The sequence below is a fragment of the Agrobacterium pusense genome (assembly GCF_013285525.1).
Lineage (GTDB): Bacteria > Pseudomonadota > Alphaproteobacteria > Rhizobiales > Rhizobiaceae > Agrobacterium > Agrobacterium pusense.
In genome coordinates, this window is sequence record NZ_CP053856.1 from 1,417,385 (window position 1) to 1,639,468 (window position 222,084).

Consider the following 222,084-nt stretch of genomic DNA (forward strand, 5'->3'; position numbering starts at 1 on the left):
TCCCATGCATCGTCCGGGTCGGCCATGAACAAGATGGGCAGATATGACGGATTAAATTTCTCGCCTGTCGCGATCTTACAGGCGTTTACATACTCATCATAAAGCAGGTTTTCGTTTCCAGCGCCTGCCGTGCTGGCGATGATCGTCAACGGGCGTTTCTTCACGCGGGAGCTTTTAAGCGCTTCGTGCAATTCCCGATTTTTCCAAACATGAAGCTCGTCGCAAAGAATGAACGTGGGCGAGAGACCGTGGGCTTTGCCGCCATCCGATGACAGAACCTCAAGGCTGGATTTCTTCACGTCGCAATTGATCAGACGCTTGCCGGTTTTGCTGCCGTAAATCTTCGTGGCACGAACCAGCCGCTTATCCTCCCGGATGATGCCAGCAGCCTCTTCGAAGGCGATCTTGGCTTGATCGCTGTCTTTGGCCGCGAAGATCGCCTGTCCACCGGGAACGGCTTCCGGGCCGATGGTGTGAAGCAACGCCAGTGCTGCGGCCAGTGTGGTTTTGCGTTGGCCTCTCGGCATCAAAAGCAAAACCGATTTCACGATCATCTGACCGTCTGGCGTGCGTGGGCCATAGATGCGCCGGACGATTCGCTCTTGCCAGCGGGTGAGCGTGAAGGCTCGTTTGGGCGCGCTGCTGGATGGATGGCGAAGCATGCGAAGGAAGCGCACGGCGCGCTCCCCGTAACCGAACGGGTCTTCAATAGGACTGTTATCGAAAACCCAATCCGGGTAGGTGCCTGCCATTACACCACCGCCAACGGGTTATCGTCGTCATCGTCGGAGCCGAGTCGCATAATCGTTGCGCGTGATCGTGCGGCGGGCGTCAGGCCAAGTTCCGAAGCTGCGCGAAGTGAAAGCATTTGGCTGTCTTTAAGGATCGTAGAGACAGGGTTCCGTTTGCCGTTGATCATCAGGCCAGAGGTCTGCAATTCACGGTGTGCCTCCCGCATAGTGGCGACAGCGATCACATAATTTTCCAGCGCTGCAAGATCGGCTTCGGTTAGGACTTTGCGCTCGTGAGTGAGGATATGCGCAACGCGCTTCCATTCAGCCTTAGCGTCACGAGAAAGATAGGCCGGAGGCTTCGGGACCGTAAGCACAGTAGAAGAACCGGGAATGATCACGGATGGTTTGAGGCCACGCATTATAAAGCCTCGGGAAGTTGGTGCGCCATGCAGGACTTGAACCTGCAAGAGTTTCCCCACGGTATTCCTAAACACACCGCTGGAGTGTTTAGGCAATACCGCGTGTCTACCATTTCCACCAATGGCGCACTATGAAAACCATACTTATTTCTTGTCTTGATTGCAATAGTCAAAGTAGAACCTCCCCGCGCAACTCAAGGGCTTCGTATCTGCCAAGTTCTTTGATTTCCTTCAGTCCGTATCCACTACCGTTATATGTGACGCGATCTGCCGTGGTGATGCCGGGTAGGTATCGGATGCGGAAAATCACGCTGCCGGTTTCAGCTTCGCCGTAGCCGGTGAAGAATTCCGTGGCAGACTGCTGGATGATTTCGGCCCAAACAACGGCGATCGTCGTCCATGTTTTCACCACGTCGCCAGAGGGTTTCACAATTTCGGTTTGTCGCTCGATGGCGACACGTCGATCCATACGGCCAATATTGATCATGCCAGCCACCGGATAAGCGCTTCCACGCTCACGATTGAATGACCATAGGCCGGGTCAGGGTCGCGGACATGCCTAATATCCGTCACCTTGAAATGATCGCAGTAAGCGCCAGCGCTCTGCATCTCATTGGAAAGATTGTATTTGGACAGGGCGGCGTTAACTGTTGCTGCGATTTCTTTCGCTGCATCCTGTCCGGCATTCAACGTCCAGATATGCAGGTCCAGAAAGACCCATGCTGCGCTTTGAGCGCGATAGTCATTGCCATGCAATGCGGTGTTGCCGTCTGCAATCACGATGCAGGGCGTCTTGTCGGGCCGTGTGCTGCCTGCCCGAATATGGCTGGCATCCACAAGGTCGGTGACTTCCGGCTTGTTGATAAGGCGGGTTCGGATCGCTTTTTGAAGCATCAGAACAGGTTCGATACTCATTAGCTAGTCTTTCCATTCCATGCGTCCCGGATCGCCTTGCGGCCTGCCCGGTCGATACGTTGCTGTGCGCGTTTGCGCTGAAGCCGGAATGCCGGCCAGAAGAAGGGTTGTGCATCGGCTTTGCTGGTGCCGTATTCGACCAGATGCGGATAGCGCGTGTCGGTGTCGCCTCCCGTGATGATGACTTGGTTGTCACCGGCCACACGGTTGCCACCGAGCTGGCTATAGGGCGGGGTGGACTGGCCGGGCAGCGTGACGGCAATGGAGTCTTTCAGCGCGCCTGTATCTTCCGGCGCAAGGGCGCGCTGGGTGGATGCAATCGACTCTGCGGAGGTCGTCAGGGCTTTAAGCACGGCATCACGCGGAGCTTTTTTCACCCGGTCAAATGCTTTCATGAGATCGTCCAGCCCGTCATTCGCCATCGTGGAACCAACTTTCCCGGTAGTTATCGAGCGTCTGGGTGATGGTCTGGGGTGCGATCTGGCTGGAAATCCCGAATGTCGCGACGTTACGGACTTCATAATAAAAGGCCACGAGCCGGAGGATCGCGACTTTCAGATCAGACGGAAACGGGTCGAAATCATCAAGCGACCTGCCGATATAATTCGCGACATACTGCTCTGCTGCCTCAATGTAGAGCATGATCAGCGCGTCTTCCTCATGGTGATCGATGCGCATGTGCTGCTTTGCGAGATCGTGGGTGATGCCCGTCATTCCGCTGCTTCCTTGTGAAAGATTATTTCGGGATTTTCTTGAACAAACCTCCCCGCGCCGGTCCCTAAACCAGCATCCAAATCGCCAGACACCCCCCGAGGGGTATTGATGGGCTTGCGTGCGATGAGGGCTTCTTCGAGTGTGAGGCCACGGCGCTTCATGAGATTGGCAACGGTGGATTTGACCTTGCCGTGAACAGCACACCATTGCGCAAAGGTCTTGCTCTCACCATTGATGGTATGAAGCTTGGCGACGCGGCCCTTCACAGGTGGCATTGCGAGTGCTTCGGCAAGCGTCATAGTCCTAAGGCGACCGTAGAGTGTGCCGATTTCGACACCTATATAAGCGGCCCACTCCGTAAGTGTCTTGCTCTGGCCTTCATATGTATGGAGGGCATTGGGCCGCGTAGTTTTGGTCTTCTCGCCGTGTGCGATAGCTTGCTCGATGGTGAGGTTGCTGAGCCATTTGTCGAGTGTCGGTTTTGACACGCCGATATAAGCGGCCCATTCGGCTGTCGTTTTGGTTTCACCATTGGCAGTGTGCTTTTCCACCACGGCCTCAGGTTTGGCGTTGACCTGTGTATTACTGAAGATCGGCAAGCGCTGGTGTTGATGGCCGATCTTCATAGGGATGGTGATTGCGTCTGCGATGGACAGGCCACGCTCAAGGCGTCCGATGATGATGGCCGGGGTGATGCCGTAGTCGAGCGCCCATTCAATAATGGGTTGCTGGATGCGGTCATGTTCAAGGATGGTTTCGGGCGTCATTGCAGGCCGCGCTCCTGCCGCTGTTTGGTTGAGCTATGGCAAGGCGTGCAAAGGGATTGCCAGTTTCCGCGAAACCAGAACAGGCGCTTATCGCCGCGATGGGGAATGACGTGATCGACAACGGTGGCGAGGTTCCCGCACATCCGGCAAGAGGGGTGTGCACGCAGATATTCACCACGGGCTTTACGCCACTCATGGTTATAACCGCGAAGGGCTGCTGAAGGGCGGCGGGCATCATGGCGGGCATTTCGTTCGCGCTTGGCCTTCTCCTGGCACTGGCAAAGCTGGCCGTGGGGAAAAACGGTGCCACATGCGCAAATCCGTGGGGGCTTGCTCATTTGCGCCTCCCGGAAGATTTGAGTGCCTGAAGCCCGCCACGGTCAAATTCAGGATCAAGGCCAGCGGCAATGTTGCGCTCTGCCTGTTCGGGGTCTGGTTCTTTCTCGTCGGAACCGCCGCCGTGAATGGCTTTCAGCTTCTCAAGATGTGCTCTGTAGGCCCGGTCGATTTCGGTAGGTGTGGCGTTCCATGCCTGCTCTGGTGTCCAGCCAAGCCAGCCGGTCGCACGGTCATAGAGGGCAGCAAATACTTCGGCCCATGTCACCTGCTTGCCGGTCGCGTGCGACCGTTGCACATGTTTTTCCGGTGCTGGCGTCAGCATGGACACAAGTTCGAACAACGGCGCACGAACAGCGAGAAAGAAAGGGAAAAGCGGCCTTCGCTGCACGGCAGTCAGGAAGGCCGCTGCATTCTGGTTGCCGCTGCTATCGGATACCAGAATGATCTCGGAGATAACTGTGTAGTTCAGGTCTTCCAAGGCAGCATGAAGCGCCGGAAGGCCGAAACGCTCTTCAAGGATGGTGGCAGCGCGCAACGAAGGGCGAAGGGTCACGGCGATACCGCCATGACTGATTTCCACCTGTTCGAACGATGCGCGCTGCTTTCTCATGGCTTAGGCCGTGATCTTGAGCTTGGCGAGGGCTTCACCCATGATCACGCGGCCACCGACACGGCGGCGGGCGTGCAGCTTGACCACGCCGTTACCAGCGCCGGTGATGTCGTCGCGGATGATGTCGAAGCCGACACGATCAGCGATGGCGTAACCGCTGGCGAAATCGCCAAAGATGATCGGGGTTTTACCGGCTGCGATGTCCGGCGCGTCCACGGCTTCGTAAACCGGACGGCCCAGAAGCAACGAAGGCTGGCCTGCGGTGATACCGGGCTGCCAGATATAGGTTCCGTCGCTATCCTTGAGCTTGCGAACAACGCTCATGGTCTTGCGGTTCATCAGCCACGAACCGTTCACGGAATAGCTCGTCTTGATGAAATAATAGAGATCGATCAGGGCTTCCGCGTTGAAGCCAGCGGCAGTGGCAACGGCGACCTCTTCCACGTCAGTAGACTTCAGGACGCCTTCTGCCTGCGTCGTGCCATTGCCGTTGACGAACCACGATGCTTCGATCTGGCCGAAACGGCGGGCGATGTGATTGGAAAGGAAAGCGGCAAGGTCGATCTGGGCGTCTTCCAGCAGGATGCGTGTCACCGGAACCGTGACGGCCATTTCGAACGGCTTGAGGTCGATCTGTTCGAACGAAGGCTCATCTTCGGCAGCGGTGGCGGTTTCGGCGCGAGGTGCCGGGGTGACTTCATCGACAAGGCGCGGAAGCTGAAGCAACGGGCCGGACATGGCGATGGTCTGGGCAAGGCCGCGAACCGGAGAGTATTCGGCCACCTTTTCGAGAATGGTCGTGGCAACGGCTTCCGGTGCGAGAATGCCACCTGTGGAGGAACCGCCATAAGCGAGTGCCTTCACTTCGGAAGCATCGCCCGTGCGAACGAAATCCGAGAAGGATTTGACTTCGTTGCCGTTGTCATTCGAAGCCTTGGGGTGATTGTTGTTGTCGGCGGCAGGGCGGCGGTTAAGCTTGGCCTGCATCGTTGCGATATCGTCCTTGAGCGCCTTGATTTCTTCGGCGCTCACAACCGGGTCGGCATTCGCCACCGGCTTGTTCTGCTCTGCATTTTCCATTTTGGGGTTTTCCTGTTCAACGTTGAGGGGGTGAGACTTTGTCTCGGTAATGCGAGCGTCCGGGTGGACCGGGCGTTTGCAAAGGGAGATTTCATTGATTGTGAGAGCCGTCAGAACGCGGCCACCTGCCGGACGTGCCTTTGCTTCATGAAGGCGATATCCGATGGACAGGCCGGACATGGTGCCACGCTGAAGGGCAAGCCGGGCCTGCCGGGCAGGTTCGATGCCTTCAACGAACAGACGGCCTTTGACCTCAAGTCCTTTGCCGGTGACAGAATAGGATTCCCAGACGCCGACGACGCTTTTCTGCTCATGCTCCACGATCATCGGGACACGCGGGGCGAAGCTGAAGGCGGATGGCTCAATAAGATCGCCGTAGCTGTCAGGCTGGCCGAACGGCCAAGCGATTCCGGTCACGGTGCCGGTGTCGTCAATCGACACTTCAGCCTTGATTTCGAGGTTGCCTGTTTCGATGGTGCTGGCGGCGGCTGTCATTCTGCCACCTGCGAGATTGCGTCATTCACGGCTTCAACGCCGAAGAACAGGCTGGTGATAACGCCGTCTGCAACGGCAAAAACTTCGGCCAGCGGCCTGCCGATGACATAGACAGACACGAGCCGGTGGGCTTCTTCGGGGGCAGTGCCGCCGCCGATCAAGCCAAGCCGGATGATCTCGGAAACGTCTGTGAAGCTGTAACTGGTATCGCGGAAACGGCGGAAAAGCGCACCGACACCATGGCCGGTTTTCGTTTCAAGCTCGATGATCAGGTCTCGGGTCGGGAAGGCAAAGGCTTTTTCGCCGTCGCCAAAGAAGGCGCGGTGTTCCGTCATTTGGCGGGTTCCTTTTCGGGGGCCGCAACAGGCGTTGCGCCAGAGGTGGTATGGGGATTGATCAACTCGTCGCCACCGGGAAGCGGCGGCATATTGAGGATGGCGCGGGCTTCGTTGGGCGACATGACGCGATTGGTGACGAGCGCCGTAATGTTGGCCGTGCGCGATGCCATGTCGGCGCGCATCAGGTCGTCGACAACAAATTCGAACCAATGGTCGTTCTGTTCGATCTCGGTCAGAAGAACGGTCGCAAGGGCTTCCTGCCACTTGTCGAGCCATGGCCGGAGGCAAAGCTGAAGGAAGCTTGCGCCCATCTGTTCGGCGTTGCTCCACGTCGCACGCTCAAGCTGGAAAAGCAGGTGCGGTGGCACGCCGAAGATACGGGCAACTTCGTTGATCTGTTCGAGGCGGTTTTCGACATACTGGCTATCTGTCGAAGTGAGCGCCGGAGCTTCATACTTCCAGCCGCCGTCAAGAATTAAAGGGTCGGCTGAACCGCCGCGCATCCATTCCCGGACGCTCTTGCGCATGTTGGAAATGATAGTTGCGCCAGCTTCCCCGCCCTGCGCCTTCTCATTGGAAATGATAGCGTTTGGACGTGCGCCGGAGGTGAAAAACGTTGCACCATGCTTTTCCAGAACGGATGCAAGGCCGATAGCTTCACGGCCAAACGAGATCGGGGAGCGATTGAGGAAAGAAGGAATATGGAGGATTTCGGTGTGCGAGTATTCGCGGGAGCCACCATTCTCGGAAACGCGATAGAACGGCGGGGCAGCGCCAAGGGCGTCGTCCATGACTGACACAGTGCCGGGCAAAAGCCGAATAAGCTCAAACGGGCGTCCATCGGGATATCGCACGACACGGGCGAAACCGTTGCCGTAAATCAGGGCGTCGGAAGTAAGCTGCGTGCGAATTGCGCCTGCGCCCGTCCATTCGTTCGCCCGCTTATGGACGATCTTATGAGCAGTGTGCTTGGTCGCGATTTCCTTGGCTTCAGCCTGTTCCCGGTAGAGCTTCACCGGCAGCGAACCAATTGTTTCCGAGATCAGGCGCACGGCTTGAAGAACAGCCGGAGTGTTGAGGGCAGCTAAGCCGCCGACACTTACGCCGCTTGCAGTAGAGCGAACGCCGAAGATTTCTGAAACAGCAGGATCGGACAGGAGATAAGCTTTACGCTCCCCTATTCCAATCTTGTTTTTGACTTCGCTCCAAAAACCCATCTGGATAACATTCCTATTAAATTTAGGAATATTATCTCACGGCAGGATTCGAATGTGAATCCCTACTAGTTAGGAAACTTCAGAAAAACTGATATATTATCGATTTTAAATCAGAAAAACTGATATTTTGTGCTAGGTGATGATATCGCGCACGGTTTTCATCTGTTTCGCGATCTCGACAAGTTTCACGTCGCTGCCGCCATAGTCGTCAGCGGATGACCCTGAAGACCTACCCATGATGTAAAGTGCAGCCCGTTCCGACACTCCACCGCTCAGCGCGTCTTCAAAAAGATGGCGGAAACCGTGGTTTGGTGGCGGCAAATCCGTGCGCTTCGGAAAGACCTTTTCATGTATCCACTCGCGCAAGCGCTGGTCTTCATTCTTGCCGCCGGGAAAGAGCTTGCCGTCTGGTTGTGCTTTCACCCATTCGATGAAGCCTTCCTTGATCAATCCGGGATGCACCGGCACCTTTCGCGCCCTATGCGTCTTTGTCTTTCGCCCGTCGCCAACACGGATATGAATGAACCAGAAGCCTTCGACTTCGAAGATATCGCGTTTTTCCAGCACTGTAATTTCATTCACCCGTGCGCCGGTATGGGCGATGATCCACGGTATCCAGCGAAAGCTTGCTCGTGTTGCACTCCGGGCAAATTCGAGGAAATGGCGGGCATCTTTGAGTGAATAGGTCCGTTCAGCACTGTCGCCCTTTTGGACAACCGGAAGCTCCAAAGCCGCCCAAGGCTCCCCTTGTGGAAACATCTGGTTTTCGGCCTGCTTGTTTGCCTCACCCATCAGGGTTCGGATGATGGTGATTTTGTCGTGCACGGTCTTCCGGGACAGCTTGCCATCGACAAGCATGTGATCACGCCACGCCCTGCCCTCTGCGAGTGTTACCGTCGCAACGGCCTTATCTTTTCGGAAAGTCTCAAAATCATCTTTCGCGTTCCGATACTTCTCTAAGGTCGCTTCCGACTTCGGACGGCTGAGACCGATGGACGCTAGTCGCTCCTGCTCCTTGATAACGTCCTCAAACGTTATGCCTGCAAAAGGCGAGGCTAAAGGCTGGCTTTCCTCCTGTCTCATGGCTTCGACAAGCATGGGGTGAGAGGGTTCGCCGTTGAAATCGCCATCATTGCGTTCGTAGCGCCGTGCAACAGCCTCGTAGGATGCGATACATAAAGCCTGCGCCAATGCGCGCCACTCCGGCGTTCCCTTCACGGCGTCGGTGTTTCCTGCAAGGCGCGTGCGCTCGATACGCGAACCGACGAGTTCTTCTAGTTCGTCGTCTGACAGTTTACCCGCGAAGCCGTCGCGGAACGGATGAGCGTCATATGCCGGATCGGGGTCAATCTGCGCATAGCGAGGGTCATGCTCTCGTATCTCAGCATCGAAGCTGATTTGGCTATGGTAGTCGCGTAGGGCGATTTGTTGGGCGGTGAGTGGATAGGCCGCTGGCTTCGGCTGCTGGCCGGTCGCGGCTTCATGCTTCAGTCGGGCAATGCCAATCTGCCTCTGCATCGAAGCAACGGCGGCGGCATGGTTGCGAAGGGCCGTGCGCCGGTCGCCACCTAGCTGAATTTCGAGTTCTGCCCGATTATCGAGATATGGCCGGAGTGGTGACGGTATAACGATCCTTGCGGAATACCGCCCGTTTCGCTCTTTCCAATGTTGAGGCTTGCCCGCCATTCGGACCCCATTTTGTGACGTGATTTGTGACGTCAATATGGGGGAAAAGCCTTGCTATGCAAGGGGTTCTAATCATTTCAAATAGATGAAATGGTCGGAGTGGAGAGATTCGAACTCCCGACCCTCTGGTCCCAAACCAGATGCGCTACCAGACTGCGCTACACTCCGCCGAGGCGATGGCTGGGGAATACACGGTTCATACGCAGTCCGCAACAGGGAAATTCATCTTTGTTCAGCCGCGACACCGTTGAGCAAAACCTAAGGTCGAACGGGCAGCGCATGAACCGACAGCAAGGGGATAATCGTCTTGACTCTCACTTGAACTCGGTCCATTTCAAATTCAACGTTCCTGACACGATTTGGTTATTCTATTCAGGTACGTGATGAATAATCCGGGGTTTCACCCCGCTGTCCAACCGGAGCAGTTTCGACATGTCTGCGAAGATTTACCGCCCTGCAAAAACCGCCATGCAATCCGGCAAGGCGAAGACCAATGTCTGGGTTCTGGAATTCGACGCCGAGGTTCCGCGCAAGATCGATCCGATCATGGGCTACACCTCCAGTTCCGACATGAAACAGCAGGTCAAGCTGACATTCGAGACACAGGAACAGGCCGAAGCCTATGCCCAGCGCAAGGGCATCGAATATCGCGTGATCCAGCCGAAAGAGGCGACTCGCAAGGTGGTTTCCTACACCGACAATTTCCGTTTCAACCGCACCCAGCCCTGGACGCACTGAAACACGACGACCAAAGTTTTTGCCGGAGCATCGATTGCCCGGCATGACGGCCCCTTAGCTCAACTGGATAGAGCAACTGCCTTCTAAGCAGTAGGTCGCAGGTTCGAGTCCTGCAGGGGTCGCCACCGCTTTCTTGAATTCCCCACAAATGACTGGTTTGGGTTCGATCGCAGATACGGTTTCAGTCCTTATTTGCGCTCCGGCGATCCTTCGCTCTTGTCCATTTTATGAGATAACCGAAACCCGGTCCGATCAGCGCGCCGCCGATAACCCATTCCACCAAAGTCAGAGGTCGCTCGTCCGGATCGTGGCCAGTCAGGTAAAGAAAGAGAAAAAACGCGATAACGCCGCCGATCAAGAGGGTGATCGGAAACAACACACTGTCGCGAAAGCCTTTCATGCGATCCACTCCCTCGGCCGTGTTGATAGGTATTGGATATGATGCCGTTGGCAAACGCCTTTTGCAGCCGCCACGGCAAGTTATCGATCGGGCGGGATTGCGCAGGGGTCGTACCATTGTAAGCGACGGAAGACGACCTACCTAGAGGCCGAGTGTAACGAGGCCGCCCCGGAGTTCCCGGAGGGGCAAAAATCAGTCAGGTACTTGATGCAACTTCAAAAATTAGGTGCACCGCTTTCGACGGACCGCCTTGTCCTGCGCGAATTCACAAGAGGCGATTTCCCCGGCTATTCAGCCTACCATTCTCTGCAGGAGGTTTATCGGTATCTTTACGCTGCACCTCCAACTGGAGATGCTTTGCAAGAGCAGTTCTCGGCGATTTTGGCGGCACCATTTGAGAAGGATGGCGACACCTATCGACTGGCCGTCGAGCGAAAGGCTGACAACGCACTGGTCGGTGAAGTCCTGTTGAAGCTGGCAAGTGTTGATGCACTGCAGGGAGAGGTTGGATATATTTTCAATCCAGAATTCGCGGGGAACGGGTATGCAACGGAGGCTGTTGGCGCGATGGTCAGCATAGGCTTCTCGTCAATCGGATTTCATCGAATCTTCGCGCGGCTGGACGCTGCGAATGAGGGTTCGGTCGGCGTTGTTGAACGCCTTGGACTGCGTCGAGAAGCGCATTTGATCCAGAACGACCGCTTCCGAGACGTCTGGGGAGACGAGTATATTTACGCGGTTCTTGCTTCGGAATGGAAATCGCGCGCCGGCGTAATTTTGCCGTCCGCTTAGGGCCGACGGCCATAATCGCGCAGAAGCGCCAATTGCGGTCATTGATCAATTGTTTGCTGTCCCCTAAAAGCCGCCCAATAGCAGAGGAGATTTATGCGCAGAGGCTTGTGATTTCGACCGTAATTTGCGGCTTCACCTGGCACCAGTATCGGTAGCCGGACCTTTTTGCATATCTTTTCTGCGGAGTTCTCATGAAATTCGAGGACGTTATCATCCGGCCTTTCGAGGCCTCGGACACAGTAAAACTTTCCAACATCTGGCTCGAAGCCTCGTTGCTTGCTCATCCGTTTATCGGCGAGCGTCGTTTGATGGAGCAAAAGGCACTTATTGAGGAACAATATTTGCCTGGCGCCCAAACGTGGGTCGCAACATTAAACGGCCAAGCTGCGGGCTTTATCAGCCTGCTCGACACTTTCATCGGCGGCTTATTTGTTTCCCCGTGCCATCAAGGCCTCGGTATCGGGCGTAAACTGGTTTCGCACGCGCTGAATTTGAAGGGCGAGCTTTCGCTTGAAGCCTATACTGAAAACGTGCAGGCGATGGGCTTCTATAGATCGCTCGGCTTTCAGGAGCTTTCCCGTCGCGCGATTGATGATGAAGGTTATCCGTTCGAAAATGCCCGTTTGCGGCTAGTCGGCTAAAGACAACTTGTCGGGCGACACGGTAGTCGCCCGACAACCGCTTTGGCCAATCCCCGTGATCAGAATGAGCGGCGGAGGCCCACCGCTTTAGCCGATTTGCATACTTCCATCCTGCTCCCAAGCAGAACGCCTATGCCAGCACTTTGCTCTACCCCTGCCCCATCAGCGTGAAATAGCCCCATGCGGCCGCGAAAAACAATATGACAGCCGCAATTGTTAATGCCCTCTTCGCTTTTGGCCCGAGCGGTTCGCGCGGCTTCTTCGGCGGCACCGGTTTGCGGAACTTCACCACATTGTCGTTCATTTCATCATCGTCCTGAATGTCGCTGCTGAAACCTCTGCCGCATCTGTGGCATCGGCTTTTCGAATACCTATCTCTAGCAGACCAGAACTATCATAAATATTACCAAGTTTTCACTTCACCCTTGGGGCAAGCTATGTCACTTCCCACAATCAGAGGAATATAACGGCGACAGACGGACGAACAAACCGGAGAGCGGCGGCAACTCTCTGTAGTATTTTGAACTTTGCGGGTGACGAGAATGAATGACGCCAATACCAGTGGCAGCGATACCAAAAACAGCCAGCCCGATCTGCGCGAGATTTTGGGGACGACCAGAAACGGCCGCAAGAAAAAGTCGCGTCGGTTCCTCTATGTGGCAGCAGCCATTGTGCTGATTGGCGGCGGTCTTGGTTATTATTACCAGTCACGCGCAGGCGGTGTGGCTTATAGCTACACCACGGAAGCAGCACGTCAGGGCGATCTCTCGGTCATCGTCACCTCCACCGGCTCGGTTCAGCCGACGGATCAGGTTGATATATCGAGCGAACTGTCCGGCACGGTACGCAAGGTCAACGTCACCTACAACACCCCGGTCAAGGCCGGAGACGTTCTGGCGGAGCTGGATACCAACAAGCTGGAAGCCGACGTGCAGAGCGCCCGCGCCAAGCTCGCTTCCGCCAAGGCCAATGTGCTGAAGGCCCGCGCCGACCTTGGCTCGGCAAAGACATCCATGGAGCGCCTGCGATCTCTGGTGCAGAACCGCGTCTCCAGCCAGCAGGATCTGGACGCCGCGCAGTTCACCCATGATGCGGCGGCCGCAACGCTTGAGGTCAATGAGGCGACCGTGCTGTCGGCGGAAGCGGATCTGCGACTCGCCGAGGTCAATCTGGGCAAGGCCAAGATCGTTTCGCCCATCGATGGCGTTATCCTCACCCGCAGCGTCGATCCCGGCGCCACGGTCGCCTCCTCGCTCAATGCCCCTGTTCTCTTCACCATCGCCGGCGATCTGCGCCACATGGAGCTGCAGGTCTCGGTGGATGAGGCCGATGTCGGCAAGGTGGAAACCGGGCAGAAGGCCACATTCAACGTCGATGCCTATCCCGACCGCAGCTTCCCGGCCGAGATCGAGACCGTGCGCTTCGCCTCGGAAACCGTATCCAACGTGGTGACCTACAAGGGCATATTGACGGTCGACAATGCAGAACTGCTGCTTCGCCCCGGCATGACGGCAACGGCCAATATCATCGTTGAAGAGATCAAGGACGCCCTGCTGGTACCCAATTCCGCGCTTCGTTATACACCGCCGCGCGAATCCGCTTCGCGTGGGGGCGGGTTGATGAGCCTGTTCCGACCGCCCCGCATGGGCCGCTCGCAAAACCGCGATGCCGGCCAGGCCGCCCAGGGTAAAAGGACGGTCTGGGTGCTGCGCAACAACAATCCGGTTTCCGTCGCAATCGAAACTGGCTCCACCGACGGCCAGCATACCGTGGTGAAATCTGGCGAACTGAAAGCCGATGACCAGGTAATTACCGACGCAACGGCCCGTAACGCCGGCTGACGGAGGACAAGCGCATGCAACAGCCGCCGCTCATCGAGTTCCGTGATGTCGTGAAGCAATATGGTCGCGGCGAAGCGACGATCCGCGCGCTCGACGGCGTCAGCCTGTCGATCCGCGAGAAGGAATTCGTCGCCATCATGGGACCGTCGGGATCGGGCAAATCCACCTCGATGAACATCATCGGCTGTCTGGACGTCCCATCGGCTGGCGAATATCTCTTCCAGGGCGTGCCGACCAGCGGCTTCGATAACGAACATCTGACGCTCTTGCGCCGGCACATGCTCGGTTTCGTGTTTCAGGGCTTCAACCTTCTCTCCCGCACCTCTGCGGTGGAAAATGTCGAACTACCGCTTATCTATCGGGGCATGAAAGCTTCAGAGCGTCGGGAGCGCGCCATGGAGGCGCTGGCACAGGTGGGACTGAAAGGTCGCGAAGATCACACGACGCAGGAGCTTTCCGGCGGCCAGCAGCAGCGTGTGGCCATTGCCCGCGCCATCGTCACCCGCCCCGCGCTGCTTCTGGCCGACGAGCCGACCGGCAATCTCGATACGAAGACCAGCGTCGAAATCATGGAACTGATAACCTCGCTCAATCGCGACAAGGGCATCACCGTCGTCATGGTAACCCATGAGGAGGACATCGCCGCTTATGCCGGGCGCCTGCTGCGTTTTGTCGACGGCCACCTCGCCTCCGACAGCGCCGCGGATCATAAGGAGACATTGGATGTTCTTTGAAACATCGCGTCTTGCCCTGCGCGCCATCAGCCGCAACCTGTTGCGCTCCTTTCTCACGGTGCTCGGCGTCGTCATTGGTGTGGCCGCCGTCATTGCCATGGTCACCATCGGCAACGGTACGACCGAGCAGGTAAAATCGGAACTGTCACGGCTCGGCACCAACATGCTGTTCGTGCGCCCCGGCCAGTTCGGCCCCGGCCGCGCCAGCACCGAGGCCAAGCGCTTCGATGACCGCGATGTCGAGGCGATACGCAACCAGATATCGGGCATCCGCGCCGTCGCACCGCAGAACCGCAGTTCCGCCGCAACCGTCATTTTCGGCGGCAAGAACCACCAGACAAGCGTCATCGGCACCACCAATGATTACCTGATCGCCCAGGACTGGACGATCGCGCTGGGTCGTGACTTCCAGCCCGCCGAAGATCGCGGCGGTCAGATCGGCTGCATCATCGGCGAAACCGTGCGTCAGGAACTGTTCGGTGCGGAAAACCCTGTGGGACAGACGATCCGCGTCAGCAACATCTCCTGCCCCGTCATTGGCGTTCTCGCCCGCAAAGGCCAGTCCGGCCTCGGCGACGATCAGGACGACACGATCATCATGCCGCTCAAAATCCACCAGCGGCGCATTGGCGGCACCACCACCATTTCCTCGATCATGGTTTCGGCGCAGGATGGCGTTTCCACCGCCAAGGTGCAGAGCGACCTGCAAAACCTGCTGCGCGAGCGCCGCCGCATCAACATCGGCCGCGAGGATGATTTTACTGTCAACGACATGACGCAGATCGCTTCCGCCATGACCGGCACGACGACGCTTCTCACCGGGCTTCTCGGCGCGGTCGCCGCCGTCAGCCTTCTCGTGGGCGGCATCGGCATCATGAACATCATGCTGGTCTCGGTCACGGAGCGCACGCGTGAGATCGGCATTCGGCTTGCCATCGGCGCATTGGAAAAACAGGTGCTGACACAGTTTCTGGTGGAAGCGGTGATGCTCTCGGCCTTCGGCGGCATCGTCGGCATCCTCACCGGCCTCGGCCTCGCCTACGCAGTCGTCAGCTTCCTCAACGTGCCTTTCGTCACCAGCCCATCGATCATCTTCCTCGCCTTCGCCTTTTCAGCCGCCATCGGCGTGATTTTCGGCTATTTTCCCGCGCGGCGGGCGGCGAGTCTCAGCCCGATCGAAGCCCTGAGACACGAGTGATCAATCCGGCCTAACGATCTGCGGCTTGCCGCCATTCCTCAAGCGCCTGTTCTACATCGGTCTGGTAAGACGGCGGGTAGTTTCGCTGCAGGAGGGCGTGCAAATATAATTCAACGGCCCGCCTTTGAGCGTCGTTCAACAGCGCAAATTTCTCCGGGCGGCCGCGCAGATGGGGCACGAACTCGTGCCGGTAACAACCGTCGAGATCGGCGATCATGTAGGCGGGTAGATGAAACCGCATTGCTTCGGCATCAAAAAACGCAGGACTGGCGGAGTGGAGGTCCACGTCCTCCACCGTGATCGCAGACCAATCGTCCTTTTCATCCTCGGCGCGGCGGGCGGCAAGCACATCATGGCTCGCGTAATCATCAATCGCGGCGGCCTCACGAAGACCCACACCGCCGCCTAGGGTGACGTGCGCGAAAGCAGCATTTACCGCCGCCCTTGCCGTGGCCGTGATCTCCCCTGCCGGTCTCAACACGTGAACCGCCCGTTCAATGATGGCCCCCTCCGCCCCCGTCTCCACGCACCGTTGGCCACTCGCCGCCTTCAGTTCGTTCGAACTGAACGCCTTCCGTGGTGGCTGATGACACGCGCCTGCGTGCTTTAGCCTCCCAAGAAAAGGAGAGGAAAAGAATACCGACAACCAACGTCAGGCCGACCAGAATGCCGGCAGCAACGAGGCCAAGTGTCCAAACATCAATCGAGCTGCTGCTATTCCCCACGCCGGCTACCCCCTCACTGAAACCATCCGCATTCAATCTTGCTTCATGACGTCAATCGGATAGGCTCTCCGGAAATCTACCGCATGGAGTCTCGATGTTCAAATCCGTATCCGATAGCGCTGCGGCTGCAGACGGCGGATCGCTTGCCCTTTTTGTGGAGCGACAGGACGGGCAGACGGAAGTGTTTGTGATCCATCGCTCGCTCGCATCGCGCGGGACGCCTCACTATAACAGGATCACGTCAAGCCTCCGGCCACTCTCTGCAGAAGATTGTCGGGAGATCGCCGCGGCTCTCGAACCGCTATTGATGACCACGCCATCAATCCATCCGCTGGCCGATTTCATCGAAGCCTTCAAACAGCAGTCATGATCCTTGGAAAGCTGATTTTGCGTGAGACGCAGTCTGCGGAAAAAACCTGAAACTTGTCATCCGTTACCCTCGGGCTTGACCCGAGGATCTACAAACGTCTCAAGCGATTTGACGGGGATGGAACCCTCGGGTCAAGCCCGAGGATGACGTCGCGTTTGTGGGAGCGCTGTGTGCATAAGAATGTCTACCTCTCCATCGCAGAGATAGCGTAACCAATCAAACGCTGGCTTCTGCCTCACGCTGCTTTGCAAGCGCGGCGAGATCCGCAGGCTTCAGCTCAACCGATTCACCGCAGCCGCAGGCAGAGGTCTGGTTCGGATTGTTGAAGGTGAAACCGGAGCGCATCTTGGTCACTTCGAAATCCATCTGCGTGCCGAGCAGATAAAGCACGGCGGAAGGCTGAACCCAGACTTTCGCGCCTTCGAATTCAACCAGATCGTCCTTCGCATCCGGCTCGGTCACGAGGTCGATGGTATATTCCATGCCCGCGCAACCGCCCTTCTTGATGCCGACGCGCACGCCCTTGGCGTCCGGTCCGGAATTTTCGACGATCGCTTTAACGCGCGAGGCAGCAGCCCCGGTCATGGTCATGATTGCAAAGCCCATGGGCCAATTCTCCTTCGACAATCGAGTTCAAGGCTCGATGCTTATGGAATTCAATTTAAGTGCGCCTGACGATGTCATCAAGGGATGACACCCGTCAAAATCAAATCAGTACCAACCGACGGCAACCTGCGCTTCTTCCGACATGCGGTCCGGCGTCCACGGCGGATCGAAGGTCATTTCGACGGTGACACCGGAAACACCTTCGACGGCGCCAACGGCGTTCTCCACCCAGCCCGGCATTTCGCCAGCGACGGGGCAACCGGGTGCCGTCAGCGTCATGACGATCTTGACCATCCGGTCATCTTCGATATCGATCTTGTAGACCAGCCCGAGTTCGAAGATGTCGGCCGGAATTTCCGGGTCATAAACGGTCTTCAGCGCCGCGATCACATCGTCGCTGAGGCGTGCAAGCTCATCCGGCGGAATGGTGGATACCTTTTCCTGAGCTTCGGTCGCATCCTGGGTCTTTGCAGTGGCATCGGCAGTCATCGTCTTAAACCTCAATCCTGATTTCAAGCTGCGATATCAGGCGAAAAATTTGCGCGCATATTCCAGCGCCTCGACAAGAGAGTCTACTTCGGCGCGGGTATTGTAAAGGCCGAACGATGCCCGGCATGTGGAGGTGACGCCGAAGCGTTTCAAGAGCGGCATGGCGCAATGGGTGCCGGCCCGCACGGCAACGCCGCGCCGGTCGATCACCATCGAGACATCATGGGCGTGAATACCCTCAAGCTCGAAGGAGAAAATGCCGCCCTTGTCAGGCGCGTTGCCGATGATGCGCAGCGAATTGATCTCGCGCAGCCGCTCGGCGGCATAAGCGGCAAGATCGGCCTCGTGTGCTGCAATCGCGGCACGGCCGAGATTGTCCATGTAATCGAGCGCGTAACCGAGGCCGATCGCCTGCACGATGGGCGGCGTACCCGCTTCGAAACGATGCGGCGGCTCGTTATAGGTGACATTGTCTTCGGAGACGTCGAGGATCATCTCGCCGCCGCCCTGGAACGGCCGCATCTCGCGCAGCCGGTCGGCCTTGCCATAGAGCACGCCGATGCCGGAGGGACCATAAAGCTTGTGGCCCGTCATCACATACCAGTCGCAATCGATATCCCGCACATCCACAGGCATATGAACAGCGCCCTGTGATCCATCGATCAGCACCGGAATGCCACGCTCATGCGCGATACGGCAGATTTCCTTGACCGGCACGATGGTGCCGAGCGCATTCGACATATGGGTGATGGCAACGAGCTTGGTGCGCTCCGTCAGGCTCTTTTCGAAAGCCTCGATATGAAATGCGCCGTCATCATCAACCGGCACCCAGACGAGCTTGGCGCCCTGCCGCTCGCGGATGAAATGCCACGGCACGATATTGGAGTGGTGCTCCATGATCGAGATGACGATCTCGTCGCCCTCGCCGATCTTGGGCATGCCATAACCGTAAGCGACCGTATTGATCGCCTCGGTGGAGGATTTGGTAAAGACGATCTCGTCCACCGAACCGGCATTGAGGAACCGGCGCACTTTTTCGCGCGCCGCTTCATAGGCATCGGTTGCGGCATTGGAGAGGAAATGCAGGCCGCGATGCACGTTTGCGTACTCATTTGCATAAGCATGCGAAACGGCGTCGATCACCACCTGCGGCTTTTGAGCGGACGCGCCGTTGTCGAGATAGACCAGCGGCTTGCCATAGACTTCGCGCGACAGGATCGGGAAATCCTTGCGCACGGCTTCGATGTCATAAGGGGCCGCCATTGCGGTCTGGTCCATTTCTCGGGCCCTTTCATGGTGCTCTTCTGGAGAGCTCCGGGGTTTGCACAGCGTTACCGCTGCTTCACCTCATCCTCGGAACAAGCCCGAGGATGACGACGGAGAGGTTGCTAAGCGTGATGCTCCAGCCAGCCGGAAATGATCGTCTCCAGCGCCTCTACCAGATTTTCCTCTTCCAGTTCCTCGACGATCTCGGCGACGAAGGCGTTGACGAGCATCGCCCGTGCCTTTGCCCGCGGGACGCCGCGCGCCATCAGGTAATAGAGATGGTTGTCGCTGATATCGGCAACCGTCGCGCCATGGCCGCACTGAACGTCATCGGCGAAGATTTCCAGTTCCGGCTTTGCCGAGAACTCGCCATCGTCAGACATCAGCAGCGTGTTGCACGCCATCTTCGCGTCGGTCTTCTGGGCATCCGGTGCGACCCGGATCATGCCCTGGAAAATGCCCTTTGCACGGTCGAACACCACGTTGCGGAAAACTTCCGTCGAGGTCGTGTTCGGCACGTTGTGGCCAAGAACCATCGTCACGTCCGTATGGGTTTCGCCACCCAGAAGGTTGACGCCGCGAACGATGAGATCAGTGCCCTCACCTTCCACATCGATGCGCAGTTCCTGACGCACCAGCTTGCCGCCGGCATTGATCACGAAGAGACGCAGCTTGGCTTCCGCGCCGAGCTTGATGCGCAGCTGACCAAGGTGAATATCGGCAGCACCCTGCTGTTGCAAAAGGATCCAGGTTGCTTCCGCGCCATCCTCAACGACGATATCGCTGACCGAGGAGACAAGCGCCGCATCGGGCGTCACCGAAAGGTGACGCTCAATGACGGTCGCTTTCGAACCCTTGCCGAAGCGCACCGGGAAGCGGCTGTGAACCTGGCCTGCGCCATGGATCGCCTGCAGTTCGATCGGCTTGTCGAACTCAGCATCGGCAGGAATTTCGACCACAAGTCCGTCACGCACGAAGCTGCCATTGATGCGGCCAATCGTGTCATCCTTGCTGGCTTCCGCCAGACCTGCGGCGGCGGAACCGTCAAGAAGGCTGTCGGCAAAGCGCGATACGCTGACGCCATCGACCTTGCCGATATCGGCCGTACCGTGCAGCACATAAGCGACGGACGAACCGGCGACGACGGATGTCGCCTTCTCGATCACAGGCGCGGGGCGGTCTTCCGGAACCGTGCGCAGCAGGCTCTTCAGATCGGTATAGTGCCAGGCCTCGATGCGGCGGGTCGGAAGACCACCGGTCTTGAGATCATCGAACAGCACGTCACGGGCGGCAACCACGGCGCCATCGCCGGGCAGTTCGCTAAACTTGGCGGTGTAGGCATCGACCAGCGCGGTTTCCGCTGGCGTCAGCCGGTTGGTAGCTTGAATGTTCATGGACATCACCTCCTGGCCTTCGATCAGGCCGCTTCACCGATGATGTCGGCGTAACCGTTGTTTTCCAGTTCCAGCGCGAGAGCCTTGTCACCCGAGCGGATGATCTTGCCCTTGTAGAGAACGTGAACGCTGTCAGGCACGATGTAGTCGAGCAGGCGCTGATAGTGGGTGATGACAACGGTGGCGCGATCCGGCGACTTCAGCGCGTTGACGCCGTCAGCCACGATCTTCAGCGCGTCGATGTCGAGACCGCTATCGGTTTCGTCGAGAACGCAGAGTTTCGGCTCCAGAAGCGCCATCTGCAGGATTTCGGCACGCTTCTTCTCACCGCCGGAGAAACCGACGTTGAGCGGACGCTTCAGCATCTCCATGTCGATCTTCAGATCGCCGGCTGCTTCCTTGACGCGGCGGATGAAATCAGGCGTCGTCAGCTCGGACTCGCCGCGCGCCTTGCGCTGCTCGTTCATCGCAACCTTCAGGAACTGCATGGTGGCGACGCCCGGAATTTCGACCGGATACTGGAAGGCAAGGAAAATGCCCTTGGCCGCACGCTCGGCAGCGTCCAGCTCCAGAATGCTTTCGCCGTTATAGAGAATGTCACCGGAGGTGACTTCATAGTCCTCACGGCCCGACAGGATGTAGGACAGCGTCGACTTGCCGGAACCGTTCGGCCCCATGATGGCAGCAACCTCGCCGGCGGCAACCTTCAGGTTGAGACCCTTGATGATCTCGGTTTCGGTATCGGCGATCTTTGCGTGCAGGTCGATGATTTCAAGCATGGTATTGTTCCTGTTCATGGTGCGGTTTCAAGGACCGCCTCGTGCGCCCCATCAGGGCTTGTCTCAAATCTCTCATCCGTCATCCTCAGGCTTGTCCCGAGGATCCGGGAAGTGGGTTGTCTCTGCTCAGGCCATTTGCCGTAGATCCTCGGGACAAGCCCGAGGATGTCGAGCAAGAGTTAACCGACAGACCCTTCCAGCGAAATGCCGATCAGCTTCTGCGCTTCCACGGCAAATTCCATCGGCAGTTCCTGAATGACTTCCTTCACGAAGCCATTGACGATCAGCGCGATCGCCGCTTCCTCGGGAATGCCGCGCTGCAGGCAATAGAACAGCTGGTCTTCGGAAATCTTCGACGTCGTCGCCTCGTGCTCGAAGTGAGCGGACGAGTTCTTCGCCTCGATGTAAGGCACGGTATGAGCGCCGCACTTGTCGCCGATCAGCAGCGAGTCGCACTGCGTGAAGTTACGCGTGTTCGTCGCCTTGCGGTGGGCCGAGACCTGGCCGCGATAGACGTTTTCTGAGAAACCGGCGGCGATACCCTTGGCGATGATGCGGCTCGACGTGTTCTTGCCGAGATGGATCATCTTGGTGCCGCTGTCGATCTGCTGGTGACCATTGGAGACCGCGATCGAATAGAACTCGCCACGGCTGTCATCGCCGCGCAGGATGCAGGACGGGTATTTCCAGGTGATGGCCGAACCGGTCTCCACCTGCGTCCACGAGATCTTCGAGCGGTTGCCACGGCAATCGCCGCGCTTGGTCACGAAGTTGTAGATGCCGCCCTTGCCTTCCTTGTCGCCCGGATACCAGTTCTGGACGGTGGAATATTTGATTTCGGCATCATCGAGCGCCACGAGTTCAACAACGGCGGCGTGAAGCTGGTTCTCGTCGCGCTGGGGAGCGGTGCAGCCTTCCAGATAGGAGACGTAGGCACCCTCTTCGGCGATGATCAGCGTGCGCTCGAACTGGCCGGTGTTCTTCTCGTTGATGCGGAAATAGGTGGAAAGCTCCATCGGGCAACGAACGCCCTTCGGCACGAACACGAAGGAACCGTCGGTGAAGACGGCCGAGTTCAGCGTCGCATAAAAATTGTCCGTCGTCGGAACGACCGAGCCGAGATATTTCTTCACCAGCTCCGGATGCTCGCGCACGGCTTCCGAGATCGACATGAAGATCACGCCGGCCTTAGCCAGTTCCGCCTTGAAGGTGGTGACGACGGAGACGCTGTCGAACACGGCATCAACAGCGACCTGACGCTTTTCGACGCCGGCGAGGATTTCCTGTTCTTTCAGCGGAATGCCGAGCTTTTCATAGACCTTCAGCAGCTCCGGGTCGACTTCATCGAGCGACTTCGGGCCGGGGGTGCTTTTCGGCGCGGCATAATAATAGAGATCGTTGAAGTCGATCTTGGGGTAGCTGACGCGCGCCCAGGTCGGCTCTTCCATCGTCAGCCAGCGCTTGTAAGCCTCAAGACGCCATTCCAGCATCCATTCCGGCTCCTGCTTCTTGGCCGAGATGAAACGGATCACCTCTTCCGAAAGACCCTTCGGGGCCTTGTCGACTTCGATATTGGTTTCGAAGCCGTATTTATACTGGTCCACATCGATCTGGCGGACCTGATCGATCGTTTCCTGAACCGCTGCCATGTCGTTCTCCAATCTCGCCGGAGCCAAGGTCCGGTGGCTTGTCAACGTATCAAGGCGGAAAGCCGCCTTATTCATCTTCGGGCAAATCGCTCCGAGCCGTCGGCCGGGGCAGAGCTTATACCCATGTAGGTGCGGGATGGCGCTTTTCACACATCCCGGCAAGCGGAAAATTGCTAATCCGCAATTCTTTGCCGCATTTTACGCGGCCTGACCGGAAAGCTTGCGCCGTCCCGCAATTTTCGCAAACGCCGCGAGCGTCCGTTCAATGTCCGCCTCGTCAGTCGCGTGGCCAATCGAAATCCGGAGCGCGCCGAGCTTGGGATCGCGCCCCATCGCGGTCAAGACATGGCTTTCGCCCACCTTGCCCGATGAGCAGGCCGACCCTGCCGACAGTGCGATACCTTCTATATCGAAGGCGATCTGCCCGGTCTCGGCCTTCAGGCCCGGAAGCGTGAAAAACGTTGTGTTGGCGACGCGCATGCCATCCTCACCGTGGATGATCACATCAGGCGCGTTCACGCGCATACCGTTTTCCAGCCGCGCCCGCAGCGCGGAAAGACGCGCCGCCTCAGCCTCGACATTCCGGGAGGCAAAAGCCGCAGCGGCACCGAAACCGATAACGGACAGGGTATTTTCCGTACCCGAACGATGGCCCTTTTCCTGGCCGCCACCATGGATCAGCGGCTTCGGCATCATCACCTCGCCGCGCGAGACAAGTGCGCCGGCACCCTTCGGGCCACCGAGCTTGTGAGACGAAATCACAAGGAAATCCGCATCGAGCGCGTTGATATCGAGCGGAATGCGGCCAGCAGCCTGAACAGCGTCGACAACCATCAGGCCGCCCGCCGCATGAACCAGCCGCGCCGCTTCCGCCACAGGCTGAAGGATGCCGGTTTCGTTATTAACCAGCATGCAGGCGACCAGCGGCAGCCCGGACGACCTGTCATGCGAAGACAGCAACGCTTCAAGCGCGGCAAGATCAAGGACACCCGCTGACGTAACGGGAACTTCCGTTACGTCACTCTTTTCGAAACGGCCACCTTCGCGGAATGCCGGATGCTCGATGGCGGAAACATAGAGCCGGCTTACCCGAACCGGGCTGCGTCCCATCCTGAATTCCGGCGCAAGCACCAGATTGGCCGCTTCCGTTGCACCGCTGGTGAAAGTCACATGCGCCGGCTCAGCGCCGCCAAGCGCCGCAACCTCACGGCGAGCCGTCTCGACGGCGGCGCGGGCGGCACGCCCTTCGCGGTGGACGGAAGACGGATTGCCGGCAAGATCAAGCGCAGACACAAGCACCTCCCGCACGGCCGGCAGAAGCGGCGCCGTGGCGTTCCAGTCCATATATGTGCGCGTCAAAACCGTCATCGCCGAAAGGCTTCATCCAATCTTCAATGCGTGAAAACGCATTTTTCTTGAAATTACAGTTGCGCTTGCCTTATGACACCACCCGAGTGCTTTAGCACACGCAAAGTTTCGAATTATTCTAAACTGCGTTCTAGAAAAGATGACAGAGTTCGTCAAGTCTTCTCATCGGAAGAATGCGGTTGGAGAATGAAAAAACACGACCGGAGTACCAATGCCCGAAGTCATCTTTAACGGCCCTGCGGGTCGCCTCGAAGGCCGTTATCAACCCTCCAAGGAAAAGAGCGCGCCGATCGCGATCATCCTTCATCCGCACCCGCAGTTTGGCGGCACGATGAACAACCAGATCGTCTATCAGCTCTTCTATCTTTTCCAGAAGCGCGGCTTCACGACGCTCCGGTTCAACTTCCGCTCCATCGGCCGCAGCCAGGGCGAGTTCGATCACGGTGCGGGCGAGCTCTCCGATGCCGCCTCGGCGCTCGACTGGGTGCAGAGCCTGCATCCGGATTCCAAGAGCTGTTGGGTGGCGGGTTACTCCTTCGGCGCCTGGATCGGCATGCAGCTTCTGATGCGCCGCCCGGAAATCGAAGGTTTCATGTCGATTGCCCCGCAGCCGAACACCTACGACTTCTCCTTCCTTGCGCCCTGCCCGTCTTCTGGCCTCATCATCAATGGCGATTCCGACAAGGTCGCGCCCGAAAAGGATGTCAACGGCCTGGTCGAAAAGCTGAAGACGCAGAAGGGCATCCTCATCACCCACCGCACCGTCCCCGGCGCCAACCACTTCTTCAACGGCAAGGTGGATGAGCTGATGGGCGAGTGCGAGGACTATCTCGACCGTCGCCTGAACGGCGAGCTTGTGCCGGAACCGGCTGCCAAGCGTATTCGGTGATTTGGGGCGTTTAATTACGCGTCATATCGTTATAGACGGCGGAGGGGGGGGTAAGCCCCACCCGCCAACGTCATCAGCATCGCACCAAAACCCCACCCGTCACCGGCTCCTTCACCCCCGTCGTACCGGGATAGGTCAGCGGCAGCCCCTTCAGCGAGCGCACGGCCAGGTAGGCCCAGGCCTCCGCCTCCATCGCCCCACCATCGAACCCCGCCTTTTCAGCCGCAATCACCCGCGCACCGACCTTGGCGGCAAGGTCTGCAAACTCCGCCATGATCACCGGATTGAGCCGCCCGCCACCACAGACCACATAGGTCTTCGCCGCCTCCGGCAGATAGCTTGCCGACTTCAGAATGGCGGCCCCCGTTAGATGCGCCAAAGTCCGTGCACCATCGGCCAGCGAGACCTCACCCTTTTCCGGGGGCGCAAAATCGCTGCGATCCAGCGAACGGCGAATATTTCCGGAAAAGAACGGGCTTTCCATATAGCGCGCCACCAGCGACGCGACGACGCTGCCGCCCGCCGCCGTCCTGCCGCCTTTGTCGAAGGCCTTGCCCGTATGGGCCTCGATCCACTGGTCGATCAGCATATTGCCGGGGCCGCTATCGAAAGCGGCAAGTTGGCCAGATTCACCGATGAAGGTGAGGTTGGAGATACCGCCGATATTGACGAAGACCGCAGGCGTCTCAAACCCATCAGGTAGGTTGGCAGACAGTGCCATGTGGTAGGCGGGAATGAGCGGCGCGCCCTGCCCGCCATGCACCATGTCATTGGCGCGCATATCGTAGACCACGTCGATACCGGTTTCTTCAGCCAGCAAAGGTCCGTCGCCGATCTGCACCGTCAGCGCCTCATCCGGCCGGTGCAGCACCGTCTGGCCATGAAAACCGATGACATCGATTTCACCGGGCAGAAGCCGGTGACGATGGAGAAAGGATTTCACCGCCGCCGCATGGGCAAGCGTCAGCTTGCGCTCTGCCTCATCAAGATCTCCGGGGCGTTCGCGCCGTTCACGGATGGATTTGGCCGTGACCAGCGCCTTCTGCCAGATGGCCCGCAGGCCGGGATCATAGGGAAAATAGCCGCTTGGCCCATGCCGCACCACGCTCTCGCCATCGGTACGCAGAAGCGCGATATCGATGCCGTCCATCGACGTGCCGCTCATCAGTCCGATTGCCGTTTTCACCTCGCCCACCTGCCGCTCTCCCGCAATCTCGAATCATGCTGACCTTGAATCCCGACATTCATGGCCGAAACGGGTGCACATTTCAAAAAACAATGATAAAGCCGCGACGGTCACCGGTTTTCGATGGCCGTAAAGATCAAACCAGAAAGTAAAAGGTTATGTCCAGGTTCAAGTCCGATTTCCTCCGCACGCTCGATGAGCGCGGCTTCATTCACCAGATCTCCGACGAGGCAGGTCTCGACGAATTGTTCGCCAAGGAAACCGTGACCGCCTATATCGGCTATGACCCGACGGCCTCGAGTTTGCATGTCGGCCACCTCACCCAGATCATGATGCTGCACTGGCTGCAGCAGACCGGCCACCAGCCGATCTCGCTGATGGGTGGCGGCACCGGCATGGTAGGCGACCCCTCCTTCAAGGAAGAGGCCCGCAAGCTGATGACGATCGACATGATCGAGGACAACATCACCTCGCTCAAGCACGTCTTCGCCAACTACCTCGATTACGACCGTCCCGGCAACCCGGCGCTGATGATCAACAATGCCGACTGGCTGCGCGGATTGAACTATCTCGAATTCCTGCGTGACGTCGGCCGCCACTTCTCGGTCAACCGCATGCTGTCCTTCGACAGCGTGAAGACACGCCTCGACCGCGAGCAGTCGCTGTCCTTCCTCGAATTCAACTACATGATCCTGCAGGCCTACGATTTCGTGGAACTGAACCAGCGCACGGGCTGCCGCCTGCAGATGGGCGGCTCTGACCAGTGGGGCAACATCATCAACGGCATCGACCTCGGTCACCGCATGGGGACACCGCAGCTTTACGCGCTGACCTCGCCGCTTCTGACCACCTCCTCGGGTGCGAAGATGGGCAAGTCGGCCTCGGGCGCCGTGTGGCTGAACAAGGACCTGCTGCCGGTCTATGATTTCTGGCAATACTGGCGCAACACCGAAGATGCCGACGTCGTTCGCTTCGCCAAGCTCTTCACGACCCTGCCGATTGAAGAGATCGCGCGTCTGGCTACGCTCGGTGGATCGGAAATCAACGAGGCCAAGAAAATCCTGGCGACCGAGGTAACCGCGATCCTGCACGGCCGTGCCGCTGCTGAAGAAGCCGCGGAAACGGCGCGCAAGACCTTCGAAGAGGGCGCGCTGGCCGAAAACCTGCCTTCCATCGAGGTTCCGGCCTCCGAACTTGAAGCTGGCGTCGGCGTCCTCTCGCTCATCGTCCGTGCAGGTCTCGCCGGTTCGAATGGCGAGGCCCGCCGCCATGTTCAGGGCGGTGCGGTGAAGATCAATGATCAGGGCGTTTCCGACGAGCGCCAGATGATCGGCACCGGCGAAGTGACCGGCGATGGCGTCATCAAGCTGTCGGTAGGCAAGAAGAAGCACGTGCTGGTTCGCCCGGCCTGACGCCCGCACCGAACCTGTCATTGAGGGCCGCGAAAGCGGCCCTTTTTACTGGAACTCGAAAATCTGCCGGAAGACACCGGGCGCAATCAGCGACAGCGGGTTGATCGTCAGCTTCGGCTGGTCCGTCTGGCCGGAAAGCTTGAAGGTAATGCCGAGCAGGCCGCGGTCGCGGCCGTTGCCGAGGAAGATGCCGATAAAGGGCAACTCGCCGAACAGCCGGTTCAGCCCGTAGGCGGGCATGAAGGTGCCGGTCATGTCCATGCGGCCATTCTGATCCTTCAGCAGCCCCTGAAACGTTGCGCCGATCTGTTCACCGCGCACAACCCCGTTTTCCACCGCGATCGAACCGTTGACATACACAACCCGAGCAAAGCCGCGCTGGAACTTCTCCGAACTGACATCGATGTTGCGGCGGACCGCATTGTTGAGGCTCCTGCCATCCTCGCCCGTCGGCGTTGCGACGATGTCCTGCAACTTGGCCTCGTTGACCACCGAGAAATTGCGCAGATCCAGCGAGCCGCTCCAGTCGCTGCCATTGGCGGTCGTCAGTGCGAGGTTGAGAAGGCCGCCACGAATGCGGCTGTAGATATTGGCAAACCGCGCGAGCGAACCCGCATCGCTGCTGGTCAATGTCACAGTCCCCGTCGCGCCGCGATTGGTGGTCTGCGCGACCACCGCCTGTCCGTTGCCGGTCACGCCGCGAAAATCGATCGAGCGCACCTTGCCGTCACGCACGCTGACATCGGAATTGACATTGGCAAGGATCTCATCGTTGAACCCGTAGACCTTGTCGAACTGCGCCTTGATGGAAAGAGATGGCTGCGAACGAGACGTACCATCGCCACCGCCAGCGGGACTGCGCAGCTTCGACAGGAAAGGCCTTAGATCCGCGGATTTTCCGGAAGCATTGATAATATAGCCGTTTTTCGAAGCAGCTAACGAAACGGCATAATTATCGGAGGGCGAAAGCTGCACGCGGCTGAGATCGGCCGAGATCAGACCGCTCTTGTTGAAGGCAATGTCGCCGGCGGCGCCAAAACCATCACCATCGAGGGAAAAATCCGTGATTGCGGTGCGACCGTCCGCCACTTCCATGGTAAAGGCGGCTTTTGCCGGAATGCCGATGCCCTTGCTCCAGCCAAGCCCCGGAAGAATGATCGACGCCTTGGTCAGATCGAGCCGTACGTCCTGGCGTTTGGCATCGGCACCGTCGATCTCCAAAACGGTTGTGCCGCCGAGAACCGAGGACAGCTCCGGCGCGAGTTTGGCGACCTGTGTTTCGGTCAACATGGCCTTCAGGGACAGGGTGGGAGCCACACCGCTGTTCTTGCGCACGGGCTCCGTCATCTCGATATCCATCGGCACGTCATCGACGCGGCCTTTGCCCTGAAGCAGGAGCTGACGGTCGTTCAACGTCATGAAGCCGTCCAGCGCCGTGACCTTGTGGCCGGCGAAGGGTTTCGTCAGCGACAGGTTTTTCAGATCGAGATCGGCCGTCCACACCGGCGGAGGCGGGTTCTGGCTGGAAAGCAGGCCGATGGTCAGTTTCGCATTGGCTTGCACATCGCCGGCGAAATCCTCCGGCTTGAACTGCGTGTCCTTGAGCGCGTTGATCGGCTTCAGTGTCGCAAGCTCCGCTACGGCGTCTGCGGAGCCCGATACGCTGAGTTCAAGATTTCCAAGCAGAGGCTTGTCATAAACCGAGGAAATCACGAACCGGCTGTTCTCAAGCGCCAGCGAACGGTTGGACGGGAAATAGGACGTCGCCCGCTTGATTTCGACGGCCATCTTCCCGCCTACGAGATCGAAATGCGCATCGACATCACGCAGGGGCGGAATGTCGCCGGTGGTGTTGAGGCGCGTATCGTCAATGTCGAAACGAATCTGCATTTCGCTCTCGCCGAGCACCAGCGGGCAACCGGGACCGCACATCCGGCCCTGCGGGATGAAGATTGCGATGGAGCCATTGGTGACCGTACCGCCATAAAGATTGGAAACCACCCAGTCGCGCGGCCTGTGCGCCATCCAGAAAGGCCAGAGCTGCTTGACCGCCGTGGCCTCCATCTTCGGTATCTGTCCGCCGAAGCTGATTTCGGGCGACCCTTCGCCGAACCGCATTTTCAGCGATCCCGCCATGTCTCCGAGTGGGCTTGTGACATAAAGCGATGAAACGTCGAGTTGCTTCGTCGCAGCCGTGAAGTGACCGTCCGCCTTCAGGCTGAAAGGAACCGGGGCCTCGCCCGAGGCTTCGGACGAAGCAACCGCATCGTCGATGCGGAGGGACAGACCAAAACCCTCCTCCGTATCGCTGATTACGCCGGCGACCGGAATGATCGTACGTCCAAGTTCCACCCGCGAGTTGTCGATGACAAGCGTGCTTTTTACGAAATCGTAGCGCGCGTTCACAGTGCCGGCCGTGAAGGGCTGGGCCTCGCCGCCGATCCGAAGCGTGCCGTTACCGAGGCCGAGCGAGATGTCGAGACGCGGCTCCTGCCCCTCCTTGGCCCGGCGGGCAACGATGTTGATGCCCGTCTTGACATTCAGCCCCTCATGGAGGTTTCCGTCCGGATCGTATTTTTCCAGAAACGGGCCAATGTCGAAGCCATCGATACGGGCCTGGAAACCGTCGATCACGCCGCCCGCACCTGAGGTCTTGAGTGACACGCTGGCGATTTCGCCGTTGAACAGCGTTTCCCCGTCAAGCGAATAGCCGCCCTGCTGGTCTGGCGTCAGCGACAGTTCCCGCACCTCGATGGTGCGCGGCTTGCCCAGTTCGCCCGGCGGCAGATGAACGGAGACGCTGGAAATATCGATTTCCTCGGTTCCGCTGCTCAGGAAGGCCTGTGCCAGCTTGTCGAGCTGCCCGAAGGCTTCCTGCAATTGCAGCGGCACGGCGTCGAGCTTGACGCTGGCAAGATCGAACCCGTTGCCCTTGGGCAAAAGCGCCGTATCCAGCTCCATCCCGTCGGCTTCTAGGCTCTCCACCGACACGCGACCCGCCAGAAGCGCGAGGGGATCGAGCGCCATGCCGATCGCCCGCGCCCTGCTCAGATGCTGGCCGGATTCCTTCTCGACGATATCCACATCCTCCGCCACCAGCGCAAGGCGCAGTCCGGTGGAGAACCTGATCGCCGATGATCCGATTCGCGCGCTGTAATGCGGTCCGAGCGCCCGTTCCAGCGCCTGCTGCGCCTGGCTGGACAGCGCATTGTCAACCGAACCGGTCTCGACGGAAAGAATGATGCCGCCGATGGAGAGGAAGGCGAGCACGAAAAGAGCCGCGAAAACCTTGAGGAAAGCACGCGCCATGGAACGCGGCGGCGGGCAATGCACGATGATGGGATCCTCGGCCTGAGCCGAAGGCAGATCGTGCAGCGCAACGATATCGCGCCTGCCGAACTTGACCTTTTCACCCCTGACTTCAGCCATACGCCCGCATTTGCCCCTGAATAGCTCTTGTTTCGCCGCAACACCGGAGCGGGATGGCGAAAAGTGTAAGCGGTCCTCGTCTGGAATCCCGCTCAAATTCCTTAGCCCGGATCACGATTGGGATTTGAGGTCGAAACGATCTGAAATCCCAATCGTGATCTGGACGACGCGCGGTTTCGCTATATATCGAATGTGGCAACTTTCACTCAACATCCCGGCGAAAGAAAGGTAGATTATGACAGACTTGACGATTGGCGGCTCGGCTCCCGATTTCACTTTGCCCCGCAACGGTGAAGGGACGGTGACATTGTCCAAACTCCAAGGCAAGGCCGTCGTTCTTTATTTCTACCCCAAGGACGACACGTCCGGCTGCACCGCCGAAGCGATCGATTTCAGCGCGCTGGGCGGCGAATTCGAAGCGGCCAACACGGTTGTCATCGGCATCTCGCCCGACAGCGTCAAAAGCCACGACAAGTTTGCGGCAAAACATTCGCTTTCCGTCATGCTCGCGTCTGACGAAGAGAGGAAGGTTCTGGAAGCCTATGGCGTCTGGAAGGAAAAAAGCATGTATGGGAAAAAATACATGGGTGTCGAACGCACCACATTCCTCGTTGGACCGGACGGCAAGATCGCGGAGATCTGGAACAAGGTGAAGGTCGCCGGCCATGCCCAGGCCGTTCTCGACGCAGCGAAGAAACTCTGAGGGACCAACCCGTTGTGATGCCCCCGTTCAAAATCATGTCGCTGCGCGGTGGTGCGACGGATGCTATCGCAAGCGCCGATCTCGACAGGAAGACCGCGCTCGCACAGGAGACGGCGACACGGTGGTTCGAGCGCCGCCTGTCGCTGCGCTCTCCGCTGGACCCACCCCTGCCAGAGCGCCCGGGCAGGCCGGAAAAGCCGGAACTCGTTCCGCCGACCGCAGTGGAACGCCGCTCGCTTCACAGCGTCAAGGGCCGTATCGCGCTGCTGCACGCCATTGCCCATATCGAACTCAACGCCGTCGATCTCGCGCTCGACATTGTCGCCCGTTATGCCAGCGAGCCGGTGCCGCATTCCTTTTTCGATGGCTGGATGCAGGTCGCCTTCGAAGAGGCAAAACATTTCCGGCTGGTGCGCGACCGGCTGAGAAGCCTCGGTGCAGACTATGGCGATCTGCCCGCCCATGACGGGCTGTGGCAGGCGGCGCATTCCACCCGCAACGATCTCACCGCACGGCTTGCCGTCGTGCCGCTCATCCTCGAAGCGCGCGGACTGGACGTCACCCCTTCCCTGCAGGCGAAGATGCGCGAAACCGGCGATCTCGAAAGCGCCGCCGTTCTGGACGTCATCTATAATGACGAAAAGGGCCACGTCGCCATCGGTGCAAAATGGTTCCGGTTCCTCTGTGCCCGTGAGAAGAAGGATCCGGCCGCAACCTTCAGGCAACTGGTGCGCGCCAATTTCCGCGGCCCTTTGAAACCGCCCTTTAATGACCTTGCCCGCGCCGAGGCCGGCCTGACGCCATCCTTTTACCGCTCGCTCACATCCGTCAGCCAGTAGCCGACGCTGCCGAAACTCTACTCCGGCAAAACTTCGTTAACCTTAACGAATTATGATTTCCTTCAAGAAATCGGCCAGTCCGGAGAGAGATTGTGACTGATACGGCGGAAAACCGGGTATTTGGCAAAAAGCGTGAGCCGCACGTGCTCATTCTCGCGCGCGGCGACAAGGTGCGGCACATGACCATCCGGCCGTGGATGGCGGCGCTTGCCGGCTGCACGATCGGCCTTTTTTCGCTCGGTTATCTCGGCGCCACCGGCTACCTTATCCTGCGGGACGACCTGATCGGCGCGACAATGGCGCGCCAGACCCGCATTCAGAACGATTACGAAGACCGCATCGCAGCCCTGAGAGCCCAGGTGGACCGCGTCACCTCCAGGCAGTTGCTGGATCAGCAGGTCGTTGAAAAGAAAGTGGAAAAGCTTCTGCAACAGCAGGCGGCGCTGACCTCGCGGCACGGCCGCATGAGCGAACTGCTGGAACGCGCGGAAAACTCCGGCGTCGCGACGTCGCCGACAGCACCCTCGTCCCTTTCAAACGCCATGGCGCCGGAAAAACGCGCCGATCTGTCGGGCGGTCTCTCGGCGATCGAAAAGCTGATGACACCGCGCCCACCACAGCCGGAACAACCCACCGCGAACGACAGACGGGCTGCTTACCAGCCGGAAGGCGGCGAGACGCCCTCGGACCGCGCCGATCGCGTATTTTCAAAGGTAACTCTGTCGCTGAAGGACATCGAGCGCCAGCAGATATCGCGGATAGCGCAACTGACGAGCGACGCCGAAGACAAGGCGAGTGCGATGCAGGACATTATCCGCCAGGCCGGGCTCAAGATCGATGAGAGCGGCACCGCCGACATGGGCGGACCCTATGCGGAGCCAGAGCGCGGCGAAACCGATCCCTTCAGCCTGTCGCTGACCAATCTCGACACCGCTCTCAACCGGCTGGACGTCGTCAGGGAAACGGCGACGACCCTGCCCTTCGGCAACCCGGCACCCGGCAGGGCTATCACCAGTCGATTCGGAAATCGGATGGATCCGTTTCTCGGCCGCCCGGCGCTACATACCGGCATCGATTTTCGTGCCGAGACCGGCGCAGACGTCAAATCCACCGGCGCTGGAAAGGTGACGGTGGCGGAAAATTCCGGCGGTTACGGCAATATGGTCGAGATCGATCACGGCCAGGGCGTGTCCACCCGATTCGGCCATCTCTCCGCCATTCTGGTCAAGGCCGGCGACCGGGTCGAAGCCGGCGACGTAATCGGCCGCGCCGGCAGCACCGGCCGTTCCACCGGTCCGCACGTGCATTATGAAGTGCGCCGCAACGATACGCCCGTGGATCCGATGCGGTTTCTGATCGCCGGGGCAGAGCTTAAAACCTATTTGAAATAGCGTCCCGGTTTTAACGCTTTTTTTGCTCTTTTAACGATAAATGCCGAAAAACCGCGCCTGAGGCTTAAAAGCCCAGCCGCGAGCGGCACGTTTAACGCGCTTTTCCCGTTGTTTCCTTGACTTTCCGGCAATTTGGGCATATCCCCGCGCCAAGTCTTTGCAAGTGCCGTCGCGGCACGCAGGTGTTCTTACCGAACCAGAACGGAAAAAGTTCTTCCTTTGACAACATTCTCTGATCTTGGCCTGAGCCAAAAAGTTCTTTCCGCTATTGCAGATGCCGGCTACACGACGCCGACACCCATTCAGGCTGGCGCCATTCCGCCGGCGCTGGAAAAGCGTGATATCTGCGGTATCGCACAGACCGGCACGGGCAAAACCGCGTCATTCGTTCTGCCGATGCTGACCCTGCTTGAGAAGGGCCGCGCACGCGCCAGAATGCCGCGCACGCTGATCCTCGAGCCGACGCGCGAGCTTGCGGCACAGGTGGCGGAGAACTTCGAGAAATACGGCAAGAATCACAAGCTGAACGTCGCCCTCCTGATCGGCGGTGTTTCCTTCGAAGACCAGGACCGCAAGCTGGAACGTGGCGCCGATGTGCTGATCTGCACCCCTGGCCGCCTTCTTGACCATTGCGAACGCGGCAAGCTGCTGATGACCGGCGTGGAAATCCTTGTCATCGACGAAGCCGACCGCATGCTCGACATGGGCTTCATTCCCGACATCGAGCGCATCGCCAAGATGATCCCCTTCACCCGCCAGACGCTGTTCTTCTCGGCCACCATGCCGCCGGAAATACAGAAGCTGGCTGATCGCTTCCTGCAGAACCCCGTCCGTGTCGAGGTCGCCAAGCCCTCCTCTACTGCAAAGACCGTTGCCCAGCGCATCGTCGCCGCCCATAACAAGGACTACGAAAAGCGCGCCGTCCTGCGCGATCTCGTCCGCGCCGAAGAGGCTGAACTCAAGAACGCCATCATCTTCTGCAACCGCAAGAAGGATGTGGCCGATCTTTTCCGTTCGCTCGACCGCCACGGCTTTTCCGTCGGCGCGCTGCATGGCGACATGGACCAGCGTTCGCGCACGACGATGCTGCAGAACTTCAAGGACGGCAATCTGAAGCTGCTCGTCGCCTCGGACGTCGCCGCACGCGGGCTTGATATCCCCGATGTCAGCCACGTCTTCAACTTCGATATTCCCATTCATTCGGAAGACTATGTTCACCGCATCGGCCGCACCGGCCGTGCCGGCCGCTCGGGCAAGGCTTTCACCATCGTCACCAGAAGCGACACCAAATATCTCGACGCCATCGAAAAGCTGATCGGCGAAAAGATAGAGTGGCTGAACGGTGATCTCTCCACCCTCCCCGCGCCGATGGAAAGCTTTGAAAGCAATTCCGGCCGTCGGGGCAAGGAACGGGGCGGCAGAGGCCGCGACCGTAACCGCCGGGACGCCGCACCGGTCGAAAACATCAATCAGGGCGCACAATCCGCTGCGGACGCAGATATCGCGGCTCATGGAGACGACAAGGTGAAAGCAGAACGCAAGCAGGAAAAGGCCCCGCGCAATTCCGACCGCAACAGTCGCAATCCGCTGCACGCCAATGACGACAACCGCGACCGTCGCCGCCACTATCGCGACCATGACGATGGCCCGACACCGGTTGGCTTCGGCGATGACATTCCCGCCTTCATGCTGATCGTGGCCAACGCCAAGGCCTGACCACAGCAATGGACACGATGACGTCGACCATCAAGCCGGGCCTCGATTTTCCGGGCGTCGGCGTGGGCCTTGTCATATTGCGTGAAGGCCGCCTCCTTTTATGCCGGCGCATGAAAGCGCCGGAAGCCGGGTATTGGAGCATCCCTGGCGGCAAAGTCGATCATCTCGAAACGTCGCTAGCCGCGGCGCGGCGCGAAGCCGAGGAAGAGACCGGGCTGACGATCGGCCACGTCGAATTTCTCTGCCATAGCGAATTTATCGACGCAGTAGACCGCCATCACTGGGTCTCCCTGATCTTCGTCACCCGCGACACAACGGGTCAACCTTCGCTTACGGAGCCGGATAAGCTCTCCGCCATTGACTGGTTCGATCTCGACAAACTTCCTCAGCCGATCTCCGCCTTTGCAAAGGACGCTCTGGCCGCTCTGAAATAATGCTGGGGCAGCCCCGGGCGTCGAATAATGACGTCGGATGCGGAATTTTCACAATCGAAAACGGCGGATCAGATTGGGTCGAAGCCAGAATTTCGGACAACGGCACACTTAATCCACGCCATTTCTTTCCTGGAACGCTTATCGCGAGAGAATGGCTTTGCGTAAAGTTCTCCGAATTCAATTTTAAATTGCTTAAATTAGAGCTATGTAAAAAACCGCCCCAGTTTCCTGAAGCGGTTTATACGTAATAAAAAAAATAGAATATAGAAGCGAATATAGTCTGGCAGTGCTTATAATCGGAACACTTTCCGAGGCTTTTTACAGCCAATTTCAGTCGTCCCCTGAAACAATTCCATCTAAGCTAATCATTTACTTTCCGTCAAGCAAATCTTCTCGCAAATGCGAAAAAAACATGGCGAAAAAGAGGTGGGGAATTAGAAGGTTTCTATATTAAACTTAGATATCAATAAATTACAGATATGAAAATAAAATGTGCAGATTTATAACGTGCACTGCAAAAGGCATAATCAGCAACAAGGCCTTCGCTGGAGTGTGCTTATACGCGCCACTTGTAATAGTTTTATGAAGTAAAACGGCACGTGGCGGATTTATGAAATACTTCTTCAGTAAAGCGGTACAGAAAGAAGATAGCGGGGCGAAAAAGAGCAGCGCTGCGGTATGGCCGCGAGGCACCATTATCGGCCGACGGCAACAACCATAAGATGCCGCGTCCATCTCGGCATTCGGATCGCCCGACATCGAAGCCAAGCTGCCGCAGTCCAGGCGCCAGCGTGCGATTATGATGGACGACCGGCGATTTTTCCTTTGGAAAACCGATTGGTGCCGATAAACATCAGATCGGGACAACAGGATTTCGATCACGTCATGCTTTCACTTCGCCTGCTAACGATCATCGCCGGTTTTGCCTTTGCGGGTTCAGCAAGCGCGGCATCGATCGGGATCGTTGCCCCGCAGAGCGGCCCCTACGAGCTTCTCGGGCAACAGGTCCGGCAGGGCGCCAAGGCGGCAGCCGCAAAACTCGGCCTGGATGTCGTGGAGATTCACGAGAGCTGCGAAGACGGCAGTGGCGGCGCGATTGCCGATGGCCTCGTGGCGGCGAAAGTCAGCGCCGCGATCGGCTTCCTGTGCACGGAAACGCTTCAGGACGTTCTGCCGCCGCTCAAGGCCGCGGCCATTCCGGCCATCACGCTTTCCAGCCGCGCACCCATCCTGATGGAGGACGCGCTGAAATATGGCTGGCCGCTTTTTCGCCTCGCCCCATCGGATCGGGCCGAATCGGCAAGGGCTGCGGAAGTCATTCTTCGCGACTGGAAAGGCCACCCGATCGGGCTCGTGGATGACGGCACGATCTACAGCCGCGAATTGGTCGACCGTATCCGCTCTACGCTGGAGGAAAACGGGCTGAAGCCCACCTTTGCCGATACGATGCGACCCAATCAGGAACAGCAGGTGGCGCTTGTGCGCCGGCTGGCGCGCACCGGCATTACCCATGTCTTCATCGGCGCGGAACGAAACGATATCGCCGTCGTGGCACGGGACGCCGCTTCAGAGAATTTTCCGCTCACCATTCTGGGCGGCGATACGCTGAACGCCGCCAACACCCCCCTCGCACTGGCTGCGAACGTGATGGCCATCACGCGCCCGGCCTATGACACACTGCCTTCGGCGCAGGGGGCTGCCGGCGAACTGCGCGCCGCAGGCATCGAACCCGAAGGTTACGTCCTTCCAGCCTATGCCGCCACCGAACTGACGGCGGCGCTGGCGGAAGCGGCCCAGGCGCAGTCGAAACCGGCGCCGGAGATACTGGCGTCCGGCACGGCCTTCAAAACCGTGATTGGCGATCTCGCATTCAACCCGTCGCATGAGCTTTCGGACAATCCCTACCGCCTGCAGCGCTGGAACGGCCAGCGCTTCGAACCGGCGGACAAAGCCGAAAGGCAGTAGCTGCAGCCAGCACCGGGACAAATTCGCGGAGCGGCAGCGGAAAACCATCAGCAACCTCACCGCTGACCGTTTCAAACCCCGATGCATGATGTTAAAGGCAAACTTACGCAACGCGTCGAGAGGAGTTTGCCCATGTCCCTGCCCATCCGGATAGCACCGTCGATCCTGGCTTCCAATTTCGCCAAGCTCGGACAGGAAGTCGCCGATGTCACCGAGGCCGGCGCGGACTGGATTCATCTCGATGTCATGGACGGGCATTTCGTGCCGAACATTTCCTTCGGGCCTGATGTCATCAAGGCGCTTCGGCCGCACAGCAATGCCTTCTTCGATTGCCATTTGATGATCGCCCCCGTCGATCCCTATCTCGAAGCCTTTGCCAAGGCCGGCTGTGACAGCATCACGGTGCATGCGGAGGCCGGCCCCCACCTGCACCGCTCTCTCCAGACCATTCGCGGACTGGGCCTGAAGGCTGGCGTCACGCTCAACCCGGCAACGCCGCTTTCCGTTATCGAAAACGTGCTCGATGATGTCGACCTCGTGCTGATCATGAGCGTCAATCCCGGCTTCGGCGGCCAGAAATTCATTCCCGCCATGCTCGACAAGATCCGCGCAGCCAAGGCGATGATCGGTCAGCGGCCGATCGAACTGGAAGTGGATGGCGGCGTAACGGCGCAGACCGCAGGCGATATCATCGCCGCCGGCGCCAATGCACTGGTAGCGGGCTCCGCAGTCTTCAAAGGCGATGGCGTGGAGGATTATCGCAAGACGATCGCCCTCCTGCGCACGGCCGCGGAAGCCGGACGGGTGTAATCCGTCACCGCCGAATGCGGAAAGCCGGATGCGGCACAACGAGGCGTCGGGGGGAATGTCATGGAAAGCGGCAGGCGGAATTTCCGCGACAGGGCTCTTCCAGCATTGTTCATTCTGCTTGGCGCGCTTGGCTGGAGCGTTTGTTCAGCGGCGTCAGCCGCCATCGGCCTCTATGCCCGTAACAGGCTGGAAACCGATCACGTCGCCGATATCATCACGCTTTTCTTCACGGGCGGATTTTTCGGCTGGCTGCTGGCGCTGGCAGCATTGCGCGTTCTCCCTGCCTTAAAATCCCAACAATTGCGTCTTGCGACAGCATGTCTCGCAATCGCTTTCTTCACGCTCGCCGTGGCGGCAGCATTGTTCGCGTTCGAGTACCGCATCTTTTATGCGCAATGGCATGCGCCAACCTTTTCCCGCATCTGGTTTTTTCAGCAGCTTTTCACGTCGCTCGGTGCAATCTACCAGTTCGTCGTTCTGGGGCTTGGTCTTTATTTTCCCTTCGCCGCACTTCCGCTCGTGCCCGCAGGGGCAATGCTCTGCCGGCGTGCACCGCAAGCGGCGTAGGCATGCAGCTTGATAGATTGAGATTAGCGGAACACTTTGCTAAACGGGCAGCAAATTTCCTCTACTAAGAAAGTCATTGCCATGATCCCTCGTTACTCCCGGCCGGAAATGGTCGCCATCTGGTCGCCGGAAACAAAATTCCGCATCTGGTTCGAGATCGAGGCGCATGCCTGTGACGCGCTGGCCGAGCTCGGCGTCATCCCGAAGTCAGCAGCCCAGACCATCTGGGAAAAGGGCGGCAGCGCCACCTTCGACGTCGCCCGCATTGATGAGATCGAGGCCGTCACCAAGCATGATGTCATCGCCTTCCTCACCCATCTCGCAGAATTCGTCGGTCCCGACAGCCGCTTCGTGCATCAGGGCATGACCTCGTCGGACGTGCTCGATACCACGCTCAACATCCAGCTCGTGCGCGCCGCCGATCTGCTGCTCGCCGACATGGACCGGGTGCTCGCGGCTCTCAAGACCCGGGCCTTCGAACACAAGAACACGGTGCGCATCGGCCGTAGCCACGGCATCCATGCCGAACCGACGACGATGGGCCTCACCTTCGCCCGCTTCTACGCCGAGATGCACCGCAACCGTGAGCGCCTTGTGAATGCCCGTGCGGAAATCGCCACCGGCGCAATCTCCGGCGCTGTCGGCACCTTCGCCAATATCGACCCCCGCGTCGAGGAACATGTCTGCGAAAAGCTCGGACTCATCCCCGAGCCGGTTTCCACGCAGGTCATCCCGCGTGACCGTCACGCCATGTTCTTCGCCACCCTTGGCGTCATCGCCTCGTCGATTGAAAACGTCGCCATCGAAATCCGCCACATGCAGCGCACCGAAGTTCTGGAAGCGGAAGAGTTCTTCTCTCCCGGCCAGAAGGGCTCGTCGGCCATGCCGCACAAGCGTAACCCGGTTCTCACTGAAAACCTCACCGGCCTCGCCCGTCTGGTGCGCATGTCGGTCGTCCCGGCCATGGAAAACGTTGCCCTCTGGCACGAGCGCGACATCAGCCACTCCTCCGTGGAGCGCGCCATCGGCCCCGACACGACAGTCACTCTGGACTTCGCATTGAACCGTCTGGCAGGCGTCATCGAAAAGCTGGTGATCTACCCGGACAACATGCTGAAGAACATGAACAAGTTCCGTGGTCTCGTGCATTCGCAGCGCGTTCTCCTGGCGCTGACGCAGGCTGGCGTATCGCGCGAAGACGCCTATCGTCTGGTCCAGCGCAATGCCATGAAGGTCTGGGAACAGGGTGCGGACTTCCTTGAGGAACTGCTGGGCGACGAGGAAGTGCGCGCTGCGCTCCCCGAAGAGGTCATCCGCGAAAAATTCGACCTCGGTTACCACACCAAGCATGTCGATACGATCTTCGCCCGCGTCTTCGGCAACGCCTGAGACTTGAGCTGAACCCGAGAGCTTGACGTTAATGCCGCCGCGACCTTGATCGCGGCGGCATCACAACACAGATATGGCGCATGAAAGTTTCAGAAGCAGATATCCTGATCGTCCCCGGTTATACCAGTTCCGGCCCGGACCACTGGCAGAGCCGCTGGGAGCGCAAGCTCTCCACCGCCCGCCGTGTCGAGCAGGCGGAATGGTCGAAACCGGTGAAGGAAGATTGGGTCGCCAGGCTGGTAGAGGAGGTCAACGCCTCCACCAGGCCCGTCGTCCTCGTTGCCCATTCGCTTGGCGTTCCAACGGTGATCCACGCATTGCCTGAAATCGGCAAGAAGGTATCCGGCGCGCTTCTCGTTGCGCCGCCTGATGTCGCCAATCCCGAAATCAGGCCGAAGCATCTCATGACCTTCGGGCCTTACCCGCGCGATCCGCTGCCCTTTCCGGCGATCACCATCGCCAGCCGCAACGATCCCTTCGGCTCCTATGAACACGCCGACGACATCGCTGCTGCCTGGGGTTCGCTTTTGATCGATGCCGGCATGTCCGGCCACATCAATGCCGAGTCCGGGCACGGCCCGTGGCCGGAGGGCGGCATGGTCTTCGCGCAATTCCTGAGCCGCCTCAAAGGCGTCGAGCCATGACGAGAGCCGCCAACTGAAATCCGCATCGCCCCCGCCCCTGCCGCGGCCCGGTTTTGCGGATGAAACAGTTCGGCGGCCCTGTCACAAGAATTGAAGGGAAATATGCCAGCCGCATTGTAGAATGCACTCTTTTCCTTTATGGGACCGCTTCAAAGACCAAACGCAACGCCACCAGAATCGGCGTCAACCAAGAGACCTGCAATTATGAACCGTCGCCGCCGTATTTACGAAGGCAAGGCCAAGATCCTTTACGAGGGTCCGGAGCCAGGCACGCTTATCCAGTTCTTCAAGGACGATGCGACCGCCTTCAACAAGAAGAAGCATGAAGTCATCGACGGCAAGGGCGTGCTGAACAACCGTATCTGCGAATACGTCTTCACGCATCTGAACAAGATCGGCATTCCCACCCACTTCATCCGCCGCCTCAACATGCGCGAGCAGCTGATCAAGGAAGTGGAGATGATCCCGCTCGAGGTCGTCGTGCGCAATGTCGCCGCCGGCTCGCTTTCCAAGCGCCTCGGTATCGAGGAAGGCGTGGTGCTGCCACGCTCGATCATCGAGTTTTATTACAAGTCGGATGAGCTCGAAGACCCGATGGTCTCCGAAGAGCACATCACGGCTTTCGGCTGGGCCAACCCCGCCGAGCTTGACGACATCATGGCGCTCGCCATCCGCGTCAACGACTTCCTCTCCGGCCTGTTCCTCGGCGTCGGCATTCAGCTCGTCGATTTCAAGATCGAATGTGGCCGCCTCTTCGAAGGCGATATGATGCGCATCATCCTCGCCGACGAGATCTCGCCCGATAGCTGCCGTCTCTGGGACATCGAGACCCAGAAGAAGATGGACAAGGACCTCTTCCGACGCGATCTGGGCGGTCTTCTGGAAGCTTATTCCGAAGTGGCGCGCCGTCTCGGCATCATCAATGAAAACGAACCGATCCGCGGCACCGGTCCTGTTCTGGTAAAGTAATATCGGCTCGTGAAATAATATTGGCCTCGTAGGGTAAAATCAGGAGAAGATCAGGTGATCAAGGCACGGGTGACTGTTACGCTGAAGAACGGCGTTCTCGATCCGCAGGGCAAGGCAATCGAAGGCGCGCTTGGCAGCCTCGGTTTTGGTGGCGTCGGCCATGTCCGTCAGGGCAAGGTTTTCGATCTGGAACTGGAAGGCGCCGACAAGGCGAAGGCCGAAACCGATCTGAAGGCAATGTGCGAAAAGCTCTTGGCCAACACGGTCATCGAAAACTACGCCATCGCCATTCTCTAAGCTCCAGGAGCCGCCGTCCATGAAATCCGCTGTCGTCCAACTTCCCGGCCTCAACCGCGACCGCGACATGATCGCGGCTCTGACGAAAATTTCCGGTCAGGCGCCTGTCACCATCTGGCAGACGGAGACGGATATTCCCGATGTCGATCTGATCGTCATTCCCGGCGGCTTCTCTTATGGCGACTATCTGCGCTGCGGCGCGATTGCCGCCCGCATGCCTGTCATGCAGGCCATCCGCGAGAAGGCGGAAAAGGGCGTGAAGGTTCTCGGCGTCTGCAACGGCTTCCAGATTCTGGTCGAAGCCGGCATGCTGCCGGGCGCCCTGATGCGCAACGCCTCGCTGAAATTCGTCTGCCGCGAAGTGAAGCTCGAAGTCGCCAATAACGACACCGATTTCACCCGTGCTTACGACAAGGGCCAGATCCTGCGTTGCCCCGTCGCCCATCACGATGGCAACTACTTCCTCGATGCGGATGAGTTGAAATCGGTCGAGGGCAACGGCCAGGTCGTGTTCCGTTATGCCGAAGGCACCAACCCGAACGGCTCGCTGAACGACATTGCCGGCGTCATCAATGCCAAGGGCAACGTTCTCGGCATGATGCCGCATCCGGAAAACCTGATCGAAGCCGCCCATGGCGGCAATGACGGCCGCGGCCTCTTCGCTTCGGCGCTTGGCGTCATCGCAGCCTGACAGACGGGCGGGCTTTGAGCCCGCCTTTTTTGATGCCGGCTGACGGCGTCGTTTTGGCCCTCTCTTCTGGATGACCTGATGTCTTTTGCCCGTCGATCGAATACCCTCAAGGCGACCGGATTGTTTCTAGCTGCGGCGACCCTCGCTGCTTGTCAGCCGAAACCACAGCCGACAGCCTCGGTCTCCCGCGCCGCTCTCCCCACAATGGAACGGATAGCGCTCGGCGCGAATGCCTGCTGGTTCAAATCGGGGGATGCGGCTTTCAAGGCCTATCGTCTGGCTCCTGAACTCAATTCCTTCTCAGGCCGTCCGCGCATCCTGCTCGTGCCGCGCAACAGTCCGGAATCGCGGCCCATGCTGGTCGTTCAGGCTGAAGGCAACCCGGCAAAGCTCGACGCTTTTGGCCCGGTGATGAACGAGGCCATTTCCAGCCGCATCGCAACCGACGTCAAGCGCTGGGCGAATGGCGGCAACGGCTGCTGATCTCATCGTAGTATTCTAGCCCTGCATATCGGGCGAGACGTATCCGCGTTCCTCATTCCTGTGCTTGTCACAGGAATGAGAAGGGGAACGCTCGGCAAAAGGCAGACGCCGGCACAAGAAGCTCTTGCCACGTACCGTTTATCAATTTGCCGAAGCTGCTCTAAGGGACGTAAATAAAAAAACCCGCCAACGCCGGTTGGGAATGGCGTGGCGGGCTGCCGCACGGCTTGATGGCGCCGGGGAAAGAAGGCGCCGCTCTCCGGCAAAAAATTAAAGCGGCCGTGTTGGCCATGAAAAAAGCTGGGATTTCGCCGCTTCCTTCAGGGCTTCATCGCGCGTTACGCCGATATCTTCCAGAAGATCATCAGACAGTTCCCGCAAAGCGAGCCGTCCCTGCCGCTTCCGGTGCCAGTTGAACATGCCCGCAATCAGGCGACCAATTGGCGTGCTGGCGATCTTGGCCGGAAAAGGCGCCGGTGCGACCATGTCGCCGGCATCGCGGAACACGCGTTCCCGTTCGTAACCATCAGGATAGAGCGTATCCGCTGTCGAAAGGTATTGATCCATCTTGCGCATATTGCACCTATTGTCTCCGTGCGTTTGTCTTCATTGAATGCAGACAATAAATACAATTGACTTGCGAAGAGATACAATGCATAAATTGTCACCATGACAAATTGGCTTCCTGATCTCGCTGTGGGCGATGGCCCGATATATCTGCGCCTCGCCGACAGTATCGAGGGTGCAATTTCCGATGGCACCCTGCAGGCGGGCTCGAAATTGCCGCCGCAGCGCAACCTCGCTTATGACCTCGGCGTGACAATAGGTACAATCAGCCGGGCCTACGCGCTTATCCACGAGCGCGGCCTGGTCAGCGGCGAGGTCGGCCGCGGCACCTATGTCAATGAGCGCAAGACCCCGGCCCCCTCAGCGCCCATGGAGACGGTGGCGGCAGCCTTCGGCAGCACACGCCACGCTGTCGATAGCAGCGCCGAATTCCGGCTCAACACCACGGCGGCACCCGATGTCGGCCAGAGTGTGCTGATCGCCAGACATATCGAGGCTGTCGCCCGCGAACATGCTTACGACGTCACCAATTACGCCCGTTCCTTTCCTGACAACTGGTGCATGGCGGGCGCTCGCTGGCTTTCCCAGAACGGCTGGTCGCCAAAACCGGAAAACATCGTCTCGACGCTTGGCGCCCATGCGGCGGTGATGAGTGTGGTGACGGCCATGACCGCCCCGGGAGACCGTATCGTCTTCGAACCCGTGACCTATTCCCATATCAGCCGCAGCGCCACACTTGCCGGACGGCGGGTGACGCTGGTTGAAGCGGATGACAAGGGCATTGTCCCTGACGATTTCGAGCGCGTCTGCGCCCAGCAGCATCCCAAGATGATCTTCCTGATGTCCGCCGGCCAGAACCCGACCTGCGCCACGCTGCCAGAAGAGCGTCGCCGTGCGATAGCCGATATTGCCCGCCGGTATGGTGTCTGGGTGGTAGAGGACAATCTTTATGGCGCGATGACGCGTGAGGCGATCCCGCTGATTGCTGAATTTGCGCCCGACATTACCTTCGTCGTCGGCGGCCTGTCTAAATCCGTTGCCGCTGGCGTTCGTGGCGGCTGGGTCGCCTGCCCGGCGCAATATTCGTCGCGCATCCGCATTTCCCACTCGATGCTGACAGGCGGTCTGCCCTTCATGCTGGCCGAAGTGAATGCCCGCCTCGTCAACAGCGGTGACGCCGACGACATTCGCAAGGACTGTATAGCCGAGATCAACCAGCGGGAAGCGATTGCCCGGCGGGCCTTCGCCGGACTGGATTTCAATTCGCTGCCCGACATCGCCTTCCTGTGGCTGAGACTGCCCGAACCCTGGCTTTCCGGCACGTTCCGAAACGCGGCGATGAAAGAAGGCGTGCTGATAGATGACGAGGATGAGTTCAAGGCCGGCCGCACCGACAAGGTTTTCCATCGGGTGCGTGTCAGCCTTTCTGGTCCATCGAACCAGCAAGAGTTGACCCATGCCCTCGGCATCCTGCGCCACCTGCTCGACAACGGCTCGGCCGGTTACGAAAGCGTTGCCTAGAGGGCGGAGAGTCTTTCCTGCAACACCCGGCCTAATTCAGTAACTTATCATTTACCAAACCGACAAACCTGCCATCCTTTCCGCAATTCGAGGTGGGGAATGATTCGATGGCAGCATTCGGTTCCGCAGGTGTGAGGGCGTGTTTCGCGCTGGCGATCCTTCTTGCGGCATGTGTCTTGATCGGCACCATGCCCGCCACGGCTGCGGAAGGCACCGTCTTCGACGAATTGCGCTTCGGCGCAACCACCTCAATCTCCAATCACGACAATGGCGGTGAGGATGGCGTCTTCCCGGCCTTCACCGCCTATTTTGATCCCTTCGCCAGTGCATCTGCGGTAACGCTCGGCCAAAAACTCTCCCGCCCACGGCTGCATATCGGTGGCGAGATCGGCACTGAGGGCTCGGCGAATACCATTTACGGCGGCGTCAACTGGACCTTCGATCTCAACCCGAAGATCTTTCTCGATTTCGGTTTTGGCGGCCTCTGGCACGATGGCAAGCTGAGAAACAGTGCCGGCGAAACCGGTGCGGAATTCGGCTGCCGGGTGCTTTTCCACGAATATGCGGCGATCGGCTATCGTTTCGATAATAACTGGAATATTTCCACCCAGATCGAGCATGCATCACATGCCAATCTGTGCGATGGACCCAATGACGGACTGACCCGCGTCGGCCTCATGGTCGGCTACAGGTTCTGAAGAAGCCAAGAAAGCAGCGTTTTGCGGGTAAAACCGCGCATTTTCCTGTCGCACCTTTGAGCCTCTTGCGCTAAAGAACCGGAAACTTCCCTCGGCTCGAACCGCGTGAGACCTATGTCGATTCCAAACTCCATCAAGATCACCCCGGAACTCGTTGCATCCCACGGGCTGAAGCCCGACGAATACCAGCGTATCCTCGACCTGATCGGACGGGAGCCCAGCTTTACCGAGCTCGGCATCTTCTCGGCCATGTGGAACGAGCACTGCTCCTACAAGTCGTCCAAGAAGTGGCTGAAGACCCTGCCCACCAAGGGACCACGCGTCATCCAGGGCCCCGGTGAAAATGCCGGCGTTGTGGATATCGACGATGGCGATTGCGTCGTCTTCAAGATGGAGAGCCATAACCACCCCTCCTATATCGAGCCCTATCAGGGTGCGGCGACCGGCGTCGGCGGTATCCTGCGTGACGTCTTCACCATGGGCGCGCGCCCGATTGCCGCCATGAACGCCCTGCGTTTCGGCGCGCCCGACCACCCGAAGACCCGCCATCTCGTGGCCGGTGTCGTTGCCGGTGTTGGCGGCTACGGCAACTCCTTCGGCGTGCCAACGGTTGGCGGCGAAGTGGAATTCGATCCGCGTTATAACGGCAACATCCTCGTTAACGCCTTTGCCGCCGGTCTTGCCAAGTCCGACGCGATCTTCCTTTCGGAAGCCAAGGGCGTCGGACTCCCAGTGGTTTATCTCGGCGCAAAGACCGGCCGCGATGGCGTTGGCGGCGCGACCATGGCCTCTGCCGAATTCGATGAATCCATCGAAGAAAAGCGCCCCACCGTTCAGGTCGGCGACCCCTTCACCGAAAAGTGCCTGCTGGAAGCCTGCCTTGAGCTGATGAAGACCGGCGCGGTCATCGCCATTCAGGACATGGGTGCCGCCGGCCTCACCTGCTCGGCCGTCGAAATGGGCGCCAAGGGCGACCTCGGCATCGAGCTTGACCTCAACGCCGTGCCGGTGCGTGAAGAGCGCATGACGGCCTATGAAATGATGCTGTCCGAAAGCCAGGAGCGCATGCTCATGGTTCTCGAGCCCTCCAAGGAAGAAGTCGCCAAGGCGATCTTCGTGAAGTGGGGCTTGGACTTCGCCATCGTCGGCAAGACCACCGACGACCTGCGCTTCCGCGTCATTCACAACGGCGAGGAAGTTGCCAACCTGCCGATCAAGGAACTGGGCGATCAGGCTCCCGAATATGACCGCCCGTGGACACCCGCGAAGGTGCCCACCCCGCTTGCGGAAAACGACGTTCCCGCTGCCGATATCGCCGACGCGCTGGTATCGCTCGTCGGTTCGGCCAACAATTCCTCGCGCCGCTGGGTCTACGAGCAGTATGACACGCTGATCCAGGGCAATTCCCTGCAGCTGCCGGGCGGCGACGCCGGTGTGGTTCGCGTCGAAGGCCATGACAAGAAGGCGCTAGCCTTCTCCTCCGACGTCACCCCGCGTTACGTCGAGGCCGACCCCTTCGAAGGCGGCAAGCAGGCCGTGGCCGAATGCTGGCGCAACATTACCGCAACCGGCGCCCTGCCGCTCGCGGCCACCGACAACCTGAATTTCGGCAACCCGGAAAAGCCTGAAATCATGAGCCAGCTGGTTCATGCCATCAAGGGCATCGGCGAAGCCTGCCGCGTGCTGGAATTCCCGATCGTTTCCGGCAACGTCTCGCTCTACAACGAGACCAACGGTCAGGCGATCCTGCCCACCCCCACCATTGGCGGCGTCGGCTTGCTGAAGGATTGGGGCCGCATGGCGCGCATTCGCTTCGCCGCCGCTGACGAAGCGGTGCTGCTTGTCGGCGCTCCTGCCGGCCTCGGCACCCACATCGCGCAGTCGGTGTACATGCGTGATATCCATGGCCGTATCGACGGCCCTGCCCCGCATGTCGATCTAGCCGCCGAAAAGAAGAACGGCGATTTCGTGCGTGGCATCATCACGGATGGCCTCGCCACCGCCGTTCACGATTGCTCCTCGGGAGGTCTGGCGCTCGCGGTTGCCGAAATGGCGATTTCCTCCGGAATCGGCGCAACGATCGACGCTGTCGAAGGCCACAACCCGGTCCTCACCTTCTATGGCGAAGATCAGGGTCGTTACGTGCTCACCGTGAAGAAAACCGATCTCGACAAGGTACTGGGTGCTGCCAAGGCAGCCGGCGTTTCCTGCGCCAACATCGGCGTCACCGGTGGTTCCACCGTAAAGCTGGGCACGGCGCGCGCCGTCGAGATTAAAGAATTGCACTCGGCCTATGAATCGTGGTTCCCTCAGTTCATGGATGGCGAAACTCTAGTCGCCGCAGAATGAATTAAGGAGAAACACCATGCCCATGAAACCCGGCGACATTGAAGACATGATTAAGGCGGGAATTCCCGGGGCAAAGGTCACGATCCGCGATCTGGCCGGTGATGGCGATCATTACGCGGCGGAAGTCGTGGCAGATGCATTCAAGGGCAAGACCCGCGTGCAGCAGCACCAGATGGTCTATGACGCGCTGAAGGGCAATATGGGCGGCGTCCTGCATGCCCTTGCTCTGCAGACCTCGGCGCCCGAATGATGACTGAGATCACCGGTCTCTGTCCCATCAGCTGAAAGACCTGACGGCTGCAGAATAAAGAAAGGCCCGCGTGATAGTCCCACGCGGGCCTTTTCATATTCGACGTTATCGAAACCTCTAAAGAGCAGGCGGCGTTTGTGACTCGAGATCGGCAAATGAGGCAGCTGGTAGAGGCCCGGCCGTCAGCAGGGTAAAGTCGTAACCGGACCTGCGATCAGGCCCGAGAACATATTGCCGGTGCATTCTGAGGAAATTCCGCTTGTTCTTCTTGTAACGCTCCGGTGAAAGCGAATGCTTGAAGCGGATCGACACGATTTTCGGTTGCGGCGCATCGCCATGACCGGTCAGCGCCACCGTGTTGCAACGATATAGATGGATCGGATCTGTGAGACACTGGACATCGAACCATGTCACCTCAGGGTGACGTGCGATGACACCAATGCTCTGACGAAGCCGCACGGCGCTCGACAGAAACGCGCATTGCAGGGCCGCCCCACCCAGCGTTGCGAAAGACAACTTCCGTCCATCCAGTGCCTCCGGCTTCAGCTCCAGCACGCGGCCGATGACCGCGAGGGCCAAGCTGGCGCCCATGCTGTGCGAGACCACCAGAACCTCATCCGAAGACTGCTCCAGCGCCGTCAGAACAAGCGCTGCCTTCTCTTCGATCCAGCCTCGGGCAATCGGCTCGTCGCGGCCGACTGCGAGTGCGAACCGCCAGTCCGCATAAAGATGCAGGGTGTGAAAGCGCTCGGCAAACGGCAGGAAAGCCTTGGTGAAAAACAGGGCCGCAGCCGGAAGGCTGGCCACCAGCAGCCACAGCGGTAAGGCGAAAAGCCAAGGCGACAGGCCAATCACCGCCGCAAGCACGCCACCGGCAAGCATCAGCAGGAACGGAAAAATAAAGAACAGCCCAAAACGCCATGCATGGCGGAAGTAGCGCGCCGCGCCCCCCTCACCGATAATGCCCGCTCCCGCCTTGAAGCCCTGCCAGATCTGCCGCCAGACCGGCGCATTCCGCAATTGTGAGATGACGGCATTATGATCATAGACGATGATGTCCGAACGCGTCCGCCAATCGCCTGACGAGGATTCCACGGTAAATGTTTCGCCGCCCGGCCTGTTCTCCAGCGGCCCCACTGCATAATCGACGGCCCATGTTTTTCCTGCCAGCGCGGCGGCACGCTGATAACGCAGACGATGGGCAACGGCATCAAGCGGATCGAAACCCGGGAAATAAAGGACAAGTCGTGACGTGACGGTCGGCATGCATAAACCTTCGGGCTGGAGGCACCCGAAAGGATCGCTTGATACAGTGGGCGATGCACGTATAGTAAAAATCGCGACGGAAATATGATTTATTTAAAGGCGGAGAAAATTTGTCTGGCATCGTCGATCAACTGATAAACGGCGTCGTCAAGGGCGCTTTGTCGGAAGTCCTCACCAAGACCGGCATCCGCAAGACGCGCCGCGCACGCCGAACGAAAAGCACCGGTTCTCTCGCCGGCGGTATTGTCGGCTCCGTTCTGGAAGCCGCAATCAAGGCCGCAGTCAAACCGAAGCCGGCCAAAAAACAGGTCAGCAAAAGACGCACCGCCGCCGCGCGCAGCCGGCAGAGATATCGCTAGGCGTCGGAAGACCGTTTTTTGGCGCGTTATGCGTTGCAGGAGGCACGCATTTTTTCCTTCCGACGGGTGGAAATCGCGCCACGACATGTTATTTAGAGGCTAACAGAAAGCAGCGGCCTTGAACCGCATGTGAAAGGAATAGGCCTATGAGCGGCATTCACGACATGATCGACAGCGAAGTGAAGAGCAACGACATCGTTCTTTTCATGAAGGGCACCCCGCAATTCCCGCAATGCGGTTTTTCCGGCCAGGTGGTACAGATCCTCGATTATCTCGGCGTCGACTATAAGGGCATCAATGTGCTTGCCGATGCCGACATCCGTCAGGGCATCAAGGACTATTCCAACTGGCCGACGATCCCGCAGCTCTACGTCAAGGGTGAGTTCGTTGGCGGCTGTGACATCGTGAGAGAGATGTTCCAGTCCGGCGAATTGCAGAGCCACTTCCAAGAACAGGGTATCAGCGTCCGCGGCGCGGCCTGATTTCGGCCGGTTCATCCGGCCCACCCTGATTGTCAGAAATTTATGCCAGGCGTTGCTTCATGCAACGCCTTTGCCGTTCTTTTTGGGGCAATCCTGTGACAAATCTTTCACAATCCACCGCTTCGCGCGCAGGCTCGATGGGGCGTACGGAATTCATTGCGCTGGCCGCAATGCTGATGGCGTTGAACGCGCTCGCCATCGATATCATGCTGCCCGGGCTTCAGGAAATCGGCGCCTCGCTGGGCGTCGAGAATGAAAACCATCGCCAATATGTCATTTCGGCCTACCTTCTCGGTTTCGGTGTCGCCCAGCTTCTCTATGGGCCGATCTCGGACCGTTTCGGTCGCCGCAAGCCGATGCTCTTTGGTCTTGCGATCTACATCGTTTCAGCGCTTGCGGTTGTTTTTGTGCCGTCCTTCTCCGGCCTGCTGCTCCTGCGTTTCATTCAGGGCATCGGTTCTGCGGCAACACGCGTCATCACCATCTCGATCGTCCGCGACATCTATGGCGGCCGCCAGATGGCTGAAGTCATGTCGCTGATCATGATGGTTTTCATGGTCGTTCCGGTCATCGCGCCCGGCACCGGTCAGATCGTTCTCTTCTTCGGAAACTGGCACCTTATCTTTGCCTTCATGGCCGGCATCGCTGCCGTGGTAACGGCCTGGATGTATTTCCGCCTGCCTGAGACCCTGCATCCGGACGACGTCCGCCCTTTCACCGCCCGTTCGGTGCTCGGCGGTTTCAAGATCGTGCTCACCAACCGCATTGCGCTTTGCTACACGCTCTCCAGCACCTTCATCTTCGGTGCGCTGTTCGGCTTTATCAATTCCGCTGAACAGGTCTACAAGGGCATTTACGGCCTTGGTCCATGGTTCGCGGCGGCATTTGCCGGCGTCGCCCTGTTCATGGCCTTTTCGTCCTTCATCAATGCGAGGCTTGTCGGAAGGTTCGGCATGCGCAAGCTGTCGCACGGGTCGCTGCTCGGCTTCATCGCCATCACCTTCGTCTGGCTTGTGGTGCAGGTGCTGGGACCGGATCCGATGCCTTTCGCCATCTTCATCGTGTTCTTCGCACTTGCCATGTTCCAGTTCGGCTGGATCGGATCGAACTTCAACTCGCTGGCGATGGAACCGCTTGGCCATGTCGCCGGCACGGCCTCCTCGGTGATCGGCTTCATGGGAACCATTGGCGGTTCGCTGATCGGCGCCGCCATCGGCCAGGCTTTCGATGGTACCGCACTGCCAATGGTGGCAGGTTTCTTCGTCGTCTCCATCATCGGCCTGATCTTTGTACTGATCGGCGAAAAGGGTGTGTTATTTCATGCCCACAACAAGCCGATCCGCTAAGGGACGTGGAAAAATAAAAGGGCGCGGAATTCTGTTCCGCGCCCTTTTTTGTTTGCTGGTGGGTCTCGCCGACGGCCGTTACCCCGGAGCTGATCCGGGGTTCAGCCAGCCCAAGTCCTTGGGCTGAAAAAGGTCCTTCCGCCGCGCAGGCGCGCCGCAGCTGGATGCCGGATCAAGTCCGGCATGACGGTGAAGGTTGTGCACCCCACAAATCCGGAGCCTCAGACCGTGAAAATCTTCTCGCGCAGCAATTCCCACGTCTCCTGATTAGGCGCCAGCAGCAGCCCGCCATCCACATGGCGTGGCAGATAAGGCGAGCCATCAAGGCGGGCGGCATAGGCGCCCGATTCCTGCGAGATCAATGTGCCGGCCAGGTGGTCCCAGGGCATCAGCTTGTTGTACATCAGGAAATGCATGTGACCGCCGCAGAACAGGCGGTATTCATGTGCGGCGCAGCGATAGCTGGTGAAGAGCCGCACATCGGCCAGGTTCACCAGAATCTTGCGGCGCGTCTCCACGTCGAAATAACCGGTATTGGCGATACCCACCATCTGCGACAGTTCCGGCGCCGGCACGACCGACATCTGCGTCTGCGCGCCATCGGCGCTGCACAGCCATGCGCCGGAGCCCTTTTCGGCAATGGCCCAGTCATTGCCCATGGGATCGAAGATCAGGCCGGCGACAGTCTCGCCCTTGGAGATGACGCTCATCATCACGCCGAAAAGCGGCAGGCCGGACGCAAAATTATAGGTACCATCGATCGGATCGACCACGACAGCCAGATCGGCATCGGCAAGCTTGCCAAGCAGCGAAGCGTCGGCCGCCACCGCCTCCTCGCCGATGAACAGAGCATCCGGCATGATCTCCTGCACGCGGGCGCGGATCAACCGCTCTGCGGCCTCGTCAGCCTCGGTAACCAGGTCGATCGCTTCGGTCTTGATCCTGACGTCGCCATCGCCCAGATTGCGGAACCTCGGCAGGATTTCAACCGCAGCAGCCTCCTGAAGCGCATTGGCAAGAGAGGCGATGTCGAGTTCGAGAGCCATGGGCGAGATCCTTCCATTTGAGCATAAATCTTATAAGGCGACGATTTCCCGCCGCAGCATCTTCCAGCTTTCCTTGTCGGGAGCAGAAAGTATGCCCCCGGTCGTCTGGCCGGGCCGATAGGGCGTGTTGTCGAAACGCGCCGTGTAGCCACCCGCTTCCTGATGGATGAGCACGCCTGCAAGGTGATCCCATGGCATCAGCTTTTCATGGCCGATGAAATGAAGATTGCCGGCGGAAGCGAGCCAATATTCATGTGCGGAGCAGTTAAGCGACAATGCCATCTTTATCTTCGCCATATTGGCGGCGATCACCGGCCGGCGATCCGGATGGCTGTGGCCCCACGAAAAGAGGCCGACCATGTCGGACAGTGGCGCGGGATCGGCAACCTTCAGCTTTGCCTGCGATCCGTTCTTGCGGTGGAGATAGGCGCCCTCGCCTTTCAGACCAATGATGGTGTCTCCCATGACGGGATCGTGGATAAGTCCAGCCACGGTCTCACCCTTGACGGTGACCGCGAGCAGCGTACCGAAGGCGGGAAAGCCGGAAGCGTAATTGAAGGTGCCGTCGATGGGATCGATCACGAAGGCAAGCGGCGCGTCGGCAAGGGCGGGAATGACGGAATGATCCGCGTCATAGGCCTCTTCGCCAACAATATGCGCCTTTGGAAACCGCTCGAGCAGCGCTGCGGTTATCAGCTTTTCGGCCAGAACATCCGCCTCGGTGACGAGATCGACGGCGGATGTCTTTTCGGAGATGGCGCCAGCGCTCAGGTTCCTGAAGCGGGGCATGATTTCATCCGTACCGGCTGCGGCAACGGTGGCAACGAGGAAATCGATATCTTTATCGGAAAGGGTCATCGCGCGGGGCACTTCTTCATAAGGGAGGGTGGGCCTCCCTAGGCTCTTCAGATGACGCCCCCGTGACAGAAAGCGCCGAAAAATCAAAAAGTCTAGGGTCGAGGAGATGGGAAGGGTTCACATGTGCCAGCGCCCGCAGCATCACATCCTTCCGACCGGGCATACGCCGCTCGATATCCGCCAGCATTTCCTTCATGGCGTTGCGCTGAAGCCCGTCCTGCGAGCCGCAAAGGTCGCAGGGAATGATCGGAAATTCCATCGCCGCCGCAAATTTCGCCATGTCTTCTTCGGCGCAATAGGCAAGCGGGCGCATGACCATCAGGTCACCCTCGTCATTCAAAAGCTTTGCCGGCATGCCGGCCAGACGTCCGCCATGGAAGAAGTTCATGAAGAAGGTCTCGAGAATATCCTCGCGGTGATGGCCGAGCAGCAGCGCGTCGCAGCCCTCCTCCCGCGCGATGCGGTAAAGATTGCCGCGCCTGAGCCGCGAACAGAGCGAACAGTAAGTGCCGCCGGCGGGCACCTTCTCCTTCACCACCGAATAGGTGTCGCGATATTCGATGCGATGGGCAACGCCGATCTTCGCCAGATACTCCGGTAAGACATGCTTGGGGAAATTAGGCTGGCCCTGATCCAGATTGCAGGCGATCAGTTCAACGGGCAGCAGGCCGCGCCATTTGAGATCGAGCAGCAGCGCCAAAAGCCCGTAGCTGTCCTTGCCACCGGAAAGGCCGACTAGCCAGCGCTTCTGGCCTTTCAGCATGTCGAAATCTTCAAAGGCCTGACGCACATTGCGCAGCAGCCGCTTGCGCAGCTTGTTGAAGGAGACGGAACGCGGTGCATTGTCAAATAGCGGATGCGAACTGCCAGCTTCTTCCGGCGATTCCTGATCTGCCACGATCTTTTCCGCGATGTCATCGACCCTGGTGAGAATATTCATCATCCGCTCGCTCCGGCACGACTGCCGTTATCCATGCAGGCAATGCTCCCATCCGCCCGGAAGATCAAGCCCCGAATACCGACCAACCTGTTTTCGTCGCCAGCATTTCCAGCGCATGTGACCCGAGCGCCGAGTTGCCGACCTTGTTGAGGCCCGGCGACCAGACCGCGATCGATGCCTTGCCGGGTGCCACCGCCATGATGCCGCCGCCGACGCCGCTCTTGCCCGGCAGGCCGACATGATAGGCGAAATCGCCCGACCCGTCATAATGACCGCAGGTCAGCATCAGCGCATTGATGCGCCTTGCGCGGCGGTCCGATACGACGGTATGCCCCGTCAGCGGGTTGCGGCCGCGATTGGCCAGAAACAGGGCGGCGCGGGATAGCTGCGCGCAGGTCATGGAAAGCGCGCACTGATGGAAATAGACCCCGAGCGTATATTCCACGGGGTGATGCAGATTGCCGAAGGAGCGCATGAAATTGGCGAGCGCGAAATTGCGGAAACCCGTCGCCTGCTCGGATTTCGCCACCGTATCGTCGATGCTGATCGTGTCATCATCAGCGAGATACCGCACGAACCGCAGGAGCTCGCCGATCGCCTCGCGCGGCTGATGGCCGGACAAAACGATATCGGTCACCACGATCGCCCCGGCATTCACGAAGGGGTTGCGGGGAATTCCGTGCTCGTGCTCCAGCTGGACTATGGAGTTGAAGGACGATCCCGACGGTTCGCGACCCACCCGGTTCCATACCGTCTCACCGGCCTTGCCGAGCGCCAGCGTCAGCATGAAGACCTTGGAAATGCTCTGGATCGAAAACGGCGTCAGCGCATTGCCAGCCGTATAAGTCGTTCCATCGACGGTGGTGATGGCGATGCCGAACTGGTTGGGATCGACCTTGGCGAGTTCGGGAATGTAATCCGCAACCTTCCCCTCGCCCAGCCTCGGCAGCATGCTGTCATGGATGGAATCGACGATACCCTGAATGTCCTGCATGCAAAGCCTTCCCCAGCAAACAAAAAAGCCGCCCCGAGGGGCGGCTTCCTGAATACTGAAACGCGTCGATTAACGCGAGTAGAATTCGACGACCAGATGCGGTTCCATGACGACCGGGTAAGGAACGTCGGAGAGCGACGGAACGCGAGCGTAGGTCGCAACCATCTTGTTGTGGTCAACTTCGATGTAGTCAGGAACGTCGCGTTCAGCGAGCTGAACGGCTTCCAGAACGGTTACGAGCTGCTTGGACTTCTGGCGAACTTCGATAACGTCGCCCGGCTTGCAGCGGTAAGAACCGATGTTGACGCGAACGCCGTTAACCGTGACGTGGCCATGGTTGATGAACTGGCGCGACGCGAAAACGGTCGGAACGAACTTGGCGCGGTAGACGATGGCGTCCAGACGCGACTCGAGCAGGCCGATCAGGTTTTCAGAGGTATCGCCCTTGCGACGGTTTGCTTCGTCGAAAGTAGCGCGGAACTGCTTTTCGCGCAGTTCGCCGTAGTAGCCCTTGAGCTTCTGCTTGGCGCGCAGCTGCGTGCCGAAGTCGCTCATCTTGCCCTTGCGGCGCTGGCCGTGCTGGCCCGGGCCGTATTCGCGGCGGTTAACCGGGGACTTCGGACGGCCCCAGATGTTTTCGCCCATGCGGCGGTCGATTTTGTACTTAGCCGATTCGCGCTTGCTCATCGTATTTCCTTCTCAAAGGTTTATACCGGCTTGTTGCCAAACCGGGTTAAGGAAACACGCCCTCCTCTGAGGCCCGTTGCAGGGCCTCTGACAGGCTTCTCACATGCGAATGGAGAAACCACGGGACATGTCGGTGATATTGACCGCCGAACGTCAGTTCTTAAACTGCAGGGCAGTCAACAAAACACACCGGACATCACTGCCCGGCGTTGGGGCGGCTTCTACAGAGCTTTCACGGTTTTGTCAAACAAGGCTTTTCGCTTTTTTCTGAAGTCTCCTCTTGAAAAGTGAAAGTGCCCACCCATCTCTCCATCGTGATCAGAACTCGGGCCCCTCTGGCGTGTTACCGGACAACACGTGATGTCGAGTTTGTTAAGGTTGGGGCCTACGTATATTCTTGACACGCGTTCCCCATCCGCAAAGCCAACCTCGTCCGGCTAAAGGTTGACTGATGGACTTTCTTCTATCGGATTTTCTCGGCACACCCACCTGGATGTGGGGTGTCTTCATTTCTCTTGTCCTTGGCCTGCTCGCGCTCGATCTCGGCGTACTTCATAAGAATTCCAAGGAAATCGGCGTTCGTGAAAGCCTGCTGATGTCAGGCTTCTATATTGCCATCGGCCTCGCCTTTGGCGGCTGGATCTGGTATCAGTCCGGCCAGCAGTCCGCCATGGAATATGTCACGGGCTTCGTGGTCGAAAAAAGCCTGGCGATGGACAATATCTTCATCATCGCCATGATCTTCTCCTATTTTGCCATTCCGCGCCAATACCAGCACCGCGTGCTGCTCTGGGGTATCCTCGGCGTTATCGTCCTGCGCGGCATCATGATTGCCGGCGGCGCGGCCATCGTCGAAAACTTCCACTGGGTGCTTTACCTCTTTGCGGCCTTCCTCGTCTTTACCGGCCTCAAGATGCTGTTTTCCTCCGACCATGACGAGAACGACATCGGCAACAACCGCATCCTGAAATTCCTGCGCAGTCACCTGCCGGTGACAAACAGGCTGCATGGCGAAAAGTTCTTCGTCAAGGAAACCGATGAGACAACCGGAAAACTGAAGACCTTCGTGACGCCGCTCTTCCTGGCGCTCATCATGGTCGAAATCGCCGACCTCATCTTTGCCGTCGATTCGATCCCCGCAATCTTCGCGATCACCACCGATCCGTTTATCGTCTATACCTCGAACATCTTCGCGATCCTCGGCCTGCGCGCCCTCTATTTTGCGCTTGCCGCCCTGATCCATCGCTTCGCCTACCTGAAATATGCATTGGCTGCGGTTCTGGTCTTCGTCGGTTCGAAAATCTTCGTCGCCGACATGCTCGGCATCGCCAAGATCCCGCCGGCTGTTTCGCTCGGCGTCACCGTCGCCATTCTCGTCACCGGCGTCGTCGGTTCACTGATCGCGACGCGCAAGGAAACGAAAGCCATCGAGTAAGGTCAAGCAATGAGGAGGCGGAAACGCCTCCTCACACGCCGTCACCCCGGACTTGATCCGGGGTCCAGTGCGGTCAAGTCCTTGATCGCAATAGACTCTTCTCACGACGCAGACGCGCCGTGGCTGGATGCCGGATCAAGTTTGGCATGACGGGGGAATAAATCGACGCAAACAAACCCGCCGCACCCTCACTCCGCCGCCAGCCTTGCATCATCCTCAGCCGCATCCGCATCGCCGGGCGCGGTTTTTGCGTCGAGATCGGGAAATGCCACGATACGCTTGCCGGAGAAATCGGCATGCACCACCACAAGCTCCTTCTCCTCGAAATAACTAAGGAGACGCCGTGCGCGGCGGGCGGAATGGGTGCCGTAGGCGCGGGCAATTCGGGCATCGGACGGGCAAGGTTCCTCGCCGAGCGCTGCCTTGACGAGCAGCAGAAAAACGCCCTGCAGGTCATCGGAGACCGACATCGACAATTCCAGCGCCTTCTCCCAGCCTTCGCTTGCCGCCATTGCCGCATCAACGCCTGAACGGGCAATCGCCACCTGCCGGCGGAACTCCGCCAGCGTCATCGGCGTGCCGGGAATGCGGCGCATGCGGGCGCGCACCAGAAAATCCTGATAAAGCACGGCATCGGTACGATAGGCGGATTGAGGGTCATCGAGAATTTCGACAAGCACCGCTGCGATCTTCTCCTCGCGCTCCTCCGGTGCCATCTCAGGCTGGCCAGCCCGGAGCGACGGCTCAGACGAAGGGCCAACGGCAGCGGGCGTCGAGCGGGAAAGCTCGGCGAGAATATCGTTGGTCGGGCGCGGTGCAGGCGGCGTACGGCGCACCGCGGCGCGGGTGAACTCTTCCGGATCGGGCGTGAAAATCAGGTCTTCAACATCCTGCGGCGCATCCGGCAGCGGCATCAGCTTCGGTGAAGAGGAGCGCGCCGAGGTTTCCACCGCCCCGATGACGATGGGCAGCGGACGGCGCGAAAGCGCCGGGCCGAGCGCCACGAAATTGCCGCGCTGAAGATCGCGGAACATTTCCGCCTGCCGCCGGTCCATGCCGAGCAGATCGGCCGCGCGCGCCATATCGATATCGAGGAAAGTGCGGCCCATCAGGAAGTTGGAGGCTTCCGCGGCCACGTTCTTGGCAAGCTTGGCCAGTCGCTGCGTGGCGATGACACCGGCAAGACCACGTTTACGGCCACGGCACATCAGATTGGTCATGGCGCCAAGCGAGGCCTTGCGGGCATCTTCCGTCACTTCACCAGCGACGGAAGGCGCAAACATCTGCGCTTCATCCACCACCACAAGCACCGGATACCAGAATTCACGATCGGCGTCGAACAGGCCGTTGAGGAAAGCAGCAGCCGCCCGCATCTGCTGTTCGATATCGAGACCTTCCAGCGTCAGCACGCAGGAAACACGATGCTGGCGAATGCGGTTGGCGATGCCCGCGAGCTCGGCTTCCGTGCGCTCGCCATCCACGACCACATGGCCGAATTTATCGGACAGCGTAACAAAATCACCCTCGGGATCGATGATGACCTGCTGCACCCATGGCGCCGATTGCTCGAGCAGCCGGCGCAGCAGATGCGACTTGCCGGAACCGGAATTGCCCTGCACCAGCAAACGCGTCGCAAGCAATTCTTCAATATCGAGCTTGGCTTGCTGCCCGCCCGATAGAGTTCCCATGTCGATGCCGACCTGCAATGTTCCGTTCCTCGTACTGCCTCAGATCCGGCCGATTCCCCTCGCGGCGGCCGAACATGCTCTTTACCAAAAAATCGTCGATTGCGTCTCGCCTATGCCGGTAATGCACAGGCATTTGCGTTCCGGCCTAAGCAGGACGGCGCCAGGCGCGGGCAAAGGCAATACGCCGCCCGAAGACATTGAGCGCCAGCCCGAGAATCACGAGCGCTGCGCCGGCCACTTCGAAGACTGTGATATGTTCCGCAAAAGCGAGATAGGCGCTGATGAAGCCAACGACGGGCACCAGCAGAGAAAACGGCGCCACCGTTCCAGCCGGATACCGCAGAAGCAGATAGCTCCAGATACCAGCGCCGACAATTGTCGCACCATATGCCATATAGATCACCACGAACGCCATGGTCGGCGTCGCATTGACCACCCCATCGACTATCGCCCGAGGACCCTCCACCACGAGCGAAAGCAGGATCAACGGCAGAACAGGCACAAGGCTCGTCCAGGCAACGAAGGAGACCGCATTGACCTGGCCGATGCGGCGATTGACGATGTTACCGCAGGCCCAGGCAATGGCGGAACCGACGCCCATCAGAAGCGGCACCAGCGCCGCCGCCGTCATGCGCTCGACGCCGATGACCGCAAGCCCGCCAAAAGCGATGATTGCACCGAGGATTTGCGACGGCAACGGCCGTTCCCCGAGGAACACCACGGCAAGCGCCAGCGTGAAAAAGGCCTGCGACTGCATGACGAGCGAAGCAAGCCCCGCTGGCAGCCCGAGCTTGATGGCCGGATAAAGCAGGCCGAACTGCACAAAACCCATGGCCATGCCGTAAACGATCATATGCCGCCAGGGCACATTGGGCCTGGGCAGGAAAAACACCAGTGGCACTGCCGCAAAGAGATAACGAACCCCCGTCAAAAACAGCGGCGGCATATCGTTGACGCCGATCTTGATGACAACGAAGTTGAAGCCCCACAAAAACACGGTAACCAGGGCCAGAAGTATATGCGGCAATGCCATTTTATTATGTCCGAATGTCAGTCGATGGAGGGCGTCATACGCTGGCCGCCCTCTTCCAGCCAAAGGCAACGAGACCAGCGCCGATCAGGAGGCCACCGCCCGTGCGGTTGACAATCCGCTGAACCTTCGGCTTGCGGATCGTATTACGGGCGGCACTTGCCAGAAGTCCATAAAGCGCCGCGTTGACAGTGGCAAGCACAAGGAACGTCGCCTCGAAAATCAGCACCTGCGGCCAGAACGGCAATGTCGGCACCAGAAACTGCGGCAAAAAGGCCACGAAGAACACGATGCTCTTCGGGTTAAGCGCGGTAACGATATAGGCATGCAGGAAGATTTTGAGCGGTCTTTCCCGGCCCGTCACGCCGGTTCCATCAGTACCTTCGCCACCAACCGGCGAACGCCACAGCTTGATGCCGAGATAGATGAGGTAAGCCGCACCAATCCATTTCAGCCCGGTAAAAAGCGCTGCGGATGTGGCGAGCAGCGCCCCAAGCCCCAACATCGAGGCCGTCATGGCGGTGAAATCGCCGAGCGCCACGCCTGTCACCGTTGCCGTGCTCGCCTTGCGGCCATGGCCCAGCGCATAAGAAATGACCAGCAGGATCGTCGGTCCTGGAATGGCAAGCATGATGGCGGACGCGGCCACGAAGGCCAGCCAGTTTTCCAATGGCATGATGAATCTCCTCTATCCCGAGTCTTGAGCAAGCCACGGAAAATGTTTTGCTTCAAGCCGGATTGTACGAGCTGTGCAGCTCTCTCCTAATGCCCCCCGGGAAACGTACCGGTACGAGTTTCTCCGTATTCCGCGGTCAAACTGGGACCGGCCTCTCCCGCATGTGCGTGCGGAAGAGGCCACCATTGTCAAAACCGCGGCGCCCAGTAGGGCGTTTCCCAGTCTCGCCGCCGCTTCACGCGCGAAGGGTCGAGGCCGATATCGACCAGAAGGCGCTCCGGCAGATCGGCAGGGTCAGTTGGTGGCGCGCGGGGCACGACAGCGGCAATGAGAACCGCTTTGAGAGTTTTCCAGACGCCGAATGTGACGAACAGACGGTCCACCGCATCCGGCAGCGCATATGCTACCAGTGGTTGATTTTTTTGCATGGGAAATCCATCCCGGCGCGGCAAAGCGGCCAGGTCCTTTATCGATGAAAAACGACAGGACGAAACGACGGGCGCAGCAAAGATGCCGCACAAACGCGCAGGTCACATGTCGAACGAAATGAAAACGCCAAACGGCAGGGAAATCAGGCCTAAGCCTTATCGGAGGGAGATGCCTCGCATCCCATAACCGCCGATATTCATGCCGGAAAGGCCAGACATGCCGTTAAGGCGCATATTCATGTCACTGGTCATTCCACGCCTCCATTTATAGCGGTTACAGACGAGAAACACCTTACACAGGAAATCCGGCGCGACAAGAGGTCGCAATCTCGAATTGTAAAGAGTCGCAAAAAAGATGCAAAAATGCAACAGACTCATGGAAGGGAAATCAGGACACGGAGACGCTGAGGCCAAAACCCTGCATCAGCCGCCGCGTGGCAAAGTCCGGCTTGCCTGATGTGAAGACGGCGAAGTCGAATCCATCGGGGTGTTCGGCATCCTGGGGCATCGGCACCAGATGACGGGCACGTCTTGCAATTGCCTCGGCGGGATCGAGCCAGTCTACCGGCCAGGGGGCCAGACGGCGAAACACGTTGGCCATGAAAGGATAGTGGGTGCAGGCGAGAACGACGATATCGGTGCGTTTTCCATCGCTTTCGATAAAACAGGGTTCGATTTCGGCAAGCACCGCCTCCTCCGACACCGGCTCCCCCCTGATCCAGCTTTCGGCCATGCGCGCAAGGTTTTCCGAGCCGACAAGGCGGACATGGCATTGCGTCGCGAAGGACTGGATGAGATCGCGCGTATAGGCACGCTTGACGGTGCCGGGCGTCGCCAGAACGGAGACGAGGCCGGAACGGGTGCGCTCCGCCGCCGGTTTGATGGCGGGTACTGTTCCGACAAAGGTCATCTGCGGAAACCGGGCACGCAGATCGGCGCCGGCAAGCGTGAAGGCGGTATTGCAGGCGACGACGCAGACTTCCGGGCTGAAATCCTGCAGCAGTTTTTCAAAAAGCGAGAGAATGCGCGCCCTAAGCGCCTCCTCCTCCCAGCCGCCATAGGGAAAACCGGCGTCGTCGGCCACATAGATGAAACCGCGCTCGGGCATCAGCACGCGCGCTTCGCGCAGCACAGTCAGCCCGCCAATGCCGGAATCGAACACCAGCACCGGCTTCAGCACGTCGGTGGCCACCTCACTCGTCTTCAGCATTCTCCCCTGCTCCCTCGGCCGATGGCCCCGTTGCCCGACCGGCCTGCTTCGGCCATTGCCGGGGAAAACGGTCGAGCGAATTGATCACGCCGCGGAAAACACTGATTTCCTGCTCGGAAAAACCGCGTCTCGACAGCACGGCACGCAGATTGTCGACCATTTTCGGCTTTTTTTCAGCGGGATGGAAATAACCGCGCGCATCCAGCGCTTCCTCGAGATGTTCAAACAGGCCAAAAACCTGCTCCTTGGTCGAAGGCCGCTGCTCGACGGACTGGAAAAGCGTCTCGCCCAGATCGTCCATGCCTGACTTCATCCACTCATAGGACATCAGGAGCACGGCCTGCGCAATATTGAGCGATGCAAAGGCGGGGTTGACCGGAAATGTCACGATCTCATCGGCCAACGCCACTTCCTCATTGGTCAGGCCCCAGCGTTCACGACCAAACAGGATGCCTGTCTTTTCGCCCGCCTTGAATTTTGCCCTGAGCGTATCGGCCGCAGTGACTGGCGATCGTACAGGCTTGAACCCATAACGCTCGCGCGCGGTCGTGGCATAAACGAAATTGAGATCCTTGATCGCCTCTTCCAGCGTATCGAACACCGTCGTCGCGTCGATGACGTGATCGGCCTTGGAAGCGGCGGAGCGCGCCTTTTCGCTTGGCCAGCCATCACGCGGGTTGACGAGGCGCAGCTCGGCGAGCCCGAAATTGGCCATCGCCCGCGCCACCATGCCGATATTTTCGCCGAGCTGCGGTTCGACCAGAATGATCGCCGGGCCTTCCGCCAGAAGTTCAAGCTCGCTGTTTGTGCCTGCCATCGTTGTTTGTCCGTTTTTTTTAGAAGCGCGGCATAGACTTTGACGCCGATACCGTAAAGCGCGCTTCACTGGCACAGATTGCCGCTAAAATCAAAGTCGGAGAGAGCGCACACCCGCTCGGCTTTGCTGGAGATGAGAGCAACACCGCTACCCCGTCATCCTCGGGCTTGAACCGAGGATCCACAACCCGTTGAAATCAATGGATCCTCTGGCCAAGCTCAAGGATGACGGGGAGTGTGGCGAAAACCTCGTATCACTCTCCACCGGCTCAAACGGGACCCATTACTCCCCCTTGATGATGTTCGCCATCTCCTCACGCAGCGAGTCCCGGCCTTCGTCGCCCACCCGGTGAATGTCGCTGATGACAGGTCGGCCCTCCTCCTCGATCACATCGAAATGCACCTCGTCCACGGTCGCCTTCATCTCCGCCTCATCCATGCAGGCCCAGAGCTTGAATTTGGCCGTCACGTCAGTCACGCCATCCTTCACCGCGCCCGCCGTCACGGACACATCCTGCAGCGGGCAGCCATCCTGCGAGTTGGTCACGACATCATAACCGAATGGATCGCCCTTCTCGCCGCTTTCGGCCTCGTAAGCCGGCTTCTTGGAGGCTTCGCGGTATTGCGCGACGAACTCCTTGCTGAAGAGGCTCGTCAGCATGTCCTCGTCGAATATGTATTTCCAGTTTTCCGCATCGCCGGACCAGTTCTTGACGGTGATGTCCATCACCTTCTGGACGGGATCGGTGGGACCGGCGGCGAGGGCGGCGTGGGAAAAGAGGGCGGCGGCAGACAGAAGCAGAATTTTCCGCATAATATGATCCCGGTAGAGGCCCAGAGACGGGCGAAGCGATTCGCCTGACTGTATTCCGGCATTATGGTTTGGCAATGCGCAAAGCGTTATTGCGCTGCGCCAAAAAAGCGCCCCCCATGGCTTTGCCTCAGGCGCGTGCGATGCTATAGCCCCACCGGATATTTTTCCGACTATGGGCGTCAACAGGCGCCACAGCTTCGAAGGTGAGGAATTCATGGCAAAGATCAAGGTAGCCAATCCAGTCGTCGATCTCGACGGCGACGAAATGACCCGTATCATCTGGCAGCTCATCAAGGACAAGCTGATCCTGCCATACCTCGATCTCGACATCGAATATTACGACCTCTCGGTTGAAAACCGCGACGCCACCAACGACCAGGTCACGGTTGACGCGGCCCACGCCATCAAGAAGCACGGCGTCGGCATCAAGTGCGCCACCATCACCCCGGATGAGCAGCGCGTCGAGGAATTCGGCCTGAAGCAGATGTGGAAGAGCCCGAACGGCACCATCCGCAACATTCTGGGCGGCGTCATCTTCCGCGAGCCGATCATCTGCAAGAACGTTCCGCGCCTCGTTCCGGGCTGGACGAAGCCGATCGTTGTTGGCCGCCACGCTTTCGGTGACCAGTACAAGGCAACCGATTTCAAATTCCCCGGCAAGGGCAAGCTGACGATCAAGTTCGTCGGTGAAGACGGCCAGGTTATCGAAAAGGACGTTTTCGACGCTCCGAGCGCCGGCGTGGCTCTTGCCATGTACAACCTTGACGAATCCATCCGCGAATTCGCCCGCGCCTCCATGAACTATGGCCTAATGCGCAAGTGGCCGGTTTACCTCTCCACGAAGAACACCATCCTCAAGGCATATGACGGCCGCTTCAAGGATATCTTCGAAGAAGTCTACCAGACCGAATTCAAGAAGCAGTTCGACGAAATCGGCATCACCTATGAGCACCGCCTCATCGACGACATGGTCGCTTCCGCGCTGAAGTGGTCTGGCGGCTACATCTGGGCCTGCAAGAACTATGACGGCGACGTTCAGTCGGACACGGTTGCTCAGGGCTTCGGCTCGCTCGGCCTGATGACCTCGGTTCTTCTGTCCCCCGATGGCCGTACGGTCGAAGCCGAAGCGGCACACGGCACGGTCACGCGCCACTACCGCCAGCACCAGAAGGGTCAGGAAACCTCGACCAACTCGATCGCCTCGATCTTCGCCTGGACCCGTGGCCTCGCCCACCGCGCCAAGCTGGACGACAATGCGGAACTCGCAAAGTTCGCGGCAACGCTCGAAACCGTCTGCGTCGACACCGTCGAAAGCGGCTTCATGACCAAGGACCTGGCGCTCCTCATCGGACCGGATCAGCCCTGGCTCTCCACCACCGCCTTCCTCGACAAGATCGACGAAAACCTCAAGAAAGCGATGGCTGCCTAAGCTGTCCTTCCCAGCGACCTCAAAACCCGGCCTCAGCGCCGGGTTTTTTATATGTACCGTAGAGCTGAAACGTCAGCTGCGCGGCGCGGGCCGAGCGAGCGTCTATCTCCTCCTGCGTCGGCAGGCCAATTGCCCCCGTCGCACGCCTTATCTGCAAATCCCCTGCCAGAAGCGACAGCCAGATTTCCGCAGGCTCTTCCGCTGCCGCAATACCCATGACGCCCTGATTTGCCAGCGCCTGAAAATACGCCGCAAGCTTCGGCATGATGTGGTCACGACCCTTTTCCGCCAGAAATGCTCCGAGCGTGGCGTCACCGCCGGCTTCCGCCGCCGCAACCCGATTGAGCAGCACCGCCCGCTCCGCGAGAAGCATCGACAATAGTTCAGCCCCGAAACGGGAAAGCTCCCTTACGCCATCGGCCGCTTCCGCTGACGGCAATACCAGCCTTGCGGCATTTTCTTCGACCATGGCTTCGTAAAGCCCGGCCTTGCCGCCGAACCAGCCATAGAGCGTTTCCTTGGAGGACCTGCTCACCTTCGCCAGCGCCTGCATGGAAAAGGCGGCATATCCATCCCTGGCAAGCATGGCAAAGGCATGTTCGACAATCTCGCGCCGGCGCAATTCCCTGCTTTCGTTTCGCATCCGCTTTTCCTTGACAATAACCGTACATATGCGTACGGATATGCCGTACATACACGTACGGTTATTTGACGGAGGTTTTGATGTCCAGCTCATTTCTGCACGAGATCAGAACAAGGCATTTTCCCGCACTCGCCATCGCAAGAGAACCGGCAATATCGGTCTTGCGCATCGTTGCTCCGCTGAGCCTTGGCGTGATGGCCGGATTCTTTTTCGCCTTCAGCAACCCGGTGATGATGGCTTTCCAGCAACTGGAGGCCGATATCTTCATTCCGGCATTCAACGGCATCAATATCAGCGTCCGCAACGGCGTCTTCTTCACCGCCTTCTTTACGCCGCTGGCGGCCCTTCTCGCCGCTGTGGTCGTTGATCGCAACAGCAGGCTGCTATGGCTGTCGGCCTTGATAATTTACACCGTCGTCGTCGTTCAGACGCGAATGGTCAATGTTCCGATCAACGAGTTTTTCAAGGCTGTTGCCGCCGACGTGCCGATCAACTGGCAGGAGCTGCTGGATCGCTGGGCACTTTCAAACCTTCTCCGCACCGTGCTCACCACGGTCGCATTTTTTCTGGCGCTGCTCGCGGCAACGAGGCATACGGGAAGAAAACCAACCCACTAGACTGCAATGGCTTCTCTTTCCAAAGCCTCGGCCGCCAATGCGATTGATGGTTGACAGGCACCGATATGAGCGCACCCGCACCCGGCGCAACGCCGGGTTTTCTTTTTTGTTCACAGTATCTTGATTAGACGTTGTACTAGGCGCAGACTTCGATTCCGCGTGCTGCGGCCAGTACAACAATAAGACAAAGCTTAAACAGCATCTACTTGCACATAACTTGCCCGGCACAGTCAAACGTTCATCGGAGCATCGGCGCGATCTTAGGGAACACGCGAAGGATGTTGCGAACTTTAAAAATGCGAAGCGCAGGCGCGAAATCCGCATCGGTTTTCCCATGATGCTTCGACGATTTTGCTTGGGGAGGCAAAAGCATGAGTGAACTGATCTTTTACACCAACCCCATGTCGCGCGGGCGTATCGCGCGGTGGATGCTCGAGGAAGTGGGCGTTCCCTATCGAACCGAGATACTTCGTTTCGAAACCTCGATGAAATCGCCCGCCTATCGGCTGATCAATCCGATGGCCAAGGTGCCCGCCATCAAACATGGCGATACCATCGTCACCGAGGCCGCCGCGATCTGCGCCTATCTGGCTGACGCCTTTCCCGGTGCGAACCTGGCGCCCACACCCAAGTCACGCGGGCTCTATTACCGCTGGATGTTCTTTGCCGCAGGCCCGCTGGAAATGGCGGCGAGCATGAAGGCAATGGGTTTCGAAGTACCGAAGGAAAAACTGCGCATGGCCGGCTGCGGCAGCTATGCGGATGTGATGAATACGCTTGAACGGGCCGTCAGCGAAAACCGCTTCATCGCCGGCGATCTCTTTACCGCCGCCGATGTCTATGTCGGCGCCCATGTTGGCTGGGGCCTGCAATTCGGCACGATTGAAAAACGCCCGGCCTTCATCGACTACCTGGCGCATCTGACCGAGCGCCCGGCCTTCAAGCGGGCCGCGCAACTCGATGAGGAAGCGGCGAAGGATATGAAAGCGACGGACTAGAGCATTTCCGGTGATCACAGGATCACAGGAAATGCTCTAGTGTTTGTTTTTACCGCATTGTCCGGCGCCGAAGCGAACACGCTTCGGCTGGAAATGCTACAGCAGGCTTGGCGCTGCCGAGCGCAGAATAGTCCCTGAACCATCCACAAACGGAAATTCACAAGAAAAAGGCGGGCCAAAATCCCGCCTTCTCATTTTCTGTCGATCAGGCCGCCAGAGCCGCTGCCACCGCTTCGATGGCCTCCTGCGCCTTGGCGCCATCAGGACCACCTGCCTGCGCCATGTCCGGTCGGCCGCCGCCGCCCTTGCCGCCAAGTGCGGCGGAAGCAGTGCGGACGATATCGACGGCGCTGAAACGGGACGTCAGATCTTCCGTCACGGCGGCGACAGCGCTTGCCTTGCCATCCTCGGAAACGGCGATCAGCAGCACGACGCCAGAACCGAGATTGGCCTTGGCCTCGTCGGCGAGCCCCTTCAGATCCTTGGCATCGATACCAGCAAGGGATTTTGCGAGGAAGTTGACGCCCGCGACCTGCTTGACGTCGCTTGCCCCGGCATCCGTCGAACCGCCGCCCATGGCGAGTTTGCGGCGGGCATCGGAGAGCTCACGCTCCAGCTTCTTGCGCTCGTCCAGCAGGCCTTCAACGCGCGACAGAACATCGCCCGGCTGAACCTTCAGCGACGAGGCGAGCGCCTTTACCCGCTCGTCCTGTTCGGCGAGATAGGCAAGCGCGCCCTGGCCGGTTACGGCCTCGAGACGGCGCACACCGGCACCGACGGCGCTTTCACCGAGGATGCGGATGAGACCGATCTGGCCGGTCGCAGCCACATGCGTGCCGCCGCAAAGCTCGACGGAATAAGGACGGTTGGCTTTCGAGCCATGTAAGCCGGTGCCCATGGAGACGACACGAACCTCGTCACCGTATTTCTCACCGAACAGCGCCATCGCGCCCTCGGCAATGGCGTCATCGACGCTCATCAGGCGGGTGACGACAGGCGAGTTCTGCAACACGATTTCGTTGGCCATGTCTTCGACGACCTTCAGCTCCTCGGCCGACATCGGCTTCGGATGTGAAACGTCAAAGCGCAGGCGCTCGGGCGCGACCAGCGAACCCTTCTGCGCGACATGGGTGCCTAGCACTTCGCGCAGCGCCTCATGCAGCAAATGGGTGGCGGAGTGATTGGCGCGAAGGCGCGACCGGCGGTCATGATCGACCGTCAACTGAACGGCATCGCCCACTTTGAGACCGCCCTTGGAGACGGTGCCCATATGAACGAAGAGGCCTTCGCCGCGCTTCTGGGTGTCGGAAACGGCAAAAGCGCCATTATCGCCGGAGATGACGCCGGTATCGCCCATCTGGCCGCCGGACTCGCCATAAAACGGCGTCTGGTTGACCACGACCTGCACGGTCTCACCATCCACAGCGCTTTCGACGGCCTTACCATCCTTGACGATGGCCTGCACGACGCCCTCGGCGGTTTCCGTGTCATAACCGAGGAACTCGGTGGCGCCGAGTTTTTCCTTGAGTTCGAACCAGATCGTTTCGGTGGCCTTGTCGCCAGAACCGGCCCAATGCGAGCGGGCTTCCGCCTTCTGACGCTCCATGGCATCCGTGAAGCCGGAAATATCGACGCCGATTTCGCGGGCGCGCAGTGCGTCCTGCGTCAGGTCGAGCGGGAAACCATAGGTGTCGTAAAGCTTGAAAGCGGTCTCGCCATCCAGCATGTCGCCCTTGTGCAGGGTCGAGGTGGCATCCGACAGCAGCGACAGGCCGCGTTCCAGCGTCTTGCGGAAACGGGTTTCCTCAAGCTTCAGGGTTTCGGAGATCAGCGCTTCGGCGCGGACCAGTTCCGGATAGGCGCGACCCATCTGCTGCACCAGCGACGGCAGCAGCTTGTAGATCAGCGGCTCGCGCGCGCCGAGCAGTTCGGCATGGCGCATGGCGCGACGCATGATGCGGCGCAGAACATAACCGCGGCCTTCATTGGACGGCAGCACGCCATCGGCGATCAGGAACGCAGACGACCGCAGGTGGTCGGCGATAACGCGGTGGCTGGCGCGCTTTTCGCCTTCAGCCGGAACACCCGTCGCTTCGACGGAAGCGGCGATCAGTGCGCGGAACAGGTCCGTATCGTAATTGTCATGCTTGCCCTGCAGCAATGCGGAGATACGCTCCAGACCCATGCCGGTGTCGATCGACGGGCGCGGCAGGTCGATGCGCTCTTCCTTCGTCACCTGCTCATATTGCATGAAGACGAGGTTCCAGATTTCGATAAAGCGGTCGCCATCCTCTTCCGGCGAGCCGGGCGGGCCGCCCCAGATATGATCGCCATGGTCGTAGAAGATTTCGGAACAGGGGCCGCAGGGTCCGGTATCGCCCATCGCCCAGAAATTGTCGCTGGTCGGGATGCGGATGATGCGGTCGTCGGAGAAACCGGCGATCTTCTTCCAGAGGTTAAAGGCCTCGTCGTCGGTGTGATAAACCGTGACCAGCAGGCGATTGCGGTCGATGCCGAATTCCCTGGTGATCAGGTTCCAGGCGTGCGTGATCGCCTCTTCCTTGAAATAATCGCCAAAGGAGAAGTTGCCGAGCATTTCGAAGAAGGTGTGGTGACGGGCGGTATAACCGACATTGTCGAGGTCGTTATGCTTGCCGCCAGCGCGCACGCATTTCTGCGCGGATGCCGCAGTAGAATAAGGACGGCTTTCCAGACCGGTGAAGACGTTCTTGAACTGCACCATGCCGGCATTGGTGAACATCAGCGTCGGATCGTTGCGCGGCACCAGCGGGCTGGAGGGCACAATCTCGTGTCCGTTCTTCTTGAAGTAGTCGAGGAAGGTCGACCGAATTTCATTTACACCGCTCATGCCCACACACCGCTCACAGCTGGAGTCCATCACCGCCATCGGAAATGATGGCTATATTGCAAAATCAATGGCTTTTATCGTCCGCATCCTGCCCTGTCCAGCCATGGAGACCGGCGAAGGCGTACCGACAAAGAAAAAGGGCCATACGACAGAAATCGCACGGCCCATTTTGTTCAATTCGATTCACATCGAGACAGGCGATCCGGCAACGGATGCCTGAAGCTCGACGGCAGGATCAGCCTTCGTCACCGTCGCCGTCATCGCCGGAATCAGGACCGCCATTCTGCAGGAAACGATCCGCAATCAGGCCAGCGTTCTGGCGCAGCGCCAGCTCGATCTCGTTTGCCGTATCGGGGTTGTCGCGCAGGAAGGTCTTGGCGTTTTCACGCCCCTGCCCCAGACGCTGGCTGTTATAGGAGAACCAGGCACCGGACTTTTCAACGATACCGGCTTTTACGCCGAGGTCGACAAGCTCACCGGTCTTGGAAACTCCTTCGCCATACATGATGTCGAATTCCACCTGCTTGAAAGGCGGCGCCATCTTGTTCTTGACGACCTTGACGCGGGTCTGGTTGCCGACAACCTCTTCGCGTTCCTTGACAGCGCCGATACGGCGGATGTCGAGGCGAACGGAAGCGTAGAACTTCAGCGCATTACCGCCAGTTGTCGTTTCCGGCGAACCGAACATGACGCCGATCTTCATGCGGATCTGGTTGATGAAGATGACCATGCACTTCGACTTGGAGATCGAAGCGGTCAGCTTGCGCAGCGCCTGGCTCATCAGACGCGCCTGAAGACCCGGCAGGCTGTCGCCCATCTCACCTTCAATTTCCGCCCGCGGCGTCAGCGCCGCAACGGAGTCGACCACGAGAACGTCGACCGCGCCGGAGCGCACCAGCGTATCGGTGATCTCAAGCGCCTGCTCGCCCGTATCCGGCTGCGAGATCAGCAGGCTCTGCAGATCCACGCCAAGCTTGCGCGCATAGACCGGATCAAGCGCATGTTCGGCGTCAACGAAGGCGCAGATGCCGCCCTTCTTCTGGGCTTCCGCAATGGTCTGCAGCGCCAGCGTCGTTTTACCCGAGCTTTCCGGACCGTAAATTTCAATGATGCGCCCCTTCGGCAGTCCGCCGATGCCGAGCGCGATATCCAGGCTGAGCGAGCCCGTCGAAACGGTCTCCACCTCAACCACATTTTCATTGGAACCGAGCTTCATGATCGATCCCTTGCCGAACGACCGTTCGATCTGGGAGAGCGCCGCTTCCAGTGCCTTGCTTTTATCCACCGATTTATCCTCTACGAGACGCAAAGAATTTTGTGCCATCCGAACCACCTTTAGGTTATTGAAGCCGCACAGGCAATGTAGCAGTATGGAAACGGTATGTACTCTATTTGTTCTCATTTAACAAGGCTGAGCCAGCATATTGAAAACAAATAGTGATAAGTCGTTTGTTCTGCTTTCGTTTTTCTGTGCGCGGCCCCTTGCCGCAAACCGGAGGCGAGGTCAGGAAGACGTCAGTTTAGGCCGAATCGTCCGGCCTTACCATCCGCCAAAGAGGGAAATGCAAGCGTGAAGAAAATACTCGTTCTGGGCGGCGCGCATATCGACAGGCGCGGCATGATCGAGACTGAAACGGCGCCGGGCGCCAGCAACCCCGGTTCGTGGATGGAAGAGGCCGGCGGCGGCGGTTTCAATGCTGCACGCAATCTCTCCCGGCTCGGCTTTCAAGTCAGGATCATCGCCCCGCGGGGCGGCGACGTGACGGGAGAAGCCGTTGCGGAGGCTGCACGACAGGCTGGCGTGGAGGACACGCCGTTCACCTTCCTCGACCGGCGCACACCGAGCTATACCGCCATTCTGGAGCGTGACGGCAACCTCGTCATCGCGCTTGCCGACATGGATCTCTACAAGCTCTTCACGCCGCGCCGGCTCAAGGTCCGCGCCGTCCGGGAGGCCATCACCGCAAGCGATATCCTGCTCTGCGACGCCAACCTGCCCGAGGATACGCTGACTGCACTTGGTCTCGTTGCCCGCGCCTGCGAAAAACCGCTGGCGGCCATAGCCATTTCGCCGGCCAAGGCGGTGAAGCTGAAAGCGGCGCTCGGCGATATCAACATCCTCTTCATGAACGAGGCGGAAGCGCGCGCGCTCACCGGCGAGACGGCCGCTGACGTTCGTGACTGGCCGGATATCCTGCGCAAGGCCGGGCTTTCCGGCGGCGTCGTCACCCGCGGCGCCAGCGAAGTCGTGGCCTTCGACGGAAATGAAAAAGCAATCCTCCACCCGCCCCTCATCCGCGAAGTGAAGGATGTAACCGGTGCGGGCGACGCCATGGCCTCCGGTTACCTCGCCGCCATTGCCGAAGGAAAGACGATTGCCGAAGCCCTGAGACGGGGCGCTGCGGCAGCTGCAATCACCGTGCAATCGCCCTTTGCCACCGCGCACGACTTATCAAAAGACAGTGTCGAAGCCATGTTGGGGCTTGTTCCCCAGGCTGAAATGCTGGCATGAACCCGCTTTTAAAAACTGGAACAGATGAAATGACCCGCCCCATCTCCCCTCTCCTGCCCATCGTCTATTCTCAGGAAGTTGCCGCCGCCAAGCAGCGCGGTGCGCCGATCGTCGCGCTTGAATCGACCATCATCACCCATGGCATGCCCTACCCCGGCAATATCGAGATGGCGGAAAGCGTCGAGCAGATCATCCGTGATCAGGGCGCGGTTCCGGCCACCATCGCCGTCATTCACGGCACATTGCATATCGGCCTCGAGAAGGATCAGCTCGAGGCGCTGGCCCAGACTACTGACGCCATGAAGGTCTCACGCGCCGATATCGCCTTTGCGATCGCCGAGCGCCGCACCGGCGCCACCACGGTTGCGGCGACCATGATCGCCGCTGCCCGCGCCGGCATCCGCGTTTTCGCGACCGGCGGCATTGGCGGCGTGCACAAGGGTGCGGAAGAAACCTTCGACATCTCCGCGGATTTGACGGAGCTTGCAAAGACCGGAGTGATCGTCGTCTGCGCCGGCGCCAAGGCGATCCTTGATATTCCGAAGACGCTCGAAGTCCTCGAAACCAACGGCGTACCCGTCGTCACTTTCGGTTCGGAAGAATTCCCGGCCTTCTGGTCTCGCTCCTCCGGCCTGCCAAGCCCGCTTTCGCTCAACAGCCCGGCCGCAATCGCCAACTTCCAGGTAACCCGCGAACAGCTCGGCATCGATGGCGGCATGCTGGTGGCCAATCCTGTGCCGGAAGCTGACGAGATTCCGCGCGAGGAAATGGAAATCTACATCAACCGCGCCATCTCGCACGCCGAGCGGGATGAAGTGACCGGCAAGGCTGTCACGCCGTATCTGCTGGGTGACATTTTCCGCCTGACGGATGGTCGCAGCCTCGAAACCAATATCGCGCTGGTTCGCAACAACGCGCAATTAGCGGCTGAGATTGCGGTGGCGCTGAGCTAACCGTCGGGGTTGGGATCATCCTCAAGCTTGCGGGTGACGCCAGGGTTCGAAAACCTCGCCTCCGTGATGCCGGACTAGATCCGGCATCCAGCCGCGGCGCGTCTGCGCCGTGAAAGAGTCTTTCGTGATCAAGGACTTGATCACGCTGGACCCCGGATCTGGTCCGGGGTGACGGATTGCGGATGATCAAGTTCTGCCAAACGCCTCGGCGCTGGGGACATCGTAAGCAATAAAAAGGCCCGGAGAGCTTTCGCTTCCGGGCCTTGTTTTTCTATTTGAACCCGATCAGTTCTGAGCGACCGGCTTCACCAGCGGCGTCACGCGGCGGATGGTGACGCGGCGGTTCTGCTGTTCCGGGCCGAGTGTCTGGACTTTCAGGTAACGCTCGCCATAACCCTGCGTCGCGAGGTTTTCCGGCGGGATGCCGTAAACATCGGTCAGCACGTTGGCGACGGAGGCAGCGCGCTCGTCAGACAGTACAAGGTTGCTTTCATCCGAACCGACGGCATCGGTATGGCCTTCGATGAGGAAGGTTTCCGCCGGGTTCTTTTCCAGCGCCTTGTTGATTGCGTCGGCCACCTTGCGCAAGGAGCGAGCCTGCGCCATCGGGATTTCAGCGCTGCCGGTCGCGAAGGTGATCGTATCGAGGTCGATACGGCGCACCTTGTCACGGATGCGAGCCGAATAGCGCACTTCATCCAGCGAATAGACACGTTCCACCGGCTCGACAGGCGGCTGTTCCAGGAAGCGGTAATAATCGCGATCCGGATCGCTCGACGTGTCGATGATGTAGTCCGTCACGGGAATGCGCAGACGCATGGGCGGCAGATCGAGACCGGGGTCGCGATAAACGTAATCGCGGTCCGGGTCGTCCATCAGCTCCGGTGCGTAGAACAGCACATATTCGCGGCCGCGATCGTCAATGCGCGAACGCTGGATCACGTCGCCATAACGGTTGCGGATCGTCACGACCTGCGTGCCATCCCGGCGCTCCACGGTTTCGCGGACACGGCCGCCCTGCAGGCGCTCGTAATAGGGCTCGCCGCCATCGCGGATGAAGCGCTGGTTGTCATCGCCACGAACGACGACGCGGTCACCGAACTGCAGAATGATCGGCGCATCGCCATCGCGATCACGCGGACGACCCTCGCGCGGCTGCCATTCGCGTACACCGTCCGGCCGCTCATATTGCGGGCGGCGGTCGATGCGCTCGCCCTGCTGGGAAGTGATGGCTTCCAGCTTTACGGGTGGCGGCGGAGCCTTGCCTTCAGCAGCACCGGCGCGTTGCGCCTCGGCGTCGGAGGTCGGGACCTTGAAGTCGCCGGCCTGTTCGCGTTCACGACGGCGTTCCTCGCGGGTCTGGCGGTTGCCGGAGCGCTCCACTTCCTTGTCGCTGTCGAGAACGGCAGCCCCCTTGTCGACCGGCAGGATGACGGTGTCGGCCGTCTTGGACGGGTCCTTGGCGATCGCCTTGGCCTTGTCCAGCTCCTCCTTCGTCATCGGCGGGGCTTCCGTCTGCGGAACGGCAACCTGGTTCGGCACCGGTTCGCCGGCAGGCGCCTGCCCGGTCGTCGCACCGCTGGGCGGCGGGGTCGGCGCGCCTGGCAGCGGGGCTGCGGGTTCCGTTCTACCCTGACCTTCTACCGGCGGCTGTTCGGAAGGCTGGCGGCCAGGTGCAGGGTTTGGTTGGGCCTCGGGTGCCGGCGGGCGCGCGGGCGTCGGCGCTTCTGTCGGAACAGGTGCTTCCTTCGCGGCGGGCTCGGGAGCGGCAGGCTTTTTCTCGGGAACGGCTTTTTCGGCCGGTTCGGCTTTCTGTTCAGGGGCCTTTTCCTCTACTGCCGGTTTTTTGGCGGGTGCCGGCTCACGGGACTTGGCCGGCTGCTCGGCATTTTCAGGGCGAGCTGCGGGCTCCTGTTCGGCCGCAGGCTCCTTCGCACGCTCCTTACGGGGACGCTCGGGACGCTGTTCGCCCTCGCCTGCAGGCTGCTCGGCCCGTTCCGGGTTGCGCGGACGTTCCTTCGGCTGCTGTTCGGCAGGCGCAGCTTCAGGCGCGGCCTCACGCTGACGAGCCGGGCGCTGTTCACCCTCGCCCTGCGGCTCCTGCGCCCGTTCAGGCTTGCGGGGACGCTCCTGCGGCTGCTCGTCCGGCGCAGGCTCCGGGCGGGCCTCACGCTGCTGTGGTTCCGGCGGCGCTTCGCGCTTGGGCTCCGGCTCGCGCTGGGGCTCCGGTGCGCGCTCTTCACGCTTCGGTTCGGCAGGTTGCGCCTCTTCGGCGCGCTGACGCTTCTTCTTCAGTTCTTCTTCAGGGTTTTCCTGCGCCGGCTCCGCCTGCGCCAGGATTATCTGGCCGGGCGCGGTTTGAGAAACAGGCGCCTGGGCGCGGGCCGCGCCGGCAAAGCCTGCCGCTGCTGGCTCAACCGCGATCGCGAGAGACATGAGTGGAAAAACCACCCCGGTCAGCAATGTGTTTTTCTTTTTCAGCATCAGTGCTTCCTCATCTGCCGTCATTTTATGGGTCGCGAATGACGCGACGTCGTGGGCCCGGCTTGGCACGCAGGCGCTGTTCAACGCCTTACACACGCTCAGGTTCCCATGATGACCAAAGCCTTCTGTACCGGAAATGAACAGATCAAGGCCTTTTCGTGGAGGCTCTGCGGCACAAAGAAGGTCGCTAATATTGCAGTTGCATTTTTTGACCAAGCGGATGAATAATCACATCCGCGCTGAAGGCCACAGGCGGTATCCTCCGTCCTGCCGCGCCTTGGCGCCCATGACGTCCGCACTGAAAACAACAACAGACCGCGGATGAACGACCAAAAGAGAGGATCGAAATGCCTATTTCCACCCGTCTGCTCGCAGCCGTATCGATTGCCGCCATCTCGCTCTTTTCCGGCGCGGCTCTCGCGCAGGACAAGATTGTCATCGGCACCGAAGGCGCCTACCCGCCCTTCAACAATCTCGAAGCCGACGGCACGCTGACCGGCTTCGATATCGACATCGCCAAGGCGCTGTGCGAACAAATGAAGGCCGAGTGCACCTTCGTCACCAATGACTGGGACGGCATCATCCCCGCCCTTCAGGCCAAGAAGTTCGACGCCATCATCGCGTCCATGTCGATCACCCCGGAACGTCTCCAGAAGGTCGACTTCTCCAAGAAATATTACAACACGCCGCCGGCGATCGCCGTGCCGAAGGATTCGCCGATCAAGTCCCTCGACGATCTCAAGGGCAAGTCGCTCGGCGCACAGGGCTCCACCACCCACTCCAACTACGCTGAAAAACACTTCCCGGATTCCGATGTGAAGATGTATCCGACCGCAGACGAATATAAGCTGGACATCGCCAATGGCCGTATCGACGCCGTCATCGACGATATCGTCGTGCTGTCGGAATGGCTGAAGACCGATGCCGGCAAGTGCTGCAAGATCCTGACACCGCTCAAGGTCGACGTCGACATCAACGGCAACGGCGCAGGCATTGCCGTTCGCAAGGGCGACACGGCGCTGGCCGACAAGTTCACGGCTGCCATTGCCGGCATCCGCGCCAGCGGCAAGTACCAGGAGATCAACAAAAAATACTTCGATTTCGACGTTTACGGCGAGTAAGCCGGTTCGATCTGTTGAAATCTCGTGGCGGAAGGCTTGCCCTTCCGCCATTTTTGTTTGAAAACGTCACCATAACAATCACGGCGGCTTAAGACCGCAGGGGAAAATTGGCATGAGCGGAGCATTTTCCGCCATAGGTGCGTTCTGGACCTATGTCTCGACACTTCTCGATCCCTTCTGCGGGCCGGTCGGTCTCTTCTCGCTTTTCGGAAACGGCACTCTCGTCGCCTGCGGCGATGCGGGCTGGGGCGATGAAATCGCTTTCGGCGTCAAGGTCACGATCTCGCTGGCGCTTGCCACCCTGCCAGTCGGGCTATTGATCGGCTTCCTGATCGCGCTCGCCGCGCAATCGGAAGAAAAATCGCTTCGGCTGGCCGCCGGAATCTATACCACCATCTTTCGTGGCCTACCCGAACTGCTGACGCTCTTCATCGTCTATTACGGCATCCAGATGCTGCTGCAATCCGTGGCAGGTTACATCGGCATTACCGGCCCCATCGAAATCAACGCCTTCGTTGCCGGCATGGTGGCGCTTTCGGTGGTGTTTTCATCCTATGCGTCTGAGGTGCTTCTCTCGGCCTTCAAGGCCATACCGAAAGGGCAATATGAGGCGGGTGACGCACTCGGACTTTCCCGCAGCCGCACCATGGTGCTCATCATCATTCCGCAGCTGGTGCGGATCGCCCTTCCCGGCATGACCAACCTGTGGGTCATCCTGCTGAAAGACACGTCCTACGTATCGATCATCGGCCTTGCCGATATCATCCGCCAGACCGGCATCGCCGCCCGCGTCAGCAAGGAAGCCTTCTTTTTCTACGGCATCGCCTGCCTGCTTTACCTCATTCTCGCGCTCCTCTCATCCATCGGCATCGGTTTCATAGATCGCTGGTCGCGCAAGTCGGAGGCCAGACGATGAGCCATATCAAGGAACTCATTCCGCCACGCCCAGCGCCCATCGTTGCGGACAAACCGCTGAACATCTCCCGTGTCGTCGGCATCGCTGTCATTACGCTCTGGCTGCTTCTCGCCGCCGGGCTGTTATTTGCGATGATCGAGGGTTGGGATTGGGACAAATTTGAACGGTATGGGCCCCGTTATATCGATGGCCTCATCACCACAATCACGCTGGTCGGCAGCTCGATCATTCTCGGCGCCATCCTGTCCGTGCCGATCGCTTTCGCCCGCATGTCTGAAAATCGCGTCATTGGCGCGCTCGCTTATGCCTACGTCTATGTCTTCCGCAGCACGCCGCTCCTGGCGCAGCTTTTCCTGATCTATTACGGTCTCGGCAGCTTTCGCCCGGCGCTGGAAGCCGTTGATCTCTGGTGGTTCTTCCGCGAAGCCTGGTATTGCGGCCTCCTGTCGCTGACGCTCAACACCGCCGCCTATCAGGCGGAGATCCTGCGCGGAGCGATCCAGAGTGTGCCGCGCGGCCAGCACGAAGGGGCGGCGTCGCTCGGTATTTCCAAGTTCATCACCTTCCGAAAGATCATACTGCCGCAGGCGCTGATCGTCGCTTTGCGCCCCTATGGCAACGAGATCATCCTGATGATCAAGGGTTCGGCGGTGGTCTCCATCGTCACCGTCTTCGACCTGATGGGCCAGACCCGTTACGCCTTTTCCCGCACCTTCGATTATCAGGCCTATCTCTGGGCTGCGATCTTTTACCTCACGATCGTCGAGACGCTGCGCCATGTCTGGGCCTGGCTGGAGGCCCGCTTGACCCGTCACCTCAAGCGCTGAGCCCAACGTTGGCAGCACTCATCAATGAGTACTGCCAACACTTTGAAAAATATAACAAATTTGTGACGCATCCATTCTTTTGGCAAGGTTGGGTTAACCCTGCCGTGTTCCCATCTAAGATACAGCGGCAACGCTGTGATCGGTCATCATCGATATGGGAACCGCCACCATGAACAAGGACATGGAAATGATGCTGAGAGGCTACGGCCTCACCACCGCCCAGATATTCTACCGCCTGCCGGACCATCCTCTGGTTCTCCAGACCTATGTCTGGCAGAATTACGATCTGGCCCCCGATTTTCCTGAAATGCACGGCTTCCTCAAGTTCTGGCAGGAAAAGCTCGACGGCCCCCTGCACTCCGTCCGCTATGTGCACCGGCAGGTTATCTCGGCGCAGGAATGGCGCGCGCTCAAAGGGGAGTTCATCCTCCACTAAGCCCTCGCGCCACATAAACATTGCGCCGGTCCCCGATGCGGCTTACAGCAAACGTCAATTGAAGACGCTGACGGATAAGGCACGATGACCAAGAACCAGAAGATCGACGAAGAGGCGCTCGCCGAGGCCTATAACCGCGCACTCGCGCTTGAAAAGGCCGGTGATGTGGACGCGGCGGTGAAGGCCTATGAGGAGGTCCTCGCCATCGATCCGGAAGACCACGGTGGCGCAGCCGTACGCATTGCCGCCATGGGCCGGGGCGAACAGCCGTCCAAAGCGCCCGACGCCTATGTCGAAACCCTGTTCGACCAGCATGCCGAAGCCTTCGAGGACATTCTTGTCGAGCAGCTGGGTTACGCCGTGCCGATGATGGTTCGCCAGCGGCTGCAGACGCTCAATCTCGGCCCTTTCAAACGCCTGCTCGATCTCGGCTGTGGCACCGGCCTCACCGGTGAAGCGCTGCGCGATATGGCTGACGACATCACCGGCATCGATATTTCCGAAAACATGGTCGAGATCGCTCATGAGAAGGACCTCTACGAGACGCTCTATGTCGCCGAAGTCGAGGATTTCCTTGAGGACAATGACGACGAGCCCTTTGACATCATCACCGCCACCGATGTGCTGCCCTATCTCGGCGCGCTGGAACCGCTGTTTTTCGGCGCCGCCGAAAACCTCAATGCCAGCGGCCTGCTGATCTTCTCGTCGGAGACCCTGCCCGAAGAAATCATGGCCGGGCGCCCCTACATGGTCGGCCCGCACCAGCGTTTCGCCCATGCCGAAACCTATGTCCGCGAACGACTGGCGGCGACCGGTTTCGAGGTGATTGAAGTGACCGACATCAATGTGCGCATGCAGGACGGCAATCCGACGCCCGGTCATCTGGTGATTGCGAAGCTCAAGGGTTGATGCGGTGACCTTGAGGCAATTTTCTTCTCCCCGCCGGGGAGAAGGTGGCCCGAAGGGTCGGATGAGGGGGCTGGCTCTCGGTCTATCTCTACCCTCGCCCCCTCATCCCGCTGCCGCGAACCTCTCCCCCACGGGGAGAAGAAACAAGCGGCATCCAATCGCCTCACATTTAACACCAACGGCCTGAATCAACCTCTGAGCAAGATCCGCCAGCCGGTTGAAGAGACTCCACTTTCCGCCCATCAACTCGCCTTCGGGCGCCAGACGATATCCGCCACCTTGAGCTTCTTCGGCACGATCTTCAGATCGTAGAACTCGTCCGCAAGCGCCTGTTGATAGGCGATGGCTTCATCCGGAACCAGCGAGACCCGTCCGAGATCGGCACCGGGGCGCGTCAGCGAGACCTTCGTGACATCCTCGGGGACACCGGTGATGGCCGACAGCGACTTGGCTGTCGCGTCGATGTTGGTCTGCGCTTTCGCACCCACATTCGCCAGTTCCTTCAGAATCAGCGGCACGAGATCGGGATTACTTTCAACAAAATCGCCATTGGCGAGGAAGTAGCTCCACGGATCGACGATGCCTTCGGCTGTCGAGAGTACCCTCGTCGTCGGCTCTTTCTCTGCCACGGCGAAATAGGGATCCCAGATCGACCAGGCATCGATGCTGCCGCTTCGAAAGGCGGCCGCCGCATCCGGCGGGGCAAGATCGACGGGCGTGATGTCTGCCAAGGTCAGCCCCGCCTTTCGCAACGCCTTCACAGTGACGTTATGGGCGCTGGAGCCGCGCTTGAAGGCGACCTTTTTGCCCTTCAGGTCTTGGAGCGTCTTCAGCGGCGAATCCTTCTGCACGAGGATCGCCGATCCGCCTGCCGCCGCCTTGTAGGTGCCAACATAACGCAGATTGCCGCCGGCGGCTTGCGCGAAAAGCGGCGGCACATCGCCGGTCGGGCCGATATCCAGCGCACCGGCACCCAGCGCTTCAAGAAGCGGCGGCCCGGAGGAAAATTCAGACCACTTGACCTCGATGCCGCGATCCTTCAGCAGCGCTTCGAGCACGCCCTGGCTCTTCGCGAGCGCTATCACGCCATTCTTCTGCCAGCCAATCCGCAACGTCGTGGTTGCGGCGCTCGCGCGCCGGATATGCGGCAGAAAAACCGCCCCGGTCGCACCTGCAATCAGTCCCAATGTTCCGCGTCGTGTCAGCATATGGATATCCCTCGCTATTCCATCCTTCGACAGTAAAAGCGTAGATATTCGAGCGATTTTATCAAAATCCTGGTTTGCGCGCAGACGGCGTTGAGAGAATTGAATGTGCGAATTTGCCGTTACCGGCGAAATAGAATTGTCGTGCCTCTGCGGCAGCTACCGGACGGACCTTCCGACAGTATCAGCCCTGGCAGGCCCGACCGGCGCCCAAAACCACCCACGAATAAAGATGCCCTCCCCGGCGGCCGGAAAGGGCATTGATCAACAACGGACCGGCGACAGATCACTCTTCGCCGGATTTAGGATTATCCAGCAGCATGTAATCGAGCGGCAGTTCCGTCGTATATTTGATCTGCTCCATCGCAAAGGCGGAGGAGACGTCGCGGATTTCGATCTTGGCGATCATCCGCTTGTAGAAAGCGTCATAGGCGGCGATATCGGGCACGACCACGCGCAGCAGATAGTCGACATCACCGCTCATACGGTAGAATTCTACAACCTCCGGGAATTCGGAAACCACTTCGGAGAAGCGCTTCAGCCATTCGATGGAATGGGAGGCGGTGCGGATGGAGACGAAAACCGTGACCTTGGTATTGACCTTGACCGGATCGAGCAGGGCCACACGCCGGCGGATGACGCCGTCTTCTTCCATCTTCTGGATACGCCGCCAACAGGGCGTCGTGGAAAGGCCGACCTTCTTCGCCAGATCGGCAACAGCCAGCGTGGAATCCTCTTGCAGAATGCGCAAAATCTTACGGTCTAGGCGATCCAATGCGTCTACCCTCCTGAATTAATTTCCTTTCAATACACTAATTTTTGCGGAAAAACAGAAAATTGTTTCACCAAAGCCGCATTTCCACATGTTGTCGCAGAACCGGCAACAGTTCCTCCGTAAACCACGGGTTCTTTTTCAGCCACCCCGTGTTGCGCCAGCTCGGATGCGGCAAAGGAAGAATGCCGGGGCCGGAATTGGCGTGAAGATAGCTGCGCCAGTTTTGCACCGTTTCGGTCATGGTTTTGCATCGTCTTTCACCCAGGTGAAAAGCCTGCGCATATTGGCCGATCGCGAGGATCAGCTCCACCTGCGGCATCGCCGCCATGACCCGCGTGCGCCAGTGCGGGGCGCATTCCCGCCGTGGCGGCAGGTCGCTTCCCTTGTCATCATAACCGGGAAAACAGAACCCCATGGGAACGATGGCGAAACGATCCGGATCGTAAAATGTCTCCCGGTCGACATTCAGCCACTGGCGCAGCCTGTCGCCGGAAGCATCGTTGAATGGCAGGCCCGTTTCATGCACGCGCAGCCCTGGCGCCTGCCCGGCAATCAGAATGCGTGCTCTTGCCGACATGACGACCACGGGCCGGGGTTCATGCGGCAGGCGGTCAGCCATTCCTTTGAGCGGCATGTCGCGACAGAGACGACAGCGGGCAATCTCACCGCGCAGCCCGTCCAGCCCATCATCATGCACTGGCCCAACCCTCTCTCCTTCAGCCATGATCCCACCCCAGAAGATGGCGGACGATGGTGAGGAAACCCGCCGCCGGCGTTTCCATATCCGCGGCACGGTGATCCCTCCGCCACTGCGAGGGCTTTTCGAATTCTCCCGCCCAGATGCCAAGCGCCTGCCTGCGCGCGGCTTCCTGCTCGCTCGAAAACTGGAAATATCCCGACGCGACGGCAAAACCGGCCGACACCATGTCCGACGAAACATCCCTGCCGCCGGCGGAACAATAGACGAGCAGTCGCCCGTATCGATCTCTGGAACTGCCGGAGCAGGAGAAATCCGCCGGCGCGGCCAGCCGTTGCAGAACACGGCGCGCCTCCTCGCCGCATGGCCAGCTTTCGCCCCCGCGCAGACATGTCTGCGCAAGCTCCGGCGCATCGATGCCGAGCAGCCGGAAGCGTTCCCTGCCCTTGGAGAGCGTGTCGCCATCAATCACGAAGAAGCGGCCGCCATAGGTTTCGCTGTTGATATGATCGAGCTTGGCGGCAATCAGAACCCCTAGAAAAACCGTAGCAAGGAACAGGCCGCCGTCGCGGACTGCGGAAAAACCCCCGCGCCTGCCTCCATTTCGTCTCATGTAACAACAAACCCTTGTCAGAGATGGCAAACAAATCCTTTCACGGCAGCATCTTCTTAAGATTTTGGGCGTAGTCTGCAAGGGTTCATGTCACCCTGCGTTGTAACAATGAGTAAAAGCGTCAGCACGTCCACCGACAAGATCATCGTCGACCGCTCGAAAAAACATCGCAACAAGGCGGTTTTCGACGCGGTGAAGACGACGCGTGAACGCTTGCAGCAAGGTGCAGGCGCAAGCGATGCCTATGAACGCGAGATGCTGACCATGCACATCGCCGAGACCCTGCAGGGCGCGATGATCATGCCGCTTTTCATCGTGCTTGCCTCCATCATTGGCGTTTACATAACCCGCGATATCAGCCTCATCATCTGGTCGCTGGCTGCATTGAGTTTCCACGCCATTTCGCTGATGCTCGCCAAACGGGCTGCAAAACAGGAAATCACCGCCGAAAACCTCCTGCACTGGAAAAATCTTTTTCTCGGAATGCAGATCGTCATCGGGTGCATCTGGGCGATGTTCTCGCTGGCGGAGCCAACGCGTAATGACCCGACGCTCGTGCTTTTCTTCAAGGGCTCGACGCTGCTGATCGCGCTCTCGCTCACCGCCACGGCCAATTTCATGCTGCGGCGGGCAACCTTCATGACTTTCCTGCCGGTGCTGGCGGCTCTGTGCGTCACCTCTGTCTTCTCGCGCGATCCATTCGATGTCGGTCTTGCGCTGATGTTCGGCATGGCGATCCTGTTCTGCCACCGCATCACCAGCCGGCTTTACCAGACCAGCATCAAGCTCCTCTCCTCGCAGACGGAAAAGGACGACCTGATCGCCGAGCTCGAAGTCGCCAATTCGGTTTCCGACGAGGCGCGGCGACGCGCGGAAGAGGCCAATCTGGCCAAGTCGCGCTTTCTCGCCTCCATGTCGCACGAGCTGCGCACGCCCCTCAACGCCATTCTCGGCTTCTCCGAGGTCATGTCCTCGGAGGTGCTGGGGCCGCTCAACAATCCGCTCTACAAGGAATATTCCGGCGATATCCACCGCTCCGGCCAGCATCTGCTCGATCTCATCAACGAAATCCTCGACCTGTCGCGCATCGAGGCGGGCCGTTATGACCTGAACGAAGAAGCGATCTCGATGCTGGAAATCGCCGAAGATTGCATCGGCATGATCCAGCTTCGCGCCCGCGCCAAGAACATCAGGATCTCCCAGCAGTTTGAAAACAGCCTGCCGCAGGTCTGGGCGGACGAAAAATCGATCCGCCAGGTCGTCCTCAACCTGCTGTCCAACGCCGTCAAGTTCACCCCGCAGGGTGGAGAAATTCTCGTAAAGGCGGGCTGGACGGCCGGCGGCGGCCAATATGTGTCGATCAGGGACAATGGCCCAGGCATTCCCGAGGAGGAAATTCCGGTGGTGCTGTCAGCCTTCGGTCAGGGATCAATCGCGATCAAGAGCGCCGAGCAGGGAACCGGCCTTGGCCTGCCCATCGTTCAGGCCATACTCGCCAAGCATGACGGCCAGTTCATTCTGAAATCCAAACTGCGTGAGGGCACGGAAGGCATCGCCATCCTGCCCGCGAAACGCGTGCTCCAGAGCCTGCCCGCGGTCGAAGAAACCCATGCCATCCAGCCACGCCGACGGTCCTTCGCTTAAGGCGCCCACAGGAAAGCGACGCCCGGCTTTCTACCTGGAAATGCCTTGAAGCTGGCAACCTCAGAAGAACAGCGTCGTCACCAGCGAATACAGCACGAAAAATCCGTTCGCCATCAACAGGCAGAAGACGGCAAAGGAGCCGAGATCCTTGGCGTGCCGGCCCACGGAGGAAATTTCCGGCGAAATGCGGTCCACCAGTTCCTCAATGGCGGTATTGAGCGCTTCCACCGAGAATAAAAGCAGCATCAACACCGTGAAAACGAGAAGATGCGCAAACGGCGCGCCCACGACCAGAAGCAGGCCAAGCCCGACGCAGAAGGCAAGAACTTCGTGACGAAAGGCAGCTTCCTGCCAGAGCCGGCCGAGCCCCTGCAGGGAATAGCGCGTGGCAGCGAACAGATGCCGCCAGCCCTTTTCTTTACGAAAGACCGGTTCTGGCGGTGGCATGTGCGGCGTCGCGTCCATCTTCAGCCTCAATGATTGGTGGGCGCGGTGATGCGTGTGTCGACACCTGCTGCCTCAAACGTCGCCATGCCGGAATGGCAGGCGGCGGCGGCCTTGACGATGCCGGCGGCAAGGGCCGCACCGGTGCCTTCGCCAAGACGCATTCCAAGCGCCAGAAGCGGCGTCTTGCCAAGCTTTTCGATGGCTGCCAGATGGCCGGGCTCACCCGAGACATGGCCGATAAGGCAATGATCGAGCGCCGAGGAATTGGCAGCCTTCAGCAGCGCCGCGGCGGCCGTTGCCACATAACCATCTATCAACACGGGAATGCGCTGCACGCGCGCAGCAAGAATGGCACCTGCAATCGCCGCGATTTCGCGTCCGCCGAGACGACGCATGATTTCCAGCGGATCGGACAGGTGGTCCTTGTGGAACTCTACCGCCGCCTTCACCGCGGCAATCTTGCGGGCCATGACGTCACCTTCCGAACCGGTGCCCGGACCGGTCCATTCTTCCGCCGTACCGCCATAAAGCGCAAGATTGATCGCAGCCGCTATCGTGGTGTTGCCGATGCCCATTTCACCGACGCAGAGAAGATCGGTGCCGCCGGCAATCGCCTCCATGCCGAAGGCCATGGTGGCGGCGCAGTCACGCTCCGAAAGCGCCGGTTCACAGGTGATATCGCCGGTCGGGTAATCCAGCGCCAGATCGAAAATCTTCAGGCCGAGATCATTGGCCACGCAGATCTGGTTGATCGCCGCGCCACCGGCGGCAAAATTTTCCACCATCTGCTGGGTCACAGACGTCGGATAGGGCGTGATGCCGTGGCGGGTCACGCCGTGATTGCCGGCGAAGATTGCCACCAGCGGACGGTTGACGGCAGGCGAACGGCCGGACCAGGCGGCAAGCCACATGGCGATTTCTTCGAGACGGCCGAGCGAACCGGCAGGTTTCGTCAGCTGCGCATTGCGCTCCTTCGCCGCAACAAGCGCGTGCGTGTCCGGGCCGGGAAGCTCGCGCAGCAGCGCGCGGAAATCATCGAAGGGCAATCCGCTCATGCTCATGATATCAGTCTCTCTCATAGCCGGTCTGGCTTTCGCATCGGCTCATGCGTCCGGAAACTTGTGTTTTCCGGCAAATCGGTCTTTGTTGCGCCTCTCATAATAGCGGATGCGCCGCGGAACAACCGGAAATGCAGCGACTGCAACGGAGAGAGCATGAAGGCCCGGGATTTTATAACAGATGTCATGCATTCCCTCGCCTTTCTGAGCCGCCTGCCCGTCCCTTCGCGATTCTTCGAAGGCTACTCGGGCGTGCCGATGGGCCGGGCCGCCCGTGCCTTCCCCGCCGCGGGACTGCTGATCGCCCTGCCCGCCGCTTTCCTGGTTGTCGTGTTTGCTCGCTTCGATGCCTCTCCGCAGCTCACCGGGTGGCTCGCCATCGGCCTGACGGCGCTCATGACAGGCGCGCTGCATGAGGACGGGCTTGCCGACATGGCCGACGGTTTCGGCAGCGGCAGGGACAAGGCGCGTATGCTTGAAATCATGAAGGACAGCCGTATCGGCAGTTATGGCACCATTGCCATGGTTCTTTCCTTCGCGCTCCGCGCCACTGCACTCGCCTCGCTGATCGAAACCCTGCCGGGCAAAACCGCTGCCGCCTGTCTGATTGCAGCGCTTGTCACGAGCCGCGCGCTGATGGTGTGGCACTGGCAGTCCCTGCCCGCCGCCAAGACCTCCGGCATCGCGGTCAATGCCGGCCAGCCCGGAGAAAGCGAGCGCAACATCGCGCTGGCCGCCGGGCTTCTTCTCTTCATATTGTTCACGCTGCACGCGCTGCCACTGTTTGAGATCGCGCTTGTGCTGGCGGTGGCGGTCATCGCGGCCATGCTGTTCGGCAGGCTGTGCGAGAGGAAGATTGGCGGCCATACCGGGGATACCATTGGGGCTTGCCAGCAGATCACGGAGATCGTGATTCTCGTCGCACTTGCCCTTGCGGCATGAGGGCCTGATATAAATCACCATGGAAACACCCTGCGTCCAGATCTGTCGCCTCGACACGACCCACACTCTCTGCATCGGCTGCGGCCGCACGCTGGATGAAATCGGCGGCTGGACGGGTTATAGCGACGAGACGCGCCGCTTGATCATGCGCGCGCTGCCGCAAAGATTGGCAAATCTGTCCGAGTCCGCCAAGGAGACACATACCGCATGAACAGACTGACCATCGTTCTCCTTCTGCTGGCCGTCGGCCTTGGCCTGCTCGTCGTTAATCATAATGGTGGCCGAACGCTCGGCATCGATAATGATCAGTTTGCCCAGGTCCTTTATCTTCTGCCCATCGCAGGGCTGCTGTCGGCCGGCATTCTGGCGGGAAGACGCGGCAACTTCGGCACCGTCATCCGGCAGCTCGCCGTCTGGCTCGTCATCATCCTCGGCCTCGTCTCGCTCTATCTCTATCGCTACGACCTGCAATCCTTCGGCGACCGGCTGCTCGGCGGTCTGATGCCCGGCCGCGCCGTCGTGGTGACAACATCGGCAGGCGAGCAGGAAATCGTGCTGCACAAATCCATGAGCGGCCACTTCGAAGCGAATGTCGGGATTGAGGGCAGGACGATCCACATGCTGGTCGATACAGGCGCCAGCTCCGTGGTGCTCGCAAATGCGGATGCGACCGCAATCGGCATCGACACCACAAATCTTCGCTATACCGTACCGGTAATGACCGCCAATGGCCGCACGGCAGCAGCACCCGTCACGCTGTCGGAAATCAGCATTGGCCCGATCGTGCGACGCAACATCCCCGCCCTCGTCGCCCAGGATGGCCAATTGGGCCAGAGCCTGCTTGGCATGAGCTTTTTGTCAACGCTTGGTTCGCTGCAGATGCAGACCGACGAATTGCGGTTGCGGGATCGGTGAGCACTGCCCCCTCGAGATTCATTTCGGGGAGTTTTCTCACGTCCTGGTACCGGAAAGGAAATTCCTCTTCGCGTCTGCAATCGGGATATTCTTTTCACGCGCAACGGCTGCGGCGGGCCATTGCCCCTTGATTCCCTCGCATTTGATAATTTAAGTTGTTGCTGTTCTCAGGGCGGGGCGCAATTCCCCACCGGCGGTATCGGGACTTTCCCGGAGCCCGCGAGCGCTTCCGGTTTCCAAAGCCGGAAGGTCAGCAGATCCGGTGAGAGGCCGGAGCCGACGGTATAGTCCGGATGAAAGAGGACAAGGCATGGGACGCCTGCGCGTTAGCGGGCTTCGTATTGCATTGTTCGCCCAAGGGATATTTGGCGCTTCTCGAAGCGCGAAAATGCCGCAAAACGGCATAACCCTTGAAAGGCTTGAAATAGAATGACAGTTGCCAGAATTGAAGACGCCATTAACGCCATTTCCCGCGGCGAGATGGTGATTGTGGTTGACGACGAAGACCGCGAAAACGAAGGCGATATAATCGCCGCCTCCGACAGCATTACTCCACAGCAGATCGCCTTCATGATGAACCATGCACGCGGGCTGATCTGCGTGGCCATGCCCGGAGAGCGCCTCGACGCGCTAGACATTCCGCTGATGGTGTCGCGCAATACCGAATCCCTCAAGACGGCCTTCACCGTGTCGGTGGATTACATTCCCGGCACCACGACGGGCATTTCCGCCGCCGACCGCGCAAAGACCGTGCGCGCGCTGGTATCGGAAGGCTCGCGCCCCGAAGATTTCGCTCGCCCGGGCCATATCTTCCCGCTGCGCGCCAACCCGCAGGGCGTTCTCGGACGCACGGGCCATACCGAAGCCGCCGTTGATCTCTGCCGTCTCGCCGGGAAGTTCCCCTCCGGCACGATATGCGAAATCGCCAATGACGACGGCACAATGGCCCGCCTGCCCCAGCTCGAAGTCTTCGCCGAGCGCCACGGCCTGCTGGTCGTGACGATCAAGGACCTCGTTTCCTATCTCGAGGGTGAGGTTGTCGAGGAAGTGGCGCAGAAGCAGGTCGCCTGACCTGCGCTCGCGTTGTGCTTTGAATACGAGAACGCCCGGCGCAGACCGGGCGTCGAATTTTCAGGAGAGCGTTTCTGATCAGTTGCGCAGCCGATACCCTGTCTTGAACATCCAGCCGACAACGCCGAGGCATAGCGCCAGAAACAGCGTGATCATCGCCAGGCTGATGACGGGATTGACGTCAGCGATCTCGTAGAAACTCCAGCGGAAGCCGCTGATGAGATAAAGCACCGGATTGAAGTGACTGACCGTCTGCCAGAAGGGCGGCAGCATGTCGATGGAATAAAAGCTGCCGCCGAGGAAGGTCAGCGGCGGCACCACCAGCATGGGAATGAGGTTCAACTGCTCGAAATTCGTTGCCCAGATGCCGATGATGAAGCCGAACAGGCTGAAACTCACAGCCGTCAGCACAAAAAACAGGATCATCATGAACGGATGGGCGATGCTTATATCCACGAAGAACGACGCGGTTATCAGGATGATCGTACCGATCATCAGCCCCTTTGTCGCCGCCGCTCCGACATAGCCGACAAGGATTTCCGTCATCGCCACCGGTGCGGAGAGGATTTCATAGATGGTGCCGGTGAATTTCGGGAAGTAGATGCCAAAGGAGCCGTTGCCGATGCACTGCGTCAGAAGCGTCAGCATGATGAGGCCGGGCGTTATGAAAGCGCCATAGGAAACCCCACCAACCTCCTGAATCCGCGAACCGATCGCTGTGCCGAACACGATAAAATAGAGCGAGGTGGAAATGACCGGAGAGACCACGCTTTGCAGCAGGGTGCGGCGGGTGCGCGCCATTTCGAACAGGTAGATGGACTTGATGGCTTCGAAATTCATTTCTGGCCTCCCACCAGCGAAACGAAGATATCTTCGAGCGAACTCTGCCGCGTGGAAATATCCTTGAAATGGATGTTGGCGGCGAAAAGCGCGCTCAGAACATCGGCAATGCGTCCCTGCTCGCCATTATCCTCGATTTCATAGGTGATGGTGCAGCCATCTTCGGAAAGCGTGAGGCCGAAGGGCGCGAGACTTTCCGGCAAAGTCTCCACCGGCTGGGAAAGCTCAAGAAAAAGCTGCTTGCGGCCGAGTTTCTTCATCAATGCCGTCTTTTCTTCCACCAGCAGCAATTCGCCACCATTGATGACACCCACCCGGTCGGCGATTTCTTCCGCCTCCTCAATGTAATGCGTGGTGAGAATGATGGTGACGCCCTTGGCGCGCAGCTCGGAGACCACATTCCACATGTCGCGGCGCAGGGTCACATCCACACCCGCCGTCGGCTCATCGAGAAACAGGACCTTCGGCTCGTGCGCCAGCGCCTTGGCAATCAGCACACGCCGCTTCATGCCGCCGGAAAGCTCCCGCAGCATGTTGTCCTTCTTGTTCCAGAGCGACAGGGATTTGAGGATGCTTTCGATCAGCTCCGGATTCTTCTTCTGTCCGTGTAGTCCGCGCGAAAAGCTGACGGTGTTCCAAACCGTCTCGAACTGGTCGGTCGTCAGTTCCTGCGGCACGAGGCCGATGAGGGCGCGGGTCTGGCGAAAATCCTTCACCACATCGTGCCCACCAACCAGCACCGAACCGTCACCCGGATTGACGAGACCGCAGATGATCGAGATCAGTGTCGTCTTGCCGGCGCCATTGGGACCGAGAAGAGCGAGTATCTCCCCCTCCCGGATATCGAGGCTGACACCTTTGAGCGCCTGGAAGCCATTTGCGTAGGATTTGGTCAGATTCCGTATCGAAACAATGGCATTCATGGCGAATTCTTTCGAAAAACCGAGTAAGATGAACGCCATATAGACCGCAGAGGTTGCAAATGCCAGCCCGGCGGACTGAACACTGCGTTCGGCGGGAGCGGAAAATCAGCCGTAGACGCTATAGAAAAACTGCGCTGCGACGAAAACCAGAAACACGCCGAAGGCCCGCTCCAGCTGCTTCTTGCTGAGCGCATGCGCCAGCCGTGCACCATAGGGCGCGACGACAAGGGTAATGGGGATCAGGAGCACCACGGCGATCCAGTTGATGAAGCCGGTGGAAAATGGCGGCAGCCCCGCATCGCCCCAGCCGGCCCAGATGTAACCCGCAAGCCCCGGCAGCGAAATCAACACGCCGACACCGGAAGAGGTGGCAACCGCCTGATGAATGCTGCGTCCGTAAAGCGTCATGAAGGTGTTGTTCATCACCCCGCCGCCCACGCCCATCAGCCCGGAAAACAGCCCGATGCCGGTGCCCACCAGAAAACGGGCCGGGTTTGGCGGCAGATCGGAACCGAGATGCCAGCTCGCCCGGTTGAAGATCATCCGGAAGGCAAGCGCGAGCGCGATGAAGGCAAAGATCAGGCGCAGCGCCACACTCGAGGCATAGGCTGCAACAATAGAGGCGAGAACGGTGCCAAGCGGCACGGCGACGACCCAGCCTTTCAGAAGCTCGATATCGACGGCGCCCTTCTGGCGATGCGTCAGGAACGAGCGGATGGACGTCGGCACGATAATGGCGAGAGACGTTCCGAGCGAAAGATGCATTCGCACCGCCTCAGGCACATCCAGAAGTCCGAAGACCTGGTAAAAAACCGGCACCAGCACCGCGCCGCCGCCGATACCGAACAGGCCAGCCAGAAGGCCTGCAACCACACCCGCAGCAGCAAGTGCCGCAGCGAAGATCATTATCTCTGAAACTGGGGGCATGAAGGCAGGCTCCCGAAGGCCGTTGTCACAAACATGTGACGCTCATAGCGTATCAGAAAAGGGCGGCAAGCCATGTTGGCCGCAGGTCAGTACGGCGCGACATCTTTTGCCGCAAATCCGCGCCGGATGGACCGTTCTGTGGGATCGCTTCCCATTTCATGCCCTTGCAAAGACGCCGATATCCCCCCGATAAGGCTGTCTTCTTCAACCGGCCTTCGGGCCGGTCTTTTTTTTGTGGGAATGTGGCGGGCGATTATCGAGCTAGCGGCAGCAAAACATCCTCAAGCTTCGTCATTCCGACCATATCCAAAGATCCGGCGCCTATGTCATCGGCGGCAGCCCTATGACAAGCCGCACTCCGTGTTCGACGTCATCCTCGGCCTTGTGCCGAGTATCGCCAATAGCGGCGTTGCAGATGCTCGGGACAGGCCCGAGCATGACGGAGGAGACGCTTTCAAACTCAGCCGCCAACCTCCAACGGCGCGACTTAATCGCAATGCCTGTAACCTGACTTGCGGGTACGCAGGTCGAAGTGAAAATGGTTCCAGTGGTTGGGATCACTGCCCGGCCCGAGAACGGTGGAGAAATATTTGCAGCTATCCGATCTGACGGCCTTCAGTAGTGCCTTTTCGCGGAAAGCGAAGAAACTCTTCTTGCGGACATCGATTTCCTTGCCGTTCTTCAGCGTGATGGTGCCGATATCGATGGCGTTGCCCCGCGCATGTTCCGACCACGGATTGCTGGAACGGGAATTCATCTTGCGGCAGGAATAACCACCCATCGGCGTTATGCGGCCGACGCCGGAGAGATAGCGGAAACGCGAGGACGGTACGAGTTCGAACTTCACCCATTTCGCAAAGGCAAGCGTAACCTGGCAATTGAGCTTCACCGCCGGACGAACCGCGACGCCGCTGGCGAGACCGCTGAGTTCGATCGGGTAATCGATGCCGCAGGTCGGCCCGTCGGCAATACGGGCGACGTCACGAAAAGCGACACCCAGACGGCGAAGCTCGGCGCGGCAGGCAACCTCCGAAGACGGCATGATGCCGGGCGGCATGGACCGGTCGCTCTGAAGTCCGCCGCGAACGGTCGGATCATTCGGCATGAGCATGGCCACCTCTTCCACCGGCTGGCGGCGGGAGGACGATCCGGGTGGCGGCGGCGGAATGAGCCCGGACTGGCGCCGCGCCGGAGAAACCGCAACCGGATTGTGGGTGCCGATGCCGTCCACCACCGGCTGGGCCGAAGCCCCCTCGGCAATCTCGGCATCCTGCTCCTCCGCCAGTCCCCGCACCGGCTCCACGCCGAGCATGGAATCCATGTTCACGCCGCCTTCGCCCTCGGCAATCTGGCTGCTGGCCATTTGCTGCGGGGGCATCTCCTGGCTTTGCGTCGCCTGCACCGGCAGATTGCCATGACCGCCAGCCGCCATGCGTGCCTGATGCTGTGCGTCGAGGGTGGAATAACCCTGGCCTGCCTGGCGCGTTTGCAGCAGCGGATCCTGCGAAGCATAAGGCTCCGGCATCGGCTGCGATATGGCCGTAGGATAATCGTTGCTCTGTCCGGCCCGCTCAACCTGACGGAAGGCACCTGCCGGCGCGCTGTAGCCCTGTTGCCGCGACGAACGGATTGCGCTCACGCGTGTGGTGCCGTCCACCTCCGCCGGTGGCACGAGGCCCTCCGCCGAACACGACACCATGACCGTGGAAATCATCAGCAACGTCACAAGACGACGCGGAAGGGAAACATACGCCATACGAGAACCTGTACCTTCAGCGGCCGCAATCCGCGGCAATACAGGTCAAATTTTAAAGAAATGAGGTAAACGAAACCTTATTGGTTGCGGGAAATAACGAATGGCTGGTTTTGATAGCCCAAAACAAAGGGCGCAGCCGGAACCGCGCCCTTCATCAGATCGAGACGCCTGAAGTCAGGCCGCCCGCGAAACCTCGCGCTCGGCACCATGTCCAAGTTCGAAGCGCGACAGGAGCGAGCGCAACTGGCGGCTTTCCTCGGCGAGCGTCTGGCTGGCGGCGGTCGTTTCTTCCACCATGGCCGCGTTTTGCTGTGTCATCTGGTCCATGTGATTAACGGAGGTGTTGATCTCCTGGAGGCCAGTGGCCTGCTCCCGCGCCGCAGTGGCGATGGAATTCACGTGACCTTCGACCCGGTTTACGAGCGCCACGATTTCTTCCAGTGCATCGCCCGTGGAGCGGACGAGCGCGACGCCGCCGCCGACCTCCTCCGCCGAGCGATTGATAAGGGTCTTGATCTCCTTGGCGGCATTGGCGGAGCGTTGCGCCAGTTCGCGCACCTCCTGCGCCACCACGGCGAAACCACGTCCGGCCTCGCCGGCCCGCGCCGCTTCCACGCCGGCATTCAGCGCCAGCAGGTTGGTCTGGAAGGCGATCTCGTCGATGACGGAAATGATCTGTCCGATCCGCTTTGACGATTCCTCGATGCGGCCCATGGCATCGACCGCGTTGCGCACGATCTCGCCTGAGCGGCCGGCGCTGCTTTTCGTGTCCTGCACCATCTGCCGCGCCTCATTGGCCCGTTCGGATGCGGTGCGCACCGTGGCGGTAATCTCGTCAAGCGCTGCGGCCGTTTCCTCCAGCGCCGCCGCCTGCTGTTCGGTCCGGCGCGAGAGATTGCCGGTCGCGCCGCTGATATCTGCAGCGCTGTCATTGACGACATGACCGGTCCGGGAAATCGCTTCGATGGCGCTATGGAGCGCACCCACGGCCCGATTGAAGTCCGTGCGCAGCTTTTCGTAGTCGTCGCCGATATCTGTCAGCGAAACAGTCAGATCCCCATTGGCAAGCGCCTCGAGCGCCTCCCCCAGACGCTCCATGGCATGGGCCTGCCGCTCGGATGCGGAACGAAGGACCATCTCGTTGCCCCGACGCGCTTCCTCCAGCGCCCGCTGCTGGTCGGCCTCACGCGCCTGCAGGGCGCTGCGCTCATTGACGCTGTCACGCAGCACCAGCAACGTCTTGGCAATCGCGCCGATTTCGTTCCGGCGATCGGCGAAGCGGATTTCGGCCGTGCCGTCGCCATCGGCGATCTGCTTCATGCTCTGCCGGATGAGATCGATCGGTCGAGTGACGCCACGCACGACGGCGGCGGCCACGGCAATGACGACAAGGCCGGACAAGATGCACAGGCCGATGTTGAAATACGCGTCGCTCCAGAACACCGCTTCGAGGTCGTCGACGTAAACGCCCGTACCCACGATCCAGCCCCAGGGTGCGAAACCGGCGACATGGGAGAATTTCTCCACCGGCTCCGGGGCACCCGGTTTCGGCCAGTAATAATCGACAAAACCCTGACCGCCCGCCTTGACCGTATTCACGAACTCAACGAACAGCGCCTTGCCGTTCGGGTCCTTGTTGGCGGTAAGATCGGTTCCGTTCATTTCCGGCTTGATCGGATGCATCACCATTTTGGGGTGCATATCGTTGATCCAGAAATAACCGCTGCCGTTGCCATACCGCATGGCCGCGATTGTGACCTTGGCCTGCTGCTGTGCCGCCTCCCGCGTCAAGCTGCCGCTTTGTTCCAGGCGATAATATTGATCGAGAATAGCGACGGCCGTTTCGTTCATCGCCGCAAGCCCGGCTTTGCGCTCGCGTTCCATCTCGCCAAAGGTTTCGAACAGGCTGAATGTCAGCGCTGCGGTCAGGATTGCCAGAAACAATGCGACGAGCGCATATAGGCGCATAGATATAGTGACGTTTTTCATATTCCCCCCAACGCCGATGAGTGCACTTCGACCAGCCGATGCTAAGGGGAAAAAATTTATTATGATTAAATACGCCCATTATACGTTGGTATTATGTTCACGGGCGTCGAACACGGCCTGAAATACTCACCATCGCCATTGGCCGCCGGCGGGACAGCCAGTAATTCGATGAAAACCGCTCGAATTTAAAGGCAGCGTTAACCCTGCCTCCCTATCCTCTTTTGCCACAATACCGGTACTTGGAGGCGCGCGATGGCACGGCCGAATTTTCGCTACACGCATTATGACCTGAAGGAATTGCGGGCGGGCACGATCATTGAAGTATCTCTCTCGGCCATCAACAATGTCCGGTTGATGACGGGCGCGAATTTCCAGCGCTTCACCGAATTGCTCGATTTCAAATATCTTGGCGGCGTCGCGAAAAAGTCGCCGATCCGGATCGCCATCCCCGAAACGATGCACTGGCATCTGGTGATCGATGCCGACGGGCATAACGGCCTGGCGGAATCATCGGTCAAGATGCTGCCGGCGCAGCCGCAGGCCGCGCCTCAGCGCAAGGCATCCTGACTTATTTGAAAAAACAATGCGATAGCGCAGTTTCGCGATTCTTTTTGGCAAGCGCCTGAATCATTTTGTGAAGATGAGGGCTAACGCGATTCCCGCTCGCGACGCAGTTTCGCCCACCAGTCGAGACGTTTGCGGATTTCGCGTTCGAAACCTCTGTCCGGTGGATCGTAAAAGGTGGTCCGCCCCATTTTTTCCGGGAAGTAATCCTGACCCGAAAAAGCGTCCGGCTCGTCATGATCGTAACGGTAGCCGTCACCATATCCCTCGCCCTTCATCAGCTTGGTCGGTGCATTCAGGATGTGTTTGGGCGGAACAAGCGAGCCATTTTCCTTCGCGGCGCGCATCGCAGCCTTGAAGGCCGTATAGACGGCATTCGATTTCGGAGCGGTGGCGAGGTAGACGCAGGCCTGCGCCAGCGCAAGTTCACCCTCCGGCGAACCAAGATAATCATAGGCATCCTTGGCAGCATTGCAGACGGCGAGCGCCTGCGGATCTGCAAGGCCGATATCTTCCACCGCCATGCGCACCAGCCGCCGGCCGATATAGAGCGGGTCCTCGCCGGCATCGAACATGCGGGCGAGATAATAAAGCGCGGCATCCGGGTCCGATCCACGCACCGACTTATGCAGCGCGGAAATGAGATTGTAGTGGCCGTCCTGGCTCTTGTCGTAGACGGGCGCACGGCGTTGCACGATGCGCGTGAGCCCTTCCGTGTCGAAGGTTTCATCTTTCCGCGCCGCGCGCCAGACTTCTTCGGCAAGCGTCAACACCGCGCGACCGTCGCCATCGGCCATGCGGATCAGGCTTGCGCGTGCATCCTCCGTCAGTGGCAGGGGCTTCTGCTCCGCCTCCTCCGCGCGCTTCAGAAGCTCGCTGAGACTGTCCTCGTCATGCGATCGAAATGTCAGGACACGGGCCCGCGACAACAGAGCGGCATTCAGTTCGAACGAGGGATTCTCGGTGGTCGCACCCACCAAAATAATGGTGCCGTCCTCCATGACAGGCAGAAAACTGTCCTGTTGCGCACGGTTGAAACGGTGAATTTCGTCGACGAAAAGCAGGGTCTGGCGACCGTTCATGCGCCTTGCACGTGCCGCTTCGAAAACCTTCTTGAGATCGGCGACGCCGGAAAAGATCGCTGATATCTGTTCGAAAGCCAGCCCCGCCTCGCCGGAAAGCAGGCGGGCGACCGTCGTCTTGCCAGTGCCGGGCGGCCCCCAGAAGATCATCGACCCCAGCGAGCCGCTATCGATCATGCGGCGCAGAACGCCCTCCTCGCCCGTCAGATGCGGCTGACCGCTTACTTCCGCCAGCGTCTTCGGGCGCAGGCGATCGGCGAGAGGCCGCCGGTTGGCGACCTCCACCGGCACTTGCGGGGCGAAGAGATCGTCACTCATCGGAGGAACTGCCGGATACGCTGCCCGTCACGCAGGATTTCCACCCGCCAGAAACCAGGATTGTCATCCAGCGCCTTTTCGACAGCGGCCGTGGAGCCGATATCTGCGCCGTTCAATGACAGGATCACATCTTTCGGCAGAAAACCGACACGATAAGCCGGCGAGCCACGCTTCACATCGGTGATGACGACACCCGTGACCTGCGAGGGCATGCGCAATTCGTCAGCAAGCTTCGGCGAAAGATTGGCGACGGTCGCGCCGGCGAACGGATTGCGGCCTTCGATCAGCCGTTCGTCGCGGGGAGCGGTCTCGGGCGCAATATCAAGTGCAATCGTCAGCTTCTTTTCCTTGCCTTTGTCCATGACGGTCAGTTCAGCAGATTTGCCTATGCCGGCCGTGGTCAGGCGGTAACCGAGCGCATCGGGATGCTCGACCTCCAATCCGTTGACCGCAGTCACCACCTGGCCCGGCTCTATGCCGGCCTTTTCCGCGGGGCTGCCTTTGACAACGCTGACGACCAGCGCTCCCCGGGCGCGATGCAGGCCAAGCGCCTCCGCGACATCCGAAGTGACGGGATCGAAGGTCGCGCCAATGTAGGGCCGCTGGAAGTTCGCATCGCCCCGTTCAGCAGCAGCCACAAAAACCCGGACCAGATTGGCCGGAATAGCGAAACCGATGCCGTTCGAGCCGCCGCCCTTGGAGAAGATGGCAGTGTTGATGCCGATCAGCTCGCCAGCCATATTCATCAGCGCGCCGCCGGAGTTGCCCGGGTTGATGGAGGCGTCGGTCTGGATGAAGAAGCCGAAATCGCCCTGCGTCACCTGGTTGCGGGCAAGGCCCGAGACGATGCCGCTCGTCACCGTCTGACCGACGCCGAAGGGGTTACCGATCGCCAGCACCAGATCGCCGACTTCGATCTTGTCCGAATTGCCGAGCGGCAGCACCGGGAACTGCTCCTTGGCATCGATCTGCAGCACGGCAAGATCGACCCGGTCATCTTTCATGAGAACCTTGGAGGAAAATTCGCGCCCATCCGCAAGCGCCACCTTGATGTCGTCAGCACCGTCAATGACATGATTGTTGGTCACCACGAGACCGCCGGCTGTAACGATGACGCCTGAACCGAGCGACGACTGCTTTTCCGTGCGGTTCGGCATTTGCTGCCCGAAAAACTGTTCGAAGAAGGGATCACCGGCGAAGGGCGACAACCGCCGCTGCACGATGCGTTCGGCATAGACATTCACCACCGCGCCGGCGGTGCGCTTGACCAGCGGCGCGAAGGAAAGCTGCATTTCCGTGTGGCTGGACGGCACGGTCCTGTTGTCCTGCGCCCGGGCACCCGCTGGCAGGAGAATGAGCGCGGCGAGAAAGCCGGTGGACAGATACTTCAACACGCTTCGCATGTGATTCCTCATCGTCATCAGTATGATGGAGTTATAACGTCAAAGCCTGTAAAGCAAAGAGCGGCAAGATGATGACCGTGGGTTTCAGGCACGGCGGCTTCCGCTGATGGAACCAGCAAAGGCGTATTTTGGTTTCATCCGCACCAGCAGTCCTCAACAGAGACAAGCCATGCATTTGAAAAAGCCCCTCCTCGCCTGCGGCATCCTTTTTGCTTCCTCGCTCCTCTCAACGGCCGGTGCTGCAAGTTTCGACTGCACGAAATCCGATCTCGCAGCGGATGAAAAGGCCATCTGCGACAACCGCGCCCTGAACGATCAGGACGTGAAGATGGCCACCACCTTCGATATCCTAACCCAGCTGATGGCCATGGGCGCCCGCGACACGTTGCGCGACGAGCAGAGCCAGTGGCTGAAGAAGCGCCAGGAATGTGCAGCCGACGTTGCCTGCCTTACCGGCGCCTATGAGGAGCGCATGAAACGTCTCGGAGAGGCGTTTCAGAGCATCAACCGACCGCTCTGACCCGATCACACCGCGCGGATGACGTTCTCCATGAGGCCATGCAGCTGATCGCGGTAACCGGTTCGGGCCGATGGCGCGTCTTCACGGGAGGTCATCACGACGGACAGTCGTTTTGCCGGCACGATGTACAGCATCTGCCCGCCATAACCCCAGGCATAATAGACCGTCTCGCCCGCCATCTCCCTGATGAACCAGCAATAACCGTAACCGTCGCCGTTGAAGACCGAATTGGTGCGCTGTCGCCATGATTGCTCGATCCAGTCCTGCGAAATCAACCGCTCACCACCGGGTGTCACGCCGCCTCTGCGGTAAAGCTCACCGAAGACCAGCAGCGACCGCGCGGTCATCGCCATCTGGTTGCCGCCGAGATAGATGCCCTGCGGATCGCGCTCCCAGCCGCCGATGGAAAACCCTTCCAGGGGCCGAAACCAGTCTCGGGCGAGAGAAAGCGTCGAACGGCCGGATGCCTTCGTCAATATCGCCGACAGCAGATGTGTCGACGCCGTGGAATAAAGCATGCCGCCACCCGGCTCTCCGGCGAAACCCGACCCCAAGGCCATCCGCACCCAGTTGCGGCTGGCAACCCAACGGCCGTAATTCGGCCCGGACATGCGCTCCAGACCGGATTGCATTGACAGGAGGTGACCAACGGTGATCCGCTCCAGCCGGGGATCGGGATTTTGCGGAAATTCACCGCGCAGAATGGTCGCGATCGGCTGGTCCGCACCTTGGAGAATCTTGCGGTCGATCGCCATGCCGACCAACGCGGAGATGATCGATTTTGAGGCCGATTTGATATTGGTGGAGCCGTTCAAACCGGCACCATGATAGGCGCGGCTAGCGATCTCCTCGCCATCGATGCTGACGATGACGGTCTTGAGACTGGAAAACGCATCCGCCTCCCGCAGGAACGGATCGAAACGGACGTTGTTCCCGGCGCTCTGGGCACGGGCAAGTGAGGCGAAGGGTAGCGACGCAATGAGGGCGAGTGCGGTTCGTCTTTTCATGGTGATGAACTTAGGCATCGCTGCTTTCTGGAAAAGGGTCGCTGGACGAACATCACTCCAATGTGACTGCCACGCCAGAAACAATCTGCAGTCAGCTCCACATTTACGATGGAAAAACAAAACGGTGAAGGGATACCAGGAATCATCCCGCGAAGTAATTGAATCTGTTTGTGAGCCGAATTCACTCCAAATTCAGACAGCAAAAAGCCGCTCAGAGAGCGGCTCAATTTAAATGGAGGTGGAGAGCTTTCTCCTCCGCCCTGCCGGACTTGATCCGGCATCAGGCACGGCGCGTCTGCGCCGTAAGAAGAGTCTCTTGCGATCGAGGACTTGATCGCGCTGGACCCCGGATCGGTTCCGGGGTGACGAAGCGTGCTTGTATTGCTCTTCGAGCACTCCGGGAAGAAAGCGACGCATCAGGCGTAACCTTCCAACCCACTCTGCGACAGGATTACTCCGGCAATATCCGCACAGCACCCTTGTCTGCGCTCGACGCAAAGGCCGCATAGGCCTTCAGCGCCGTCGTGACATTGCGCTTGCGCGGTGCTTCCGGCTTCCAGCCCTTCTCTTCCTGCTCGGCCCGGCGCGAGGCCAGTTCCGCGTCGGAAACCTTCAGGTTGATCGTGCGGTTCGGAATGTCGATCTCGATCAGATCGCCCTGACGCACGAGGCCGATGGCGCCGCCCTGTGCCGCTTCCGGCGAGGCGTGGCCGATGGAAAGGCCTGAGGTGCCACCAGAAAAGCGACCGTCGGTGATCAGCGCGCAGGCTTTGCCGAGGCCCTTGGATTTCAGGTAGCTGGTCGGATAGAGCATTTCCTGCATGCCCGGGCCGCCCTTAGGACCTTCATAACGGATGACGACGACGTCGCCCGCCTTGACCTCGTTGCCGAGAATGCCCTTAACCGCCGCGTCCTGGCTTTCGTAAACGACCGCCGGGCCGTTGAATTTCAGGATGGACTCATCAACACCTGCCGTCTTCACGATACAGCCGTCGAGCGCGATGTTGCCGTAAAGCACGGCAAGACCACCATCCTTGGAGAATGGTTTCTCGACCGAGCGAATGACGCCATTGTCGCTGTCGGTATCCAGATCGTCCCAGCGCGAGGACTGGCTGAAGGCAACCTGCGTCGGCACGCCGCCGGGGGCCGCCTTGAAGAATTCGCGCACCGTCTCGCTGTTGGTGCGGGTGATGTCCCAGCGGTCGATGGCGTCACCCAGCGTCGCTTCATGCACCGTATAGGTATCGCGGTTGATCAGACCGCCGCGCTCCAACTCGCCAAGAATGCGCATGATGCCACCCGCGCGGTGAACGTCTTCCATGTGAACGTCCTGCTTGGCGGGCGCGACCTTCGAAAGGCACGGAACCTTGCGGGACAGACGGTCGATGTCTTCCATGGTGAAATCCACCCCGCCCTCGTGCGCGGCAGCGAGGATATGCAGCACCGTATTGGTGGAGCCGCCCATGGCGATATCCAGCGACATGGCGTTTTCAAACGCCGCCTTGTTGGCGATGGTCCGCGGCAGAACGGTTTCGTCTTCCTGCTCGTAATAACGGCGGGCCAGATCGACGATCAGATGACCGGCCTCGACGAAAAGTCGCTTGCGATCCGAATGGGTGGCAAGCGTCGAGCCGTTACCGGGCAGAGACAGGCCCAGCGCCTCGGTCAGACAGTTCATCGAATTGGCGGTGAACATGCCGGAACAGGAACCGCAGGTCGGGCAGGCAGATCGCTCGATAACCTTGACGTCCTCGTCAGAAATCTTGTCATCGGCGGCAGCCACCATGGCGTCGACCAGATCGAGCGCGACGGTTTTGCCATGCAGGACAACCTTGCCCGCTTCCATCGGACCACCGGACACGAAGACGGCGGGGATGTTGAGGCGCATGGCAGCATTCAACATGCCGGGGGTGATCTTGTCGCAGTTGGAAATGCACACCATGGCATCGGCGCAATGGGCATTGACCATATATTCGACCGAGTCAGCGATGATCTCGCGCGAGGGCAGCGAATAAAGCATGCCGTCATGGCCCATGGCGATGCCGTCATCGACCGCGATGGTGTTGAATTCCTTGGCAACACCGCCGGCCGCCTCGATTTCACGGGCAACCAGCTGGCCGAGATCCTTGAGGTGGACGTGGCCGGGCACGAACTGCGTGAAGGAATTGACGACAGCGATGATCGGCTTGCCGAAATCACTGTCCTTCATGCCGGTGGCGCGCCAAAGGCCGCGCGCGCCCGCCATGTTGCGGCCGTGGGTTGTCGTTCTTGAGCGATAGGCTGGCATGGTGTTTTCCTCAATCTCGGGGCGAAGCGCGCCTGCCCGCAACGCGGTGGAAGCTGCCTCTGCCCTATTTTGCGGTGTTTCTAACGCAAACCGCAAGCGCTGTCACTGTCACCTTAAGGCAAAACAGTACGGTTCGGTACGGTACGCCTTTCCCTTAACGCGGGCGAGCGGACGACGGCCTATCACAAATGCGCGATTTCCGTCTGCCCGGCGCTGTTTTTCCGCAGCAGATTGAAACATATCTGTGCAGCGGCCGTATTGGCTATCATAATCGATTTATCGCCGATGCACCCGGCTTTTGTGGAGGTTCCAATGCCCGCCTATCGTCCGCCCCATATTTCGGCAAGCGAAATCACGCCGAAAAACATCTACCTTTCCAGACGCGGCTTCCTCGGCACAGCGGCGGGCCTTGCGGCAATAGGGCTTGCGGGCCGTGAGGCGGTTGCCGCTCCGCTCGCGGCGAAACCCGGCGCTTACAAGCTGGATGAAAAACTCACGCCGCTTGATGCCGTCACCAGCTACAACAACTTCTACGAATTCGGCGTCGGCAAATCCGACCCCAAGGAAAATTCCGGCAAATTCAAACCCACCCCCTGGACCGTGAAAGTGGATGGCCTCGTTTCCAAGCCACAGGAATTCGGCATCGAAGAGCTGATGAAATATCAGCTTGAGGAACGCACCTACCGCATGCGCTGCGTCGAAGGCTGGTCGATGGTCATTCCATGGATCGGCTTCCCACTTGCAAGCCTGCTCGACAAGGTCGAACCGCTGGGCAGCGCGAAATATGTTTCCTTCGAGACCGTGGTGCGGCCAGAGGAAATGCCCGGACAGAGCGGCCTGTTCCAGCCCCTGTCATGGCCCTATGTCGAAGGTTTGCGCCTCGATGAAGCCCGCCATCCCCTGACCATCCTTGCCGTCGGCCTTTATGGCGAGACGTTGCCGAACCAGAACGGCGCACCGATCCGGCTTGTCGTGCCGTGGAAGTACGGCTTCAAGGGCATCAAATCCATCGTCCGCATTTCGCTTGTCGAGAAACAACCGGAAACGACCTGGAAAAATTCCAACGCTCGCGAATACGGCTTCTATTCCAACGTCAATCCACATGTGGACCATCCCCGCTGGAGCCAGGCGGCGGAGCAGCGCATCGGCGAAGGCGGCTTCTTTGGCACCCAGAACCGCCCTACCCTGATGTTCAATGGCTACGATGAAGTAGCGAGCCTCTACGCCGGCATGGACCTGAAGGCGAATTATTGACCATGGCTTTCGCCTTCACCTTACCCTCTCTGCCGAAGCGTTACCAACCGGCGGCCATCTGGTCGCTGTATGTCATCGGCCTTGCTCCCGGCGTCTGGTATTTCTACCTCGCCGCAACCGGAGGCCTCGGCTTCAACCCGGTCAAGGATTTCGAACACCTCCTCGGCATCTGGGCGCTTCGCTTCCTCTGTCTAGGCCTGCTGGTGACGCCGCTACGCGATCTCTTCAACATCAACCTCATCGCCTATCGTCGGGCGCTGGGCCTGATTGCCTTTTATTACGTATTGGCGCACTTTACCGTCTATCTGGTGCTGGACCGTGGCCTCGTCTTCAGTTCCATTGCCGGTGATATCCTGAAACGGCCCTATATCATGTTCGGCATGGCGGGGCTCGTCATGCTCCTTCCCCTGGCGCTCACCTCCAACCGCTGGTCGATCCGCAAACTCGGCAGCCGCTGGAACACGCTGCATAAACTCGTCTATCTCGTGCTCATCGTCGGCGTCCTGCATTTCGTGCTGGCACGAAAATCGATCACGCTGGAGCCGGTGTTTTATATCAGCACCATGGTGGTATTGCTCGGCTATCGGCTGGTGCGGCCGACGATCATGGCGCGGAAGCGGGGAAGACGCGCCGTTGGCAATGCACAGCAACGCCCGTCAAAAACATGAAACCGACGGACCAAAACCCGAAAACCTCGCAACGCCCTAAAATTGCCGGCTCCAGTCAAGCGGCTGTTTCAGAGATTTTCAGCATCATGGCAATGGGGATGGCTCTCGCCCCCACTGATATTGCCCGGACGATGAACAGCGGTCATCGGAACGCACTATCAAAGCTTCTCGAACACATTGAGAATGGCGAGATCAATGAAGAAGACCTGCAAAAGCTTTGGCTGGCCCATCATGCTTCGGACCGTGTCGCCCTGATGGCGCCACTTGCCGATCTTATTCGTCAAATCAGCCAATATTCGCCCGATCGCCAGCCTTAAACACAGAAAACAACGCAAACAAAAAAGCCGGGCGATCACTCGCCCGGCTTTTTAACTCATGACGCCTGAACGGCGTCAAACCTTATGCAGCTTCGGCAGCAGCAGCTTCAGCGGCAACGCGAGCCTTGTCGGCTGCGCCCTTGGCGTCAACGTCGCGCTCGACGAATTCGATGACAGCGAGAGCGGCATTGTCGCCCTGGCGGAAGCCGGCCTTCATGATACGCAGGTAGCCGCCGTTGCGGTTTGCGTAACGTGCTGCGATCGCGTCGAACAGCTTGCGAACGGCGTCCTGATCCTTGATCTGCGAAATCGCCTGACGACGAGCGTGCAGGTCGCCGCGCTTGCCGAGGGTGACGAGCTTCTCAACGATCGGGCGAATTTCCTTCGCCTTCGGAAGCGTGGTGACGATCTGCTCATGGGTGATGAGCGAAGCAGCCATGTTGGCAAACATTGCCTTGCGGTGGCTGGCGGTTCTATTGAGCTTGCGGCCTGAATTACCGTGGCGCATTGCTATTCTCCTTCTACGCAGGTTCCTTCTTTAAGGCCTGCCGTTTCCTGGCACATGCAGGTGACTTACCTGCTGTTTGACGGGGAAAGGCAGTCTTTGAGGTCTGCCTTCTTGTTTGTTAGTACTGGTCTTCGTAACGCTTTGCGAGATCTTCGATGTTCTCAGGCGGCCATGCCGGCACTTCCATGCCGAGGTGCAGACCCATGGAAGCGAGAACTTCCTTGATTTCGTTCAGCGACTTGCGACCAAAGTTCGGCGTGCGGAGCATTTCGGCTTCGGTCTTCTGGATCAGGTCGCCGATGTAAACGATGTTGTCGTTCTTCAGGCAGTTTGCCGAACGAACCGACAGCTCGAGCTCGTCGACCTTCTTGAGAAGCGCCGGGTTGAACGCGAGTTCCGTAACCGATTCTTCTTCTGCTTCCTTCTGCGGCTCGTCGAAGTTGACGAAGACGCCCAGCTGGTCCTGAAGAATGCGAGCGGCGAAGGCAACGGCGTCTTCGCCGGAAACCGAACCGTTGGTCTCGATCGTCATGATCAGCTTGTCATAGTCGAGAACCTGGCCTTCACGGGTGTTTTCAACCTTGTAGGACACTTTCTTGACCGGAGAATAGAGGCTGTCCACCGGAATGAGGCCAATCGGGGCATCTTCCGCGCGGTTGCGCTCAGCCGGTACGTAACCCTTGCCGTTGTTGACGGTGAATTCCATGCGGATTTCAGCGCCATCGTCGAGCGTGCAGATCACGTGGTCGGGGTTCAGGATCTCGATGTCGCCAACCGTCTGGATGTCACCAGCGGTCACGGCACCCGGGCCCTGCTTGCGCACGACCATGCGCTTGGAATCGTCGCCATCCATCTTGATGGCGATTTCCTTGATGTTGAGCACGATATCCGTCACATCTTCCCGAACGCCGGGGATGGAGGAGAATTCGTGCAGGACACCGTCGATCTGCACGGCCGTAACAGCGGCGCCGCGCAGAGAAGACAACAGAACGCGACGCAGCGCGTTGCCGAGGGTAAGACCGAAACCACGCTCCAGCGGCTCGGCAACGAGCGTTGCCTTGGTGCGGCTGGACGAGGTGAACTCGACCTTGTTCGGCTTGATAAGTTCCTGCCAGTTCTTCTGAATCATCTTTAAACCTTCCGTTCGCCGCCACCATCCAATCGTGACGGACCGAGCATGAAAACACCGAGAGGAACCAATTTCAGCGGTTCATCGGTGGGTTCTTGAGCGCAAGTCCGCCGATCGAAATCGACGCGCACACGCCAGATACACGAAAATTCCGCCAGACCTGAGGTAAGGCGGAATTTCCGAACCACGGTCGCGTCAGACGCGGCGCTTCTTGCGCGGACGGCAACCGTTGTGCGGGATCGGCGTCACGTCGCGAATGGAAGTGATCATGAAACCGGCAGCCTGCAGGGCGCGAAGTGCCGATTCACGGCCGGAACCCGGACCGCAAACTTCAACTTCAAGCGACTTCATGCCGTGTTCCTGAGCCTTCTTCGCGCAATCTTCAGCAGCGATCTGGGCAGCAAACGGGGTCGACTTACGCGAACCCTTGAAGCCCTTGGCACCAGCGGACGACCAGGCAATAGCATTGCCCTGTGCGTCGGTGATGGTGATCATCGTGTTGTTGAAGGTCGAATTGACGTGCGCGACGCCAGACGTGATATTTTTGCGTTCGCGACGACGGACGCGTGCGGCTTCCTTGGCCATTTTATACCTTTCATTGATCTCTTCACCGCCGTAACACCAGCGGCTACACCGGCAATCAGCCCGTAACCGAGCTTTTCGCCAAACTCAGAAAGGCTGGCGCGGACTGCACCAGCCTCCCCTTTCCGGAGAACCGGAAAATTACTTCTTCTTACCAGCGATAGCCTTCGCCGGACCCTTGCGGGTGCGGGCGTTGGTGTGCGTGCGCTGACCGCGGACCGGAAGGCCACGACGGTGACGCAGGCCGCGGTAGCAACCGAGGTCCATCAGACGCTTGATGTTCATCGACGTTTCGCGACGCAGGTCGCCTTCGACCTGGTAGTCGCGGTCGATGGCTTCGCGGATCTGAAGAACTTCAGCATCCGTCAGCTGATGAACGCGCTTGTCAGCCGGAAGACCGACCTTGTCCATGATTTCCTGCGCGAATTTCGGACCAATCCCGTGAATGTAGGTCAGCGCAATAACAACGCGCTTCGCAGTCGGGATGTTGACGCCAGCGATACGTGCCACGTCTTTTCTCCTTGGTTCCAGTTGCCATCCGGCAAGTGGTGATTCCATTCGAGCGGCCGACAAGACCGCCAGTTCAAATTGATGTCCGTGACAAGTCAAAACGACCGAACCCGGATCTCCCTTCCCTAAGGGAAATCCGCGCCAGTCGCTTGGGATGTCGCGAGTTGGCGCGGTGTTTAACGGAATCAGCGCAAAAAAGCAACCGGCTCCGCCAAGATTCTTTTGCGATCCAAGGGATCAGCCGCCTTTCGAAAAGGAAGATGGGCAAGAACGCAACGATCCTCGCCCACTCATTCTCTCGATCAGGCAGAGGCTTTCTCGAGAACGCGCTCGATGGCCTCGGTGACGGCATCGACATCTGCCATGCCATCCAGCGTCACCAGTTCGCCCTGTTCGCTGTAATAAGCGGACAGCGGCGCAGTCTTTTCGCGATATTCCGTCAGGCGCTTGCGGAAAGCTTCCGGATTATCGTCAGAGCGAACAGTACCGCCGGCGGCAATGGTTTCAGCCACGCGATTTTCGATTCGGCGAATCAAAGCCTCTTCGTCCACCTTGAGTTCGATGACGGCGTCGAGTACCAAGTTCTTCTTACGCATGTTGTCGGCAAGCGCCTTCGCCTGCGGAACGGTGCGCGGATAACCGTCGAGAATGAAGCCCTTGGCACAGTCAGGAGCTTCGATACGTTCGGAAACGATCTGATTGACGATATCGTCGGATACCAGCCCGCCGGCGTCCATGACGGCCTTGGCGCGCTTGCCGATTTCGGTGCCCGCGCTGACCGCAGCGCGCAGCATGTCACCGGTTGAAAGCTGGGGGATCCCGTACTTGTCAGTAAGCCGCTTGGCCTGGGTTCCCTTGCCCGCACCCGGCGGACCCAAAAATATCAGTCTCATCGTCCCCTCTTTCCTCCACGCAACTTCGACTTCTTGATCAGACCTTCATACTGCTGGGCGATCAGGTGACCCTGAATCTGCGCAACCGTATCCAGAGTTACACTGACAACGATCAAAAGCGAAGTACCACCAAGGGCTAATGGAATGCCCGTACGTGCGATAAGTGTCTCAGGAAGGATACAGACGAAGACCAGATAAATCGCGCCGACCACGGTGATGCGGGTCAGAACGTAATCAATGTACTCCGCAGTGCGCTCGCCCGGACGGATGCCCGGAATGAAGCCGCCATGCTTCTTGAGATTGTCAGCCGTATCCTTCGGATTGAATACGATCGCCGTGTAGAAGAAGGCGAAGAAAGCAATCAGCAGGCCATAAAGCGCCATGAACAGCGGCTGGCCATGCTGCAGCGAGGCGATGATCGAGGTCGCCCAGGTCGGCAGGTTGGTGTTACCCGCAAAGCCTGCAGCCGTTGCCGGCAGAAGCAGCAGCGACGATGCGAAGATCGCAGGAATGACGCCGGCCGTGTTAAGCTTCAGCGGCAGGTGCGAGGTATCGCCCTGGAACATGCGGTTCCCGACCTGTCGCTTCGGATATTGGATCAACAGACGGCGCTGCGCACGCTCCACGAAGACGATAAGGGCAATGACGCCGATTGCAACGACGACGACCGTCAGGATGAGCGGGGTCGAAAGCGCACCGGTGCGGCCGAGTTCCAGCGTGCCGGCCAGAGCCTTGGGCAGACCGGCGGCAATGCCCGCGAAGATGATCAGCGAAATACCGTTGCCGATACCGCGCGAGGTGATCTGTTCGCCAAGCCACATCAGGAACATCGTACCGCCAAGCAGCGTGATGACGGTGGAAATGCGGAAGAACCAGCCCGGATCAACGACAAGGCCGTTACCGCTTTCGAGGCCGACCGCAATGCCATAGGCCTGCAGCGTGCCGAGCAGCACCGTGCCGTAACGGGTGTACTGGTTGATGATCTTGCGGCCGGCTTCGCCTTCCTTCTTCAACGCTTCGAGCGAAGGCACGACCGAGGTCATGAGCTGCACGATGATCGAAGCGGAGATGTAAGGCATGATGCCGAGGGCGAAAATCGCCATGCGCTCGACAGCGCCACCCGCAAACATGTTGAAAAGACCGAGAATACCGTTGGCCTGGCCACGGAAGGCCTGCGCATAGGCTTCAGGGTTCAGGCCCGGAAGCGGAATATGGGTGCCGAGACGGTAGACGAGAAGTGCGGCAAGAGTAAACCAGAGACGCTTTTTCAGATCCTCCGCCTTAGCGAAGGTCGAAAAATTCAGGTTCGAAGCCAGTTGTTCCGCTGCTGAAGCCATAAATTTCTCCGAATGACCCTTGCCAGCCAGCGCAACCGGCCGATGCGGAAAGGTCTAAAAGATACTGGTCAAAACCGGGCTTCGGACAAACGCGGCTCTGCGCCGCCATCATGCCTCACCCTGTTTTTTATGTCCTATCCCCTCCCCTATGGAAGTTCAAGAACTGTGAGGCTCTCCCTGCAGCACTTTCTGCCGCAAGCGGGGCCAAGGAAGCACACCGCGAAGAGATTTCCCTGATGCTCTATAAATCGATTTAGATCGAAAGCAACAGTGGCCAGGGAGCGCAAACGCCCGGAGCGACAAGCCCCGGGCGCCTGAAGTCTATATATTACTCGGCGGCTTCTGCTGCAACTGCGAGAAGCTTGATCGAGCCGCCAGCCTTTTCGATCTTTTCGATTGCGGGCTTGGAAGCACCGGCCACTTCGAAAGCGACCTTAGCCTTCAGCTCGCCGTCGGCGAGAATACGAACGCCGTCCTTGGTGCGGCGAATAACGCCGGCAGCCTTGAGAGCAGCAGCATCGATCGTTGCGGAAGCGTCAAGCTTCTTGGCGTCGATGGCGGTCTGAATGCGGCCGAGCGATACGACGACATATTCGGAAGCGAAGATGTTGTTGAAACCGCGCTTCGGCAGACGACGGTAGATGGGCATCTGACCGCCTTCGAAGCCGTTGATGGCGACGCCCGAACGAGCCTTCTGACCCTTCACACCGCGACCACCGGTCTTGCCCTTGCCGGAACCGATACCGCGACCTACGCGGATACGATCCTTGGAGGCGCCTTCGTTGTCTTTGATTTCATTGAGTTTCATGATAGGTTACTCCGTCTCACTTCTCGTCAACGACGCGAACGAGATGCTGGACCGCACGGATCATGCCGCGAACCGCCGGAGTGTCTTCCAGGGTGCGCTGACGATGCATCTTGTTGAGACCCAGACCCACCAGCGTCTGACGCTGGATTGCCGGGCGGCGAGTAGGGCTGCCGATCTGTTCGACCGTAACAGTCTTCTTGGCTTCAGTAGTTTTCTTGGCCATGATCCAGCTCCTTATTCTTCAGAAGCGTTGCCGGAAGCGGCACGACGAGCCTGAAGGGTCGCATACTTCAGACCGCGCTGTGCAGCGATGTCCTTCGGATGAACCTGATGCTTCAGAGCGTCGAACGTCGCGCGAACCATGTTGTACGGGTTCGAAGAACCGGTCGACTTGGCAACAACGTCATGAACGCCGAGCGTTTCGAATACGGCGCGCATCGGACCACCGGCGATGATACCGGTACCGGCCTTGGCCGAACGCAGCAGAACCTTGCCTGCGCCGTGACGGCCATTGACGTCGTGATGCAGCGTGCGGCCATCGCGCAGCGGAACGAAGATCAGATCGCGCTTTGCGCTTTCAGTCGCCTTGCGGATCGCTTCCGGAACTTCACGAGCCTTGCCGTGACCGAAACCAACGCGACCCTTCTGGTCGCCAACGACGACGAGAGCGGCGAAACCGAAACGACGGCCACCCTTAACAACCTTTGCAACGCGGTTGATCGCGACCAGCTTGTCGACGAATTCGCTATCGCGCTCTTCGCGGTTCTGACGCTCTTCGCGGGAACCTCTTTTATCCTGTGCCATTGTCCTTGTCCTTTTTCTTTTACGGGTGGAACGGCAAACGAAAAGACCAGCGGCCCCGAAGACGAGATCCGCATGGTCCGGTGAAATTCCGCCCGGATCGATGTCCGGGCGGAAAAAAATCAGAAGTTCAGGCCGCTTTCGCGGGCTGCATCTGCCAGAGCCTTGATACGGCCGTGATAGATGAACGCGCCACGGTCGAATACAACATCCTTGACGCCAGCCTTGACGCCGCGCTCGGCAACCAGCTTGCCGACAACAGCTGCTGCTGCAACGTCGGCGCCAGTCTTGAGCGAGCCGCGCAGATCGGCTTCGAGCGTGGAGGCAGACGCAAGCGTCTTGCCAGCAACGTCATCGATGATCTGGGCGTAGATGTTCTTCGACGAGCGATGAACCGACAGGCGCGGGCGGCCGTTGGCAACCGCCTTGATCTGGCGGCGCACACGGCTCGCGCGACGTGCAAGTGCTTCTTTCCTGCTAGCCATTTCGCGTGATCCTTACTTCTTCTTGCCTTCTTTGCGTACAATACGCTCTTCAGCGTACTTTACGCCCTTGCCCTTGTAGGGCTCGGGACCGCGGTATTCGCGGATTTCCGCGGCAACCTGGCCAACCTGCTGCTTGTTGATGCCGGAAACGATGATTTCCGTCGGCTTCGGAACGGCAATGGTGATGCCGACCGGAGGCTCGTAAACAACGTCGTGGCTGAAACCGAGAGCCAGCTGCAGGTTCTTGCCCTGCATGGCGGCACGGTAACCAACGCCGTTGATTTCGAGCTTGCGCTCATAGCCGTCCTTAACACCCTTGAAGATGTTCTCGATCATCGTGCGGGACATGCCCCACTTCGAACGAGCTTCCTTGGTGCCGTTAGCCGGCGTTACGGAAACGCCGTTATCTTCGAGCTTCAGCTGAATGTCGTCGTTAGCGACGAAAAACAGTTCACCCTTCGGGCCCTTAGCAGTAACCTTCTGGCCGTCGACATTGGCCGTCACACCTGCGGGAACCGGAACGGGCTTTTTACCGATACGAGACATTATTCAATCCTGTCTGTTCGTTATGGAGATCCTTGCTCGGGTCTTAGAAGACCGAGCAAAGAACCTCGCCACCAACGTTCTGTTCGCGAGCCTGGTGATCGGCCATCACGCCCTTCGGGGTCGAAAGGATGGTGATGCCGAGGCCGTTCGCGACCTGCGGAATGGACTTTACCGAGACATAAACCCGGCGGCCCGGCTTGGAAACGCGGCCGATCTCACGGATCACGGACGCGCCTTCGTAGTACTTCAGCTCGATGGTGAATTCGGACTTGCCGTTTTCGAAATCGACCTTGGAATAACCGCGAATGTAGCCTTCAGACTGCAGCACGTCGAGAACGCGTGCGCGGAGGCTGGAAGCAGGCGTGCTTACCGAAGACTTACGGCGAGCAGCACCATTGCGGATGCGGGTGAGCATATCACCCAAAGGATCAGTCATGGTCATGTGCCCGTCTCCTTACCAGCTCGACTTGACAATGCCCGGCACCTTGCCGGAATTGCCCAGCTCACGAAGCGCGATACGCGACATCTTGAGCTTGCGATAGAACGCGCGCGGACGGCCCGTTACTTCGCAGCGGTTGCGGATACGCGTCTTCGAGCCGTCACGCGGCAGCGAAGCGAGCTTCAGGGTGGCCTTGAACCGCTCTTCGATCGGAAGGGACTGGTTCATCACGATCGCCTTAAGGGCCGCGCGCTTGCTGGCCTGCTGGGCGACCGACTTGCGGCGGCGCTTGTTCTTTTCAACTGCGCTTGTTTTCGCCATATCGGAGTTCCTTTTCTACGCTCGTCGTTACGGTTAGTGACGGAACGGGAAGTTGAACTCTGTCAGCAGAGCCCGAGCTTCGTCGTCCGACGTCGCCGTCGTGCAAACGATGATGTCCATGCCCCACATCTGATCAACCTTATCGTAGTTGATCTCAGGGAACACAATGTGTTCCTTGATGCCCATGGCGAAGTTGCCACGGCCGTCAAAGCTCTTCGGGTTCAGGCCCCGGAAGTCGCGAACGCGCGGCAGCGCGACGTTGACCAGACGATCAAGGAATTCGTACATGCGGGCGCCACGAAGGGTAACCTTCGCACCGATCGGCATGCCTTCGCGAACCTTGAAACCAGCGATCGAGTTGCGAGCGCGGGTAACGACCGGCTTCTGGCCGGCAATCGCAGCCAGGTCACCGGCAGCGATCGTGGGCTTCTTGGAGTCGGCAGTCGCTTCGCCAACGCCCATGTTGATCACGATCTTTTCAAGCTTCGGGATCATCATGACGTTTGCGTAGGAGAACTTCTCCTGCATGGCGCCACGGATACGGGAAACGTATTCCGTCTTGAGACGCGGCTCGTACTTATCAGCCATCGATCACTTCTCCCGAACGCTTGGCCACGCGGACCTTCTTGCCATCCACAACCGAGAAGCCAACGCGGGTCGGCTTGCCATCCTTGTCGACGATGGCGATGTTGGAGATGTGCAAGGATGCTTCCTTGTTGATGATGCCGGCTTCCTGGGCCTGGGTCTGGCGCTGGTGACGCTTCACCATGTTTACGCCACGCACAACGGCCCGGTCTTCCTTCGGCAAAACCTGGATTACTTCGCCGGTACGGCCCTTGTCCTTACCGGTCAATACGACAACCTTGTCGCCTTTACGAATTTTCTGCATCGCATACGCTCCTTACAGTACTTCCGGAGCCAGCGAGATGATCTTCATGTGGTTCTTGGCGCGAAGTTCGCGCGGAACCGGTCCGAAGATACGGGTGCCGATGGGCTCTTTCTTGTTGTCGATAAGAACGGCTGCGTTGTTATCGAAACGGATGACGCTGCCGTCAGCGCGGCGGATGTCCTTGGCGGTGCGCACGACAACCGCCTTCATCACGTCGCCCTTCTTGACGCGGCCGCGCGGAATAGCTTCCTTGATGGAAACGACAATAATGTCGCCAACAGAAGCATATTTGCGCTTCGAGCCGCCCAGCACCTTGATGCACATGACACGACGTGCGCCGGAATTATCCGCCACGTCGAGGTTTGTTTGCATCTGAATCATGTCAGGTCGCCTTCTTGTTGTTACCGGAACGGTTGGGCAAACTCTCCCGAGCGAGCCCCCTGCTCCAGCTTATGAATATCTCTTTTTTTGCGCGGAAAAATCGTGACAGGGTGGTTTCCCGAAGGACCTTCCGTGCGCATCAAAGCAAAAGACGCCCGGGTCACGAGCGTCCTTGCGCTGCTTCATACAGGAATTCGCGCCAAGTGCAAGACACCTGGCGCGATTCTGATGAAATTAAGCCTGGGCGGAAACGACCGTCCAGCGCTTGTCCTTGGAGATCGGTGCGCATTCCTCGATGGAAACGACATCGCCGACCTTATACTGATTGTTTTCGTCGTGTGCCTTGTACTTCTTCGAACGACGAACGGTCTTCTGAAGCAGCGGGTGAGCGAATCGACGCTCAACACGAACTACGACAGTCTTCTCGTTCTTGTCGGACACAACGACGCCCTGCAGAATGCGTTTCGGCATATTATTCTTCCTTAGGCCTTGGCTTCTGCCGCCTTCTGGCGGGCAATGGTTTTAACGCGGGCGATATCCTTGCGGACTTCGTTGATGCGCGAGGACTTCTCCAGCTGACCAGTTGCCTTCTGGAAGCGCAGGTTGAACTGCTCCTTCTTCAGATCGGCGAGCTTGTCCTTGAGCTGGTCGGCGCTGAGGCCGCGAACTTCATCGGCTTTCATGTGCCTTGCTCCTTACTCTGCGATGCGCTGTACGAAGCGCGTCTTGACCGAGAGCTTGGCAGCGCCGAGACGAAGCGCCTCACGGGCGATCTCCTCGGACACACCGTCGATCTCGAACATCATACGACCGGGCTTGACCTTGCATGCCCAGTAATCGACCGAACCCTTGCCCTTACCCATACGAACTTCGGTCGGCTTGGCCGTAACCGGAACGTCGGGGAATACGCGGATCCACACGCGACCTGCGCGCTTCATGTAACGCGTGATCGCGCGGCGGGCCGCTTCGATCTCGCGTGCATTCACGCGGTTCGGTTCCTGCGACTTCAAGCCGAATTCACCGAATGCCAGGTCAAAGCCGCCCTTGGCGACGCCCTTGATGCGTCCCTTGAACTGCTTACGGTACTTAGTACGCTTTGGCTGCAACATTTTCTTACTTCTCCGAGCTTATCTTTCGCCAGCGTCAATCAAGCGTTTTCGCGACGACGATCGCCACGATCGCCACGCTCACGGCTTGCAGGGCCCTGTGCGTCGCCTTCGAGACCGCGACGCTCAGAAGCCATCGGATCGTGCTCAAGGATTTCGCCCTTGAAGATCCAGACCTTGATGCCGCAGATGCCGAATGCGGTTTCAGCTTCAGCCGTGCCGTAGTCGATGTCCGCACGCAGCGTGTGCAACGGAACGCGACCTTCGCGGTACCATTCGGTACGAGCGATTTCAGCACCGCCAAGACGGCCGCCGCAGGTGATCTTGATGCCTTCGGCGCCAAGACGCATTGCGGACTGAACAGCACGCTTCATCGCACGGCGGAAAGCCACGCGGCGCTCGAGCTGCTGAGCGATCGACTGGGCAACCAGCGTCGCGTCAATTTCCGGCTTGCGCACTTCAACGATGTTGAGGTGCGTTTCGGAGTTGGTCATCTCGGAAAGCTTCTTGCGAAGCTTCTCGATGTCTGCACCCTTCTTGCCGATGATCAGACCCGGACGAGCCGAGTGGATCGTGACGCGGCACTTCTTGTGCGGACGCTCGATGACGACCTTTGCGATACCGGCCTGCTTGAGTTCCTTGATCAGGTAAGCCCGGATCTTCAGGTCTTCATGCAGCAGCTTGCCGTATTCTGCGGTGTCAGCGTACCAGCGGCTATCCCAGGTACGGTTGATGCCGAGGCGGAAGCCGATCGGATTGATTTTCTGACCCATTATGCGGCCTCCCCTTTTTCCTCGACTTCACGAACAACGATCGTGAGGTGAGCGAACGGCTTTTCAATGCGGGAAGCACGACCACGGCCACGAGCGTGGAAACGCTTCATGGTGATGGACTTGCCAACATAGGCCTCGGCGACAACGAGAGCGTCGACGTCGAGGTCGTGGTTGTTTTCCGCATTGGCAATTGCAGATTCCAGCGTCTTCTTGACGGTGCCTGCAATGCGCTTGCGGGAGAACTCGAGCTCGGCGAGAGCGCGATCAACCTTCTTGCCACGGATAAGAGCGGCAACCAGGTTCAGTTTCTGGGGGCTGACGCGGAGCGTACGGGCAACGGCCTGAGCCTCGTTGTCCTTCAGCCGGCGTTCGGTCTTAGCCTTCGCCATGATTACTTCCTCTTTGCCTTCTTGTCCGCGCCGTGACCGTAATAGGTACGGGTCGGAGAGAATTCACCGAACTTGTGTCCGACCATGTCTTCATTAACCGAGACGGGCACATGCTTGCTGCCGTTGTAGACGCCGAAGGTCAGACCAACGAACTGCGGCAGGATCGTGGAGCGACGGCTCCAGATCTTGATTACTTCGTTACGTCCGCTCTCGCGCACCTTCTCAGCCTTGGTGAGAAGATAGCCGTCAACAAACGGACCTTTCCATACTGAACGAGCCATTAGTGACTACCTCTCTTACTTCTTACGCTGATGGCGCGAGCGCATGATGAACTTGTCGGTCGACTTGTTCGAACGGGTGCGCTTGCCCTTCGTGGGCTTGCCCCACGGAGTAACCGGGTGGCGACCACCCGACGTGCGACCTTCACCACCGCCGTGCGGGTGGTCGACCGGGTTCATGACGACGCCGCGAACGTGCGGACGCTTGCCGCGCCAACGGGAACGACCGGCCTTGCCGTCGTTGATGTTGGCGTGGTCAGAGTTCGAAACAGCGCCGATCGATGCGAGGCAGGAGCCGTGCACCAGACGCTGTTCGCCCGAGTTGAGACGCAGGATGGCCATGCCGGCATCGCGGCCGACGAGCTGGACATACGTACCGGCGGAGCGAGCGATCTGACCGCCCTTGCCCGGCTTCATCTCGACGTTGTGGATGATCGAACCGACCGGAATGTACTGAAGCGGCATGGTGTTGCCGGGCTTCACGTCCACTGCCTTGTCGGAGGCGATCACCTTGTCACCAGCAGCGAGACGCTGTGGCGCGAGAATGTAAGCCTGTTCGCCGTCGGTATACGTAACCAGCGCGATGAACGCGGTGCGGTTGGGGTCGTATTCCAGACGTTCAACGGTGCCTTCAACGTCGAACTTGCGACGCTTGAAGTCAACCAGACGGTAGGTCCGCTTGTGACCGCCACCCTGGAAACGGACGGTGATCCGGCCCTGGTTGTTACGGCCACCCTTGGAGCTGAGGCCCTGGGTGAGAGCCTTTACCGGCTTGCCCTTGTAGAGCGAAGCGCGGTCCACGATAACCAGCTGGCGCTGGCTCGGCGTGGTCGGATTGAAACTTTTCAATGCCATTTTATTGTTCCCTTTTGGGTCTTTGCCCGCTTGGGCCTAACCTTTAGAGTCCGGTGGACACGTCGATGGATTGACCTTCGGCGAGCGTGACGACGGCTTTCTTGACGTCCTTCAGCTTACCGGCGAACCCACGGAAACGACGGGTCTTACCCTTGCGGATAAGCGTGTTCACAGCCGTGACTTTGACGCCGAAGAGAGCTTCCACGGCAGCCTTGATTTCAGGCTTGGAAGCATTCTTGGCGACGTTGAATACGACCTGGTTCTGTTCGGATACCAGCGTCGACTTTTCCGTGATCGAAGGAGATACGATCACATCGTAGTGGCGAAGATCCGTCATTTGAACCGCTCCTCCAGAGCCTCTACAGCAGCCTTGGAAAGCACCAGCTTGCCACGGCGCAGGATGTCGTAAACATTGATGCCCTGTACCGGCAGAACGTCCACGTTCGGGATGTTCTGAGCAGCGAGCTTGAAGTTGCCATCAAGTTCGGCGCCGCCGATAACGAGAGCGTTGGTCAGGCCAAGCGAAGCGAAGCTGCCCAGCAGAGCCTTGGTCTTTGCTTCGGACGCGACGAGCTGATCGACGATGATCAGTTCTTCAGCCTTCAGCTTTGCAGACAGGGCATGACGCAGGGCGAGCGCACGAACCTTCTTGGGAAGGTCATGGGCGTGGCTGCGAACAACCGGGCCGTGGGCCTTGCCGCCGCCGCGGAACTGCGGTGCGCGAGCCGAATGGTGACGAGCGCGGCCCGTACCCTTCTGCTTGTACATCTTCGCGCCGGTGCGGGAAACTTCCGACCGGTTCTTGGACTTGTGGGTTCCCTGCTGCTTCTTTGCAAGCTGCCAGCGAACCATGCGGGCCAGAATGTCCTGGCGGGGGTCGAGGCCGAAGATCTCATCCGACAGAGAAACCTTGCCGGCGTCTTTTCCCTCGAGGGTCTTGACGTTCAATTCCATGATAAGGCTCCCTTACTTCGCAGCCGACTTGACGGCGTCGCGGACGATGATCCAGGAACCCTTCGAGCCGGGAACTGCACCCTTCACGAGGATGAGGCCACGGTCTTCATCAGTCGAAACGACTTCGAGGTTCTGGGTCGTAACGCGGGTCTGGCCCATATGACCAGCCATGCGCTTGCCCTTCCAGACGCGACCCGGATCCTGATTGGAACCAGTCGAACCGTGTGCACGGTGCGAGATCGAGTTACCGTGCGAAGCGCGGCCACCACCGAAGTTGTGACGCTTCATAGCACCGGCGAAACCCTTACCGATCGTGGTTCCGGTGACATCGACCAGCTGGCCGGTCTGAAAATGATTTGCGGTCAGTGTTGCACCGATGTCGATCAGGTTCTCGGGGGAAACCCGGAACTCGACGAGCTTTGCCTTCGGTTCGACATTGGCAGCGGCAAAGTGACCGCGAAGCGCCTTCGTCGTGTTCTTGACCTTGGACTGGCCGGCACCGAGCTGAACTGCGGTGTAGCCATTCTTGTCTTCCGTGCGCTGGGCAACGACTTGTACGTTATCCAGTCGCAATACTGTTACAGGGATATGCTCACCTGCGTCGTTATAGACGCGTGTCATACCCACTTTCTGTGCAATCACACCTGAACGCATTGGTTCATCCTCTTGCGAGCCTTGAAGGGAAAACCCTCTCTGGCCTTTGTTAAGGAGTGCCCTTCGACATCTCACGATGTTTCCGGTCTCCGGTTTGGAAGTCGTTGGATTGCTCCACGTACCTTCCTTGTTATTTCAGCCCTTACCCTGAATGGTTCGGGCCGGGTCTTAGAGCTTGATTTCCACGTCAACACCAGCAGCGAGGTCGAGCTTCATAAGGGCATCGACAGTCTGCGGGGTCGGGTCAACGATATCGAGAAGACGCTTGTGCGTCCGCATTTCGAACTGTTCACGGCTCTTCTTGTCAACGTGGGGAGAGCGGTTGACAGTAAACTTTTCGATGCGGGTGGGGAGCGGAACCGGGCCGCGAACGCTGGCGCCGGTGCGCTTTGCGGTCGACACGATTTCACGGGTAGAGGCATCGAGGATCCGGTGATCGAACGCCTTGAGGCGGATACGGATATTCTGGCCGTTCATTCGTCTTGTCCTTGTTCTTTGTTATTCGTTTCCGCACGCGGAAACACATGAACTTCTATTGATCGTGGCGCCGCAGATTTTCAAAAATCGAGAGGAATGCGCGTCGCACCCCAATCATTTCAGTAGTCTGTATTGCTAAAAACACCGCGTTCCGCAATCGCTTGCGAATCCAGCGGTGAATGTGAGTGCGCGTTTACGCGCTTTCACCGAATTTTTCAAGCACTAAAAATGCAACGCCGCCAGGCTTTTTACCAAAAGTCCGGCGGCGGTGCTGTTCACACCGCCGCCAGCCTGAATTTCAACGGTCGAGATTACTCGACGATCGAGGCAACGATGCCGGCGCCGACGGTACGGCCGCCTTCGCGGATAGCGAAGCGCAGCTTTTCTTCCATCGCGATCGGAACGATCAGCTCGACGTCAACGGTGACGTTGTCGCCAGGCATAACCATTTCCGTGCCTTCCGGAAGCGTAACGATGCCCGTAACGTCCGTCGTGCGGAAGTAGAACTGCGGACGATAGTTCGTGAAGAACGGCGTATGACGGCCGCCTTCTTCCTTCGTCAGGATGTAGGCTTCTGCCTTGAACTTCTTGTGCGGCTTTACCGAACCCGGCTTGCACAGGATCTGACCACGCTCGACGCCGTCACGGTTAACACCGCGAACAAGTGCACCGATGTTGTCGCCAGCCTGGCCCTGGTCGAGCAGCTTGCGGAACATTTCAACGCCGGTAACAGTCGTCTTCGAGGTCGGACGGATGCCGACGATTTCGACTTCTTCACCAACCTTGACGATACCGCGCTCAACGCGACCCGTCACAACCGTACCACGGCCCGAGATCGAGAACACGTCTTCGATCGGCATCAGGAACGGCTGGTCGATCGGACGCTCAGGCGTCGGGATGTAGGCGTCAACCGCAGCCATCAGCTCGCGGATCGCGTCTTCACCGATCTTCTTGTCGGAATCTTCAAGAGCAGCAAGCGCCGAACCCTTGATGATCGGAATATCGTCGCCCGGGAAGTCGTAGGACGACAGAAGTTCGCGAACTTCAAGCTCGACGAGCTCGAGAAGCTCGGCGTCGTCAACCTGGTCGACCTTGTTGAGGAACACGACGATGGCCGGAACGCCAACCTGACGGGCAAGCAGGATGTGCTCGCGCGTCTGCGGCATCGGGCCGTCAGCGGCGGAGCAAACCAGGATCGCGCCGTCCATCTGGGCAGCACCGGTGATCATGTTCTTCACGTAGTCGGCGTGGCCGGGGCAGTCAACGTGAGCGTAGTGACGGTTGGCCGTCTCGTACTCAACGTGTGCCGTCGAGATCGTGATACCACGAGCCTTCTCTTCAGGAGCCGCGTCGATCTGGTCATACGCCTTGAACTCGCCGAAGAACTTCGTGATTGCTGCCGTCAGCGACGTCTTGCCATGGTCAACGTGACCGATCGTGCCAATGTTGACGTGCGGCTTCGTCCGCTCAAACTTGCTCTTTGCCATTAGTGGCTCTCCATTCTTGTCCCGTGACGGGAATAATCTTCAAAATTCGGTGGGGCGTACCCCGATCACTTCTGACCGGAGTACTTTGCCTGGATTTCCTGCGCCACGTTCGACGGAACCGGCGAATAGTGATCGAACGTCATCGAGTACTGAGCGCGACCCTGCGACATGGAGCGCAGGTTATCGACGTACTTGAACATGTTCGCGAGCGGAACATGCGCGTTGATGACGACGGCGATACCACGGCTTTCCTGGCCCTGGATCTGACCACGACGGGAGTTCAGGTCGCCGATAACGTCGCCGACATAGTCTTCCGGCGTTACGACTTCGACCTTCATCATCGGCTCGAGAAGCTGTGCACCAGCCTTCTTGGCTGCTTCACGGAAGCAGGCACGCGATGCGATTTCGAAGGCGAGAACCGACGAGTCAACATCGTGGAATGCACCGTCGACCAGCGTCGCCTTAACGCCGAGCATCGGGAAGCCAGCCAGCGGACCGGAAGACAGAACGCTTTCGATACCCTTCTGAACGCCCGGGATGTATTCCTTCGGAACAGCACCACCGACGATCTTCGACTCGAACTTGAAGTCTTCGCCTTCGGGGTTCGGTTCGAAGATGATCTTCACGCGAGCGAACTGACCGGTACCACCGGACTGCTTCTTGTGCGTGTAGTCTTCTTCGTGCTGACGCGTGATCGTTTCGCGGTAGGCAACCTGCGGAGCACCGACGGTTGCTTCAACCTTGAACTCGCGACGCATACGGTCAACGATGATGTCGAGGTGAAGTTCGCCCATGCCGGCAATGATGGTCTGGCCGGATTCGTCGTCGGTCTTGACACGGAAGGACGGATCTTCTGCAGCCAGACGGTTGAGCGCGAGGCCCATCTTTTCCTGGTCGCCCTTGGTCTTCGGCTCGATCGCGATCTGGATGACCGGCTCGGGGAATTCCATGCGCTCGAGGATAACCGGCTTCAGCGGATCGCAGAGCGTATCGCCAGTGGTGGTTTCCTTGAGGCCAGCCAGAGCAACGATGTCGCCTGCATAGGCTTCTTCGATGTCTTCACGGCTGTTGGAGTGCATCTGCAGCATACGGCCGACGCGCTCGCGCTTGTCCTTGACCGTGTTCATGACAGACGTGCCCTTTTCGAGCTTGCCCGAGTAGATGCGTGCGAAAGTGAGCGAACCAACGAAGGGGTCGTTCATGATCTTGAACGCGAGCATGGAAAGCGGCTCGGAATCGTCAGCGTGACGCTCGATTTCGGCTTCCGTCTTGGCGTCGATGCCCTTGATCGCCGGAATGTCCAGCGGCGAAGGCAGATAGTCGACAACGGCGTCGAGGAGCGGCTGAACGCCCTTGTTCTTGAACGCAGTACCACAGAACATCGGGTGGAACTTCACGTCGATGGTGCCGCGGCGAACGAGTTCACGAATCTTGTCGTTGTCCGGGTAGTTGCCTTCGAGGTAGGCTTCCATCGCTTCTTCGTCGATCTCGACAACCGTCTCGATCAGCTTTTCACGATATTCTTCAGCCTTGGCCTTCATGTCCTCGGGGATCTCGACGACGTCCCACTGGGCGCCGAGCGACTCGTCGCGCCATACGAGAGCATTCATCTCGATCAGGTCGATAACGCCCTTGAACTCGGTCTCAGCGCCGATCGGCAGCTGCATGACAACGGCAGTGGCGCCGAGACGGGTCTTGATCATTTCTACCGAGCGGTAGAAGTCAGCACCGGTCTTGTCCATCTTGTTGCAGAAGATCATGCGCGGAACATGATACTTCTCAGCCTGACGCCAGACGGTTTCCGTCTGCGGCTCAACACCGGCGTTGGCGTCGAGCAGCGCGATGGCGCCGTCGAGAACGCGCAGCGAACGCTCGACTTCGATGGTGAAGTCAACGTGGCCGGGGGTGTCGATGATGTTGAAGCGGCGAGTCTTGCCGTCACGGCCCTTCCAGAAGGTCGTGGTCGCAGCGGACGTGATGGTGATACCACGCTCCTGCTCCTGCTCCATCCAGTCCATCGTGGCTGCGCCATCGTGAACTTCGCCGATCTTGTGCGACTTACCGGTGTAATAGAGAATACGCTCGGTGGTGGTCGTCTTGCCGGCGTCGATATGCGCCATGATACCGAAATTGCGGTAGTCTTCGATTTTATATTCGCGAGCCATAATGGACTGCCTTTCGATATGCGATCGGTTAAGATTACCAGCGGTAATGCGAGAATGCGCGGTTAGCGTCGGCCATCTTGTGCGTGTCTTCACGCTTCTTGACGGCGGAGCCGCGGTTGTTCGCAGCGTCCATGAGTTCGCCGGAGAGGCGATCGATCATGGTCGTTTCGTTGCGCTTGCGCGCAGCGGTGATCAACCAGCGGATTGCGAGGGCCTGGCGACGCTCGGGACGAACATCAACCGGAACCTGGTATGTCGCACCACCAACGCGGCGCGAACGCACTTCAACATGCGGCGCAACATTGTCGAGGGCCGAATGGAACACGGCGAGCGGCTCCTGCTTCGTCTTGCCCTGAACGACGTCGAACGCGCCGTAAACGATGCTTTCTGCTACCGACTTCTTGCCGTGAAGCATGATGGCGTTCATGAACTTGGTGACGACCAGATCACCGAACTTCGGATCCGGGTTGATCTCACGCTTTTCTGCACTATGGCGACGGGACATACTTTTTGTCTCTCAATGTTATTGACGCTATACCACGCGGAGAACCTCGCGCAGCGCCGAATTGTTGTTGCCGAAATTACTTCGGACGCTTCGCACCGTACTTCGAACGGCGCTGCTTGCGGTTCTTGACGCCCTGGGTATCGAGAACACCGCGGATGATGTGGTAACGAACGCCCGGCAAGTCCTTCACGCGGCCGCCGCGGATCATGACGACAGAGTGTTCCTGAAGGTTGTGACCTTCGCCAGGAATGTAGCCGATGACTTCGAAGCCGTTGGTGAGGCGGATCTTGGCAACCTTACGCAGAGCCGAGTTCGGCTTCTTCGGGGTCGTCGTGTAAACGCGGGTGCAAACACCACGCTTCTGCGGGTTTTCCTGCAGGGCAGGAACCTTGTTGCGCTTTACCTGTGCCTGGCGAGGCTTGCGGATCAGCTGGTTTACGGTAGGCATATAACCATCCCTTGCAAAAACTACTTTAGCCACCCTCACGGGTGGCGGCTATGCCGTTGCCGGCGACGATGCACGCATATATCCTCATGCGCAAAACGTGGCCCGATCCGGTTTCACGGATGGACCACCAAGAGCAGAGGACACCGGATGAGGCGTCTTGCGTGCAACATTCGTGTCTTCTACGTGCAATGGAGACCCGTTTGAGATGATGTTCGGGAAAAAGCTTACCGAACGGCCAGCACCCACAGAGGCTCCGATGGCGGGCGTACTACTGTTTTAGCCAGCTTTCGTCAAGGGTGAATCCGCATTTTGCGCCCGCGCCCGGGACCACGAACGCCACCGCAACGCCATTTCCCCCTCCCTATACCATAAGTCGGCATCAACGGCAGCGATTTTAACCTCCGGCCTTTGGCTTTTCATAAAATCCGTCTATTGATTCCCTCAGGCTGGCCGGACATGGCCGCGCCGCGGGCGGAACCGATTCCCCTGCCCTGATGACAGCAACGAAAGATCAAGGAAACCGCGTCATGAGCACCCTCCCCGACAACGACAACGGACGCGACGAGCCGATGGTCTTCATCGTCATCGGCAAGGCTTACGAAACCGACAACTCCGAGGGTATCGACATTCACGTCATCCTCAGGGCGCCGGATGACGACACAGCCGTTCGCGAAACGCTGAACGCGCTTTCCGAGGAGGGCTTCATCGAAGCCGATCTCGACCAGATCGGCATGCTGACCGAAATTCCCGATGAAGAGCCGCACGCCTCGGCCTATCAGGGCGCGCTCGAAGGCGAAGTCGCCATCATCCGCTTCGCCTGAAGAGCCTTGGCCATGGCGGTCAGACGTGTCGTCGTCAACATCGCTACCTCCGACCCCGCGCTGGCGCAGGTCTTTTATGGCGATATCCTCGGCATGCCGGTCGCCATGGATCACGGCTGGATCGTCACCCATGCCAGCCCGCTCAAGGCGCCGGCGCAGCTAAGCTTTGCGCGCGACGGCGGTTCCGGCACAGATGTGCCGGACTTCTCCATAGAAGTCGACAATTTCGACGAGGTGCGCGACCGGATCGTCGCAGCCGGACTGCCGATAGAATACGGCCCCACCGTCGAGTCCTGGGGCGTACGTCGCCTGTTCGTACGCGACCCTTTTGGAAAGCTTGTCAATATATTAAGTCACTTATAGAATATATAGTCTGAATAATAGTATTGATTCTTAAAAGATTGAATGCCGCACAAACATAGGCTTAGAATAGTTCCGACGCAAAATTTCGGGGTCGGGTTGGATACTTTATCGTCGTCAGACATTATCGATGACATTTATGAAGCGGCGCTTTTTCCCGACCGCTGGTCGCAGGTTCTGGCAAATGCCGGCGGCCGCCTCGGTTTCTGGGGCGGCGCCATCACCTGGGGCAAGGGGGAAGACCAGGCCTGGCTGCTCACGCCCAACTTTCAAGAACTGATGAAGGACTACATGGCGGGAGGCTGGAATCACCGCAATGATCGCCTTACGCGTACTGCCCGTGAAGGCCGGTTCGCCTTCGTGCAGGATTTCGACGTCTTCACCCCTGATGAATGGGCCGAACTGCCGATCGTCCGTGAGTTCCTCAGGCCCCGCGGCCTGGGCTATGGTGCGACGACACAGGTCGCGCCGCCCGGCCATCCGGAGATGACAGTGCTGTTTGAACACAGGCTGGAAGCTGGCATAATCCGGCCTGATACGATGGCTGCGCTCGCCGGACTGAGGCCACATATCGCCCGTAGCCTTGCGCTCGCAACGCGGCTGCAACGGCAGAAAGCCGACGCGATGACCTTCGGCCTCAATGCCATTGGTGCTCCGGCAGCCGTGCTGCAGGCAAACGGCCTCATTCTCTCGGCCAACGATCTCTTCCTGTCATTGCAGAAATGTTTCGCCGCCCCCACACGCGACAGTATTGCCATTGCTGACGAGAGGGTGAACCGGCTCCTGTACAAAGCGCTGGCCGGGCACGATGCCGGTTCCTTCCCTCTCCCCGCCGGTGAAGATAGACCCTGCATTCTTCACGTCATACCGCTGCGCAAGACGGCGCTCGACTTATCTCCGAAAGGCAACGCCATCGTGCTCATATCGCAGCCCACCGGCACCATTGCCGACGCAAGCGCGTTGTTGAAGGGGCTATACGACCTCACAAGAGGCGAGGCACACGTGGCTTTGGAAATCATGAAAGGACTTTCGCTACCGGCAGTGGCGAAGCAATTGCAGATTTCCCATGAAACGGTGCGCAGCAACGCAAAGTCGATCTATGCCAAGACCGGCAGCGCAGGCCAGACCGATCTTGTTCGGCGCCTCTCTGTCCTGACCCGCTACAACATCCGGAAACAGGACTAGCCCTGTCGCATATCCAGGAATGCCGGGCGACGGTGGAGGCGCCCGGCCTCTGTCCATACAAACAAAAACGCCCGGATTGCTCCGGGCGTTTTGCTTCGAACTTTGGGGGACTCCGCAAAGCCCCTGCCCCGTCTGACCTTACTCGGCAGCCGGAGCCTGGTCCGTCATGTCCTGCAGCATCTGGTTTGCAGAACCTGCACCGGTACCCTTGCGGCGTTCCTCGAGAATGAGGTCGTCGCGCGAGGTGGCGATGCGGCGGATCTGCGTCATGGTGCCGCCGGTACCGGCCGGGATGAGACGGCCGACAATGACGTTTTCCTTGAGGCCCTGCAGCGTGTCCGTCTTGCCGGCAATCGCAGCTTCCGTGAGAACCTTGGTGGTTTCCTGGAAGGATGCGGCCGAGATGAAGGACGGCGTCTGCAGCGAAGCCTTGGTGATGCCGAGCAGAACCGGCTCGCCATAGGCAGGCTTCTTGCCTTCTTCGATCAGGCGGTCATTGTTGTCATCGAGCTCGATGCGATCAACGTTGTCACCCACGATGTACTGGCTATCGCCAGCATCGGTGATTTCAACCTTCTGCAGCATCTGGCGAACGATCACCTCGATGTGCTTGTCGTTGATCACAACGCCCTGCAGACGGTAGACTTCCTGGATTTCGTTCACGAGGTAGGAAGCCAGAGCTTCCACGCCCTTGATCGCCAGAATGTCGTGCGGCGCCGGGTTACCGTCGAGGATGTATTCACCCTTTTCGATATAGTCGCCTTCCTGAAGGTGGAAGGGCTTGCCCTTCGGGATCAGGTATTCGACCGGCTCGACGCCGTCTTCCGCAGGCTCGATCATCACGCGGCGCTTGTTCTTGTAGTCGCGGCCGAGGCGGATCGTACCATCGATCTCTGCGATGATGGCGTGATCCTTCGGACGACGGGCTTCGAACAGTTCCGCAACGCGCGGCAGACCACCGGTGATGTCCTTCGTCTTGGCGCTTTCCAGCGGCGAACGTGCAAGCACGTCACCCTGAGAGACCTTCGCACCCGGCTCGACCGACAGGATGGCGTCGACCGAGAGCTGGAAGCGGGCTTCGCCACCACGGGCAAGCTTCGCAACAGCGCCGGACGCGTCCTTGATGACGATCGCAGGCTTGAGATCCGAACCGCGCGGCGTCGAACGCCAGTCAATGACCTGACGCTTGGTGATGCCGGTGGATTCGTCGGTTGCTTCCAGAACGGAGAGACCGTCGACGAGGTCTTCGAAGTGAACGGTACCTTCCACTTCCGTCATCATCGGACGGGTGTAGGGGTCCCACTCTGCAAGACGCTGGCCACGCTTTACCTTGTCGCCATCATCAACGAAGATCTTCGAACCGTAAGCCACACGCTGTGTGGAACGTTCCGCGCCGCGCTCATCAAGGATCGTAACGGACATGTTACGGCCCATGGCGATGAGAACGCCTTCGGAGTTCCGCAGGATGTTGCGGTTCTTGATCTGGATCGTGCCTTCATAAGACGCTTCGAGGAACGACTGGTCGACCACGTTTGCCGTGCCACCAAGGTGGAACGTACGCATGGTGAGCTGCGTGCCAGGTTCACCGATCGACTGAGCGGCGATAACGCCAACGGCTTCGCCCATGTTGACAGGCGTACCGCGTGCAAGGTCACGACCGTAGCAGACGCCGCAGACACCAACCTGCACTTCGCAGGTGAGCGCCGAGCGGATGCGAACGGACTGGATGCCAGCCTTCTCGATGGCAGCCACGTCGGCTTCGTCGATCAGCGTGCCAGCCTTGACGATGTTCTCGCCGGTGACCGGGTTGTCGATGTCATCGAGAGCCGTACGACCGAGGATACGCGCGCCGAGCGAAGCAACCACCTGACCGGCATCAACGATGGCAGTCATGGTGAGGCCCTTGTCGGTGCCGCAATCCCTGGAGTTGACAATGCAATCCTGCGCGACGTCGACGAGACGACGGGTCAGGTAACCCGAGTTCGCGGTCTTCAGGGCGGTGTCTGCGAGACCCTTACGGGCACCGTGGGTCGAGTTGAAGTACTCGTTAACGGTCAGGCCTTCCTTGAAGTTCGAGATGATCGGCGTCTCGATGATTTCACCCGATGGCTTCGCCATCAGGCCGCGCATGCCGCCCAGCTGACGCATCTGGTTCGGAGAACCACGAGCACCCGAGTGAGACATCATGTAGATGGAGTTCATCGGCTTCTGGCGGCCCGTTTCCGGATCGAACTCGACAGCCTTGATGCGTGCCATCATCTCTTCGGCGACCTTTTCGGTTGCCTTGCCCCAGGCGTCGACAACCTTGTTGTACTTTTCGCCCTGGGTGATGAGACCATCATTATACTGCTGTTCGTATTCCTTCACGAGAGCTTCGGTGTCGCCAACGATCTTCACCTTGCTGTCAGGAATGACCATGTCGTCCTTGCCGAACGAAATGCCGGCGCGGCAGGCATGGGCAAAGCCGAGCTGCATGATGCGGTCACAGAAGATGACCGTGTCTTTCTGGCCGCAATGACGGTAGACCGTGTCGATCATCTTGGAGATGTTCTTCTTGGTCATTTCCTGGTTGCAGACGTCGAAAGGCACGTTGACGTTCTTCGGCAGAAGTTCGCCAATCAGCATACGGCCGGGGGTCGTCTCATGGATCTTCGAAACCGGCTTGCCATCGGCATCCACGGTCTTGAAGCGACCACGGATCTTGGCATGCAGCGTCACGACCTTGTTTTCAAGTGCGTGATGCAGCTCACCGATGTCGGAGAAGGCCATGCCTTCGCCCGGCTCGTTCTGGTTCATGATCGACAGGTAATACAGGCCGAGAACCATGTCCTGCGAAGGAACGATGATCGGGTGGCCGTTTGCCGGATGCAGGATGTTGTTGGTCGACATCATCAGCACGCGCGCTTCCAGCTGGGCTTCCAGTGAAAGCGGAACGTGAACAGCCATCTGGTCACCGTCGAAGTCGGCGTTGAAGGCCGTGCAGACGAGCGGGTGCAGCTGGATGGCCTTGCCTTCGACCAGCATGGGTTCGAAAGCCTGGATACCCAGACGGTGCAGCGTCGGCGCGCGGTTCAAGAGAACCGGATGTTCGCGGATGACCTCGTCGAGGATATCCCAAACCTCAGGCTTTTCCTTTTCAACCAGCTTCTTGGCCTGCTTGACGGTCGAGGAGTAACCCTTGGCGTCGAGGCGGGCGTAGATGAACGGCTTGAACAGTTCGAGCGCCATCTTCTTCGGCAGGCCGCACTGATGCAGCTTCAGTTCCGGACCAGTCACGATAACCGAACGGCCGGAATAGTCGACGCGCTTGCCGAGAAGGTTCTGGCGGAAACGGCCCTGCTTGCCCTTGAGCATGTCGGAGAGCGACTTCAGCGGACGCTTGTTGGCACCCGTGATGACGCGGCCGCGACGACCGTTGTCGAACAGCGCATCGACGGATTCCTGCAACATACGCTTTTCGTTGCGGATGATGATGCCAGGCGCACGAAGCTCGATCAGGCGCTTCAGACGGTTGTTACGGTTGATGACGCGGCGATAGAGATCGTTGAGGTCGGACGTCGCAAAACGGCCGCCATCCAGCGGAACCAGCGGACGCAGGTCCGGCGGAATGACCGGAACGACCTTCATGATCATCCATTCAGGACGGTTGCCCGATTCCATGAAGTTCTCGACGATCTTCAGGCGCTTCATCAGCTTCTTCTGCTTGAGATCCGACGTGGTCTCAGCAAGTTCGGCACGCAGGTCGCCGGCGATCTTTTCGAGGTTCATCGAAGCCAGCATCTCATAGATGGCTTCAGCGCCGATCATGGCGGTGAACTGGTCTTCGCCGAACTCGTCGACGGCGATCATGTACTCTTCTTCAGACAGAAGCTGGTTCTGCTTGAGCGAGGTGAGACCGGGTTCCGTGACAATGTAGTTCTCGAAATAGAGAACGCGCTCAACATCCTTCAGCGTCATGTCGAGCAGGGTCGAGATACGCGAAGGAAGCGACTTCAGGAACCAGATGTGGGCAACCGGCGCTGCGAGCTCGATATGGCCCATGCGCTCACGGCGAACGCGCGACAGCGTCACTTCGACGCCGCACTTTTCGCAGATGATGCCCTTGTACTTCATGCGCTTGTACTTGCCGCACAGGCACTCATAGTCCTTGATCGGCCCGAAGATACGCGCGCAGAAAAGACCGTCACGCTCAGGCTTGAACGTACGGTAGTTGATGGTTTCCGGCTTCTTGATCTCGCCGTAGGACCACGACAGGATTTTTTCCGGCGAAGCGATCGAAATCCGGATGGAATCGAAATGCTGCGCAGGCACCTGAGGATTGAAAAGATTCATGACCTCTTGGTTCATGCCTTGTCTCCTTGAGAGGCTAGCTGCTGCCCCTGTTTGCATCTGGACCGGCTTCTTCCCGGGTCGCCGTCCAGAGCTTTAAATACGGATTAACCGCATAATGCGGCGAAAGTATCCCGAACCGCAAAGACCGCTCGGGAAACCGGCAGGCGCCCTCTCAGGCGCCCGCCTCTGTCGTGTTTATTCCGCCGCGTCAGGCAGCTGGTCTTCGGGCTGGTTCTCGATCTTCGAGTTTTCCAGCTCGACGGACAGGCCGAGCGACCGCATTTCCTTGACGAGAACGTTGAAGCTCTCGGGGATACCGGCTTCGAAGGTGTCGTCGCCACGGACGATCGCTTCGTAAACCTTGGTGCGGCCAGCCACGTCGTCCGACTTGACGGTGAGCATTTCCTGCAGCGTGTAAGCCGCGCCGTATGCTTCCAGAGCCCAGACTTCCATTTCCCCGAAGCGCTGACCGCCGAACTGCGCCTTGCCGCCCAGCGGCTGCTGGGTAACGAGCGAGTAAGGACCGATCGAACGAGCGTGGATCTTGTCGTCGACAAGGTGGTTCAGCTTGATCATGTACATGTAGCCGACGGTGACCTTGCGGTCGAACGGCTCACCGGTACGGCCGTCGTAAAGGACGGACTGACCGGATTCATGCAGACCTGCCTTCTTCAGCATCGCGGCAACGTCAGGCTCATGCGCACCGTCGAAAACCGGAGTCGCGATGGAAACACCGCGCTTGGCTTCTTCGGCGAGCTTGACGAGCGAGTCGTCATCAAAACGCTGAACCTCGTCATTGGCTTCAGACGCATAGATTTCCGTCAGCTCGCTGCGAAGCTCGCTGATGTCCATCGTCTTGCGATACTCTTCGAGCATCTCACCGATCTTCTTGCCCATGCCTGCGCATGCCCATGCGAGGTGGGTTTCGAGGATTTGGCCGACGTTCATGCGCGACGGCACGCCGAGCGGGTTCAAGCAGATGTCGACATGCGTGCCGTCTTCGAGGAACGGCATGTCCTCGACGGGAACGATACGCGAGACGACGCCCTTGTTACCGTGACGGCCGGCCATCTTGTCGCCCGGCTGGATCTTGCGCTTAACGGCAACGAAGACCTTGACCATCTTCATGACGCCCGGAGGCATTTCATCGCCGCGCTGGACCTTTTCGACCTTGTCCATGAAGCGCTGCTCAAGGCGCGACTTGGATTCGTCGTACTGGCCGCGAAGTGCTTCGATCTCAGCCTGGGCCTTTTCGTCCTCGACGGCGAACATCCACCACTGCGAGCGGGGATATTCGGAGACGACAGCGTTGGAGAGCTCGACGCCCTTCTTGAAGCCCTTCGGACCGGCAATCGAAACCTGGCCACGCAGCATGTCGATCAGACGGCCGTAGACGTTACGGTCGAGGATCGCCTGCTCGTCGTCACGGTCCTTCGCCAGACGCTCGATCTCTTCGCGCTCGATAGCCATCGCGCGCTCGTCCTTCTCCACACCGTGACGGTTGAAGACGCGGACTTCCACGACCGTACCGAACGTGCCCGGAGGCATGCGCATGGAGGTGTCGCGAACGTCGGAAGCCTTTTCACCGAAGATGGCGCGCAGAAGCTTTTCTTCCGGCGTCATCGGGCTTTCGCCCTTCGGCGTGATCTTGCCGACGAGGATGTCGCCCGGCTGAACTTCCGCACCGATGTAGACGATACCGGCTTCGTCGAGGTTCTTCAGCGCTTCTTCCGAAACGTTCGGAATATCGCGCGTGATTTCTTCCGGACCAAGCTTCGTGTCACGCGCCATCACTTCGAACTCTTCGATGTGGATGGAGGTGAACACGTCGTCGGAAACGATGCGCTCCGACATCAGGATCGAGTCTTCGTAGTTGTAGCCGTTCCAGGGCATGAACGCGACGAGCGCGTTACGGCCGAGAGCCAGGTCACCGAGGTCGGTCGACGGACCATCCGCGATGATGTCACCCTTGGAGATGATATCACCGACGGACACCAGCGGACGCTGGTTGACGCAGGTGTTCTGGTTCGAACGCTGGAACTTCTGCAGACGGTAGATGTCAACGCCGGACTTGCCTGCATCGAGATCTTCCGTGGCGCGGATAACGATACGCGTCGCGTCGACCTGGTCGACGACACCGCCGCGGCGAGCCGCGATGGCAGCGCCGGAGTCACGCGCAACGATCGGTTCCATGCCGGTGCCCACGAAAGGCGCCTCTGCGCGCAGAAGCGGAACGGCCTGACGCTGCATGTTCGAGCCCATGAGAGCGCGGTTGGCGTCGTCGTTTTCCAGGAACGGAATGAGAGCCGCTGCGACCGAAACGAGCTGCTTGGGCGAAACGTCCATCAGGTTGATGTTGTCACGCGGTGCGAGCATAACTTCGCCCGAGTGACGGCAGACGACGAACTCTTCCGAGAAAGAACCGTCTTCATTGAGCGGCGCGTTGGCCTGCGCGACGTAATACTTCGCCTCTTCCATGGCGGAGAGGTAGATAACGTCGTTCGTGACCTTGCCGTCGGTGATCTTGCGGTACGGGCTCTCGATGAAGCCGTACTTGTTGACACGGGCAAAGGTTGCAAGCGAGTTGATCAGACCGATGTTCGGGCCTTCCGGCGTCTCGATCGGGCAAATACGGCCGTAGTGGGTCGGGTGAACGTCGCGGACCTCGAAGCCGGCGCGCTCGCGGGTCAGACCACCCGGTCCAAGAGCCGAAAGACGACGCTTGTGGGTGATTTCCGAAAGCGGGTTCACCTGGTCCATGAACTGCGACAGCTGCGAGGAACCGAAGAATTCGCGAACGGCAGCAGCTGCCGGCTTCGCATTGATCAGGTCCTGCGGCATCACGGTATCGATTTCGATCGAGGACATACGTTCCTTGATCGCACGTTCCATGCGCAGAAGGCCCAGACGATACTGGTTTTCCATCAACTCGCCGACAGAACGCACACGGCGGTTGCCGAGGTTGTCGATGTCGTCGATTTCGCCCTTGCCGTCGCGCAGTTCGACCAGCATCTTGACGACGGCGAGGATGTCTTCCTTGCGCAGCGTGCGCACGGTGTCTTCCGCGTCGAGGTCGAGGCGCATGTTCATCTTCACGCGACCAACGGCCGAAAGATCGTAACGCTCTGCATCGAAGAACAGCGAGTTGAACATCGCTTCCGCCGAATCCATGGTCGGCGGCTCACCCGGACGCATGACGCGGTAGATGTCGAACAGGGCTTCCTGGCGGTTCTCGTTCTTGTCGGCAGACAGCGTGTTGCGGATATAGGCGCCAACATTGACGTGGTCGATGTTGAGAACCGGAATCTCGTCAAAACCGGACTGCAGGATCAGACCGAGGGTCTTCTCGTCGATTTCGTCGCCGGCCTCGAGATAGATTTCACCCGTCTCGTAGTTGACGATGTCTTCGGCCAGATAGTTGCCGTAAAGGTCTTCGTCGGTCGCCTTCAGCGCCTTGAGGCCCTTTTCGGAGAGCTGGCGGATAAGGCGCGGCGTGAGCTTCTTGCCGGCCTCGACGACCACTTCGCCGGTATCGGCGTCGATCATGTCGGTGACGACCTTGGCGTTCTTCAGCGCTTCGGGCTGGAACGGAATACGCCAGCCGTCGCCGTCACGCTCATAGGAAGCCTTGGTGTAGAAGGTCGACAGAATGTCTTCGCCGTCCATGCCAAGCGCCATCAGCAGCGAGGTGACGGGAATCTTGCGGCGACGGTCGATACGCGCATAGACGATATCCTTGGCGTCGAACTCGATGTCGAGCCAGGAACCGCGATACGGAATGACACGGGCAGCGAAGAGCAGCTTGCCGGAAGAATGGCTCTTGCCCTTGTCGTGATCGAAGAACACGCCCGGCGAACGGTGCATCTGCGAAACGATGACGCGCTCGGTGCCGTTGACGATGAACGTGCCGTTATTGGTCATGAGCGGCATGTCGCCCATGTAGACGGACTGTTCCTTGATGTCCTTGATGGACTTCGCGCCCGTATCTTCATCGATATCGAACACGATGAGGCGCAGCGTCACCTTGAGCGGCGCTGCATAGGTCAGATCGCGCTGACGGCATTCCTCGACGTCGAACTTCGGCGCTTCGAATTCGTAGGATACGAATTCGAGCATGGAGGCGCCGGAAAAATCGGTGATCGGGAATACGGATTTGAAAACGGCATTCAATCCCTCGTCGGGACGGCCACCCTTGGGCTCGTCAACCATGAGAAACTGGTCGTACGAAGCCTTCTGAACCTCAATGAGGTTCGGCATTTCCGCTACTTCTGGAATTTTGCCGAAAAACTTGCGTACGCGCCTGCGACCGTTAAACGAAAGGGTCTGAGCCATCGTCGCTCCTTTAAAAATTGCATCCGGGCCTGCAACGGACGGGAACCGATGGCCAGTCGATCCCGTCAATCAATGGGTATCCTCAATCTCGTTCCACATCCCGGATCGATCAGGCCGGATTGCCTTGATGAGCCGGTTCGGAACCATTCTCTTGAAGAACCCATTACCCAAAAGCCATTTTCACGCGGCTTTTGGGTAATGAGTTTTAAAAACGATGACGACGGGAAGGGGCATTAAGCCCCTTCCCGCCAGCAATCGCAAGATTACTTAACGTCAACCTTGGCGCCTGCGTCTTCAAGCTTCTTCTTGAGATCAGCAGCTTCAGCCTTGGAAACGGCTTCCTTGACCGGCTTCGGAGCGCCTTCAACGAGGTCCTTGGCTTCCTTGAGGCCGAGGCCGGTGATGCCGCGAACTTCCTTGATGACGTTGATCTTGTTGGCGCCAGCGTCAACCAGGATAACGTCGAACTCGGTCTTTTCTTCTTCCGGAGCAGCAGCAGCAGCAGCGCCGCCAGCAGCAGCAACGGCTACCGGAGCAGCAGCGGAAACGCCCCACTTTTCTTCGAGAAGCTTGGACAGTTCTGCAGCTTCCAGAACGGTCAGCGAGGAGAGGTCTTCTACGATCTTTGCGAGATCAGCCATTTTGATAGTTCCTTTTGTTCAGTTCGAACCAGTTTGAATATTTACAGCGAAAAACCGCCTTAAGCGGCTTCGTCCTTCTTGGCGTAAGCCGAGAACACCCGAGCCAGCTGGCTTGCAGGTGCGGCGACAACCGTAGCGACGCGAGTTGCCGGGGCATTGAGAAGGCCCAGCAGCTTTGCGCGCAGCTCGTCCAGCGAAGGCAGGGTCGCGAGCGACTTGACTGCTTCGGCGTTGAGCGTGGTTGCGCCCATGGCGCCGCCCAAAACAACGACCTTGTCGTTGGTCTTGGCGAAATCCATGACGACTTTCGGAGCGATCATCGGGTCAGTGCTGTATGCAATCAGCGTCTGTCCCTTGAAGAGATTGGTCATCCCTTCCGACTCCGTACCCTGAAGAGCGATCTTGGCCAGGCGGTTCTTCGCGACCTTGACGGTGCCTCCGGCAGCGCGCATCTTCGAACGGAAGTCGTTCATCTGCGCAACGGTGACACCAGCATAGTGGGCCACGACAACCGAACCGGAAGCCTTGAAGACTTCGTTCAGCTCCGTGACGAATTCGCGTTTTTCCGCTCTTTCCACTGTCTGTCTCCAGTAGACGGGGCCACATGATTGTGAACCCGTCGGGTTTGCCTTTGCCCCAAGGGACCTTTTTACAAAGATCCCGAGCGACGCTCGAGGATCCTGTCCCCCGCTCTGTCGCCGCAAACGGCTTCAGGCACAGGCACACCAGGTTCGAACCGGACAGTCAGGCATCGACAGATGCCTCAAATCCAGCCTCACCCGTCTCATGCAGGCTAAATGATTAAGGCCGGGCCCCGAAGGACATGGCCACCCGCAATCTCGGACAGGAGTTCCGGGTTTCCCCGGAAATCTCCGGCTCCTGGGAGCCGGAAATTCTTTTATTCACACTTCACTCCGGAAGCGCGAGAATTGATTAAGCCGTAACCGACGAAGGGTCGATCTTGACACCCGGACCCATGGTCGAGGAAATCGCGACGCGCTTGACATAGTTGCCCTTGGCGCCAGCCGGCTTTGCCTTGATGACCGCATCGGCGAAAGCCTTGATGTTTTCCTCAAGAGCCTTGGCGTCGAACGAAGCCTTGCCAACGCCAGCGTGTACGATACCGGCCTTTTCGACGCGGAATTCGACAGCGCCACCCTTGGATGCCTTGACAGCACCGGCAACGTCCATGGTCACGGTTCCGACCTTCGGGTTCGGCATCATGCCACGCGGGCCGAGTACCTTGCCGAGACGGCCGACGAGCGGCATCATGTCCGGGGTCGCGATGCAGCGATCGAAGTCGATCTTGCCGCCCTGAACGATTTCAACCAGTTCTTCCGCACCAACAACGTCAGCGCCGGCAGCCGTGGCTTCATCAGCCTTGGCGCCACGGGCGAAGACGGCGACGCGAACGTCACGGCCGGTGCCGTTCGGCAGGTTGACAACGCCACGAACCATCTGGTCCGCATGGCGCGGGTCAACGCCGAGGTTCATCGAAACTTCAACGGTTTCGTCGAACTTGGCGACTGCACGTTCCTTGACCATCGAAATGGCGTCGGTGAGAACGTAGAGCTTGTTCGGATCCACGCCTTCGCGGATCTTCTGAATGCGCTTTGCTACCTTGGCCATGATCAACCTACCACTTCCAGGCCCATGGCGCGGGCAGAGCCCTCAACCATTGCCATTGCGCCTTCGATGTCGGCTGCGTTCAGATCCTTCATCTTGGCTTCAGCGATCGACTTGACCTGAGCCTTGGTGATGGAGCCGACCTTGGCGCCCTTGCCAGGCGTCTTGGAACCGGAGGTGATCTTTGCTTCCTTCTTCAGCCAGTACGTCATCGGCGGCTGCTTCATGACGAAGGTGAAGGACTTGTCCTGGTAATAGGTGATGACGACCGGGATCGGCATACCCTTTTCCATTTCCTGCGTGGCGGCATTGAACGCCTTGCAGAATTCCATGATATTAATGCCACGCTGACCAAGTGCAGGACCGATCGGCGGGGACGGATTGGCCGACCCAGCCTTTACCTGCAACTTGAGCTGGCCTGCAACTTTCTTAGCCATATCTCTCTGCCTTTCAATTCAAACCGGTCGCCCGGCTTCTCTTAAGCCGGATTTCTCCGGCGGCTGCGGTTGCGTGGTGCGGCGCCCTGCCCCGGCTTAAAGAGCCAGTTAGCCTTCCACGCGCTTGGGGCATCGCCCCGCCAATCAGACCTTCTCGACCTGATTGTATTCCAGCTCGACCGGCGTTGCGCGGCCGAAAATCGAAACTTCCACCTTCAGGCGCGAACGCTCCTCGTCCACGTCCTGAACCACGCCGTTGAACGACGCGAAAGGACCGTCGGAGACGCGAACCTGCTCGCCGATCTCGAACGAAACCGAAGACTTCGGACGCTCGACACCTTCCTGAACCTGACCAAGGATACGCTCGGCTTCGTAATCCGGAATCGGAACAGGCTTGCTGTCCGAACCGAGGAAACCGGTGACCTTCGGCGTGTTCTTGATGAGGTGATAAGCCTCATCCGTCAGGTTGGCGCGCACCAGCACGTAACCCGGAAAGAACTTGCGCTCGCTATCGACCTTGCGGCCGCGGCGCACCTCGACCACCTTTTCGGTCGGCACGAGGATTTTCTCGAAAAGATGGTCCAGACCCTTCTGACGGGCCTTTTCCTCGATCGACTCGGCGACCTTCTTTTCGAAATTCGAATATGCGTGAACGATATACCAGCGCGCTGCCATCTTTACTCTCCGTTCAATCCGTTACCGGCCGACGTTCAGCACAAGGCTGAGAATCCAGCCAATGAGCTGGTCAGCAGCAAAAAAGAACAGAGCCGCGAAAATGACCATCACCAGCACCATAGCCGTCGAAATCATGGTCTCGCGGCGCGACGGCCAAGTGATCTTTGACGCTTCGGCGCGAACCTGCTGCAGAAACGTAAACGGATTGGTTTTGGATGCCATTGACTGCCCACGCAATTACGGCGCGTAAAGCCGAACTAATCAGCCCCACGCACCGCGTGTCTGTTTTGACCCTACATAAACACCGATTCCACTTTTAACAAGAGGAAATCGACATTCGGCGAAATTCGCCGGTAAACCGGCCCCATCTGCCATGCAGCGAAAACCGCGCTTGCGAATGGAAAGTGGCAGGGGCAGAGGGGCTCGAACCCCCGACCTGCGGTTTTGGAGACCGCCGCTCTACCAACTGAGCTATACCCCTTAATCACCTGAACCGGCCGCGAAATCGCTTGGCCAATTCGGTATGCGCTCCTTTAAGGTGCAGGGAAAAGAATGGCAAGTGTGTTTTTTGTTTTTTCCACTCTGCCCCCGAAAATCATGCACCCGTCAGGTTTTGACGTATTTCCGCCAGTCATGCTCTTCCTTGAAACCAAGGATCTCGCGAATCTTGCGGTTGGAGATCAATCCCTCATGCTCTCCGATCTCTCGGCGGAATTGCACCTGAGGGAAATATGTCCGGGCAAGCTCGCGCGTGGGGACCGTTGCCGTAGCTGTATCATTAACGGCATTGAAGACCTGATAACCGAGGCCATCCTTTTCGATGCAAAGATGACAAATCTGGCCGAGATCACGTGCGTCGATGTAGCCCCAGGCGTTGCGTTTGCGTGTTTCCGGATGGGCAAAGAAATCGGGAAACTTCTCATACTCATGGGGTTCGATGACATTGCCGATTCGCAGCGCGTAAATGTCGTATCCGCTTCGCTCGGCAAAGGCCCGCGCGGTTCTTTCATTCACCACCTTCGACAGCCCGTAGGAATCCATCGGATCGACATCGTAGTCCTCTTCAAGCGGGAAGTGGTGAAAATCCTTCTCGCCCTCGGCGAAACAGACCCCGTATGTGGTCTCGCTCGACGCTATCACTACCTTTCGGATGCCAAGCTTTATCGCGGCCTCGATGACATTATAGGTTCCCATGGTGTTGATACGGAACGTCTCGTTGTCCGGCTTGATCAAAATGCGTGGAACCGCAGCAAAATGGATCACCGCATCAAAGGGCAGAACACCCTTCCCGCTTTCGAGCTCCGCGAAGTTCCGATGCATGGAAAGGGCATTAAAAACCTGCCCGCTGTCCGTGATATCGACGATGAGATTGGTCACGCCCGGCCTGTCGAGCGGAACGAGATCGATGTTGTGGACCTCATATCCCTTGCCGATGAGCCACGGGATCACATGCCGTCCGGCCTTGCCGGAACCACCGGTAAACAGAATGCGCTTCTTCATGATACTCCTCATCATCTCCCCAGCAATGAAGTAGCAGCCGGGACCGAGGAACGAAAGCTCCCATCCCCCAGGCGCGAGACACAAAACAAAAAACCCCGCTGTCTCCAGCGGGGTTTTCGTCAAGCCTTTTCAGGCCTTAAGATTACTCGACGATCGAGGCGACGATGCCGGCGCCGACGGTACGGCCGCCTTCGCGGATAGCGAAGCGCAGCTTTTCTTCCATCGCGATCGGAACGATCAGCTCGACGTCAACGGTGACGTTGTCGCCAGGCATAACCATTTCCGTGCCTTCCGGAAGCGTAACGATGCCCGTGACGTCCGTCGTGCGGAAGTAGAACTGCGGACGGTAGTTCGTGAAGAACGGCGTATGACGGCCGCCTTCTTCCTTCGTCAGGATGTAGGCTTCTGCCTTAAACTTCTTGTGCGGCTTTACCGAACCCGGCTTGCACAGGATCTGACCACGCTCGACGCCGTCACGGTTAACACCGCGAACCAGTGCACCGATGTTGTCGCCAGCCTGGCCCTGGTCGAGCAGCTTGCGGAACATTTCAACGCCGGTAACAGTCGTCTTCGAGGTCGGACGGATGCCGACGATTTCGACTTCTTCACCAACCTTGACGATACCGCGCTCAACGCGACCCGTCACAACCGTACCACGGCCCGAGATCGAGAACACGTCTTCGATCGGCATCAGGAACGGCTGGTCGATCGGACGCTCAGGCGTCGGGATGTAGGCGTCAACCGCAGCCATCAGCTCGCGGATCGCGTCTTCACCGATCTTCTTGTCGGAATCTTCAAGAGCAGCAAGCGCCGAACCCTTGATGATCGGAATATCGTCGCCCGGGAAGTCGTAGGACGACAGAAGTTCGCGAACTTCAAGCTCGACGAGCTCGAGAAGCTCGGCGTCGTCAACCTGGTCGACCTTGTTGAGGAACACGACGATCGCCGGAACGCCAACCTGACGGGCAAGCAGGATGTGCTCGCGCGTCTGCGGCATCGGGCCGTCGGCAGCCGAGCAAACCAGGATCGCGCCGTCCATCTGGGCAGCACCGGTGATCATGTTCTTCACGTAGTCGGCGTGGCCGGGGCAGTCAACGTGAGCGTAGTGACGGTTCGGCGTCTCATACTCAACGTGGGCAGTCGAAATCGTGATACCACGAGCCTTCTCTTCAGGAGCGGCGTCGATTTGATCATACGCCTTGAACTCGCCGAAATACTTCGTGATCGCAGCAGTCAACGACGTCTTGCCGTGGTCGACGTGACCGATCGTGCCAATGTTGACGTGCGGCTTATTGCGCTCAAACTTGCTCTTTGCCATGTGAATTGCTTCCTGTGAACGTGAAGTAGTTTCCCCGGCGAACCGGTTTGGTGTCGCCGTTTAAGGCTTTGTAAGCGAATGCGCAAGACTTAATTGTGAAAGCGCCTTCGCGCGCGCTCTAAGCGTGCCTTGTGGGGCGTATATGGTGTATGTTTTGCGACATTCAAACCCGCGCCGTGGCATCACACAGAGATACAGACGAGCCGCCTTTTCAGTCGCAGCCGATCACTAATTAAGATATTTCCATCACAACTTCTTTACCTGGGGCGGCTCGATGGCTTAAGGACACTTCATCGCCGGGGGGAGACGGGCGAGCGGAAACGGGCGCTGCCGCGCTACCATGCATGTCTCGACCGCCGCTTTTCCCCGCGCCGCCTCTCTATCCGTTTCAGGACCAGCCAATGGAAATCTTCACAGCCGCCGGTTTCACGGCATTCTTACAGGTCATTGCGATCGATCTCGTTCTGGCAGGCGACAACGCCATCGTCATCGGCCTTGCCGCCGCCGGTCTTCCCGCGCATCTCCGCCGCAAGGCGATCCTTGTCGGCATCATCGCCGCCACGGTTCTCCGCATCGGGTTTGCCGCCGTCACCGTACAGCTTCTTGCCATCGTCGGCCTGCAACTCTTTGGCGGCCTGCTGCTCGCCTGGGTCTGCTGGAAGATGTGGAGCGAACTGCGCGAAGCTTCGGGCTCCATCGAGGACGAGGTGACGGATGAAGAGGCCGACCTGACCAAGGGCCACAAGACGTTCTTCCAGGCAGCGACCCAGATCGTCATCGCCGACGTCTCTATGTCGCTGGACAATGTGCTCGCCGTCGCCGGCGCCGCGCAGGAACATGTTACTGTTCTGGTCATTGGACTCATCGTCTCGATCGCGCTGATGGGACTTGCAGCCAACTTCGTCGCCAAGCTTTTGCACCGCTACCGCTGGATTTCCTATCTCGGCCTGATGGTCATCATCTACGTGGCGCTCAACATGCTGTATCACGGCACGCTCGAAGTCCTGCCCTACATTCAGGCCTATCTCGGCTGAGCCACCTGCAGAAACACACTTTCAAAAGGCCCGGAAGCCTCGCTTTCCGGGCCTTTTGCATGACGGGGGCCAGCTCACCGACCACCCGGCCTTTGCGTTGGTGGAGCGAGCGGGGAATCAGCTGTCGCCTTCGCTGCAACATCCGGAGAAGATTGGGAAATCGTGATTTGTGGCCAGTGGATTCTGGCAATTGAGGTCAGCCACGGGCAAGCCTAGGGAGCTATTTATAAGTCATAATAATAAAAAGAAAGGTAGAGCTCCCAATGGCTTATGACTGGAGCGGCGGACGTACCCGTCGTCTTCGCCGAATGAAGCTTGGCGTCGTCGCCAGTTCTCTCATTCTGCTGGCGCTTGTAGCGTCGCTTGTTCTTGGCTGAGCGTGCAGCCTGACACTGACCGGCGGCATGGCACGGTTTTCAAAACCGCCCTGCCGCCGCTCCATGAATATCATGGCGATCAGGTTTTTTTCTCTTCCACACAATGAACCGGTTGTTTCATGTCCGGATCCGCCATCACATCGTAGAGATCGGCTTCGTCTCCTTTGGACCACCAGACACGAGCGCCGCCCTGGTATTTTGCTCCGGAGCCTGAAACGACATTGGCGGCGACGATAACGCCGTCCTTCAAGCCCAGCCGAAGAAGACTGATGTCGCCGGCATTGTAATAAACCGCCTCCACCGTCTCGGCGCCGCACCGATAGACAGCATCGGTTTTTTCAACCGTCGTATCCCCGGGAAGCGGAATCACCAGATCCTCGGCAAGCGCGCTGGAGGCAGCCGGCAAGGACAGAGCGGCAAGATAGAGGGCTGCAACGGATTTCTTCATGATGGGCCTTCCTGGTTTGACCCTGTCATAAGGTCACGCCAGCAAAGCCAAATTGCGGCAGCTCCAGGAACCGCCGCCCTATCCCCGATTCATTGCCGCTGGACGCGTGCATCATTACAATCAACCCCAAGCGGGGGCTGGCTATCGAAACAGCCAGTAAACAATGCCGAGAATCACAGCCCACATCGCCAAGGATATGGCCAGAACTACGAGATAATTTCGAAACCGTCTGGTCATCCGCCCCCATCGCCGGACGGCCGTTGCTCGACAGCCGTAACCGTTGAATTGCTGGATGCGGATAAACCGCAGGGATCAGCCTGTCTACCAAGAGGCTGAATCACAGGCTATTCGCATATTTTACCCGCCCGAAATGGGGTCGGTGGACGGAGCAGGACGCACAGATCCGCCAGCGCGAGGGTCTTCGCCTCCAGCGCTACACGCTTCATGCGATATCGGCTCGGGACAGGGCGGCGGAAACCGACCGCCGCCCCTACCCGCCTCAGCTCTTCAGCGCCGTGTTGCACAGGCTCCAGTAGCCGCCGCCCTTCTGGATCCATTTCAGGTCACCGAGCGTACCGTCATTCTTGTTCTTGTGATAGGAGTCGACACAGGTTTTCAGGCGGGCCTTTGCCGGCGTCTCGCTTGAATATTTCTTGTCAACAGCGCTCGGGAAAGCGACGCCCTTTGGAGCCTTGATCGTCGCTTTTTCGGGTTCCTTCTCGGTTGTGGCCGCGACCTGCTTATCGTCGGCCGCATCTTCAGCCGCCGCCTCGCTGCCGCAGAACTTGGCGCGATAATCGTTCCACTTGATGTCCTTGGCGGACCCGTCAGCTTTCGCTGCCTGATATTTTACGCTGCACTCCTTCATGGTGAGTGCGGCAGCGGGGGAGACAAACGCCGCCGATGCCAGCAGCGCAAAGGATGAGAGAATGACAACCCTGTTCAACATTGAAGACTCCCGTTTGCATGATTGCCGGTCGACTATCTGACCGGATTTTCCGCTTGTCAACGAGCAGTGCGGCATGGATACAAAGTCCGGTTGAGCGAGCATAAATCCATCCTGCCGCGCCTAGGATTTCCCCATGAGGCCGGCTCCAAACCCACGCTCTCCGATCAAGCCGAAGAATCACGTCTTCGTGTGGCGTCAAGCCTCCATCGGAACGAAATTCCTAAATTTTCGTTAGCATCCCGAACGAATAATGAGGATTTATCGATGTTGAGGATGCCGAAGACCATCTCCGCGCTCGCTCTTGGCGTCGCATTATCTGCCGCTTTTGTTATGCCCGCTGAGGCGTTGAGCCTCATACAGCCAGCCTATGAAACGCAGGCGCAAAATTCGGGCCAGCGCGGTTATCCCGCATCCGCCTTTGCCGCGGGAACCGGGGAAGAAGCCACGCCTGACGGATACGCCCTGTCTCAGGCCGAAATAAATCACGTAAAATGGTGCGCGGCGCGTTACGCCTCCTATCACCCTACTGATAACAGCTACCTGGCGCCCGCAGGCACAAGAAGCCAGTGCCGTTCGCCTTATTGAGCGCGACTCGGAGCGGCATTCATGGCGTATAGGATAAACTAGAGCCCATCACCGCATCGGCTGAATGCTCACGGCACAACCCGGAGACGCGAAACACGTCCCGCAGCGATAAGGTGATTTACTGAGAGGAAGCTGGAGCGGGTAGCGGGAATCGAACCCGCGTATTCAGCTTGGAAGGCTGCTGCTCTACCATTGAGCTATACCCGCGGTGGCGATTTCGATCCGTGCAGAATGGTGGAGGGAGTTGGATTTGAACCAACGTAGGCGTAGCCAACGGATTTACAGTCCGTCCCCTTTAACCACTCGGGCATCCCTCCAGTTATCTGCGAGGATCAAGCGACCAAGCTCTTCAGATTTCGCTGCGGCGAAGCGCCGTTGCGTCGTCTGTGGCGCGTATATGACGGCCTCGTTCGTTTCTGTCAACACGCCCTTTCACGAATTTTCGGGAAAAAATTCAATCCCCTTTGCAGCCCTGTGGATTATCACGGGGGCTGGTGCGCGGAACGCGCCGGAGATATAAGGCGCCATGAGCAAAGACGATCCCACCAACAAATCCACCCGCGACACACATTACGCCAACCTGCGTCGTGCCGTGCGCGACGCGAAGCGCGAGCGCGGTGAAATTCCGACCCCGCAGCAGTCGAAGCGCCGGAACCGCGGCGCCGACGACTGGAAGCCGCCGCAACTTGCGCCCGACCAGGTGCACCTTTACGGCCTGCATACCGTACGCGCAGCCCTTGCCAATCCGGAGCGGCAGATCGTCAAGCTTTCTGTTACCCAGAATGCCTTTGCACGTCTCGATATCGGCGAGGCGGAGGCGCAGCCCTTCCCGGTCGAGATAGTATCCCCGCAGGATATCGACAGGGTTTTGGGGCCTGAGGCGATCCATCAGGGCGTGATGCTGGAGACCCGGCCGCTGCCGGTAAAGCGGCTGGGCGCGCTGAAGGATAGCCCACTCATTCTCGTGCTCGATCAGGTCACCGATCCGCACAATGTCGGCGCCATCATGCGCTCGGCAGTCGCCTTTAATGCGGGCGCCGTTATCACCACGATGCGCCATAGCCCGACCGAGTCGGGTGTGCTGGCGAAATCCGCCTCAGGCGCGCTGGAACTCATCCCCTATATCCAGATCACCAATCTCGCCGATGCGCTGGGTGAACTGCACAAGCTCGGCTTCTTCTCCGTCGGCCTCGATTCGGAGGGGCCCGCCCCGATTGAACGGACCTTCAGCGGCGAAAAAATCGCACTGGTGCTGGGCGCCGAAGGCAAGGGCCTGCGCCAGAAGACCCGCGAGACCGTCTCGGCGCTCGCCCGTCTCGATATGCCGGGAGCGATCAAATCGCTCAACGTGTCGAACGCGGCGGCCATCGCCCTTTACGCAACGCAGCAATTTCTGGGCAAAGCGTCGTCCTGACGCTTGCCCTTCCTTGCGAAATCACAAAGCGCATCGCATGCTGCGCCTTTGTCATTCGCACGGAGCACATCTCAACATGACCGACCAGACCATCAAACCGACCGGCGAGCTGACGCTCAGAACGCTCGCCATGCCGGCCGACGCCAATCCGGCCGGCGATATTTTCGGGGGCTGGGTCATGTCACAGATGGACTTGGCAAGCGGCATTCGTGCGGCGGAACGCTCTCGCTGTCGCGTGGTCACGGCGGCAGTCAAGGAAATGGCCTTTGAACTGCCGGTGAAGATCGGCGACACGCTGTCCATCTATACCGATATTGCCCGCGTCGGCCGCACCTCCATCACGCTGACGGTAGAGGCCTGGGCGCAGCGGTCGCGTTACGACAAGCTGGAAAAGGTAACCGCCGGCACCTTCATCATGGTGGCGATGGACGAAAACGGGCAACCGACGCCCATTCCTCCGGCGGAGTAGGAGCGATGGAGGCCGCCGTCAACGCCGCAGAAGCCTATTCGCACATCCGCGCGGTCATGGGCATGGTGGTCGGCCTCAGCCTCGCCCGATTGCTGACCGGCCTTGCAGGTTTCGTGCAGCATCCCAAAAAAGAACGGATTTATCCCCTGCACATCGGCTGGGTGGCGTTCCTGTTTCTGATGCTGGTGCATTTCTGGTGGTGGGAGCACCGGCTTTCTGCCACAGGCCATGTACTCGGCTTCGGCGCGTTCCTTTTCCTGATCCTGTTCTGCTCGCTGTTTTATTTCCTGTGCGTTCTGCTCTTTCCCACGGAGATGAAGGAGTACAAGGGATATGAGGATTATTTCCTTTCCCGCAAAAGCTGGTTCTTCGCCTTTCTGGCAGCGCTTTTCGTCACCGATGTCGGGGATACTTTGCTGAAAGGCCAGGACTATCTCGCCTCACTTGGTCCGGAATACCTTATACGCACCGCCATCTACGTCATTTTGTTCACGCTGGCGATCTTCATCGAGAACCGCCGTTTCCATCGGTTTCTCGTCATCTTTGCGCTGATTTACCAGATCGCCTGGATTTTCCGTACTTACGATCTTCTGGCCTGAAGTTTACCCGTTCCGGCAAGCGGGCACGATCCCGGCGTGCCCGCCTGCCTCAAAAGTTCGTCGCCTCAGAACATCGTATTGTTGTTCGCCGCCGTCTCCGGCACGGGCTGGATTACATCCCAATGCTCGGTGATCTTGCCATCGGTCACCCGAAAAATATCGACGATGGCCCTGCCCCGGTCTCCGTCCTTTTCTGTTGAATGAATATGCAGATAGACAAGGTCGCCATCCGCGGCGCTTCTCACGATCCGCGCCTTGGACTGCGGGTTTTCCTTGAAGTGGCCGGTGAAGTAATCCACGAACGGTTTCTTGCCATCCGGCACCACGGGATTGTGCTGCTTGTAGCTGTCGACAATAACGGCAGCACCCTTTTCCACTTCGTGCTTGTTGAAGACGGTATCGTAAAACTCAATCACCAGCTTGCGATTGGCCTCTTCCCGGGCGAAATCCCGCCCGGCGGTTTCGGCCAGCACCGGAACGGCTGTCAATGCGGGCGCAAGAGCGAGAGCGGCGATGGCGAGACGACGTGTCATGACATTCATGGGTGATACCTCTCAATAACCGACGGTGAAGCGCTGGCGGGAATGCTGCGGCTTCTCGATTTCATCGACAAGCGCAATCGCGTAGTCTTCGAAGGAAATGCGGCTACCATCTTCATTGCTCAGAAGATTGTCCTTGCCGATGCGGAATTTGCCCGTTCTTTCACCCGGCACGAACTCGGCGGAAGGCGAAAGGAAGGTCCAGTCGAGCTGCTTTTCCTGTTTCAGCAAATCAAGAAACTCCGCACCCTTGGTGGCCTCGGCCTTGTAAGCGGCAGGAAAATCCGGCAGGTCGACGACACGTTGGCCGGGCGCGATTTCGAGACTGCCGGCGCCACCAACCACGAGGTAGCGTGGAACGCCGGAGGCACGCACGGCCTCGATCAGCGTCACCGGGTCGCTCGCCGTGAAATGCACCGAACTGATCACGGCATCGTGACCTGCAAGCAGTTTTGAAAGTCCGGTTTGATCGAAGACATCGCCTTTCTTTGCAACGACGTTCGGCAGGGCGGCAATCTTTTCGGGGCTGCGGGCAATGGCCGTAACATGATGCCCCCGGTCGGAAAGTTCCTTGAGAATACGGGACCCGGCATTGCCGGAAGCACCGATGAGCGCGATTTTAGCCATGGCTTCTTCCTTTTGTTGCTATTGTCGTTGGTCTAAATAATAGACCGAAAGAAAGAGCTATGGTATCGCGTCCCCGGCCGCAAGAAGTCAGCAGCCGGTGATCTGGTCACATGGCGATGACCTGCAAGGATATGGGGTAATCGAAATGTCGGATACGCAGGCGAAAGAAATCTTCGACTTCGAGCAGCCCTGCCCCATTCGGGATGTGCTGGACCGCATCGGAGACCAATGGAGCCTTCTGGTTCTCGAAGCGCTGCAGGGCGGCGTGCTGCGCTTCAACGAGTTGAACCGCAGGATTGACGACATTTCCAAGCAGATGTTGTCCCGTACGCTGAAGCGGCTGGAGGAGGATGGATTCATCCGGCGCACGCTTTATGCCGAGGTGCCGCCGCGCGTGGAGTATGAGCTGACAGGTCTTGGCCGCTCGTTTCTGGTACCGATGCAATTGCTGGTCCAATGGGCCGACGAAAACCACGTCCGCATCTGCAAGGCCCGCCTGCAATATTCCGAAAACGACAATCGCAGCTGACCATCAGAGCAATATCCGACCGGCAGCGGCACGCCGCATCTAGTCCAGTCGGTAAACCTTGCAGACCAACCCTTCCGGCTGGCGGTAGGTCATGAAGCCCATGGCATCATAATAACTCTGCCCGAGCGCATTGTCCGCGCCGATGCTGGCGTCGATATTCTTGAGGCCCCGCGCCTCCGCCGCCCTGCGCGTCGCGGCGAAGAGGGCGGATCCAACGCCTCTTCGCGCCGCCTGCGGACTGACATGGGTGCCGATGATGCCCCACCCTTCCGCCACGCCATAGGGATTGTCCGCCCGTGCATAACGCAGCGACTGGAAGCCCAGGATATGCCCGTCTTCATCCTCCGCGACCGAACACTCGATACGGTCGGCGTGCTGGATGTAATTCTCCAGCACCGCCGCGACGTCCGTCGGCGCTTTTCGAAGGCCGGCCGCGAATATCTCGTTTTGAACCGCTGCCATTCCCTTTGCATCGTCAAGTCTTGCAGGCCGTATTTTCATCGATACATCACCTCTTGTCCGTTGCGATGGTTCTGGGCAGGCAAAGCGCGGGTCTCTTCCTATTCAGGACCGGAAAATGAAGGAAGCACCGAAAGCGATCAGCGCAAAGCCGATGACATGGTTGATGGTGATGCTTTCCTTCAGCCAGAAGATCGAAAACAGCGCGAAGACCGCGAGCGTGATGACCTCCTGAATGGTCTTGAGCTGTGCGGTGGAGTAAACCTCCGAACCGATGCGGTTCGCGGGAACGGCGAGCACATACTCGAAAAAGGCGATGCCCCAGCTGGCGACAATCGCCAGAAAGAGCGCGCTGCCCTTGTGCTTGAGGTGGCCGTACCAGGCGAAGGTCATGAAAACATTGGAGGCGATGAGCATCAGGACAGGCCAGATGTGGGCAGGGCTGATTGAGAACGGCATGATGGGTCCTGGAAAAAAGAGGGATGTCGTAAAATGCAGCGGAAGAAGGCAGTCTGAGGGGATCCCTCATCCTGCCGTAATGGATTTGCTCTAGCGCATCCGGCCGAAAACCGGAATCGATTTCTACGGATCGCGGCAAGGCCGTGTTCAGCCGCTACGCAACGCATCCGGCGGAATTTTGTTCCGCATGCTCCGTTTCCTTTTTGTACTCATTTTTTCACTGTCTCCCCTTCCCTTTGCGCGTGACTCTCTCCATATTTCGCCCATGGCCAGATCACCGAAAAACTCCACGTCCTCGCCCTCGGGCTTCGAGGAAGCTCCGCAATCGTCATTCGAAGGCGCCCCGCTCGGCGGCAGCGTTGCCGATTGGGTCAAGCAACTTGAGGCGGAAGCGGAAGCATCCTCCGTGGAGACCCAGCGCGAAATCGCTTCGAAGGCGGGCAAGCACCGCAAGAAGATCGAAATAGAAGCGCGCAAGGAAGCGGAAAAGGCCGCCACAAAGACGGCGAAAAAGACCACCGCGTCCAAAACGGCGCGCGGCGTTTCGATCGGCGCGTCGAGCGATCCGAAAACGCGCGCCGCCGCGGGTCTCAATCCTGTGGCAGGGCTCGATGTCTCCTTGGAGGATGCCCAGTCCCTGGCACCGGGCGCGGTGACGGCGACGGTGGACGCGCTTTCTAAATTGATTGAAAGCGGCAACCCGCTCTTCAAGGATGGCAAGCTGTGGACACCCCACAGGCCGGCCCGTCCGCCGAAATCGGAAGGCGGCATCGCCATCGAGATGGTGACGGACTACAAGCCATCCGGCGATCAGCCGACCGCCATTGCCGATCTCGTCGAAGGCCTCAATTCCGGCGACCGCTCGCAGGTGCTGCTCGGCGTCACCGGCTCCGGCAAGACCTTCACCATGGCCAAGGTGATCGAGGCCACACAGCGTCCGGCCGTTATTCTTGCGCCCAACAAGACGCTGGCGGCCCAGCTCTATTCCGAATTCAAAAACTTCTTTCCAAACAATGCGGTGGAGTATTTCGTTTCCTATTACGATTATTACCAGCCGGAAGCCTATGTGCCGCGTTCCGACACCTATATCGAGAAGGAATCGTCGATCAACGAGCAGATCGACCGTATGCGCCACGCCGCAACCCGCGCCATTCTCGAACGTGACGACTGTATCATCGTCGCTTCGGTTTCCTGTATCTATGGTATCGGTTCGGTCGAGACCTATACGGCCATGACCTTCCAGATGCAGGTGGGCGACAAGCTGGATCAACGCCAGCTTCTTGCCGACCTCGTGGCCCAGCAATACAAGCGGCAGGACATCAACTTCGTGCGCGGCTCCTTCCGCGTGCGCGGTGATACGATCGAAATCTTCCCCGCCCACCTTGAAGATGCGGCCTGGCGCATTTCCATGTGGGGTGACGAGATTGAATCCATCACCGAATTCGACCCGCTGACCGGCCATAAGACCGGCGACCTGCAATCGGTGAAGATTTACGCCAATTCGCACTATGTGACACCGCGCCCGACGCTGAACGGAGCGATCAAGTCGATCAAGGAAGAGCTGAAGCTGCGCCTCGCCGAGCTTGAAAAAGCCGGCCGCCTGCTGGAAGCCCAGCGTCTGGAACAGCGCACGCGCTACGATGTGGAGATGCTGGAGGCCACGGGCTCCTGCGCCGGCATCGAAAACTATTCACGCTATCTCACCGGCCGCAATCCGGGCGAGCCGCCGCCGACCCTGTTCGAGTATATTCCCGACAATGCGCTGATCTTCATCGACGAAAGCCACGTCACCGTTCCTCAGATCGGCGGCATGTATCGCGGCGACTTCCGCCGCAAGGCAACGCTGGCCGAATATGGCTTCCGCCTGCCCTCGTGCATGGACAACCGTCCCCTGCGCTTCGAGGAATGGGACGCCATGCGCCCGCAGACCATTTCCGTCTCCGCCACCCCCGGAGGCTGGGAAATGGAGCAATCCGGCGGCGTTTTTGCCGAACAGGTCATCCGTCCGACCGGCCTCATCGATCCTCCGGTCGAAGTCCGCTCCGCCCGCACCCAGGTGGACGATGTTCTCGGCGAAATCCGCGAGACCGCCGCCAAGGGCTACCGCACGCTCTGCACCGTGCTGACCAAGCGGATGGCCGAAGACCTCACCGAATATCTGCATGAACAGGGTGTCCGCGTCCGTTACATGCACTCCGATATTGACACGCTGGAGCGCATCGAGATCATCCGCGACCTGCGGCTCGGCGCTTTCGACGTGCTCGTCGGCATCAACCTGCTGCGCGAGGGTCTCGATATTCCGGAATGTGGTTTCGTAGCCATCCTCGACGCAGACAAGGAAGGCTTCCTGCGCTCGGAGACCTCGCTGATCCAGACCATCGGCCGCGCCGCGCGTAACGTCGATGGCAAGGTCATCCTTTATGCCGACAATATCACCGGTTCGATGAAGCGGGCGATGGAGGAAACCTCCCGCCGCCGTGAAAAGCAGATGGCCTATAACCAGGAACATGGCATCACGCCGGAATCGGTCAAGGCGAGGATCTCCGACATTCTTGATTCCGTATATGAACGCGACCACGTAAGAGCCGATATTTCAGGCGTTTCCGGCAAGGGCTTCGCCGATGGCGGTCATCTGGTCGGCAACAATCTCCAGGCCCATCTCAACGCGCTGGAAAAATCCATGCGCGACGCCGCAGCGGACCTCGACTTTGAAAAGGCCGCCCGCTTGCGCGACGAAATCAAACGCCTCAAGGCAGCCGAGCTTGCCACCATGGACGACCCCATGGCCAAGGAAGAAGCACGTGCGGTCGAGGGTGGCGGGAAAAACAACAGACGGAGCCACTTGTCGATTTCCTCCCCTGAGGGGGAGACAGCCGGCAGGGCAGACGGGGATGCCGCTTCCACGAACGAAAGCGGGAAGTCTCTCTTCGCCAAACCTTCGCTGGACGAGATGGGTCCGGGCTCCGACGCAGGAAAACCGCTTTTCCGCAAGAACACGCTGGACGAGATGACCGTGGGTCGGACCGAAAAGCCCGTAAGGGGCGCGGTGCCCGATAAGCCCGCGACCGAACCCGGCAAGAGGTTCTCCCCCCTGCTGGAAGGCCAGCCCGAACGCGCCACAGACGATCCGCGGCCGCTGGTCCGTGGCAAGATCGGCGCCGGTTCCTATGAAGATGCCGGCGAGCAGAAGCGCAAAAGCCGGACCAAGGGTAAGACTGGCCGTCCGGGCCGCTGATGCGCTCTGTGCGAGGCCCGCCTGACATGAACAGCGGCTAAGGCTCCCATCGTTCATGTCAGCGCCGTCTGCGCATGCCGGCGGCGCCTGTCAGCCTTCACAAGGCGTGATCAGCGACTTGACCGCGGTTGCCCCGAACAGCTTGACCAGATCCGCATCAAGCGATGTGGGAATATAGTCTTCGTTTTCCGCCGGTTTCATATAGATCGAGGAATAGATCGGGCCAGCGGGAAACGTGCCTTTGAAGCAGGCTTTCACGATCTTGATCTCGGTGCTGCCTCTGATACGTGGACCCTGAGCGCGGGAACGGCGCACCCGCTCCTGTAGCTCCGCGAGCCTTCCGACGTCTTCGGGCTTTACCCGCCATACGCTCGCCAACATACCATCCCGTTTTTCCGGCCGGAATTTAGCGAGCGCAGCCGCATCCGTATCCGCCACCAGCGCGTAGGTCGCAACGGTTTCTTCGGCCGCGCCGTCCGTCCTGCTGCGGGTGATCATCACCGCGTCACCGGACCGGAGGGAAAGATTGGCTGGCAGTTGCAATCCGACCCGCACATGCTCGAAATCCATCGTCAGAAAATCCTGCCGCATCAGCTTGGGAATGCTGGAAATCGGTACGGTCATGCAACCGGCGAGGAACAGTAGAAAAACAGACAGGCAGGCAAAACGCGATAATGGCAATGTCATCCTGTTGGAACCTGAAAAAAGCAGCTTAATGAAGTGGGCTTGTCAAACCACGTTTGCGGCGTCGCAATCGCCAGACCGCGCGCAAACTTGCGCGAACAACATTGCCGTAACATTATGAAATCAGGAACGCGTAGGCCCGGGGAACGTTGATCGTTTTCCGGAATGATGACAGGAGAGCCATGTGTATCAGAGAAACCTTATGGCCTTCTGTCTGTTCATGTCCTCCGGTTCAGCTTTCGCCGGCCATATCGAAGACGCCACCTTTCACAGCGCCGCCCTGAACGCGCCGCTCCCTGTCAATATCTATCGCCCCGAAGGTCCGCCGCCCGAAAACGGCTGGCCTGTACTTTACCTCCTGCACGGCCATGACGGCGACCAGAACAGCTGGCGCGATCTCGGCAATATCGAAAAGACGCTCGACACGCTCATCGAGGCTGGCGCCATCCGCCCTCTGGTTGTCGTGATGCCCGGCGTGAAAAACAGCTGGTATGTGGATTCTGCCGCCGTCGGCGGTCCCGGCGATTACGAGACCGCCCTCACCGGCGATCTGCGCCACCAGATCGAAAAAACGCTGCCGGTGCGAAAAGATCGTCAAGGCCGCGCCATTGCCGGCCTTTCCATGGGCGGTTTCGGCTCCCTGCATCTCGCCTATGGCCACGAGGACCTCTATGGCGCCGTCGCCAGCCTGTCCGGCGCCATCTGGCAAAACGTGCCCGCCTCCGATCTCGACAAGACACCCGCCGAACTCAAGCTCATTCAGGATAGCGCCTTTTTCCACCGCGTCGACCGCACCACCGTCACCAGCGGCATCGTGCTTCCCTCAACCGGTGATCATTTCTCCGGTGCCTTCGGCACCCCTTTCGATGCACGTCTCTTTAACGAAAAGAATGTCTTCACCCTCGTCGCACAGCATGTCGCAGAAAGTCAGGATCTCCCCGCCACCTATTTGACTGTGGGAGATGACGATGGCTTCTTCCTCTGGCGCGGTGCCATTGCCCTGCATGAGACCCTGCAGGCGGACAACCGCAAATCCGAACTGCGGGTGACGGATGGCGACCACGTCTGGTCCGTGTGGAAGGTTTCGATCATCGATGCGCTGAAATTCATCGACGGAGAGTGGGACAAGACAGCGGATGCCAACCGCGATTAAATCATGATCTGTCGTTCTTTGCCGGTGACACCGCCCGGCCTTATCCCCGCTTCTTTCCGCTTTTTCCGGCCACGTTCAACGCCACCGCAGCGCGGATCAGCGCTGCCAGCGCCTCCTCATCAACGACATCGCCCTCGTGAAAATCGATGGCGCGCCGCGTGTTGCCCTCAAGGCTCGAATTGAACAGGCCTGACGGGTCCTCCAGAGAGGCGCCCTTCGCAAATGTCATCTTCACCGCGCTTTTATAGGTTTCGCCGGTGCAGAGAATGCCCGCATGCGACCAGACCGGAACGCCGCGCCACTTCACCTCTTCCACTACTTCCGGATCGGCCTTCTGGATCACCGCGCGAACACGCGCGAGCGTCTCGCCGCGCCAGTCGCCCAGCTCCGCGATCTTCCGGTCGATGAAGTCTGATGGTGCGGTCTGCTCCGCATCTTCAGTCACCGTGTTTTTCGCCATGACATCCTCCCAATTTCGACGCACGCCTGTTTCTTTTTCACCATAGACCAAATTTTCGTGTCATCCCATGAGGAACCAAATCGGCTCCTCACCGTTTCTTCTCCGAACGCAATGTTCAGCATAAAAAGGGAAGAAACATCATGAAAATCAATGTCATCGCTCTCGCTGCCGCAGCAGCGCTCTCCTCTTCCGTGGCATTTGCCCAGACGGCTGCCACGGCTCCTGCTGCCGGCGCGGATGCGACCTTGTCGGGCCCCGGCATTACCATGGGTACGAAGGCAACCGGCCCGCTGAAGTTCGTCAATGTCCAGAAGACCGATCTCACCGCTTCCCAGCTTGATGGCATGGATATCTATAACGCCCAGAATGAAAACATCGGCGAAATCGAAGACGTCGTGATCGGCGATGGCAAGGCGGTGATCGGCCTCGTGGCCAGCGTTGGCGGCTTCCTGGGCATCGACAAGAGCTATGTGGTGCTCGATCCGGCCTCCGTGGCCGTTCATAATGACAACGGCACATGGAAGGCCTTTGTCGATACCACCAAGGATGCACTGCAGAACGCTCCGAAGCTCGATTACGACAAGCTGGACGACTGATTACCCCTGCAGTCGAGGCTTGTCCCCCCGCGCTCCGGCGCGGGGGTTTTCATGCGTGGAAGTCTGAACATCAGGCAGCATTCCCACCGCCCGCACCCTTGCCTCACTGCCCGCCTCTCGCCTATCTTCGGCGCGCAACCTGCAAGGATCGATGCGTGCCCGTCAACAGCCTCCCCAAATTCACCGTCACCGCCGCAATCATGTTGCTGAGCGCTCTCCCGCTATCGGCACAGTCCACCGGCTGGAAACCCGCCGAGCAGATAAAGACCTATGCCGTCAGCGGCAATACGGGCGGTGCGCTTTATCAGTCCATCGGCGAGCGCGGCCCGACTGCGGGCGTGCAGGCCATTGCCCACACCACCTTCAAGCTGACGTGGCGGAGAGACTACCGACCGCAGCCCGACGGTGCCTGTGTGCTGGCCAGTGCCAGACCCAATCTCACCATCATCTACACCTGGCCAAAGGCACCTGCCCATCTGCCGGCCGCCGTCGCCGCCAGCTGGAAGACCTTCATTTCCGGGGTGGAAACCCATGAGCGAGTTCATGGCCAGCACATTCTCGATATGGTGAGAAAGATCGAAGCCTTCAGCACCGGGCTACGGGCGGAAGACGATCCCAAATGCCAGAAGGTGCGCGCTGTTCTGCAGCAAAGGTTGGGTGAGCTTTCCAACGAGCAGCGGCAACGCGGCCGAGATTTCGACCGGGATGAGCTGTCCCCGGGCGGGCGGGTTCACCAGCTTATACTCGCCCTCGTCAACGGCCCATGACAGGCAGTTACTCCGCCGCCTCGCCCTTCAGCAACGGCTCGGCGAGCGTCACGCTCTCCAGCTCGTAGGAATAGCCCTCGAGCATGGTATAGGCCTGTTCTATCGCCTCGATCTGCGCCTCCGCGTTGCGTATGGCTTCGGCTATGGACTGGCTTCGGGCGCGGAGCATCGAACTCAGCACATCGGTTTCCGGCTTCCGTCCGAGACGGTCCATATGTTTACGCACCCGGGTACGGTGCCGTTCGAGTTCCAGAATATGGAAGCGGCTTTTCAGAATATCGTCGGTCAGCTTACGGCGCATGGCAGCCACGGGATCAAAACTGCCGGGTTCCCGCTCATCCAGAATGAATTCATTGACCAGCGTTTCCAGCATCAGCAGGCCCTTGAGATCCTTGGCATCGGCAAGCTGCGGATCGTAACCCGTGTCATCGAAGACCTTGCGGCGCACGGGATCCTTCAGAAGTTCATAGGCTGTCTGCAGGCGCGCGAACTGCTCGGCATCGCCACCGCTGTCGGGATGAGCAGCCTTCGCAACCTTGCGGTAGGCCGACTTGATCGCCGCCTCGTCGGCATCCCGCTCCACGCCAAGCAAAACATAGGGATCAATCACAAAAACACCTTCAAACGCAATCTGTTACCCGCACGCTGCTACCACTCTCAACCGGTCAGCAACCGGATCATAGGCCAAATCCGCCCCGTTCGGCACCCCGCGACGGCGCTTAAACCGGCAGAACACGAATTTACGCGCTCCCGCACGAGAGGGTCTCTCTGGCGAAAAAGCCCTTGATGCCGAAATTTGTCGGACCCAAGGCGACTATAACGACAGCCGGGACAAAATTGTGGACAGTGGCCGCAAAACGTCGACCGGCATCGGAACCGCCTCCAGCACTGGCCGCCACGAGAGATCGTCATGTGCCCCGAACAAGCGCATTTTCAGGAGGTTATGGTGGAATGTCGCCAAGGGGTGTAAGCTCCCCTTTTGGATCCGAGGGAGGGACGATCCGATGCCGCAAACCATTACCCAGACCGTGACGGATTATGTGCACGCCATGGCCTATGCGGATGAAGGCCTGATGCGCGATGTTTTTGACCCGCGCGCCAGCATCGTCGGCACATTCGAAGGCGCGACTGAATGGCTGTCTCTGGAGGACTTTGTCGATCAGGTCCGCAAAACCGAACGCGGCCTTCCCGATCACGACCCCGCCTTCGAAATCCTCGGCATCGACAAGGAGGGAGACAGCGCCTCGGTAAAGCTGACAACCCGGTTCGACGGTATGGATTTTTACGAATATCTGTCCCTGCTGGAGCACGACGGCAACTGGACGATCGTGCACAAGCTCTATCACATAAAGCCATAGCCGCTGCACGAACATCAGTCGTGCAGTGCGTATGAAAGACAGGCCAAATCCTTGAAAATACTGGTGCCCCCGGCAGGGTTCGAACCCGCGACCCCCTGATTACAAATCAGGTGCTCTACCAACTGAGCTACAAGGGCAATCCAGTGCCTTGCCAAGTATCAGATTCTGACCGGGTGTAAAGCAAAAACTGATCGCGCAGCACGGGCGGCGCGCTTTTCCACACCATGCCCGCAGGCTTGGCGGCAGGATCGTCAAGACGGCAAAAACGCAGCAATATAAGCGAAGTATTTACGCGGCGTAGCTAAAATGGTGATGAATTATACCCGATTGAGTGAGAACAACGCATCAAATGCGCGCAAGCATACAGAAAATTCAGCTAACGGGCACGATCGTCATCGCCGCGAGCTCCATCCTGCTGGCCACACTTGCCGCGCTGCCAAGCGTTTCCAACTATCTGCGTTACCGCACCAACGCGGCGCAGCTCACCCGCTTCGAAACCGCTCTCCAGTCTGCATGGCTGGTTTCGGCGGAGCGCGGTCCCGCGAACAATGTGATGGGCGCATCCACCGCTGAACAGGATTTGGTCGCAGCTCTCGCTGCCGCGCGCAAGGCAACGGACGACAAGCTGTCGGAACTGGAAGCTTCCTTCGCCGACGACATCAGGACCCAGCCGGAGCTGGCGAAATCGCTGGCCGAGACCCGCGAGAAACTCGCGCAGTCCCGCAACGCGGTGGATCAGGTAGCCGCCCTGCCGTTGTCGGCACGCAGCCACACGGCCATGTCGGGCGCCATATCATCGATGTTCAAGGCCGCCGACAGTGTCAATCTGCTGCGTGGCAAGGCAGCGCGTGCCATCATCAAGGTGACGCCCGATGTGGCGATAGACATCGCGATGACGGGCACCGCCGGTGTCATGCGGGACAGGATCGGCCGCCTCGGCTCCTATGTGATCATGGGTCTGCGGGCAAACAGACAGGAAAAGCTGGGTTATCGCGCCAAGTTCGATGCGGAGATGCAGAGCCTGCTATCACTGAAGGCATCGTTGACCAACTACACCGCCGCCTATCTTTCCACGCCGCGACTGGACAGGGCATTCCGCGATCTCGAAACCTATTATTTCGGACAGGCGCTGCGTTACGCGCAGAATACGATCGTGATCGCCATGCCGTCCGCCCAGCCGAGCGTGCTTGAATTTTCCAGGAACTATATTTCGGGGATGCGTTCATCCGATACGTTGCGCGATCTCATTCTGGCCGAGACACGCGCGCGACTCGAAAAGAAGCAGCAGGAAGCGCTGATCTACGGCGCCACATCGCTTTTTCTCGCAGGTATCGCGGTTCTGGTCCTGCTACGGCTCACATCCGTCTACAAAACAGCGCTGTTCCGGCCCATGCAATCCGTTCAGGCACAGATTGCGGCCATCGCCGCGGGCGATCTTTCCGAGGCGCAGCATGAGGACAGGGTCGCCCCGGAGGTGAAGAAGATGTTCCAGGAACTCGACTTCCTGCGGGAGCAGCTTCGTCAGAAGGGCGAAATGGAGAACCAGCAGCGCGCGCTGGCCGAACAGTTACGCGCACTTTCCGAGACGGATGCGCTGACGGGCGTCTTCAACCGACGGGCGCTCGAAAAGGCCGTTCGTTCCCTGTTGACGGGCGAGGACCAGTGTCAGTCACTCGGCGTAATGATCGTCGACATCGACCACTTCAAATCGATCAATGACCGTTATGGCCATGCCATGGGTGACATTGCACTTCAAAAGACCGCGGCTTTGTTGCGGGGTGCATTGCGCAAGAACGACATTCTTGCCCGCTATGGCGGCGAAGAATTCGTCGTGGTGCTGCAGGATGTCAGCCATGCCACGGCAGCGGCAACGGCCGACCGCCTCCGCCGCCTGATCGAAGCCCAGATCGTGGATGAACAAAGTGGATTGTCGCTGACGGCGAGCTTTGGCGTCGTCTGGCAGGAAGCGCGGGCGGTCAACAGCTGGGACGAGTTGATCGCGATTGCCGATGACCGGCTTTATGAAGCCAAGCGCGCGGGTCGCAACCGGGTCTGGGCCACCTATTTCCCGAAAGCCGCCAACGGTTAGAAGCCACCGGTTTCCGACCGCCGGCGACGTCAGATCAGGTCCAGCGTCATCACGACAGGGCAATGATCGGAAGCCTTGGGGCGGTCCCAGCCGGTGCGCGGATAACGCTCCACCTCCTGCCCCGGCGGAAAGATGGTGCGATAAGGCTGGCCGGCGCGGACGATTTCGGGAACCCGCGTCGCGTTGCTTTCGGCCAGGCGCGGAGAAAGCCAGATGTAATCAAGCTGGCACAAATGCTGCTCCTGTGGGCCCCGCGAATGATAGAGCGTCCAGCGGTCCATGACATCGCGACGCAGCATCGGATTGATGACGAAATCGTCGGCAGTGAAGACATCGAGCGCACTTCTTGCCTCTTCGACGGGCGTGAAGCTGTAGCCATTGCGCCTGTCACCGGCAATCGCGACGCGTTCCTGATAGTCGTTCATGTCGCCGCAGATCGCGAAATTCTTGTTGCGCGTATTGCCCGCACCCCAGCGATTTTCGATGATGCGGCGCACAGCCATGGCTTCCGCCTCGCGGATCGGCATGGTGCCGAGCCGGGCGTCCAATGCTTCACGGGCATTGGTCATGGACTTGAAATGCGTTACGTAAAGCGTCAGCGGCTTGCCGCCGATCCTCAGATCGATTTCAAGGCAATCCCGTTTGAATATCTTGTCATCGATCTGGTTGGTCGCGGCGAGTTCCGGATTGAAGAGATCGAGATTGCGATAGGTCAGCGCCGCATGGCTCTTGATGTCGACCACCTCGATCTTCTCGCCATCCCGCGTCTCCTCGCGCATGACGACCGCGACATCGATACCGCGGCTGTCATTGCCCTCGACCAGATATTTCTGCAGATAGCCATTGCCGACCATGCGATAGAGATAGCCATATTCGAAGGCCTGCAGGGCCGCCATGTTGTCGACTTCCTGCAGGCAGAGAATATCGGCATCCGCGTCGGCGATGGCGAGCGCCGAAAGCTGGCGCGTATCGTCGGTGGATGAGACCATCCGCGCACTTTCAAGGGCCTGATAGGTCGCCTCGTCCCTGATATCAAAAAGCTGGATCGCCCTGTCGCGCCGCGTCTGGTTGCGAAAGCCGGTGAAATCGAAACGGGTGAGAAGATTTTCGATATTGAAGGTGGCAAGCCGAAGCGACATGAATCATTCCTATTGCTGCGACCCCAGCTTAGCCGGTGTCGCTCCGCCTTTCCAGCGTTCGGCAGTGCGTGCGCTCTAAAGCCGCCACCCGCTGCGAATGGCAACCGGAAGCCTGTCACCCACAGCTGCGACTTCACGCGAATAGGCCCTGACCGCCTGCCCATCCGGCAGGTCAAGACGAAGGGCATAACGCTCGCCCTCGTACAGAACCGAGGTGACGGTGCAGGCAATGCCTTCAGCATCCCGCACCACATCCTGCGGCCTCACAAGCACGTCGACCTGCGATGCTCCCGCGCCTCTCTCCATCGCCGCCCGAATTGCGGACCAGTCGAGGCCGCGCGATGCCCCTTCCGGCAGTGGGAGGCTGAGGATCGTCCCCTGCCCGACCAGCGACCCGACCAGCCTGCCCTCCGGCCGCGCGTAAAGCTCCGCAGGCGCCGCGACCTGAAGCAGCTTGCCGTGCGACATGACGGCGACATCGGTTGCCAGCGCCATGGCTTCCGCCTGATCGTGAGTGACATAGATCATCGTCGCGCCGGAACGGGCATGGAAATCCCGAAATGTCTCTTCCATTTCCTGCCGCAGATGCCGGTCGAGGTTGGCGAGCGGTTCATCGAGCAACACGACGTCAGGCTCGGTGACGAGGCAGCGGGCGAGCGCAACACGCTGCCGCTGGCCACCGGAAAGTTCGGCGGGACGGCGATCCGCGAAGCTCTCAAGTCGGACGGCGGCAAGCGCCTGACGCACCCTCTCGCGGTATTTTTCGCCCGTAATACCGCGCACCTTCAAAGGATAACCGGCATTGTCGGCAACCGACATGTGCGGCCACAGCGCATAGGACTGGAACACCATTGCCATGTTGCGCCGCTCCGGCGCCACCATGCTGCCGGCATCGGCCAGCACCCGCTCGCCGAGCAGGATGGAACCATCCGTCGGCTGTTCGAACCCGGCAACCATGCGCAGCACCGTGGTCTTGCCGCAGCCGGAGGGTCCGAGCAGCGCCAGAAAACCGCCTTCCCGCACAGTGAGCGAAACATCGTCCACGGCCGGTTTCGAACCGGCACCGAAGCTCTTCGACAGGCGGTTAAGGATCAGTTTCGCCAAGGCACAACTCCTTTTGGCAGATAGCGCCCCAGAATTTCGAGCAGCAGCATGAGGAAAATCACCATGATGACGACAAGCACCGATAGCGCCGAGGCGAGATCGAAGCTGCCGCTGTCATCGAGGTTGTAGATGAGCACGCCGAGCGTCTGTGTGCCGGCAGACCAAAGGAGCGCCGAAACCGTCAGCTCGTTGCAGGCGATCAGAAACACGAGGATGACGGAAGCCCCTGCCGCGGGCCCGACCAGCGGCAGGATAATGTCCTTAAGCCGCCGCCAGAAACCGGCGCCGGAGAGCCTTGCCGCCTCTTCCAGTGACGGATCGAATTGCAGGAAAGCGCTCACCATTGGTTTCAGGCTGACCGCGAAGAAAGAGGAGAAATAGGCAAGCAGAATGATCCAGATCGTGCCGTAAAGCGTAATGCCGAGCAATGGAATGGGAGCGGCGAAAAGCAGCACGAAAGAGACGGAGATCACCACGCCCGGCAGCGCATAGGGAATATCCACCAGCGCCGAGAGCAGGAACATGAAACGGCTTTTACCGCGCACGAGGAAATAAGCCGTCAGCACTGTCACCACCAGGAGACACAAGGATGTCGCCGTCGCCAGAAACAGCGAGTTGCGGAACGCCGTGCGGGTTACGCTCTGTCGATAGAGCAACTCTTCATAGGCATGCAGCGTCGCGGTCTTGAAGCTGAGCGGCACCCCATAGGCGGGCGCGAGCGAGCTTGCCACCAGCGCCGTCAGCGGCGCGATGAGCATGAAAAACAGCAAGAGCCAGAGGGCAAGCTCCGCCGGCACCCGCGACAATCCGAGCCGGAAGGTCGCCGCCTTGCCGGAAAGGCCGATGATGCGGTAATCCCTCCCCTTCATCGCCCGTTCCTGCAGCGCAAGCCCGGCGACGGAGATGATGGCGATCATGGTCGAGAGAATGGCGATATCGCCGAATGTGCTTGTGCCGAAACTGGCAAAACGGCTGTAGATGAGCGTCGGCAGGGTAAAGATCGAAGCGGGTATGCCGAGGATCGCCGGAATGCCGAAATTGCCGACGTTGGAGACGAAGGAGATCGCCGCACCGGCGATCAGTCCAGGCGTGGAAAGCGGCAGGATGATATCGCACAAAACGCGCCGTGGTGAAGCCCCGGAAAGCTTGGCGGCCTCGATGCCATCCTGCGGCAAGGCGAGCAGCCCGGCGCGCAGCGACAGATAGACGAGCGGCGCGTGCTGCACACCGAGCAAGAGTGCGATGCCAGCGATGGAATAAAGCGGCTGCGGCGAACCCATCGCCGGCGCAAGGCCGATGGCCTTCAACAGCGTACTCGACGGGCCGGTCATGCCGATCCACGACAGCGCCGTCACCTGCGGCGGGATCATCATCGGCAGCATGAAAAGGAAGCTTAAAATCGACTTGCCACGGATGTCGCAGAGCGTCAGGGCGAGCGCGAAAGCGCCGCCGATTCCGAGTGAAATCAGCATGCCTAAAAACGAGGTGGAGAGCGTGTTCAGCGCCGCATCCCAGAGCGCCGGATCGGCCAGAAGTCGCCATATATCACCATTCAGTGACGAAACGACGCCGGTATAGGCGAGGCGTCCGAGCGGCAGCGCGCTCAGCGCAAAAACAACACTCACCACAAAAGGAAACAGCCAGCGCGGCTGGCTGTTTCCATAAGCCTTGGAACGGGTCATTCCGATTTATCAGCCCTTGGAACCGAAAATATCGGAGAAGGTCTTGAGATCCTTTTCGGAATTCTTCAGTGCATCGGCAGCGCTGAGCGGCAGAACCTTGATCTTGTCGCGGGCCGGGAAACCTTCCGGCATGCCGGCATCGGCACGGACAGGGATGTAACCGAGCTTGACGAAGCCCTGCTGGCCCTTTTCCGAAAGCACGTAATCGACAAACTTCTTGGCCGCTTCCTCGTGCTTGGTGCCCTTGATGATCGCGACCGGCTCGGTGACAGCAGAAACGCCCTCTTCCGGGAAGACGAATTCGACCGGTGCGCCCTTGGCCTTTTCACGGATCGGCATGTAATCGACCACCACGCCGTAAGCCTTTTCGCCCGAAGCGACGGACTTCAGCACCGCGCCGTTGCCACCGCCGGCAATGGCTTCATTGGCCTTCAGCTGCTTGTAGTAATCCCAGCCGAGGCCATTTGCGGCGGCAAGCGTCTGCGCGTGAATCAGTGCGGCACCTGACGTCAGCGGGCTCGGCATGGTCACGAGACCCTTGGCTTCCGCCTTCGCCAGATCTTTCCAGCTCGTCGGCTTCATCGCGGCGGCCGTATTGTACATTATGCCTGTCGTGATGAGCTTCGTGGAGTAATAGAAGCCGTCTGCATCATAGAGCGTGGCATCGATATTCTTGGCTTCGGGAGACTTGTGAGCGAGCAGCTGACCGGCCTGTTTCATGCGCTCCAGCGTCACGGTATCGGCGATGAGAAGCACGTCGGCAACCGGATTGCCGGCATTGATCTCGGCCATCAGCTTGGCCATGATTTTCGGCGTTCCGTCACGCACCCACTCGACTTCGAGACCGGGATTGGCAGCCTTGAACCCGTCAACGGTCGCCTGCGCGTCCTCATTCGGCTGGCTGGTATAAAGCACAAGATCGGCGGCATTGGCAGCAGTGGCGATGAAGCCAAGCGATACGATGGCGGTGAAAGCGGAGAGCAGCGTTTTCATGGATCCAGTCCCTGTTGTTCGGTGGGACCGCTAAAACATGATTGCATAACATGTATGTGACAGGCAGGATTTTAGTGGTGTGATCTGTTGGGGCCAGCGGGATTGAGGGGAACAGTGCCTCTTGGTGCTTGCGGCTCACCCCCCTCTGCCCTGCCGGGCATCTCCCCCTCAAGGGGGGAGATCGGCAAGAGGCGTTGACAGCACTTCATTTTCAACTGTTGTGATAGGCGATACCTTAACCGCGAGTCGATCTCCCCCCTTGAGGGGGAGATGTCCGGCAGGACAGAGGGGGGTGAAACCAAGCCCTCCAGCGCTACCGGAAATCATCTCAAATCGCCGGAACTACCTCAGCCGTTTCCGCCTGAGCCGTCGCAATCAACCGCCCGAGGCGCTTCATGCCTTCCTCGATCATCGCCTCGTTGGCGCAGGAGAAGCTGATGCGCAGCGTGTTCGTGCCCGAACCATCAGCAAAGAAAGCACGGCCGGGAACGAAAGCGACCTTTTCCGTGGCGATGGATTTGGCAAGCAGCGCCGCCCCATCCATGCCCTCAGGCAGCGTCACCCAGATGAACATGCCGCCTTCCGGCTTCGTCCAGCTGGTCGTCTTCGGCATGTACTTCTCGAGCGCCGCCAGCATCGCATCGCGGCGTGCGCTATAGGCTGCCTTGATCTTGGCCACCTGCTTGTCGAAGCCGCGCGAGGCGACGCGTTCGATGGCGATCTGGTTGATCGTCGAGGAATGCAGGTCGGCGGCCTGCTTCATCAGCACCAGCTTACGGATGACAGGGGCGGAAGCGACGATGTAACCGACGCGCAGACCCGGAGCGAGCGTCTTCGAGAAGCTGCCGCAATAGATGGTGCGGGTGTTTTCGATGCCGCCCGAACGGGCAATGTCGAGCGCCATGATCGGCGGAACGGCTTCGCCATCATAACGCAGCGACTGATAGGCCGCGTCTTCTATGACGGCGATATCAAGCTCGTCAGCAAGCTCCAGGAGCTTTTGCCGTCCGGCCAGATCGACGGTTTCGCCGGTCGGATTGGAAAAATCAGCCGATAGATAAGCGAACTTCACCGAACCACCGAGCTTGGCCGCGGTTTCGCGGTAAGCCTCGGGCGTGCGGTTACCGCCGGGGTTCAGCTGGTCATAGTTGGGCTCATAGGCATTGAATGCCGAGAGCGCGCCGAGATAGGTCGGCCAGGTGACCAGCGCCGTATCCTTTGGCGACAGGAACAGCTTGCCGAGATAATCGAGACCCTGCTGCGAACCGGAAACGATGAAGACGTTGTCGGCGGTGCATTCGATGCCGATCTTGTCCATTTCGCCCGCCAGCCATTCGCGCAGCGGCTTGTAACCTTCGCTGACGGAATATTGCAGCGCGGCATTGACCTGCGCGCCGGAAAAAATCTCCGCGTAAGCCTGCTGAAACTCCTCTGCTGGGAAAAGAGCGGGGTCCGGAATACCGCCGGCAAAGGAAATGATGTCGGGCTGCTCGAGCAGCTTCAGCAGTTCGCGGATTTCAGACGCTTTCATGCGCGAAGAGCGCGTGGCGAAAATTTGTTCCCAATTGAGCATGGGTGCGTTTCCTCTTGTGTCGTTTTTATGCGTGCATCTTTACAGAAATGTCGATACGTCAGCAATACTGACTTATCAGTTTTTCGAATTATTTCTGCCTCCCTGCACATTGCCCTTAACTGGTCTCAATCGAGGCCGATTTCGCGGACAAAGCCAAATACACCCTTGCGCAAAGCTTCACAATCACACCTTTGCGATTGACGCCACTGGGTTTTCCGGCTGGATTGCACGCGAGCCACGACACGGCGAAAGCATCATGGGAGTTTGAGGACATGCTGAAGAATATCGACCCGGCGCTGAATGCCGACGTTCTGCACGCGCTGCGCGCCATGGGTCACGGCGACACGCTGGTGATCTCGGACACCAATTTCCCCTCCGACTCTGTTGCCCGCCACACCACAGTCGGCAAGGTTCTTCACATCGACAACGTCTCCGCTGCCCGCGCAATGAAAGCGATCCTGTCCGTCCTGCCGCTCGATACCCCGCTGCAGCCCTCGGTCGGCCGCATGGAAGTGATGGGCGCGCCCGATCAACTGGAACCGGTGCAGGCCGAAGTGCAGAGGGAAATCGACGCGGCGGAAGGAAAGTCCGCCCCCATGTACGGCATTGAACGCTTTGCCTTCTACGAAAAAGCCAAGCAGGCCTATTGCGTCGTCACGACGGGCGAGACGCGGTTTTACGGCTGTTTTCTGCTGACGAAGGGCGTGATCCCGCCGGGCAAGTAAGATCGCACGACAAGATGGGCCGGGTATCTCACCCGTCATGACAATTTCAAGTTGTTGTGGCAAAAACTTCCCCTAGGTTCGCAAAACCAACCGGAGGGGTGAGGTATCATGACAAGATATGTCCTGGCATTCTGGAATGTCGAAAACCTGTTTGCGCCGGAGGGTTATCCGGCGCGCGAGCCGTGGATTGCCGAGCGGCTGAAGAACGATCTGAAAGGCTGGACCGAAGACCTGTTCAAAACCAAGGTCAAACAGCTCGGCCTGATCATAAGTCAGATCGGCGGCGCGGGACCGGATCTGCTGGGTGTCTGCGAAGTCGAGAACCGTTTTGTGCTGGAGACGCTGGCGGAACATCTGAACGATCTCATGCCCACGCGAGCCTATCGCGTTGTGCACGCCGATTCCAGCAAGGACCAGCGCGGCATCGACACCGCCTTCATCTACGACAGCAAAAAGCTGCTGATCAACGAGAACGAGATTTTCAGCCATTTCGTCATGCGCCGCACCGGCACGCGCGACATTACCCAGTGCACCTTCATCACCAAGGGGGGCCGCCAGCTTATCGCGCTTTCCAATCACTGGCCGTCGCGATCCGGCGGCGCAGTGGAAAGCGCCGGTTTTCGCATGACCGCCGGTGAGACGCTGGGTTATTGGCACCAGCGCATCAGGGAAGAAAAAGGAAACAACATCGCCGTCATCGCTTTCGGCGACTTCAATGACGATCCTTCCGATGCTTCGCTGCGCTACCACGCCAATTCCACCCGCGAGCGCGACGATGTCGAAAACTCGCAATCGGCCATGTTCTACAATCTTGCCTGGAACTACCTGCGCCAGCCGGTGATGGATTCCGTCGGTTCAGCGCGAACGATTTATGGCACGCTCTACTTTAACGGCGATGCCAATATCTTCGACCAGATTCTCGTCTCCAGATCACTTCTTGTCGGCAGCAACGGTTTCAAGGTGCGGGAAGAAACCGCAAAAGTCGAAGCCATCGCCGCCATGGTCAGTCACAGCAAGAACGAGGGGCCTATCCGCTTCGGCCTGTCGAAGGGCGACGCGGTCAAAAATGTCAATCTCGGCGGTTTTTCCGATCACTTTCCCGTTTCCGTTATCGTCGAGGAAGACGACGCCATCATGTGAGGGCACATCGAAAACGAAAGGCCGGAGCTTTCGCCCCGGCCTCCAAAATTTTCATCAAGCAATGAAGCTTAGTTGACGGCCTTGTCGACCAGCTTGTTCTTGCCGATCCAGGGCATCATGCCGCGGAGCTTCGCGCCGACTTCTTCGATCTGGTGGCTGTCGTTGTTGCGACGGATGCCCTTGAAGCGAGCGCCGCCGGCCTTCCATTCCTGCATCCACTCGGAGGTGAACTTGCCGGTCTGGATGTCGTGCAGGACGCGCTTCATTTCAGCCTTGGTGTCGGCGGTGATGATGCGCGGACCGGTGACGTATTCGCCCCATTCTGCGGTGTTGGAGATCGAGTAGTTCATGTTGGCGATGCCGCCTTCATAGATCAGGTCAACGATCAGCTTCACTTCGTGCAGGCACTCGAAATAGGCCATTTCCGGTGCGTAACCGGCTTCGACCAGAGTTTCGAAACCAGCGCGGATCAGTTCGACGAGACCGCCGCAGAGAACGACCTGTTCGCCGAAGAGGTCGGTTTCGCACTCTTCCTTGAAATTGGTCTCGATGATGCCCGAACGGCCGCCGCCAACGCCGCAGGCGTAGGAGAGAGCGAGTTCAAGGGCGTTGCCCGAAGCGTTCTGGTGAACGGCAACGAGGCAGGGAACGCCGCCGCCCTTCTGGTATTCGCCGCGAACCGTATGGCCAGGGCCCTTCGGTGCGATCATGACGACGTCGAGCGATGCCTTCGGCTCGATGAGGCCGAAGTGAACATTGAGGCCGTGCGCGAAAGCAATCGCTGCGCCATCACGGATGTTGCCGGCAATGTCGGCCTTGTAGATGTCGGCCTGCAGTTCGTCAGGCGTTGCCATCATCAGCAGGTCGCCCCACTTGGCGGCTTCGGCAACGGTCATGACCTTGAAGCCATCGGCTTCGGCCTTCTTGACGGTCGGAGAACCGGCCTTGAGAGCGATGACGACGTTCTTGGCACCGGAATCCTTGAGGTTCAGCGCATGGGCGCGGCCCTGGGAGCCGTAACCGACGACGACGACATTCTTGGACTTGATGAGATTGAGATCGGCATCACGATCATAATAAACGCGCATTTTATGGTCCTTCCCTAATGCTTGTCTCTCAGTTGTCTGAACCGGAAGCTTAAGCGACCTTGCCGCCCAGTTCCGAATGTACCTTTTCCGTGCCGTAGAGGGTCAGGAAGGCAATGACAGCCTTCTTCGCCCGGGCAGAAAAATCCTTGTCCGGCGCCTCGCCCAGCAGCATGCGCACATGCAGATCCGAGACGATAAGGCCGTAAAAACTGCGATATGCCTCTTCCGCATCATCGAAACGCAGGTAACCGGAACGGCGACCTGCCTCGATCAGCCCACGGGCGCGGCGGTCGATCTGGCGACGACCACGTTCCAGCAGCAGATCACCGAGCTTCGAGCCATCCCGGCTCGCCTGCCCTATCGCCAAACGATTAAGCGCCAATGACACGTCGCCTGCCAGCACATCCAGCAGATCATGGGCGAAAACCTCGAGGTGATCGGCAAGCTGCGGTGCGGAGACGCGGTCACCTGCCTTTTCGAAGGTGCGGACCTTGCTCTGCTGAAAGGTGATCATCGCTGCCAGCAGGCCATCGCGATCACCGAACCACTTGTAAAGGCTTTCCTTGGAACAGTTGGCGGCGCGCGCCAGTCCCGATGTGGTCAGCGCTTTCTCGCCACCTTCGACCAATAGACGCAATGCCTGGTCCAGAACGGCGTTCTGGCGCGGCGAAAATTCCTGCGCTGTGATCGGGTCGGAAGCCAAGTCTTTCCACTCCAAGGGGCTCGATTGATGTACCGTACGGTACGGTTCGAGCGCCATTTAAGCGGAGGCGGCGTTGCGGTCAAGCGGATTCTTTAGAGGGGGATGAGAATTGACGCGGTGCGGCGTGGGATGAATAGCACGCGGGGTACGTCTTCAAGCGGTTGTGTGTGGTAGCGGGTCGTCGGTGGGTGTGGCTTACCCCCCCTCTGCCTTGCCGGGCATCTCCCCCTCAAGGGGGGAGATCGATATGCGGCTAGGTTTCGACCATCTCAGCGGTCGAGGATGGAGTGGCGAAAGGGGCCTCTTGCTGATTTCCCCCCTTGAGGGGGAGATGCCCGGCAAGGCAGAGGGGGGGTAAGCCACACCCACCGACGACCCGCTACGAATGCACAGCCCCAATCTACCCCGCCGCAATCTCGCGCGATGCATCGACGTCCCGTGACGGCGACAGCCCGTAAAAGCGGCTATATTCGCGGCTAAACTGCGAAGGGCTCTGATAACCGACGCGATGGCCCGCGGTGCCGGCATCCAGTCGCTCCAGCAGCATGAGCCGCCGCGCCTCATGCAGGCGAAGCTGCTTCTGGTACTGGACCGGCGTCATGGCCGTGATCGTCTTGAAATGATGATGGAAGGACGACACGCTCATGCCGATGTGATCTGCAAGGTCTTCGACGCGAAGCTGGCGTGCGAAATTCTCGCGCAGCCATGCGATGGCGCGGGCGATGCGGTTGCCGTGACTTCCAGCGGCAATGATGTTCATCAGCTGCCCGCCGGCCGGTCCGGTCAAAATGCGATAGAGGATTTCCTGTTCGATCAGCGGCGCCACGGCGGCAATGTCTGCGGGACGATCGAGCAGGCGCAGCAGGCGGATGGCTGCATCGAGAAGTTCCGGCGTGGCTGTGTTGACCACGATGCCGCGCTGCGCATTCGTCGGCTCCACCGGCGGATCGATAGGAACACGCCGCATGAGATCGAGCAGCTTTTCACTGTCGATGGCAAGCGAGATGCAGAAATGCGGCACTTCCCTGCTCGCCTCCACCACCCGCCACGCAACCGGCAGATCAAGCGATGTCAGGAGATAATCGCCGGCACCGTAGTTGATGGTGTCCGTCCCCAATTGGACGCTTTTCGATCCCTGGATAACCATGGCGAGACAAGGGCGATAACTGCCGTGGCAGGGAGCGCTCGGAGTCGTACGCCGGCTGATGCCAAGGGAGCCGATTGCCGTCTGCACCTCGCCGTCGCTGGTGGCATGCCGCGCGGCGATGGAAGCAATTTCCTGATAGACATTGAACGACAAGGACATAGGGGAAATCCCTTGACTGACGGAAGAGGTGTGTTTGATGTCATCTATCTAGAAAGCCTCTCGGCCCGCGCAAAGAGCGCACCATCATATTTTTGCAGGATCGTGCAAAAAGCTAGGAGGATCGCTCTAACGCCCGTTCGTTCTTCCATTGCATATTCCGCCGTCCCCAACTCCCGAAAGGATATTCAGATGGCTATTGCAAGAGGTTACGCTGCGACAGATGCGTCGAAGCCGCTTACCCCGTTCACCTTCGAACGCCGCGAGCCGAATGATGACGACGTCGTCATCGATATCAAATATGCCGGTATCTGCCATTCCGACATTCATACCGTCCGCAACGAATGGAAGAACGCCGTCTACCCGATCGTTCCGGGCCACGAAATCGCCGGTGTCGTCCGTGCCGTTGGCTCCAAGGTCACCAGATTCAAGGTCGGTGATCATGTCGGCGTGGGCTGTTTTGTCGATTCCTGCGTCGGTTGCGCCACGCGCGATCTCGACAATGAACAGTACATGCCGGGTCTCGTGCAGACCTATAACTCCGTCGAACGCGACGGCAAGACCGCCACGCAGGGCGGTTACTCCGACCATATCGTCGTGCGGGAAGATTACGTCCTCTCCATTCCGGAAAACCTGCCGCTAGATGCCTCCGCTCCCCTGCTCTGCGCTGGCATCACGCTTTATTCGCCGCTTCAGCACTGGAATGCCGGCCCGGGCAAGAAGGTGGCTATCGTCGGCATGGGCGGTCTTGGCCACATGGGCGTGAAGATCGGTTCAGCCATGGGCGCGGATATCACCGTGCTTTCGCAGACACTCTCCAAGAAGGAAGACGGCCTTAAGCTTGGCGCGAAGGAATATTATGCCACCAGCGATGCCTCGACCTTCGAAAAGCTCGCCGGCACCTTCGACCTGATCCTCTGCACCGTTTCGGCGGAAATCGACTGGAATGCTTATCTCGGCCTGTTGAAGGTCAATGGCACCATGGTGCTTCTCGGTGTGCCTGAACATGCGATCCCCGTGCACGCCTTCTCGGTCATCCCCGGCCGCCGTTCTCTGGCTGGCTCTATGATCGGCTCTATCAAGGAAACCCAGGAGATGCTGGATTTCTGCGGCAAGCACGACATCGTGTCCGAAATCGAAAAGATCGACATCAAGGACGTCAACGAGGCTTATGAGCGCGTGCTGAAGAGCGACGTACGTTACCGCTTCGTCATCGACATGGCGTCGCTCGACGCTTGATGCGTCCGGAAACGGCGAAACAGGAAACGGCGGGAAGCCATGCTTCCCGCCGTTTCTTTGTCGCTTGCCTCACGCCTCGTCCTTCAGCGTTTCTTTCTGGGTGATCAGCCGCGCGCTGTGCTGGCCACTCAAGTAAATCCAAAGCCAACTCCACGCCACGGCCAGCCGCGAACGCGTTCCGATCAGGAAATAGATATGGGCAAGTCCCCATATCCACCATGCCAGCACGCCCTTGAGCTTGAACCGGCCAAAATCGATCACCGCCGCGCGTTTGCCGATCGTGGCAAGATTGCCCTGATGGCTGTAGCGGAAGGGTGAAGGAAACGGCTTGCCGTCAAGCCGCGCCTTGATGACCTTCGCGACGTAAGCGCCCTGCTGCTTTGCCGCAGGCGCAATACCCGGCACCGGCTTGCCGTTTTCCTGATTGACGGCGGCGGTATCGCCGATGACGAAGATATCGGGATCATCTTCCAGATTAAGCTGTGGCCCGACAATGGCCCGCCCTGCCCTGTCGGCGGCGGCATTGAGCCATTTGGCCGCGGGAGAAGCCTGCACGCCGGCGGCCCAGACGACCGTACGGCATGGATAATGGGTCTCGCCCACCGTCACGCCCTCGTCGCTGCAGGCCGTCACCGGCGTTCCGAGCAGAACCTCGACGCCAAGTTTCTCAAGCGCCTCCTTGGCATAGGCCGAAAGATCCTCCGTAAAGACCGGCAGCACGCGGGGACCAGCCTCGACGAGCAGCACGCGGGTCTTTCGGGTGTCAACGTTGCGGAATTCCGCCGGCAGCGCCTTATGGGCAAGCTCTGCAATCATGCCTGCCATTTCCACGCCGGTCGGGCCTGCCCCTATGATGACAAAGGTTAGCAGCGCCTGTCGTTCCTCTTCGCTGGTCGCGAGTTCGGCCCGTTCGAAGGCAAGAAGCAGGCGGCGGCGAATTGTCGTTGCATCCTCCAGCGTCTTGAGACCCGGCGCGGAACGCTCCCACTCATCGTGACCGAAATAGGCGTGGCGTGCGCCTGTCGCGAGCACCAAAGTGTCGAAGCGGATCGTTTCACCGGTGTTGAGATGCACGGTCCGGGCCGCCCGATCCACGCCGGTCACCTCGGCAAGCAGCGTCGTGACCTCCTTGCGATCGCGGTAGAGATGACGGATCGGCCACGCGATCTCGGATGTCGCCAGCGCAGTCGTCGCAACCTGATAAAGCAATGGCTGGAAAAGATGATGATTGCGACGATCGATCAATGTGATGCGGACAGGGGCCCCCTCCAGCCCGTGTACCAGCTGCAAACCGCCGAAGCCTCCACCCGCGACGACAACATGATGTTCTTGCATATGTCTCTGCCTTCAAAAGCCCGAGCATCGGTCCGGAAAGTGAATTCCGACTATCGGAAACGCCGATACTCAACCCAGAACCTAGTTCGGCGGGACCGGTTCCGACATATCTCCCGCCGCCCTCGCGCACGGAGCATGCGCAAGGCAGAACATAGGCGAAAAAATTGGCTTTGGTTATGAAATAGCCTGACCGCAGGCCTGCCGAAAACGCCGGACTGTTTCCGCCATGCCATATTCCAGGGCATCCGCCGTCAACCCGTGGCCGATTGAGACCTCGGCCAGATAAGGGATACGTTTCATCAGCTTTGGCAGGTTCGCGACGGTGAGATCATGGCCCGCATTGACGGCAAGCCCGAGCGCCGCAGCATGGTCCGCCGTCCGCCCAAGCGTCTCGACGAGCACATCGGCCTTGTGCGGATCGTCATAACAGCCGCCATAGGGCCCGGTATAAAGTTCGATACGCGCAGCGCCCGTCTCAGCCGCCAGTTCCACCGGCTCGCGTTCGCCGTCGCCATCTGCGAAAAGCGACACCCGCATGCCGCCCGATTTCAGCCGTCCGACGACCTGCTTTAGAAATTTCGCATGCGCGCGGAAATCCCAGCCGTGATCGGAGGTTGCCTGCGACGGATCGTCAGGTACGAGTGTGACCTGTTCGGGCTGGGTCTTTTCGCACAGAAGGAGAAAATCCTCGCTCGGATATCCTTCAATGTTGAACTCCGCGGAGGGAAACCTGTCATCGATCAGCGCGCGCAGGGCCGGTAGATCCGAGAAGCGGATATGGCGCTGGTCAGGCCGCGGGTGTACAGTCAGCCCGCTTGCCCCCGCCTCCAGTGCAATATGCCCGAAATGCGCGACATCCGGCCATGGAAGATCGCGGCGGTTGCGTAACATGGCAATTGCGTTCAGATTGACAGAGAGTTTTGCGGGCATGGCATCGGGCTCCGGTTCGGAATTGACATCCTGTTTCACGCAGGTTGACGCCGACCGCAAGGAGGCTGATAAATTTTTTCTCATACCGGGAACGAAAGTGCGCATGACACGTTCCGGTTTTGATGTAGCGTTTGGCATTATGTTTTTATCGAAAAACGGTCTGTTGCGGGGGAATAAGCAGCAGACGCCTTTAAAAAGGCAGACACGCTGCCGGAGAGCGCGAAGGGGGAGACAATGCAGGATGGCCGGATGCCGTTCGAAAGTCACGGCGACGAGGACAAACCTAATCTAAGGGTCAACAGCTTTCTACCGGATATAAGCCTGCCCTCATCGCTGCCCGCGGAACCGGTTCCGATCGCCGACATGGCCAATATCTTCGGAGTGACCCACCGTACCCTGCATTTTTACGAAGAAAAGGCACTGCTGACGTCTAAACGCATCGGACAGATGCGGGTCTATTCTCACCGCAACGTCCAGCGCATGGCCGTTATCAACGTTTGCCGCGAAGTCGGTATTTCCGTGGCTTCGATTACGGAGATCATGGAAAAACTGGTCCGTTCTCTCTCACAGGAAGAGGCAGACGATATATTTCGCGACGCACTAAGGCAGCGAAAGCGAGAGTTGACGGCGGAGCTTTCCACGCTCCAGCGCCAGGCCCAGCAGATCGAGGAACTGCTCGTCACCGATAGCGACGAAGATGGCGCGGACGCGGCCGAGCGGGGACAGGCAAACGACATCGCGCTGACCGATCCTGAACGGAAATGTCTCGAACTCATGGCGGAAGGATACGCCCCTGTCAGGCTCGCCCGCGCCCTTGGCCTTTCGGCAAACGAGCTTAACATCCTCGAAGCGAAGATTATCGGCAAGTTCAGCGCCAGCAACCGTTTTCAGGCGGTGGCCAAGGCGGTTCTGCTCGGCGTCATCCGCGCCTGATCAGGATCAGCGAACGATGGTCAGGGTCTCAGCCGCGCGGGTAATGGCGGTGTAAAGCCACCTCTCGCGCGAGTCCCGGAACGCATAACTCTCATCGAAGAGAACCACGTTATTCCATTGCGAACCCTGGGCCTTGTGCACCGTCAACGCATAGCCGAAATCGAATTCGTCATAACGCTTGCGCGTGGACCACGGAATTTCGGTCTCCACGTCCTCGAAGGCCGCCTTCAGCAGTTTGATCTTGGCCGCACCGCGATCCATATCGTCGTCTTCAGGCCGGATCATCAGGTTGATGCCAGGCTTCACCGTCTCGCGCGACGAACTCATCACCTGCCACAGCGAGCCGTTGAGCAGGCCCTTGGCCGGATCGTTGCGAAGGCAGACCAGCTTGTCGCCCGATTGCGGATAATCGGCGGTAAAACCCTTTAGCTCGCGAAGACGTTGATTGTAGCGGCGGCGGGTGCGGTTGGTGCCAACCAGCACCTGATCGGCATCGAGCACCAGCGACTGCGTCACCTCGGATTTGGAGATCACCTGCGCGGAACCATAATCGCCGCGCATGATCTCCCGGCCTTCCCGCACATCCATGGCAAGATGGATGATGGGATTGTCCTTCGCCTGGCGATGGATTTCCGACAGCAGATAATCCGGCTCCTGCTCGGTAAAGAAGCCTCCGCCCGAAACCGGCGGCAGCTGGCCGGGATCGCCGAGCACGAGGATCGGCGTGCCGAAACTCATCAGATCCTTGCCAAGCTGTTCGTCTACCATCGAACATTCATCGATGATGATGAGCGCCGCCTTGGCGAGCGGGCTCTGGCGGTTGATGGAGAACATCGGGGCAATCGAGGTCTTGCCGGTTTCTTCGTCTTCCACCGTCTCCTCTCCGCGCGGGCGGTAGATCAGGGAGTGGATGGTGCGGGCATTGGTCGCGCCGCGCGAACGCAGCACCTGCGCCGCCTTGCCGGTGAAGGCCGCAAACAGCACCTCTCCATCGACGTTTTCCGCAAAATGCTTGGCAAGCGTGGTCTTGCCGGTTCCGGCATAGCCGAACAGCCGGAAAACCGGCGACCGGCCTTCCTTGAGCCAGCGGGAAACAGCCTTGAGCGCTTCGTCCTGTTGCGGTGAAAATAACATGCGCCCTCATCGCAGGATTCGAGCCCGGTACGCAACAGAAAAAGAACGAAAGATGAATATCGTGAGCGCTGAAGCGCAGGTTTACGACCGGTTTTCCCCGTTCGTCATCAGGCTGCTGAAAAAAATATTTTGCGAAGGGAATAAATCACGGACCAGCGGTGTCTCTTGTTGTGCCGGCGGCTCGAGCCCGCCCGAACCAAGGAGGATATGTCCATGAAAATCCGCTTCATCGTCCCCGCCCTCGTTCTGGCCTTTGCCGGAACAGCCTATGCCGCCCCGGCGGTCGAAACGGTCAAGACCGCAAAAGGCAATGTGCTCGCAGGTGAAAAAGGCATGACGCTCTACACTTTCAAGAACGACAAGAAGGGCGTATCCAATTGTTATGACAAATGCGCCACGAACTGGCCGCCCTTCTTCGCTGCGGAGAATGCGAAAGCCGAAGGGGCTTACTCCATCGTGACGCGTAAGGACGGCAAGAAGCAATGGGCGAAGGACGGCATGCCGCTCTATTACTGGATCAAGGACACCAAGAAGGGCGATGCCACCGGCGACGGCGTGAACGGTGTGTGGGATGCAGCAAAACCCTGACGAGATGGAAGCTGCGACGCGGGGGAGACAGTCCCCCGCGGCCGGCAGCTTCGAAGCGGAGATGCTGGCCCTGATACCGATGCTGCGCCGTTATTCCCGCAGCCTTTCGCGCTCAGATACCGATGGAGAGGACCTGTTGCAGGACTGCGTCGAGAAGGCGCTGGCCAATAAAGCAACATGGCGCGGAACCGGTTTGAAATCATGGGCCTACACGATAATGACGAATCTTTATCGCAACCGCCACCGGACAGAGAAACGGCATCCTTCGGAAAGTCTCGATGAAACGATCGCCGCTGCCGAAACGCTGGGCGATACGCTGGAGAACGACCGCCTGCATGGCGCGCTTGCGCTGCTTTCGCCTGAGATGCGCGCCGTACTGATGCTGGTGACGGTGGAAGGCTACAGTTATCAGGAGGCGGCGGAGACATTATCGATCCCGGTCGGCACCGTCATGTCCAGACTGTCCCGCGCCCGCGAAACCCTTCGCCAGCATCTGGCGGCGGATAATATCATTCCCCTGCGGAGACCACGATGAAACGGGCTGATGCCATAACCGAAGACGACCTGCACGCCTATGTCGACGGGCTTCTCTCCGACGATGACCGCGCGGCTGTCGAGGCATGGCTCGCGGAAAGACCGGAAGAGCAGAGCCGGGTGGAAGACTGGAAGAGACAGGCCGACAGCCTGAGAAATGCCTTCGCCTCCTATGCCGCCGCACATCCGCGTGACGCATCGATGCTGATTCGCGAAAAGGTCGCACGCGCCTGGCGGCTTAAACCCCTTCTCCTGCGAACCGCGGCAGCCTTCCTGATCTTCACGGCGGGCGCGGCAGCCGGCAGGCTTCTGCCTTGGTCCGTTTCCACGCCGCAGGATGTGGTGCTGGCATCGCTGACGACGGACATTCCTGCCCAGGCGAAATCCGCTTATCTCATCTACGCGAGCGAAGTGCGTCATCCCGTAGAGGTGGGGGCCGGGGAACAGCAGCATCTGGCAACCTGGCTTGGCAAGCGGCTCGGCTACCCCTTCGCGATTCCCGATCTTTCGAAGATTGGATATGACCTCGTCGGTGGGCGTCTTATCCCCGTCAGCGGCAAGCCGGGTGCGATGTTGATGTACCAGGACAGGACCGGCAGGCGGGTGACGGTGCTGATAGGCCACAACGAGGAAAACCGCACCACCAGTTTCCGCATGGCCAGCGCCGACGGAATCGAGACCTTCTACTGGATCGACAACGAGCTGGGTTACGCCGTCTCCGCGGAACTGACGCGAGCCGAGGTACAGGCGATCGCCGAGGAATGTTACCGGCAGTTCCCGACATAGGGTCGCCGAGTGGAGCCGTTATTTCAGCATCGGCCAGAGACTGATGACGAGAAGCACGGCCATGCTGATGTTGAACCATTTGAGCCGGACTGGAACGGAGAGCCAGTCGCGAAGCGCCGAGCCGAAACCGGCCCAGGTGGAAACACTGGGAAGATTGACGGCAGCGAAGGCCACCCCCACAAGCATTACGGTAAGGAAATACTGCGTCTCGTCCGTATATGTCGCCATTGCCGTAACCGCCATCACCCACGCCTTGGGATTGACCCACTGGAACGCCGCTGCTGCAAGAAAACTCATCGGCTGCGAAGCCGCCGTGCCTTCATGGAGGCTGCGGGACGTTCCGATTTTCCACGCGATCCAGACGAGATAAAGCCCACCCGCAAATTTCAGCCCGGTGTAAAGTGCCGGTACCGAATGCAACAGTGCCCCGAGGCCAAATCCGACCCCGATCAGCAGCGAAAGAAAGCCCGCACCGATGCCGAGCATATGCGGGACGGTGCGACGGAAACCAAAATTCACGCCGGAAGCAAACAGCATCATATTGTTCGGACCGGGCGTGATGGAGGTGGTGAAGGCAAACAGCACCAGCGCGATAAATGTCTCGGCAGTCATGATCTCTCCTGTGAAGGCAACCCTACCCACGGGACCGCCATCAGGCCAGCCCGGCAAACCGATCGACGAGGTCAATTTTTTTGATGGATCGATCCCGTCCGTGCCGGGTTGAGAAGTCGGAACAAAGGCTTATTCTTCCCCCGAGAACCCTGGAGCGAAACGATGTATGATGACATTCCCTACGTTGCCCTCCCATCCGGAAAAGAGGTCCCAGCCCTCGGCCTCGGGACGTGGAACATGGGGGAGACGAGATCATCCGCCGAGCAGGAGGTCGAAAGTATCCGAAGGGCCATCGACCTTGGCATGACGTTGATTGACACGGCGGAAATGTACGCGGACGGCCGATCGGAAGAGATAGTCGGCAGGGCTATCGTCAATCATCGCGAAGACGTGTTTCTGGTAAGCAAGGTCTATCCTTGGAATGCCAGTGCCACCGGCACTGTTGACGCCTGCGAGCGCAGCCTCGCCCGGCTCGGCACCGACCACATCGATCTCTATCTGCTGCACTGGCGCGGAGAGCACCCACTCGAAGAAACCGTGGCGGCTTTCGAAAGACTGAAGATGGACGGCAAGATCGGCGACTGGGGCGTCTCCAATTTCGACACGGACGACATGGAAGAGCTTTTCGCTGTTCCTGACGGCAGGAACTGCGCCGCCAATCAGGTACTTTACAATCTGTCCCGACGCGGGCCGGAGTTTTCGCTTTTGCCCTGGTGCCAGCAGAACGGAGTACCACTGATGGCCTATTCTCCCATAGAACAGGGCCGTATTCTCAAGAACCATGAACTCATACGCATCGCCAAGGCCTATCAGGCGACCCCGGCGCAACTGGCTCTGGCTTTTCTGCTGGAAAGGGAAGGCGTCATCGCGATCCCGAAATCCTCGAATGCCGCGCGCGTCGAAGAAAATCGCGGCGCGACCGATCTTGATATAACCGAGGAGGACTGGGCCGCACTGGACGCTGTCTTCTCCCCGCCAACGCGCAAGACGGCGCTGGAAATGCTGTGACGTATCAAACGTTTAGGAAACACTTCTGAATCAATCGCTCAAGCGGTTGAATCGGAATGTGAACGCCAAGTCCTTAGGCAGCCCTGTCGCCTAGGGAAAATCAGGCGGACCAATCGAAACGGCGCGGCAAGCCGCGCCGTTGCATCACGAGAACGCACCGTGCCTATTGAGGTATCCGGTGCTCATATTCCTCTTTCAAACCCAGCCATGTTTCCCAGAAGGGTCCCGGCTCCTCCTCCTGAAGGCGGGCAGCGAGAACATCAAGGTGCACGTGCCAACCGGCGCTGACATTGAGCCTTGTGGTGCGATCCGCCAGCCGGCGATGGATCAGCGTCAGGAGCACGTCCTTGCCAAGAGCCTGGAGTTCGATGGAAACCTCGGCACCCTCGCCCCATGTGAAGACAAGGCGGTGCGGCGGAACAACCGTAATGATGCGGGAAGCCATCCTGTGCTCTTCGGAAAAGCCCTCAGGGCGGCGTCCGGGTGGATTGGAAAGTTCATCATTCCGCCACACCAGCTCGAATGGTGCGCCGGCGGCAAGCCGCATCTCGCCGGAAGCCAGCCAGCGGCGGCGAAGGTCGCTTTCCGTCAGATAGGCCCACACCCGTTCGACCGGCCCCGGCAGCAGCCGCTCGATCTTCAGGGTCGTCGGTTCAACGAGGCGACCATAAGTGTCAGGCATTGCAATATCAGCCATTGTCATTTCCTCCATCTGCAGGGGTTTTTCCCTGATCTTCCTCCCTGAGCATCTGCTCAAGAATATCGAGGCGGCTGCCCCAGAACTGCCGGTAGAAATCCAGCCATTCATGCGCTTCTTCCAGCCGTTCCGGCGCAAGGCGGCAGACATGGATACGCCCCCTCACCTCACGGCGGATGAGCCCCGCATTTTCCAGCGCCTTGATGTGCTTTGAAGCCGCAGCGAGCGAGATGTCGAACGGCTGAGCCAACTGTGTCACCGTTCGCTCACCGCGGGAAAGATCCCGCAGCATCGTGCGTCGCGTGGCGTCGCCCAAGGCATGAAAGACAGTGTCTAGATGTGAAGCGGATAATTCAACCATGTTGTTGAATATAGACTCCCGCTCAAGAAAGTCAACCATATGGTTGAATATATATCAGCCAAGAGCAGGCCATAAAAAAACCCGCGGCGAACCGCGGGCTTGTATTCCAACATCTGCTCTGAAGACGGAGATTACATCCCCTGCGAACCGCGGTTCATCGCCGCGATCCCGGTGCGGCAGATTTCGATCAGGCCGAGCGGCTTGATGATCGCCACGAACTGGTCGATCTTCGACGACTTGCCGGTGATTTCGAAGATGAAATGCTCCACCGTCGCATCCACGACCTTGGCCTGAAACGCATCGGCAAGCCGCAACGCCTCGGCACGGACTTCACCGGTGCCGGCAACCTTGATCAGCGCCACTTCCCGCTCGATCGGCCGCTCCTGCCCCAGTTCGCGGGCGCGAACGGTCAGGTCGAGAACCCGGTGCACCGGCACGATCCGTTCCAGCTGCGCCTTGATCTGCTCCAGCACGATGGGCGTGCCGCGCGTGACGATGGTGATGCGCGACAGATGCGCCTCATGCTCGGTTTCCGAAACCGTCAGACTTTCGATGTTATAGCCTCGGCCCGAAAACAGGCCGATGACCCGGGCGAGAACGCCCGGCTCGTTGTTGACGAGAACCGACAGCGTGTGGTTTTCGACGGCGGCCGTTTCCTTCTGGATGAAGTAGGCGGAGCCGGTGGGTTGTAGGTGTGCGTTCATGTCCTTTTCCTCTCCCCGCTCAGACTAGCTGACGGCCCTTGGCGTCAATGGCGTTGGCAACTGCTTCATCCGTCGCCTCATCCGGCAACAGCATCTCGTTATGAGCCTTACCAGACGGAATCATCGGGAAGCAATTGGCGAGATTGGCAACACGGCAATCGAAAATGACCGGCTTCTTGACCGCGATCATCTCGGCAATCTTGTCATCCAGTTCCTTCGGGTCGTCGCAATACATGCCAACCGCGCCATAGGCTTCCGCGAGCTTGACGAAATCGGGCATGGCTTCCGTATAGGAGTTGGACAGGCGGTTGCCGTGCAGCAACTGCTGCCACTGGCGCACCATGCCCATATACTGGTTGTTGAGGATGAAGATCTTCACCGGCAGGCCGTACTGGATGGCGCAGGACATCTCCTGAATGCACATCTGGATCGAGGCGTCACCGGCAATGTCGATAACCAGCGCTTCGGGGTGCGCGACCTGAACCCCGATGGCCGCCGGCAGTCCATAACCCATGGTGCCGAGACCGCCCGAGGTCATCCAGTGGTTCGGCTCCTCGAAGCCAAAAAACTGCGCCGCCCACATCTGGTGCTGGCCGACTTCTGTCGTGATGTAGGTGTCACGCCCCTTCGATGCCTCATAAAGCCGCTGCAGGGCATATTGCGGCATGATGACATCGTTGGAATTCTTGTAGGCGAAGGAGTTGCGGGCGCGCCAGCGCTCGATCTGGGCCCACCAATCCGCCGTCTGCGCCTTCTCAGGCTTCTTCGGCAAAGCGCGCCACAGGCGAACCATGTCTTCGAGGACATGGCTGACATCACCAATGATCGGAACGTCGACGCGAACCGTCTTGTTGATCGAGGAGGGATCGATATCGATATGGATCTTCTTCGAATTCGGCGAGAAAGCGTTGATGCGGCCGGTAATACGGTCGTCGAAACGCGCGCCGACGCAGACGAGAACGTCGCAATCATGCATCGTCATGTTGGCTTCGTAGGAACCGTGCATGCCCAGCATGCCGAGCCAGTTCTTGCCGGACGCCGGATAGGCACCGAGACCCATCAATGTCGACGTGATCGGGAAGCCGGTCAGCTCGACCAGTTCACGCAGCAACCGGGTTGCTTCCGGGCCGGAATTGATGACGCCGCCGCCGGTGTAGAAAACCGGCTTTTTCGCCTTCGACATCAGTTCGATGGCGGCATGGATGGCGTTGAGGTCGCCCTGAACCTTCGGCTTGTAGCTCTTCTGCTGGACGGCGGCGGAAGGCGGCGTGTAGGTGCCGGTGGCGAACTGGATGTCCTTCGGGATATCGACAACGACAGGACCCGGACGTCCGGTCTGCGCAATGCGGAAAGCCTCATGGATGATACCAGCCAGTTCGTTGACGTCCTTCACCAGCCAGTTGTGCTTGGTGCAGGGGCGCGTGATGCCAACAGTATCGCATTCCTGGAACGCGTCCGAGCCGATCAGCGTGGTGGGAACCTGGCCGGACAGGCAGACGAGCGGAATGGAATCCATCAGCGCATCCTGCAGCGGGGTGACCGCATTGGTCGCGCCGGGACCTGAGGTGACGAGCATGACACCGACCTTGCCGGTCGAGCGGGCATAACCTTCAGCCGCATGGCCAGCGCCCTGCTCATGGCGCACGAGAATATGCTGGATGTCTTCCTGCTGGAAAATCTCGTCATAGATCGGAAGTACGGCGCCGCCGGGATAACCGAAGATGTGCTCGACGCCGTTGTCCTTCAGCGCCCGCAAAACGATCTCCGCACCTGTCATGCGATTGCTGTTTTCCGTATTGTCCTTATCCGTCATTGCCTGTTTCCATCCCGCTTTGGCTTTGGATATCGAGGAGCCCGAGGGCCTGTTTGAAGACATAAAAAAAGGCCCCTAGAGGAGCCTCGTTCAGCGCATGGGTGCTTTCGCCGGATGGTTACACCATCCTGCCCATGCGCCGTCCCACCACGATAAGTACGTTAAGATTTTTCATGGGCCGGAGTGTTAGCCACAAAAGCCCCAGCCGTCAACGCATATTGCATGAAAAAATCACCGTCGCCTTCTTTTATTACCGGAAAGCGCGTCTGCGCGAAATTTTCGAACGCAAGTGATACACCTGTTGTTAAGCATAATCTTTTATACCGGGAAGGCAGATGCTGCCGGAACCACCGCGATCATCCGCATGTACCGGGAAAAAATGTGAGTAACGACACGTTTCATAACGCGTCCCGCATGGGCGAAAACGAACGGCGATCCGGCGAGCAGCCGGCCAACCGCATGCTCGGCCGTGTCATCGCCTGCGACGGCGCACGCGCCACCATTGTTGCGGAAACCGAACCGGGTACCACAGACGTATCGCAGCTCTGGTCCGTCGGACGCCTGATCTCCATTGAAATGGGCACGAGCCGCGTCGCCGCGCTTGTCTTTGCCATGCGGACCGGCGAAGAATACTGGGCGCCAGACAAGCCGAACAGGCTGCTGATCGACGTTGAACTCGTGGGCGAGGTTTATCGTACCGAAGATGGCAGCGAACGCTTTTCCACCGGCATCTCCCGTTATCCCTATCTCGGCGCGGTCGCGCATCGTATCCGTGCGAGCGACCTCTCCAGGATTTACGACGGCGGCAAGCGCGACGCCTGCGTCATCGGCAAGCTGACGCAGGACGATACGATCAATGCCGCCATCAATATTCCGCAGATGCTGGCCAAACATTTCGCCGTTGTCGGTTCGACCGGTGTGGGCAAGACCACTGCGGTCTCCCTGCTTTTGAACAAGGCAATCGAGACCGACCCGAAACTGCGTGTCCTCATTCTTGATCCGCACAACGAATTCGCCGCCGCCTTCCCAGATCATTCCGTCGTCATCGACACGGATACGCTGGACCTTCCCTTCTGGTTGATGCGCCTTGAGGAGTTCGCGGAGGTTGTGTTCCGCGGCCGCAAACCCGTGCCGGAGGAAATGGATGTTCTGCGGGATCTGATTCCCGAGGCGAAAAAAGCGTTTCGCGGAACCGAAGGTTCGGCCGTTCGCCGCACCTCCGACAAGAGCGCGATCACACCGGACACGCCGGTTCCCTACCGCATCGCCGATCTTCTCGCCCTCATCGACGAGCGCATCGGGCGGCTGGAGGGGCGTGGCGAAAAACCGGCGCTGCGCACGCTGAAAGGCCGCATTCTTTCGGCCATCAACGACACGCGTTATAATTTCATGTTCTCCAGCAATACGATCAGCGACACGATTCTGGAAACGGTGGCGCATATTTTCCGCATTCCCGGGGAAGGCAAACCGATTTCGGTATTCCAACTGTCGGGCATCCCGTCCGAAGTGGTAAACTCGGTGGTTTCCGTTCTTTGCCGTATGTCCTTCGAACTGGCGGTGCTGGCGCGCGGTTCGCTGCATATGCTCGTGGTGTGCGAGGAAGCGCACCGTTATGTTCCCGCCGACCCCGAGCGCGGCTTTTTCCCCACCCGGCAATCCATCGCCCAGATTGCCAAGGAAGGCCGGAAATACGGCATTTCGCTGGGGATCATCACCCAGAGACCCAGTGAGCTGGATCAGACAATCCTGTCGCAATGTTCGACTGTTTTCGCCATGCGGCTGTCGAACGAGATCGACCAGAAGATCATTCTCTCGGCTGTGCCGAACGCATCGGCCTCAACCACAAGCTTTCTTTCCTCCATCGGCAATGGCGAAGCCATCGCCTTCGGCGAGGCAGTCGGGGTGCCAATGCGCATGCGTTTCGACCGGGTGCCCACCATCAAATTGCCCAAGGCGAGCGGCACGATCAGCCACGCCAGCCAGGAAACGCCCGATACCGTTGACCTGAACGCCATCGTCACCCGCATGCGCGCCGCAAGCAGGCCGGTTATCACAGGCTTTCAGCAGAGCGTGGAAGCGGCCTTTTCCGATCCGGCGGAACCGACCGCGCGGCCTCTCGATGCGGCCGATATCGATCCCTGGAAGCGGGAGCTGGGGGCGGCCGTAAGCGAGGAATACGAACCCTACCGCCCGGACATGCTACCTGGGCGCGCCCTGCCTGCATCACAAAATCCGGTAGGCACCGACACCGCCTCCAGCGCCGTCAACGAGTTGCGCAAAGCCGGTTTCCAGATGCAGGCGCAGAATGGTCCCCAGGGTGATACACGCCCGTCGCTGCGTGAAAGCCTGCTCAAGAAACCGCTCGGCAGTCTCTACAGGAAAGATTGAGTTCCTTCACGGCTGAATACGCATCCAGTCTTCATCCATCTGGTTGCGGAACCATGTCATCTGCCGTTTGGCATATTGTCGGGTTGCAGCGGCCGATCTTTCAACTACATCCGCCGTGCTCATGCGCCCGGCCAGCATTTCAGCAATCTGGGCAACGCCAATCGCCTTCATGACGGTGGCATCGGCCGGAAGATCGAGGGCGAGAAGCGCCTGCACCTCCTCCACCGCACCGCTATGCATCATGGCTTCGAAACGCCGGTTGATACGCGCATGCAATACCGGCCTCTCCGGCAGGACCACGAGTTTTTGCGCCCGGTCCGGATCAACGATCATCGGGCCACGGGCAAGCTGAAAATCCCTGATGGACTTCCCGGTCGCTTCAAGCACCTCCAGCGCGCGGACAATACGCTGGCCGTCTCCCGGCTGGAGCATGTCGGCCATGACGGGATCGCGCCGGACAAGCTCGGCGTAAAGGATGGCTGCGCCTTCTTCGATCAACCGGGCTCGCATCGGCTCACGGATCGTGTCCGGAATGGCAGGCATGTCGGAAAGCCCGCCTGTCAGCGCCTTGAAGTAAAGCCCCGTGCCGCCGACGATGACGGGGAAACGCCCCTGCCCGCGCAGATCGGCAAGCACGACGGAGATGTCCCGCAGCCATTCGCCCGTGGAGTAGAGGCTGCTCGCCGGCACGTGACCGTAGAGGAGATGCGGCACCCCCTCCATCTCGTCTTCGGACGGTCGGGCGGTCAACACGCGCAGCGTGTCGTAAACCTGCATGCTGTCGGCATTGATGACGACACCGTCCCGCTCCACAGCCAGACGAAGCGCAAGCGCGGACTTGCCGCTAGCCGTCGGGCCGGTTATCAGGATCGCATCAAAATTCTCATCAAGGTTTTTCATCATGGCTCTGGTTGCCACGCTTATCGCCAATCCGTCAAATCCTGTTCTGACACCGGCCCTCGGCGAAGCGGCCGCGAAGGCCGTGAACGCATCGGGCCTCTACTGGCTGGCGGACGGGATTGCCTGCGATATCGCACTGCCCTCCGGCACCGCAATAGAGCAGGCACACAGGGCTATCGCTGACACCCTCGCCGGCCAGCCGATCGATATCGTAATCCAGGAGCAGGACCAGCGTCGCAAGAAACTCCTGATCGCAGACATGGATTCGACCATGATCGGTCAGGAATGCATCGATGAGCTGGCAGCTGAAGTCGGGCTGAAGGACAAGGTCTCAGCCATCACCGCACGCGCCATGAACGGCGAAATCGCCTTTGAGCCGGCACTGCGGGAGCGCGTCGCGTTGCTGAAAGGACTGCCGGTTGCTGTCATCGATGAGGTCATCGAAAAGCGCATCACGCTGACCCCGGGTGGCAAGGAACTCATCGCCACCATGAAGGCGAAAGGCTATTACACGGCCCTCGTGTCAGGCGGTTTCACCGTCTTCACCAGCCGTGTCGCCGCGGTGCTCGGTTTTGACGAGAACCGCGCCAATCTGCTTGGTGAGGCAAATGGCGAGCTTGATGGCACCGTTGCCGAACCCATCCTCGGAAAACAGGCCAAGGTAGATGCGTTGAATGATATTGCCGCCAAACTCGGCATTTCTCCAGATGAGGCGATGGCGGTTGGCGATGGAGCCAATGATCTGGGCATGCTGCATGTGGCGGGCGCGGGCGTGGCCCTGCACGCCAAGCCGGCCGTGGCGGCCGAAGCGCAGATGCGCATCGACCATGGCGACCTGACGGCGCTTCTTTACATTCAGGGTTATCGAAAGACGGACTTTGTCACCCCATGATCATTCGCGAGACGCCAAGACTTATTCTGCGCGAGTGGAAGGAGAGCGACCGAGACCTTTTCCGTGAAATCAATGCCGACGAGAAGGTCATGGAATTTTTCCCCTTCCGCCGCAGCCATCAGGAAGCGGACGCGGTTCTCGAAACCATCAATGGCATGATCCGCGGCAGTGGTTATGGCTTCTATGCGATGGAGCAGCGGGAAACAGGCGAATCCATGGGATTTTGCGGTATTTCGCCCGTCCTTAATCTCGACCCGCCCTTCCCGGTCGGCACAATGGAGATCGGCTGGCGGCTCGCCACCCGTTTCTGGGGACATGGCTATGTCACCGAAGCGGCGCAGTCGCTGCTCGTGATGGCCTTTGACGAAAAGGAGACGCCGGAAATCGTCTCCTTCGCTGTCTGGAACAACCACCGTTCGACCGCCGTGATGGAGCGAATCGGGCTGAAACGTGATCCCTCGCGGGATTTCGACCATCCCCGCGTGCCCGCGGAGACGCATCCCCATCTGCGTCCGCACGTCACCTATGCGCTGACGCCGGAGCAATGGCGGGCGCGTTGACGTCATGACCCGCCGGTCCGGAATTATTTCACCGCGGCGTTGCCACCATCGGCAAAAAGCGCCGCGCCAGCGACAAAACTCGCCATCGGGCTGGCGAGGAAAAGCGCTGCCTGCGCTATTTCCTCGGGTTGGGCAATGCGTTTCATCGCATGCAGGCCGGCGGCCCAGTCCTTTTGTGCCTGATCCCCTGCCATTGGCGTGTCCACACCCCCGGGCAACAACGCATTGGCGCGAACGCCGCTGGCGGCATAATCGGCGGTAATACCCTTCACCAGCCCCATCAGCGCGGCCTTCGCAGCGCCATAAGCCGACATGCCCGGTATGCCGACACTGGTGCCGACGAAACTTGAGGTAAAGACGATAGAACCGCCGCCGCGCCTCAGCATCAGCGGAATCTGATAGCGCGCGCCAAGAAAGGCGGAAGTCAGGTTGACGTTAAGCACGTAATCCCATTCGTCAGGAGAAATCTCCGCCAGCGGTTTGGCGGCCCCCACGCCGCCCGCATTGTTGACGGCGATATCGAGACCACCAAAAACGTCCGTGGCCGCCTCGGCCAAACGGGAATGGGTTTCCGCAACGCCAGCGTCGCCGGCAACCGTGTGCACATGTCCGTCCGCCTCACGAATCTCGGCGGCAACCTCGTCCAGCGCCTTTTCGCGGCGCGCATTGATGACGACGGCGGCACCATGAGCGGCAAACAGGCGCGCCGTCGCGCGGCCGATGCCGGATGACGCGCCGATGATGATGGCGACTTTGTTTTCAAGTAATTTCATAGCCTTGGTCTCCGTTCGGTGGAGGCCAAGGCTTAAAGAGCCGGCAGCATCGGAACCACCCGATTCCTGCCCGACCGTGCGGAAAGCGTTATTCCAGCGGCAGCGCCACCACGCGCAGATTGCCCTGCGCATCGGCCACCATCATGTGGGCGTTCTTGCGGCCTTCCGATTTCAGACCATTCACCCGCACCAGCACGTCGCCCGGAACCTCCATGAAGTCCTGTCCGACTTCCACAATCACATCGCCTGCCTTCATGCCCTTCTGTTCTGCGGACGAACCCGGATCGACACTTGCGACCAGCACGCCTTCAACGCTCTCGGCAATGCCCTTTTCCGTCCGCAACTCATTGCTGAGCACAACGAGATTCATGCCAAGCACGCTCTGCGGCGCTTCACGCACCTCCGGAGTCTGATCCTGGGCTTGATCGTCGCCGCCATCATTGTCTTCCGGCGCGATCACACCGCTGTCGCCGTCGTCAGTCTGCTGGTCGTCAGTCGAAGCCTTCTCATCCGTGGTATCCTGCAGCTGGCCCAGCTTGACCTTGACGGTCTCTTCCTTTCCGTCGCGCAGGATGACGACATCGACTTCCTTGCCGACCGGGCTTTCCGCCACGATCCGCAGAAGGTCGCGCATCTCGTGAATATCCTTGCCATCGAATTTCAGCACGACGTCGCCAGCCTGGATCGGACCGTTTTCCACCGGGCCGCCCTTGGCGACCCCGGAAATCAGCGCGCCCTTGGCGCTGTCCATGCCGAGGCTCGCGGCCACATCGTCCGTGACCGGCTGGACACGAACACCCAGCCAGCCGCGGCGGGTCTCTCCGAATTCGATCAGTTGCTGAACGATGTTCTGTGCAAGCTCCGTCGGCACGGCGAAACCGATACCGATCGAACCACCGCTCGGCGAAATGATCGCCGTATTGATGCCAATCACCTCGCCCTTCATGTTGAAGAGCGGGCCACCGGAGTTACCCTTGTTGATGGCCGCATCCGTCTGGATGAAATTGTCATAAGGGCCGGCATTGATATTGCGGCCGCGCGCTGAAATGACGCCAACGGTCAGCGATCCGCCAAGCCCGAAGGGGTTACCGACCGCCATTACCCAGTCGCCAATGCGCATGCTGCGCGAATCGCCAAATTTGACCGCCTTCAGCGGCGTTTTTGGCTCCACCTTCAGAACGGAAAGATCGGTCTTGGTATCGGTGCCGACAAGCGTCGCCTTGAGCTTCGAGCCATTCGGGAAAATCACCTCGATGGCATCGGCACCCTCGATGACGTGGTTGTTGGTGACGACATAACCGGCGGGATCGATCACAAAACCGGACCCGAGGGAATTGACCTTTTCACCGCCTTCCGGCTTCTGGCTGTCGAAATAATCCTTGAAGAACTCCTGGAAGGGCGAACCTTCCGGCAGACGTGGCGGAACCGGCCCCTTGCCATCTGTCTTGACGTTCTGCGACGTGGAAATATTCACCACCGCATCCAGCAGCGGCTCGGCAAGATCGGCAACAGATTCCGGCCCGTGGCTTTGCGCGCCCGCCGGAAGCGGCGCCGCAAAGCTGCCCGCAACAAGCGCTATTACCGCGACTGCGGAAATGCTGCTGCGAAAAGGCGAAAGAAGGGTCACGGCCATATGCGTCCTCGCGTTTCAAATCGTCTTGCCCTGCATATATCGTCAAAGCATAAGGCGGAATGATGAAGTGTAAAAATACCTTTTCGTGAACAGGCAATCGATTCCGCCACCTCATCGCGTCTCAAAGCCGTACAGAAAAGCGAGGACGAGGCAAACACCTATTGTCAATAGTAATGGTTTCCAGAAAAAAACGCAGAGGGCACACGGCGGTCATCGAGCGGGCCGCGTCGTCCGGCTGAACATTAGCCCAATAACTCCGCTGACGAAAACAAGGCAGTAGCCCGACCACAAAAGCAAAACGGGCTGTTCCGAGAAAAATAGGTAGCCGAACAACAAACTCCACAGAAGTTGGGTATATTGAAGTGGCGCGACGATGGACGATTGAGCCATGCGGATCGAAAGCGTGAGGCACAATCTCCCGATTGCCAGCAATGCACCTGCCCCAATGTAAAAGAGCCACTCAATCGGCGTTGGCGGAGTATAGCTTTCCGGGAGAAGGACACCGGTGATGAGAACCAGAATAATGACGGGCAGCATGGTATCCGCCAATGGAGTCGATTGGGCCCTCCATCGTCTCACCATGATGGTCGATGCCGACTGCGCAAAAGCGGCAGCAAAGGCGAGGGCAACGGCTAGGCTGTCTATTATGCCGCTCGGCTGCAGAACGACCAATACGCCGGCAAGGCCTAGAAGGGCGGACAGCCACTGAAGCCCGACAGGACGTTCGTTCAAAAACACCAGAGCCAAAAATATCGTGATGATCGGGCTCGTGAAGCGAATCGAATAAACATTGGCGATTGGCATACGAGAGATCGCATACAACGTCAGCCATATCATGGCGACGGACATGAGTCCCCGAGCAGAGACCACCGCCCATCCCTTAACCGAATTAATTTTGAATCCACCCAACGGCTTGGCAAGCAACAAACCGAAAAAGATCGCGAAAATTCCGGAGAAAAAGAGGACTTGAGGAAGAGAGTGCAAGCCGCTGAGAATTTTTGAAACAGCGTCCATCAATGAAAATGATGCAAATCCTACTATGGCGAAAGTAAAAGCAGCTTTGTAATTGTCTCTGTCGTGGCCAGGCGTAGGCGACATCTTCCGGTTTCCATATGATGAAAGACAGAAGATTATTGCCGCTGACCCACAATTTTATGAATTTCAGAGCGCAACACCTCAAAAAGAAAGGGCCGGTAAAAACCGGCCCCTCCAAATTCATTTTATCCGCCATCAGTTCGCCGGCGCCGGTGCGGGCGCGGCCGGAGAGGCAGGTGCCGCACCGTCGATATTGTTGAAATAACGGAAGAAGGTCGAGTCCGGCGACAGAACCAGCGTCGTGCCATTGCCGTTCAGTGCGTTGGCATAGGCCGACATGGAACGATAGAACTCGAAGAAGTTCGGATCGCGCTGGAAAGCCTCGCCGAACACCTTGTTACGCTCCGCATCGCCTTCACCGCGCAGAACTTCGGACTGGCGGCGAGCGTCGGATTCCAGTTCCACAACCTGACGGTCGGCGATAGCGCGGCGGCGTTGCGCTTCTTCATTACCACGGGCGCGGATCAGTTCGGCTTCCGCCAGACGCTCCGACTTCATGCGTTCGAAGGTCTGCTGGGAGACTTCCTGCGTCAGGTCGGTACGGCGGATGCGGACATCGACGATGCTGATGCCGAGCGATTCCGCATCGGGACGCAGATCGTCACGCACTTCCTGCATCATCGACGCACGTGCGTCGGACAGCGCCGATTCGAAGCCGCGCAGACCGTAAACCCGGCGCAGCGATGCGTCGAGACGGGTGCGCAGGCGCGATTCAGCCGACATCTGGTCACCGGAGACCGTCTGCCGGAAGCGGCGCGCATCCGTAATACGGTAGACCACGAAGGCATCGACCTCGTAGAACTTGCCGCCGGAAACCTGAACACGGATATTATCGTGGTCAAAACGCAAGGCGCGGTTCTCGATATATTGCACGCGGTCAGCATCCATGAAGGCGAAGGGCAGCTTGAAATAGAGGCCCGGCGCTGTTTTCACGTCCTGGATTTCACCGAAGCGGACGACGATGGCCTGCTGGCGCTCGTTGACCACGAAGATCGACGAATAACCGAGAAAAAGCAGGACGGCGAGACCGACGAGAACGGCTGTAAGACGGTTACCCATATCAGTTGCCTCCCTGCGGTGCTGCGCCCGGATTGTTGCGCATGATCTCGTTCAGAGGCAGATAAGGCACCACGCCCTGTTTTTCATCGATGATGATCTTGTTGGATCCCTTCAGGACCTGTTCCATCGTTTCCAGGAACATGCGCTGACGGGTCACGTCAGGCGCGGTGCGATACTGGTCATAGATGGAGACAAAGCGCTGCGCCTCACCCTGCGCCTCGTTGACGACGCGCGACTTGTAGGCGTTCGCCTCTTCGAGGATCTGCGCAGCCTGACCGCGAGCGGCGCCGAGCTTCTGGTTGGCGTATTGATTGGCTTCCTGAACGAAGCGGTCTTCGTCCTGCTCGGCACGCTGCACTTCATCAAACGCGTCGGCCACTTCACGCGGCGGCGCCGCATCTTCGATGGCCACGGCATTGATGGAAATGCCGGCGCCATAACCGTCCATGGTGGACTGGATGATGGTGCGCACATCCGCCGCAATTGCCTGACGGTTATCGCGGAAGATATCCTGCGCCGGACGACGGCCGACGACTTCGCGCATGGCGCTTTCGGAAACCTGCTGCAGTGTCTCGGCCGGGCTGTCGACGTTGAAGAGATAGGATTTCGGATCGGAAACCGTATAGAGCACCGAGAACTGAACGTTGACGATGTTCTGGTCGCCGGTGAGCATCACGCCGCTCGACGAGGACGACGAGGCCCGCGAACCGATATTCTGCTGCTGCTCGGTGACCTTGACGATTTCAACCGTCTCGATCGGCCACAGATGGAAATGCAGACCGGGCATCGAGATTTCGTCCTTCGGACGGCCGAAACGCAGCTCCACCCCGCGCTCGTCCGGCTGGACGGTGTAGATGGACTGGATGCCGAGGAAAACCAGCACGACGAGAACCACGATGGCAACTGCGCCGCCATTGAAACCGCCGGGCAGCACATTTTTGAAACGGTCCTGGCTGCGCCGGATGATCTCTTCCAGATCGGGCGGACCGCCATTGCCGCCGCCACCGCCGCGAGGCCGGTTAGGCCCCGGCCCCCACGGGCCGCCACCGCCGCCCTGGTTGTTTCCTCCACCGCCGCCGCCCCATGGGCCGCCGCCGCCATTCTGATTGCTCCAGGGCATCAATACCTCTTTATAAAAGCCTCTCCCGGTTCCGTTCGAAAGCGATTGCTCGCGTGCGGCGGGAATATCGACCCGTTATAGGAAGGAGAAGCGTTCGTTTCAACGCAGAGGTGGTAACTAAATACCCAATCTGGGTAAATAGTTCACTTTGCCGCGGCTCTCCGCATATACGTGGTAAACAGAACGGGATAATTGTCCTTTTCCCCAGCGGGAGCCGGGATTTCCTCGGTTTTCTCAAAAACGACGGGATCGATCTCCGGGAAAAAAGTGTCGCCATCGAGCTTTACCGCGACGTGGGTGACGGAAAGTTGATCGACGAAGGGCATGGCCTGACGGTAGATCTCTCCACCACCGGCCACGAAGACCTCATCCACGCGGAGTTCCGCAGCCTTGCTTTTGGCGAGCTTCAAGGCCTCCTCCAGTGAGGAGACGACATCGACACCCTGCGGCCGGTAATCGGCATTACGACTGACGATGATATGCGGGCGGCCGGGCAACGGACGCTCGCCGACGGATAAAAACGTCTTGCGGCCCATGATGAGCGGCTTGCCCATCGTCATCGCCTTGAAGCGCTTGAGGTCGGTGGAAAGCTTCCACGGCATGTCGAGGTCGCGGCCGATGACGCCGTTCTCGGACACTGCGACGATGATGATGATACGCGGCTCGGTCATACCGCGATCGGTGCCTTGATGCTTGAATCGGCCTCGTAGTTCTCCAGCGTAAAGTCTTCGAACTTAAAGCCGAAAAGGTCCTTAACATCAGGATTGAGGCGCATCGTCGGCAAGGCCTTGGGCGTGCGAGTCATCTGCAGCCGCGCCTGTTCGAAATGGTTGGCATAGATATGCGCATCGCCGAGCGTGTGGACGAAATCGCCCGGTTTCAGACCAACCACCTGCGCGACCATCAGAGTCAAAAGAGCATAGGACGCGATGTTGAACGGCACGCCGAGGAAAATATCGGCGGAACGCTGGTAAAGCTGGCAGGAGAGCTTTCCGTCAGCAACATAGAACTGGAACAGGCAGTGGCAGGGCGGCAGCGCCATCTCGTCCACCAGCGCCGGGTTCCAGGCGGAGACAATATGACGGCGCGAGTTCGGGTTGGTTTTCAGGCCCTCGATCAGAAGCGCGATCTGGTCGACGTGGCGTCCGTCCGGCGCGGGCCAGGACCGCCACTGTGCGCCATAGACCGGGCCTAGATCGCCGTTCTCATCGGCCCATTCATCCCAGATGGAAACGCCGTTTTCCTTGAGATAGGCGATATTGGTATCGCCGTTCAGGAACCACAGGAGTTCATGAATAATGGACCGCAGATGCAGCTTCTTGGTGGTGAGGACCGGAAACCCCTCTGCAAGGTCGAAACGCATCTGGTAACCGAACACCGAGCGCGTGCCGGTGCCGGTGCGGTCTCCGCGGTCGGAGCCGGTTTCCATCACATGCCGGAGAAGATCGAGATATTGTTTCATGCGTTCTGCCGCCGATTCCCTGATATCAGGCAGATATAATAGCACAGGGCGGCAGAACCAATCACCGGGGAAACGCTTATCCCCGTTTTTCCGGGAAAATCAGAGCGACTGAAGCTTTCCGAGTTCCTTGGCGACCAGGTAATAAAAGGTCACGCGCGATTTTGAGCGGTCGGCGGCCATGGCTTTCGCAACGGCATCGATTGCCTTGTCGGCGCTGTCATCGGTGACACCGAGCTTCTTGCCGCACCAGCTAGCCTTCACACGTGCAAGCTCTTCCGGATCGGACGCGGACACCAGCGAGGAATCCCGGTTGCGCAGGGCAATGCCGAGATGTTTGACGATCTTGCCGACAACGGCTTCGTCGGCTGCTGCATCGTATTTCTTCACATCTGCGAGATAGTCAGTCATGTCCACTCCTTCGTGTGTCCCCGGCCCGGTGTTGCTTCTAATGACCGGTTGCAGGGAGAATGAGACAGCAATCCCTCGTCGTCAAGAATTGTCTAAATTGCCGGCGTCAAACACGAAACCTTTTCATCGAATTGTCATCTCCCCCCTTTTCTCAGCCGGTCGAAACGCCTATATGAGCCTTGCCGGGGCAACCCGGCTATGGCGATAAACGGTCGGTGTAATAAACCTATTGGACCCGGGGGCGGTACCCGGCGCCTCCACCAAAAACCGGCGGCTTTAAGATGAAAGGCCGGCTTTTGATGGGGGCGAAATAGGATCGACAAGGGTGTAAAGATCGAACTTTTGCTCGGCATGATACCGCCGTTATCGGGTCACAAGTGTAGTTGCAAACGACAACAACGCTAAGGAATACGCTCTCGCTGCCTAATGGCGGTGCGGGAATTCCGCTCTAAAGCCCTCACGGTTAGCCCCGTGAGGCGGGGTTCGGAGGTACCTGGCAACAGAAACCTCCACCTTCTCCATTTTGCCTGAATTGGTTATATGATAGCTGACTTGCGGACAGCATCGGCTTTTCCATTGCTGCCGTTCGGGACATTGCGTATACTTGAGCAAAGCGTAACCATCCGGATCGGAATTGATCCCGGCTCAAGGATTACGCAGAGATTCAAAGTGTTACAGCGTCCTTGGTACCCAAGGCGCGCCGTGCATGAAAAAGACGTTCGAATAAGGGAAAGACAGGACCGCATGGGGCAGGATCATATCCGTTACGACATTCTCGCACAGGATGCCCTTCGCGGCGTTATTCGTAAGGTATTGGGCGAAGTGGCCGCCACCGGCCGTCTGCCCGGCGACCACCATTTCTTCATTACCTTCTTGACCGGTGCACCCGGTGTGCGGATTTCGCAGCACCTTAAGGCGAAATATGCCGAGCAGATGACCATTGTCATCCAGCATCAATTCTGGGACCTGAAGGTCACCGAAACCGGCTTCGAAATCGGTCTCTCCTTCTCCGATACACCGGAAAAGCTCGTCATTCCCTATAATGCCATCCGCGGTTTCTACGATCCTTCCGTGAATTTCGAACTTGAGTTCGATGTCCCCCTGGCGGACGAGGAAGAAGCGGAAGACGCGGAAATCACCGCATATCCGGTGTCGCACGAGGCGAAGCCGGCTTCCGCTTCCGAAACGCCCAAGGCCGGCGAGGAAAAGAAGGAAGGCTCCGTCGTCTCGCTGGATGCTTTCCGCAAGAAGCAATAACGCCTGCCTGAGCGCGAAACCCGAGGAGACGTATCCGCATGGCCGCCGATATCGTCAATCTGCGCCAGTTCCGGAAGCAGAAAGCCCGCAGCGAAAAAGAAAAACAGGCGGAGCAGAACCGCCTGTCCTTCGGACGCACCAAAGCGGAAAAGAACCTCACATCAGCCCTGAATGAAAAGGCCGAAAAGGCACTTGACCAGGGCCGGCTCGAAAACGACGCTCACGAGCCCCGGAAGGACTGAGACCGACCTGCCTAGGGACAGACAGAGCCAGCAAATCGGAAAAGAATCGTAAAACAGGGGCTTGCCGGCAAAACATGATTCAGATTTCCAGCCAAAGACCGATCTGATGATCCGCAAGCATTCCACGACGTTGCACGGCCACCGGACCAGTATTTCGCTTGAGGACGCCTTTTGGGATGAGTTAAAAATCATCGCGGAAAGACGCAAGATCAGCTTCGCGGCCCTGCTGGCCGAAATCGATGACAACCGCCCCTCCGACAGCAATCTGTCTTCGTCGCTACGCGTTTATGTGCTGAACTGGCTGAAGACCCGATAAATTCACGACGGAGTCACCCGGCGACGCCAGCCCCGCAATTTATGTTCGCCGACTACAAAACATTCCCGCCGAAAACTGGTAACGCTGCGAAAGTATTCATTAAACATTCGCGGACTAATCTGCGCTGCAAGGCATTCCCGTATTGCGTAGCCTTGTTTCCAGCCCTTGTCCGAAACCTCCCCGTCCAGACATCCCCCTATGGGGATACCCATGGTTTCTCGGGAACAGCCAAGCTTTCTCCCCTTCATTCACTGTGTCTTCAACCGTTTCGGACCTGAAAGTCCGGATTGCGGGGTAGCGACCGGAGCCCGTCCAGACCGCGGACATGGAACCGAAGCAGAGATGAAAAGCGACGCCGAGCCCTTTTCGGAAAATTACGGATTGGCGGGAGCATTTTCCGGGGCGAGTTCCCGGATTGCATTTTCCGTCGGTGGCACCACCAGAACCGGCGCCGACTGCGGCTGCGGCACGGGCTGCTGCTGTTGCTGCTGCAACCGTTCCTGCTGTTCTTTTTCCTGCCGCAGACGTTCTTCGGCAGCAGCCTTCAGCCGCGCTTCTTCCTCTGCCTTCGCCTTGGCTTCCGCCTCCGCCCGTTCCTTTTCCGCCTGCCGCTCAGCCGCCTGGAAACGATAAAGCGCCACTTCGCGGCGCAGGCGTTGCTTTTCAAGAACGCTTGCCTGCATTGCCTCCACCCTGCGCCGCTCCTTTTCGAAGGCCCGCAGGGACAGGTAGTTGGTGAGCGCCGAAACGTCGGTCGTCAGGGCTGGCGCAGCAAGCGGACCGTTGTAATTCAGGCGCAAAGACGGTTCGGCGCCGGCAACCGTTTCGGTGCCGGGATTGAACAGGAGATCGAAGTCGCCATTCACCGTGAAAGCAGCAAGATCAACCGTCGCATCGGCTGTCAGCGTCAATGGATCGATCGCCGCCCGCAAATTCTGGAAATGCAGCGCACCACCATTCACCGAGAACGGCAGGGATACATCGCCGAGCCCGATCTCGCCCTGCCACAGGCTCTGGTCCACCAGCGGCCGAACTTTCGGAGCATCGATCGGCTGCTGCAACCCATCCGCCGCCTGCAGGATTGGCGGCAGGGCACCGGGATTGAGCCCCTTCAGCACCAGCCCGCTGGCCCGGATTTCACCCGAGCCACCCGCTGATTTCAGCATTTCACCAACGCTTTTGCCGGTCGATTCTGCCGTGAGATCAATGGCCACGCGGCCGGTCGCAACCGGACCGTTCGCATTCGCCCAAAGGATCGGCGCCGGATTGGCGTCGGTTACCGCGATCTTGGTGCGGAAAATGCCCGCCCCCTCGCCCGTGGACATCGCAAACCGTCCTGCAATCTTGCCGCCCATGAAGCCGCCGGTGATGTCGTCGAGTGCGAGACTGCCCGAATCATGCGTTACCTTGGCCGTCAAACCCGTGACCGTGCCGAAAGGTCCAGCCTCGAAGCTTTCCGCCTTGAGCGACAGAGACGCCTTGAGCTGCGGGAAAGCCGGCATGGCCAGCGGTTTGGCATTGAGGCCCCCGGTTTCCGGATCGATCACCGGACCATAGATTGCGTCGCCAAGCCAGGCGAGATCGGCGGTGCGGACTGACAGATCGCCGCTGACGGAATGGGGCGCGGCGCGTTCGAACGTCAGATTGCCGGAGAAGGGATTACCGCCTGCCTGTCCGCCGACAGAAGAAAGCGCAATTTTTTGTCCATCCACCACAACCTTCGCATTGGCCTTCACCGCCATGCCCCCACCGAGCTGCGGCAGCCCAACGGCATTCATGATGAGATAGGGCTCGATATCAGCGCTTTCGAGAACGACATCGGCACTGCCCTCGCCGAAATTGGCAGCTGAAACGGCAAAGGAGCCGTTCGCCGAAAAATGTGTGCGTTCCGTCGAGAAGCGGATATCGGTCTGTGCCGGCGCGCCGAGCGTGCCATTGAGCTTGACCGACAGGAGGCCCTCGCCGTCAGCGTCGAAGGGCAACGGGTCAAGCCCGGCCTGGCCGAACAGGATGGCCGTCGACTGGTTTTTCAAGACAGCTTCCAGTGACATGGCCGTGTCATCGGTGATCGACAGGAAATCCGGCATCTTGGCGACGGCGGACAGCCGGCTGCCGTTAACGGTACCGGAGACGGCAACATTGGCGCCGCCGTTTTCGCTGTTGACCGAGACATCCATTGCAAGGTCGGAATTGGCGTACCATGGCGCGCTGGCCGCCAGGCGGCTGAGGAAGGGATGAGCAGGCAGTTTCTGCTGCAGCATCGTAAAGAAGGGCTGCATATCCGCCGCGTGCAGGTTCACCGTGCCCTTGCCCGCATATTTCAGCAACGAGCCCTGCAATTCGCCTCTTGCCCTGACCTCTGCACCGGCGATATCGCCGGCCGTCATATTTTCCAGCGAAAGAACCCCGCCCGCCATCGTGAAGGCGGTCTCGACGTGATTGGCGGTCACCCCGGCTATGTTGAACCGGTCGGCCTTGAACTTCGCAGTAATGCGGTGGTCGAGAACCGAGCTTCCGACCTGATCGCCAAGCGCCAGACTGCCGAGTGCCTTCAGCGCGTCCAGGTCGATTTCGTTGCCCGCAAGATCGATCGAAAGATTGGAGGTCTTGCCGTCCGAGCGCCGTTCCAGCTCGCCTTTCAGCGACGCGTCGCCGATGGCGAGCTCCAGATTGTCGAAGCGCTGGTTCAGCGTCGTCAACGAGACATCGGCAGAAAAGCCGGCGGCGTTGAGTTGCCGGATGGCCGGATCGACGGAGCCGGAAAGCCAGTTCGCCAGCCCCGAGGGCTGGTTGGACGCAACGAGCATATTGCCGTTGAAGGCCGGACCACCAAGCAGGGTCAACGATCCCTTGGCCTCCAGCTGGGTTCTTCCTGGCAACGTCGCCACCGCATTCACCACCTGCCAGCCGCTGCCCTGCGGCCGAACATCCAGCCGGATGTCACGAATGGTCGTGTCGTCGGAAACCAGGGCGGGAAGGCTGATGCTCGCCTTACCCGGCACCGGCGGTACGGGAATGCGCGCCACCATGGCGGCAAAGGCCTCGATGCGCTGGCGCACGGAAACAGTGGGCTGGCGCGAGGTCTTGCCCGTCTGCACCACAGGCGGCGCAAAACGTGCGACATCAATCTGCTGGCCATCGGCCGTCAGCAGGAATTCGGGCTTGGCGCCGGTATCGAGCGTCGCCTCTCCGGTCACGACATAGGGATTTTCGTTACCGCCGAGTTCCATGCGGTAGCTCGGTATACGCACGCTCTCATTGGTCAGTTCAAAACTGCCGCGGGTGCGCGGCGAGGAGAAGAGTGATTGCCCGGCCTGTTTCGGCTTTTCGTCTTCCCTGAAACTGAAAGAAAAGGAACCGCTATAGGCGGGCTTTCCCGCCGCTGCGGCGATGACGCCATCCAGATCGACCTCGACGGGATGCTCATCCGGCACGACGCGGACCCGAAGGCCCATGCGGCCATTGGCATAATCAGGTTCGCTGCTTGAGAGGGAGAAAGAGCCGGGACGCCCGTCGACGGCAGCCCGCCCGTCCGCCTTCCATGGTCCGGCCAGCGAATTGGCGGACATATCGGCGGTAAGACCGGTGATCAGGCGGTTGCGGCCCGATTGCTCGTCGATGAACTCGATCTGGCCGCCCTCAATCTGCACGCTTTCCAGAACCACGGTTCGGGCGGGAATTTCCGCGCGGCTGCCACGCATCCAGTCCAGCGTGCCGTCTTTCAGCAGCCTGATCTTCGCCTTGGGTTCCTCGATGCGCATGTCAAAGATGCGCGCCTCGCCGGAAAGGAAGGGCGCGAGCTCGGCGTCCATGGAAAAACGCGCGACCTGGATGAGCGGCGATCCATCGGCATCCGTCCCGGCCCGGACGTCATGCAACGTTACCGAAGGGAACGGCAGGATGCGGGCCTCGACGCGGCCATGCACCACAACCTTCTTACCGAGAATACGGCTCGCCTGATCCTCAAAATCACGGCGGAAATCCGTCCAGTCGACGAAATAGGGAATAAGCAGCGCCGAAAACAGCACCACCGCCAGCAGTCCGCCCAGAAAAACCAGAATACGCCCGAGCACTGACCTGCATCTCCCTTCACGAACGCTGCAAACCTATTCTTTTTTGCCTTAACGGCAAGCAGCCTTTTGTACCAATCAAATGTGAGAACGATCAGACAAGACGGAACAACTTGCCCGGATTGAAAATGTTGTCCGGGTCGAGCGACATTTTGATGGCGCGCATCACATCCAATGCATTGCCGGCTTCTTCGGCGAGGAAACTCATCTTGCCCTGTCCTATGCCGTGTTCGCCGGTGCAGGTGCCGTCCATGGCGATGGCGCGGCGGTTGAGACGGGCAACGAAGGCTTCGGTTTTCGCTACGCTTTCCGCATCTTTTCCATCGAACAGAATAAGGACATGAAAGTTCCCGTCGCCGGCATGGCCGACGATCGGTGCGAGAAAGCCGTTTTCCTGGATATCCAGCTGCGTTTCAACCACGCAATCCGCCAGCCTCGAAATCGGCACGCAGACATCGGTGGAAAGCCCGTCGAGATGGGGCGCGAGCGCCCGCGAGGCCCAATAGGCGTCGTGCCGCGCCTTCCAGAGCTTGTTGCGTTCGGCGGCATCGCTTGTCCAGCGGAAGTCGATGCTTCCGCATTCAGCCGCGATTTCTGCAAACTGCTGCGATTGTAGCGCCGCCGTTTCCTCGGTGCCGTGGAACTCCAAGAAAAGCGTCGGCTTCTCCGCATAGTTCAGGCCGGAATAGGCATTGCAGGCCCGGACCTGGACCTCGTCGAGCAATTCGATACGGGCAACCGGAACCCCCATCTGGATCGTCATGATGACGGCATCGCAGGCCGCCTTGATGCTGTCGAATGTGCAGACGCCGCCGGCGATCTTTTCCGGTATGCCCTGCAGCCGCAGCGTCACCGAAGTGATGACGCCGAGCGTCCCCTCGGCCCCCACGAAAAGCCGCGTCAGGTCATAGCCGGCAGACGACTTCCGAGCGCGGCGCGCGGTGCGGATTTCCTCGCCGTTGGCGACGACGGCGGTAACGGCGAGCACATTGTCCTTCATCGTGCCGTAACGCACGGCATTTGTGCCGGAAGCGCGTGTCGAGGCCATGCCGCCGATCGAGGCATTGGCGCCGGGATCGATCGGGAAGAACAGGCCGGTATCGCGCAGATAGACATTGAGGTCCTCGCGCGTCACGCCCGGCTCCACCGCCACATCAAGATCTTCGGCATTCACCTCAATGATGCGATTCATCCGGCTGAAATCGATGCAGATTCCGCCGCTGGGCGCATTCACCTGCCCTTCCAGCGAAGACCCCGTCCCAAACGGAATCACCGGCACCTTATATTGCGAGCAGACCTTCACGACGGCCTTCACATCATCAGCACTCTCGGCAAAAACGACGCCGTCAGGCGCCTGGAGCGTCAGATAGGTGGTGGTGTGGCCGTGCTGCTCCCGAAACGCCTGTCCGGTCTGGAGCCTGTCGCCGAGTTGCTGCTTCAAAACGGCGAGCGCAGACGCAATGCCCTCTTCGTTACGCTTTCCCGCCACCACATCTTTCAACGCCATCGTCCGTCTCCACCGCAACATCAGCCCGTAAAGGATTCGATCCGTTACGAAATTCCGTCAGGTGGTATGGGATAAGGTTAACGCTTTGTCCAGCCGCGCAATGGCGCCAGACGGCAAGGCGGCAACCGTTTTTATTCCGCAGCAAGCAGCGGCTTGTCTTCCTCCAGCGCCTTGCGGCGGGCGGCAAGTTCCAGTTCGCGGTGAAGGCGGATTTCCTCATCCGCTTGCGGTTTGGCGAAGCGGGCGATCAGCAGGTAGGAGACCGGTGTGATGTAAAGCGTCACCAGCGTCGCGAAGCCCAGTCCGCCGACGATGACCCAGCCGAGCGCGATGCGGGCCTCGGCGCCGGCTCCCTGCGCCAGAACCAGCGGCACGCCGCCAAGGATGGTCGCGATCATCGTCATCATGACCGGACGCAGACGGATGCTGGTGGCTTTTTCGATAGCTTCCCGCACGGTTGCACCCTGATCGCGCAGATGGTTGGCGAATTCAACAATCAGGATACCGTTCTTCGCCATGACGCCAACGAGCAGCACGAGGCCGATCTGGCTGTAAACATTGAGGCTTGAGCCGGTGACGAGCAGCGCGATGACGGCACAGGCAAGGCCGAGCGGCACCGTTGACATGATGATGATCGAACTCAGCACGCTTTCGAACTGCGCGGCAAGCACGAGGAAGATGATGGCAATCGCGAAACCGAAGGTCAGCAGCATGCCGCTCGAATTCTCCTCCAGTGTCGCAGCCTCACCCAGCGGCAGCAAGCGTGCACCGGGCGGCAGGACGGATTGCGAGAGCTCGTTCACCTTTTGCAGCGCCTCGCCCAGCGAAACGCCGTCCTTGAGGTTGGCGGTAAAGCCGACGGAGGGAAGCTGCTGTTCGCGGTTGAGCTGCGGCGCGACCGCATTTTCCTTGAGCGACGCGATGACCGACATCGGCACGATCTTGCCGTCGCCCGTCTTCAGGAAGACATTCTCAAGATCGGTCGGATCATTGATCGGCCGGGTGGAGGACAGGAGCCGCACCGGGATCGCATCGCCATCCACGAAGACGTCGACAATCGAGCGCCCTTCCAGCAGCGACTGCATGGCGCGAGAGAGGCCGGTGATGTCGATGCCGAGATCAGACGCGCGCTCACGGTCGATGGAGACCGAAATCTGCGCCTGATTGGGTTCGTTGTCGAAACGTGGCGTATCAAACAGGCCGCTTTCTTCCATGGAAAGCAGCAATTTCTGCGTCGCCTCTGTCAGCGCCGCATAATTGCTGCCGACCATCGCCATCTGCAATCCGTTGCCGGCGCCGCGAATGCGGAGGCTGTTCGGCTGCATGGCGTTGCCCCGCAACGCCGGAACCTTGTTGGCGGCAGAGGTGACATCGGCAGCGATCTGGTTCTGCGTGCGATCTCGGTCGGCCCAGGGCGCCAGCGTCAGCACCATGAAGCCGGTATTGGACGAGCCGTTCATGCCAGTGATGGAGTAGATGTTACGGATTTCCCCGCTGTCGCGAAGCGGCTGCAGGTTTTCCTCGATCCGCTGCAACTGGTCGCGGGTATATTCGAGGCTGACGCCCTGCGGCGCGGTGACCCGCATCATGATAGAGGCGCGGTCCTCGCGCGGCGTCAATTCACTCTGGATCATGCCGAAGGCGATCCATGACAGGCCGGAAAAGATGAGCGCAACGACGATGACGATGAGGGGGTTGTTGAGGCAGGCGGACAGCGTCGACTTGTATGTGGAGGCAAAGACATTACCGAACCAGGCGAGCGGCCCGGTCGGCTCTTTCAACCCCTCCTTCAGCATGCGCGAAGCAAGCATCGGGCACAGCGTCAGTGCCACGATGGAGGACAAACCCACCGCGAAGGCCAGCACAAAACCGAATTCACGGAACAGGCCGCCAAGCTGACCCGGCAGGAAAGAAAGCGGAATGAACACGGCAGCCAGCGTCGCCGTCGTCGCGATGACGGCGAAAAACACCTCCTGCGTGCCGAGAACGGCAGCGGCCCGGGGCCCCATGCCTTCCGCCCGGCGGCGCACGATATTTTCCAGCACCACGATGGCGTCATCGACCACCAGACCAGTCGCCAGAACGATGGCGAGCAGTGTCAGGATATTGACGGAGAAGCCGACCATATAAATGGCGACGATGGTGCCGATTAGCGCCACCGGCATGGTGATCGCGGGAATGAGGGTGGCGCGCCAGTCGCGCAGGAAGAGATAAAGCACCACAACGACGATGATCGCCGAGAGCCCGAGCGCCAGTTCGACCTCGTGCAGCGCGCCTTCGATGAAGACGGCATCGTCACTGGTCACGACGACACGCGTGCCCTCCGGCAGATTGGCCGACATGGCGTCGACGGCGGCTTTCACACCGGTCGAGATACTGAGCGTGTTTGACTGTGCCTGGCGGATGATGCCAAGACCGACGCCCTGAACGCCGTTCGAGCGCAGCGACGTGGATTCGTCGTCCGCCCCCAGCATGACGGTCGCCACGTCCCTGAGGCGGATATTGTTCTTGATGAGAAGATTGGAAAAATCCTCGGGCTTTGTCAGGCTCGCGGTGGCGCGCACGACGATATCCTGCGTCGTGCTTTTCAGCGAACCCGCCGGGACATCGAGGGCAGCGCTTGCAAGCGCGTTGGAAACATCGGTCACCGTCAGACCGCGGCTCGCCAATGCCGCCTGATTGAGATCGACGCGAAAGACCTTTTCCTGGTCGCCGTAAAGCTCCACATCGGCCACACCATCGACGGCAGCCAGACGGTCGATGATTTCGTCATCCACCAGCTTTGTCAGGTCTTCCATACTGAGCGTGGACGAGGTGACGGCAAGCCGCATGATCGGCTGGCTGTCGGAATCCGCCTTGATGATCTGCGGTTCGTCAGCATCGTCAGGCAACTGGTTGGTGACGCGGCCAATGGCATCGCGCACATCATTGGCCGCAACGGCCATGTCGACATTGTCGCCGAATTCCATCGTCACGCGGCTGGTGCCGAATTGTGAGTTGGACGCGATGGATTTGATGCCGCTGACACGCGCCACCGCACCTTCGATGGTCTGCGTTACTTCCTGATCGATCGTCTCAGGCGCGGCACCTTCATACGTGGTCCTGACGCTGATCGTCGGCCGGTCGACGTCGGGCAATTCGCGCACTTCGACGCCGACCAGAGCCGCGAGGCCGGCAACGACCAGCAGCGTGTTAAGGACCGCCGCCAGAATTGGCCGACGCACGAACAATGCGGTAAAGGCGAGCTTGGAATCCTGACCGGAAGGCGGCTGGGTCGTCATTGGCTGGCAACCTCCTCGGGCTTGGGCTGGTTGCCGACCCGCACCGCCCCGCCTTCGCGCACGCGCTGCAGGCCCTCAATCACGACAGGTTCGCCTTCCGCCAGTTCAGCCTTGACGAGAACGGCATCCGGGTTGCGCTGCACGATCTGCACCCGCACCTTGTTGGATTTATTGTCAGCCACACGCCAGACATAGGAGCCTTCCGCATCCCACTGCACGGCCAGCGGATCAACCGAGGCATAAGTTTCCCCGGCGAAGCGCATGGTGACGCCGAATGACATGCCCGCCCTCAACTCATCCTTCTCATTTCCGAACTTTGCCCGGATGCGGATGGTGCGGCTCGCCTCGTCGACACGGTTGTCGACGGCCTCGATCTCCCCCTTGAAAGTCTCACCCGGGCGCGAAATCGACGTGGCCTCCACCGGCATGCCGACCTTGATCGCAGTCGCGAAACGCTCGGGAGCCCAGAAATTGACGAGAATTTCAGACCGGTCGTCAATGCTGACAATGGTGGACTGCGTCGTGACATTGTCACCGATATTGGCGGCGACGATACCGGCCACGCCTTCGATGGGCGCGACGATATCACGCCGCTTGAGATTGAGTTCGGCGGTGCTCAGCGCAAGCTTGGCGGCTTCTTCGGCAATCTGGGCATCCAGCACGTCGAGGCGGGAAACGGACTTCAAATTCTTGTAGGAATTGGATTTTTCGACGGCGCTGCGCAGCGCCACCTGCGCCTTGTCGCGTTCGATCACCTGCTCCTCGTCATCGAGCCGCGCCAGCACCTGCCCCTTCACGACGCGTGCACCGGACGATGTACGAATTTCAGAAAGCGTGCCGGAAACCTGCGGCATGACGACGACGGACTGGATCGCCTCGCCATTGCCGATGGCGTTCAACCGGTCGTTGACCGTGCCTTTCTTCACAGGGGCGGTCACAACCAGTGTGGCGTTATTGTTGCGGCGTGCGCCACCCGCATTCTGTCCCGTCGGCGCGCCGGCCGCCGATCCGCCGGCTGCGGCGACTTCGACCGAAGCAGCGGGTGCTTTGACCAGCCCGATGCTGGCGAGCATATTGCGGGCGTCGGGCGAATAGACGCCCCAGAGACAGAGACCTGCCCCCACCACGGCCAGACTGACACCCACCTGTTTCCAGACCCGCATATAGTTCTCCGGTTGATCATCGCAGCATAAGAAAGCCCCTGAAGCTCAGGCTTCGGGACATCAGCAGTATTCCCCGTCGTTTAAAACGAGGCAACGCACAAATACGTTTCTTACGTAATTGTAATTTGTGATGGATTCTCGTCGAGCACACCATAAACGCTATATTATCGCAAATATTGTTCAGCGCGGTAGTCTGTCAGCACGAAATGACCCGGAGGAAGCCATGAGCACCGTCACGAAAACACAAAATCCCGAAGCCGATCCGCGCGTGAAAGCGGTGTTCGATGATATCCGCACCACCCGCAAATCGGACTTCATCAACAATATGTGGCTTTACCTCGCCTTTGATCCTGATCTCCTTGAAAAGACATGGGCCGAGGTCAAGGCGGTGATGGCGACACCCTCGGCGCTCGACCCTCTGGTGAAGGAAATGCTTTACATCGCAGTGTCCGTCACCAATGGCTGCTCCTACTGTGCCCATTCCCATACGGCGGCCGCGAAAGCCAAGGGCATGACGAATGAACAGCATGCCGATCTGATGCGGATTATCGCGCTCGCCGCCAAGACCAACCAGCTTGCGGTGGCCCTTCAAGTGCCTGTCGATGCCGCTTTTGATGCCGACCAGAGGGCATGAACCCGAAATAATGCCTTGGAATAGGCATTTTGAGCAGCGATACCGGAATAAAAGCAGAACACGGTTCTGGCCTTTATATCCCGAATCACTACATTGGGCCGCATGAGCAACAGTTTTGACGATATGCCGTTCTTCGATGAGGAACCCGTGGCGCCGCGCAGGGCGACGAACAATGCCCCTTCGGAAAACGGCGGCGGGCTTGGCATTGCCGCCCGCGCCATGGCTGCGCGCGATCAAACGCGTGCCGCACCCGATTATCTTTCCGGCCTCAACCCGGAACAGCGCGATGCCGTGGAAACGCTGGACGGGCCGGTTCTCGTCCTCGCCGGCGCCGGCACCGGCAAGACCCGTGTTCTGACAACCCGCATTGCCCATATTCTCGCAACGGGCCGGGCCTATCCCAGCCAGATCCTTGCCGTGACCTTCACCAACAAGGCCGCCCGCGAGATGAAGGAACGCATCGGCGTTCTCGTCGGCGGCGCGGTCGAGGGCATGCCCTGGCTCGGCACGTTCCACTCCATCGGCGTCAAGCTGTTGCGTCGTCACGCCGAACTCGTCGGCCTGAAGTCGGATTTCACCATTCTCGATACGGATGACGTGGTGCGGCTGATCAAGCAGCTCATTCAGGCCGAAGGTCTCGATGACAAGCGCTGGCCGGCCAAACAGTTCGCCGGCATGATCGACGGCTGGAAAAACAAGGGCCTGACGCCGCCGGATATTCCTGAAGGAGACAGCCGCGCCTTCGCCAATGGCAAGGGCCGCGAGCTCTATACCGCCTATCAGAACCGGCTGAAAACGTTGAACGCCTGCGATTTCGGCGATCTGCTGCTGCACCCGATCAGCATCTTCCGCCGCCACGCCGATATTCTGAAGGAGTATCACCAGAAGTTCCGTTACATTCTGGTGGACGAATATCAGGACACCAACACGGCGCAATATATGTGGCTGCGGCTGCTTGCGCAGCGCGCCAAGGGCGAGCCGCAAAACGTCTGCTGTGTGGGTGACGACGACCAGTCGATCTATGGCTGGCGCGGCGCGGAAGTGGACAACATCCTGCGCTTCGACAAGGATTTTCCCGGCGCCAAGGTCATCAAGCTCGAACGCAATTACCGCTCCACCGAGCATATTCTCGGCGCGGCCGGCCACCTCATCGCGCATAATGAGGGACGCCTCGGCAAGACGCTGTTTACCGAACGCAGCAGCCCTGACGACGAAAAGGTCGTGGTGCATGCGGCCTGGGATTCCGAGGAGGAAGCCCGCGCAGTCGGCGAAGAGATCGAGCAGCTTCAGCGCAAGGGTCACCTGCTGAACGACATGGCGATCCTCGTCCGCGCCTCCTTCCAGATGCGCGAATTCGAAGACCGTTTTGTCACGCTCGGTCTCAATTACCGCGTCATCGGCGGCCCGCGCTTTTATGAGCGCCTCGAAATCCGCGATGCCATGGCCTATTTCCGCCTCGTCTGCCAGCCGGCCGACGATCTCGCCTTCGAGCGGATCGTCAATACGCCCAAGCGCGGCCTTGGCGATACGACGATCCGCAACCTGCACGACTATGCGCGTGCCCGCGACATTCCGATGCTGGCGGCAGCGGCCGACATCATCGAAACCGACGAGCTGAAGCCGAAGGCCCGCAAGGCGCTGTTCGATGTGGTGCAGGATTTCCGCCGCTGGCAGGGTCTACTCGAAAACACCGAGCACACCACGCTTGCCGAGCAGATTCTCGACGAAAGCGGCTACACCGCCATGTGGCAGGCCGACAAGACGGCCGAAGCGCCCGGACGCCTTGAGAACCTGAAGGAACTCATCCGCTCGATGGAAGCCTTTGAAAGCATGCGCGGTTTCCTCGAGCATGTCGCCCTCGTCATGGATGTCGAGCAGAACGAAAATCTCGATGCCGTCTCCATCATGACGCTGCATTCCGCCAAGGGTCTGGAATTCGACACCGTCTTCCTGCCCGGCTGGGAAGAAGGCCTGTTTCCGCACCAGCGGGCGCTGGATGAAGGCGGCCGCTCCGGTCTGGAGGAAGAACGTCGTCTTGCCTATGTCGGCATTACGCGTGCCAAGAAACTCTGCCATATCTGGTTCGTCTCGAACCGGCGCATTCACGGGCTGTGGCAATCCACCCTGCCCTCGCGCTTCCTGGATGAACTGCCGCCCGCCCATGTCGATGTCGCAGCATCCGACAGCAATTACGGCGGGTATGGCGGGCGTGGTGGCTACGGACAATCGCGTTTCGACAAGGCAGATCCCTTTGCGAACACCTATTCAACCCCGGGCTGGAAACGTGCGCAGCAGAACCGTAGCGATGCCACCCGCGACAACTGGGGCACGCGCTCCGGCCATGCGGTGGAACGAATCGGTTATGGCGAAAGCGGCCCGCGCACCCGCACCATCGATGGGGAACTGGTGGCCAAATCCGTGGCCGACACGCCGTCAAGATTCTTCGTCGGCGACCGCGTCTTCCACATCAAGTTCGGCAACGGCAATATCGCTGCCATCGAGGGGAACAAGCTCACCATCGACTTCGACCGCGCCGGCCAGAAGCGCGTGCTGGATGGATTTGTGGAAAAGGTTTGATTCAACAACTATGAGTGCCTGAAGGCCGCTTTTCCCATAGCCCACGTCACGCCATTGCAATAAAGGAGTTGCAATGGGATGTGAGAACCGGGTGAGGACTGCTTTGCATATATTGCCGAAAAGCCAGCGCAAGCTTGCGGTTTTCCTGATCAACATGGACGGCGCCACCAAGCGCCTCGCGGATATGACCGCGCGCCTTGATGCCATGGGTCTCAAGGCGGAGCGCATCCCAGGCGTCAATGGCAGGGAGCTGAATTATCCAATCCCGGAATTCAGCGAAATTTCCTATATGCTGATGCATGGCCGCCGCACGTCACCTCCGGAAATCGGCTGCTATCTCAGCCATGTCGCCTGCGCCCGAAAATTCATGGAAGGCGATGCCGATATCTCGCTCATCCTCGAGGATGACGTGATCTTCGATGATGATTTTCTAAATGCGATCGATGAGGCGGCGCTGAATGGCTCAGACTGGGACTTGCTGCGTCTCACGACGGTCAGCAATGGCCGGAAATTTTCGTTCCGTCCGCTCTCGAACGGTCGCTCGCTCGCCATTGCGCTGACACGCGAAAAAGGCTCAGGCGCCTATCTCGTCAACCGTCGTGCCGGACAATGGATATCGAAGCTCATCCCGATGCGGCTCGCCTACGATATCGCCTTCGATCTTGAATATCTCTCCGGCCTGAAGGCCGCCTTCATCTATCCGCTCTGCGCCACGCAGGATGCGGATGGTGAAAGCCAGATCCAGAACAATCTGCGCATTTACCGCCTGCCGCGCTGGCGGTATTTCACTGTCCTGCCCTATCGGGCCTATCTGGAAACCAGCCGGTTCCTGCTGCGCGGTATTCGCTTCGCGGTCGCCAGGGCGCGCGTTGCAATGGAACGCGGCAAGGGCAACGCCGCCCCAGCCGGTCATTGATCGCTCCGTCTTACACTTCGCCGGGCGTGAAGCCGATGAGATAAATTGCCGCCACAACGGCTCCGACAATAAAAATCGAGACGACGAAAATCGTCATCCGGTTCAACGGTTTGCGTGTCGTTTTCTTCATGCTGCAATAATGCGTGGCCACATCGCTTGTTCCGCAACGCACAGGATAATCCCGTCCAAATCCGCCAGCTCTCGCAATTCGATTCCGATTCACGCGCAGATGGGCTAAAGCTCGTGTCCATCTTCAGCTTTTCCGATCCGACATGACAGACACGACGCATCCACGCCTGAATCCGCTGCATCTCGCCGCCGCCTTCGCCAGCGGTTGTCTTTTGACGCTGATGGTGCATTTCAACGGACAGCTGGCCCATTACGGCAACGCGCTGTTTTCTTCCTGGACGGCGCACGGCACCGGCACGGTGGCGGCGCTGGTCTATCTGGCTATCATGCGTTCGAAGAAAGACCTTTCGGCCCCGGCAAAACCGAAAGCGCCGCTCTGGGCCTATTGCGGCGGCGTTGTGGGTGCCGCGATCGTCATCCTCACCTCCACCGCCGTCAATTCACCGCTGGCGCTTTCGGGAACCATTGCGCTCGGACTTGGTGGACAGGTCATCTTCAGCCTTCTGGCTGATATTTTCGGTCTGTTCGGACTGGCCAGAAGAAAGCCGGACCTTCGGGACATGGCGGCAGTGGCGCTCATTCTGTGCGGCAGCGCACTCATCATCCTTGTCGGGAGAACGGCATGATCGTCTGGATCGCCATGGCCTTTACCGGCGGCGTCTTCGTGGCGCTGAGCCGCCAGATCAACGGCCGACTCAGCCTGTCAAACTCGCCGCTCATCGCGTCTTTCTGGAACCACATCGTCGGCTTTGCCGTTCTGACCGTGATCGGACTCGTTGTCGGCGGCCTCATTCCACCGGGTGCGGCCGATGCACCCTGGCTTGCCTTTGTCGGCGGCCCCATCGGCGTCGTCTTCATCGCTTCGGGAAGCTGGCTCATCCCCCGCATCGGCGCGGTCAACACCGCGCTTCTGGTCATAAGCGGCCAGATGGTCTCAGGTGTGATGCTCGATCTTTTCAGCGATCATCCGCCGAAAATCTGGGCCAGCGCTCTCGGCATCCTGCTCATTCTGGCCGGCATGGTGCTGACGCAGCGGCGCAGCCGTTAAATATTCGCGCAGTCACGAGTCGCTGCCACGCGAGAACATGCCGAGCAGCGTCTTGCCGCCGCTTTTACCACCGCTGCTCGCGAGCGTCGGGCGGTTGCCGTTCAGCTTCGGCACGACCACCATGCGCTTGACCTCACCGCGCTTGAAGGCCGCGAGGAAGCGGGAATAGTCGCGGAACACAACGCAGCCATTGGATTCGCCGCGTTTCGCCAGCATGTATGTATGAGCAAGAAGCCCGTCGCGGCCGTGCGGATTGACACCGTTTTCCGGCGTCAGGCGAATGGCTTCAACGCCGTGGAAGCGCGCCTCGCGCATTGTCAGCTTGTAGCTTGAAGGCGGTGTGGACCCGCGCATCTTGACGTGAACATAATCGGGATTGTCGCGCATCTTGCCGATACCGGAATGCGCTTCCAGTTTCTCGCCATTCGGCATGTGCACCACGCCGGAAGAAATATCGTAGATCGCCGTGCCATTGCCACGGTCAGGCCACGGAACCGCATCCATCTTGCTTGGCTCACGCATCGGATTATCCGGTTTCGCGAAGGCCAGCATGGCGCCGGTGCTCTGTTTCGGCGCCTGCGGCGCCCGCAGCGGAACCGGCGCAGCGAAAGCAGGCGCAGAGGCGACAGCGGGAACGCGCTCATCCGCCTTGGCCGTTGCCGCAGGACGCGGTGACGGCTCGACCGTTTGAGCTGTCGCGACATCAGGTCTGAAGCTTGGCAGCGGCACGTCGTCGGGGAGCAGACTGCTTGCCTCTTCCTCGACCTGCGGTCGGGCCAGCGCCACTTCGAATGCCGGGTGCTGCGGAACGGCGCTCTGATAGGCAACCTCGGGGGTGCGTCCAAGCGCCGAATCGACGATCGCGGAAGGCTGAAGCGCGGCAAGTTCCTTGACGGTCGCCTGTCCTTTGGCGTTCGCCGCCGCGCCGAATCGTTCGCCGAATTCTTTCGCGCCGATCTCCGGCATGATGCCGGCAAGGCGGACGGCCTTCTGCTGGCCGTGACTGTGGTCGCTCAGGCGGGAAAACTTGCGGACGTGAATATCACGCGCCGCCGTGCGGGCAATCGCCGCCTCGGCGGTATCCAGCCTTGCCACTAGGGTCTTTTCAAATTGTCCGACGCCATGCGAGGCGGCGGCCATGCCGTGCAGCGAAGCGAAAGCGGCAAAGGCAAAAATGCCGGCAAAGGCACCGCCACCAAGAAGCGCCGACATTCGCCCGAACGAAAAGGATTTGCCTCTCTTGAGGGAATGCGAACCGGCAAGACCGGCGCCGTTATAGGCCGCAGCAGAAAACGCCATGATACTCGTTACTCGAACCGTTCACGCATACCCGGCCGACGCCGGAGGGATTTTGGGACATCCGAAGAACGGGCGAACACCGGGCCGCTTTCGGAACTGACTGGTTCGAAGCATGACGAATTATGGTAACCAAAGTGTTTACGAGTCCCTGCAAAAATATTTCGTTAAGGTCTGCGCATTGTGGGGCTAAGGCAAAACAATGACTTACGCGGATACCGGGTGCCTGTGCACCGCGTGGTCCCGGGGAAGCGCCCTAATGGCGTCATTGGCCTTGAAAAATTTCCGCCGTATTGTCAGGTAATTTCCGACTTTGCCGGAAATTTGCTGGAAATGCGGCAGGAGTGCGACATGAAAGGTCGCTGCTCCCCACCACAGCACACGCCGGGCAGGCGGAAAAAGGCTTGATCCCCCAGGAGCAGCTTGGCATCCTGCCCGGAAAAGGGAGGCCATCATGAAGGCGTTGCTGCTCATCGATATTCAGAACGGTTTCTGCCCGGGCGGCAATCTGGCCGTTGCCGATGGAGACAAGGTTGTGCCCACTGCCAATGCCCTGATCGACAATGGCGGCTACGACCTCATCGTCGCCTCGCAGGACTGGCACCCGGAAAACCACGGCAGTTTCGCCTCGCAGCATCCCGGCAAGAAACCCTTCGACATGGGCGAACTCTCCGGCAAACCGCAGATGATGTGGCCCGACCATTGCGTGCAGGGCACGGCGGATGCGGAATTCCACCCGGATCTGAAGACGGAAGCTTTCGACTACATTCAGCAGAAAGGCGAAAACCCCGCTGTCGACAGCTATTCCGCCTTTCGCGACAATGACCAGGGCGCGACGACGGGGCTTTCCGATTATCTGACCCGACAGGGCGTGACGCAACTCGATGTCTGTGGCCTCGCCACCGATTATTGCGTCAGTTTTTCGGTGCTCGATGCGCTGGACATGCTGCCCGGCGTCAAGGTCCGCTTCATCGAAGATGCCAGCCGCGGCATCGACCCGCAGGGTATAAAAGCCGCGATTGCGATGATGCGTGAAAAAGGCGCGATCATTCTTAAAAGCCGCGACATATTGCGCGATTAAAGGGAGCTGCGCCTACCACGTTACCGATTGCTGTGCTCGCCACAGGAGCCCTTTTGATGGGCCTCTGCGCGGCGGGTGCCATCAGCGCGGCTTCGGTTTTTCCAGCACGTCTATATCCCCCGCCGCGTCCTCAAGACGTCTCAGGATCGCCGCCTGCGCATCGCGAAGCCCCTGATTGTAGAACACATATCCCAATTCCTCCGCCAGAAAATCCACGAAGATTTCCGCCTGCAGAAGGCCGATTTCAGCTTCGGCTTCCCGGGCAAGATAGTCCCGGACACGTGCGGCCAACGCGGCCTTCTCCTGCTTCTCCAGCATCGATCTTCCATGGTCAGATTATTTAGCGGCGCCGGAAGAGGGCGATGAGACCGCCCGCCCGGCACCATACCGTAACGGAAGCTTCAAGTTAATCAATCGATCCATTCATGCAATTCGTTTGCCAGTCGGACGGGACGGCGATAGAGCGGCGGCAAGGAGTTCCAGAGATGTTCAATAAAGATTTTCGCGAGGGATTGAAGGGCGGTTTCCCGATCGCCCTCTCCGCCGCCCCTTTCGGTGCGCTGTTCGGCGCGGTCGCGGTCGATAACGGGCTGAGCGTCACCGAAGCCACGATCATGAGCGGCACCGTCTACGCCGGCGCAAGCCAGCTCGTCGGTATCGAACTGTTCGGCCAGAAGGTTGCCCCCTGGCTGATCGTTCTTTCCGTGTTCGCCGTCAATTTCCGCCATATCCTCTATTCCGCCGCCATCGCCCGAATGATCTCGAACTGGTCATTCCTGCAGAAGGCCGCGGGTTTCTTCGTGCTGGTGGATCCGCAATTCGCCGAATCGGTGAGGAAATACGAAAATTCCGGCACGGTGGGCTTTTCCTGGTACATGGGCTTTGCGGCACCCGTTTATGTGCTGTGGCTGGCCATGACCATTCTCGGCGCATCGCTCGGCAATATGATCGGCGACCCGAAAGCCATCGGTCTCGATGTCCTGCTCCCGATCTACTTCATGGGCATGGTGCTGAGCTTCCGTCAGCGAGAAAATTTCTACCCTGTCATGCTGGCAAGTGCAGTCGGCGCAACGGTCGCCTATCACATCGTCGGTTCGCCGTGGCATGTCAGTCTCGGCGCCGTCGCCGGAATTCTCGTCGCGGTCCTCTATCCGCCGAAACCGAATGGCGCGACGAATTCTGAGAATGGGGTGGAAACGTCATGAGTAACGTTCTGCACGCAGATACGATTTTCCTGATCGCACTCGCCGCCATCGCCACCTATCTCACCCGCATCGGCGGTTATGTGTTGATGACGCGGATGAAATCCATCCCGCCGCGGATGGAGGCGGGCCTGAACGCCGTTCCCGTGGCGGTTCTCACCACACTCGTCGCACCCGCCTTTTTTGAAGGCGGATACGAGGTGAAGATCGGCATGGTGGGCGCCCTTCTGGTCTGCCTGCGCTTTCCCGGCCTAACGATGCTCGCCGTCGGCTGGGCCATCGTCATCGCCATCCGGCATTTCGGGCTGCTTTAAGCAACCCGCTCCAATGGCTTGGTCGCCCCAATGAGCCACGCCTTGACTTCTTCGTCGGTTATCAGGGGAGAAAGCTTCTCCAGCACGCCTGCGTGGTAGGCATTTAGCCAGTTGAGCTCCTCGTCAGTTAAAAGTGCGGTGACCACCAGCCGTCGGTCAATGGGGCACCATGTCAGCGTCTCGAAAGAGAACATTGGCTGGTCGCCTCCGGCCACCTCTTCCGCCTCGCGCACATAGATGAGGTTTTCGATACGGATGCCGAAGGCACCGGGACGATAATAACCCGGCTCGTTCGACAGGATCATGCCGGGCAAAAGCTCCTGTGTCGACAGCCGCGAAATGCGCTGCGGCCCCTCATGCACCGAAAGATAGGAACCGACACCGTGGCCGGTGCCGTGGGCATAATCCGCGCCAGCTTTCCAGAGAGCGATGCGCGCCAGCGGATCGAGATCGCAACCGCGCGTTCCCTTTGGAAACCGTGCGGTGCTTATGCCGATCATGCCCTTCAGGACCAGCGTGAAGAAGCGCTTCTGCTCCTCCGGAACGGTGCCGATGGCAACGGTGCGGGTGATGTCCGTGGTGCCGTTGACATATTGCGCACCGGAATCGACGAGGAACATCTCACCATCGGCAAGTGTGCGATCCGTATCTGTCGTGACGCGGTAATGGATGATGGCGGCATGTGCGCCGGCCCCGGAAATCGTGTCGAAAGAGACATCCTTGAGCGGGTTTTGCAGTCCCTGCCCCACCTTGACGCGAGCCGCCTCCAGCGCCTTGACGGCGTCGATTTCCGTCACCGTGCCGGGCTGCTGGCGATCCAGCCAGCAGAGATATTCGACCATGGCCGCTCCATCCTGCACATGGGCGGCGGCGGAACCGGCAAGCTCAGCTCTGTTCTTGCGCGCGCGCGGCAGACGGACTGGATCGGCTTCCTCGATGAGGGAGCCGCCCGCTGCGGTAATTGCGCCGGTCAGCGCCACTGGCGTCAGATCGGCATCCACCATCACCCGGCCCTTGGCGCTGGCAATGGCGTGCAGGCGATCCGCGATCTTCGACGGCGGCAATTGTGTCGCGAGCTGCGCCAGATAGGCCTCGGCCTCGATGCCGGTCTTGCGCTTGTCGAGAAAAATATCGGCCCTGCCATCTGCATAAATGATCGCGCGGGCGAGCGGGTGCGGTGTATGCGGCACGTCGTTGCCGCGAACATTGAAAATCCAGGCGATGGACGAAGGGTCGGTCACCAGCAGTGCATCTGCCCCCTTTGCGGAAACGGTTTCCGCCAGTGAGGCAATCTTCTCCTTCGCCAGCTCGCCGGTAAATGCCTCTGGCTGGATGACGACGGGCTC

At 59.2% G+C, this 222,084-nt stretch carries 229 protein-coding genes, 7 tRNA genes, 1 other RNA gene and 1 riboswitch (2 of these 238 only partly in view); of the genes, 91 read left to right on the plus strand and 146 right to left on the minus strand.

Annotated features, from left to right (window positions below):
- From HQN82_RS06940 to HQN82_RS07010, 15 genes are all read right to left on the minus strand, one after another.
- Positions 1-752, minus strand: partial view of a terminase large subunit gene (locus tag HQN82_RS06940; protein WP_173614703.1) — the 5' portion only. It extends 868 nt beyond the left edge of the window; 752 of the gene's 1,620 nt are visible here — the first part of the coding sequence; its start codon is at positions 750-752; its stop codon lies beyond the left edge, outside the window.
- Positions 752-1,153, minus strand: coding sequence for a phage terminase small subunit P27 family (locus HQN82_RS06945; protein WP_173614704.1), 402 nt, complete (start codon positions 1,151-1,153; stop codon positions 752-754). The genes HQN82_RS06940 and HQN82_RS06945 overlap by 1 nt, the downstream gene beginning before the upstream one ends.
- A gap of 18 nt (positions 1,154-1,171) precedes the next feature.
- A tRNA-OTHER gene (locus HQN82_RS06950) sits at positions 1,172-1,281 on the minus strand.
- A gap of 41 nt (positions 1,282-1,322) precedes the next feature.
- Entirely contained in the window at positions 1,323-1,640 is a 318-nt protein-coding gene (locus HQN82_RS06955; protein ID WP_173614705.1) for a phage head closure protein, read from the minus strand.
- Positions 1,637-2,068 carry a DUF3168 domain-containing protein gene (locus tag HQN82_RS06960; protein WP_173614706.1) on the minus strand — a complete coding sequence of 144 codons (432 nt, stop codon included), beginning with the start codon at positions 2,066-2,068 and terminating at the stop codon, positions 1,637-1,639. The genes HQN82_RS06955 and HQN82_RS06960 overlap by 4 nt, the downstream gene beginning before the upstream one ends.
- Positions 2,068-2,490 carry an HK97-gp10 family putative phage morphogenesis protein gene (locus tag HQN82_RS06965; protein WP_173614707.1) on the minus strand — a complete coding sequence of 141 codons (423 nt, stop codon included), beginning with the start codon at positions 2,488-2,490 and terminating at the stop codon, positions 2,068-2,070. The genes HQN82_RS06960 and HQN82_RS06965 overlap by 1 nt, the downstream gene beginning before the upstream one ends.
- Positions 2,480-2,782, minus strand: a complete 303-nt coding sequence (locus tag HQN82_RS06970) for a head-tail connector protein (RefSeq protein WP_013636361.1) — start codon at positions 2,780-2,782, stop codon at positions 2,480-2,482. Before HQN82_RS06970 ends, HQN82_RS06965 begins: the two co-directional genes overlap by 11 nt.
- Positions 2,779-3,549 (minus strand): hypothetical protein, encoded by a 771-nt coding sequence (locus HQN82_RS06975; protein WP_173614708.1) that lies wholly within the window; start codon positions 3,547-3,549, stop codon positions 2,779-2,781. The genes HQN82_RS06970 and HQN82_RS06975 overlap by 4 nt, the downstream gene beginning before the upstream one ends.
- The gene (locus HQN82_RS06980; RefSeq protein WP_173614709.1) at positions 3,546-3,887 is read right to left on the minus strand and encodes an HNH endonuclease; all 342 of its coding nucleotides are present in this window, start codon (positions 3,885-3,887) and stop codon (positions 3,546-3,548) included. The genes HQN82_RS06975 and HQN82_RS06980 overlap by 4 nt, the downstream gene beginning before the upstream one ends.
- Positions 3,884-4,498, minus strand: coding sequence for a hypothetical protein (locus HQN82_RS06985; RefSeq protein WP_173614710.1), 615 nt, complete (start codon positions 4,496-4,498; stop codon positions 3,884-3,886). The genes HQN82_RS06980 and HQN82_RS06985 overlap by 4 nt, the downstream gene beginning before the upstream one ends.
- Positions 4,499-4,501: 3 nt before the next feature.
- Positions 4,502-6,073 (minus strand): phage major capsid protein, encoded by a 1,572-nt coding sequence (locus HQN82_RS06990; protein WP_173614711.1) that lies wholly within the window; start codon positions 6,071-6,073, stop codon positions 4,502-4,504.
- Positions 6,070-6,408, minus strand: a complete 339-nt coding sequence (locus tag HQN82_RS06995; RefSeq protein ID WP_065659274.1) for a gene transfer agent family protein — start codon at positions 6,406-6,408, stop codon at positions 6,070-6,072. The genes HQN82_RS06990 and HQN82_RS06995 overlap by 4 nt, the downstream gene beginning before the upstream one ends.
- The gene (locus HQN82_RS07000) at positions 6,405-7,628 is read right to left on the minus strand and encodes a phage portal protein (protein ID WP_173614712.1); all 1,224 of its coding nucleotides are present in this window, start codon (positions 7,626-7,628) and stop codon (positions 6,405-6,407) included. Before HQN82_RS07000 ends, HQN82_RS06995 begins: the two co-directional genes overlap by 4 nt.
- Before the next feature lie 132 nt (positions 7,629-7,760).
- Positions 7,761-9,314 carry a site-specific integrase gene (locus tag HQN82_RS07005; protein ID WP_173614713.1) on the minus strand — a complete coding sequence of 518 codons (1,554 nt, stop codon included), beginning with the start codon at positions 9,312-9,314 and terminating at the stop codon, positions 7,761-7,763.
- A 91-nt stretch (positions 9,315-9,405) separates the two neighbouring features.
- A tRNA-Pro gene (locus HQN82_RS07010) sits at positions 9,406-9,482 on the minus strand.
- A gap of 264 nt (positions 9,483-9,746) precedes the next feature.
- On the opposite strand from HQN82_RS07010, the gene HQN82_RS07015 reads away from it, so the two are divergent.
- Together HQN82_RS07015 and HQN82_RS07020 are read left to right on the plus strand one after the other, a co-directional pair.
- On the plus strand, positions 9,747-10,052 hold the full coding sequence (locus HQN82_RS07015; RefSeq protein ID WP_004442361.1) for an ETC complex I subunit: 306 nt from the start codon (positions 9,747-9,749) through the stop codon (positions 10,050-10,052).
- Between the two features lie 48 nt (positions 10,053-10,100).
- Positions 10,101-10,177: transfer RNA gene (locus HQN82_RS07020), tRNA-Arg, on the plus strand.
- Between the two features lie 56 nt (positions 10,178-10,233).
- Here the strand turns inward: HQN82_RS07020 and HQN82_RS07025 are convergent.
- Positions 10,234-10,452, minus strand: coding sequence for a hypothetical protein (locus HQN82_RS07025; RefSeq protein WP_173614714.1), 219 nt, complete (start codon positions 10,450-10,452; stop codon positions 10,234-10,236).
- A 207-nt stretch (positions 10,453-10,659) separates the two neighbouring features.
- Between HQN82_RS07025 and HQN82_RS07030 the strand changes: the two genes are divergently transcribed.
- Together HQN82_RS07030 and HQN82_RS07035 are read left to right on the plus strand one after the other, a co-directional pair.
- Complete coding sequence (locus HQN82_RS07030) at positions 10,660-11,244, plus strand: GNAT family N-acetyltransferase (RefSeq protein ID WP_004442364.1); 585 nt, start codon at positions 10,660-10,662, stop codon at positions 11,242-11,244.
- A gap of 191 nt (positions 11,245-11,435) precedes the next feature.
- The gene (locus HQN82_RS07035) at positions 11,436-11,885 is read left to right on the plus strand and encodes a GNAT family N-acetyltransferase (protein WP_006698801.1); all 450 of its coding nucleotides are present in this window, start codon (positions 11,436-11,438) and stop codon (positions 11,883-11,885) included.
- A gap of 148 nt (positions 11,886-12,033) precedes the next feature.
- Here the strand turns inward: HQN82_RS07035 and HQN82_RS07040 are convergent, their stop codons facing one another.
- A complete protein-coding gene (locus tag HQN82_RS07040; protein ID WP_006698800.1) occupies positions 12,034-12,189 on the minus strand; it encodes a hypothetical protein in 156 nt (51 codons plus the stop codon).
- Positions 12,190-12,427: 238 nt separating this feature from the next.
- Between HQN82_RS07040 and HQN82_RS07045 the strand changes: the two genes are divergently transcribed.
- Genes HQN82_RS07045 through HQN82_RS07055 form a run of 3 tightly spaced genes read left to right on the plus strand, consistent with a single transcriptional unit; the run spans position 12,428 to position 15,658 of the window.
- Entirely contained in the window at positions 12,428-13,726 is a 1,299-nt protein-coding gene (locus HQN82_RS07045) for an efflux RND transporter periplasmic adaptor subunit (protein WP_112554548.1), read from the plus strand.
- Between the two features lie 14 nt (positions 13,727-13,740).
- Positions 13,741-14,460, plus strand: coding sequence for an ABC transporter ATP-binding protein (locus HQN82_RS07050; RefSeq protein ID WP_004442374.1), 720 nt, complete (start codon positions 13,741-13,743; stop codon positions 14,458-14,460).
- On the plus strand, positions 14,450-15,658 hold the full coding sequence (locus tag HQN82_RS07055; RefSeq protein ID WP_004442376.1) for an ABC transporter permease: 1,209 nt from the start codon (positions 14,450-14,452) through the stop codon (positions 15,656-15,658). Before HQN82_RS07050 ends, HQN82_RS07055 begins: the two co-directional genes overlap by 11 nt.
- A gap of 10 nt (positions 15,659-15,668) precedes the next feature.
- Here the strand turns inward: HQN82_RS07055 and HQN82_RS07060 are convergent, their stop codons facing one another.
- Positions 15,669-16,184, minus strand: coding sequence for a DUF6714 family protein (locus HQN82_RS07060; RefSeq protein ID WP_004442379.1), 516 nt, complete (start codon positions 16,182-16,184; stop codon positions 15,669-15,671).
- A 293-nt stretch (positions 16,185-16,477) separates the two neighbouring features.
- Here HQN82_RS07060 and HQN82_RS07065 point away from each other — a divergent pair, with 293 nt between their 5' ends.
- Entirely contained in the window at positions 16,478-16,753 is a 276-nt protein-coding gene (locus HQN82_RS07065; protein ID WP_004442381.1) for a hypothetical protein, read from the plus strand.
- A gap of 216 nt (positions 16,754-16,969) precedes the next feature.
- Here the strand turns inward: HQN82_RS07065 and sufA are convergent, their stop codons facing one another.
- From sufA to HQN82_RS07100, 7 genes are all read right to left on the minus strand, one after another.
- Positions 16,970-17,359, minus strand: coding sequence for a Fe-S cluster assembly scaffold SufA (gene sufA / locus HQN82_RS07070; RefSeq protein WP_004442383.1), 390 nt, complete (start codon positions 17,357-17,359; stop codon positions 16,970-16,972).
- Between the two features lie 105 nt (positions 17,360-17,464).
- Complete coding sequence (locus tag HQN82_RS07075) at positions 17,465-17,848, minus strand: SUF system Fe-S cluster assembly protein (RefSeq protein WP_004442386.1); 384 nt, start codon at positions 17,846-17,848, stop codon at positions 17,465-17,467.
- A gap of 36 nt (positions 17,849-17,884) precedes the next feature.
- Complete coding sequence (locus HQN82_RS07080; protein ID WP_167497156.1) at positions 17,885-19,126, minus strand: cysteine desulfurase; 1,242 nt, start codon at positions 19,124-19,126, stop codon at positions 17,885-17,887.
- A 110-nt stretch (positions 19,127-19,236) separates the two neighbouring features.
- Complete coding sequence (gene sufD / locus HQN82_RS07085) at positions 19,237-20,508, minus strand: Fe-S cluster assembly protein SufD (protein WP_112766775.1); 1,272 nt, start codon at positions 20,506-20,508, stop codon at positions 19,237-19,239.
- Between the two features lie 23 nt (positions 20,509-20,531).
- Positions 20,532-21,287, minus strand: coding sequence for a Fe-S cluster assembly ATPase SufC (gene sufC / locus HQN82_RS07090; protein ID WP_003522658.1), 756 nt, complete (start codon positions 21,285-21,287; stop codon positions 20,532-20,534).
- Between the two features lie 179 nt (positions 21,288-21,466).
- Positions 21,467-22,936, minus strand: a complete 1,470-nt coding sequence (gene sufB / locus HQN82_RS07095; RefSeq protein WP_006698793.1) for a Fe-S cluster assembly protein SufB — start codon at positions 22,934-22,936, stop codon at positions 21,467-21,469.
- A 198-nt stretch (positions 22,937-23,134) separates the two neighbouring features.
- On the minus strand, positions 23,135-24,304 hold the full coding sequence (locus tag HQN82_RS07100; protein WP_112766777.1) for a cysteine desulfurase family protein: 1,170 nt from the start codon (positions 24,302-24,304) through the stop codon (positions 23,135-23,137).
- A gap of 211 nt (positions 24,305-24,515) precedes the next feature.
- On the opposite strand from HQN82_RS07100, the gene HQN82_RS07105 reads away from it, so the two are divergent.
- Positions 24,516-25,193: an alpha/beta hydrolase gene (locus HQN82_RS07105; protein WP_003522662.1), complete on the plus strand. Its 678-nt coding sequence runs from the start codon at positions 24,516-24,518 to the stop codon at positions 25,191-25,193.
- Positions 25,194-25,266: 73 nt separating this feature from the next.
- Here HQN82_RS07105 and HQN82_RS07110 read toward each other — a convergent pair whose 3' ends face one another.
- Positions 25,267-26,388 carry an anhydro-N-acetylmuramic acid kinase gene (locus HQN82_RS07110; protein WP_112766778.1) on the minus strand — a complete coding sequence of 374 codons (1,122 nt, stop codon included), beginning with the start codon at positions 26,386-26,388 and terminating at the stop codon, positions 25,267-25,269.
- Between the two features lie 149 nt (positions 26,389-26,537).
- Here HQN82_RS07110 and tyrS point away from each other — a divergent pair, with 149 nt between their 5' ends.
- On the plus strand, positions 26,538-27,791 hold the full coding sequence (tyrS, locus tag HQN82_RS07115; protein WP_112766779.1) for a tyrosine--tRNA ligase: 1,254 nt from the start codon (positions 26,538-26,540) through the stop codon (positions 27,789-27,791).
- 45 nt (positions 27,792-27,836) lie between these two features.
- Here the strand turns inward: tyrS and HQN82_RS07120 are convergent, their stop codons facing one another.
- Complete coding sequence (locus HQN82_RS07120; RefSeq protein ID WP_112766780.1) at positions 27,837-31,220, minus strand: YhdP family protein; 3,384 nt, start codon at positions 31,218-31,220, stop codon at positions 27,837-27,839.
- Positions 31,221-31,455: 235 nt separating this feature from the next.
- Here HQN82_RS07120 and bcp point away from each other — a divergent pair, with 235 nt between their 5' ends.
- From bcp to HQN82_RS07190, 14 genes are all read left to right on the plus strand, one after another.
- Positions 31,456-31,923, plus strand: a complete 468-nt coding sequence (gene bcp / locus HQN82_RS07125) for a thioredoxin-dependent thiol peroxidase (protein WP_022556473.1) — start codon at positions 31,456-31,458, stop codon at positions 31,921-31,923.
- Between the two features lie 17 nt (positions 31,924-31,940).
- Positions 31,941-32,762, plus strand: coding sequence for a ferritin-like domain-containing protein (locus HQN82_RS07130; protein WP_022556474.1), 822 nt, complete (start codon positions 31,941-31,943; stop codon positions 32,760-32,762).
- 92 nt (positions 32,763-32,854) lie between these two features.
- Positions 32,855-34,153, plus strand: a complete 1,299-nt coding sequence (locus tag HQN82_RS07135; RefSeq protein ID WP_004442415.1) for a M23 family metallopeptidase — start codon at positions 32,855-32,857, stop codon at positions 34,151-34,153.
- A gap of 219 nt (positions 34,154-34,372) precedes the next feature.
- A complete protein-coding gene (locus HQN82_RS07140) occupies positions 34,373-35,869 on the plus strand; it encodes a DEAD/DEAH box helicase (RefSeq protein ID WP_006698787.1) in 1,497 nt (498 codons plus the stop codon).
- An 8-nt stretch (positions 35,870-35,877) separates the two neighbouring features.
- Complete coding sequence (locus tag HQN82_RS07145) at positions 35,878-36,303, plus strand: NUDIX domain-containing protein (protein ID WP_112766781.1); 426 nt, start codon at positions 35,878-35,880, stop codon at positions 36,301-36,303.
- 837 nt (positions 36,304-37,140) lie between these two features.
- Positions 37,141-38,268, plus strand: coding sequence for an ABC transporter substrate-binding protein (locus HQN82_RS07150; RefSeq protein ID WP_207587126.1), 1,128 nt, complete (start codon positions 37,141-37,143; stop codon positions 38,266-38,268).
- Positions 38,269-38,400: 132 nt separating this feature from the next.
- Entirely contained in the window at positions 38,401-39,078 is a 678-nt protein-coding gene (gene rpe, locus HQN82_RS07155; protein ID WP_112766783.1) for a ribulose-phosphate 3-epimerase, read from the plus strand.
- 60 nt (positions 39,079-39,138) lie between these two features.
- Positions 39,139-39,645, plus strand: coding sequence for a hypothetical protein (locus HQN82_RS07160; RefSeq protein WP_022556482.1), 507 nt, complete (start codon positions 39,139-39,141; stop codon positions 39,643-39,645).
- Positions 39,646-39,726: 81 nt separating this feature from the next.
- The gene (purB, locus tag HQN82_RS07165; RefSeq protein ID WP_004442427.1) at positions 39,727-41,034 is read left to right on the plus strand and encodes an adenylosuccinate lyase; all 1,308 of its coding nucleotides are present in this window, start codon (positions 39,727-39,729) and stop codon (positions 41,032-41,034) included.
- Positions 41,035-41,114: 80 nt separating this feature from the next.
- A complete protein-coding gene (locus HQN82_RS07170) occupies positions 41,115-41,678 on the plus strand; it encodes an alpha/beta hydrolase (RefSeq protein ID WP_173614715.1) in 564 nt (187 codons plus the stop codon).
- Between the two features lie 204 nt (positions 41,679-41,882).
- Positions 41,883-42,647, plus strand: coding sequence for a phosphoribosylaminoimidazolesuccinocarboxamide synthase (purC, locus tag HQN82_RS07175; RefSeq protein WP_004442430.1), 765 nt, complete (start codon positions 41,883-41,885; stop codon positions 42,645-42,647).
- Between the two features lie 54 nt (positions 42,648-42,701).
- Complete coding sequence (gene purS / locus HQN82_RS07180) at positions 42,702-42,944, plus strand: phosphoribosylformylglycinamidine synthase subunit PurS (protein ID WP_003507918.1); 243 nt, start codon at positions 42,702-42,704, stop codon at positions 42,942-42,944.
- Positions 42,945-42,963: 19 nt separating this feature from the next.
- Positions 42,964-43,635, plus strand: a complete 672-nt coding sequence (purQ, locus tag HQN82_RS07185; RefSeq protein WP_004442432.1) for a phosphoribosylformylglycinamidine synthase subunit PurQ — start codon at positions 42,964-42,966, stop codon at positions 43,633-43,635.
- Positions 43,636-43,713: 78 nt separating this feature from the next.
- Entirely contained in the window at positions 43,714-44,118 is a 405-nt protein-coding gene (locus HQN82_RS07190) for a hypothetical protein (RefSeq protein ID WP_112766784.1), read from the plus strand.
- 270 nt (positions 44,119-44,388) lie between these two features.
- On the opposite strand, the gene HQN82_RS07195 is transcribed toward HQN82_RS07190, so the two are convergent.
- On the minus strand, positions 44,389-44,694 hold the full coding sequence (locus tag HQN82_RS07195; protein ID WP_004442436.1) for a DUF1127 domain-containing protein: 306 nt from the start codon (positions 44,692-44,694) through the stop codon (positions 44,389-44,391).
- 93 nt (positions 44,695-44,787) lie between these two features.
- Between HQN82_RS07195 and HQN82_RS07200 the strand changes: the two genes are divergently transcribed.
- The 4 genes from HQN82_RS07200 (at position 44,788) to HQN82_RS07215 (ending at position 49,503) form a co-directional block, all read left to right on the plus strand.
- A complete protein-coding gene (locus HQN82_RS07200) occupies positions 44,788-46,206 on the plus strand; it encodes an aminotransferase-like domain-containing protein (RefSeq protein ID WP_112766785.1) in 1,419 nt (472 codons plus the stop codon).
- Between the two features lie 107 nt (positions 46,207-46,313).
- Entirely contained in the window at positions 46,314-46,904 is a 591-nt protein-coding gene (locus HQN82_RS07205) for an acyloxyacyl hydrolase (protein ID WP_112766786.1), read from the plus strand.
- A gap of 114 nt (positions 46,905-47,018) precedes the next feature.
- Positions 47,019-49,253, plus strand: coding sequence for a phosphoribosylformylglycinamidine synthase subunit PurL (gene purL, locus HQN82_RS07210; protein ID WP_112766787.1), 2,235 nt, complete (start codon positions 47,019-47,021; stop codon positions 49,251-49,253).
- Positions 49,254-49,269: 16 nt separating this feature from the next.
- Entirely contained in the window at positions 49,270-49,503 is a 234-nt protein-coding gene (locus tag HQN82_RS07215; protein ID WP_003516012.1) for a BolA family protein, read from the plus strand.
- 117 nt (positions 49,504-49,620) lie between these two features.
- Here the strand turns inward: HQN82_RS07215 and HQN82_RS07220 are convergent, their stop codons facing one another.
- Positions 49,621-50,769 (minus strand): hypothetical protein, encoded by a 1,149-nt coding sequence (locus HQN82_RS07220; RefSeq protein WP_112766788.1) that lies wholly within the window; start codon positions 50,767-50,769, stop codon positions 49,621-49,623.
- A 110-nt stretch (positions 50,770-50,879) separates the two neighbouring features.
- On the opposite strand from HQN82_RS07220, the gene HQN82_RS07225 reads away from it, so the two are divergent.
- The 3 genes from HQN82_RS07225 (at position 50,880) to HQN82_RS07235 (ending at position 52,956) form a co-directional block, all read left to right on the plus strand.
- Positions 50,880-51,128 carry a hypothetical protein gene (locus HQN82_RS07225; protein ID WP_004442452.1) on the plus strand — a complete coding sequence of 83 codons (249 nt, stop codon included), beginning with the start codon at positions 50,880-50,882 and terminating at the stop codon, positions 51,126-51,128.
- A gap of 146 nt (positions 51,129-51,274) precedes the next feature.
- Positions 51,275-51,610, plus strand: a complete 336-nt coding sequence (grxD, locus tag HQN82_RS07230; RefSeq protein ID WP_004442454.1) for a Grx4 family monothiol glutaredoxin — start codon at positions 51,275-51,277, stop codon at positions 51,608-51,610.
- Positions 51,611-51,747: 137 nt separating this feature from the next.
- A complete protein-coding gene (locus HQN82_RS07235) occupies positions 51,748-52,956 on the plus strand; it encodes a multidrug effflux MFS transporter (protein ID WP_112766789.1) in 1,209 nt (402 codons plus the stop codon).
- A gap of 221 nt (positions 52,957-53,177) precedes the next feature.
- On the opposite strand, the gene HQN82_RS07240 is transcribed toward HQN82_RS07235, so the two are convergent.
- From HQN82_RS07240 to rpsD, 5 genes are all read right to left on the minus strand, one after another.
- Positions 53,178-54,002 carry an inositol monophosphatase family protein gene (locus tag HQN82_RS07240; protein ID WP_006698779.1) on the minus strand — a complete coding sequence of 275 codons (825 nt, stop codon included), beginning with the start codon at positions 54,000-54,002 and terminating at the stop codon, positions 53,178-53,180.
- Between the two features lie 30 nt (positions 54,003-54,032).
- A complete protein-coding gene (locus HQN82_RS07245; protein ID WP_004442460.1) occupies positions 54,033-54,860 on the minus strand; it encodes an inositol monophosphatase family protein in 828 nt (275 codons plus the stop codon).
- Positions 54,861-54,876: 16 nt separating this feature from the next.
- The gene (gene ttcA / locus HQN82_RS07250) at positions 54,877-55,803 is read right to left on the minus strand and encodes a tRNA 2-thiocytidine(32) synthetase TtcA (RefSeq protein WP_162699432.1); all 927 of its coding nucleotides are present in this window, start codon (positions 55,801-55,803) and stop codon (positions 54,877-54,879) included.
- A gap of 61 nt (positions 55,804-55,864) precedes the next feature.
- Entirely contained in the window at positions 55,865-56,794 is a 930-nt protein-coding gene (locus HQN82_RS07255; protein ID WP_004442464.1) for a glutaminase, read from the minus strand.
- 69 nt (positions 56,795-56,863) lie between these two features.
- Entirely contained in the window at positions 56,864-57,481 is a 618-nt protein-coding gene (gene rpsD, locus HQN82_RS07260; protein ID WP_004442465.1) for a 30S ribosomal protein S4, read from the minus strand.
- Positions 57,482-57,932: 451 nt separating this feature from the next.
- Between rpsD and HQN82_RS07265 the strand changes: the two genes are divergently transcribed.
- Complete coding sequence (locus tag HQN82_RS07265; RefSeq protein WP_022556493.1) at positions 57,933-58,916, plus strand: TerC family protein; 984 nt, start codon at positions 57,933-57,935, stop codon at positions 58,914-58,916.
- A 188-nt stretch (positions 58,917-59,104) separates the two neighbouring features.
- Here the strand turns inward: HQN82_RS07265 and HQN82_RS07270 are convergent, their stop codons facing one another.
- From HQN82_RS07270 to HQN82_RS07300, 7 genes are all read right to left on the minus strand, one after another.
- Positions 59,105-60,622, minus strand: a complete 1,518-nt coding sequence (locus HQN82_RS07270) for a helicase HerA domain-containing protein (RefSeq protein ID WP_072494584.1) — start codon at positions 60,620-60,622, stop codon at positions 59,105-59,107.
- 127 nt (positions 60,623-60,749) lie between these two features.
- Entirely contained in the window at positions 60,750-61,637 is an 888-nt protein-coding gene (locus HQN82_RS07275) for an EamA family transporter (RefSeq protein ID WP_004442477.1), read from the minus strand.
- A 34-nt stretch (positions 61,638-61,671) separates the two neighbouring features.
- A complete protein-coding gene (locus HQN82_RS07280; RefSeq protein ID WP_004442479.1) occupies positions 61,672-62,310 on the minus strand; it encodes a LysE family translocator in 639 nt (212 codons plus the stop codon).
- Positions 62,311-62,498: 188 nt separating this feature from the next.
- Positions 62,499-62,738, minus strand: a complete 240-nt coding sequence (locus HQN82_RS07285; RefSeq protein ID WP_006698773.1) for a hypothetical protein — start codon at positions 62,736-62,738, stop codon at positions 62,499-62,501.
- 388 nt (positions 62,739-63,126) lie between these two features.
- Complete coding sequence (murI, locus tag HQN82_RS07290) at positions 63,127-63,948, minus strand: glutamate racemase (protein WP_112766790.1); 822 nt, start codon at positions 63,946-63,948, stop codon at positions 63,127-63,129.
- The gene (locus HQN82_RS07295; RefSeq protein WP_004442488.1) at positions 63,932-64,765 is read right to left on the minus strand and encodes an RNA methyltransferase; all 834 of its coding nucleotides are present in this window, start codon (positions 64,763-64,765) and stop codon (positions 63,932-63,934) included. The genes murI and HQN82_RS07295 overlap by 17 nt, the downstream gene beginning before the upstream one ends.
- Before the next feature lie 282 nt (positions 64,766-65,047).
- Positions 65,048-65,578, minus strand: a complete 531-nt coding sequence (locus HQN82_RS07300) for a hypothetical protein (RefSeq protein WP_004442489.1) — start codon at positions 65,576-65,578, stop codon at positions 65,048-65,050.
- Between the two features lie 214 nt (positions 65,579-65,792).
- On the opposite strand from HQN82_RS07300, the gene HQN82_RS07305 reads away from it, so the two are divergent.
- The gene (locus HQN82_RS07305; protein WP_004442491.1) at positions 65,793-67,007 is read left to right on the plus strand and encodes an NADP-dependent isocitrate dehydrogenase; all 1,215 of its coding nucleotides are present in this window, start codon (positions 65,793-65,795) and stop codon (positions 67,005-67,007) included.
- Positions 67,008-67,026: 19 nt separating this feature from the next.
- Here HQN82_RS07305 and HQN82_RS07310 read toward each other — a convergent pair whose 3' ends face one another.
- Entirely contained in the window at positions 67,027-67,650 is a 624-nt protein-coding gene (locus tag HQN82_RS07310) for a TetR/AcrR family transcriptional regulator (protein ID WP_173614716.1), read from the minus strand.
- Between the two features lie 80 nt (positions 67,651-67,730).
- On the opposite strand from HQN82_RS07310, the gene HQN82_RS07315 reads away from it, so the two are divergent.
- The gene (locus tag HQN82_RS07315) at positions 67,731-68,267 is read left to right on the plus strand and encodes an anthrone oxygenase family protein (protein WP_142185215.1); all 537 of its coding nucleotides are present in this window, start codon (positions 67,731-67,733) and stop codon (positions 68,265-68,267) included.
- Positions 68,268-68,638: 371 nt separating this feature from the next.
- The gene (locus HQN82_RS07320) at positions 68,639-69,265 is read left to right on the plus strand and encodes a glutathione S-transferase family protein (RefSeq protein WP_004442494.1); all 627 of its coding nucleotides are present in this window, start codon (positions 68,639-68,641) and stop codon (positions 69,263-69,265) included.
- Between the two features lie 205 nt (positions 69,266-69,470).
- Here the strand turns inward: HQN82_RS07320 and alaS are convergent, their stop codons facing one another.
- Entirely contained in the window at positions 69,471-72,134 is a 2,664-nt protein-coding gene (gene alaS / locus HQN82_RS07325) for an alanine--tRNA ligase (protein WP_173614717.1), read from the minus strand.
- Between alaS and HQN82_RS07330 the strand changes: the two genes are divergently transcribed.
- Positions 72,133-72,354 carry a hypothetical protein gene (locus HQN82_RS07330; RefSeq protein WP_006698766.1) on the plus strand — a complete coding sequence of 74 codons (222 nt, stop codon included), beginning with the start codon at positions 72,133-72,135 and terminating at the stop codon, positions 72,352-72,354. The two genes, alaS and HQN82_RS07330, sit on opposite strands and share 2 nt — an antisense overlap.
- A 15-nt stretch (positions 72,355-72,369) precedes the next feature.
- On the opposite strand, the gene recA is transcribed toward HQN82_RS07330, so the two are convergent.
- Positions 72,370-73,458: a recombinase RecA gene (gene recA / locus HQN82_RS07335; protein WP_004442498.1), complete on the minus strand. Its 1,089-nt coding sequence runs from the start codon at positions 73,456-73,458 to the stop codon at positions 72,370-72,372.
- A 246-nt stretch (positions 73,459-73,704) separates the two neighbouring features.
- On the opposite strand from recA, the gene HQN82_RS07340 reads away from it, so the two are divergent.
- Positions 73,705-74,646, plus strand: coding sequence for a carbohydrate kinase family protein (locus HQN82_RS07340; RefSeq protein ID WP_045533806.1), 942 nt, complete (start codon positions 73,705-73,707; stop codon positions 74,644-74,646).
- Positions 74,647-74,675: 29 nt separating this feature from the next.
- On the plus strand, positions 74,676-75,599 hold the full coding sequence (locus tag HQN82_RS07345) for a pseudouridine-5'-phosphate glycosidase (RefSeq protein ID WP_004442502.1): 924 nt from the start codon (positions 74,676-74,678) through the stop codon (positions 75,597-75,599).
- Positions 75,600-75,884: 285 nt separating this feature from the next.
- Here the strand turns inward: HQN82_RS07345 and HQN82_RS07350 are convergent, their stop codons facing one another.
- Positions 75,885-78,083 (minus strand): OmpA family protein, encoded by a 2,199-nt coding sequence (locus HQN82_RS07350; protein WP_113380348.1) that lies wholly within the window; start codon positions 78,081-78,083, stop codon positions 75,885-75,887.
- Between the two features lie 347 nt (positions 78,084-78,430).
- Here HQN82_RS07350 and HQN82_RS07355 point away from each other — a divergent pair, with 347 nt between their 5' ends.
- The 5 genes from HQN82_RS07355 to HQN82_RS07375 all read left to right on the plus strand — a co-directional run bounded on the left by HQN82_RS07355 (position 78,431) and on the right by HQN82_RS07375 (position 82,292).
- Complete coding sequence (locus HQN82_RS07355; protein ID WP_004442506.1) at positions 78,431-79,204, plus strand: ABC transporter substrate-binding protein; 774 nt, start codon at positions 78,431-78,433, stop codon at positions 79,202-79,204.
- 112 nt (positions 79,205-79,316) lie between these two features.
- Positions 79,317-80,120 (plus strand): ABC transporter permease, encoded by an 804-nt coding sequence (locus tag HQN82_RS07360; RefSeq protein ID WP_022556506.1) that lies wholly within the window; start codon positions 79,317-79,319, stop codon positions 80,118-80,120.
- Positions 80,117-80,947, plus strand: a complete 831-nt coding sequence (locus HQN82_RS07365) for an ABC transporter permease (protein WP_112766794.1) — start codon at positions 80,117-80,119, stop codon at positions 80,945-80,947. The genes HQN82_RS07360 and HQN82_RS07365 overlap by 4 nt, the downstream gene beginning before the upstream one ends.
- Positions 80,948-81,116: 169 nt before the next feature.
- On the plus strand, positions 81,117-81,383 hold the full coding sequence (locus HQN82_RS07370) for an usg protein (RefSeq protein ID WP_004442513.1): 267 nt from the start codon (positions 81,117-81,119) through the stop codon (positions 81,381-81,383).
- Between the two features lie 84 nt (positions 81,384-81,467).
- Positions 81,468-82,292, plus strand: a complete 825-nt coding sequence (locus HQN82_RS07375) for a class I SAM-dependent methyltransferase (protein WP_112766795.1) — start codon at positions 81,468-81,470, stop codon at positions 82,290-82,292.
- Between the two features lie 242 nt (positions 82,293-82,534).
- Here HQN82_RS07375 and HQN82_RS07380 read toward each other — a convergent pair whose 3' ends face one another.
- The 4 genes from HQN82_RS07380 to HQN82_RS07395 all read right to left on the minus strand — a co-directional run bounded on the left by HQN82_RS07380 (position 82,535) and on the right by HQN82_RS07395 (position 85,582).
- On the minus strand, positions 82,535-83,500 hold the full coding sequence (locus HQN82_RS07380) for an aliphatic sulfonate ABC transporter substrate-binding protein (RefSeq protein WP_173614718.1): 966 nt from the start codon (positions 83,498-83,500) through the stop codon (positions 82,535-82,537).
- Positions 83,501-83,783: 283 nt separating this feature from the next.
- Positions 83,784-84,272 (minus strand): Lrp/AsnC family transcriptional regulator, encoded by a 489-nt coding sequence (locus tag HQN82_RS07385; protein ID WP_003507846.1) that lies wholly within the window; start codon positions 84,270-84,272, stop codon positions 83,784-83,786.
- A gap of 67 nt (positions 84,273-84,339) precedes the next feature.
- Entirely contained in the window at positions 84,340-84,996 is a 657-nt protein-coding gene (locus HQN82_RS07390; protein WP_162699433.1) for a uracil-DNA glycosylase family protein, read from the minus strand.
- Positions 84,989-85,582: a thermonuclease family protein gene (locus HQN82_RS07395; protein ID WP_173614719.1), complete on the minus strand. Its 594-nt coding sequence runs from the start codon at positions 85,580-85,582 to the stop codon at positions 84,989-84,991. The genes HQN82_RS07390 and HQN82_RS07395 overlap by 8 nt, the downstream gene beginning before the upstream one ends.
- Positions 85,583-85,690: 108 nt before the next feature.
- Here HQN82_RS07395 and pdhS2 point away from each other — a divergent pair, with 108 nt between their 5' ends.
- Positions 85,691-87,226 (plus strand): two-component system sensor histidine kinase PdhS2, encoded by a 1,536-nt coding sequence (gene pdhS2, locus HQN82_RS07400; RefSeq protein ID WP_173614720.1) that lies wholly within the window; start codon positions 85,691-85,693, stop codon positions 87,224-87,226.
- A gap of 60 nt (positions 87,227-87,286) precedes the next feature.
- Here pdhS2 and HQN82_RS07405 read toward each other — a convergent pair whose 3' ends face one another.
- Together HQN82_RS07405 and cobT are read right to left on the minus strand one after the other, a co-directional pair.
- Positions 87,287-87,691: a diacylglycerol kinase gene (locus HQN82_RS07405; RefSeq protein ID WP_173614721.1), complete on the minus strand. Its 405-nt coding sequence runs from the start codon at positions 87,689-87,691 to the stop codon at positions 87,287-87,289.
- 8 nt (positions 87,692-87,699) lie between these two features.
- A complete protein-coding gene (cobT, locus tag HQN82_RS07410; protein ID WP_004442543.1) occupies positions 87,700-88,734 on the minus strand; it encodes a nicotinate-nucleotide--dimethylbenzimidazole phosphoribosyltransferase in 1,035 nt (344 codons plus the stop codon).
- Positions 88,735-88,887: 153 nt separating this feature from the next.
- On the opposite strand from cobT, the gene HQN82_RS07415 reads away from it, so the two are divergent.
- The 4 genes from HQN82_RS07415 to ribB all read left to right on the plus strand — a co-directional run bounded on the left by HQN82_RS07415 (position 88,888) and on the right by ribB (position 91,659).
- The gene (locus HQN82_RS07415; RefSeq protein WP_202048997.1) at positions 88,888-89,673 is read left to right on the plus strand and encodes an adenosylcobinamide-GDP ribazoletransferase; all 786 of its coding nucleotides are present in this window, start codon (positions 88,888-88,890) and stop codon (positions 89,671-89,673) included.
- A 19-nt stretch (positions 89,674-89,692) separates the two neighbouring features.
- The gene (locus HQN82_RS07420; protein WP_006697635.1) at positions 89,693-89,884 is read left to right on the plus strand and encodes a DUF1289 domain-containing protein; all 192 of its coding nucleotides are present in this window, start codon (positions 89,693-89,695) and stop codon (positions 89,882-89,884) included.
- Positions 89,881-90,588 (plus strand): TIGR02281 family clan AA aspartic protease, encoded by a 708-nt coding sequence (locus tag HQN82_RS07425; protein ID WP_004442546.1) that lies wholly within the window; start codon positions 89,881-89,883, stop codon positions 90,586-90,588. Before HQN82_RS07420 ends, HQN82_RS07425 begins: the two co-directional genes overlap by 4 nt.
- A 159-nt stretch (positions 90,589-90,747) precedes the next feature.
- Positions 90,748-90,897, plus strand: a riboswitch (FMN riboswitch).
- A 120-nt stretch (positions 90,898-91,017) separates the two neighbouring features.
- Entirely contained in the window at positions 91,018-91,659 is a 642-nt protein-coding gene (gene ribB / locus HQN82_RS07430; protein ID WP_004442547.1) for a 3,4-dihydroxy-2-butanone-4-phosphate synthase, read from the plus strand.
- A gap of 78 nt (positions 91,660-91,737) precedes the next feature.
- On the opposite strand, the gene HQN82_RS07435 is transcribed toward ribB, so the two are convergent.
- The 5 genes from HQN82_RS07435 to HQN82_RS07455 all read right to left on the minus strand — a co-directional run bounded on the left by HQN82_RS07435 (position 91,738) and on the right by HQN82_RS07455 (position 98,094).
- Positions 91,738-92,499: an ABC transporter permease gene (locus HQN82_RS07435; RefSeq protein ID WP_004442548.1), complete on the minus strand. Its 762-nt coding sequence runs from the start codon at positions 92,497-92,499 to the stop codon at positions 91,738-91,740.
- The gene (locus HQN82_RS07440) at positions 92,496-93,422 is read right to left on the minus strand and encodes an ABC transporter ATP-binding protein (protein ID WP_006697634.1); all 927 of its coding nucleotides are present in this window, start codon (positions 93,420-93,422) and stop codon (positions 92,496-92,498) included. Before HQN82_RS07440 ends, HQN82_RS07435 begins: the two co-directional genes overlap by 4 nt.
- 105 nt (positions 93,423-93,527) lie before the next feature.
- On the minus strand, positions 93,528-94,349 hold the full coding sequence (locus tag HQN82_RS07445; RefSeq protein ID WP_037092974.1) for a sulfite exporter TauE/SafE family protein: 822 nt from the start codon (positions 94,347-94,349) through the stop codon (positions 93,528-93,530).
- A 487-nt stretch (positions 94,350-94,836) separates the two neighbouring features.
- Positions 94,837-96,105 carry an extensin-like domain-containing protein gene (locus HQN82_RS07450; protein ID WP_173614723.1) on the minus strand — a complete coding sequence of 423 codons (1,269 nt, stop codon included), beginning with the start codon at positions 96,103-96,105 and terminating at the stop codon, positions 94,837-94,839.
- 174 nt (positions 96,106-96,279) lie between these two features.
- Positions 96,280-98,094 carry a methyl-accepting chemotaxis protein gene (locus tag HQN82_RS07455; protein WP_173614724.1) on the minus strand — a complete coding sequence of 605 codons (1,815 nt, stop codon included), beginning with the start codon at positions 98,092-98,094 and terminating at the stop codon, positions 96,280-96,282.
- A gap of 252 nt (positions 98,095-98,346) precedes the next feature.
- Between HQN82_RS07455 and HQN82_RS07460 the strand changes: the two genes are divergently transcribed.
- Positions 98,347-98,661, plus strand: coding sequence for a DUF1883 domain-containing protein (locus tag HQN82_RS07460; RefSeq protein ID WP_004442557.1), 315 nt, complete (start codon positions 98,347-98,349; stop codon positions 98,659-98,661).
- Between the two features lie 80 nt (positions 98,662-98,741).
- On the opposite strand, the gene HQN82_RS07465 is transcribed toward HQN82_RS07460, so the two are convergent.
- Positions 98,742-100,058: a replication-associated recombination protein A gene (locus HQN82_RS07465; protein ID WP_035211375.1), complete on the minus strand. Its 1,317-nt coding sequence runs from the start codon at positions 100,056-100,058 to the stop codon at positions 98,742-98,744.
- Positions 100,055-101,461 carry a DegQ family serine endoprotease gene (locus tag HQN82_RS07470; protein ID WP_022556525.1) on the minus strand — a complete coding sequence of 469 codons (1,407 nt, stop codon included), beginning with the start codon at positions 101,459-101,461 and terminating at the stop codon, positions 100,055-100,057. The genes HQN82_RS07465 and HQN82_RS07470 overlap by 4 nt, the downstream gene beginning before the upstream one ends.
- Before the next feature lie 169 nt (positions 101,462-101,630).
- Here HQN82_RS07470 and HQN82_RS07475 point away from each other — a divergent pair, with 169 nt between their 5' ends.
- The gene (locus HQN82_RS07475; RefSeq protein WP_004442563.1) at positions 101,631-101,981 is read left to right on the plus strand and encodes a lysozyme inhibitor LprI family protein; all 351 of its coding nucleotides are present in this window, start codon (positions 101,631-101,633) and stop codon (positions 101,979-101,981) included.
- A gap of 5 nt (positions 101,982-101,986) precedes the next feature.
- Here HQN82_RS07475 and HQN82_RS07480 read toward each other — a convergent pair whose 3' ends face one another.
- Both HQN82_RS07480 and ilvD read right to left on the minus strand, forming a co-directional pair.
- Entirely contained in the window at positions 101,987-102,988 is a 1,002-nt protein-coding gene (locus tag HQN82_RS07480) for a serine hydrolase domain-containing protein (RefSeq protein ID WP_173615007.1), read from the minus strand.
- A 451-nt stretch (positions 102,989-103,439) separates the two neighbouring features.
- On the minus strand, positions 103,440-105,275 hold the full coding sequence (gene ilvD / locus HQN82_RS07485) for a dihydroxy-acid dehydratase (RefSeq protein WP_006697627.1): 1,836 nt from the start codon (positions 105,273-105,275) through the stop codon (positions 103,440-103,442).
- A 312-nt stretch (positions 105,276-105,587) separates the two neighbouring features.
- Here ilvD and msrP point away from each other — a divergent pair, with 312 nt between their 5' ends.
- From msrP to HQN82_RS07500, 3 genes are read left to right on the plus strand one after another with little or no spacing between them, the layout of a single operon-like run.
- The gene (msrP, locus tag HQN82_RS07490) at positions 105,588-106,529 is read left to right on the plus strand and encodes a protein-methionine-sulfoxide reductase catalytic subunit MsrP (RefSeq protein ID WP_173614725.1); all 942 of its coding nucleotides are present in this window, start codon (positions 105,588-105,590) and stop codon (positions 106,527-106,529) included.
- A gap of 2 nt (positions 106,530-106,531) precedes the next feature.
- Complete coding sequence (msrQ, locus tag HQN82_RS07495; RefSeq protein ID WP_113381311.1) at positions 106,532-107,197, plus strand: protein-methionine-sulfoxide reductase heme-binding subunit MsrQ; 666 nt, start codon at positions 106,532-106,534, stop codon at positions 107,195-107,197.
- A complete protein-coding gene (locus HQN82_RS07500; RefSeq protein ID WP_004442573.1) occupies positions 107,194-107,514 on the plus strand; it encodes a hypothetical protein in 321 nt (106 codons plus the stop codon). Before msrQ ends, HQN82_RS07500 begins: the two co-directional genes overlap by 4 nt.
- An 82-nt stretch (positions 107,515-107,596) precedes the next feature.
- Here the strand turns inward: HQN82_RS07500 and rplQ are convergent, their stop codons facing one another.
- The 31 genes from rplQ to rpsL all read right to left on the minus strand — a co-directional run bounded on the left by rplQ (position 107,597) and on the right by rpsL (position 127,234).
- Positions 107,597-108,022 (minus strand): 50S ribosomal protein L17, encoded by a 426-nt coding sequence (gene rplQ, locus HQN82_RS07505; protein WP_003521014.1) that lies wholly within the window; start codon positions 108,020-108,022, stop codon positions 107,597-107,599.
- Between the two features lie 118 nt (positions 108,023-108,140).
- Complete coding sequence (locus tag HQN82_RS07510; RefSeq protein WP_003495228.1) at positions 108,141-109,151, minus strand: DNA-directed RNA polymerase subunit alpha; 1,011 nt, start codon at positions 109,149-109,151, stop codon at positions 108,141-108,143.
- Positions 109,152-109,346: 195 nt separating this feature from the next.
- Positions 109,347-109,736 (minus strand): 30S ribosomal protein S11, encoded by a 390-nt coding sequence (gene rpsK / locus HQN82_RS07515; protein ID WP_003495225.1) that lies wholly within the window; start codon positions 109,734-109,736, stop codon positions 109,347-109,349.
- 138 nt (positions 109,737-109,874) lie between these two features.
- Positions 109,875-110,243 carry a 30S ribosomal protein S13 gene (gene rpsM / locus HQN82_RS07520; protein WP_003516122.1) on the minus strand — a complete coding sequence of 123 codons (369 nt, stop codon included), beginning with the start codon at positions 110,241-110,243 and terminating at the stop codon, positions 109,875-109,877.
- Positions 110,244-110,545: 302 nt separating this feature from the next.
- Positions 110,546-111,136: an adenylate kinase gene (locus HQN82_RS07525; RefSeq protein WP_003507790.1), complete on the minus strand. Its 591-nt coding sequence runs from the start codon at positions 111,134-111,136 to the stop codon at positions 110,546-110,548.
- Positions 111,133-112,473 (minus strand): preprotein translocase subunit SecY, encoded by a 1,341-nt coding sequence (gene secY, locus HQN82_RS07530; RefSeq protein WP_004442582.1) that lies wholly within the window; start codon positions 112,471-112,473, stop codon positions 111,133-111,135. Before secY ends, HQN82_RS07525 begins: the two co-directional genes overlap by 4 nt.
- Before the next feature lie 328 nt (positions 112,474-112,801).
- Positions 112,802-113,281, minus strand: coding sequence for a 50S ribosomal protein L15 (rplO, locus tag HQN82_RS07535; protein ID WP_173614726.1), 480 nt, complete (start codon positions 113,279-113,281; stop codon positions 112,802-112,804).
- Between the two features lie 16 nt (positions 113,282-113,297).
- Complete coding sequence (rpmD, locus tag HQN82_RS07540; RefSeq protein ID WP_173614727.1) at positions 113,298-113,504, minus strand: 50S ribosomal protein L30; 207 nt, start codon at positions 113,502-113,504, stop codon at positions 113,298-113,300.
- An 11-nt stretch (positions 113,505-113,515) separates the two neighbouring features.
- Complete coding sequence (gene rpsE / locus HQN82_RS07545) at positions 113,516-114,085, minus strand: 30S ribosomal protein S5 (protein WP_004442585.1); 570 nt, start codon at positions 114,083-114,085, stop codon at positions 113,516-113,518.
- 119 nt (positions 114,086-114,204) lie between these two features.
- Entirely contained in the window at positions 114,205-114,567 is a 363-nt protein-coding gene (gene rplR, locus HQN82_RS07550) for a 50S ribosomal protein L18 (RefSeq protein WP_003507787.1), read from the minus strand.
- A 12-nt stretch (positions 114,568-114,579) separates the two neighbouring features.
- Positions 114,580-115,113 carry a 50S ribosomal protein L6 gene (rplF, locus tag HQN82_RS07555; RefSeq protein WP_003495204.1) on the minus strand — a complete coding sequence of 178 codons (534 nt, stop codon included), beginning with the start codon at positions 115,111-115,113 and terminating at the stop codon, positions 114,580-114,582.
- Positions 115,114-115,156: 43 nt separating this feature from the next.
- Positions 115,157-115,555 (minus strand): 30S ribosomal protein S8, encoded by a 399-nt coding sequence (gene rpsH / locus HQN82_RS07560; RefSeq protein WP_004442588.1) that lies wholly within the window; start codon positions 115,553-115,555, stop codon positions 115,157-115,159.
- A gap of 12 nt (positions 115,556-115,567) precedes the next feature.
- Complete coding sequence (gene rpsN / locus HQN82_RS07565) at positions 115,568-115,873, minus strand: 30S ribosomal protein S14 (RefSeq protein WP_004442591.1); 306 nt, start codon at positions 115,871-115,873, stop codon at positions 115,568-115,570.
- Positions 115,874-115,906: 33 nt separating this feature from the next.
- Positions 115,907-116,461, minus strand: coding sequence for a 50S ribosomal protein L5 (gene rplE / locus HQN82_RS07570; protein WP_173614728.1), 555 nt, complete (start codon positions 116,459-116,461; stop codon positions 115,907-115,909).
- Positions 116,454-116,762 carry a 50S ribosomal protein L24 gene (gene rplX, locus HQN82_RS07575; protein WP_003521006.1) on the minus strand — a complete coding sequence of 103 codons (309 nt, stop codon included), beginning with the start codon at positions 116,760-116,762 and terminating at the stop codon, positions 116,454-116,456. Before rplX ends, rplE begins: the two co-directional genes overlap by 8 nt.
- 12 nt (positions 116,763-116,774) lie before the next feature.
- Positions 116,775-117,143 (minus strand): 50S ribosomal protein L14, encoded by a 369-nt coding sequence (rplN, locus tag HQN82_RS07580; RefSeq protein ID WP_003495199.1) that lies wholly within the window; start codon positions 117,141-117,143, stop codon positions 116,775-116,777.
- Positions 117,144-117,377: 234 nt separating this feature from the next.
- Positions 117,378-117,614 carry a 30S ribosomal protein S17 gene (gene rpsQ, locus HQN82_RS07585; RefSeq protein WP_003495195.1) on the minus strand — a complete coding sequence of 79 codons (237 nt, stop codon included), beginning with the start codon at positions 117,612-117,614 and terminating at the stop codon, positions 117,378-117,380.
- An 11-nt stretch (positions 117,615-117,625) separates the two neighbouring features.
- Positions 117,626-117,826 carry a 50S ribosomal protein L29 gene (gene rpmC, locus HQN82_RS07590; RefSeq protein ID WP_003495193.1) on the minus strand — a complete coding sequence of 67 codons (201 nt, stop codon included), beginning with the start codon at positions 117,824-117,826 and terminating at the stop codon, positions 117,626-117,628.
- A 12-nt stretch (positions 117,827-117,838) separates the two neighbouring features.
- Positions 117,839-118,252: a 50S ribosomal protein L16 gene (gene rplP, locus HQN82_RS07595; protein WP_003495190.1), complete on the minus strand. Its 414-nt coding sequence runs from the start codon at positions 118,250-118,252 to the stop codon at positions 117,839-117,841.
- A gap of 38 nt (positions 118,253-118,290) precedes the next feature.
- Entirely contained in the window at positions 118,291-119,022 is a 732-nt protein-coding gene (gene rpsC / locus HQN82_RS07600) for a 30S ribosomal protein S3 (RefSeq protein ID WP_004442600.1), read from the minus strand.
- Positions 119,022-119,411 (minus strand): 50S ribosomal protein L22, encoded by a 390-nt coding sequence (rplV, locus tag HQN82_RS07605; protein ID WP_003521005.1) that lies wholly within the window; start codon positions 119,409-119,411, stop codon positions 119,022-119,024. Before rplV ends, rpsC begins: the two co-directional genes overlap by 1 nt.
- A gap of 2 nt (positions 119,412-119,413) precedes the next feature.
- Complete coding sequence (gene rpsS, locus HQN82_RS07610) at positions 119,414-119,692, minus strand: 30S ribosomal protein S19 (RefSeq protein WP_003507772.1); 279 nt, start codon at positions 119,690-119,692, stop codon at positions 119,414-119,416.
- Between the two features lie 15 nt (positions 119,693-119,707).
- Positions 119,708-120,544, minus strand: a complete 837-nt coding sequence (rplB, locus tag HQN82_RS07615; protein WP_003521004.1) for a 50S ribosomal protein L2 — start codon at positions 120,542-120,544, stop codon at positions 119,708-119,710.
- Between the two features lie 43 nt (positions 120,545-120,587).
- A complete protein-coding gene (locus tag HQN82_RS07620) occupies positions 120,588-120,881 on the minus strand; it encodes a 50S ribosomal protein L23 (RefSeq protein ID WP_003521003.1) in 294 nt (97 codons plus the stop codon).
- Positions 120,878-121,498 (minus strand): 50S ribosomal protein L4, encoded by a 621-nt coding sequence (gene rplD, locus HQN82_RS07625; RefSeq protein WP_003495173.1) that lies wholly within the window; start codon positions 121,496-121,498, stop codon positions 120,878-120,880. The genes HQN82_RS07620 and rplD overlap by 4 nt, the downstream gene beginning before the upstream one ends.
- Positions 121,499-121,510: 12 nt before the next feature.
- Positions 121,511-122,152, minus strand: a complete 642-nt coding sequence (gene rplC, locus HQN82_RS07630; RefSeq protein ID WP_004442604.1) for a 50S ribosomal protein L3 — start codon at positions 122,150-122,152, stop codon at positions 121,511-121,513.
- Positions 122,153-122,320: 168 nt separating this feature from the next.
- Positions 122,321-122,629: a 30S ribosomal protein S10 gene (rpsJ, locus tag HQN82_RS07635; RefSeq protein ID WP_003507767.1), complete on the minus strand. Its 309-nt coding sequence runs from the start codon at positions 122,627-122,629 to the stop codon at positions 122,321-122,323.
- Between the two features lie 311 nt (positions 122,630-122,940).
- A complete protein-coding gene (tuf, locus tag HQN82_RS07640; protein ID WP_004442617.1) occupies positions 122,941-124,116 on the minus strand; it encodes an elongation factor Tu in 1,176 nt (391 codons plus the stop codon).
- A gap of 65 nt (positions 124,117-124,181) precedes the next feature.
- Positions 124,182-126,281, minus strand: a complete 2,100-nt coding sequence (gene fusA, locus HQN82_RS07645; RefSeq protein WP_004442619.1) for an elongation factor G — start codon at positions 126,279-126,281, stop codon at positions 124,182-124,184.
- A 34-nt stretch (positions 126,282-126,315) separates the two neighbouring features.
- Complete coding sequence (gene rpsG / locus HQN82_RS07650) at positions 126,316-126,786, minus strand: 30S ribosomal protein S7 (RefSeq protein WP_004442621.1); 471 nt, start codon at positions 126,784-126,786, stop codon at positions 126,316-126,318.
- 76 nt (positions 126,787-126,862) lie between these two features.
- Entirely contained in the window at positions 126,863-127,234 is a 372-nt protein-coding gene (gene rpsL, locus HQN82_RS07655) for a 30S ribosomal protein S12 (protein ID WP_003507760.1), read from the minus strand.
- Between the two features lie 527 nt (positions 127,235-127,761).
- Between rpsL and HQN82_RS07660 the strand changes: the two genes are divergently transcribed.
- From HQN82_RS07660 to HQN82_RS07670, 3 genes are all read left to right on the plus strand, one after another.
- On the plus strand, positions 127,762-128,055 hold the full coding sequence (locus HQN82_RS07660; protein WP_003523731.1) for a hypothetical protein: 294 nt from the start codon (positions 127,762-127,764) through the stop codon (positions 128,053-128,055).
- A 12-nt stretch (positions 128,056-128,067) separates the two neighbouring features.
- The gene (locus HQN82_RS07665) at positions 128,068-128,418 is read left to right on the plus strand and encodes a VOC family protein (RefSeq protein ID WP_107339279.1); all 351 of its coding nucleotides are present in this window, start codon (positions 128,068-128,070) and stop codon (positions 128,416-128,418) included.
- A gap of 96 nt (positions 128,419-128,514) precedes the next feature.
- On the plus strand, positions 128,515-129,600 hold the full coding sequence (locus tag HQN82_RS07670; RefSeq protein WP_173614729.1) for a helix-turn-helix transcriptional regulator: 1,086 nt from the start codon (positions 128,515-128,517) through the stop codon (positions 129,598-129,600).
- A gap of 138 nt (positions 129,601-129,738) precedes the next feature.
- On the opposite strand, the gene rpoC is transcribed toward HQN82_RS07670, so the two are convergent.
- From rpoC to tuf (HQN82_RS07725), 11 genes are all read right to left on the minus strand, one after another.
- On the minus strand, positions 129,739-133,947 hold the full coding sequence (gene rpoC, locus HQN82_RS07675) for a DNA-directed RNA polymerase subunit beta' (RefSeq protein ID WP_004442633.1): 4,209 nt from the start codon (positions 133,945-133,947) through the stop codon (positions 129,739-129,741).
- A gap of 180 nt (positions 133,948-134,127) precedes the next feature.
- A complete protein-coding gene (gene rpoB / locus HQN82_RS07680) occupies positions 134,128-138,264 on the minus strand; it encodes a DNA-directed RNA polymerase subunit beta (protein WP_022556539.1) in 4,137 nt (1,378 codons plus the stop codon).
- 263 nt (positions 138,265-138,527) lie between these two features.
- On the minus strand, positions 138,528-138,905 hold the full coding sequence (gene rplL / locus HQN82_RS07685) for a 50S ribosomal protein L7/L12 (protein WP_004442635.1): 378 nt from the start codon (positions 138,903-138,905) through the stop codon (positions 138,528-138,530).
- A gap of 59 nt (positions 138,906-138,964) precedes the next feature.
- Positions 138,965-139,483, minus strand: coding sequence for a 50S ribosomal protein L10 (rplJ, locus tag HQN82_RS07690; protein WP_004442637.1), 519 nt, complete (start codon positions 139,481-139,483; stop codon positions 138,965-138,967).
- Between the two features lie 355 nt (positions 139,484-139,838).
- The gene (rplA, locus tag HQN82_RS07695) at positions 139,839-140,534 is read right to left on the minus strand and encodes a 50S ribosomal protein L1 (RefSeq protein WP_003507704.1); all 696 of its coding nucleotides are present in this window, start codon (positions 140,532-140,534) and stop codon (positions 139,839-139,841) included.
- A 2-nt stretch (positions 140,535-140,536) separates the two neighbouring features.
- Positions 140,537-140,968 (minus strand): 50S ribosomal protein L11, encoded by a 432-nt coding sequence (gene rplK, locus HQN82_RS07700; RefSeq protein ID WP_004442641.1) that lies wholly within the window; start codon positions 140,966-140,968, stop codon positions 140,537-140,539.
- A 144-nt stretch (positions 140,969-141,112) separates the two neighbouring features.
- Positions 141,113-141,643 (minus strand): transcription termination/antitermination protein NusG, encoded by a 531-nt coding sequence (nusG, locus tag HQN82_RS07705; RefSeq protein ID WP_003523721.1) that lies wholly within the window; start codon positions 141,641-141,643, stop codon positions 141,113-141,115.
- Positions 141,644-141,664: 21 nt separating this feature from the next.
- On the minus strand, positions 141,665-141,865 hold the full coding sequence (gene secE / locus HQN82_RS07710) for a preprotein translocase subunit SecE (RefSeq protein WP_004442643.1): 201 nt from the start codon (positions 141,863-141,865) through the stop codon (positions 141,665-141,667).
- A gap of 183 nt (positions 141,866-142,048) precedes the next feature.
- A tRNA-Trp gene (locus HQN82_RS07715) sits at positions 142,049-142,124 on the minus strand.
- A 125-nt stretch (positions 142,125-142,249) separates the two neighbouring features.
- Complete coding sequence (locus HQN82_RS07720) at positions 142,250-143,143, minus strand: NAD-dependent epimerase/dehydratase family protein (protein WP_112557247.1); 894 nt, start codon at positions 143,141-143,143, stop codon at positions 142,250-142,252.
- A gap of 142 nt (positions 143,144-143,285) precedes the next feature.
- Positions 143,286-144,461, minus strand: coding sequence for an elongation factor Tu (gene tuf, locus HQN82_RS07725; RefSeq protein WP_173614730.1), 1,176 nt, complete (start codon positions 144,459-144,461; stop codon positions 143,286-143,288).
- 401 nt (positions 144,462-144,862) lie between these two features.
- Here tuf (HQN82_RS07725) and HQN82_RS07730 point away from each other — a divergent pair, with 401 nt between their 5' ends.
- Entirely contained in the window at positions 144,863-145,495 is a 633-nt protein-coding gene (locus HQN82_RS07730; protein ID WP_004442646.1) for a TerC family protein, read from the plus strand.
- Positions 145,496-145,951: 456 nt separating this feature from the next.
- On the opposite strand, the gene HQN82_RS07735 is transcribed toward HQN82_RS07730, so the two are convergent.
- Both HQN82_RS07735 and HQN82_RS07740 read right to left on the minus strand, forming a co-directional pair.
- Positions 145,952-146,320 carry an MliC family protein gene (locus HQN82_RS07735; RefSeq protein WP_173614731.1) on the minus strand — a complete coding sequence of 123 codons (369 nt, stop codon included), beginning with the start codon at positions 146,318-146,320 and terminating at the stop codon, positions 145,952-145,954.
- A 499-nt stretch (positions 146,321-146,819) separates the two neighbouring features.
- Positions 146,820-147,269: a hypothetical protein gene (locus HQN82_RS07740; RefSeq protein WP_004442652.1), complete on the minus strand. Its 450-nt coding sequence runs from the start codon at positions 147,267-147,269 to the stop codon at positions 146,820-146,822.
- 264 nt (positions 147,270-147,533) lie between these two features.
- On the opposite strand from HQN82_RS07740, the gene HQN82_RS07745 reads away from it, so the two are divergent.
- On the plus strand, positions 147,534-147,854 hold the full coding sequence (locus HQN82_RS07745) for a BA14K family protein (protein WP_004442654.1): 321 nt from the start codon (positions 147,534-147,536) through the stop codon (positions 147,852-147,854).
- A gap of 133 nt (positions 147,855-147,987) precedes the next feature.
- Here HQN82_RS07745 and HQN82_RS07750 read toward each other — a convergent pair.
- Positions 147,988-148,061: transfer RNA gene (locus tag HQN82_RS07750), tRNA-Gly, on the minus strand.
- Between the two features lie 25 nt (positions 148,062-148,086).
- Positions 148,087-148,171, minus strand: a tRNA-Tyr gene (locus tag HQN82_RS07755).
- 209 nt (positions 148,172-148,380) lie between these two features.
- Here HQN82_RS07755 and HQN82_RS07760 point away from each other — a divergent pair.
- The 3 genes from HQN82_RS07760 (at position 148,381) to HQN82_RS07770 (ending at position 150,336) form a co-directional block, all read left to right on the plus strand.
- Positions 148,381-149,268 carry a TrmH family RNA methyltransferase gene (locus HQN82_RS07760; RefSeq protein WP_173614732.1) on the plus strand — a complete coding sequence of 296 codons (888 nt, stop codon included), beginning with the start codon at positions 148,381-148,383 and terminating at the stop codon, positions 149,266-149,268.
- Between the two features lie 76 nt (positions 149,269-149,344).
- Complete coding sequence (locus tag HQN82_RS07765) at positions 149,345-149,737, plus strand: acyl-CoA thioesterase (RefSeq protein ID WP_004442658.1); 393 nt, start codon at positions 149,345-149,347, stop codon at positions 149,735-149,737.
- Between the two features lie 5 nt (positions 149,738-149,742).
- Positions 149,743-150,336 (plus strand): hypothetical protein, encoded by a 594-nt coding sequence (locus HQN82_RS07770; RefSeq protein WP_035209760.1) that lies wholly within the window; start codon positions 149,743-149,745, stop codon positions 150,334-150,336.
- Between the two features lie 65 nt (positions 150,337-150,401).
- Here the strand turns inward: HQN82_RS07770 and HQN82_RS07775 are convergent, their stop codons facing one another.
- A complete protein-coding gene (locus HQN82_RS07775; RefSeq protein ID WP_112766499.1) occupies positions 150,402-150,878 on the minus strand; it encodes a nuclear transport factor 2 family protein in 477 nt (158 codons plus the stop codon).
- Between the two features lie 12 nt (positions 150,879-150,890).
- A complete protein-coding gene (locus HQN82_RS07780; protein WP_045531839.1) occupies positions 150,891-151,502 on the minus strand; it encodes an NAD(P)-dependent oxidoreductase in 612 nt (203 codons plus the stop codon).
- A 145-nt stretch (positions 151,503-151,647) separates the two neighbouring features.
- On the opposite strand from HQN82_RS07780, the gene HQN82_RS07785 reads away from it, so the two are divergent.
- Complete coding sequence (locus HQN82_RS07785) at positions 151,648-152,031, plus strand: winged helix-turn-helix transcriptional regulator (protein WP_112766498.1); 384 nt, start codon at positions 151,648-151,650, stop codon at positions 152,029-152,031.
- A gap of 39 nt (positions 152,032-152,070) precedes the next feature.
- On the opposite strand, the gene HQN82_RS07790 is transcribed toward HQN82_RS07785, so the two are convergent.
- Both HQN82_RS07790 and HQN82_RS07795 read right to left on the minus strand, forming a co-directional pair.
- Positions 152,071-152,493 carry a GNAT family N-acetyltransferase gene (locus tag HQN82_RS07790; RefSeq protein WP_081859515.1) on the minus strand — a complete coding sequence of 141 codons (423 nt, stop codon included), beginning with the start codon at positions 152,491-152,493 and terminating at the stop codon, positions 152,071-152,073.
- Positions 152,494-152,595: 102 nt separating this feature from the next.
- Positions 152,596-152,949: a DMT family protein gene (locus HQN82_RS07795; RefSeq protein WP_003507620.1), complete on the minus strand. Its 354-nt coding sequence runs from the start codon at positions 152,947-152,949 to the stop codon at positions 152,596-152,598.
- Positions 152,950-153,214: 265 nt separating this feature from the next.
- Between HQN82_RS07795 and uvrB the strand changes: the two genes are divergently transcribed.
- Positions 153,215-156,184 carry an excinuclease ABC subunit UvrB gene (uvrB, locus tag HQN82_RS07800; RefSeq protein ID WP_107339400.1) on the plus strand — a complete coding sequence of 990 codons (2,970 nt, stop codon included), beginning with the start codon at positions 153,215-153,217 and terminating at the stop codon, positions 156,182-156,184.
- Positions 156,185-156,274: 90 nt separating this feature from the next.
- Here the strand turns inward: uvrB and HQN82_RS07805 are convergent, their stop codons facing one another.
- Positions 156,275-156,871: a hypothetical protein gene (locus HQN82_RS07805; protein WP_004442676.1), complete on the minus strand. Its 597-nt coding sequence runs from the start codon at positions 156,869-156,871 to the stop codon at positions 156,275-156,277.
- 199 nt (positions 156,872-157,070) lie between these two features.
- Here HQN82_RS07805 and HQN82_RS07810 point away from each other — a divergent pair, with 199 nt between their 5' ends.
- Entirely contained in the window at positions 157,071-158,021 is a 951-nt protein-coding gene (locus tag HQN82_RS07810) for an alpha/beta hydrolase (RefSeq protein WP_427832745.1), read from the plus strand.
- A 40-nt stretch (positions 158,022-158,061) separates the two neighbouring features.
- On the opposite strand, the gene HQN82_RS07815 is transcribed toward HQN82_RS07810, so the two are convergent.
- Positions 158,062-158,481 (minus strand): DUF1801 domain-containing protein, encoded by a 420-nt coding sequence (locus tag HQN82_RS07815; RefSeq protein WP_004442680.1) that lies wholly within the window; start codon positions 158,479-158,481, stop codon positions 158,062-158,064.
- A gap of 140 nt (positions 158,482-158,621) precedes the next feature.
- On the opposite strand from HQN82_RS07815, the gene HQN82_RS07820 reads away from it, so the two are divergent.
- A complete protein-coding gene (locus HQN82_RS07820; protein ID WP_004442682.1) occupies positions 158,622-159,077 on the plus strand; it encodes a PRC-barrel domain-containing protein in 456 nt (151 codons plus the stop codon).
- A gap of 200 nt (positions 159,078-159,277) precedes the next feature.
- Positions 159,278-159,844 carry a DUF922 domain-containing Zn-dependent protease gene (locus HQN82_RS07825; RefSeq protein ID WP_420093932.1) on the plus strand — a complete coding sequence of 189 codons (567 nt, stop codon included), beginning with the start codon at positions 159,278-159,280 and terminating at the stop codon, positions 159,842-159,844.
- A 7-nt stretch (positions 159,845-159,851) separates the two neighbouring features.
- Here HQN82_RS07825 and HQN82_RS07830 read toward each other — a convergent pair whose 3' ends face one another.
- Positions 159,852-160,454: a J domain-containing protein gene (locus tag HQN82_RS07830; RefSeq protein ID WP_003522436.1), complete on the minus strand. Its 603-nt coding sequence runs from the start codon at positions 160,452-160,454 to the stop codon at positions 159,852-159,854.
- Positions 160,455-160,848: 394 nt separating this feature from the next.
- On the opposite strand from HQN82_RS07830, the gene HQN82_RS07835 reads away from it, so the two are divergent.
- The gene (locus HQN82_RS07835; RefSeq protein WP_004442686.1) at positions 160,849-161,202 is read left to right on the plus strand and encodes a nuclear transport factor 2 family protein; all 354 of its coding nucleotides are present in this window, start codon (positions 160,849-160,851) and stop codon (positions 161,200-161,202) included.
- Between the two features lie 61 nt (positions 161,203-161,263).
- On the opposite strand, the gene HQN82_RS07840 is transcribed toward HQN82_RS07835, so the two are convergent.
- A tRNA-Thr gene (locus HQN82_RS07840) sits at positions 161,264-161,339 on the minus strand.
- Positions 161,340-161,551: 212 nt separating this feature from the next.
- Between HQN82_RS07840 and HQN82_RS07845 the strand changes: the two genes are divergently transcribed.
- Complete coding sequence (locus HQN82_RS07845) at positions 161,552-163,291, plus strand: GGDEF domain-containing protein (RefSeq protein ID WP_173614734.1); 1,740 nt, start codon at positions 161,552-161,554, stop codon at positions 163,289-163,291.
- Between the two features lie 29 nt (positions 163,292-163,320).
- Here the strand turns inward: HQN82_RS07845 and HQN82_RS07850 are convergent, their stop codons facing one another.
- The 5 genes from HQN82_RS07850 to HQN82_RS07870 form a co-directional block, all read right to left on the minus strand.
- Positions 163,321-164,430 (minus strand): endonuclease/exonuclease/phosphatase family protein, encoded by a 1,110-nt coding sequence (locus HQN82_RS07850; RefSeq protein WP_072494609.1) that lies wholly within the window; start codon positions 164,428-164,430, stop codon positions 163,321-163,323.
- A gap of 75 nt (positions 164,431-164,505) precedes the next feature.
- Entirely contained in the window at positions 164,506-165,534 is a 1,029-nt protein-coding gene (locus tag HQN82_RS07855) for an ABC transporter ATP-binding protein (protein ID WP_173614735.1), read from the minus strand.
- The gene (locus HQN82_RS07860; RefSeq protein ID WP_173614736.1) at positions 165,522-167,216 is read right to left on the minus strand and encodes an ABC transporter permease; all 1,695 of its coding nucleotides are present in this window, start codon (positions 167,214-167,216) and stop codon (positions 165,522-165,524) included. The genes HQN82_RS07855 and HQN82_RS07860 overlap by 13 nt, the downstream gene beginning before the upstream one ends.
- Positions 167,217-167,225: 9 nt before the next feature.
- The gene (locus tag HQN82_RS07865) at positions 167,226-168,209 is read right to left on the minus strand and encodes an ABC transporter substrate-binding protein (RefSeq protein ID WP_173614737.1); all 984 of its coding nucleotides are present in this window, start codon (positions 168,207-168,209) and stop codon (positions 167,226-167,228) included.
- A gap of 328 nt (positions 168,210-168,537) precedes the next feature.
- Complete coding sequence (locus HQN82_RS07870; protein WP_004442697.1) at positions 168,538-169,782, minus strand: aminotransferase-like domain-containing protein; 1,245 nt, start codon at positions 169,780-169,782, stop codon at positions 168,538-168,540.
- A 272-nt stretch (positions 169,783-170,054) separates the two neighbouring features.
- Between HQN82_RS07870 and HQN82_RS07875 the strand changes: the two genes are divergently transcribed.
- Complete coding sequence (locus tag HQN82_RS07875) at positions 170,055-170,507, plus strand: RbsD/FucU family protein (RefSeq protein ID WP_004442699.1); 453 nt, start codon at positions 170,055-170,057, stop codon at positions 170,505-170,507.
- A 108-nt stretch (positions 170,508-170,615) separates the two neighbouring features.
- Entirely contained in the window at positions 170,616-171,647 is a 1,032-nt protein-coding gene (locus HQN82_RS07880; RefSeq protein WP_112766900.1) for an endonuclease/exonuclease/phosphatase family protein, read from the plus strand.
- Positions 171,648-171,715: 68 nt separating this feature from the next.
- Here HQN82_RS07880 and ilvC read toward each other — a convergent pair whose 3' ends face one another.
- From ilvC to HQN82_RS07895, 3 genes are all read right to left on the minus strand, one after another.
- A complete protein-coding gene (gene ilvC, locus HQN82_RS07885; RefSeq protein WP_003495030.1) occupies positions 171,716-172,735 on the minus strand; it encodes a ketol-acid reductoisomerase in 1,020 nt (339 codons plus the stop codon).
- Positions 172,736-172,784: 49 nt separating this feature from the next.
- Entirely contained in the window at positions 172,785-173,438 is a 654-nt protein-coding gene (locus HQN82_RS07890) for a TetR/AcrR family transcriptional regulator (RefSeq protein ID WP_004442706.1), read from the minus strand.
- Positions 173,439-173,838: 400 nt separating this feature from the next.
- Positions 173,839-174,744: an AraC family transcriptional regulator gene (locus HQN82_RS07895; RefSeq protein ID WP_004442707.1), complete on the minus strand. Its 906-nt coding sequence runs from the start codon at positions 174,742-174,744 to the stop codon at positions 173,839-173,841.
- 189 nt (positions 174,745-174,933) lie between these two features.
- On the opposite strand from HQN82_RS07895, the gene HQN82_RS07900 reads away from it, so the two are divergent.
- Positions 174,934-175,980, plus strand: a complete 1,047-nt coding sequence (locus tag HQN82_RS07900) for an NAD(P)-dependent alcohol dehydrogenase (protein ID WP_004442709.1) — start codon at positions 174,934-174,936, stop codon at positions 175,978-175,980.
- A 69-nt stretch (positions 175,981-176,049) separates the two neighbouring features.
- Here HQN82_RS07900 and HQN82_RS07905 read toward each other — a convergent pair whose 3' ends face one another.
- Positions 176,050-177,315 carry an NAD(P)/FAD-dependent oxidoreductase gene (locus HQN82_RS07905; protein WP_112766548.1) on the minus strand — a complete coding sequence of 422 codons (1,266 nt, stop codon included), beginning with the start codon at positions 177,313-177,315 and terminating at the stop codon, positions 176,050-176,052.
- Positions 177,316-177,489: 174 nt separating this feature from the next.
- Positions 177,490-178,245: a pyridoxine 5'-phosphate synthase gene (locus HQN82_RS07910; protein ID WP_006697805.1), complete on the minus strand. Its 756-nt coding sequence runs from the start codon at positions 178,243-178,245 to the stop codon at positions 177,490-177,492.
- 234 nt (positions 178,246-178,479) lie between these two features.
- Here HQN82_RS07910 and HQN82_RS07915 point away from each other — a divergent pair, with 234 nt between their 5' ends.
- Positions 178,480-179,178: a MerR family transcriptional regulator gene (locus HQN82_RS07915; RefSeq protein WP_072494615.1), complete on the plus strand. Its 699-nt coding sequence runs from the start codon at positions 178,480-178,482 to the stop codon at positions 179,176-179,178.
- Positions 179,179-179,184: 6 nt separating this feature from the next.
- On the opposite strand, the gene HQN82_RS07920 is transcribed toward HQN82_RS07915, so the two are convergent.
- Positions 179,185-180,312: an ATP-dependent DNA helicase gene (locus HQN82_RS07920; protein ID WP_004442716.1), complete on the minus strand. Its 1,128-nt coding sequence runs from the start codon at positions 180,310-180,312 to the stop codon at positions 179,185-179,187.
- 207 nt (positions 180,313-180,519) lie between these two features.
- On the opposite strand from HQN82_RS07920, the gene HQN82_RS07925 reads away from it, so the two are divergent.
- The 3 genes from HQN82_RS07925 to HQN82_RS07935 are packed head-to-tail and all read left to right on the plus strand — an operon-like array spanning position 180,520 to position 182,220.
- The gene (locus HQN82_RS07925) at positions 180,520-180,900 is read left to right on the plus strand and encodes a COG4315 family predicted lipoprotein (RefSeq protein ID WP_051634433.1); all 381 of its coding nucleotides are present in this window, start codon (positions 180,520-180,522) and stop codon (positions 180,898-180,900) included.
- Positions 180,884-181,435 carry an RNA polymerase sigma factor gene (locus HQN82_RS07930; protein ID WP_004442719.1) on the plus strand — a complete coding sequence of 184 codons (552 nt, stop codon included), beginning with the start codon at positions 180,884-180,886 and terminating at the stop codon, positions 181,433-181,435. Before HQN82_RS07925 ends, HQN82_RS07930 begins: the two co-directional genes overlap by 17 nt.
- The gene (locus HQN82_RS07935; RefSeq protein ID WP_006697800.1) at positions 181,432-182,220 is read left to right on the plus strand and encodes an anti-sigma factor family protein; all 789 of its coding nucleotides are present in this window, start codon (positions 181,432-181,434) and stop codon (positions 182,218-182,220) included. Before HQN82_RS07930 ends, HQN82_RS07935 begins: the two co-directional genes overlap by 4 nt.
- Before the next feature lie 18 nt (positions 182,221-182,238).
- Here the strand turns inward: HQN82_RS07935 and HQN82_RS07940 are convergent, their stop codons facing one another.
- A complete protein-coding gene (locus tag HQN82_RS07940; protein WP_004442723.1) occupies positions 182,239-182,832 on the minus strand; it encodes a LysE family translocator in 594 nt (197 codons plus the stop codon).
- Between the two features lie 162 nt (positions 182,833-182,994).
- Here HQN82_RS07940 and HQN82_RS07945 point away from each other — a divergent pair, with 162 nt between their 5' ends.
- Positions 182,995-183,840: an aldo/keto reductase gene (locus HQN82_RS07945; protein ID WP_173614738.1), complete on the plus strand. Its 846-nt coding sequence runs from the start codon at positions 182,995-182,997 to the stop codon at positions 183,838-183,840.
- A 163-nt stretch (positions 183,841-184,003) separates the two neighbouring features.
- Here HQN82_RS07945 and HQN82_RS07950 read toward each other — a convergent pair whose 3' ends face one another.
- The 4 genes from HQN82_RS07950 to HQN82_RS07965 all read right to left on the minus strand — a co-directional run bounded on the left by HQN82_RS07950 (position 184,004) and on the right by HQN82_RS07965 (position 187,415).
- On the minus strand, positions 184,004-184,537 hold the full coding sequence (locus tag HQN82_RS07950; protein ID WP_035209722.1) for an SRPBCC family protein: 534 nt from the start codon (positions 184,535-184,537) through the stop codon (positions 184,004-184,006).
- Entirely contained in the window at positions 184,530-184,898 is a 369-nt protein-coding gene (locus tag HQN82_RS07955; protein WP_006697797.1) for an ArsR/SmtB family transcription factor, read from the minus strand. The genes HQN82_RS07950 and HQN82_RS07955 overlap by 8 nt, the downstream gene beginning before the upstream one ends.
- Before the next feature lie 131 nt (positions 184,899-185,029).
- Positions 185,030-185,602: an acetolactate synthase small subunit gene (gene ilvN, locus HQN82_RS07960; protein ID WP_004442728.1), complete on the minus strand. Its 573-nt coding sequence runs from the start codon at positions 185,600-185,602 to the stop codon at positions 185,030-185,032.
- 19 nt (positions 185,603-185,621) lie between these two features.
- Positions 185,622-187,415 carry an acetolactate synthase 3 large subunit gene (locus HQN82_RS07965; RefSeq protein WP_112766551.1) on the minus strand — a complete coding sequence of 598 codons (1,794 nt, stop codon included), beginning with the start codon at positions 187,413-187,415 and terminating at the stop codon, positions 185,622-185,624.
- Positions 187,416-187,796: 381 nt separating this feature from the next.
- Between HQN82_RS07965 and HQN82_RS07970 the strand changes: the two genes are divergently transcribed.
- Entirely contained in the window at positions 187,797-189,803 is a 2,007-nt protein-coding gene (locus HQN82_RS07970; protein ID WP_022556567.1) for an ATP-binding protein, read from the plus strand.
- 6 nt (positions 189,804-189,809) lie between these two features.
- Here the strand turns inward: HQN82_RS07970 and miaA are convergent, their stop codons facing one another.
- Entirely contained in the window at positions 189,810-190,706 is an 897-nt protein-coding gene (gene miaA / locus HQN82_RS07975) for a tRNA (adenosine(37)-N6)-dimethylallyltransferase MiaA (protein WP_072494620.1), read from the minus strand.
- Here miaA and serB point away from each other — a divergent pair.
- Together serB and HQN82_RS07985 are read left to right on the plus strand one after the other, a co-directional pair.
- Positions 190,705-191,595 carry a phosphoserine phosphatase SerB gene (serB, locus tag HQN82_RS07980; RefSeq protein WP_112766552.1) on the plus strand — a complete coding sequence of 297 codons (891 nt, stop codon included), beginning with the start codon at positions 190,705-190,707 and terminating at the stop codon, positions 191,593-191,595. The genes miaA and serB overlap by 2 nt on opposite strands.
- Positions 191,592-192,155 (plus strand): GNAT family N-acetyltransferase, encoded by a 564-nt coding sequence (locus HQN82_RS07985; protein WP_173614739.1) that lies wholly within the window; start codon positions 191,592-191,594, stop codon positions 192,153-192,155. The genes serB and HQN82_RS07985 overlap by 4 nt, the downstream gene beginning before the upstream one ends.
- Before the next feature lie 23 nt (positions 192,156-192,178).
- Here HQN82_RS07985 and HQN82_RS07990 read toward each other — a convergent pair whose 3' ends face one another.
- The 8 genes from HQN82_RS07990 to HQN82_RS08025 all read right to left on the minus strand — a co-directional run bounded on the left by HQN82_RS07990 (position 192,179) and on the right by HQN82_RS08025 (position 199,705).
- Positions 192,179-192,928, minus strand: a complete 750-nt coding sequence (locus HQN82_RS07990) for an SDR family oxidoreductase (RefSeq protein WP_173614740.1) — start codon at positions 192,926-192,928, stop codon at positions 192,179-192,181.
- A gap of 88 nt (positions 192,929-193,016) precedes the next feature.
- Positions 193,017-194,561: a Do family serine endopeptidase gene (locus HQN82_RS07995; RefSeq protein WP_022556570.1), complete on the minus strand. Its 1,545-nt coding sequence runs from the start codon at positions 194,559-194,561 to the stop codon at positions 193,017-193,019.
- A gap of 210 nt (positions 194,562-194,771) precedes the next feature.
- Positions 194,772-195,659, minus strand: a complete 888-nt coding sequence (locus tag HQN82_RS08000; protein ID WP_112635572.1) for a DMT family transporter — start codon at positions 195,657-195,659, stop codon at positions 194,772-194,774.
- 132 nt (positions 195,660-195,791) lie between these two features.
- Complete coding sequence (gene hflC / locus HQN82_RS08005; RefSeq protein WP_004442736.1) at positions 195,792-196,715, minus strand: protease modulator HflC; 924 nt, start codon at positions 196,713-196,715, stop codon at positions 195,792-195,794.
- A gap of 1 nt (position 196,716) precedes the next feature.
- Positions 196,717-197,835 (minus strand): FtsH protease activity modulator HflK, encoded by a 1,119-nt coding sequence (gene hflK, locus HQN82_RS08010; protein ID WP_072494622.1) that lies wholly within the window; start codon positions 197,833-197,835, stop codon positions 196,717-196,719.
- A 143-nt stretch (positions 197,836-197,978) separates the two neighbouring features.
- Complete coding sequence (locus HQN82_RS08015; RefSeq protein ID WP_173614741.1) at positions 197,979-198,506, minus strand: dihydrofolate reductase; 528 nt, start codon at positions 198,504-198,506, stop codon at positions 197,979-197,981.
- Positions 198,503-199,297 carry a thymidylate synthase gene (locus tag HQN82_RS08020; RefSeq protein WP_173614742.1) on the minus strand — a complete coding sequence of 265 codons (795 nt, stop codon included), beginning with the start codon at positions 199,295-199,297 and terminating at the stop codon, positions 198,503-198,505. Before HQN82_RS08020 ends, HQN82_RS08015 begins: the two co-directional genes overlap by 4 nt.
- Before the next feature lie 99 nt (positions 199,298-199,396).
- Positions 199,397-199,705, minus strand: coding sequence for a DUF2853 family protein (locus tag HQN82_RS08025; RefSeq protein ID WP_004442740.1), 309 nt, complete (start codon positions 199,703-199,705; stop codon positions 199,397-199,399).
- 142 nt (positions 199,706-199,847) lie between these two features.
- On the opposite strand from HQN82_RS08025, the gene ssrA reads away from it, so the two are divergent.
- The 4 genes from ssrA to HQN82_RS08045 all read left to right on the plus strand — a co-directional run bounded on the left by ssrA (position 199,848) and on the right by HQN82_RS08045 (position 201,520).
- Positions 199,848-200,219: a transfer-messenger RNA gene (gene ssrA / locus HQN82_RS08030) on the plus strand.
- 230 nt (positions 200,220-200,449) lie between these two features.
- Positions 200,450-200,962, plus strand: a complete 513-nt coding sequence (locus tag HQN82_RS08035; protein WP_004442741.1) for an SspB family protein — start codon at positions 200,450-200,452, stop codon at positions 200,960-200,962.
- 38 nt (positions 200,963-201,000) lie between these two features.
- The gene (locus tag HQN82_RS08040; protein WP_035209709.1) at positions 201,001-201,204 is read left to right on the plus strand and encodes a DUF4169 family protein; all 204 of its coding nucleotides are present in this window, start codon (positions 201,001-201,003) and stop codon (positions 201,202-201,204) included.
- A 106-nt stretch (positions 201,205-201,310) separates the two neighbouring features.
- The gene (locus HQN82_RS08045; protein WP_035209777.1) at positions 201,311-201,520 is read left to right on the plus strand and encodes a ribbon-helix-helix domain-containing protein; all 210 of its coding nucleotides are present in this window, start codon (positions 201,311-201,313) and stop codon (positions 201,518-201,520) included.
- A 374-nt stretch (positions 201,521-201,894) separates the two neighbouring features.
- On the opposite strand, the gene HQN82_RS08050 is transcribed toward HQN82_RS08045, so the two are convergent.
- From HQN82_RS08050 to HQN82_RS08065, 4 genes are all read right to left on the minus strand, one after another.
- Positions 201,895-205,593 (minus strand): AsmA family protein, encoded by a 3,699-nt coding sequence (locus HQN82_RS08050; RefSeq protein WP_173614743.1) that lies wholly within the window; start codon positions 205,591-205,593, stop codon positions 201,895-201,897.
- A gap of 91 nt (positions 205,594-205,684) precedes the next feature.
- Positions 205,685-207,097 (minus strand): FAD-binding oxidoreductase, encoded by a 1,413-nt coding sequence (locus tag HQN82_RS08055; protein WP_112766559.1) that lies wholly within the window; start codon positions 207,095-207,097, stop codon positions 205,685-205,687.
- A gap of 131 nt (positions 207,098-207,228) precedes the next feature.
- Positions 207,229-210,378, minus strand: coding sequence for an efflux RND transporter permease subunit (locus tag HQN82_RS08060; protein ID WP_022556577.1), 3,150 nt, complete (start codon positions 210,376-210,378; stop codon positions 207,229-207,231).
- Positions 210,375-211,541: an efflux RND transporter periplasmic adaptor subunit gene (locus HQN82_RS08065; RefSeq protein WP_112766560.1), complete on the minus strand. Its 1,167-nt coding sequence runs from the start codon at positions 211,539-211,541 to the stop codon at positions 210,375-210,377. Before HQN82_RS08065 ends, HQN82_RS08060 begins: the two co-directional genes overlap by 4 nt.
- A gap of 223 nt (positions 211,542-211,764) precedes the next feature.
- Here HQN82_RS08065 and HQN82_RS08070 point away from each other — a divergent pair, with 223 nt between their 5' ends.
- The 5 genes from HQN82_RS08070 (at position 211,765) to HQN82_RS08090 (ending at position 216,845) form a co-directional block, all read left to right on the plus strand.
- Positions 211,765-212,175, plus strand: coding sequence for a carboxymuconolactone decarboxylase family protein (locus HQN82_RS08070; protein ID WP_004442748.1), 411 nt, complete (start codon positions 211,765-211,767; stop codon positions 212,173-212,175).
- 102 nt (positions 212,176-212,277) lie between these two features.
- On the plus strand, positions 212,278-214,752 hold the full coding sequence (locus HQN82_RS08075; protein ID WP_112766676.1) for an ATP-dependent helicase: 2,475 nt from the start codon (positions 212,278-212,280) through the stop codon (positions 214,750-214,752).
- 103 nt (positions 214,753-214,855) lie between these two features.
- Complete coding sequence (locus tag HQN82_RS08080; protein ID WP_035209704.1) at positions 214,856-215,668, plus strand: glycosyltransferase family 25 protein; 813 nt, start codon at positions 214,856-214,858, stop codon at positions 215,666-215,668.
- Positions 215,669-215,940: 272 nt separating this feature from the next.
- Positions 215,941-216,423, plus strand: coding sequence for a DMT family transporter (locus tag HQN82_RS08085; RefSeq protein WP_173614744.1), 483 nt, complete (start codon positions 215,941-215,943; stop codon positions 216,421-216,423).
- Positions 216,420-216,845 carry a DMT family transporter gene (locus tag HQN82_RS08090; RefSeq protein WP_072494629.1) on the plus strand — a complete coding sequence of 142 codons (426 nt, stop codon included), beginning with the start codon at positions 216,420-216,422 and terminating at the stop codon, positions 216,843-216,845. Before HQN82_RS08085 ends, HQN82_RS08090 begins: the two co-directional genes overlap by 4 nt.
- Positions 216,846-216,857: 12 nt before the next feature.
- On the opposite strand, the gene HQN82_RS08095 is transcribed toward HQN82_RS08090, so the two are convergent.
- Complete coding sequence (locus HQN82_RS08095; RefSeq protein WP_112766561.1) at positions 216,858-218,144, minus strand: DUF2778 domain-containing protein; 1,287 nt, start codon at positions 218,142-218,144, stop codon at positions 216,858-216,860.
- A 451-nt stretch (positions 218,145-218,595) separates the two neighbouring features.
- Here HQN82_RS08095 and pncA point away from each other — a divergent pair, with 451 nt between their 5' ends.
- A complete protein-coding gene (gene pncA / locus HQN82_RS08100) occupies positions 218,596-219,222 on the plus strand; it encodes a bifunctional nicotinamidase/pyrazinamidase (protein WP_022556586.1) in 627 nt (208 codons plus the stop codon).
- A gap of 81 nt (positions 219,223-219,303) precedes the next feature.
- On the opposite strand, the gene HQN82_RS08105 is transcribed toward pncA, so the two are convergent.
- Entirely contained in the window at positions 219,304-219,540 is a 237-nt protein-coding gene (locus HQN82_RS08105) for a DUF2164 domain-containing protein (protein ID WP_006697775.1), read from the minus strand.
- 167 nt (positions 219,541-219,707) lie between these two features.
- Between HQN82_RS08105 and HQN82_RS08110 the strand changes: the two genes are divergently transcribed.
- Both HQN82_RS08110 and HQN82_RS08115 read left to right on the plus strand, forming a co-directional pair.
- Positions 219,708-220,427 (plus strand): AzlC family ABC transporter permease, encoded by a 720-nt coding sequence (locus HQN82_RS08110; protein ID WP_112766562.1) that lies wholly within the window; start codon positions 219,708-219,710, stop codon positions 220,425-220,427.
- Positions 220,424-220,738 carry an AzlD family protein gene (locus tag HQN82_RS08115; protein ID WP_006697773.1) on the plus strand — a complete coding sequence of 105 codons (315 nt, stop codon included), beginning with the start codon at positions 220,424-220,426 and terminating at the stop codon, positions 220,736-220,738. The genes HQN82_RS08110 and HQN82_RS08115 overlap by 4 nt, the downstream gene beginning before the upstream one ends.
- On the opposite strand, the gene HQN82_RS08120 is transcribed toward HQN82_RS08115, so the two are convergent.
- Positions 220,735-222,084: the 3' portion of an aminopeptidase P family protein gene (locus HQN82_RS08120; protein ID WP_173614745.1), read on the minus strand. 492 nt of this gene lie beyond the right edge of the window; 1,350 of the gene's 1,842 nt are visible here — the last part of the coding sequence; its start codon lies off the right edge, out of view; the stop codon is at positions 220,735-220,737. The genes HQN82_RS08115 and HQN82_RS08120 overlap by 4 nt on opposite strands.

What these genes read in the sequence shown, in the direction of transcription:
- HQN82_RS06945 (WP_173614704.1), bottom strand. Translation starts at nt 1,153, where the DNA reads ATGCGTGGCCTCAAACCATCCGTGATCATTCCCGGTTCTTCTACTGTG.
- HQN82_RS06955 (WP_173614705.1), bottom strand. Translation starts at nt 1,640, where the DNA reads ATGATCAATATTGGCCGTATGGATCGACGTGTCGCCATCGAGCGACAA.
- HQN82_RS06960 (WP_173614706.1), bottom strand. Translation starts at nt 2,068, where the DNA reads ATGAGTATCGAACCTGTTCTGATGCTTCAAAAAGCGATCCGAACCCGC.
- HQN82_RS06965 (WP_173614707.1), bottom strand. Translation starts at nt 2,490, where the DNA reads ATGGCGAATGACGGGCTGGACGATCTCATGAAAGCATTTGACCGGGTG.
- HQN82_RS06970 (WP_013636361.1), bottom strand. Translation starts at nt 2,782, where the DNA reads ATGACGGGCATCACCCACGATCTCGCAAAGCAGCACATGCGCATCGAT.
- HQN82_RS06975 (WP_173614708.1), bottom strand. Translation starts at nt 3,549, where the DNA reads ATGACGCCCGAAACCATCCTTGAACATGACCGCATCCAGCAACCCATT.
- HQN82_RS06980 (WP_173614709.1), bottom strand. Translation starts at nt 3,887, where the DNA reads ATGAGCAAGCCCCCACGGATTTGCGCATGTGGCACCGTTTTTCCCCAC.
- HQN82_RS06985 (WP_173614710.1), bottom strand. Translation starts at nt 4,498, where the DNA reads ATGAGAAAGCAGCGCGCATCGTTCGAACAGGTGGAAATCAGTCATGGC.
- HQN82_RS06990 (WP_173614711.1), bottom strand. Translation starts at nt 6,073, where the DNA reads ATGACAGCCGCCGCCAGCACCATCGAAACAGGCAACCTCGAAATCAAG.
- HQN82_RS06995 (WP_065659274.1), bottom strand. Translation starts at nt 6,408, where the DNA reads ATGACGGAACACCGCGCCTTCTTTGGCGACGGCGAAAAAGCCTTTGCC.
- HQN82_RS07000 (WP_173614712.1), bottom strand. Translation starts at nt 7,628, where the DNA reads ATGGGTTTTTGGAGCGAAGTCAAAAACAAGATTGGAATAGGGGAGCGT.
- HQN82_RS07005 (WP_173614713.1), bottom strand. Translation starts at nt 9,314, where the DNA reads ATGGCGGGCAAGCCTCAACATTGGAAAGAGCGAAACGGGCGGTATTCC.
- HQN82_RS07015 (WP_004442361.1), top strand. Translation starts at nt 9,747, where the DNA reads ATGTCTGCGAAGATTTACCGCCCTGCAAAAACCGCCATGCAATCCGGC.
- HQN82_RS07025 (WP_173614714.1), bottom strand. Translation starts at nt 10,452, where the DNA reads ATGAAAGGCTTTCGCGACAGTGTGTTGTTTCCGATCACCCTCTTGATC.
- HQN82_RS07030 (WP_004442364.1), top strand. Translation starts at nt 10,660, where the DNA reads ATGCAACTTCAAAAATTAGGTGCACCGCTTTCGACGGACCGCCTTGTC.
- HQN82_RS07035 (WP_006698801.1), top strand. Translation starts at nt 11,436, where the DNA reads ATGAAATTCGAGGACGTTATCATCCGGCCTTTCGAGGCCTCGGACACA.
- HQN82_RS07040 (WP_006698800.1), bottom strand. Translation starts at nt 12,189, where the DNA reads ATGAACGACAATGTGGTGAAGTTCCGCAAACCGGTGCCGCCGAAGAAG.
- HQN82_RS07045 (WP_112554548.1), top strand. Translation starts at nt 12,428, where the DNA reads ATGAATGACGCCAATACCAGTGGCAGCGATACCAAAAACAGCCAGCCC.
- HQN82_RS07050 (WP_004442374.1), top strand. Translation starts at nt 13,741, where the DNA reads ATGCAACAGCCGCCGCTCATCGAGTTCCGTGATGTCGTGAAGCAATAT.
- HQN82_RS07055 (WP_004442376.1), top strand. Translation starts at nt 14,450, where the DNA reads ATGTTCTTTGAAACATCGCGTCTTGCCCTGCGCGCCATCAGCCGCAAC.
- HQN82_RS07065 (WP_004442381.1), top strand. Translation starts at nt 16,478, where the DNA reads ATGTTCAAATCCGTATCCGATAGCGCTGCGGCTGCAGACGGCGGATCG.
- sufA (WP_004442383.1), bottom strand. Translation starts at nt 17,359, where the DNA reads ATGGGCTTTGCAATCATGACCATGACCGGGGCTGCTGCCTCGCGCGTT.
- HQN82_RS07075 (WP_004442386.1), bottom strand. Translation starts at nt 17,848, where the DNA reads ATGACTGCCGATGCCACTGCAAAGACCCAGGATGCGACCGAAGCTCAG.
- HQN82_RS07080 (WP_167497156.1), bottom strand. Translation starts at nt 19,126, where the DNA reads ATGGACCAGACCGCAATGGCGGCCCCTTATGACATCGAAGCCGTGCGC.
- sufD (WP_112766775.1), bottom strand. Translation starts at nt 20,508, where the DNA reads ATGAACATTCAAGCTACCAACCGGCTGACGCCAGCGGAAACCGCGCTG.
- sufC (WP_003522658.1), bottom strand. Translation starts at nt 21,287, where the DNA reads ATGCTTGAAATCATCGACCTGCACGCAAAGATCGCCGATACCGAAACC.
- sufB (WP_006698793.1), bottom strand. Translation starts at nt 22,936, where the DNA reads ATGGCAGCGGTTCAGGAAACGATCGATCAGGTCCGCCAGATCGATGTG.
- HQN82_RS07100 (WP_112766777.1), bottom strand. Translation starts at nt 24,304, where the DNA reads ATGACGGTTTTGACGCGCACATATATGGACTGGAACGCCACGGCGCCG.
- HQN82_RS07105 (WP_003522662.1), top strand. Translation starts at nt 24,516, where the DNA reads ATGCCCGAAGTCATCTTTAACGGCCCTGCGGGTCGCCTCGAAGGCCGT.
- tyrS (WP_112766779.1), top strand. Translation starts at nt 26,538, where the DNA reads ATGTCCAGGTTCAAGTCCGATTTCCTCCGCACGCTCGATGAGCGCGGC.
- HQN82_RS07120 (WP_112766780.1), bottom strand. Translation starts at nt 31,220, where the DNA reads ATGGCTGAAGTCAGGGGTGAAAAGGTCAAGTTCGGCAGGCGCGATATC.
- bcp (WP_022556473.1), top strand. Translation starts at nt 31,456, where the DNA reads ATGACAGACTTGACGATTGGCGGCTCGGCTCCCGATTTCACTTTGCCC.
- HQN82_RS07130 (WP_022556474.1), top strand. Translation starts at nt 31,941, where the DNA reads ATGCCCCCGTTCAAAATCATGTCGCTGCGCGGTGGTGCGACGGATGCT.
- HQN82_RS07145 (WP_112766781.1), top strand. Translation starts at nt 35,878, where the DNA reads ATGGACACGATGACGTCGACCATCAAGCCGGGCCTCGATTTTCCGGGC.
- rpe (WP_112766783.1), top strand. Translation starts at nt 38,401, where the DNA reads ATGTCCCTGCCCATCCGGATAGCACCGTCGATCCTGGCTTCCAATTTC.
- HQN82_RS07160 (WP_022556482.1), top strand. Translation starts at nt 39,139, where the DNA reads ATGGAAAGCGGCAGGCGGAATTTCCGCGACAGGGCTCTTCCAGCATTG.
- purB (WP_004442427.1), top strand. Translation starts at nt 39,727, where the DNA reads ATGATCCCTCGTTACTCCCGGCCGGAAATGGTCGCCATCTGGTCGCCG.
- HQN82_RS07170 (WP_173614715.1), top strand. Translation starts at nt 41,115, where the DNA reads ATGAAAGTTTCAGAAGCAGATATCCTGATCGTCCCCGGTTATACCAGT.
- purC (WP_004442430.1), top strand. Translation starts at nt 41,883, where the DNA reads ATGAACCGTCGCCGCCGTATTTACGAAGGCAAGGCCAAGATCCTTTAC.
- purQ (WP_004442432.1), top strand. Translation starts at nt 42,964, where the DNA reads ATGAAATCCGCTGTCGTCCAACTTCCCGGCCTCAACCGCGACCGCGAC.
- HQN82_RS07190 (WP_112766784.1), top strand. Translation starts at nt 43,714, where the DNA reads ATGTCTTTTGCCCGTCGATCGAATACCCTCAAGGCGACCGGATTGTTT.
- HQN82_RS07195 (WP_004442436.1), bottom strand. Translation starts at nt 44,694, where the DNA reads ATGCGCAAGATGGATCAATACCTTTCGACAGCGGATACGCTCTATCCT.
- HQN82_RS07200 (WP_112766785.1), top strand. Translation starts at nt 44,788, where the DNA reads ATGACAAATTGGCTTCCTGATCTCGCTGTGGGCGATGGCCCGATATAT.
- HQN82_RS07205 (WP_112766786.1), top strand. Translation starts at nt 46,314, where the DNA reads ATGGCAGCATTCGGTTCCGCAGGTGTGAGGGCGTGTTTCGCGCTGGCG.
- purL (WP_112766787.1), top strand. Translation starts at nt 47,019, where the DNA reads ATGTCGATTCCAAACTCCATCAAGATCACCCCGGAACTCGTTGCATCC.
- HQN82_RS07215 (WP_003516012.1), top strand. Translation starts at nt 49,270, where the DNA reads ATGCCCATGAAACCCGGCGACATTGAAGACATGATTAAGGCGGGAATT.
- HQN82_RS07220 (WP_112766788.1), bottom strand. Translation starts at nt 50,769, where the DNA reads ATGCCGACCGTCACGTCACGACTTGTCCTTTATTTCCCGGGTTTCGAT.
- grxD (WP_004442454.1), top strand. Translation starts at nt 51,275, where the DNA reads ATGAGCGGCATTCACGACATGATCGACAGCGAAGTGAAGAGCAACGAC.
- HQN82_RS07235 (WP_112766789.1), top strand. Translation starts at nt 51,748, where the DNA reads ATGGGGCGTACGGAATTCATTGCGCTGGCCGCAATGCTGATGGCGTTG.
- HQN82_RS07240 (WP_006698779.1), bottom strand. Translation starts at nt 54,002, where the DNA reads ATGGCTCTCGAACTCGACATCGCCTCTCTTGCCAATGCGCTTCAGGAG.
- HQN82_RS07245 (WP_004442460.1), bottom strand. Translation starts at nt 54,860, where the DNA reads ATGACCCTTTCCGATAAAGATATCGATTTCCTCGTTGCCACCGTTGCC.
- ttcA (WP_162699432.1), bottom strand. Translation starts at nt 55,803, where the DNA reads ATGATGAATATTCTCACCAGGGTCGATGACATCGCGGAAAAGATCGTG.
- HQN82_RS07255 (WP_004442464.1), bottom strand. Translation starts at nt 56,794, where the DNA reads ATGCAGGACATTCAGGGTATCGTCGATTCCATCCATGACAGCATGCTG.
- rpsD (WP_004442465.1), bottom strand. Translation starts at nt 57,481, where the DNA reads ATGAGCAAGCGCGAATCGGCTAAGTACAAAATCGACCGCCGCATGGGC.
- HQN82_RS07265 (WP_022556493.1), top strand. Translation starts at nt 57,933, where the DNA reads ATGGACTTTCTTCTATCGGATTTTCTCGGCACACCCACCTGGATGTGG.
- HQN82_RS07275 (WP_004442477.1), bottom strand. Translation starts at nt 61,637, where the DNA reads ATGGCATTGCCGCATATACTTCTGGCCCTGGTTACCGTGTTTTTGTGG.
- HQN82_RS07280 (WP_004442479.1), bottom strand. Translation starts at nt 62,310, where the DNA reads ATGCCATTGGAAAACTGGCTGGCCTTCGTGGCCGCGTCCGCCATCATG.
- HQN82_RS07285 (WP_006698773.1), bottom strand. Translation starts at nt 62,738, where the DNA reads ATGCAAAAAAATCAACCACTGGTAGCATATGCGCTGCCGGATGCGGTG.
- murI (WP_112766790.1), bottom strand. Translation starts at nt 63,948, where the DNA reads ATGCTGAAGACGAGTGAGGTGGCCACCGACGTGCTGAAGCCGGTGCTG.
- HQN82_RS07295 (WP_004442488.1), bottom strand. Translation starts at nt 64,765, where the DNA reads ATGGCAGGCACAAACAGCGAGCTTGAACTTCTGGCGGAAGGCCCGGCG.
- HQN82_RS07300 (WP_004442489.1), bottom strand. Translation starts at nt 65,578, where the DNA reads ATGCGGAAAATTCTGCTTCTGTCTGCCGCCGCCCTCTTTTCCCACGCC.
- HQN82_RS07305 (WP_004442491.1), top strand. Translation starts at nt 65,793, where the DNA reads ATGGCAAAGATCAAGGTAGCCAATCCAGTCGTCGATCTCGACGGCGAC.
- HQN82_RS07310 (WP_173614716.1), bottom strand. Translation starts at nt 67,650, where the DNA reads ATGCGAAACGAAAGCAGGGAATTGCGCCGGCGCGAGATTGTCGAACAT.
- HQN82_RS07315 (WP_142185215.1), top strand. Translation starts at nt 67,731, where the DNA reads ATGTCCAGCTCATTTCTGCACGAGATCAGAACAAGGCATTTTCCCGCA.
- HQN82_RS07320 (WP_004442494.1), top strand. Translation starts at nt 68,639, where the DNA reads ATGAGTGAACTGATCTTTTACACCAACCCCATGTCGCGCGGGCGTATC.
- HQN82_RS07330 (WP_006698766.1), top strand. Translation starts at nt 72,133, where the DNA reads ATGCCCACACACCGCTCACAGCTGGAGTCCATCACCGCCATCGGAAAT.
- alaS (WP_173614717.1), bottom strand. Translation starts at nt 72,134, where the DNA reads ATGAGCGGTGTAAATGAAATTCGGTCGACCTTCCTCGACTACTTCAAG.
- recA (WP_004442498.1), bottom strand. Translation starts at nt 73,458, where the DNA reads ATGGCACAAAATTCTTTGCGTCTCGTAGAGGATAAATCGGTGGATAAA.
- HQN82_RS07345 (WP_004442502.1), top strand. Translation starts at nt 74,676, where the DNA reads ATGACCCGCCCCATCTCCCCTCTCCTGCCCATCGTCTATTCTCAGGAA.
- HQN82_RS07350 (WP_113380348.1), bottom strand. Translation starts at nt 78,083, where the DNA reads ATGCTGAAAAAGAAAAACACATTGCTGACCGGGGTGGTTTTTCCACTC.
- HQN82_RS07355 (WP_004442506.1), top strand. Translation starts at nt 78,431, where the DNA reads ATGCCTATTTCCACCCGTCTGCTCGCAGCCGTATCGATTGCCGCCATC.
- HQN82_RS07360 (WP_022556506.1), top strand. Translation starts at nt 79,317, where the DNA reads ATGAGCGGAGCATTTTCCGCCATAGGTGCGTTCTGGACCTATGTCTCG.
- HQN82_RS07365 (WP_112766794.1), top strand. Translation starts at nt 80,117, where the DNA reads ATGAGCCATATCAAGGAACTCATTCCGCCACGCCCAGCGCCCATCGTT.
- HQN82_RS07370 (WP_004442513.1), top strand. Translation starts at nt 81,117, where the DNA reads ATGAACAAGGACATGGAAATGATGCTGAGAGGCTACGGCCTCACCACC.
- HQN82_RS07375 (WP_112766795.1), top strand. Translation starts at nt 81,468, where the DNA reads ATGACCAAGAACCAGAAGATCGACGAAGAGGCGCTCGCCGAGGCCTAT.
- HQN82_RS07380 (WP_173614718.1), bottom strand. Translation starts at nt 83,500, where the DNA reads ATGCTGACACGACGCGGAACATTGGGACTGATTGCAGGTGCGACCGGG.
- HQN82_RS07390 (WP_162699433.1), bottom strand. Translation starts at nt 84,996, where the DNA reads ATGGCTGAAGGAGAGAGGGTTGGGCCAGTGCATGATGATGGGCTGGAC.
- HQN82_RS07395 (WP_173614719.1), bottom strand. Translation starts at nt 85,582, where the DNA reads ATGAGACGAAATGGAGGCAGGCGCGGGGGTTTTTCCGCAGTCCGCGAC.
- pdhS2 (WP_173614720.1), top strand. Translation starts at nt 85,691, where the DNA reads ATGAGTAAAAGCGTCAGCACGTCCACCGACAAGATCATCGTCGACCGC.
- HQN82_RS07405 (WP_173614721.1), bottom strand. Translation starts at nt 87,691, where the DNA reads ATGGACGCGACGCCGCACATGCCACCGCCAGAACCGGTCTTTCGTAAA.
- cobT (WP_004442543.1), bottom strand. Translation starts at nt 88,734, where the DNA reads ATGAGCATGAGCGGATTGCCCTTCGATGATTTCCGCGCGCTGCTGCGC.
- HQN82_RS07415 (WP_202048997.1), top strand. Translation starts at nt 88,888, where the DNA reads ATGAAGGCCCGGGATTTTATAACAGATGTCATGCATTCCCTCGCCTTT.
- HQN82_RS07420 (WP_006697635.1), top strand. Translation starts at nt 89,693, where the DNA reads ATGGAAACACCCTGCGTCCAGATCTGTCGCCTCGACACGACCCACACT.
- HQN82_RS07425 (WP_004442546.1), top strand. Translation starts at nt 89,881, where the DNA reads ATGAACAGACTGACCATCGTTCTCCTTCTGCTGGCCGTCGGCCTTGGC.
- ribB (WP_004442547.1), top strand. Translation starts at nt 91,018, where the DNA reads ATGACAGTTGCCAGAATTGAAGACGCCATTAACGCCATTTCCCGCGGC.
- HQN82_RS07435 (WP_004442548.1), bottom strand. Translation starts at nt 92,499, where the DNA reads ATGAATTTCGAAGCCATCAAGTCCATCTACCTGTTCGAAATGGCGCGC.
- HQN82_RS07440 (WP_006697634.1), bottom strand. Translation starts at nt 93,422, where the DNA reads ATGAATGCCATTGTTTCGATACGGAATCTGACCAAATCCTACGCAAAT.
- HQN82_RS07445 (WP_037092974.1), bottom strand. Translation starts at nt 94,349, where the DNA reads ATGCCCCCAGTTTCAGAGATAATGATCTTCGCTGCGGCACTTGCTGCT.
- HQN82_RS07450 (WP_173614723.1), bottom strand. Translation starts at nt 96,105, where the DNA reads ATGGCGTATGTTTCCCTTCCGCGTCGTCTTGTGACGTTGCTGATGATT.
- HQN82_RS07455 (WP_173614724.1), bottom strand. Translation starts at nt 98,094, where the DNA reads ATGAAAAACGTCACTATATCTATGCGCCTATATGCGCTCGTCGCATTG.
- HQN82_RS07460 (WP_004442557.1), top strand. Translation starts at nt 98,347, where the DNA reads ATGGCACGGCCGAATTTTCGCTACACGCATTATGACCTGAAGGAATTG.
- HQN82_RS07465 (WP_035211375.1), bottom strand. Translation starts at nt 100,058, where the DNA reads ATGAGTGACGATCTCTTCGCCCCGCAAGTGCCGGTGGAGGTCGCCAAC.
- HQN82_RS07470 (WP_022556525.1), bottom strand. Translation starts at nt 101,461, where the DNA reads ATGCGAAGCGTGTTGAAGTATCTGTCCACCGGCTTTCTCGCCGCGCTC.
- HQN82_RS07475 (WP_004442563.1), top strand. Translation starts at nt 101,631, where the DNA reads ATGCATTTGAAAAAGCCCCTCCTCGCCTGCGGCATCCTTTTTGCTTCC.
- HQN82_RS07480 (WP_173615007.1), bottom strand. Translation starts at nt 102,988, where the DNA reads ATGAAAAGACGAACCGCACTCGCCCTCATTGCGTCGCTACCCTTCGCC.
- ilvD (WP_006697627.1), bottom strand. Translation starts at nt 105,275, where the DNA reads ATGCCAGCCTATCGCTCAAGAACGACAACCCACGGCCGCAACATGGCG.
- msrP (WP_173614725.1), top strand. Translation starts at nt 105,588, where the DNA reads ATGCCCGCCTATCGTCCGCCCCATATTTCGGCAAGCGAAATCACGCCG.
- msrQ (WP_113381311.1), top strand. Translation starts at nt 106,532, where the DNA reads ATGGCTTTCGCCTTCACCTTACCCTCTCTGCCGAAGCGTTACCAACCG.
- HQN82_RS07500 (WP_004442573.1), top strand. Translation starts at nt 107,194, where the DNA reads ATGAAACCGACGGACCAAAACCCGAAAACCTCGCAACGCCCTAAAATT.
- rplQ (WP_003521014.1), bottom strand. Translation starts at nt 108,022, where the DNA reads ATGCGCCACGGTAATTCAGGCCGCAAGCTCAATAGAACCGCCAGCCAC.
- HQN82_RS07510 (WP_003495228.1), bottom strand. Translation starts at nt 109,151, where the DNA reads ATGATTCAGAAGAACTGGCAGGAACTTATCAAGCCGAACAAGGTCGAG.
- rpsK (WP_003495225.1), bottom strand. Translation starts at nt 109,736, where the DNA reads ATGGCCAAGGAAGCCGCACGCGTCCGTCGTCGCGAACGCAAAAATATC.
- HQN82_RS07525 (WP_003507790.1), bottom strand. Translation starts at nt 111,136, where the DNA reads ATGAGACTGATATTTTTGGGTCCGCCGGGTGCGGGCAAGGGAACCCAG.
- secY (WP_004442582.1), bottom strand. Translation starts at nt 112,473, where the DNA reads ATGGCTTCAGCAGCGGAACAACTGGCTTCGAACCTGAATTTTTCGACC.
- rplO (WP_173614726.1), bottom strand. Translation starts at nt 113,281, where the DNA reads ATGAAACTCAATGAAATCAAAGACAACGAAGGCGCCTCCAAGGATCGT.
- rpmD (WP_173614727.1), bottom strand. Translation starts at nt 113,504, where the DNA reads ATGGCCAAGAAAACTACTGAAGCCAAGAAGACTGTTACGGTCGAACAG.
- rpsE (WP_004442585.1), bottom strand. Translation starts at nt 114,085, where the DNA reads ATGGCACAGGATAAAAGAGGTTCCCGCGAAGAGCGTCAGAACCGCGAA.
- rplR (WP_003507787.1), bottom strand. Translation starts at nt 114,567, where the DNA reads ATGGCTAGCAGGAAAGAAGCACTTGCACGTCGCGCGAGCCGTGTGCGC.
- rplF (WP_003495204.1), bottom strand. Translation starts at nt 115,113, where the DNA reads ATGTCTCGTATCGGTAAAAAGCCCGTTCCGGTTCCCGCAGGTGTGACG.
- rpsH (WP_004442588.1), bottom strand. Translation starts at nt 115,555, where the DNA reads ATGACCATGACTGATCCTTTGGGTGATATGCTCACCCGCATCCGCAAT.
- rpsN (WP_004442591.1), bottom strand. Translation starts at nt 115,873, where the DNA reads ATGGCGAAAACAAGCGCAGTTGAAAAGAACAAGCGCCGCCGCAAGTCG.
- rplE (WP_173614728.1), bottom strand. Translation starts at nt 116,461, where the DNA reads ATGGCTGATAAGTACGAGCCGCGTCTCAAGACGGAATACGTTTCCCGT.
- rplX (WP_003521006.1), bottom strand. Translation starts at nt 116,762, where the DNA reads ATGCAGAAAATTCGTAAAGGCGACAAGGTTGTCGTATTGACCGGTAAG.
- rplN (WP_003495199.1), bottom strand. Translation starts at nt 117,143, where the DNA reads ATGATTCAGATGCAAACAAACCTCGACGTGGCGGATAATTCCGGCGCA.
- rpsQ (WP_003495195.1), bottom strand. Translation starts at nt 117,614, where the DNA reads ATGCCGAAACGCATTCTGCAGGGCGTCGTTGTGTCCGACAAGAACGAG.
- rpmC (WP_003495193.1), bottom strand. Translation starts at nt 117,826, where the DNA reads ATGAAAGCCGATGAAGTTCGCGGCCTCAGCGCCGACCAGCTCAAGGAC.
- rplP (WP_003495190.1), bottom strand. Translation starts at nt 118,252, where the DNA reads ATGTTGCAGCCAAAGCGTACTAAGTACCGTAAGCAGTTCAAGGGACGC.
- rpsC (WP_004442600.1), bottom strand. Translation starts at nt 119,022, where the DNA reads ATGGGTCAGAAAATCAATCCGATCGGCTTCCGCCTCGGCATCAACCGT.
- rplV (WP_003521005.1), bottom strand. Translation starts at nt 119,411, where the DNA reads ATGGCGAAGGCTAAGACCGAACGCCGGCTGAAGGACAACGAGGCTCAG.
- rpsS (WP_003507772.1), bottom strand. Translation starts at nt 119,692, where the DNA reads ATGGCTCGTTCAGTATGGAAAGGTCCGTTTGTTGACGGCTATCTTCTC.
- rplB (WP_003521004.1), bottom strand. Translation starts at nt 120,544, where the DNA reads ATGGCATTGAAAAGTTTCAATCCGACCACGCCGAGCCAGCGCCAGCTG.
- HQN82_RS07620 (WP_003521003.1), bottom strand. Translation starts at nt 120,881, where the DNA reads ATGACGGATCTTCGCCACTACGATGTGATCGTATCTCCTTCGATCACG.
- rplD (WP_003495173.1), bottom strand. Translation starts at nt 121,498, where the DNA reads ATGGAATTGAACGTCAAGACCCTCGAGGGAAAAGACGCCGGCAAGGTT.
- rplC (WP_004442604.1), bottom strand. Translation starts at nt 122,152, where the DNA reads ATGCGTTCAGGTGTGATTGCACAGAAAGTGGGTATGACACGCGTCTAT.
- rpsJ (WP_003507767.1), bottom strand. Translation starts at nt 122,629, where the DNA reads ATGAACGGCCAGAATATCCGTATCCGCCTCAAGGCGTTCGATCACCGG.
- tuf (WP_004442617.1), bottom strand. Translation starts at nt 124,116, where the DNA reads ATGGCAAAGAGCAAGTTTGAGCGGACGAAGCCGCACGTCAACATTGGC.
- fusA (WP_004442619.1), bottom strand. Translation starts at nt 126,281, where the DNA reads ATGGCTCGCGAATATAAAATCGAAGACTACCGCAATTTCGGTATCATG.
- rpsG (WP_004442621.1), bottom strand. Translation starts at nt 126,786, where the DNA reads ATGTCCCGTCGCCATAGTGCAGAAAAGCGTGAGATCAACCCGGATCCG.
- rpsL (WP_003507760.1), bottom strand. Translation starts at nt 127,234, where the DNA reads ATGCCTACCGTAAACCAGCTGATCCGCAAGCCTCGCCAGGCACAGGTA.
- HQN82_RS07660 (WP_003523731.1), top strand. Translation starts at nt 127,762, where the DNA reads ATGAGCACCCTCCCCGACAACGACAACGGACGCGACGAGCCGATGGTC.
- HQN82_RS07665 (WP_107339279.1), top strand. Translation starts at nt 128,068, where the DNA reads ATGGCGGTCAGACGTGTCGTCGTCAACATCGCTACCTCCGACCCCGCG.
- rpoC (WP_004442633.1), bottom strand. Translation starts at nt 133,947, where the DNA reads ATGAACCAAGAGGTCATGAATCTTTTCAATCCTCAGGTGCCTGCGCAG.
- rpoB (WP_022556539.1), bottom strand. Translation starts at nt 138,264, where the DNA reads ATGGCTCAGACCCTTTCGTTTAACGGTCGCAGGCGCGTACGCAAGTTT.
- rplL (WP_004442635.1), bottom strand. Translation starts at nt 138,905, where the DNA reads ATGGCTGATCTCGCAAAGATCGTAGAAGACCTCTCCTCGCTGACCGTT.
- rplA (WP_003507704.1), bottom strand. Translation starts at nt 140,534, where the DNA reads ATGGCCAAGGTAGCAAAGCGCATTCAGAAGATCCGCGAAGGCGTGGAT.
- rplK (WP_004442641.1), bottom strand. Translation starts at nt 140,968, where the DNA reads ATGGCTAAGAAAGTTGCAGGCCAGCTCAAGTTGCAGGTAAAGGCTGGG.
- nusG (WP_003523721.1), bottom strand. Translation starts at nt 141,643, where the DNA reads ATGGCAGCGCGCTGGTATATCGTTCACGCATATTCGAATTTCGAAAAG.
- secE (WP_004442643.1), bottom strand. Translation starts at nt 141,865, where the DNA reads ATGGCATCCAAAACCAATCCGTTTACGTTTCTGCAGCAGGTTCGCGCC.
- HQN82_RS07720 (WP_112557247.1), bottom strand. Translation starts at nt 143,143, where the DNA reads ATGAAGAAGCGCATTCTGTTTACCGGTGGTTCCGGCAAGGCCGGACGG.
- tuf (WP_173614730.1), bottom strand. Translation starts at nt 144,461, where the DNA reads ATGGCAAAGAGCAAGTTTGAGCGCAATAAGCCGCACGTCAACATTGGC.
- HQN82_RS07730 (WP_004442646.1), top strand. Translation starts at nt 144,863, where the DNA reads ATGGAAATCTTCACAGCCGCCGGTTTCACGGCATTCTTACAGGTCATT.
- HQN82_RS07735 (WP_173614731.1), bottom strand. Translation starts at nt 146,320, where the DNA reads ATGAAGAAATCCGTTGCAGCCCTCTATCTTGCCGCTCTGTCCTTGCCG.
- HQN82_RS07740 (WP_004442652.1), bottom strand. Translation starts at nt 147,269, where the DNA reads ATGTTGAACAGGGTTGTCATTCTCTCATCCTTTGCGCTGCTGGCATCG.
- HQN82_RS07745 (WP_004442654.1), top strand. Translation starts at nt 147,534, where the DNA reads ATGTTGAGGATGCCGAAGACCATCTCCGCGCTCGCTCTTGGCGTCGCA.
- HQN82_RS07760 (WP_173614732.1), top strand. Translation starts at nt 148,381, where the DNA reads ATGAGCAAAGACGATCCCACCAACAAATCCACCCGCGACACACATTAC.
- HQN82_RS07765 (WP_004442658.1), top strand. Translation starts at nt 149,345, where the DNA reads ATGACCGACCAGACCATCAAACCGACCGGCGAGCTGACGCTCAGAACG.
- HQN82_RS07770 (WP_035209760.1), top strand. Translation starts at nt 149,743, where the DNA reads ATGGAGGCCGCCGTCAACGCCGCAGAAGCCTATTCGCACATCCGCGCG.
- HQN82_RS07775 (WP_112766499.1), bottom strand. Translation starts at nt 150,878, where the DNA reads ATGAATGTCATGACACGTCGTCTCGCCATCGCCGCTCTCGCTCTTGCG.
- HQN82_RS07780 (WP_045531839.1), bottom strand. Translation starts at nt 151,502, where the DNA reads ATGGCTAAAATCGCGCTCATCGGTGCTTCCGGCAATGCCGGGTCCCGT.
- HQN82_RS07785 (WP_112766498.1), top strand. Translation starts at nt 151,648, where the DNA reads ATGTCGGATACGCAGGCGAAAGAAATCTTCGACTTCGAGCAGCCCTGC.
- HQN82_RS07790 (WP_081859515.1), bottom strand. Translation starts at nt 152,493, where the DNA reads ATGGCAGCGGTTCAAAACGAGATATTCGCGGCCGGCCTTCGAAAAGCG.
- HQN82_RS07795 (WP_003507620.1), bottom strand. Translation starts at nt 152,949, where the DNA reads ATGCCGTTCTCAATCAGCCCTGCCCACATCTGGCCTGTCCTGATGCTC.
- uvrB (WP_107339400.1), top strand. Translation starts at nt 153,215, where the DNA reads ATGGCCAGATCACCGAAAAACTCCACGTCCTCGCCCTCGGGCTTCGAG.
- HQN82_RS07805 (WP_004442676.1), bottom strand. Translation starts at nt 156,871, where the DNA reads ATGACATTGCCATTATCGCGTTTTGCCTGCCTGTCTGTTTTTCTACTG.
- HQN82_RS07810 (WP_427832745.1), top strand. Translation starts at nt 157,071, where the DNA reads ATGGCCTTCTGTCTGTTCATGTCCTCCGGTTCAGCTTTCGCCGGCCAT.
- HQN82_RS07815 (WP_004442680.1), bottom strand. Translation starts at nt 158,481, where the DNA reads ATGGCGAAAAACACGGTGACTGAAGATGCGGAGCAGACCGCACCATCA.
- HQN82_RS07820 (WP_004442682.1), top strand. Translation starts at nt 158,622, where the DNA reads ATGAAAATCAATGTCATCGCTCTCGCTGCCGCAGCAGCGCTCTCCTCT.
- HQN82_RS07825 (WP_420093932.1), top strand. Translation starts at nt 159,278, where the DNA reads ATGTTGCTGAGCGCTCTCCCGCTATCGGCACAGTCCACCGGCTGGAAA.
- HQN82_RS07835 (WP_004442686.1), top strand. Translation starts at nt 160,849, where the DNA reads ATGCCGCAAACCATTACCCAGACCGTGACGGATTATGTGCACGCCATG.
- HQN82_RS07845 (WP_173614734.1), top strand. Translation starts at nt 161,552, where the DNA reads ATGCGCGCAAGCATACAGAAAATTCAGCTAACGGGCACGATCGTCATC.
- HQN82_RS07850 (WP_072494609.1), bottom strand. Translation starts at nt 164,430, where the DNA reads ATGTCGCTTCGGCTTGCCACCTTCAATATCGAAAATCTTCTCACCCGT.
- HQN82_RS07860 (WP_173614736.1), bottom strand. Translation starts at nt 167,216, where the DNA reads ATGACCCGTTCCAAGGCTTATGGAAACAGCCAGCCGCGCTGGCTGTTT.
- HQN82_RS07865 (WP_173614737.1), bottom strand. Translation starts at nt 168,209, where the DNA reads ATGAAAACGCTGCTCTCCGCTTTCACCGCCATCGTATCGCTTGGCTTC.
- HQN82_RS07870 (WP_004442697.1), bottom strand. Translation starts at nt 169,782, where the DNA reads ATGCTCAATTGGGAACAAATTTTCGCCACGCGCTCTTCGCGCATGAAA.
- HQN82_RS07875 (WP_004442699.1), top strand. Translation starts at nt 170,055, where the DNA reads ATGCTGAAGAATATCGACCCGGCGCTGAATGCCGACGTTCTGCACGCG.
- HQN82_RS07880 (WP_112766900.1), top strand. Translation starts at nt 170,616, where the DNA reads ATGACAAGATATGTCCTGGCATTCTGGAATGTCGAAAACCTGTTTGCG.
- ilvC (WP_003495030.1), bottom strand. Translation starts at nt 172,735, where the DNA reads ATGCGCGTTTATTATGATCGTGATGCCGATCTCAATCTCATCAAGTCC.
- HQN82_RS07895 (WP_004442707.1), bottom strand. Translation starts at nt 174,744, where the DNA reads ATGTCCTTGTCGTTCAATGTCTATCAGGAAATTGCTTCCATCGCCGCG.
- HQN82_RS07900 (WP_004442709.1), top strand. Translation starts at nt 174,934, where the DNA reads ATGGCTATTGCAAGAGGTTACGCTGCGACAGATGCGTCGAAGCCGCTT.
- HQN82_RS07905 (WP_112766548.1), bottom strand. Translation starts at nt 177,315, where the DNA reads ATGCAAGAACATCATGTTGTCGTCGCGGGTGGAGGCTTCGGCGGTTTG.
- HQN82_RS07910 (WP_006697805.1), bottom strand. Translation starts at nt 178,245, where the DNA reads ATGCCCGCAAAACTCTCTGTCAATCTGAACGCAATTGCCATGTTACGC.
- HQN82_RS07915 (WP_072494615.1), top strand. Translation starts at nt 178,480, where the DNA reads ATGCAGGATGGCCGGATGCCGTTCGAAAGTCACGGCGACGAGGACAAA.
- HQN82_RS07920 (WP_004442716.1), bottom strand. Translation starts at nt 180,312, where the DNA reads ATGTTATTTTCACCGCAACAGGACGAAGCGCTCAAGGCTGTTTCCCGC.
- HQN82_RS07925 (WP_051634433.1), top strand. Translation starts at nt 180,520, where the DNA reads ATGTCCATGAAAATCCGCTTCATCGTCCCCGCCCTCGTTCTGGCCTTT.
- HQN82_RS07930 (WP_004442719.1), top strand. Translation starts at nt 180,884, where the DNA reads ATGCAGCAAAACCCTGACGAGATGGAAGCTGCGACGCGGGGGAGACAG.
- HQN82_RS07935 (WP_006697800.1), top strand. Translation starts at nt 181,432, where the DNA reads ATGAAACGGGCTGATGCCATAACCGAAGACGACCTGCACGCCTATGTC.
- HQN82_RS07940 (WP_004442723.1), bottom strand. Translation starts at nt 182,832, where the DNA reads ATGACTGCCGAGACATTTATCGCGCTGGTGCTGTTTGCCTTCACCACC.
- HQN82_RS07945 (WP_173614738.1), top strand. Translation starts at nt 182,995, where the DNA reads ATGTATGATGACATTCCCTACGTTGCCCTCCCATCCGGAAAAGAGGTC.
- HQN82_RS07950 (WP_035209722.1), bottom strand. Translation starts at nt 184,537, where the DNA reads ATGGCTGATATTGCAATGCCTGACACTTATGGTCGCCTCGTTGAACCG.
- HQN82_RS07955 (WP_006697797.1), bottom strand. Translation starts at nt 184,898, where the DNA reads ATGGTTGAATTATCCGCTTCACATCTAGACACTGTCTTTCATGCCTTG.
- ilvN (WP_004442728.1), bottom strand. Translation starts at nt 185,602, where the DNA reads ATGAACGCACACCTACAACCCACCGGCTCCGCCTACTTCATCCAGAAG.
- HQN82_RS07965 (WP_112766551.1), bottom strand. Translation starts at nt 187,415, where the DNA reads ATGACGGATAAGGACAATACGGAAAACAGCAATCGCATGACAGGTGCG.
- serB (WP_112766552.1), top strand. Translation starts at nt 190,705, where the DNA reads ATGGCTCTGGTTGCCACGCTTATCGCCAATCCGTCAAATCCTGTTCTG.
- miaA (WP_072494620.1), bottom strand. Translation starts at nt 190,706, where the DNA reads ATGATGAAAAACCTTGATGAGAATTTTGATGCGATCCTGATAACCGGC.
- HQN82_RS07985 (WP_173614739.1), top strand. Translation starts at nt 191,592, where the DNA reads ATGATCATTCGCGAGACGCCAAGACTTATTCTGCGCGAGTGGAAGGAG.
- HQN82_RS07990 (WP_173614740.1), bottom strand. Translation starts at nt 192,928, where the DNA reads ATGAAATTACTTGAAAACAAAGTCGCCATCATCATCGGCGCGTCATCC.
- HQN82_RS07995 (WP_022556570.1), bottom strand. Translation starts at nt 194,561, where the DNA reads ATGGCCGTGACCCTTCTTTCGCCTTTTCGCAGCAGCATTTCCGCAGTC.
- HQN82_RS08000 (WP_112635572.1), bottom strand. Translation starts at nt 195,659, where the DNA reads ATGTCGCCTACGCCTGGCCACGACAGAGACAATTACAAAGCTGCTTTT.
- hflC (WP_004442736.1), bottom strand. Translation starts at nt 196,715, where the DNA reads ATGGGTAACCGTCTTACAGCCGTTCTCGTCGGTCTCGCCGTCCTGCTT.
- hflK (WP_072494622.1), bottom strand. Translation starts at nt 197,835, where the DNA reads ATGCCCTGGAGCAATCAGAATGGCGGCGGCGGCCCATGGGGCGGCGGC.
- HQN82_RS08015 (WP_173614741.1), bottom strand. Translation starts at nt 198,506, where the DNA reads ATGACCGAGCCGCGTATCATCATCATCGTCGCAGTGTCCGAGAACGGC.
- HQN82_RS08020 (WP_173614742.1), bottom strand. Translation starts at nt 199,297, where the DNA reads ATGAAACAATATCTCGATCTTCTCCGGCATGTGATGGAAACCGGCTCC.
- HQN82_RS08025 (WP_004442740.1), bottom strand. Translation starts at nt 199,705, where the DNA reads ATGACTGACTATCTCGCAGATGTGAAGAAATACGATGCAGCAGCCGAC.
- HQN82_RS08035 (WP_004442741.1), top strand. Translation starts at nt 200,450, where the DNA reads ATGGGGCAGGATCATATCCGTTACGACATTCTCGCACAGGATGCCCTT.
- HQN82_RS08040 (WP_035209709.1), top strand. Translation starts at nt 201,001, where the DNA reads ATGGCCGCCGATATCGTCAATCTGCGCCAGTTCCGGAAGCAGAAAGCC.
- HQN82_RS08045 (WP_035209777.1), top strand. Translation starts at nt 201,311, where the DNA reads ATGATCCGCAAGCATTCCACGACGTTGCACGGCCACCGGACCAGTATT.
- HQN82_RS08055 (WP_112766559.1), bottom strand. Translation starts at nt 207,097, where the DNA reads ATGGCGTTGAAAGATGTGGTGGCGGGAAAGCGTAACGAAGAGGGCATT.
- HQN82_RS08060 (WP_022556577.1), bottom strand. Translation starts at nt 210,378, where the DNA reads ATGACGACCCAGCCGCCTTCCGGTCAGGATTCCAAGCTCGCCTTTACC.
- HQN82_RS08065 (WP_112766560.1), bottom strand. Translation starts at nt 211,541, where the DNA reads ATGCGGGTCTGGAAACAGGTGGGTGTCAGTCTGGCCGTGGTGGGGGCA.
- HQN82_RS08070 (WP_004442748.1), top strand. Translation starts at nt 211,765, where the DNA reads ATGAGCACCGTCACGAAAACACAAAATCCCGAAGCCGATCCGCGCGTG.
- HQN82_RS08075 (WP_112766676.1), top strand. Translation starts at nt 212,278, where the DNA reads ATGAGCAACAGTTTTGACGATATGCCGTTCTTCGATGAGGAACCCGTG.
- HQN82_RS08085 (WP_173614744.1), top strand. Translation starts at nt 215,941, where the DNA reads ATGACAGACACGACGCATCCACGCCTGAATCCGCTGCATCTCGCCGCC.
- HQN82_RS08090 (WP_072494629.1), top strand. Translation starts at nt 216,420, where the DNA reads ATGATCGTCTGGATCGCCATGGCCTTTACCGGCGGCGTCTTCGTGGCG.
- HQN82_RS08095 (WP_112766561.1), bottom strand. Translation starts at nt 218,144, where the DNA reads ATGGCGTTTTCTGCTGCGGCCTATAACGGCGCCGGTCTTGCCGGTTCG.
- pncA (WP_022556586.1), top strand. Translation starts at nt 218,596, where the DNA reads ATGAAGGCGTTGCTGCTCATCGATATTCAGAACGGTTTCTGCCCGGGC.
- HQN82_RS08105 (WP_006697775.1), bottom strand. Translation starts at nt 219,540, where the DNA reads ATGCTGGAGAAGCAGGAGAAGGCCGCGTTGGCCGCACGTGTCCGGGAC.
- HQN82_RS08110 (WP_112766562.1), top strand. Translation starts at nt 219,708, where the DNA reads ATGTTCAATAAAGATTTTCGCGAGGGATTGAAGGGCGGTTTCCCGATC.
- HQN82_RS08115 (WP_006697773.1), top strand. Translation starts at nt 220,424, where the DNA reads ATGAGTAACGTTCTGCACGCAGATACGATTTTCCTGATCGCACTCGCC.